Origin of the sequence: Janthinobacterium lividum (genome assembly GCF_011601275.1) — a bacterium.
In the GTDB taxonomy this organism is placed as follows: domain Bacteria; phylum Pseudomonadota; class Gammaproteobacteria; order Burkholderiales; family Burkholderiaceae_D; genus Janthinobacterium; species Janthinobacterium lividum_E.
Window position 1 is genome coordinate 57672 of record NZ_JAAOLY010000001.1, and the last position, 230686, is coordinate 288357.

A 230686-nucleotide genomic window follows, 5' to 3' on the forward strand; every position below is an offset into this window, starting at 1 on the left:
CAGGTCTTCCTCGGGAAAGAAACCTTTTGGAATGGTCGCGTACAGCAGCACCGTCAGCGCAAAGGTACACACGGCAACGAACAGCACCACGTTGCGGTGCGCCAGGGCCTTGTCGAGCAGATGCACATAGCCGTTGCGCAATGCCGTGAAACCGGCCTCGAAATGGCGGCCGATAAAGGTTTTCTCGCCATGACTGGGGTCGCTGTCATTGTGTTCGCGCGAGTCGGCGGGCAGGAAGCGGCTGGCCAGCATCGGCACCAGGGTCAGTGACACGACGGCGGACACCAGCACGGCCAGCGAGACGACGACGGCGAACTCATGGAACAGCAAGCCGATCACGCCCGGCATGAAGAAGATGGGGATGAACACGGCCACCAGCGAGACTGAAATCGAGATGATGGTAAAGCCCATCTCCTTCGCCCCTTCCAGCGCCGCGCGTATCGGCTTCTTGCCCATCTCGATATGGCGCACGATGTTTTCCAGCACCACGATGGCATCGTCGACGACGAGGCCGACGGCCAAGGTAATACCCAGCAGGGACACGTTGTCGAGGCTGTAGCCGAGCCAGTACAGCAGGGCCAGGGCGCCCAGCAGGGAGATCGGCATGGTGACGGCAGGAATGAAGGTGGCGGCCGCGCGGTGCAGGAACAAAAAGATCACCAGCACGACCAGCACCACCGTCAGGGCCAGGGTCAGATTCACGTCGTGGATGGCTTCGCGGATCGACAGCGAGCGGTCGTTGACCAGGCTGATCTGTATCGACTGGGGCAGCTGCTCCTTGAAGCCCGGCAGCAAACGGCGCACGCCATCGACCACTTGCACGGTGTTGGCATCCGGTTGGCGCTGCACCATCAGGCTGATCGAGCGCTCGCCATTGAAACTGCCGACGGCCTTGATCGATTGAAAACTGTCTTCCACCTCGGCCACGTCCTTCAGGCGTACAGGCTGGCCGTTGCGGCTGGCGACGATCAGCTCGGCAAAATCGGCCGCTTTCATCATTTGCGGATTGCCTTGGATGGTCAGGGTCTGGCTCGGTCCGTCAAGGATGCCCAGCGGGGAATTCGTGTTCGAGGTACGCAAGGCGGTGGCCAGTTCGTCCATCGTCAGGTTGCGCGCGTTCATCAGGTCGGCACGGGCGCGCACGCGCACGGCAAAGCGCTTCTGGCCATTGACGATGACCTGGGCCACGCCAGGCAAGGTCGACAGGCTCGGCGCGATCAGGTTTTCCGCATAATCGTTGAGGTCAGACAAGTTCAGCGAGGGCGACGTCATCTGGATGAACAGCACGGGCGCATCGGCCGGATTGACCTTGCGGTAGGACGGCAAGTCCGTCATTTCCGTCGGCAACTGGCGCTGCGCGCGCAGCAGGGCCGCCTGCACGTCGACGGCCGCCTCGTTGACATTGATGCTGGCGTCAAACTCCAGGGTCAGCGAGGTATTGCCCAGGGTACTCGTGGAGGTGATCAGGCTGAGGCCGGAAATGGTGGAAAATTGTTTTTCCAGCGGTAAAGCCACGGACGAGGCCATGGTTTCCGGGCTGGCGCCAGCGAGGTCGGCGCTCACGTTGATGACGGGCGTGTTGTAGCTCGGCAAGGCCGCCACGGGAATTTGCAGGTAGGCCAGCACGCCGGCCAGGATGATGGAGAGGGACAGCAGCACCACCATGACGGGGCGGCGGATGCTCAGTTCGGACAGGTTCATGCTGGCTTGCCCTGCGCTGCGGCGGCGCCATCGGCTGCCTTGTGTTTTTCCGTCAGGCGCACCTTGCTACCCGGACGCAAGTTCTGCTTGCCATCGACGATGACTTTTTCATCGCCCGCCAGGCCGGTGACGACGGCGTTCGGTCCGAATGCGTACACGCGCGCAACCTTGCGCATCTTGGCCGTGCTGTCCGCTTCCATCGAGTACACGAAGGTGCCGGCGGTACTCGTGATGATGGCGTTTTGCGGGATCACCAGTGCATCCTTGAGCGTGCGCACGGTCAGCTGCGTATTCACGTACTGGCCTGGCCACAAGTCGGTGCCGCCATTATTGAAACGGGCCTTGATCTTGATCACGCCCGTGGCGGGATCGACGGCATTGTCGATAAAGTTCAGTTTGCCGTCGAGCTGCTTGCCGCCCGCGTCCGACAACAGCGCCTTGACCGCCACCTCGCCCGCCTTTTGCGCCGCCAGCAAGCCGGATAAGCTGCTTTCCGGCAAGGTAAAGACCACATCGATCGGGTCGAGCTGGGTGATGCTCGTCAGCGACGTGGTCGGCTGCACGAGGCTGCCCGCGTAGACATTGATGGCGCCCACCCTGCCCGCCTGCGGCGCGCGCAGGACGGTGTAGCTGGAGTCGACCTGGGCGGCGCGCAAGGCGGCCTGGTCGGCGGCCAGCAAGGCGCGTGCCGCGTCGAGCTGGCTTTGCAGGGTGTCGACGGCGCCCTGGGCGATGAAATTCTTGCTCAGCAAATCCTGGTTGCGCTTGAGCTGGCGCTCGAGGTCCTGCACCGAGGCGCGGTCGCGCAAGACCTGCGCCTGCGCCTTGTCGACGTTCGCATGCTCGCTGCGCGCGTCCAGCGTGAACATCAGCTCGCCCTGCTTGACGAACTGGCCTTCGCGGATATGCACCTTGGTAATCGTGCTGGTCGTCTGCGGGTGCAAGTCGACGCTGCTGATCGGCATCACGCTGCCATTGGCTTGCAGCAGCATCGGCACATCCTGGCGCACGGGCGCGACCACGCTCACCGTCGTCGGCGCCTGCCCGCCCTTGCCCCCTTTGCCATCCTGCCCACCGGCCGCTTTGCCTGGCTGATGATTGAAATACCAGATGCCGCCACCGATACACAGGGCAGCACCCACGAGGATTGCCAGACTAGTCTTTTTCATTGTTCTGTCACGCTGTCGCAGCGCAGGGCTGCAGGTTGAATGTAGTAGTTGCCAGGGGGGCATAAAGCACAATATTGTCGCACGGAAATGCTCACTTTCCTGCGTAATACTCTGGCACGATGAGGGTGACTTCCAGTCCACCGTCGACGTGATTGGACAGCAAAACCGTGGCGCCGTGCTGCTCGGCGATATTGCGCGCGATGGTCAAGCCCAGGCCAGTGCCGCCCGATTCGCGCGAACGCGACGTCTCGATGCGGTAAAACGGTTCAAACACCTTGGCCAGTTGATCTGGTGCAATCCCTGGCCCGCCATCGCGGATGCGGATGCGCGCGGCGCCGGCGATGCGTTCGACCGTGACCTGCGCGTACTGGCCATATTTGACGGCATTGTCGATCAGGTTCACCAGGCAGCGCCGCATGGCGATGGGGCGCGCCATCAAGGCCATACTGGCTTGCCCGGACAAGGTGACATTCTGGCCGGCATCGGCCGCGTCGGAGCAGACGCTATCCAACAGGGAATCGAGATCGAGCGCCTGCATCGCTTCCGTACTGTCCATCGAGCGGGCCAGGTCCAACCCTTCCTTGACCATGCTTTGCATGGCCGACAGGTCGCCCACGAGGCGGTCATACAATTCCGTATCGGCCACTTTTTCCAGGCGCAAGCGCAAGCGCGTCAGCGGCGTCTGCAAGTCATGCGTGATGGCGGCCAGCATCTGTGTCCGCTGCGAAATATGCTGGCGGATGCGCGCCTGCATGGCATTGAAGGCGGCGCTGGCCTGGCGGATCTCGCTGGCGCCCGACAGGGTCAGCGGCGGGTGGTTGATGTCGTTGCCCAGGTCTTTCGCCGCCTGCGCCAGCTGCTTGAGCGGGCGCATGGTCATGCGCGTGACCAGGTAGGCGAGGATGGCGATGCTGATCAGGAAAGGCAGCAGGGTCATCCAGTCGTTATGTTCATTGAAGGGCGGCTGCTGGCGCGGCGGCAAGACCATCAGGCGCAGCACGTGGCCATCCTGCATGCGCACGTCGAGGTTTTCGCAGGTGCCGCCCCATGGCTTGGCGGAAAACATGCCCGGCGTCTGGCGCGGTTTGACGCAGGCGGCCGGGCGTTCGGCCAGCGCGCTGACCTTAAAACCCTCGCCCAATTTGGCTTGCAGGGCGGTGGAAAATTCCGTCGGCTTGCCCGGTACATGCTCGACGTCGGGACGCAATTCCAGGCGCACGCTGCCCTTGTTGGCCACCTTCAGGTAGGCGGCGCGCGAGGCCAGCGGCACCACGTCGGCCGCCATGACCAGCTGCTCGGCCCGCTCGACGGCGTGGTAATCGCGGTATTGTTCGATGGCGCGCTGGCGTTCGCCCACGGCCAGCCACTGCGTCAGCGCGGCCGAAGCGACGATGCCGATCAGCAAGAACATGAAGACCCGGCCCGTCATCGAGCCCAGGAAGGCCTTCACGCGTGCGGCTCCACATTGACCTGGCCAGCCAGCACGTAGCCGCCGTTGCGCACGGTCTTGATGATTTGCGGCAAGCGGGCATCTTCACCGAGCTTTTGCCGCAGGCGGCTGATCTGGATATCGATCGAGCGGTCGAACGGATCGGCGTCGCGGCCCTGCGTCAGGTTCAGCAGCTGGTCGCGGTTGAGCACGCGGTTCGGGTGTTCCAGGAAGACGCGCAGCAGGCGGAATTCCGCGCCCGACAGCATGATCACCAGGCCGCTGGGATTGAGCAGGTGGCGCGCCGTCAAGTCCAGCGTCCAGCCGGAAAAGCGGATTTGCTGCGCCTTGTCGGACGGCACGTTCGACGGCATGGCATGGCTGCGGCGCAGCACGCTGCGTATGCGCGCAAGCAATTCACGCGGTTCGAACGGTTTCGGCAAATAATCGTCGGCGCCCATTTCCAGGCCCAGGATGCGGTCCAGCGGCTCATTGCGCGCCGTCAGCATGATCACCGGCACCGTCGACTGCGCGCGCAGCTTGCGGCACAGGGTCAGGCCGTCGTCGCCAGGCAGGTTCAAGTCGAGCACGATCAAATCGGGCCGCGTTTCATCGAGGATTTTCCACATGGCCGTGCCATCTGCCGCGCCCAGGGTGCGGTAGGCGTTCGTTTCCAGGTAGTCCGCCAGCAAGCTGCGGATATCGCGGTCATCGTCAACGATGAGAATTGTAGAAGTGGGTTCCATGGTACGAATTATCCCCACTTCCCCCACCCTTGCACAACGCATTTGTATCGTCTTGTATATAGAAGACCCGAAGAAACATATAGATACAAACTGTCTGGCAGCGGACACTTCGGGGAAACATGGAGCGTCCACCATGGATTCATGTGCAGCAACATGTACATCCCTCACTTTTACAAAGGAATCCAGATGAACGCCTCAATGAAGACTTTACGCAAGAATTTGATTATCGCCATGAGCGTACTCGGCATGGGTGCGGCATCGCTGACCGTTCACGCCCAGGAAGCGGCCGCCAGCGCGCCTGCCGCCAGCACCAAGATGCAACATGAAGGCCACCGCGGCGGCAATCCCGCCGAACGCATGGCCAAATACCAAGCCCGCCTGCACGACAAGCTGAAGCTGACGGCCGCGCAGGAACCGGCCTGGGCCACGTTCACGGCCGCCAATGCGCCGAAAAAACCGATGGGTGACTGGAAAGCCAAGCATGAAGCGATGGCCAAGCTGTCGGCGCCGGAACGCATGGAGCAATGGATCGCCATGTCGAAGGAACGCATCGCCGACCAGGAAAGCCGATTGGCTTCGCTGAAAACCTTTTATGCCGTGCTGACGCCGGAGCAAAAGAAAGTGTTTGACGACAGCGTGCCTGGCGGCAAGCACGGCGGCCATCGCGGTGGCCACCATAAAGCAGGCTGAGCGTAGGTCGGATTAGTGGCGGAACGCCGCGTAATCCGACAACCTTGTTCAACGTGTGCGGTGATGTCGGGTTACGCCTTGGCGGGCTAACCCGACCTACCCCGACCTACTCGTCAAGTTTGCGCAACGAGGTCAGGAAGGTGGCAGCGTTCTGGAAGCCGATCACGCGCGACTGGGCGATTTCCTGCCCTTGCGGGTTGAACATGATGATGCCCGGCGGGCCAAACAGCTGGAAACGTTTCAGCATGGCCTTGTCGTCCGCGTCATTGGCCGTCACGTCCACTTGCAGCAGCACGGCTTGCCCCATCTTCTCGCGCACGGCGGGGTCGACGAAGGTCAGTTTTTCCATCTCGATGCACGACACGCACCAGTCCGCATAAAAATCCAGCAAGGCCGGCTTGCCATTCAGCTGGGCCAGCGCCGCATCGAGCTGCGCCACGGTCTTTACCCGCGTAAATGGTTGCGCGTGCACCTGGCCGCCACCGAGGTGCGCCAGCGGCGCCAGCGGGTCGCGGCCACCGCTGGCCACACCGACCAGTTGCATCGCACCCAGCACGGCAAACACGAGGCCGAATGCCTTGGCCACCCAGGCGTTCTTCGCGCCGCTCTTGCCCACCAGCAGATACATACCATAGCCGACGAACAAGACAGTCCAGCCCAGCATCTGCACGGCGCCCGGCAGCACGGGCGAGACCAGCCACCAGGCCACGCCCAGCTGCAGCACGCCAAAGAAGCGCTTGACGGCATCCATCCACGCGCCGGCGCGCGGCAGCAAGGTGCCGGCCGACACGCCCACCAGCAGCAGCGGCACGCTCATGCCCACGGCCATGGCAAACAGGGCGCTGCCGCCGATGACGACGTCGCGCGTCTGGCTGATGTACAGCAAGGCGCCGGCCAGCGGCGCGGCCACGCATGGCCCCACGATCAGGGCGGAAATGGCGCCCATGACGAACACGCCCGCCAGGCGACCCGACGATTGCTGGTTCGATACGGACGTCAGCTTGCCTTGCAGGAAGGCCGGTACTTGCAGCTCATAAAAACCGAACATCGAAAGGGCCAGACCCGCCATCAGCAGGGCAAAGAAGCCCAGCACCCATGGGTTTTGCAGTTGCGCCGCCAGGCCTTCACCCGCCAGGCCGGCCGCCACGCCCAACGCCGTGTAGACGATGGCCATGCCCAGCGCGTACGTCAGCGACAGCAGCAAGCCGCGCGAACGGCTGATCTTGGCGCCATCGCCGATGATGATCGACGACAAGATCGGTACCATGGGCAGCACGCACGGCGTAAATGCGAGGCCCAGGCCCAGCAGCATGAACAGGGGCACGATGACGAGCAGCTTGCCGCCCTTCAGTGCTGCTTCGATCTTGCCCGTTTCGCTTTGCGCCGGCGCGGCGCTTGCCGCCACGGGGGCCGCCGCCACCGGCTCGGGCGTGCTGGTGATATCGGCCTGGGGAATGCTCATCACGGACACGCCAGGCGACGCTTGCGCCTGCGGGCCGTTGACGGCCGCCGTGTCGACTGCCGGCGCGGCTGGCAGCGCAAACTTCGACGGCAAGCCGCCCGGCGCCAAGCTCTGGCCACCACCACCCACCAGCTGGGCCGTGGCGTCCTGCGGCGCATAGCACAGGCCCTTGTCGGAGCAACCCTGGCCTGTCGCCTTCAGGGTAAAGGCCCCTGCCGCTTCCACGGGTATCGTGATGGTGAGGGTCTTGCGGAAGGTTTCCACGTTCTTCTGGAAAGTCTCGTCAAACTTGACCTTGCCAGCGGGATACACTGGCGTGCCCAGCTTGGCGCCCACGGCCTCGAACTTGAAGCGCTCGTGGTACATATAGTAGCCATCGGCGATTACGTAGGTGACGGCGATGGTGGACGGATCCTGCATGCGGGCGGCAAACTTGAAGGCCAGCTCGGGATCGAGGAATTCATCGTCGGCGCGGGCCTGGCTGGCGCCAAAGACGGCCATGGCCAGCAGCAGACAGGTGGCAAACCAGAGCAACAGTTGACGTAGTGGGGCGGCGCGCACGGTGGCGCTGGAAGGGAAACGGGACATGAACGACCTTTTTCTGCGGCATCAGCTGTGCCATTCAACAAGAGACGCGCGGGGCGTGCAGTGGCTGCAGGGCCGGCGCGAAAGAAGAATAGTACACCGCAGCAAGGATAGCTGCAGCAGAAAACAAAAAAGCCAGGCTAGGCCTGGCTTCTCAGATGCAATTACTGGGATTACTCGCCAGCAACTTCAACTGCTTCGGTCGTATCTGGACGATCCATCAATTCAACGAACGCCATAGGAGCGTTATCGCCGACGCGGAAACCCATTTTCAGGATACGTACATAACCACCGTTACGGTTGGCGAAACGTGGGCCCAGTTCAGCGAACAGTTTGACGACCATTTCACGGTCGCGCAGGCGGTTGAAGGCCAGACGCTTGTTTGCCAGGGAGTCGGTTTTGCCCAGGGTCAGAATTGGCTCGACAACGCGGCGCAGTTCTTTTGCTTTTGGCAGGGTGGTTTTGATCGCTTCGTGACGCAGCAGCGATACTGTCATGTTGCGCAGCATTGCCAGACGGTGGGACGAGGTACGATTCAGTTTACGGAGGCCGTGACCGTGACGCATGATAAATCCTTTCGGTGAGTGTTTAAATTCCAGCTCTTCGATCAATGAGGCAGAAGCTTCATCGCGGGCCGGTTTGGTACTACAAAATAAAAGCCTGGGACACCTGTCCCAGGCAGTTTGCTACAAAATACTTTGACAGCGATTACTTTTCCAGGCCGGCAGGCGGCCAGTTTTCCAGCTTCATGCCCAAGGTCAAGCCGCGCGATGCCAGCACTTCCTTGATTTCGTTCAGGGACTTGCGGCCCAGATTTGGCGTTTTCAGCAGTTCGTTTTCCGAACGTTGGATCAGGTCGCCGATGTAGTAGATGTTTTCCGCTTTCAGGCAGTTCGCCGAACGCACGGTCAACTCCAGATCGTCGACTGGACGCAACAGGATAGGATCGACCAGCGGAGCGCGCGATGGCGCTTCGGCGGCGGCTTCCGTGCCTTCCAGGGCAGCGAACACATTCAACTGGTCCACCAGGACGCGGGCCGACTGGCGGATCGCTTCTTCCGGCGAGATCACGCCGTTGGTTTCGATGTTGATGATCAGCTTGTCCAGGTCGGTACGCTGTTCAACGCGGGCCGATTCAACGAAGTACGATACGCGGCGCACTGGCGAGAACGACGCATCCAGAATGATGCGGCCGATGGTCTTGTTCGTGTCTTCCGACAGGCGACGCACGTTACCAGGAACGTAGCCGCGGCCTTTTTCAACCTTGATCTGCATGTCCAGCTTGCCACCAGCGGTCAGGTGGGCGATCACGTGGTCAGGGTTGATCAGTTCGACGTCATGCGGCAGGTCGATGTCGGAGGCCAGGATCGCGCCTTCGCCTTCTTTTTTCAGGGTCAGGGTTACCGAATCGCGGTTGTGGACTTTGAAAACCACACCCTTCAAGTTCAGCAACAGATCGACGACGTCTTCTTGCACGCCATCGAGGGAGGAATATTCGTGGACGACGCCAGCTATCGTCACTTCGGTCGGCGCGTAGCCTACCATCGACGACAGCAGAACGCGGCGCAACGCGTTACCCAATGTGTGGCCATAGCCGCGCTCGAACGGTTCCATCACGACCTTGGCGTGACCTGCACCGAGAGCTTCAACATCGATAATACGTGGCTTCAACAAACTGTTTTGCATGAAATGTCCTTTTCAATACCCTCGGCTCATTACACCGATAAGGCTGATGGCATTAGTAAAACGCCCACTCAAGAAAGTGAGTGGGCGGGAGTCTTGCTAACTACTATTAACGCGAGTACAGCTCGACGATCAGCGATTCGTTGACGTCGTTAGCGATTTCGTTACGCTCTGGCAGGGACTTGAAGGTACCTTCCATTTTCTTGGCATCAACCGAAACCCAGCTAGGCATACCAACTTGTTCAGCCAGCGACAGTGCTTCAACGATACGCACTTGCTTTTTCGATTTTTCACGAACAGCAACGATGTCGCCAACTTTGACTGCGTACGAAGCGATGTTCACAACGATACCGTTCACGGTGAACGCTTTGTGGCTGACCAATTGACGCGCTTCAGCGCGGGTCGAGCCAAAGCCCATGCGGTAGCAAACGTTGTCCAGACGCGTTTCCAGCAACTTCAACAGCGTTTCGCCGGTGTTGCCTTTACGACGGTCTGCTTCAGCGAAGTAGCGGCGGAATTGACGTTCCAGCACGCCGTACATGCGCTTGACTTTTTGCTTTTCGCGCAGTTGGTTACCGTAGTCCGAGGTGCGGGCGCCGGATTTGACACCGTGTTGGCCTGGCTTGACGTCCAGTTTGCACTTGCTGTCCAGCGAGCGACGTGCGCTCTTCAGGAACAGGTCTGTACCTTCACGGCGGGAAAGTTTTGCTTTAGGTCCGATATAACGTGCCACGATACTTCCTTTTTTTAAATGATAACGCCCCAGCCACATGCATGATCAAACACACTGATGCGGTTAGGCGCTAGTCTGATTTGGTTTCAATCAGACGGTGGCTGAAAACGAAAAACCCGTCAAACAGAATTTGACAGGCAAGAACAGCCGAGCAGTATAACCGTTTCCGGCTCCCTGCTCCAGCGTTTTCACACAACTGTACTGAGTTACAACAGACAGCAAAGCAGCTGGCGCCGAAGCGCCCTCTGCAACACTATCTTAGATACGACGACGTTTCGGTGGACGGCAACCGTTGTGCGGTACCGGCGTCACGTCCTGGATCTCGGTGATCTTGATGCCCAGGTTGTTCAGCGCGCGAACGGCGGATTCACGACCAGGACCTGGGCCCTTGATACGTACTTCCAGGTTCTTCACGCCACACTCAACAGCCACTTTACCAGCGGCTTCCGCGGCGACCTGCGCTGCGAATGGGGTCGATTTACGCGAACCCTTGAAGCCTGCACCGCCGGAGGTAGCCCACGACAAGGCATTGCCTTGACGATCGGTGATGGTAATGATGGTGTTATTGAACGAAGCGTGGACATGTGCGATGCCTTCAGCGACGTTCTTTTTAACTTTTTTACGCACGCGTGCTGATGCGGCGTTATTTTGCGACTTAGCCATAATTATTCCCTAGCGGATTATTTTTTCAGCGATTGAGCGGCTTTACGCGGTCCCTTGCGGGTACGTGCGTTCGTACGCGTACGCTGGCCACGGCAAGGCAGACCCTTACGATGACGCATGCCGCGGTAGCAACCCAGATCCATCAAACGCTTGATGTTCATGGACAGTTCACGACGCAGATCGCCTTCGACGATGAATTTACCTACTTCATCGCGCAGCTTTTCCAGTTCGCTGTCATCCAGATCTTTGATCTTTTTGTTGGTTGCTACACCGGTCGATGCACAGATTTTCTCTGCGCGTGGACGGCCCACACCGTAGATGGCCGTCAGGCCGATAACGGTATGCTGATGATTTGGGATATTAACCCCTGCAATACGTGCCATTTGTTATTCCTCGATTAACCTTGACGCTGCTTGTGACGTGGTTCCACGCAGATAACGCGGACTACGCCTTTGCGCTTGATGATCTTGCAGTTGCGGCAGATCCGCTTGACTGATGCGAGAACTTTCATTTTTGGGCTCTTTCTTTCGCTTCTTTGGTTTGATTCAGTGTGTTACTTGGTACGGAACACAATGCGGGCTCGGCTCAGGTCATACGGCGTTAACTCCACCGTCACCTTGTCTCCAGGGAGAATGCGAATATAGTTCATCCGCATTTTACCTGAAATATGCCCGAGCACCACGTGTCCGTTCTCCAGCTTCACTCGAAATGTTGCATTTGGGAGATTCTCAAGAATCTCGCCCTGCATCTGTATGACGTCGTCTTTTGCCATTCGGTATGTTTACCGCGCTTAACGCGTCGGAATTCCGCCCTTGAAATTTGCTTTGCGCAGCAGCGAATCATATTGCTGCGACATCACGTAGTTCTGTACTTGCGCCATGAAATCCATGGTGACAACTACAATAATCAATAAAGAAGTACCGCCGAAATAGAATGGTACTTTCCACTGGGCTTGCATAAATTCCGGCAATAAACACACCAGGGTGATGTAGACTGCGCCGGCAAGTGTCAAGCGTGTCAGGATCTTGTCGATGTAACGGGCTGTCTGCTCGCCTGGACGAATCCCGGGAATGAACGCACCGCTTTTCTTCAAGTTATCCGCTGTTTCCTTGCTGTTAAAGACCAGCGCTGTATAGAAGAAACAGAAAAACACGATCGCCACTGCGTACAACAGCGCATGGATAGGCTCACCAGGCCCCATCGATGCTGCCAAATCTTTCAAGAACCGCACCGCAGGGTTAGCGTTGTCGGCGCCCTTTGAAAACCAGTCCACGATAGTGGCCGGGAACAAGATGATCGAAGAAGCAAAGATCGGCGGGATCACGCCGGCCATGTTCAGCTTCAACGGCAAATGGCTGGTTTGACCGCCATAAATCTTGTTGCCTACCTGGCGCTTCGCGTAATTGACCAATATTTTGCGCTGACCACGTTCAACGAATACAACGAAGTACGTTACCAGTGCTACCAGGATCACGATGAAAATCGCGCTGAAGCTGCCGATCGAACCATTCGACACCTGAGTGAACAAGCCACCCAACGCCGACGGCAGACCTGCTGCAATCCCGGCAAAAATGATGATCGAGATGCCATTCCCCAAGCCACGCTCGGTAATTTGCTCACCCAACCACATCAAAAACATTGTTCCGGTCAACAAAGTGACGACCGTCACGAAGCGGAATGCAAGACCAGGTTCCAACACCAGACCAGCTTGCGACTCCAGTGCGACTGCAATGCCTAACGCTTGGAACAGTGCCAGGGCAACCGTGAAATACCGGGTGTACTGGGTGATCTTGCGACGACCTGCTTCGCCTTCTTTTTTCAACGCTTCCATCTGCGGTGACACGATCGACAGCAATTGCATGATGATCGAGGCCGAGATATAAGGCATGATACCCAGCGCAAACACTGTAAAACGAGACAAGGCACCGCCCGAGAACATGTTGAACATGCCCAGGACGCCGCCTTCGTGCTCCTTGAACAGCGAGGCTAATTGTGTCGGGTCAATCCCGGGAACCGGGACGTGAGCACCGATACGATAAACCACCAATGCGCCAAGCAAAAACCAGAGCCGTCCCCAAGGGAAACCGGCCGCTGCACTTTTAGCAAGTTGTGGATTAGTCGCCAATTTTCGCTCCGATCAAGCTGTTAGCGGTCAACTCAGGCTACCGAGCCGCCGGCTGCTTCGATGGCTGCTTTCGCGCCAGCGGACACTTTCAAGCCCTTCAAATTCACCGCTTTGGTGATTTCGCCGGACAAGATCACGCGCACGTCACGGGCCAACACGCCCAGAACGCCAGCTTGCTTCAAGACCAGAATGTCGACATCGCCAACAGCCAGGTTGTTCAGATCGGACAGGCGCACTTCAGCTTTGAAGGTTGCGTGCATCGATTTGAAACCGCGCTTAGGCAGACGGCGTTGCAGAGGCATCTGACCGCCTTCGAAACCGACTTTATGAAAGCCGCCCGAACGCGATTTCTGACCTTTGTGACCACGACCCGAGGTTTTACCCAGGCCGGAGCCGATACCGCGACCGACGCGACGCTTGTAGTGCTTAGCGCCTTCGGCTGGTGCAATAGTATTCAATTCCATGATTTGCTCCGTTCGTGTAAGCCCGAAGGCTTACCCGACAACTTTAACGAGATACGATACTTTATTGATCATGCCGCGTACGGATGGGGTGTCTTGCAATTCGGAAACCGAATTTACACGACGCAGACCCAGACCGCGCACGGTAGCGCGATGCGATTCGCGCGTACCGATCAAGCCCTTGACCAATTGCACTTTGACTGTGTTTGTCATTTTGTCCACCTTAAGCCAGAATGTCTTCGACCGACTTGCCGCGTTTGGCAGCGATATCGGAAGCAGTGCTCATTTTCGACAGGCCGTCCAGCGTAGCGCGTACCAGGTTGTATGGGTTGTTCGAACCGGTGGATTTCGCCACCACGTCCGTCACGCCCATCACTTCGAAGATAGCGCGCATTGCGCCACCAGCGATAACGCCAGTACCAGGCTTAGCTGGGTTCATCAGGACCTTGGAGGCGCCGTGACGACCAACAACCGTGTGATGCAAGGTACCGTTTTTGAGCGGTACTTTGATCAGGTTGCGACGGGCTTCTTCCATTGCCTTCTGCACGCCAACTGGCACTTCTTTCGATTTGCCCTTGCCCATGCCGACGCGGCCATCGCCATCACCAACTACGGTCAGCGCGGCGAAACCCATGATACGACCACCCTTGACCACTTTGGTCACGCGGTTGATCGCGATCATTTTTTCGCGCATGCCATCATCCGGCTTGTCGCTTTGCATTTTTGCTTGCATTTTTGCCATGATTGATCCTTAGAACTTCAGACCGGCTTCGCGTGCGGCTTCTGCCAACGCTTTCACACGGCCGTGGTAACGGAAACCGGAGCGGTCAAACGCAACTTCGGTAATCCCTGCTTTCAACGCTTTTTCAGCGACGCGCTTGCCGATCAAGGCTGCAGCAGCGGCATTGCCGCCTTTGCCGGATTGGCCTGCCAGTTCAGCGCGAACTTCCGCTTCAGCCGTCGAGGCCGAAACCAGGACTTTAGCGTCCGGGCTGATCAGGTTGGCGTAAATGTGCAGGTTGGTGCGATGCACCGACAAGCGATTTACTTTCAATTCCGCAATCTTGATGCGGGTTTGGCGTCCGCGGCGAAGCCGTGATTCTTTCTTATCCATCGTCAGCCCCTAATTACTTCTTCTTGGTTTCTTTAAGCTTAACCACTTCGTCCGCATAGCGAACGCCCTTGCCTTTATACGGCTCAGGGGAGCGGTAAGCACGAACTTCAGCGGCTACCTGGCCAACCTGTTGACGGTCGATACCTTTAATCAGGATCTCGGTCGGGGTTGGTGTTGCGCAGGTAACGCCGGCTGGCATGTCATGCACTACAGGGTGCGAGAAACCCAGGGACAGATTCAACTTGTCGCCTTGAGCTTGCGCCTTGTAACCCACGCCTACCAGGTTCAGCTTTTTCTCGAAACCCTTGGTGACGCCAACAACCATGTTGTTGACCAGTGCGCGCAGCGTGCCGGACATGGCATTGGCTTCGCGGCTTTCGTCAGCCACGTCGAAACTCAGGGTTCCTGCATTGTTTTCCACTTTGACCTGGCCGGTAAGAGCCTGGGAAAGTACGCCCAGCGGGCCTTTTACGGTGATCGCTTGTGCGGAGATGGCGACTTCGGCGCCAGCTGGCACTACGATAGGCATTTTAGCTACTCGAGACATGTGTAACTCCTTAAGCCACGTAGCAAATAACTTCGCCGCCGACACCGGTAGCGCGTGCTTTGCGGTCAGTCATGACGCCTTGCGGAGTCGACACGATCGCCACACCCAAGCCATTCATCACAACAGGGATCTCGTCTTTACCCTTGTAGACGCGCAGACCCGGACGGGACACGCGCTCCAAGCGCTCAATGACGGGACGGCCAACATAATACTTCAAACCGATTTTCAGTTCCGCTTTGCCACCAGCTTCGGCAACAGCGAAATCTTCAATGTAACCCTCGTCCTTCAGGACGCTGGCAATCGCAATTTTGACTTTCGACGATGGCATGGCCACGGTCGTCTTTTGCACGCCTTGTGCATTGCGAATGCGGGTCAGCATATCGGCGATAGGATCGCTCATACTCATTGCATATTCTCCTATTACCAGCTTGCTTTTGTCATACCCGGAATTTCACCACGCATGGCGAATTCACGGAGCTTGATACGACCCAGACCGAATTTACGGAATGTGCCGCGCGGACGACCAGTGATGGCGCAACGGTTACGTTGACGCGTCGGGTTCGAGTTACGTGGCAGCGCCTGCAGTTTCAGGCGAGCTTCGTAGCGCTCTTCTTCCGATTTCGATTGGTCATCGACGATGGCCTTGAGAGCTTCGCGCTTAGGGGCGAATTTCGCCACCAGGTCAGCACGCTTGATCTCACGATTAATCAGTGACAGTTTGGCCATGATCAGTTCCTGAAAGGGAATTTAAAGGCGGCGAGCAAAGCTTTGGCTTCGTCATCGGTCTTAGCGGTTGTCGTGATGCTGATATTCATACCGCGCAACGCGTCAATCTTGTCGTATTCGATTTCAGGGAAAATGATCTGTTCCTTGACACCGATGTTGTAGTTGCCACGACCATCAAATGCACGGCCGTTCACACCACGGAAATCGCGTACGCGCGGCAGAGCCACGGTAATGAAGCGATCCAGGAACTCGTACATGCGAGCGCCGCGCAGGGTGACCATCGTACCGATCGGGTAACCTTCACGGATTTTGAAGCCTGCGATCGCTTTGCGGGACTTGGTGGTCACTGGCTTCTGGCCGGCGATCTTGGTCAAGTCAGCAACTGCGTGCTCGAGAACTTTTTTATCCGCGATAGCCTCACCAACACCCATGTTCAGGGTGATCTTGGTCAGGCGTGGAACTTCCATTACCGACTTGTAACCAAACTTGCTGGTCAGGTCGGCAACGACTTTTTCTTTATAGAATTCTTGGAGACGTGCCATGATTTCTTAAGCCTTCACTACTTCGCCGGAGGATTTAAAGATGCGAACTTTCTTGCCGTCCACTTCTTTGAAACCCACGCGATCTGCCTTGCCAGTCGCTGCATTAAACAATGCAACGTTGGACACGTGAATTGGCATGGTCTTATCGACGATACCACCAGTTACGCCAGTCATCGGGTTTGGCTTAGTCGCTTTTTTAGCGATGTTAATGCCGTCAACCACGATATGTTCAGCATCGATACGCTGCTGTACCACACCACGTTTGCCCTTGTCTTTCCCGGTCAGAACGATGACTTCGTCGTTTTTACGAATCTTATCCATTACGACTCCTTACAGGACTTCCGGTGCCAGGGACACGATTTTCATGAACTTCTCAGTACGCAGTTCGCGTGTGACAGGTCCAAAAATACGGGTACCGATCGGTTCCAGCTTGGCGTTCAACAGAACGGCGGCGTTGCCGTCGAACTTCACCAGGGAACCGTCTTGGCGGCGAACACCTTTAGCGGTGCGCACAACCACGGCGTTATAAATTTCACCTTTTTTGACACGGCCACGTGGCGCAGCAACCTTAACGGTTACCTTGATCACATCGCCAATGCCAGCATAACGGCGCTTGGAGCCGCCCAATACCTTGATGCACATTACTTCTTTGGCACCGGTATTGTCAGCCACTTCGAGCCGGCTTTCAGTTTGAATCATAGTATTCTCTTTCCCAACTTAAGCCGAAGAATCCACACAATGTAGACCCACGGTCAGTCTTGGTCCCGCCAGAGCCGCCCTGCTGGGCTTCACTGTTTGGGTGCATGACCTTCATACATCAACTGACCGCGAATGCTACTGTCTGTGGCCAGACACTTTGCGGCGTTACATGAACGAAGCCCGCAAGTATTACATACAATTTGCGGGCCTGCAAGTACTAATTAAAACCCACCGCCGAAACGGTGGTTTTTATTTAAACGGTTGGTGCGGCTTGAACCACACGTGTCACCGTCCATGCCTTCGTTTTGGAGATCGGGCGACCTTCCTGGATCTCGACCGTGTCACCGGCCTTGACTTGGTTGGTCTCGTCATGCGCGTGATACTTGTTCGAGCGCATGATGATCTTGCCATACAAAGGATGTTTTACGTGGCGCTCGATCAGAACGGTAACGGTCTTGTCCATCTTGTCCGAAACCACTTTACCGATCAGCGTGCGCTTGAGCGACTGTTTCACTGGTTCGTTCATTTGGCTTCCTTCAGATTCATTACCGTCTTCACACGCGCGATATCGCGGCGTACCTTCTTGAGCTGCGAAGTGTTGCTCAGCTGCTGCGTAGCGATTTGCATGCGCAGGCCGAACTGTGCCTTCAACAGGTCATTCAGCTCTTTTTGCAGAGCTGGCTGGTCCTTGCCGCGGAGTTCAGATGCTTTCATATACAACTCCAATTATTGGCCGACTTGGCGGATGACAAACGTCGTCGCCAGTGGCAGTTTAGCGGCGGCAAGACGGAATGCTTCCCGTGCCAGCGCTTCATCAACGCCATCCATTTCGTACAGTACTTTGCCTGGCTGAATTTCAGCGACGTAGTACTCAGGATTACCCTTACCGTTACCCATACGGACTTCAGCCGGTTTGTTCGAAATCGGTTTGTCCGGGAAAATACGGATCCAGATACGGCCACCGCGCTTGATGTGACGCGTCATTGCACGACGCGCCGCTTCAATTTGACGCGCAGTGATACGACCGCGCGCAACTGCCTTCAGACCGAATTCGCCAAACGACACGGCGGTGCCGCGGCTGTGCGAAATACCGGTATTACGGCCTTTCTGCTCTTTACGATACTTTCTGCGTGCTGGTTGCAGCATGATTATTCTCCTGCTTTCTCAGCTGGTGCTGCTGCGGCGGCCGGTTTAGCGGCGGTACGCACACGTGCACCTGGTGCTGTGGATGGTTTCGCACCGGCACCGGCTGGACGTGGACGGCCAGCTGGCTTGCCATCGTCACGGCGTGGGCCGCGGCTTTTCTTCTCGTCAGCTGGGGTATCGATGACTGGTGCATCGCCGTTAGGCGCGCGGTCACCTTTGTATACCCACACCTTGACACCGATGATGCCGTAGGTGGTCGAGGCTTCGCTGGTACCGTAGTCGATATCGGCGCGCAGGGTATGCAGAGGCACGCGGCCTTCGCGGTACCACTCTTTACGCGCGATTTCGATACCGTTCAGACGGCCGGACGACATGATCTTGATACCGAGAGCACCCAGGCGCATTGCATTTTGCATTGCACGCTTCATGGCGCGGCGGAACATGATCCGTTTTTCCAGCTGCTGAGCGATCGAATCGGCGATCAGTTGCGAGTCGATTTCTGGCTTGCGAATTTCTTCGATGTTCACGTGAACAGGTACGCCCATGATCTTGGTCAGCGCCGACTTCAGTACTTCGATGTCTTCGCCTTTTTTACCAATGACCACGCCTGGACGCGAGCTGTAGATCGTGAAGCGCGCGTTCTTGGCTGGGCGCTCGATAACGATGCGGCCAACGGAAGCGTTCTTCAGTTTCTTTTTCAGGTAAGCACGTGCTTTCAAGTCTTCGTTCAGCATGGCAGCGAAATTACCGTTGCCTGCATACCAGCGCGAAGCCCAGTTACGGGTGACCGCCAGACGGAAACCGGTTGGATGAATTTTCTGACCCATCGTGGCTCCTTAGTTACCGACAGTCACGTAAACGTGACAGGATTGTTTCGAAATACGGTCGCCACGGCCTTTTGCACGCGCGGTGAAGCGCTTCAGGACGGGGCCCTTTTCGACGTAGATCGTTTTCACGAACAATTCGTCGATGTCCGCACCATCATTGTGCTCGGCATTCGCAATAGCGGATTCCAGAACGCGTTTGATGATCGCAGCACCTTTTTTCGGGCTGAATTGCAAGATGTTGAGTGCAGCGTCAACTTTCTTGCCACGGATCAGGTCAGCAACCAGGCGGCCCTTTTGGTCCGACAGGCGCACACCTTTGAGGATAGCTTTAGTTTCCATTATTTCTTAGCCTTTTTGTCAGCTGCATGGCCCTTGAACGTACGGGTCAGTGCGAATTCGCCGAGCTTGTGACCAACCATGTTTTCGGAAACATAAACCGGCACGTGCAGCTTGCCGTTATGAACCGCGATCGTCAGGCCGATAAAGTCAGGCATGATTGTCGAACGACGCGACCAGGTTTTGATTGGCTTTTTGTCTTTGGCTGCTTGCGCGGCTTCAACTTTTTTCACCAGGTGGGCGTCACAGAACGGCCCTTTTTTCAATGAACGTGTCATGTGCTACCCCTTATTTCTTGCCGCGGCGCGAGACGATCATGGAAGTAGTACGCTTGTTGCTGCGTGTCTTCTTACCCTTAGTCTGTTGGCCCCAAGGCGAAACTGGATGACGACCAGCTGCTGTTTTACCTTCACCACCACCGTGCGGGTGATCGACCGGGTTCATGACCACACCGCGAACGGTAGGACGAACACCGCGCCAGCGCATCGCACCAGCTTTACCGATTTTACGCAGGCTGTGCTCGGCATTGCCGACTTCACCAACCGTTGCACGGCACTCGATGTGCACGCGACGTACTTCACCCGAGCGCAGACGCACTTGAGCGTAGGTACCTTCACGTGCCATCAGCACAACGCCAGCGCCGGCGGTACGTGCCATTTGGGCACCTTTACCTGGCAGCATTTCGACGCAATGCATCACGGTACCGACTGGGATGTTACGGATTGGCAAGCAGTTACCCGATTTGATCGGTGCTTCCGAACCGTTCATCACGCTGTCGCCAACGGCCATGCCTTTGGTTGCGATGATGTAGTGACGTTCGCCGTCGGCGTAGCACAACAGAGCGATATTCGCGGTGCGGTTTGGATCGTATTCGATACGTTCCACTTTCGCTGGAATACCATCTTTGGTGCGCTTGAAGTCGATCAAGCGGTAGTGTTGCTTATGACCACCACCGATATGACGGGTGGTGATGTGACCGTTGTTGTTACGACCAGCGGTCTTGGATTTCTTTTCAACCAGGGCTGCGAACGGACGACCTTTGTACAGGTCGGCATTCACAACCTTTACCATGCCGCGACGGCCTGGCGAGGTTGGTTTCATCTTAACGAGTGCCATTATGCAGCCTCCTCGGAGAAGTTGATTTCCTGGCCAGGCTTCAGGCACACGAAAGCACGCTTGGTATGGTTACGACGACCGTTGAACTTGCCGGTGCGTTTCTGCTTACCTTCGCGGTTTGCAGTTTGCACGGACAGAACTTCAACCTTGAACAGCAGTTCGACCGCTGCCTTGATTTCAGGCTTGGTTGCATCCGGCAGTACGCGGAATACAATTTGCTCGTTCTTTTCCGCGACCATGGTGGCCTTTTCGGAAATCACGGGCGCCAACAGCACCTTCATCAAGCGTTCTTCGCTATGTTTCAAAATCGCGCTCATGCCAGCATCTCCTCAATCTTGGCCAATGCAGCTTTGGTGACCAGGATCTTCTTGTAGAACACCAGGGACATCGGGTCTGCGTGACGTGGCTCAACGACGAGTACGTTAGGCAGGTTGCGCGATGCCAGTTCCAGGTTTTCGTTCAGAACGTCGGTGATGATCAGAACCGAATCAAAGCCCAGGCCGTTCAATTTTTGCGACAGCAGCTTGGTTTTTGGCGCGTCGATCGTCAGATCGTCGATGACGATCAGGCGCTCTTCGCGAGCCAGCTGCGACAGGATCGAGCAGATACCTGCGCGATACATTTTTTTGTTCACTTTGTGGGTGAAGTTTTCGTCAGGCGAGTTCGGGAAAATCCGACCACCGCCGCGCCACAGTGGCGACGACGACATACCAGCACGAGCGCGGCCGGTACCTTTTTGGCGCCATGGCTTTTTCGTCGTGTGGTGAACTTCTTCACGGTCTTTTTGCTTGCGGTTACCGCTACGTGCATTCGCTTGATAAGCGATGACGACTTGGTGGATCAGCGCTTCGTTGTAGTCACGGCCGAAAATTTCATCGGCAGCAGCAACATTCGAGCCAGCTTGACCTTGCGCATTCAGAAGCTTGAGTTCCATCGTTTAAGCTCCTTTCTTGGCTTTGGTTTTGATGGCTGGCGAGACAACTACCTGGCCATTTTTCGCACCTGGAATCGCGCCTTTGACCAGCAACAGCTGACGGTCGGCATCGATACGGGCGATCACGAGGTTCTGGATCGTACGGTTAACGTCACCCAGATGACCGGTCATGCGCTTACCAGGGAAAACGCGACCTGGATCTTGTGCCATACCGATGGAACCTGGAACGTTATGCGAACGCGAGTTACCGTGCGTTGCACGGCCAGAAGCGAAGTGGTAACGTTTGATAACGCCTGCATAGCCTTTACCGATGGTAACGCCTTGCACGTCGATCTTTTGACCGACTTCGAACAGGGAAGCAGCGACAACATCGCCAGCTTTCAGTTCAGCGGCTTTGGCAGCGTCGACACGGAACTCTTTCAACAGAGTACCGGCTTCAACACCAGCTTTAGCGTGATGACCAGCAACAGCTTTGGTCACGCGGGAAGCGCGACGTTGACCGAATGCGACCTGAACAGCGGAGTAACCATCTGTTTCAGGGGTTTTGATTTGCGCAACACGGTTGTTCGATACGTCCAACACGGTGACAGGAATCGAATCCCCTTCATCCGTGAAAATGCGCATCATACCAACCTTGCGACCGAGAAGGCCTAGGCTCATTTTTTCTCCATTCCCACCTGCGATTGGGCGGGGCTTGTTTAACTACAAAGTAACGTAGGACTCAAAAAAGACGAATCCATACCGAAGCCGGCTAGTATATAGCACAAAAACCCTTGACGCAACAAGTTAACACGAGGTATGTCAAAGTGTTGCGCGACGCCCCTGCGGGAGTTGTTCAGCGCCGTCCACAATTGACCGCCCCCCGGCGCAAAGCCGCCATCCATGCGCCTTGGCGCCACAAAAAAAGGCGCGGACAGGGCTGGTGCCCTGTCCGCGCCCATGCGCCATGCCAGCCGCTGGTCTAGCCGTTGCAGCGTTCCAGGCAGTGCTGCATCAGCTCACGGCAAATCGGGCTGCCGCCGAGCGAATTGGTGCAGCCGACATAACTGCTGTCGCAGCGCGAACGGCATTGCGACACATCCTCGCTCGTGGCGGCATACGCATAGCCGGCACTCAGGCCGCAGGCAAAGAGGAAAAAAGCCAGTTTCTTGATCATGGTGCTATCTCCAGTTTTTTATCAGTGGGAATGGAAGGTCTTGCCAAGCGGCGGCAGGCCATCCTGCCCGCCACCGCCCTACTACACCGCTACGCCGCCGCACAGAGTCCCATGCTTTTTGGCATTTAACACCAAAGAGTACCGTAAACAATACCAACTTAAAACCACTTATTTACTAAATGAGCAATGTTTTTCATTCGCCGCCCGGATCAGCCAGCGTATTTGCTGCCTCCCCCTTGCCCACCTGATACCAGTCCACCTTGCGTGTCACCACCATGATGGCCGCCAGCACAGCGAACAGCAGGATGCTGCCCATCACCAGCGCATTGTTTTCCGAGCTCAGCAGGCCGTACAGGGCGCCATACAGCATGGTCAGCGCGACGCCGAAGCCTATCCCGCGCCAGGCATTGCGCAGCACATGCGCCAGGTAAAAGCTGGTCAGGGCAATACAGGCGGCGCTGGCGATCAGGTAGGCGGCCAGGAAGGCGATGTGTTCGGCCAAGCCCACCAGCAGCAGGAAGAAGATCACCAGCGACAGGCCCACCAGCAAGTACTGCACCGGGTGGATCGGCAAGCTCTTCAGGATCTCGAAGATGAAGAAGGCGGCGAACGTCAGCGCCACGAACAGCAAGCCATATTTGGTGGCGCGGTCCGACTGCGAGTACACATTGACGGGCTCGATGAAGCCGACGCTGAAACGGTCCACCTGGCCCAGCGGCGCGCTGTCGGGGACCTTGAACTCGCCCTCAATCGTGCTCAGCTGCGTTTGCGCATTACTGGCCAGGGAAGAGATATCCCACTCGACCTGAAAGCCATCGGCATTGATCTGGCGGTGTTTCGGCGACGGCAGGAAGCGGCCGCCAAACTGCGGATGGGGCCAGTTCGACTTGATGCTGATCTGGCTGTTTTTCGCCACCGGCACGAAATGCTGGCGTTCGATGCCGTCCAGGCCCAGGTCAAAGCTGAATTTCACCTGTTGCGCCTGCGCCAGCGGCATGGCACCCAGTGGCGCGTGCAGGCCGCTGCGGAAGGCAAACAGGTCGGTGCCCTGTTCGAACTCGATCTGGCGCCCGCCCCAATCGATTTTCGGGATATTGCGGATGCCGCGCACGTCCTCGATGGACAAGGCAACAAACGGCTGGCCCAGAGTCACGCGCGCGTCCGGCGTCTTGCGCGGCAACTGCTCAAGACTCGGTACCGTGAAGTCGCCCTTGAACGCATGCTGGCCGCTGTACACCAGCACCTGGTGGATGCCACGGTAGCGGCGGTCGGTCTCGATGGTGCCTTCCTGCAGTAAAAAGTTCGGGTACACCAGCAAGCGGCGCTGCATGATGCGGCGCTGCACCTGTGTCTGCGCCGGCGCGCTGCCTTTCTGGTCCTTGTCGGCGGCAATCTCGACGCGCTCGTCATACTGCTCCACATACGGGATCACGAGGATGGGCCCAATGATGGTTTGTTCGCGCACCGAATCGGCGGCGATGCTGTTGACGGCTTCCTGGCGGAATTCCATCCGCTCCTTGATCGTTTCCTGGATCATCAGCAACGGCAGGCCGATCAGCAGCATCAGGCCAAACACGATCAATGCTTTGACGAATAAAGTTTTTTGCATGGCGCATCCTTGAAGTAAGGGGGCCAGTGTAAAAAACCCATATGCGCTGACTATGCGCTGCGTGTGAAGTCGGCAAATAAAGTCAAACAATTAAGCCAGCGGCAGGCACAGGCGCGCGCAGGCGCCACCCTCCGCATGATTGAGCACCTCGACCGTGCCGCCATGCAACGAGGCCACTTCGCGCACGAAGGGCAGGCCCAGGCCCGTGCTCTTGCCGGCGGCCGGGCGCGGCAGGGAATAAAAACGTTCGAAGACGCGCTCGAGCGCATACGCGGGGATGCCCGCGCCGCGGTCGCGCACGGCAATTTCCAGCTGGCCGGCCTGGCGTCGCGCCGTCAGGTCGATGCAGCTGCCGGGCGGCGCAAAGCCGGCCGCGTTGTCGAGCAGGTTGCCCAGCGCCTGGCGCAGCAACAGCGCGTCACCGGCCACACTCGCCTCGTCCGCCTGAAGCTGCAGGCGCACGCCGCGCGCCGCCAGCGTGGCGGCCGCGTCCTGCGCCACTTGCGCCAGCAGCGGCCCCAGCGCGATGCGTTCGGGGTGATCCAGGCGCTGCTGCTTTTCCACGCGCACGAGGGCCAGCAGCTTGTCGATCAGTTGCCGCTGGCGCGCATTCTGTTCCAGGATACTGGCGAGGAACCGGCCCCGTTCGGCCGGCGGCATGTCTTCCTGCAGCAGCTCGGCCGAGGCCTGGATGGCGGCGATCGGGCTTTTCAATTCATGCGCCAGAGTATGCATCAGCTGCTCCACATATTCCTTGCCTTCCAGGCGCGTGCGCATCGCTTCGAGCGCCCTTCCCAGTGTGCCGATCTCGTTCTTGCCCAGCGCCGGCAGCGCCACCTTGCGCCCCGCTTCCACGTCGCCGATATAGTGCATCAGCTTGCCCAGCACATGGTGCAGCCACCAGGCGAACGCCAGGCCGATCAACAGCGACAGCAGCAACAGCACGGCGCCGCGCTGCAATATCTTGCGCTGGCTGCGCTCAACGAACGCCTGCACGCTGGCATTCGGCTTGGCCACCGTCAGCACGCCAATCACCTCATTGCCGTCGCGAATCGGCGCGGCCACGTGCATCACCGTCGACATCTCGTCGTCGGGCCGGCTGCGCGTGCTGCGCGCGCCATACTTGCCCTGCAAGGTCAGATAGACGTCATTCCAGCGCGAATAGTCGCGCCCCACGTCGCGCCCGCTGGAATCGAACAGCACGATGCCACGCCGGTCCGTGATGGTGATGCGGTAATCGAGCGTGCGCTTGCGCACGCCATTGATATTGACGTCCACGCCATGGCGCGCGTAATCCTGCATGCGTTCGGCCACGGGCGACTGCACCAGCGTGCCCGCCTTCACGTCGGGCGCCACCAGGCTGGCCAGCAGTTGCGAGGTATCGACCAGCGTGTCTTCCAGGGTCGAGCGCACGCCTGGCTTGACCTGTTCCATGAAGACATTCAGCAGGAACCACGCGGCCAGTCCCACGATCAGGAAGTAGCCGAGCAGGATGCGCAGGCCGATCTTCATGCGCCGGCCAGGCTGTAGCCGAGGCCACGGTGGGTGTGGATGGGGTCAACCTGCGCATCGACGACGCGCAGCTTGGCGCGCAGCGATTTGACGTGCGCGTCGACGGTGCGCTCGAGCGTATCGGGTGCCCCGCTCCACACGCGCTCCATCAACTGCGCGCGCGACAGCACGTGGCCCGGATGCTCGAGCAGGGTCTTCAGCAGCAAGTATTCATAGCGGGTCAGGTCCAGCGGCTGGCCGTGGAACAGCACGCGCGCCTCGAGCGCGCGCAACTCGAAGCGCGCCGGCGCGGTCGCGGCCGCCGTGACGGCAGCGGCTATCGTCATGCCAGTCTCGCGGGGTACCTGAGCGACACCGGCGCGGCGCAAAATGACGCGGATGCGCGCCACCAGTTCGCGCGGCGAAAACGGTTTGGTGACGTAATCGTCGGCGCCGATTTCCAGGCCGACGATACGGTCGATCTCGTCGCTGCGGGCCGTCAGGAAGATGACGGGAATCTCGGAAAACTGGCGCAGGCGGCGGCACACTTCCAGTCCGCTCATGTCGGGCAAACCCACGTCGAGCACCACGAGAACGGGCATCTGCGCGGCTTCGCCGGGCGTTGGGCGCAGCGCGGCCAGGGCGTGTTCGCCCAGCATCACATGGCGCGGCGTAAAGCCGTCCGTGCGCAAGGCATAGGCGATGCTGTCGGCAATCGCCTGTTCATCTTCCACGATCAGGACAGTCTTGGACATGGCGGCGGCACGCATTAATGGACAAGCCCGGAGTATCCCTGAAGCACGCAAGCGGCGTCAATCGCGTGCGCTGGCGAAAAGCCACCCACCCCAAAAAACTTATAGTATATTTATTACGGCATGACTCCACCGATACACCGTGTTTGACACCCGTCCGAGGAGACTATGAAGACCCATACCATCAGCCTGCTATGCGCTGTCAGCCTGCTGGCCGCCTGCGCGGCGCCAGCGACACTCACCACCTCCAATGAACAGCAGGACGCCTGCAACGCGGCCGAACTCAAAGGCCAGTTTGGCGAAGCGGAACTGGCTTGCGTACAGGCGCTGCGCAGCGCCGAACAGGCCGGAGCCAGCGCGGACATCCTGTCGCAGCGCCAGTACAACCTGGGCCGCATCAAGCGCTTGCAGGGCAAGAATGCGGAAGCGGAGCAACTGTACCGGCAAGCCCTGGCCACGGAAGAAGCGGTGCAGCCGCGCAGCGATGCGCGCGTCGGCCGCCGCATGGTGGAACTGGCGTCGGCCCTGGCCGCGCAAGGCAAGTGGCAGGAAGGCACGGGCTATCTGGAACGCGTGCTGCCGCTGCTGCCGAAGCTGTCGCCCGCCTCGCGCACCTATTCGGCGGAAGTGCTGCGCCAGTACGCGAAACAACTGCAAGGCGGCCCGCAGGCGGCGCTGGGCGCGCGCTTCGACGTGGTGGCAGCCAGCTTGTAACAAGTCGTCCCGAAGCCCGGCCTAAGGCTGGGCGACGTGGATGCTGGCCTTGATGTGCTTGAGGTGGGCCACGATGGTGAACGTCATCACCACCAGCAGCGACCATGAACTCCATTTGCTGACATGCACGACCGACCACGCGCCAAGCTGGTTCGGATAGCGCCACACGCCCCAGAAGGTGCTGATGTTTTCAGCCAGCCAGATGAAGAAGCCGACCAGCACGAAACCGAGCAGCAAGGGCATGCTGCGGTCGCGGTCAAGCGGGCGGAACACCACGGTGGTGCGCGCATACAAGCCCAGCGCGCAGGCGGCCAGGTACCAGCGATAGTCGCCGATGTAGTGGTGAGTAAAGAAGTTGGCGTAGATCAGCAGCGCGATCAGCACCGCCATCCAGTACGGCGGATGGTGGCGAATGCGCATGTCGAGCAGGCGCCAGGTCTGGATGATGTAGCTGCCGACGGCCGCGTACATGAAGCCGGAAAACAGCGGCACGCCGAACACCTTGGTGTAGGCGAAGTCGGGATAACTCCACGACTGGATCGTCCCCGACACCTTGAACACTTCCAGCGCAAAGCCGACCGCATGGAACAGGCAGATGGCTTTCAATTCATCCCACGTCTCCAGACCGCTCCAGACCATCGCGCCCTGGATCGCCAGCGCCACCAGCAGCAGCACGTCATAGCGCGGCAGGCCGAACAGGCCAGCACGCGGCACGAGGAAGACGGCAGCAAAAAACAGCCCCACGAACAGGCACGACCTCGCCTCCTTGATGCCGAAATACAGGAACTCGGTCAGGAAGCGCGGCCAGCCGCGCAGGCGCTCACGGGGAGCCGCATTTAAAAGGTGGGTATCGAGGGCGTTAAGCATGCGGCAACTTTATCTGCCAGCCGCAGCACTGTAAAGCGATATCCCCCAGCATCGATGGCGGGGCAAAAAAAACCAGGCACGTGGCCTGGTTTTTGACACGTCCGGCATCGCTGCCGGACGGTGGGGTATCAACTGACGACGATCAGAGGAAGGTGTAGCTCGCCGATACGCCGATACGACGCATCTGGAATGTTTCAGCGTAGCCTGCGCGCCACTGAATCGGTGCAGCCTTGTCGAACAGATTGTCGATGTACAGGCTCAGACGCGTGTTCTTGATGCCGCCGTACGACAGGTTGTAATCGACCGTGGTGTTGCTGCCTACACGCGAGCAAGTCGCCATATTCTCGGCCGATACCTTGTTGGTGACGCAGTAGGTCGACGAAGTCTGGTTGTCGTTGCTGAAACCGCTGGCATAGTTCAGGGTCATGCCGTGGTCGAACTCGCCGGCTTTCAGGCTGGCGCGCAGCTTGGTTTTCAGACGCGAACCCAGGTCATAGTTACCGGCCAGGTTGGTGTCATAGGCATTGTCGGTCACGCTGAACTCCTGGTATTTCCACAGGTAGCTACCTTCCAGTTTCAGGCGAACTTGGCCAATACCGGTGTTGAAACGGCCACCCGCATCAAAGTCGAAGCCCGAAGCACGGGTCTTGCCGCTGTTGACGTATGGGTTGTACAGCAGGCCGATGGCGCCAACGCCGCCGAAGTTGGCAGTATTGCTTGGTGCGTATTTTTTCACCAGTGCCAGGAATTGCGCATCGGAAGCCGAGTTATCGACACGCACCAGCTGTCCGGCTGGCAAGCCAGCTTCGCCGCGCAGGATGTCAGCCACGGCACGGGTACCGATTTCGTCCTTGCGTTCGATATGGTAGTAGTCCAGTGCCACGGTCCAGTTCTTGACCGGTTCAAAAACGAAACCAGCGGTGATCGAACGCGAGGTTTCCGGCTTCAGGTCCTTGTTCGCCGACACGAAGCTAGGCACGCCGCCCGAGCAATCGCTGTTGCGGAAGGTATTCGCCTGCGCCTTGTCGACGGTGGTGGCGGCCGGATTGTTCTGCACCAGATTGTTCAGGGTGCTGGCGGTCGAGCAACGACGTGGATCGCTGACGCTGGTCGCGAACGAGCTGCGGCCCAGGCCATTACCGGTTTCAACGATGTTTGGCGCGCGGAAGCCGCCAGCTGCCGTAGCGCGCAGCAACAGGGTGTCGGTGGCATTGACGCGCAAGCCCAGCTTCGGCGAGAAGTGCACGTCGCTGTTGGTGGACTTGTCGGCACGTACCGCGGCACTCACCTCGACACGCTTGACCACTGGAATGGTCGCTTCGGCGAACAGCGCGTAGTGATCCATGGTGTCTTTGACTTGCAGGCCGGCGATGCCGACCAGGTCGCCACGCAGCACGTTGTCCGAGCTGGCCATTTCATACTTTTCGCGACGGATGTCGGTACCGAATGCCACGTTCAAAGGACCGGCAGGCAATTGCGCCACTTCACCGGACACGGTTGCGTCGACGAAAGTGATTTTCGACTCGCCCTTGGTGGTACGCACAGGGAACATCGACTCCAGCAGCGCAGTATCGTTTTGCTGGCCGAACTTGTAGGTGCCGTTGACGATGGCATTGTTGTAGCCGGTAGCGCTCACGGCGCGGGTGGCCTTGGTCGCTTTCGAGTTCATGTAGCCGACTGCGGATTTCCAGTCGAAGTTGCCGATGTCGCCGTTCAGGCTCAGCATGACGCGCGTCTGGTCGGATTCGGTGCGGTTGAAGTTGAAGCCGTTGCCGGTGTCCATCATGCGGGCGCGGTATTCCACCGGTACGCCGTAAGGGTTGTTGGCGTGGCCAACTGGCAATTTCGGATAGAAGTAGGGTCCGACCATCTTGCCGTTGATCGCGTCGTACCAGGTGCTCGACGACGTGGTGGCGCTACCGTTGCTGACGTTGAATGGCGCAACGATGTAGTCGTTGCTGGCGCCAGCATTGGTGATCTCGAAGTTGGCATCGATATCCTTGCCAATGCGGAAGTGCGTGTTGCTGGCCAGCGCATAGCGCTTGGCATTGGTGGTCAGGCCGGTGTACGGCAGGACATCCATCTTGCACAGCTTGTCTTTCGGGTCGATCTTGTCGGCCGGGCAACCTGGCGCGGCAACGATGTTCGTGCTGTTCAGGAAGTAGTTACCGGTTGGCGAGAACGCGCTCAGGGCGTCCCAGGTCGAACGGCCCGGGGTCTGACGGTGCCATTCCGGGTAGTGGCTGCGCAGGTCGTCAGCGGTGTAGCCGTCGTTCTTGTAGGATTCGTACGTCAGGTAGGTGTTGAAACCGTCCTTGTCGATATCGCCATAACCGACGATGCCGGAAACGTTGCGGCTGCGCTGGTCTTTGAAACCGTCGGTTTCCTTGTAGTTGCCGGTGATCTTGGCGCCTTCGAAGTTTTTCAGCAGGATGATGTTGATCACGCCAGCGATGGCGTCGGAACCGTAGATTGCCGACGCGCCATCTTTCAGGATCTCGATGCGTTCGATGGCGGCAGCCGGGATCGCGTCCAGGTTGGTGAAGTTCTGTTGTGCGCCATCGGCCAGGCCGTATTGTGCAATGCGGCGGCCGTTGACCAGCACCAGGGTCGCGACCTTGCCCAGGCCGCGCATGCCCACGCCCGAGGAACCCGTGGCGAAGCTGCCGGAGCTGCTGCTCGACGAGTCGATCGACGTGCTGATGGCAGCGGAGGAATTCAGGATGCCCAGTGCCGTGGTCTGGCCGGTACGCTCGATGTCGTCGCGGGTCAGCACCTGCAGCGAGCCAGCTGTTTCAGCTTCGGTACGCTTGATGCTACTGCCGGTGACTTCGACGCGTTGCAGTTTTTCTGCAGGTGCGGCAGCTTCTTGTGCCACAGCGTATTGGGAGAAGGCCAGTGTCAATGCTATCGCAAGGGTGCTTTTCTTCAGACGGGGTGTATTGCTCATCACTGTACTTTTCAAAACTACTCCTCAAATATTGTTTTCGTTTTATAAATCGATGCGTTGCACTGACCATTTTTGTAAAATAATCACACATTCTCACGCATGTTACAAATTTCTCACATTTGGCGCGTATGGGAAAGAAACAATTAACAATTGTTGTATTAACCCCACTTTATAGGCCGAGCTCTTAGCTGGAATCAAGCTGGCGAGCATTGCACTGCCCGGCAATCCTGATGAGGAGAGGTGAAAAGAAGAAAACGGATGGGGTAGGATGAAGGCAAGACCGGGGCCCCCACCAAAGGCACGGCACCAATAGCAATGGGGCCGCGCGCACTCACGATCGTGAGCAGGCCCGGCCCCATCATCAGGCAGCGAGACACCCCGCCGGCCTGGAACAGCTGTCAATACCTGATGCTATGGTGTTGTCAGCTGCCCTTGAAACTCTTATTGCAGTTTGATTTCAACATCAACACCAGCTGGCAGGTCCAGCTTCATCAGCGCGTCAACGGTTTTGTCCGTTGGGTCAACGATGTCCATCAGGCGTTGGTGCGTACGGATCTCGAACTGATCGCGCGAAGTTTTGTTGACGTGCGGGGAACGCAGCACATCGAAACGTTGAATACGGGTAGGCAGTGGTACTGGGCCTTTGACGACAGCGCCGGTGCGCTTCGCGGTTTCAACGATTTCCAGAGCGGACTGGTCGATCAGTTTGTAATCGAAAGCCTTCAGGCGGATACGGATTTTTTGGTTTGGTGCCGACATGATATTTCCTTAAAAGAACGAACCGCGCGGTTTGCACGGCAATGAGGTCATACGGGAATTTCTGACGCAACAACCGTCAGGGTCGACATGATAGCACCAAAATGCTTGCCAACCCCGGCAGTTGAATAAAAAGAAGGGCGCCGGGCGACGACGCGTCTTCTTTTATGCAGGCTTAAGAATTAAGCCAGGATTTTTGCAACAACACCAGCGCCGACGGTACGGCCGCCTTCGCGGATAGCGAAGCGCAGGCCTTCTTCCATCGCGATCGGGTTGATCAGCTTGACGGTGATCGACACGTTATCGCCTGGCATGACCATTTCTTTGTCTGCTGGCAACTCGATCGAACCGGTCACGTCCGTCGTACGGAAGTAGAACTGTGGACGATAGTTGTTGAAGAATGGCGTATGACGGCCGCCTTCGTCTTTCGACAGAACATAGATCTCGCCGGTGAAGTGGGCGTGCGGCTTGATCGAGCCTGGCTTTGCCAGAACTTGACCACGTTGCACGTCTTCACGCTTGGTGCCGCGCAGCAGCAGACCAACGTTGTCGCCAGCTTGACCTTGGTCCAGCAGTTTGCGGAACATTTCCACGCCGGTGCAAGTCGTTTTGACGGTATCGGTGATACCGACGATTTCGATCTCTTCGCCGACTTTAACAATGCCGCGCTCGATACGACCGGTCACAACGGTACCGCGACCCGAGATCGAGAACACGTCTTCTACTGGCATCAGGAAAGCACCGTCAACAGCGCGCTCTGGCGTTGGGATGTAAGCATCCAGCGCATCGGCCAGACGCAGAACCGCGTCAACGCCCATTTCGCCTTCTTTGCCTTCCAGCGCCATACGTGCCGAACCTTTGATGATTGGCAGGTCGTCGCCTGGGAATTCGTACTTCGACAACAGCTCGCGCACTTCCATTTCAACCAGTTCCAGCAGCTCTGCGTCGTCGACCAGGTCGCACTTGTTCAGGAACACGATGATGTATGGAACGCCAACTTGGCGGGCCAGCAGGATGTGTTCGCGGGTCTGTGGCATTGGGCCGTCAGCTGCGGAGCACACCAGGATCGCGCCGTCCATCTGGGCTGCACCGGTAATCATGTTTTTGATGTAATCGGCGTGGCCTGGGCAGTCAACGTGCGCGTAGTGACGCGTTTCCGTTTCGTACTCGACGTGAGCGGTGTTGATCGTGATACCGCGCGCTTTTTCTTCTGGTGCCGCATCGATCTGGTCGTATGCTTTAGCTTCGCCGCCGAATTTCTTCGACAGAACCGTTGCGATTGCAGCGGTCAGCGTGGTTTTACCGTGGTCGACGTGGCCGATGGTGCCGACGTTGACGTGCGGCTTGGTCCGTTCGAATTTACCTTTTGCCATTTTATTCTTCCTTAGAACAATGATTTAAATGTAGGGACCGGCATTCTCGTGAAAGCCGGCCCGGAACTTCTATTACTTAGCTTTCGAGCTTACGATTGCTTCAGTCACATGCTTAGGTGCTTCAGCATAGTGCTTGAATTCCATCGTGTAAGTCGCACGACCTTGGGTCGACGAACGCAACGACGTGGCGTAACCGAACATTTCCGACAGAGGCACTTCGGCCTTGATGATCTTGCCGCCACCGCCAGCAATTTCATCCATACCTTGCACCATGCCGCGACGCGACGACAGATCGCCCATCACGGTACCGGCGTAGTCTTCCGGCGTTTCCACTTCCACGGCCATCATCGGCTCCAGGATGACTGGCGATGCTTTGCGGCAGCCATCTTTGAATGCCATCGAAGCGGCCATGCGGAATGCATTTTCGTTCGAGTCAACATCATGGTACGAACCGAAGAACAGCGTGACTTTAACGTCAACGACTGGGTAACCAGCCATCACGCCCGAAGTCAGCGTGTCGCGCACACCTTTTTCAACTGCAGGGATGTATTCGCGAGGAACGGTACCGCCCTTGATCGCGTCAACGAATTCGAAGCCCTTGCCCGGTTCTTGCGGTTCGATCTTCAGAACCACGTGACCGTATTGACCACGACCACCCGATTGCTTGACGAATTTGCCTTCCGACTCTTCGCACACTTTACGGATCGTTTCGCGGTAAGCCACTTGTGGCTTGCCGACGGTGGCTTCAACGTTGAATTCGCGCTTCATGCGGTCAACGATGATGTCCAGATGCAACTCGCCCATACCGGCGATGATGGTCTGGCCCGATTCTTCATCGGTACGCACGCGGAACGATGGATCTTCTGCTGCCAGACGGTTCAGCGCCAGGCCCATTTTTTCCTGGTCGGCCTTGGTTTTTGGCTCGACTGCCTGCGAAATCACTGGCTCAGGGAAGACCATGCGTTCCAGAACGACGCTGGCTTTTTCGTCGCAAAGCGTATCGCCGGTGGTGGTGTCTTTCAGACCCACAACGGCGGCGATGTCGCCAGCGCGCATTTCCTTGATTTCTTCGCGTTCGTTCGCTTGCATCTGCACGATACGGCCGATACGCTCTTTCTTCTGCTTCACGGAGTTCAACACCGAGTCGCCCGAATTCAGGGTACCCGAGTAGCAACGGATGAAGCACAACTGACCGACGAACGGATCGGTTGCGATCTTGAACGCCAATGCCGAGAATTTCTCATTGTCGTCAGCTGCGCGCTCGACTGGCTGCTCGTCCTCGTCCAGACCTGGTACAGGTGGAATGTCGATTGGCGATGGCAGGTACTCGATGACCGCGTCCAACATGGCTTGTACGCCCTTGTTTTTAAAGGCGGTACCGCACAACATTGGAACGATTTCGCTGGCGATGGTACGCTGACGCAGAGCAGCCTTGATCTCGGCTTCCGACAGGTCGCCTTCTTCCAGGTACTTGTTCATCAGGTCTTCCGACGCTTCAGCAGCGGCTTCAACCATGTTTTCGCGCCACTTGGCAGCATCAGCGGCCAGGTGTGCAGGAATGTCGCCGTATTCGAACTTCATGCCTTGCGAAGCGTCGTCCCAGATAACCGCTTTCATCTTGACCAGATCGATAACACCGGTGAAGACGTCTTCAGCGCCGATAGGCATCTGAATAGGTACTGGATTGGCTTTCAGACGCGAACGCATCTGATCGTAGACCTTGAAGAAGTTGGCGCCGGTACGGTCCATCTTGTTCACGAAGGCCAGACGTGGCACTTTGTACTTGTTAGCCTGACGCCATACCGTTTCCGATTGTGGCTGCACGCCGCCGACTGCACAGTAAACCATGCAGGCGCCATCCAACACGCGCATCGAACGTTCCACTTCAATGGTGAAGTCAACGTGGCCTGGGGTGTCGATGATGTTGATGTGGTGAGCTGGGAAGTTGTTTGCCATGCCTTTCCAGAAGCACGTAACAGCAGCCGAGGTAATCGTGATACCGCGCTCTTGCTCTTGTGCCATCCAGTCGGTGGTGGCAGCGCCATCATGGACTTCGCCCAGCTTGTGGTTCACGCCTGTGTAGAACAGGACGCGCTCGGTCGTGGTCGTCTTACCTGCATCGATGTGAGCGGAGATACCGATATTACGATAGCGCTCAATGGGGGTCTTGCGGGCCATAATTAATCCTAAATGAATGGACAAAACCGAGCAGCATTTTTTTGCAAAAATGAGCCCGGCCTCGAACAACAGATGCTTGACAGCCGCCTTGCGGTAGCTGCTTTATATTAGAAGCGGAAATGCGAGAACGCTTTGTTCGCTTCAGCCATACGATGGACTTCGTCGCGTTTTTTCATCGCGCCGCCGCGGCTTTCAGCCGCTTCCATCAGCTCACCGCCGAGGCGTTGTGGCATCGATTTTTCGCTGCGCTTGTTAGCAGCTTCACGCAACCAACGCATGGACAGAGCCATACGACGGACTGGGCGAACTTCGACCGGCACCTGGTAGTTTGCACCACCGACGCGACGGGATTTCACCTCAACCAGCGGCTTGGCGTTGTTGATTGCGGTAGCAAAAACTTCGAGCGGATCTTTGCCCGATTTTGCTGCGATGTGCTCGAAAGCACCGTAGATGATGTTTTCTGCAACCGATTTCTTACCGGACAGCATCAGCACGTTTACAAATTTAGCGACATCAGTGTTGCCGAATTTTGGATCTGGCAAAATTTCGCGCTTGGGTACTTCACGACGACGTGGCATATCAATTCCTTTCAATCTTCAGTTGAGCGCGCGTTCTTCGCACACTCGCGGACGACCATCATAGTCTTCCACTTACTCGACCAGATGCGGTCGACTACATTCACTTAGCTAGTTGCCACTGAGCGAAACTTGGGTTTGCTGCGTACAACTTATTACTTCTTGCCAGCTTTAGCGCGCTTGGTACCGTACTTCGAACGCGATTGCTTACGGTCTTTAACGCCTTGGGTATCCAGAGCACCGCGAACCATGTGGTAACGCACACCCGGCAAATCCTTGACGCGGCCGCCGCGCAACAGCACAACACTATGCTCTTGCAGGTTATGGCCTTCACCGCCAATGTACGAAATGACTTCGAAACCATTGGTCAGGCGAACTTTAGCGACTTTACGCAGAGCCGAGTTAGGCTTCTTTGGAGTCGTGGTGTAAACACGTGTGCAGACGCCACGTTTTTGCGGGCTGTTTTCCAGCGCCGGCGATTTGCTCTTCACGGTCAAAGCGACGCGTGGATTGCGAATCAATTGATTGATGGTTGGCATCGTTATAAATCCAACAAAAAACTACGATTAATAACCCGGGCAAGATGCCCGGCGACTAAAACCTCGTCCCACTTTCATCTACTGCGCACCGGAGGCGCCCGCAGCCACTCGATGAGGAGCGGCCATGAAATGCCAAGTAATACGTAAACGATGAGCAGAATAAAATCGAGAACTCGCTAGTTTAGACCTTGTGTTACAGGGGGTCAATCAGTTTACCGCTTTTTGCTATAAAAAAAGGCAAAAAAGAGGCACTTTTGTAGCATTTTGACTAATCTTTGGCTGCGGCGGGCGGGCGCTGACATCCGGCGGCAATTGATGATTTGGCATTCTTTCTCTGTGGCCAAGCATCTGAGGGACGCATTCTTGTATGACCGCAAGACAACAAAAGGACTGATAATAGCGGACATTTTTCGCTGCCTCCCTTATGCGCTCCTTGCTTCGCCCCGCCAATCTGTTCCTGCTCCTGACGTATGCCCTGCTGACGGCCGTGCCCTTCATCCCCGCGCTGCTGGGGCGGGCGCTCGAGCATCCGTGGCAGATGCTCACGTTCGAGCTGCTGGCCTGGCTGGCCGTCTGGAGCATCTTCAAGCGCCCCGCCTACTTCCACTGGCTGCTGGCGCCCGCCTTCCTCGCCCTGCCGACGGAAATCTACCTGTTCATCTTCTATGGCCAGGGCATTTCCACGCACCACCTGGGCATCATCTTCGAAACCAGCCCCAAGGAAGCGATGGAATTCCTCGGGCAGAAAGTATGGCTGATGGGCGCCGTCATGCTGGGCGTGATCGCCTGGTGCGTCCTGAGCTGGTTTGCGGCCGCGCGCACGCGCGACCTCGACTGGCGCGGCAAGACGCGCCCGGCCGCCTTCGTGCTGCTGATCCTGCTGGGTGGCTTCTGGTGGTATGGCTACGAATTCGGTTTCGATGCAAAGGCCGTGCACAGCGCCGCCGCGTCCGCCAAGGCCAGCAAGCCGGCGGCCAGCGGCAAGGCGGGCGCTTCCGGCTTCGGCGACGCCAGCTCGGCCGACGACGAAACGGCCGAGGAAGACGAGGAAAGCAGCAAGCCGGAGGACGCCAGCATCGCCGGCGCCGACGAGACGGGCTTGGGCTGGCCCAGCCTGCCCCACTGGGCGCGCCTGCCTTACGCCTTCGATACCGTCAGCAATTCCTGGCCCTTCGGCCTGGCCGCGCGCGGCTTCGATTTCTACAAGGAACGTCGGTACCTGGCCGAGCTGGGACAGAAAAGCAGCACCTTCCGTTTCGGCGCGCACCAGCAACAGCCCGATACCAACCCGGAAGTGGTGGTCATGGTGATCGGCGAATCGTCGCGCTACGACCGCTGGAGCCTGAACGGCTACGAACGCGACACCAATCCCCTGCTGAAGCAGGAAGCCAACCTGGTGCCGCTGGCCGACGTCATCACGGCCGTTTCCGCCACGCGCCTGTCCGTGCCCGTCATCATTTCGCGCAAGCCGGCCACGCAAAGCCTCAAGGATGGCTTCTCGGAAAAATCCTTCCTCACCGCTTACAAGGAAGCGGGCTTCAAGACCTACTGGCTGTCGAACCAGATCTCGTTCGGCCAGTTCGACACGCCCGTGTCCGTATTCGCCAAGGAAGCGGACGTGGTGCAATTCCTGAACCTGGGCGGTTTTACCAACAGTTCGAACTTCGACCAGATTTTGTTCGATCCGTTCAAGAACGCGCTGGCCGACCCGGCGCCAAAAAAACTCATCGTGCTGCACACCCTGGGCAGCCACTGGAACTACAGCCAGCGCTATCCGAAGGCCTTCGACAAGTGGCACCCGTCGCTGTTCGGCGTCGACAAGCCCGTCTACACGGACACGGCCATCAAGCCGCAGCTGAACAACAGCTATGACAGCTCCATCCTGTACACGGACTGGTTCCTGTCGAACGTGATCGGCATGCTGAAGGACGATGGCCAGCGCACTGCCCTGCGCAGCTCGCTCGTCTATGTGGCCGACCACGGCCAGACCCTGTACGACGGCACCTGCCGCCTGGCCTTCCATGGCCACAACACGCAGTTCGAATTCCACGTGCCCGCCTTCGTCTGGTATTCGCCACAATTCCAGCAGCACTATCCGGACAAGGTGACGCAGCTGCGGCGCCATCAGAAGGCGCGATTGTCGACGGAAAACATGTTCCATACGCTGCTCGACCTGGGCGACATCCGCTTTGCCGGCGAGCAGCCCGAATGGAGCATCGCCAGCCCCCGCTTCAAGCAGCACAAGCGCTATGTCGACAGCTATGGCTGGACCAACTACGACAACGCCATCATCCGCGGCGATTGCCGTGAAGTGATCGACAAGAGCACGCCGGAAAAGCAGGACAAGTAAGGGCGGCCATCAAGCCCGCTCCGGCACTCCCGCGCAATCGGCCGGCTGCGCCATGTACGTGCTGAGCCAGTCGAAGACGCGCCCCGCCTTGTCCGCGATACCGGCGTCAAAACCGCGCTGCGCCAGCAGTGCGATGCCATTCGTTGCCTGCAGCATGCCGGGCGCGCGCGGACACCGCCTGGACAGCGCGGACATGGCGGACAGCCGGACGCCCGGATTTTTCCCCAGTCAAATCAACGGTTTAATAACTGGCATGGATCGTGCATTGGAACAGCCATTCTCCACGAGACCTGACCATGATCCGCGATACCTCTTCCCAAGACGCCGTATTGTCCGCCCCGCCGGGCCAGCGCTACAAGCAACGCGCCTTGCTGCTGGCCGGCGCCGTCATCGTCATCGGCGGCGCCGTCGCCGTGTTTGCCGGCTGGCGCAACAGCGAGCATTCCGTCAATGCCAGCCGTTTGCGCATCGCCGAGGTCACGCGCGGCACCCTGATACGCGACGCGGCCGTCACGGGCCGCGTGGTGGCTGCCATCAGCCCCACCTTGTATTCGACCACGGTAGCCACCGTCACGCTGAAAGCCAAAGCGGGCGACACGGTGAAAAAGGGCGACATCCTGGCCGTGCTGGAGTCGCCGGACCTGTCCGATGCGCTGAAACGTGAGCAGTCCAGCGTGCAGCAGCTGGAAGCGGAAGTGGCGCGCCAGCAGATCCTGGCCAAGAAGCAGAAACTGCTGGCGCGGCGCGAAGCCGATACGGCCGAGATCGAGCGCCTATCCGCGCAGCGCACGCTCGAACGCTATGAAAGCGTGGCGCAGGTAGGCATCATCGCCAAGATCGATTACCAGAAGGCGAAAGATGCGCTCAATTCCGCCGATATCCGCAGCAAGCACGCCTCGCAGGCGGCGGGCCTGGAAAGCGAAGACGTGACCCTGGCGCTCAAGACCAAGGTCAACGAGCTGGAACGCCAGCGCCTCGTCCGCGACAACGCCCAGCGCAGAGTCGATGAACTGACCGTGCGTGCGCCCGTCAACGGCTTCATCGGCACCCTGTCGGTGGCCAACCGCAGCGTGGTGCAAGCCAACACGGCGTTGATGACCCTGGTCGACCTGTCGCAGCTGGAAGTCGAGCTCGAGGTGCCGGAAACGTATGTCGCCGACATCGGCCTGGGCATGCGCGCGGAAATCGAAACAGGCGCCATCCGGGCGACCGGCAAGCTGTCGGCGCTGTCGCCCGAAGTGGTGAAAAACCAGGTGCTGGCGCGCGTGCGTTTCAACGGCGAGCAGCCGGCCGGCCTGCGCCAGAACCAGCGCGTGGCGGCGCGCCTGCTGATCGATGAAAAACCGAATGTGCTGATGCTGGCGCGCGGCTCCTTCGTCGAGGCCGAAGGCGGCCGTTTCGCCTACGTCGTGCGCGACGGCGTGGCGATGCGCACGCCGATCAAGCTGGGTGCGACCAGCGTCTCGTCGGTGGAAATCCTCGACGGCTTGAAGCTGGGCGACAAGGTCGTCGTCGCCGGCACGGAAAACTTCGAGAACGCCGCCCGCGTCTCGCTCAACTAACGCCACTCATCCAACCAGGAGCCCTCCATGCTGCGCATGCAAAACCTGAGCAAAGTCTACCGCACCCACATGATCGAGACCCACGCGCTGCGCGGTTTCGACATCCATGTGCAACAAGGTGAATTCGTCACCGTCACGGGGCCGTCCGGCTCGGGCAAGACGAGCTTTCTGAACATCGCCGGCCTGCTCGAGGAATTCACCGACGGCGAATATATCCTCGACGGCGTCAACGTCAGGGGTATGGACGACAATGCCCGCTCGCGCCTGCGCAATGAAAAGCTGGGCTTCATCTTCCAGGGTTTCAACCTGATTCCCGACCTGTCGCTGTTCGACAATGTCGACGTGCCACTGCGCTACCGGGGCTTCAACCGCGCCGAACGCAAGGAACGCATCGAGGACGCGCTGGCCAAGGTGGGCCTGGCCTCGCGCATGAAGCACTATCCGGCCGAACTGTCGGGCGGCCAGCAGCAGCGCGTGGCCATCGCGCGCGCGCTGGCCGGCTCGCCCAAGCTGCTGCTGGCCGATGAGCCGACGGGCAACCTCGATACGCAGATGGCGCGCGGCGTGATGGAACTGCTGGAAGACATCAACGCGCAAGGCACCACCATCCTGATGGTCACCCACGATCCGGAACTGGCGCTGCGCAGCCAGCGCAACGTGCACATCATCGACGGCCAGGTCTCGGACCTGGTGCAGCACGGCGCCACGCTGTCGGCCAAGCCGCAGCACGCGACCGCCTAGGAGCCGCCATGTTCCAATACTATTTCAAGCTGGGCCTGCGCAACCTGCGCCGCAATCCCGCCCTGACGGCGCTGATGGTGCTGACCCTGGCCGTCGGCGTGGCGGCCAGCGTGGCCACCGTCACCATCCTGCACGCCATGTCGGGCGACCCGCTGCCGCACAAGAGCGACCGCCTGTTCGTGCCGATGATCGACGTCATCCCCGTAAAAGGTTATGTGCCGGGCGCCAAGCCCTCCTTCGGCCAGTCGCAGCTGGCCTATACCGACGCGAAGAATTTCATGGCCAGCAACATGGGCGTGCGCCGCACCGTCATGTACGGCGTGGCAGGCCCGGTCGAGCCGGCACGCACGGATATCGGCGCCTTCCAGGCCCAGGGCCTGGCGCCCACGCGCGATTTTTTCGCCATGTTCGAAGTCCCTTTCCTGCATGGCCAGCCATGGAGCGAAGCCGATGACGCCAGCGGCGCCGACGTGATCGTGCTGAGCCGCTCGCTGGCGGAAAAACTGCTGGGGACGGCCAATCCCGTGGGCCGGCGCGTGACGGTGCTGGGACAGCCATATCTGGTCAGCGGCGTGCTCGATCACTGGGATCCCGTGCCGCGCATACACCGCATCATCGGCAGCAAGGGCGCCTTTGGCACGGAAGATGAATTCTTCATTCCGTTTGCCAGCGCCATCCGCCATGAAACGCGGCATGACGGCGGCATGGCTTGCAGCGGCGTCGAACGCGGCCCCGGCTTCCAGGGCAGCCTGGCGTCGGACTGCACCTGGCTGCAGTTCTGGTTCGAGATGGAAAGCGCCGGCCAGCGTGGCGAGCTGCAGGCATATCTCGACAGCTATGCTGCCGAGCAGCGCAAGCTGGGCCGCATGCCGCGTCACGCGCCCAACGCGCTGTACAACGTCAAGGAATGGATGGTTTTCCTGAACGTGGTCGACAACGATAACAAGCTGGCGGCCTGGCTGGCCTTCGGCTTCCTGCTGCTATGCCTGGTCAATACCATCGGCCTGCTGCTGGCGAAGTTTTCCGTACGCGCCAGCGAGGTGGGCATCCGCCGTGCGCTGGGCGCCACGCGGCGCGACATCTTCCGCCAGTTCCTGATCGAGACAGGCGTCATCGGCCTGGCCGGCGGCGTGCTGGGCCTGTTGCTGGCCTATGCCGCGCTGGCCATCGTGCGTTCGCAATCGAAGGAACTGGGCACGGTAGCGCACATGGATGTCCCGATGCTGCTGCTGACGTTTGCCGTCTCCTTGCTGGCCGCCCTGCTGGCGGGTTTGCTGCCCACCTGGCGCGCTTGCCAGGTGACGCCGGCGATGCAGCTCAAATCCCAATGACATTCACCGTACCGCAATGAGGTTCAACATGGAAATCCGCCCCATCCTGTCGGCACTGATGCGCAGCAAGACCGGCGCCGTACTCGTCGCCGTGCAGGTCGCCATCAGCCTGGCCATCCTGGCCAATGCCCTGCATATCGTTAACCTGCGCCAGGCGATCGCCGCCCGCCCCACCGGCGTGGCCGCCGAAAACGACATCTTTTATGTCAATATCCAGAGCATGGACAAAGGCAGCCACCAGCGCCAGCTGGCCGACCAGAAACGCCAGGCCGCCTTGCTGCGCGGCCTGCCCGGCGTACTTTCCGTGGCGCAGACCTCGCAGGCCGTGCTGTCGCGTTCCGGCAGCAGCACCAATGTCTCCATCAAGCGTGGACAACCCACGGCCAGCGCCACCACGTCGATGTATTTCACGCCTGACTCGCTGGTCCAGACTTACGGACTGAAGCTGGTGGAAGGTCGTGATTTCCACCCTGACGAAGTGCCGGAAATCGATGAAGACGTCGATGAAAGCTTTCCCAAGGTGGTCATCGTGACGCTCGCCGCGGCGCAAAAGATCTGGCCTGGCGAAAGCAGCTTTGTCGGCAAGACCCTGTTCAACGGTACCGGCGACGATGACGACGAGATGCGCGTGATCGGCGTGGTGGAGCGGTTGCAGACACAGGTCGGCCAGGTCAGCGCGCAGGGCGAGCATTCGCTGATCCTGCCGGCGCGCCTGACGGGTTCGCGCGACTCGCTGCTGTACGCCGTGCGGGCCGAACCTGGACAGCGCGACCGCCTGATGAAGGAGGCCGAACAAGCCATCCGCACTTCCACCAGCGAGCGCCTGCTGGTCCGCACCGATACGCTGGAAAAGCACCGCAAGGCGCGCTACCGGGCCGACCGTGGCCTGGCCTGGATGCTGATCACCGTCTCGACCCTGCTGCTGCTGGTGACGGCCAGCGGCATCGTCGGCATCGCCAGCCTGTGGGTGACGCAGCGGCGCAAGCAGATCGGCGTGCGGCGCGCGTTGGGCGCCCGCCGCATCGACATCCTGCGCTATTTTTTGACGGAGAATTTCATGATCACCAGCGTGGGCGTGGCGGCCGGCGTGGTGCTGGCTTTGGGCTTGAACCAGCTGCTGGTAAGCCAGCTGGAAATGGCGCGCCTGCCGCCCGGCTATCTGCTGGCCGGCGCGCTCGTGTTCTGGCTGCTGGGCGTGGGCGCGGTGTACGGCCCGGCATGGCGCGCGGCCAGCATTTCGCCCGCCACTGCCACCCGCAGTACCTGAGCCGGCACCTGAGTGATATGCTGCGCGCATGCCTACCGTACTGATTATTGACGACAATGCCGCCGTGGCCATCGCGCTCGACGTGCTCTTCTCGCTGCACGAGATCGACGCCGTGCGCGCCGCCTCGCCCGAGGAGGGCTTGCACCTGCTGGAGCGCCACGCCATCGACCTGGTGGTGCAAGACATGAACTTCACGGCCGACACCACGTCGGGCGAGGAAGGCGGCGCGCTGTTCCACGCGATCCGCGCGCGCTACCCGGACCTGCCCGTGATCCTGCTGACGGCATGGACCCAGCTCGACGCGGCCGTCGATCTGATCAAGTCCGGCGCGGCCGACTACCTGGCCAAGCCATGGGATGACCGGCGCCTGATCGCCAGCGTGCAGAACCTGCTGGAGCTGGGACAGGCCAATCGCGCGCTGCGCCAGCGCGTGGTGGCCGAACAGCGCCAGCGCCACGCCCTGGAACACGATTTCGACTTGCGCGGCATGGTGTGGCAAGACCCGGCCACGGAAAGAGTCGTGCACCTGGCCTGCCAGGTGGCGCGCGCCGACGTGCCCGTGCTCATTTCGGGGCCGAACGGCAGCGGCAAGGAACGCATCGCCGCCATCGTGCAAGCCAATTCCCAGGTCGCCAGCGGTCCCTTCGTCGTGCTCAATTGCGGCGCCGTGCCGGTGGAGCTGATCGAGGCGGAACTGTTCGGCGCGGAAGCGGGCGCCTACACGGGCGTCACGCGCGCACGCGACGGCAAGTTCGACGCGGCTGACGGCGGCACCCTGTTCCTCGACGAGATCGGCAACCTGCCGCTGGCCGGACAAATGAAACTGCTGCGCGTGCTCGAAACGGGACGCTTCGAGCGCCTCGGCTCGAACCGCGAACGGCAAGTGAAAGTGCGCGTCATCAGCGCCAGCAACGCCGACCTGCCGGCGATGATCAAGGCCGGCACGTTTCGCGAAGACCTGTTCTACCGCCTGAACGTAATCGAATTGCGATTGCCGCCGCTGGCCCAGCGACCGCTGGACATACTGGTGCTGGCGCGGCATTTCCTGGGCAGCGAAAAGACGCTGGACGCGCAGGCGCAGGCGACTTTGCTGGCGCACGGCTGGCCGGGCAATGTGCGCGAACTGAAAAACGTCATGCAGCGTGCCAGCCTGCTGACGGCCGGCCCGGTGATCGGCGCACTGGAAACGGGCCTGCCGCTGGCCGGTGTCGCATCGCCGCGCGCGCCGCAGGATGGCGCCGCGACGGAGCCGGACCGCGACAGCGTCACCGCGGCGCTCGCGCGTGCGCACGGCGTGGTGGCGCAGGCGGCGCAGGAACTGGGGCTGTCGCGCCAGGCCCTGTACCGGCGCATGGAACGCCTGGGCATCGCGCGCGGCTGATGGCCTACCGCCCCATGCGCCTCTCCCTGCTCACGCGCTGGACGGCGCTGATCGTCACCTTGCTGGTGCTGGGCATAGTCATCGCCCTGCTGCTCGCGCATTTTTTGCCGGGCCAGCCGCTGCTGGTGCTGGCCGGCACCCTGCTGTGCGTGCTGCCGGTGGCCGTCATTACCATCCGCGCGCAGCTGCAATCGATGCTGTCGCTGTTTCGCGCCTTGAGCGGCACGGTGGCCAGCTACCAGGACGGCGACTTCGGCTTCAGCCTGCGCTGGCCGCAGAACGATGAACTGGCCGACCTGGTGGCGGCCCACAATGCGCTGGGCGACGTGCTGCGCAAGCAGCGCCTGGACCTGGTGCAGCGCGAACTGCTGCTCGACACCATGGTGCAAAACACGCCGGTGGCCATGCTGCTGGTGGCCGAGGGCAGCGCCATCGTCTACGCCAACCTGGCCGCGCGCCAGCTGCTGCATCACGGCCGCCGGCTCGAAGGGCACCATCTGGCCGACATCGTGCGCGAGGCGGCGCCGGCCCTGGCCGAAGCGCTGGCGCGCCGCAACGACGGCCTGTTTACCAGCGGCGAAGGGGAACAGGAAGAGGTATATCACCTGGCGCGGCGCAGCTTCAGCCTGAACGGGCGCAAGCACGAACTGCTGCTGTTGCGCCAGCTGACCCTGGAACTGCGGCGCCAGGAAGTGCAGACCTGGAAAAAAGTCATCCGCGTCATCAGCCATGAGCTCAACAACTCGCTGGCGCCACTGGCCTCGCTGGCCCATTCCGGCGCCGAGCTGGTGCGCCGCGGCCAGACGGAGCGCCTGCCGCAGATCCTCGCCACCATCGAGGAACGCACGCGTCACCTGGAAACCTTCATCCTCGGCTATGCGCGCTTTGCCAAGCTGCCCGCGCCGCGCCTGGCGCCGTGCGAATGGCAACCCTTCCTCGACAGCCTGGCCTCGCAAGCGGCCTTCACGCTGGATGGCCCGCCGCCCGCGCAGGCGGCCTTGTTCGATGCGGCGCAAATGCAGCAAGCACTGCTGAATCTGCTCAAGAATGCCCTGGAATCGGGCTCGCGGGAAGAGCATATCGGCCTGCACGTCAGCCAGGCGCATGGCCAGCTGCGCATCGAAGTGCGCGACCGCGGGCCGGGGATGAGCGGCGCCGTGCTGGAAAACGCGCTGGTGCCGTTTTATTCCACCAAGCGCAGCGGCACGGGACTGGGCCTGGCCCTGGCGCGCGAAATCGCCGAAGCCCATGGCGGACGCATCACCCTGGCCAACCGCGAAGGCGGCGGCCTGGCGGTGACCTTGATTCTGCCTTTGCTGGAAAGAAATTAGTTCCTCTACAACGATTTTTAAATCACACCATCCGCAATTATTTTTCAGTGCAATATTAATAATTATAGTTTTTAATATTGCAACTTCATGAGCGCCATGCCCGTGTGTTAGAAATAAGCTATTTAAGTTTGCATAATGATATAAAAATAGCTCATTGACAACGAATTGTCTTGGCGATAATTTATCAGCGCGGTACGGTTTTTTTGAAACATTAATCGTTTTTTCGCGGGGATCAACATGAAACTAAAATCACTCATCGCAGCGGCAGTACTCAGCGCCGCCTCCATCGGCAGCGCCAGCGCCACCGCCTACACCGTCAACCTCGTCAATACCACGGGCAATCTGTGGACCAGCGGTTTCAACGCCGTACCCAGCCCCCTCGGCGACTTCACGGATACCTTCACGTTTACGCCGAATGCCACCTTCGGTTCCACCGCGCAAGCCTTCCTGGCCAACCTGTCAGTCACGGGCACGGACAGCTCCTCCATCCACTTCACCAGTGCCGACCTGAACGGCATAGGACTGACCGGCTTTGGCGGCCCCACCGTCTTTGGCTATGCCCAGGGTGAAATACTGGCACCGACGAGCGTCCTGTTCAATGGCCCGCTGGTCCTGACCGTGATGGGCAACACCAAGGGCGGCAGCTATGGCGGCGTCTTCAACCTGAATCTGGCTCCCGTTCCTGAACCGGAAACCTATGGCATGCTGCTCGCTGGCCTGGGCATACTTGGCTTCCTGGCGCGACGCCGCAAGCAATCTTGAACGCTCCGCCCAAAAGACGCCCCGGCGTCTTTTTTTTGGCGGCTGCTAAACTGACGCCATGACGACCGACTTTACCTCCACCAGCCACACCGCTTTCAGCCACCCGGGCCACCCGCCCGCCACCACCACCGAACACCGCGGCATCCGCTACCTGCACCTGGGCACCAAGTGGGTGCAAGGCGCCATGCGCCTCGACAAACCCGACGCCATCGAACTCGAATACGTGCAGATGATGATGATGTGGATGCTGTTCAAGACGCAGCCCAGACGCATCGTGCAGCTGGGCCTGGGCAGCGCCGCGCTGACCAAGTTCAGCTACCGCCGCTTCCCCGACGCCACGGTCACGGCCATCGAACTCAATCCGAACGTGATCGCCATCTGCGGCGCCCAGTTCGCGCTGCCGCCAAACGACGCACGCCTTGACGTGCGCGAAATGAATGCGCTCGACTTCGTGCTCGACCCGGCCAACCACGGCACCGTCGACGCGCTGCAAGTGGACCTGTACGATGAGGACGCGCGCGGCCCCGTGCTCGACACGCCCGAGTTCTACCAGGCCTGCTTCGACTGCCTGACGGACGACGGCATCATGTGCACGAATGTCTTCGGCGACTTCCCCAACTACGACAAGAATTTGCAGGCGATGGAACTGGTCTTCGACGCCGTCGTCTGGGTGCCGGAAATGGAAGATGAAAACATCGTCGTGCTGGCCTTCAAAAAATCGCCATCGCTCGACTTCAGCGATTTATACGAACGCGCCGCCACCATCAAGAAGCAGTTCAACCTGCCCGCCAAGAACTGGGTCAACGGCTTGAAGCAGTGGATGCTGGACCAACAGTAAAGTCGCAATCTCACGCTGGCAGCACTGCACCCAGGCGGCGCGCCAGGCCATCCATATTCTCGGCCGGCACCTGCGCATAACCGAGCAGGAAACCGTTCCAGCCCGGCCCTTCTCCCGTGCCATGCGCGGACAACGCCAGCGCCACGATGCCGTCCTGTGCGGCGCGGCGGCTCAGCGCCAGGTCATCCCATGCCGTATCGTGAAAGCGCAGCGCAAGGTGCATGCCGGCCGTGCCGCCATGGATGGCCGCGCCGCCACACGCATGGCGCTGCAGCGCCTCGCTCAAGGCATCGCGCCGCTGGCGGTACAGGCGGCGCATGCGGCGCACATGGCGCGCAAACAGGCCGCTGCGCAGGAACTCGGCCAGCGCCAGCTGTTCGGCCACGCGGCCACGCGCGGCGCCCTGCGCCTGCATCTGCGCGAAGGCCCCGGCCAGCGCGGCCGGCACGACGATAAAGGCCAGGCGCAAGGCGGGGAACATGGTCTTGCTGAAGGTGCCCAGGTACACGATGGGCGCGTCCGCCACCAGACCCTGCATGGCCGCCAGCGGCGGGCCGCCATGGCGAAACTCGCTGTCGTAATCGTCTTCAATGATCAGGGCGCCGGCCGTGCGCGCGCGTTCGAGCAGCGCCATGCGGCGCGCGGGACTAAGCACGCTGCCCGTCGGATACTGGTGCGACGGCGTCGTGTAGATCAGCCGAGGCGGCGTAGCGCGCCAGTCGTCATCCGTCGGCGCGATGCCATCCATGTCGACGGCGATGCCCGTCACCTGCAAGCCGGCGCCACGGCCCGCCGCCAGCGCGCCGCCATAGCCGGGATGCTCGATCCACAAGGTATCGCCCTGGTCGGCAAAGGCGCGCAGGCAGACATCGAGACTGCTCTGCGTGCCGTCCGTGATGAACACCTGGCTCGCATCGCAAACGACGCCGCGCGCTGCGCGCAGATGGTCGGCAATGGCCATGCGCAGCTGCGGCTCGCCGGCAGGGTCGCCGTAATTGAGCTGGCGCGGCGTCAGCGCGCGCCACGCGCGGTCCAGCATGCGGCGCCACTGCGCCAGAGGAAATTCGTCAAGCGCCGGCACGCCAGGCGCGAACGCGCCCATGGCGTCGGCGGGAAACACCACCGCCGCGCTGGCATCCTGTCCCGACACGCCACGCAAATACCGGGCGCGGCGCGACAAGCCATCCTGGCCTGCGCCCACTGGCGGTGCGGTCGGCACGCCAACGCTGCCGGCGACGACGGTGCCGCGCCGGTCCGGCAAGACAAACCCTTCGCTGGCCAATTGCTCGTAGGCGTACAGCACGGTATTGCGCGCCAGCCCCAGTTCGGCCGCCAGCACGCGCGTGGCGGCCAGGCGCGTGCCGGGCGCCAGCTGGCCGCTGCGGATCGCCGCGCGTAGGCATTCATGCAACAGGCGCTGGCGCGGCCAGCCCCGCTCGCGGTGCGTGCGCTCGAATGCGTTCAGCAGCAAAGCGAAATCCATGCGCTCCCCTCCATCGTGGCTCTATATTATTTCTCACTTCTGGATCTTTTTTCAGAGCCAGATGCCGATTATAGTGCGGCCTGCTTCTTCAACCAACGGGATTTCCGCCATGACCGCTACCACCCTGCCTCCCAGCCCCCGTACCCGCGTGCGCCGCGTCGCCGAACTGGCCAGCTACGAGCAAGCCACCTTGCACGCCATCCTTGATGCCGCCTACCTGTGCCATATTGCCTTCCACGACGACAAGGGCAGCCATTGCATCCCGACCGCCTGCTGGCGCATCGATGGCCACCTGTACATCCATGGTTCGAACGGCAGCCGCATGCTCAAGGTCTTGCAAGATAACGACGTGTGCGTGACGGTCACCCATCTCGACGGCCTGGTACTGGCGCGCTCCGCCTTCAACCACACGATGAACTACCGTTCGGCGATGGTGTACGGGCAGTTTGAAAAAGTGAGCGACATCGGCCAGCAGCATGCGGCCATGGACGCGCTGATGGAAAAGCTGGCGCCGGGACGCCTGGCGCAGGTGCGCGGAGGCAACGCCAAGGAATACGCGGCCACCACCGTGCTGCGCATCGCGCTCGACGAATACGCCGTCAAGCAGCGCAAGGGCGGTCCGCTCGACGATGCGGACGACATGGCGCATGCCGTCTGGACGGGCGAACTGCCGTTCACGCACGGCCGTGGCGCGGCCATCGCCGATGCGCTCAACACCTGCGACATGCCCGCGTATGCCGCCGCATGGGGTACGGAATCCGCTTGACCGACCAGCGTGCTTGGCCGATGATCGGCGTTGATGGCGATCGCCACCAATTGACCAACCGATCCAATCACGCATGGAGCAAATGATGATGAAGCGAGTATCCCTGGCCGCGGCCCTGACGGTCATGCTGGCCTGTGGCGGCAGCGGCGCGGCACTGGCCGCCGATACGGGCGACGCGGCCCTGAAGGCGGCCATCGCCGGCAGCGCGCGCACGCCGGCCAACGCGCTGCGCGACGGCGCACGCCACCCGTATGAAACGCTGACGTTCTTCGGCATCAAGCCAAACATGACGGTGGTGGAACTGGCGCCCGGCGGCGGCTGGTACACGGAGATCCTGGCACCCTACCTGCGCGACAACGGCAAGCTGATCGCGGCCGGCAACGACCCGCAATCCGCCAACGAAGGCGCGCGCCGTGGCGCGGCGCGCTTCCAGCAAAAACTCGACGCCAATCCAGCCGCCTTCGGCAAGGTGGACATCGGTGCCTTCGCGCCACCCACCACCTACCGCATCGCGCCCAAGGGCACGGCCGACATGGTGCTCACCTTCCGCAATATCCACAACTGGATACCGATCGGCGAAGCAGGCATGCAGACCCTGTTCAAGGAAGTGTATGACAGCCTGAAACCGGGCGGCGTGTTCGGCGTCGTCGAGCACCGCCTGCCGGCGAGCAAGGCGCAGGATGCCACGGCCAGCAGCGGCTACATGCACGAAGCGTACGTGATCAAGCTGGCCGAAGGAGCGGGTTTCAAACTGGCGGCCAAATCGGAGATCAACGCCAATCCGAAAGACACGGCGGACCACCAGGGGGGCGTCTGGGCGCTGCCGCCCACCTACGCCAACAAGGATGTGGACCGGGCCAAGTACACGGCCATCGGCGAGAGCGACCGCATGACCTTGAAGTTCGTCAAGCCATAAAAAGCAAACGGCGGCGTGCCACTCCGGCGCGCCGCCCGATCCCGGATTCGAGTGCCGCCTTACAGGTGGATGCCGTAGACGCCGCACAGGCGCTTGACCAGGGTGCAGGCGTTGGCATCGCCGTCCGTCACGCAGGCCGTGTAGGCTTCCTCGCAAGTTTCACGCGTTGGCAAGGCAAACGCGGAAGAACTGATGGCGCCGGCAAAACCGACGGCGGCGCAAAAGACAAATACGGCTTTTTTCACATTGATCATTTTTATCCCATTCCCCAAAGTTGAGTCGTTCTAAAAACCACTGGAAGACAAAGACGTCAGCCGCCAGCAAGCGCCTGTCGACAGGCGAATTTCATGGCGCACGGAAATAGTAGCACCTTGTGAAATTAGTAAATAAGCAAACAGGGAAACAAGATAACGTTTCTTTTTCACCCCATTTCATGGAATAAAAACCGGCGCGCCGCCCTCCTGCCGCGCATTTGCATGGCAACGGGCGAAAAAAAACCGCAGCACAGGCTGCGGTTTTGGTATCGACCCTTTATTTCTTCGCTTCCTTCGGTTTCACCGGCACCAGGCTCAGGTCCTGGAAGTCGTAGCTGAAATCCGTCTCGGCCGACACAGGTGCCATCTTTACCCGGTCGATGCTGCCATCGGGATTGAGCGAGAACGTCACGTAGGCGTCCGCGTTGAAGTTGCGCTCTTTCCAGCGCACGATGAAGGTGTCGTGCTGCCAGTGTTCCAGCTCGCCCGTCAGGTCCGGCGTGCGCGTGAAGCTGAGGATATGCTTTTTCCCCTCGGGCTTGATCACGACCTTGCCGTACCAGGCATCCTCATACTCGCCGTCGTACGATGCCAGCGGCAACGATGGCTGCGATCTGGCCGCCCGCGCGCTCGACGCCTTGCCCTGCTTTTTCACTTCTTCCGCATGCTGGTCCTGTTCCACCTTGGCCACCAGCGCCAGCCAGTCCGATGGCGCCGCCTGCAGGTAATGGTCGAGGATGCGCCATTGCAGCGCCGTCATCGAACCGCCATTTTCCGCATTGGTAAGGATGGCCACGCCCAGCTTTGCTTCCGGCACCATCACCACGCGCGAATAAAATCCCTGCAGCGCACCGCCGTGCATGGCCACCTTCATGCCCTTGTAGTCGCGCAGCTGGAAGCCCAGGCCATACGCGCTGAAGTTCGGTTTCGTCGCGGCCAATGCCGGTTTCGGCTCGGGGATCTTGATCGGCGTTTGCGCCGTCCACATTTCGCGGCCCTGCTTTTCGCTGAACAGGCGCGCGTCCTTGCCATCCTTGTCCTTCGCGCCGGCGATCTTGCCGCCGTCGAGCAGCACCATCATCCACTTGGCGATATCTTCCGCATTCGTGTTGATGCCGACGGCGCCCACGGCGTTCGGCACGGGCATCGATTTGACGGCGGCGATCTTGCCGTCGATCTTGCTGTGCGCATTGGCGACGTCGGGATTGCCCGCGTTCTCCGCCAGACTGGTGGTGGTGCCCGTCATGCCCAGCGGCGCCAGGATGCGTTCTTGCATGGCCTCGCCCCAGCTTTTCCCTGCCTTGTCGGCGATGATCTTGCCGGCCACGATGTACAGCAGGTTATCGTAGGCATAGCTGTTGCGAAAACTCGTGGCCGGACGGATGTAGCGCAGCTTCTCGATGATCTCGTCGGTGCTGAAGGTCGTCGTCGGCCACCACAGCAAATCGCCCGCGCCCAGGCCCAGGCCGCTGCGGTGCGTCAGCAAATCGCGGATGGTCATGGCGCCCGTCACGTAGGAATCGTGCATCTGGAAGCCGGGCAAATGCTTGGTGACGGGATCGTCCCAGGCCAGCTTGCCCTCGTCGACCAGCATGGCCAGCGCGGCGGCCGTGAAGCCTTTCGAGTTCGATGCCACTTCGAACACGGTCTTCGCGTCGACGGCGGCCGGCTCGCCCAGCTTGCGCACGCCGAAACCCCTGGCGGTGATGACTTTACCGTCCTTGACGATGGCGATCGCCATGCCGGGCACGTCGAACACTTTCAGGGCGGTGGCGACGTCGCGCTCAAGGTCGAAGGCCGGCGCGGGCACCGGTGCAGCGGCGACAACGGGGGCGGCGTCAAAGGCCAGCGCCGGTACGGCGATGCCGGAAAACGCCAGCACGATGGCGGCGGCGAGGCGGTTCATGGTATGCATGGTGAGGATGTCCAAAGGAAGTTCAATGCGCTTGCGCGGCCATCAATTTATCGACGCTTTCCTGCGTCACCGGGTGGTAGCGTTCGCGCGCCTTCGCATACACGTCCTTGGCCCAGGCATGGCCTTGCGGCGTTTTCATCAGGGCGCTGTACAGGGGCACGACGAACTTCTGGCGGCCCACGCTCATGAGAAATGCCTGCAGCGGCTGGCGCACGTCATAGCCGGCGTTCACGGCGGCCAGGTAGAAGCGGTAGGCGACTTCATTGTTGCCGCTCCTGCCCACGCCGTAGGCCTGGTCCAGCTCACGCAATTGCGCCGCGCTGGCCTTGTTGTTGATGTCGTTCAGGAAGTGCATCGACTCGATGGCGATCCACTTGTCCATGCCCAGGTCTTTCGTCGGCAATGTGCCTTTCAACCAGGCGTCGCGGTGCTGGTCGAGCAGCGCCAGGCGCGGCGAGACGACGCGCTGCGCGCTGGCCGGCACGCCCGTGCCATACAGCCATTCATCGAGTTCCGCTTCGGGCATCACGTCCGGATGCTGCGCCAGCAGGTTCTTGCGCAGGTAGGCGACGAACTGCTCCGTCGTCACGCTCTGGAACGCGTGCTGGTCGAACCAGCCGCGCAGGAAGGGATCGAACACGGCGCGGCCGGCGCGGCGTTCCATCGTGGCCAGGAACCAGGCGCCTTTCGGATAGATGATGCCGTCGTCCGTGTACGTTTCGGCCGGATTGGCATCCGCGTCGCGCGTGATCAGCGCCGTTTTCGCGGCCGGCAGTTCGCGGATCGAGGCGGCCAGTTCTTCCTGGTCGACCTGCACGCCCATCTGCGCCACGTCGCTGCCATACAGCTGCTCGACGATGCGCGTCGTGACGTAGGTGGTGAAGCCTTCATTGAGCCACATGTGCTTCCACGACGCGTTGGTGACCAGGTTGCCCGACCACGAGTGGGCCAGTTCATGCGCGATCAGGTCGACCAGGCTGCGGTCGCCAGCGATCATGGTCGGCGTGAGGAAGGTCAGGCGCGGGTTTTCCATGCCGCCGTAGGGGAACGATGGCGGCAGCACGATCATGTCGTAGCGACCCCAGCCATACGGGCCGTACAGCGCTTCGGCTGCCTGGATCATCTTTTCCGTGTCGGCCAGCTCGTATTCGGCTGCCTTGATGCGCGGCGGTTCCGCATACACGGCGGAACGGGGACCGAGTTTGCGTACTTCCAGCTCGCCGATGGCAATGGCCAGCAGGTACGATGGAATCGGCTGCGGCATCCTGAATTTCCAGCCGCCCTTGCCCGTCGCCTTTTCGTCATTCTCGGCGCTCATCACGACGCGCATGCCCGCTGGCGCATCGATGCGCGCGCTATACGTAAAACGCACGGCCGGCGTATCCTGCGATGGCACCCACGAGCGGGCGTTGATGCTTTGCGACTGGCTGAACATGAAAGGCAGCTTGCCCGACATGGTTTGCTGCGGCGTGAGCCACTGCAGCGCGATGGCGTTCGGCGCCGTGTGATAGTAGACGCGCACCTTGCCCGGCTGGCCCGTGGTGGTGATGCGCAGCGCCTGGCCCTTTTCCGGGTCGGCCTTGTCCAGCTGGTACGGCGCCATCTGCCAGGCGCCGCGCTTGTCCTGTACCTGCACTTTCGCGATCGACAAGTCGCGCGTGTCGAGCACCAGGGTGCGCGCCGCCGGATCGATCCAGTTCAAGGACAGCTCGGCATAGCCGGACAGGGTCTTTTGCTTGAAGTCCGCTTTCAGGTCCAGCTGCAGGTCGCGCGTGCGCACCTGGTCGTAGCGCGCGTAGCTGAGAGGGTCGGCGTGCGCGGCCAGGGTTACCTGGCAAAGTAGCGCACAGCCCAGCGCGCGCAGGAAGGTCAAAGTTTGCATGGTCGTCTTTTGAATGATTTGCGAAAGCCCCGGTCCGTGTGCGCCGGGGCGTCGCGCAGAATAGCACTTCCGGCGCGGGCCGGCAGAAAAAAGCGCCGGACTGGCCGGCGCTGTTTCCCTATTTCGTCTCGGCCTTGGCTTCCGGCTTTGCCTCGGGCGCCTTCAGCGGCGTATTAAAATCCTTCATCAGGTTGTTCTTGTCGCGGTCCTGCTTGAACAGCTCCAGGCGCGATGGCGTGATTCTTCTCGGCCAGGCGTTGTTGCTCGTGTCGATGTCGGCCGTTTCCCAGTACGGGTCCTGCACCAGGCTCACCATCGGTTCATCCGTGACGATCACCTTGCTGATCTTGTGCGGCGCATAGCGCCACACTTCGGCCGGTACGCGCTCGATGATTTTCTTGCCGCTTTTCAGTTCGATTTCCAGGATCAAAGGCATCACCAGGCCGCCGAGATTCGAAAAATCGACCAGGTACAGATGCTTCCCCATGTTGCGCTGTTCCAGCAGCTTTCTCTCCCACGGCTCCAGCGTTTCCTGCTCTTCCGCATAGCTGTTGCGGTCCTTGTTGGTGACCGTGAATTCATCATGCTGGTTGTAGAAATCCTTCAGTGCGGGATCGATGTCGACCTTCTTTGGCAGCGCCTTGTTGCGCTGGTCCGAGATCGAGATGGGCTGCGAGTCTTTCTGCGCCTTCTTCCACGCTTTCTCGACTTCCGGATTCTTCGTGCTCACGCCATATTCGCTGATGCCGTCGATGCTGATGTCGACCGCGTCGGTGGTATAGAACCAGCCGCGCCAGAACCAGTCCAGGTCCGTGCCGGACGCATCTTCCATGGTGCGGAAAAAATCGGCCGGCGTCGGGCGCTTGAACTTCCAGCGCAGCGCGTACTGCTTGAAGGCGAAGTCGAACAGTTCACGCCCGAGGATGGTTTCGCGCAGGATGTTGAGGGCCGTGGCCGGCTTGTCGTAGGCGTTCGCCGTAAACTGCAGCAAGGACTCGGAATTGGTCATGATGGGCACCTGGTTCTGGCTGCGCATGTAGTCGACGATCTTGCGCGGCTCGCCATTCCAGGACGGGAAATGCGCTTCCCACGCCTGCTCGGCCAGGTACTGCAGAAAGGAATTCAAACCTTCGTCCATCCACGTCCACTGGCGCTCGTCCGAGTTGACGATCATGGGAAAATAATTGTGACCCACTTCGTGGATGATCACGCCAATCAGGTCATATTTGGTCGTCTTCGAATACGTGCGCTCTCCCGTCTTCTTGTCCTTCACGGGGCGCCCGCCATTGAACGCAATCATCGGATACTCCATGCCGCCCACGGCGCCATTGACGGAGACCGCATTCGGATACGGATAGTCGAAACTGTATTTGTTGTACTGCTCGATCGCGTGCACGACGGCGCGCGTGCTGTACTGCTGCCACAGCGGATTGCCCTCGTTCGGATAATACGACATGGCCATCACGCGCTTGCCGCCGCTGTCCAGGCCCTGCGCGTCCCAGATGAACTTGCGGCTCGAGGCCCACGCCACGTCGCGCACATTGGCCGCCTTGAAGTGCCAGGTTTTCATGCCCGCCGCCCTGCCTTTTTCCGCCGCCAGCGCTTCCTGCGGCGTGATCACCAGCAGCGGCGTAGTGCTGTTTTTTGCCTTCGCCAGGCGCTCGCGCTGCGCCGCGCTCAGGACAGCCGCAGGATTTTGCAGTTCGCCCGTGGCGGCCACCACGTGATCGGACGGCACCGTCAGATACAGCTCGTAGTCGCCAAACTCCAGCGTGAATTCGCCGGAGCCGAGGAATTGCTTGTGCTGCCAGCCGACGGCGTCGTAATACGCGGCCATGCGCGGGAACCACTGTGCGATCTGGAAGATCGTGTTCTTGTCCTCTTCAAAATACTCGTAGCCGGAGCGCTCGACGAGCACCTTCTGGTCATTGATCCGATACGACCAGTCGATGTTGAACGCGATGCTCTGGCCGGGCGCCAGCGCTACCGGCAAATCGATGCGCAGCATGGTCTGGTTGACAACATACGGCAGCGGCTTGCCGTTGGCCGCTTTCACGGCGGTGAGCTTGAAGCCGCCGTCAAATTCGCGGCCCGCATGGATGGCGCGCAAGTCCTCGAATTTCAGCGCTTCATCTTCGCTACCACTGAGCCAGGCCTGGCGCGATGGGGCACTCAATACGCGGCGCTGGTCGGCGTCCTGGCGCAAGCCGTTCTGGTCCAGCTGCAGCCACAGATACGCGAGGCTGTCGGGCGAGCGGTTGTGATAGGTGATCTGCTCGCTGGCCGTGACGGCCCGCCGTTCCTCATCGAGCGTGGCGCGGATCACGTAATCGGCGCGCTGCTGCCAGTAGGCGTGGCCCGGTGCGCCGGAGGCCGTACGGTAGCTGTTCGGCGTGGGCAGCAGCTCTTCCAGCTGGCGGAACTTGTCGTCGAAGGGCGCGGCGGCGCACAGGCCGGACAAGGGAGCAAACAAGGTCAAACACAAGGCAAGCAAGCGGACAAGGACCGGCATGGCGCATTCCATCTGGTAGTCGTGGACAGAACTGCATTCTAAGTCGAGTCTGTTTGCAAACCGGTCATTGTTGTCGAAGTCCCACACACCAGGCAGTGCCGCGCCCCGGCGCTACTGGCGCCGGGGCGGGCATTGGCGTATGATGCGCCTCGAACATTGGGGAGTAGTCGTCCCGCGGTCCTACCGCGGGAACCTGTATCAACATGATTGGCCCGCAGGCCATGGTGCAGGTGGTTGCAAAACTTGACGAGACCATTGATCCAGGGCGGCCGCATGGGCCGGAGTCGCCCGTGGATCATTGGTTAATTCGTCCGGCCCGCGTACCTCTTGCAATCTCATGGAAGCATTCCTCATCTCCACCGGCATCGTCGGTCTCGCTGAAATCGGCGACAAAACCCAACTCCTGGCCTTTCTGCTGGCCGCCAAATTCCGCAAGCCGCTACCCATCGTGCTGGCCATTTTCGTCGCCACCATCGCCAATCACGCGTTCGCCGCCGCCGTCGGCGCCTGGATCACCAGCATGCTGGGGCCCGACGTGCTGCGCTGGGTACTGGGCGTGTCGTTCCTGGCCATGGCCGCCTGGACGCTTATCCCCGACAAGCTCGATGAAGACGAGACGAAGCTGGCCAAGTACGGCGTCTTCCTGACCACCCTGATCGCTTTCTTCATGGCGGAAATGGGCGACAAGACGCAGGTGGCGACCGTGGCGCTGGCGGCGCGTTATCACGATATCGTTTCCGTCGTGCTGGGCACCACCTTCGGCATGATGCTGGCCAACGTGCCGGCCGTCTACCTGGGCGACAGGATCGCCAACCGCGTGTCGCTGCGCCTCGTGCATGGCATCGCGGCGCTGGTCTTTGCCGTGCTGGGCGTGGCCACCCTGCTGGGTGCGGGCGCCGCCTTGGGGTTCTGATGCAGCTTTAGATAATTTCTCATTTACAATATTCATGTCTATAATTACAATGTCGTCGACATGAACACTGGCGCGGTGCCACTTGGTGCCCGCCGCGCTTTCTTGAGGAATGTATGCAGTTAAATAGAAAAGTGGCGGCGCTGTGCCTGGCCGCTTGCGCCAGCCAGGCCGCCTCCGCCACGCCGGCAGCCTTGAACGACCACAAGGCGGCAACGCCGTCCGCGCCCGAAGTGCGCACGCGCGACCTGCTGCTGTTCGGCGCCGGCCTGATCCTGCTGGCAGGCCGGCGCCGTCCCGAACACGATACGTGGCAAGTACGGGGGCAAGACTAGAGCAGCAACAGCACCGCATACTCGCGGCCCTCGTCGCGCAGGGCGATGCTGTTGCCGCCCTGCGCGACGCCATCGAGCGACAATCCCGCAGGCCGCCCCTGCGCCTGCTCCACCGTGATGGCATAGCTGCTGGCGCCGAAGCGGTAATGCAGCTTGAAGCTGCGCCACTCGGCCGGCATCGTCGGCGCCATGCGCAGCACATTCGCTTCGCGCGTCAATCCCAGCAGGGATTCGACGATCAGGCGGTACAGCCAGCCCGACGATCCCGTGTACCAGCTCCAGCCGCCGCGCCCCACATGCGGCGCCACGGCATACACGTCGGCCGTCACCACGTACGGTTCCACCTTGTAGCGCGCCACCGCCTGCGCGTCAGCACCATGGCGCACGGGACTGATCATGCGCAGCAATTCCCACGCCTTTTCGCCGTCGCCCATGCGGGCAAACGCCATCGCCGTCCAGATGGCAGCATGGGTATACTGGCCGCCGTTCTCGCGCACGCCCGGCACATAGCCGCGGATATAGCCGGGATTGAGGTCGGCCTTGTCGAACGGCGGATCGAGCAGTTGGATCACGCCCGAATCGCGGCGCACCAGGCGCGCATCGACCTGGCGCATGGCGCCGGCGACCCGCTCCTTGTTGGCGGCGCCCGACAGCACGCCCCAGCTTTGCGAAATCGAATCGATCTGGCATTCCTCGTTCGTGTGCGAACCCAATGGCGTGCCGTCATCGAAATACGCGCGCCGGTACCACTCGCCATCCCACGCATGCTCCTCGACGTTGGCGGCCAGTTTCACGGCTTCGTCGCGGCAGAACTGGGCGAACGCGGCGTCGCCGCGCAGCATGGCCACTTCGGCAAAGCGCTGCAGCACTTCATACAGGAAGAAGGCCAGCCACACGCTCTCGCCCTTGCCATGTTCGCCCACCTTGTCCATGCCGTCGTTCCAGTCGCAGGACCCCATCAGCGGCAAGCCGTGCACGCCGAGGCGCAGGCCATGGCGGATGGCGCGCACGCAGTGTTCGTACAGGTCGGCCGATTCGCCCGAGCGCACGGGCAAGTCGTAATACGAATCCTCTTCCGGCTTGACGGCGCGCCCCTCGATGAAGGGCGCCACTTCCGACAGCACGTTGACGTCGCCGGTGGCGATCACATAGCGGCAGGCGGCCAGCGGCAGCCACAGGTAATCGTCGGAGCAGTGCGTGCGCACGCCCCGGTCCGACGGCGGATGCCACCAGTGCTGCACGTCGCCCTCGACAAACTGGTGCGCCGCGCACAGCAGCAAGTGCTTGCGCAGCAGCTGCGGCGCCGTGTGTATCATGGCCATCGCATCTTGCAGCTGGTCGCGGAAGCCGTAGGCGCCGCCAGACTGGTAATAGCCGCTACGCGCCCACAAGCGGCAGGCAATGGTCTGGTACATCAGCCAGCCGTTGGCGATCACGTCGAGCGACGGGTCGGGCGTTTCGATGCGCACGGCGCCCAGGGTGCTTTCCCAGTGCGCGCGCACCGCGTCGAGCGCACTGCGGGCCGCTTCCTTGCCCGCATGGCGCTGCACCATGGTGCTGGCGTCGGCATTGCGGCGCCCGCCCACGCCGAGGATGAAGACGATTTCGCGCTCCTGTCCCGGCTGCAGTTCGAACGGCACCTGGATGGCGGCACACTGGTCCAGTCCCGTGCCCGCCTTGCCGGACAGGCGCACGCGGCGCAGCGCCGCCGGCTGCGCCAGGCTGCCGTTGCGGCCGATGAATTCATTGCGGTCGCAGGTGATGGAGCGGATGCTGGCGTCCGTATTGAAAAAGCCAACGCGGCCCGAGAACTCCGTGTTGTAGTTGTTGCGCGCAAACAGGGCACCGCTGATCGTGTCGACCTCGGTGGCCACGTGCATGCCGGACTTGGCGCGCAGGTCGGCCATCACCCATTCCACATAGCCGGTAACGGACAGGCGGCGCGGCACGCCGCTGTCGTTGCGCACCTTGATCACCGAATACTTGACGGCCGCATCGAGCGCCACATAGGTGCACAATTCCGTGGCGATGCCCCCTTCGCTGTGTTCAAAAATGCTGTAGCCGAAACCGTGGCGCGTCAGGTAGTCGCCGCTGCCGCGAGCGGGTAAAGACGAGGGCGACCAGAACTGGCCCGTCTGCTCGTCGCGCACATAAAACGCTTCGCCGGACAGGTCGGACACGGGGTCGTTCTGCCATGGCGTGAGGCGGAATTCATGCGCATTCTCGCTCCACGTGTACGCCTGCCCCGCTTCCGACACCACCGTACCGAATTGCGCATTGGCCAGCACGTTCGACCACGGCGCCGGCGTCTGCTTGCCTTCTGCCGTGGTGATCACGTATTCGCGGCCGTCGGGTGTGAAACCACCGAGGCCATTTTCCAGGATCAGCTCGCGCTTGGGCGCCCGGTGCGGCACGCCGCCCTGTTCGCGGGCCGGGTCCTGCAGCAGCGGCGGCATGCGCAGCACGGGGCTCGGCGGGCGCTTGACCTGCTCGGCCAGGGTGCCGCGCAAGTCGCTGATGATGGCGCGCGCCACCGATTGCAGCAAGATGCGGTCTTCGTTGGCGATCTGCTCGGCCAGGCGTACGAAGATGCCGCCCGGGCGGTCGATCGCCTGCGCATCGATGCCCGAGGCGATCAAGCCCATGATCTGGTCGTGCAGCAGCTGGCGATAGCCCGACTGCTCCTCGTACCAGATCACCAGGTCGACGATCAATCCTTTCAAGCGCCAGTAGGCATGCGCCTGCACCATCTGGCGCGCCAGCTCGATATTGGCCGCGTCGCGTATCTGCAGCAGCACGATGGGCAGGTCGCCGGAAATGGCATACGCCCACAGGCCGGACTGGCCGCGCTGGTTCTTGATCAGGATGCTGGCTTCGGCGCGCAGGGCCGCATTCGGATAGATCACGGCGTTGGCCAGGCGCGCATACAGCTGCGCGTCCGCTTCGCCGGCGTTCAACTGGCGCAGCACCACCTGGCTGTGTGTCCAGGCCAGTTCGAACACGCGGTCGGCCAGATGGCGGTCCTGGTATTTGTCGATCAGGTGCAAGGCCGCATCGCGCTGTTCGGCCATGCCGGTGACGCTGTCGACCGTTACAGCCTGGTCGGGTTCGAGCGTGATGACGTAGCGGATGGCCACGATGGGATCGAGCACGGAACCGTGGCCGCCACCGAGCGGGCCACTTTCCTGCAGCGCCTGCGGCAGCTGCGCCGTATTGCCGCGGCCGATGAAGCGCGCGCGGTCCGTCTCGAACGATACTTCATAGCGTTCGATATCGTGCACGGTCATCACATGCAGCAGCCATGGCATCTGCTCCTCCTTCGAGCGGGGCCGGCGCGTGCACAGGATCGCCTTTTCATGCGCGAGGATTTCCGCCTGCACGAACAGCTTGCTGAACGCGGGATGGGCAGCATCGGCCGCCGCCGGCGCCATCACCACTTCGGCAAAGCTGGTGATCTCGATGCGCCGCTGGCGGTTCGAATTATTGCTGATGCGCGTACGCCGGATTTCGATGTCGTCCTCGGGCGAAACGACGATTTCCGTGTACAGGTCGAGGCCATGGTCGGCGCGGCGGAATTCCGCGCGACCCTCGGAGAAAATCACTTCGTATTTCTTCGGTTCGGCCAAGGTTGGCTGGTACATGGTGGACCAGACTTCGCCATCATCGAGGTCGCGCAGATAGCAGAAATTGCCCCAGTTATCGCGCGTGCTGTCTTCGCGCCAGCGCGTCACGGACAGGTCTTTCCAGCGGCTGTAGCTGCCGCCCGCATTGCTCACCATGACGTGGTAGCGGCCATTCGACAGCAGCTGCGTTTCAGGCACGGCGCTGTTGGCTTGCGTGAGGATGCGCATCGGCATGGCCTGCTCGGGCGCGCCGCTGCGCAGCACCGCCAGTTCGGCCGTGTTCGAGTAAAACGCGCCTGCCTGCGGCGTGCGTTCCTGCAGCACCAGCAAGGCCGATTGCAGCAGCGGATCGGACTCGAAACGGCGCTGCATCGGGCGGTCGTGCAGCAGGTAGCTGAGGGCCAGAAAACCCATGCCCTGGTGGTGCACCATGAAGGAGCGGATGATGGCGCTACCCTGCCCGCGCGGCAGGCGCGCCGTGGTGAAATCGATCGCTTCAAAAAAGCCGTAGCGGCCCATGTAGCCGGCCGCCTGCATGCGCTGCAGGTTCTGGCACGACGCTTCCGGCTGCACCATCAGGCCCATCATGCTGGCGTAAGGCGCCACCACCAGGTCGTCGGCCAGGCCCCGCTTCAGGCCCAGCCCCGGCACGCCAAAGGCGCGGTACTGATAGTTCAAACTGGCGTCGACCGTGTTGTAGCCGGATTCGGAAATCCCCCACGGCACATCGCGCTGGCGCCCGTAATCGATCTGCGCTTCGATGACGGAGTGGTAGGTCTGGTCAAGCAAGGTGTTCGGGTAGTTCGGCATCACCAGGAGCGGCATCAGGTACTCGAACATCGAGCCGCTCCACGACAGCAGCACGGGCTGGCCGGCCACCATGCACAGCTGGCGGCCCAGGGCGAACCAGTGCTCCTGCGGCAGCTGGCCCTGGGCGATGGCGATGAAGCTGGCCAAGCGCACTTCGGAAGCCAATAAGTCGTAGTAGCTGGGGTCCAGCCGCCGTTCGCTGACGTTGTAGCCGATGGCCAGCAGTTTCGTCGACGGGTTGTACAGGAAGCCGTATTCGATCTGCGCGAAGTCGCGCGCCTGGCCCGCCGCGTGCGCGATGTCGCGCATGTAGCGGCCCGCCTGTTCGCCGCCCTGCGTCAGCAAGGCGGCCAGCTCGGAAGGCGTACCTTGCGGCGCTTCCAGATTGGCCAGTTCGCGCAGGGTCGGCACGCGCATCAGCGCCGCATCGACGCCCGCCTGCGCCGCCCACGGCGCCAGTTGCAGCAATTCAGCCAGCGCCGCGCGGCATTGGCGCGCCAGCGCACCCGCCCACATGGACAGCTCGCCATCCTCGCTTTGCAGGGTCAGCGACAGCAGCGCATCGGCCGCGCCATTCGCGGCGGAGAGATAGGCATGCCATTCGGCCAGGCTGACAGGCGTCGCAGGGGCTTGCAGCAAGTGCATGCTGTCACGCATGGTCTTTCCCTCGCCTTCGGCGGCGATGAACTCCTGCAGCACCTGCGCCGTCGTGCGAATGCCCTGCACCACCTGCGCGCCGATGATCGGGGCGTCGTACAGCTCCACCAGTCCCGGCTGCAAGGTCAGCAGATGGCCGGCCAGGTTGCCGCTGTCGACCGTCGAGATGTACATCGGCTGCAGAGCCTTCAGGGTCTGCGTGTCGTACCAGTTATAGAAGTGGCCCTGGAAGCGTTCCAGCTCGCCCATGCTGTGCAAGGTGGCGCGGCTGCGTTCGATCAGCTGGCCCATGGTGATGTAGCCGAAATCGTAGGCCGTCAGGTTGGCCAGCAGCGCCAGGCCGATATTCGTCGGCGAGGTGCGGTGCGCCACCACCAGGTTCGGGTGCTCCTGCATGTTATCGGGCGGCAGCCAGTGGTCGTCCGGCCCGACGAAAGTGTCGAAATACGCCCAGGTCTTGCGCGCCACGCCATGCAAAAAACGTCCCTGCTCGGCCGACAAACGCGCCACGGCCCGCTCGATCGGACGGCTGATCCACCAGGCGATGGCGGGTGCGGCCAGCCACAGCAGCAGCACCACGGCGGCGGCGGGCAAGGCTTCCGGGCGCCAGTAGAGCAAGGCGCCCAAGGTGGCCAGCGACAGCGCGGGCGAGCACCACATGGCGCGCCAGCTGTCGGCCTGGCTACCGGAAGAGCTGTGCAGGTTCGAAGCGCGCCAGTCGAGCAAGTGCTTGTGCGACACGCCCAGGCGCCACAGGGTGCGGGCGATGGCGTCCAGGCTGATCCACGCTTCGTACGGCAGGAAGACGAGGGTCAGCATGGCGTGCGAAAATTGCACGCCGCAGCGCCGCTCGAAGGCGGCCAGGTGCTGGCGCCACAGGGTGTCGCGTGGTTTGCGCAGCAAATCGTACAGTGCTGAAAAGACGGGCGGCAGGAAGATGATGGCCAGCACGGCCGCGCTCCAGAATGCCACGTGCGGCAAGAAGCCCCACACCAGCAGCAGGGATAAAGTGGTCGCGGGCGCGACGACGCTGCGGCGCAGATTGTCGAACAGCTTCCAGCGCGACAGCATCGACAAGGGATTGCGTTCGCGCTTGCCGGCGCGGCCCGGCACCCGGCCCAGCAGCCAGCCGACCAGCTGCCAGTCGCCGCGGATCCAGCGCTGGCGGCGGCTCACGTCGGCGTCGTAGCGGGCCGGATATTCCTCGTACAGCTGCGAGTCGCTCAGGAGCCCCGCGCGCAAATAACAACCTTCCAGCAGATCGTGGCTGAGGATTTTATTGTCGGGCAGGCGCTGGCCCAGCACGCGCTCGAACATGTCGAGGTCATAGATGCCTTTGCCGATGAACGAGCCTTCATAAAACACGTCCTGGTACAGGTCGGAGACGGTGCGCGTGTACGGGTCGATGCCCGGCTCGCCGCCGCACAGCAGCTCGTAGCGCGACGCGTTCGCGCTGGGCAGCGCCACGGCCACGCGCGGCTGCAGGATGCCGTAGCCGGCCACCACGCGCGTGCCGGCCGCGTCCAGCACGGGGCGGTTCAGCGGGTGCATCATGGTGGCGATGAATTCGCGCGCCGCGTCGCGCGGCAGCTGCGTATCCGTGTCGAGCGTGATCACGTATTTGATCGTGCGCAGACCGCGCAACTCGCCTTCCACCAGCGAGAATTTGTCGCGCGCGCCGCCGCGCAAGAACGCGTGCAGGTCGGACAATTTGCCGCGCTTGCGCTCCTGTCCCATCCACGCATTCTGCTGCGAATTCCACAGGCGCGGACGGTGCAGCAGCAGGAACGGCCCCACATGGCCCAGCTCCTCGGCGTCGGCCGGGTCGCCGTTGTCCTTGTACTCGACGCCTTCCACGCGGTATTTCTCGTTCAGGGTGCGGATGGTGTCCTGCGCCTGGCGCAGCAGGGCTTCGTCGCCGGGCATCGTTTGCGTTTGCGCGTCGACGAAGTCCGTCAGCAGGCAGAAACGCAGGTTCGGATCACGGTTGGCGAGATAACGCACTTCCAGCGCCTCGCACAGGGCCGCCACGTTTTCCTCGCTGTAGATCAGGGTCGGCACGACGACAATACCGCGCGCGTCCGACGGAATGCCGGCCTGGTAATCCATGCGCGGCAGCGGGTGCGGCGACGTCATCAGGGTCGCCAGCCAGTTCACCACGGCCACGGCCAGCTGGCTGCTGCCCAATAGCGCCAGCGCGCCCAGCGCCGCCAATGGCCAGCCCTGCACGCCATGGCGCACGGCGCGCTCGAGCAGCAAGGCGCTCGTCGCCAGGCTCAGGAAGCAGATGGCGCCCAGGTAGACGGCCAGCGGCGCGGCGCGCGCCGTATGCTGCAGCGCCTCGACGAAGGGCAGCTTCGCGCCGGCCTGCTTTTCCAGCACCAGCACGCCGCGCCCCACCAGGTAAAAGCCGATGTGGCCGCGGCGCGCATCATTGCCGTTGCCGTGCGTGTGCGCCAGCTGCACCACCATCTCGGCCACTTCCACTTCGCTGCGCGCGCTGCGCTTGGCGATGCGTTCGATGGCGTGGCGGTAGCTGTCGCGCGTGGCGAAATCCATCAAGCCATAGGTGCCGGCCGGGTCCAGGCGCAAGGTTTGCTCGACCACGCTCATGGTCTCGACGAATTCCTGCCAATCCATGGTGCCGAGAAAACGCAAGCTGCCGATGCTGTTGGCGATCGACACCTGGTCGGCCGCCTGCTGCCCGATCTCGGACTGGATCTGCTGCTCGATGGTGAGGCCCGACTCGGCCAGCTTGTGCGTCAGCCACGACAGCGCCAGGGTCAGCGAGGAACTCTGTCCCTGCAGGCGGCGCGACAATTCGGCCACAAAAGCGCTGGTCATCGGCGGATTCGAACGGGCCATGTCGGCCACCAGCAGGATCAAGCCGCTGGGATTGCGCTCGGCGATCTCCGTCATCTGGTCAGCCCAGGTATTGGCCAGGTCGCGCTGCATGCGGTCGTCGGCCACGCGCACGGCGACGCGACGCAGGTTTTCGATCAGGGCCAGGCGCAACATGATGGGCACGGCCCACAGTTCACCGAGCGTGAGCGTGGCCACGTCCTGGTAGGCCTCGACGAAATGGCACAGGTTTTCCAGGTCGACCCTGCCATCGCCGTGCGAGATAATTTCCAGCGCAATTTTATAGACGCGCGGGCAGCCGGCATCGGGGCCCGATGTCAATCGCGGCAGCTCCTTGCTGTAGTTCTTCGGCAGGTGGCGCCGCGTGGTGCGGATCTGCTCTTCGATCAGATAAAAATTATCGAGCAGCCATTCCGAGGCGGGCGTGACCTGGCGCCCGCTTTTGACGGTCGCCGTCAACTCGTTGACGGTGGCCGTGATCAGGGCAGCATTGTCGGCCAGGCGCGCCAGCAGGCGGTCGCGGCCGTGATGCTTGCCCACCGCATGGCCGGTAGCCACGTGCTTGCCGTGAGCGGCCATCTGCATGGCGCTGAATAATTCGGAACGCAGGGGCAAGGCATCGTCGCGCGCGGCGTCGAAGGTGTCCGGTGCAAGGGAATGGTCGCGGAAGATTTCTTTAACTTTGGAAATCTGTTCCTTGATCTGCTGCGTGACAACTGCTGTGTACTCTTTCAACTTGGGCCTCGCTAGGTGCGCGCACACAGCCAGCGGCCACCGTCACGCGGGCCCAGTCTGCAAGAACACGATCGGACACTGGCGAAGACGGAAAGCGAAGCGCCGGAGCGTTGCGACGAATCTCAGGGTGTAGGGAGATTTTCTGAACTTCATCGTAGGAGGGCCGCGCAGGCAAGACCGTGCGCTAGCGTACATAGCTGGCGCTTTGGAAGCGTGTCGGCAAAGAAATTTGCAGACTGGACAGTGAAAAAATGCCGCAAGGAAACGAATAGCGTGCACCGTGCCGATGATGGCACGGTGCAATATTTCAAGGAAGAAAGTTCAAGCCGTTCAGGCCGCAATGGCCAGCGGGTGGCGCGTCACTTCCGCCATCGCCATGCCGCCATTCAGTTGCCATGCAGCGCCGTGGCCGAGGCGGCGTAAACAGGCGCTGGCGCGCGCGCTGCGGTTGCCGCTGCGGCAGAAAAAGACCAGTGGGCGCTGCGGCTGCTGCAGCCACGCGGCCACTTGCCCGGCCAGGCGGCTCAGCGGTACGCTGCGCACTTCGCAGCCCTCGAACACCGTGCCGACGCACGCCGCGTGTTCATACGCTTCGCGCACGTCGACGAGGATGGCGTCGGGATGCTGGCGCAAGAAGGCGGGCAAAGCGGCCGCGTCGAGCTGCAGTTCGGCGGCCGGCACGCTACCGTCCTGCACCGTGCGCGCGGTATCGCAAATACTGCCATCGTCGCCTGACGCGCACAGCACGGTGTCTTGCGTCAGCAGCGCCGCATCCAGCAAAGGTGCCAGTGCTTCGGGCGCCAGGGCGCCGATGAAGGCGAAGCGTTGCTCCAGCAGGTACACATGGGTTTCGCCGCACTCGATGCGACGCAAACGCTGCTGACCCAGCGCCAGCTCACCGTCGATATCGACGCGGCCGACTTGTTCGATCTCGAGCTCCTGCAGCAAGGCCAGGCGCGCCACGCCATGGTCGGCTGGCGCCGCCGTGTGCACGATGGCGCGCAAGGCCAGGTGCTGGCAGCGGATGAAGGCGGCCAGGCGCGGCACGAGCGCGGCGACGGGATCGATGACGACACAACTGGCGCTGGCAAGGTCGCTGAGCAGCCAGGTGCACTGGCCATCGATGCTCAGCTGGACTACGCCGTCCTGCGGCGATGGCGCCAGTGCCGATGGCAACAGGCAGCTGCTGCGCAGCGCTTCACCGCAGCGTTCGATGCGCGCGCAGGCGGCGGTAATGGTCGCCGCGTCGATCAGGGGGCCGAACGATAAACGGATGGCCGAGCTGGCGCGCCATTGCGGCACGTGCATCGCTTCCAGGACATAGCTGGGGAGCGCTTTGGCGGCGGAACAGGCGCTGCCCGAGCTGACGCGCACGCGCGCCGCGTCAAACAGGTCCAGCAGCTCTTTCGAGGACAGGCCTGGCACGGAAAAATTGAGCGTCGTCGGCAAGGACAGGTCGAACGGCATATTGAAGACGATGCCGGGGAAAGCGCGCTCCAGGCTGGCCACCAGCTGCGCGCGGAACGCGGCCAGGTCGGCGTCGCTGCGGAAGGTCTTGCCGTCGTCGAGCGCGCCCAGCACGGCGCCCAGCGCGGCGATGCCGGCCATGTTTTCCGTGCCCGAGCGCAGGCCCGCCTCCTGGCCGCCGCCCATCATCAGGGGCGTAAACGGGGCGCCGGCGCGCACGTACAGCATGCCGATGCCCTTGGGCGCGTACAGCTTGTGGCCGGAAAACGGCGCGTAATCGATGCGCGTGGCGGCCAGGTTCAGTTTCAGCTTGCCCAGCGCCTGCACGCAATCGACCATCCAGTAGGCATCGGCACCGCGTTCCTGCAGCAGGTGGGCGATGCCGGACAAATCGCTGACGACGCCCGTTTCATTATTCGCCGCCATCGTGCACAGCATGGCCGCGTCGCCGATCAGCGCACCGAGCGCCTGCAAATCGTGGCGCCCCTGCGCATCGACGGGCAGCTTGCGCACTTCCAGGTTCAGGCCCAGCAGCCGATTCCAGTGCGCCAGGCTTTCCGGCACGGCCTTGTGCTCGGTCGCGCCATACAGCAGCAGGCTGCCGATGCGCTTGCCTGCAGCGCGCCGTTCGCGCAACGCACACAGGGCCGACAGCACGGCCGTCTGGATGCCTTCGGTGGCGCCGCTGTTGAACATCAGGCGGCCGTCGCCCACGCCCAGCAAGCGGGCGGCGCGCTGGCGCACGCCATCCATCATGGCCTTGGCCTGCAATCCCGTCGCGTGGGTGCTGCTGGGATTGCCATAGCCCTGCTCCATCGCTTGCCGGGCGGCGGCAACGGCGGCGGGCAGCACGCAAGTGGTGGCATTGCTGTCGAGGTAGATTTCTTTCATGATGGCAGTCTGAGTATTCTATAAAAAGGGCACAGCGCAGGAGGCTGGGATATATGGATAGTCTACCGGCCCGCCTCCGTGAAGATATGCCAAAAAATACTGCAAACGAGGTACGATGCAGCATGTTCATGCCATAAAAACTGGATTAGTAAAATGAATTCACCAAACGCCTCGCTCGACAAATTCGACTGCGCCATCCTCGCAGCCCTGCAGCAGGACGGCACCCTGTCGATCGCCGCCCTCAGCGAGAAGATCGGCCTGTCCAGCACGCCTTGCTGGAAGCGGGTCAAGCGCCTGGAGGAAGACGGCTATATCGAGAGCCGCGTGGCCATCGTCAACCGCCAAAAAGTGGGTTTGCCCGTGACCGTCTTCGTCAGCGTGCGCACGGGACAGCACGATGAAAAATGGCTGCGCCGCTTTGCCGCCGCCGTCATCGTCTTGCCCGAGGTACAGGAATTTCACCGCATGAGCGGCGACATCGACTACCTGCTGAAAGTCGTCACCACCGACATCAAGGGCTACGACACGTTTTATAAAAAGCTCATCAAGGCCGTGCAGCTGACGGGCGTATCGTCCGCCTTTTCCATGGAGCAAATCAAGTGCAGCACGGAATTGCCTCTGGAATTGATCGCCCACGGCTTGCCTGCCTGAGGTGATCGCGCGTTGCTGCAATGCAACATAAATGAATGAAAAGCAGCAATGGCGCGATGGAAGGCGCAGTGCGGCCGGTATACTGTCTGCTCGCCTGCCCGCTTTTCTGCTCATTCTGCAGGCCATCCTCCAAGGTCTTCCATGTCTCTGCTCCGCCGCCTCTCCATCCAGAAAAAACTCCTGTTCAGCATGGGCTTGTGCCTGCTGCTCTTCATGGCGATCTCGTCTTTCCTCAGCGTGCGCATGAGCAGCGATTACGTGCGCGAGCGCGTCGTCAGCCAGGAGTTGCCGGCGCAAGTGGGCGAGATCCGCAACGACGTGCTGCGCCAGATCAGCCAGCCCCTGTCCGTGGTGCAGACCATGGCCAATGATGTCTACCTGCAAGACTGGGAAGACGCGGGCTTGCCCGACAACGGCATCGCCACCTTCCAGCGCTACGCCACCGTGGTCAAGGAAAAAAACAAGGCCGCCTCGATCAACTGGGCCTCGGCCAGCACGGGCAAGTATTTCACCACGGAAGGCTTGCTGCGTACCCTGGACAAGAGCCAGGCGGCAGACCAGTGGTTTTATGGCTTGCTGGCCGGCGAGAAGGCCTACACGCTCGACATCGACAAGGCGGAAAACTCCAGCGACCTGATGCTGTACCTGAATGCGCGCGGCCAGACGGCGAGCGGCAAACAGATTGCGGCCGGCCTGGGCCTGTCCATCAATGCGCTGGCCGACACCATCCGCAGCTACAAGATCGGCCAGACGGGCCATGTCTACCTGGCGCGCGCGAATGGCGTGCTGCTGGTGCACCGCGACACGGCCTTGGCCGACGGCAAGCATGCACTCAAGGATTTGCCCGGCTTTAGCGATACCCTGAGCCAGAGCCTATTGACTGGCAAAAAATACGCGTATGCCATCTACGATGCGCCTGCCGGACGCCAGTTCGTCGCCGCCTCCTTCGTGCCGGAATTGAATCTGTACGTGATGGCCGAAGTGCCGGAAGCGGAAGTGCTGGGCAACGTCACGCGTTCGGCCCTGATCGCCGCCCTGATCACCGGCCTCGTCGGTGGCGGCATCGCCCTGTGCATCATTTATGTCATCAGCCGCGCCATCGCCGCTCCCGTCGCGCGCGCGGCCGACATGCTCAGCGAGATCGCCAGCGGCAATGGCGACCTGAGCCGCCGCATGCCCGTCGAATCGGAAGACGAGGTCGGCGCGCTGGCCGCCGCCTTCAACCGCTTCGTCGCATCGCTGAACGTGACGATACGCGAAGTTCGCGACAGTACGGGCTCCATTGCCAGCGCATCGAGCCAGATCGCATCGGGCAACCTGGACCTGTCGGCGCGCACGGAAGCCCAGGCGTCGAGCCTGGAAGAGACGGCGGCGGCCATGGAAGAACTGACGTCGACCGTGAAACAAAACGCGGACAACGCGCGCCAGGCCAATCAGCTGGTGGTGTCGGCGTCTAGCCACGCCGTCAAGGGCGGTGAAGTGGTGGGACAAGTCGTGCAGACGATGGGGGCGATCACGGACAGTTCACGCAAGATCGCGGACATTATCGGCGTGATCGACGGCATTGCCTTTCAAACCAATATTCTCGCACTGAATGCGGCCGTCGAGGCGGCCCGCGCGGGCGAACAGGGCCGCGGCTTTGCCGTGGTGGCCACCGAGGTGCGCAACCTGGCGCAGCGCTCGGCGGCGGCGGCCAAGGAAATCAAGGACTTGATCGTCGACTCGGGCAGCAAGGTGGAAGCGGGCAGCAAGCTGGTCGACTCGGCCGGCGCCACCATGCAGGACATCGTCCGTGCAAAGGGTGGCCGACCTGATGGGAGAAATCGCTTCGGCCAGCCAGGAGCAAAGCCAGGGCATCGCGCAAGTCAACGCCACCGTGACGCAGATGGACGACGCCACCCAGCAAAACGCGGCCCTGGTGGAAGAAGCGGCGGCGGCCGCCCAGTCCCTGCAGGATCAGGCGGGCCGGCTGGCGCAGGTGGTCAGCGTCTTCAAGCTGGAAGAATCCGGGCATGCGGCGCAGCCCCAGTCCCAGCAGCCGGCGCGCAAGCCCATGCTGCCCACGCCGTCGCGCACGGCAGCACCGGCCAGCGATGCGTGGGAAGAGTTTTAAAGGGGTTTAGGGGGTTTGAAAACGCTTAAATCGCCGGCGCTTTCACGCTGGCCGCTTGCTTGAAGAAATCATAAATGCCGCTCTCGCTCATGCGGCGGGCATTCGCCAGTTCGCCGCCCTTGGTGGCGTACAGCACTTGGTTGTTGTCGCTTGATACGAGCACGGCAGCCGGGATGCCTTTCTTGAGCGGATTGCCATAGGCTTGCGCTACGTCCAAGTTATGGTCGAAGTTACCCACGTCGACCTTGACGACCTTGAACTGCTGCTGCATCAACTCCGCGTTCTTGCCTTCCTTCAATGCCTTGTCGAGCGCGCGGCAATCCTCGCACCAGTTGGCGCCAAAGATCAGCAAGACAGGCACGTGCGCCGCCTTCGCTTCGGCCAGCGCGCGGGCCACGTCGCCCTTGGCGTCGGCCGCCGCGTTGTACGGCAAGTGCGGGGTGGCGACGGGGTTGGCCGGTGTCGGTGCGGCGGCAACGGCGGTGCCGGCAAGCAGCAGGCTGGCAAGGAAAATGGAAAGGCGCATGCGGGCTCCTGAGAGAAATCGTAAGGCCTGCTGAACAGCTGCCAGCGGGCATGATTGTCTAGAATATGCCTGCTTGTGGGAAATATCCACCATTTAATTGCACTGTGCTTATGCGGAAAACGTATAAGCAACACCAAGGAGTAGCCGCTTGAGCATGCCAGATACCCTGCCCCCAACCTTGTCCGGCGCCGCGCGCATGCTGCGCAGCGCCTATCCCGCTGGCATTCCCGACTCGGCGTATTTCGCCGTATTGGCCCTGCTGTATGAACACTTTTCCGACCGCAACCTGGCCGAGCTGATGGCCGCTGTCACGCACAAGGATACGGCGACGGTCCTCAATGACATCTATGCCTGCGCCAGCAGCAAGCCGGCGCAGTCCACCGTCGCGGCCGCCAGGAACTTGCTGACGCAACACGGCTTGCAAGCGGTCTGCGCCGAAGATTGATGCCCACAGGCAGCAAAATGGAACGCATGGGATAATATGGGGCTCACACTGAGCAATGCGGCCCGAACGCGCCCTCCCCATGACGACTTCTTTCCTGGCACGCTGGCTGCCGCAACCGAACAACGGCAGCCGCCGCGAACAATTGCGCGCCTGCGCGGGCGCCATCTGCGGCTTGCTGCTGACGGGCCTGATCTGCCATTTCCTGCTGGCTCCAGATAGCGCCAGCGTCTACCTGATCGCGCCCATGGGCGCCTCGGCCGTGTTGCTGTTTTGCCTGCCGGCCAGCCCGCTGGCGCAACCGTGGTCCGTGGTGGGCGGCAATGTGGTGTCCGGCCTAGTCGGCATGGCCTGCGTCAAATGGATGGGGCCCAGCGTGGGCGTGGCGGCGCTGGCCGCCTGCCTGGCCATCGGCGCCATGTTTGCCCTGCGCTGTTTGCATCCGCCGGGCGGCGCCGTGGCGCTCACCACGGTCGTCGGCGGCGCCAGCGTGCATGCGGCCGGCTTTGAATTCGTCTTCATCACCGTGCTGTTCAATTCCGCCGTGCTGGTCGCCTGCGCCGTGCTGTACAACAACCTGACGGGACGCCGCTACCCGCACATCCAGCAACTGGTCGCGCCGCATCCGCACGATACCAAGGATGACGTGCCCAGCAACCGCCTGGGCTTTTCGCCCGATGACCTCGATGCCGTCCTGCGCCAGCACAGCGAAGTACTCGACATCAGCCGCGACGATTTGCAAGCGATCTTCCTGCAAACGGAAATGCGCGCCTACCAGCGCCGCTTCGGCGTCGTCACCTGCGCCGACATCATGTCGAAAGACGTACTCAGCGTGGAATTCGGCACGCCGCTCGATGTTGCCTGGCGCACCATGCGCGAGCATCAGGTAGGCGCGCTGCCCGTGCTGAACCGGGCGCGCCGCGTCGTCGGCATCATCACGCAGACGGACTTCCTGCGCCATGGCGGCCTCGACGATTACCAGGGCATGCGCCAGCGCCTGCGCAGCTTGCTGCAACGCAGCGGCCTGTCCCACAGCGACAAGCCGGAAGTGGTGGGCCAGCTGATGACGCCGTCGCCGCACACGGCCCGCCTGGGCACGCCCATCATTGATCTGGTTCCCCTGATGGCCGACGCCGGCTATCACCATATTCCCATCCTCGACGACGAAGAGCGCCTGGCCGGCATCATCAGCCAGTCCGACCTGATGGCGGCCCTGTACGAAAGCCGCTTTGCCGAGGCGGCCGCATGACGCCGTTCCAGGCACTGCTGACGGGTCCCGATGGCGGCTCCGCCGGCACGGCCGTCAGCGCGCATTTTTTCGGCAGCCAGCTGGCCATCGACGCGCCCGGCCATGGTGTCGACGTGGCACAGCTGGTCGTCAGCGTGGGCGGCGTCGACGGCCCGGAACTGTTCCTGAACTGGCTCGACGCGCAAGGACGGCAAGCGTCGCTCAAGCCGCTGACGGCTAGCGACATCGCCATCGTCTTGCGCGAAGCGCCAGCCGCGCTGCAGCCGCAACTGCAGCACCTGTGGGGCGAACGCCAGCGCAATCGGCGGCAAGTGTCGGGCTGGCTGGCCGGTTTGACGGGCGCGGCCGTCGTCGCGACCGCCCTGCTGTGGTGGCAAGGCGGCCATGCCATCGGCGCGCTGGCAGGATTAATCCCTTTGTCGACGGAAAAACAGCTGGGCGAACTGGCCCTGTCGCAAGTGCGCGCGCAAGGCGGCATCAGCGAAAGCGGCGTGACGCAGCAGACGGTGCAGGAGATCGGCCGCAAGCTGACGGCTGGCTCGCGCTACCAGTACCGCTGGCTGATCAAGAACGACGACACGGTCAACGCGTTTGCCATGCCCGGCGGCATCATCGTCGTGCATACGGGCTTGCTGCGCCAGGCCGCCGACCCGGACGAACTGGCCGGCGTGCTCGCGCATGAAGTGCAGCACGTGGAACAGCGTCATTCGCTGCGGCAAATGATCAGCAGCCTGGGCTGGGGCGCCCTCGTGGGCGTGACCATCGGCGACATCAGCGCCGTGGCCGCCATGCTGGCGCACCAGGCCGGCACCCTGTATTTCAGCCGCGACATGGAAGAAGAGGCGGACCGCCTCGGCTTGCTCACCTTGCAGCGCGCACATATCCGCCCTGATGGCATGCTCAGCTTTTTCCAGAAGCTCGATGACAAGGACAAGGCCAAGATGCCAGGCTGGATTTCCTCGCACCCGCAAACGGCGGCGCGCGCGCAGCAAATTCGCAGCCTGATCGCCGCCACGCCGTGCCCTGCCTGTCTTCCCCTGACCAGCAGCCACTGGCAAGCCATGAAAGCGGCCCTGCCGCCTACGGCAAAATAGCAACATTCCCCTCGTACAATTTATCCAAACGTACTGTGCAATGGCGTATGCTTACGCCCCGGCTGCTCGATCGCGACCGGCCACCCCGACCCACAACGCCTCCGTTCATACCCTCCTTACAAAGGACATCGCGCATGAAGCATCGTTTTGCCGCCGGCACCCTCGGCACCCTGGCCATCTCTCTGTTGCTCGCCTACGCGCCCATGGCGCAAGCGGCCCAGCCCGCTGCCAAAACAGCCGTCCCGCCCGCCGTCAGCGCGCCAAAAGCAAAGCAACAGCTACAAGTGCTGGCCGACACATATTACGATGCACAGGCCCGTTTCGAGCCGATCAATGCCACCGAAAGCGGCGACAACCGTTTTGACGACCAGCTCGGCTCAGCCATCGTGCCCGCAGCGCGCGCAAAACAGTTCGCACTGTACCGCCAGTACCAGAAGACCCTGCGCAGCATTGCCCGCGCGCAGCTGTCGCACCAGGACCAGATCAACTATGACATTCTCGACTATGAACTGGCCACGGCCCTGAGCTTCGAGCGCTTCCCGGAATACCTGCTGCCATTGAACCAGATGGACAGCATGCCCGTCACCCTCGCCAATTATGCGGGCGGCGAGGCATCGCAGCCTTTGACCACGGTCAAGGAGTATGACGCTTACCTGAGCCGTATCGGCCAGTTGCCGGGCTGGATAGACCAGGCCATCGCCAACATGAAGGTCGGCATGCAAAAGGGCATCGTGCTGCCGAAGGCGCTGACGGAATCGGCCCTGCCGCAATTCAAGAAGCTCGTCAGCGCCACGCCGCAGGACAGCGTCTATTACACGCCCATCAAGAACTTGCCGGCCAGCTTTTCCGACGCGGACAAGGCGCGCCTGACGCAAACCTATACCGTCATCATCGAAGCCAAGCTGATGCCCGCGCTGCAGCGCCTGTCCACCTTCATGGAACGCGATTACCTGCCGGCCGGCCGCGCGAGCAGCGGCTGGAGCGCCCTGCCCGATGGCGCGGCCTGGTATCAGGCGCGCGTGGCCAGCAGCACCACCACGGATTTGAAACCGGAGCAGATCCACGCCATTGGCTTGAAGGAAGTGGCGCGCATCCAGGAACAATACGCGATCGTCGGCCCGAAGATGGGCTACAACGGCCCGGCCGCCGGCTTGCCCGTGTGGGTGTCGGAACAGGCGAAATACCGCCCGTTCAAGACGGAACAGGAAGTGCTCGACGTCTACCGCAAGCTGAACGTGCTGCTCGACAGCAAATTGCCCGCCCTGTTCACCCTGGTGCCGAAAGCGCCGCTGGACTTGCGTCTGGAACCTGAACTGAGCCGCGACACGGCCGCCGACCACTACACGGCGCCGGCCGCCGACGGTTCGCGCCCGGGCGTGTTCTGGTCCGTCGTCACCGATCCGAAACTGTATGGCGACACGGGCATGACCACCCTGTTCCTGCACGAAGGTAAACCTGGCCACCATTTCCACCTGGCGCTGGTGCAAGAGATGGACTTGCCGAACTTCCGCCGCTTCGGCGGCAATAATGCCTTCACGGAAGGCTGGGCCATGTATGCGGAAACCCTGGGCAAGGAAATGGGGCTGTTCGAGGATCCGGCCCAGTATTTCGGCCATTTGAACGACGAGATGCTGCGCGCCGTGCGCCTGGTGGTCGACACGGGATTGCACACCAAGGGCTGGACGCGCGAGCAGACGATCAAGTATATGCGCGACACGCTCGGCTATGACGCCGTGGCGAAAAGCGAGACGGAACGCTACATGGCCTGGCCGGGCCAGGCGCTGGGCTACAAGATCGGTTCCCTGAAGATCGTCGAACTGCGCCAGCGCGCGCAGCAAGCCTTGGGCGACAAGTTCAGCCTGCCGAAGTTCCACGAAGTGGTACTCGGCGACGGCACCCTGCCCCTGAAACTGCTGGAAGCCAAGGTCGACCGGTGGATCGCGCAGCAGAAGTAAACTAGCCCACTCCTGTGAGAACGGCAGCGCCAAGCGGGGCTGCCGTTTTTTTTCGTGCCGATATTTGATCTGGCGCAGATATCTTCACAAAACAGCGCATCGCGCGCACGCCTGCCGGAACGCGTACCAGATCATGCTGCCTAATTCCCATACACAGAAGGGAGGCAGCATGCCAAACGAAGACATCAGCGATGGCGCCACGGCGCGTCCGCCAACATGGCGGCAGCAGTCAGAGATACCAGCGGAAACATCCGGCTCGTCCGGGAATGGGCACGACGCCATTCTTCACTACACGAGCGCGCGCGGTCAGTCCGATACACGGCCACAGCGGCACATTCCCGACGATACCCCGCGCGGCAACCATGCCCTGATCGCGGCACTTGGCTGGCTCAGCATCGGCCTGGGCCTGGCCCAGCTGGTGGCGCCGCGCGGGCTGGCGCGGGCCAGCGGCTTGCGTGGCGTCTCATCTTTATGGATACGCGCCATCGGCCTGCGCGAAATGGCCTGCGGCGTGGCCTTGCTGCGCGGAGAAAGCAGGCCGGCATGGCGCTGGTCGCGCATCGCCGGCGACGCCATGGATCTGTCTCTGCTGGGCGTGGCCATGGCCAGCCGGCGCCATGCGCGCACACGCCTGGCGGCGACGGCAGCCGTGGTGGCAGGCGTGACGGCCATCGACTATATCGCCAGCGCACAACTGGCGCCGCGCAAGCTGAGCGAATTGCCCGCACCCGGCGAAGAGGGGCTGGCGCTGCAAAAGAGCGTCATCGTCAACCGTTCCGCCGACGATTGCTACCACGCCTGGCGCGACCTGGAAAACCTGCCCCGCTTCATGCCGGGCCTGCAGTCGGTACAGGTGATCGATGCGCGCCGCTCGCGCTGGCACAGTGTCGAAGGCGAGTGGATAGGCGAACTGACAGACGAGCGTCCAGGCCAGGGCATGCGCTGGCGCGCGGCGGAAAACCATGCGGAAACGGGCGCGCTGGAACTGTCGCCCGCACCGGACGGGCAAGGCACCGTGGTGACCATGCAACTGCACATGCAGGCGCCGGTAGGCAAGGTGGGCGCGGCCGTAGCCGGCCTGTTCAGCCAGGCGCCCGCCTACCAGATCGAGACCACCCTGCGCCGCTTCAAGCAGTGGATGGAAACTGGCGAGGTCAGCACCACCGAGGGCCAGCCATCGGGCAAGCGCAGCTTCAAGGCACGGCTACTGAGCAAGGCTGGCAACAAGGCAAATGCTGCAGGTACGCAAACGAATGGAGGTGTGTCATGAAAGCCAATTGCTGGCACGGCAAGCGCGACGTACGGATCGAACACGTGCCCGATCCCGCCATCCTCAATCCCGGCGACGCCATCATCAAAGTCAGTTCCACGGCCATCTGCGGCTCCGACCTGCACCTCTACAATGGCGTCGTGCCCACCATGGAGCAAGGCGATATCCTCGGCCATGAGTTCATGGGCGAAGTGGTGGAAACGGGCTCCGCGGTACGCAAGCTCAAGGTGGGAGATCGGGTGGTGGTGCCGTTTCCCATTGCCTGCGGGCGCTGCTTCTTTTGCGAACAACAGCTGTACTCGGTGTGCGAGAATTCCAATCCGAACGCCTACATGGCGGAAAAGATGTGGGGTCATTCGGGCGCGGGCATCTTTGGCTATTCCCACCTGACGGGCGGCTATGCGGGCGGCCAGGCCGAATATGTGCGCGTGCCGTTTGCCGACGTCGGCCCCATCAAGGTGCCGGACGAGCTCAAGGATGAACAGGTACTGTTTCTCTCGGACATACTGCCGACCGGCTACATGGCGGCCGAAGCCTGCGGCATCGCGCCGGGTCAGGTGGTGGCCGTATGGGGTTGCGGCCCCGTGGGGCAGTTCGCCATCCAGAGCGCCTTCCTGCTCGGCGCCGAGCGCGTCATCGCCATCGACCACTACCCGGAACGCCTGCGCATGGCGCGCGAACTGTCCGGTGCGGAAACCCTGCATTTCGATGCCGTGGACGTGCCCGACGCCCTGCGGGAAATGACGGGAGGACGGGGACCCGATGCCTGCATCGATGCCGTCGGCATGGAAGCGCACGGTTCCGGCATCAGCTATATCTATGACCGCCTCAAGCAGACGATGAAACTGGAATCGGATCGTCCCACGGCCCTGCGCGAAGCGTTGATGGCGTGCCGCAACGGCGGCGTCGTCTCGGTGCCAGGGGTGTATGGCGGCTTCAGCGACAAGATCCCGTTTGGCTCCATCATGAACCGTTCCTTGACCATCAAGACGGGGCAGACACACGTGCAGCGCTACATGCAGCCGCTGTTGGAACGGATACAACGGGGCGAGCTCGATCCCGGCGCCATCATTTCCCACCACTTGACCCTGGACGAAGCTCCGCACGGCTACGAGATCTTCCAGAAGAAACAGGAGCAATGCATCAAGGTGGTATTGCATCCCGGCCCTTGACCTGCGCTGGCAGGCAACGTGGCCGGATCAGATGAGCAGTGCGTATTTCAGACGAGCAGCGCGGCGCTCATCGAGCGCACTTCCTCGGCCGATTCGGCCAGGATGCTTTGCAGGGTGTCGTTGTCGATAATGAAATCGATGACGGAATCGGAAGGCGTGAGCATTTCCACGTACGTCACCTGCAAGGGCGACTGCACGGGCGACAGTTGCTTGGCCAATAACAAGGTGTCGAGCAGGGAGTCGGGCGGGATGGACAGCAAGCCATCGCGCAAGCCTTCGATGGCTTCGCTCACGGCCAGCGGGATCAAGAGCTTCTTCATGACTTCGCGGGAAATGATTTCTTCTGCCGACTCCATCCAGTGATCCGCATCGTCGTCGAGCAGACCGGGGAATTCGTCGGCGCGCGACAACAGGTAAAAACCGCCCACCTCATGCACGATGCCGGCGAACAGCGCCGTGTCGGCATCGACGTGCGTCACGCGACGGGCAAGCACGTGGGCCAGTGCCGCCACATGGGCCGTGTGTTCCCACAGTTGGGTCGCCTTCTGGCGCAGGACGGGGTCGATGATCTTGCTGCCGAACTGGCGCACCACCATGGCCGCCACCAGCGCGTACAGATTGCGGTAACCCATGCGCATCACGGCGGCGCGCACGCTGGTCACGGGTGCGGCATCGCCGCGGCTGTACACGGCCGAGTTGGCCAGCGCGACCGTGCGCGCCGCCAGCAAGGGCTCGGCCAATACCAGCTTGATCGCATGGTCGATGTGGCAGTCCGGCTCAGCCAGGGCCAATTGCAATTGCAGTGCGGAATTCACACTCGTGGGAAACGTTAATTCTCCACGCACTGCCTGGGAAACAATTAAACCGAAAGCCTGTAGTTTGTTCATCATACGATCAATCCGCCTCAGATATTATTCTGGCCAACAATTTCAAGCATCAGAAATTGAATGCCAGGCCCGGCCTTTAGAATACAGATGGCATGTCATTCGCTTGTAATGAAGCATCAGGTAATGCCAGCACATGCAATAGCGATTCATCGCCGATGACAAACAGCTTCGGCTGCTGTAATACCTGCAGCAGAAACGGCTGGCCTTCGCGCAGCCGCCGGCGATAATCGGCCAGCGTATATAGGTTGGGATTGATTTTACGCCGTAAGGTTCGCTCGGCCGGGGCCAATCCCGTCAACAGATCGCCATAATTGGCTTCTTCGCCCACCAGCAGCAAATCGATGGCGCTGCCAGGCATGTCCTGTCCCTTCGCCGTGGCGCCCGACACGAAGGCCAGATGCAACTGGGCACGCAAGGGCGCCAAGGTCATGCTGAGGACGCCGACGATGCCGAAGGTTTTCTGCACCAGTCCGCTCAACTCCGGATACACGAGGCTTTCCTTGTTAGGCCAGAAACGCCGCACGTTGCCGATCCGCTCCGACGTGATCAGCCCTGACTCATGCAGCCGGCGCAGTTCCCGCTGCGCCGACGCGCTGCCCAGTCCCGTCAAGCGCATGATCTCGTTCAAGTGAAAACCTTCATTCACGCGAACAAAGAGCAAACCCAGCAGTTTCTGCTGGGCCGGAGTAAACAGGGCTTGGGCAATCATGCGCCAAATCTTAGCATGAATGAACTGGAAACTGGCGTGGCGAAGGCAATTGAGCGCGACGCCACAACAACGCAGTGTTGCGCCGTCATCGGCAACTGGGCGAGCCCATGCGCAACGCATGGCGATGACACAGCGACCGGCAGTTTGCAGATACATTCCTTGTGAGCGCTCACTTCAGTTTCGCTGGCGAGCCGGTCAGATATCCCGGTCTATCGCGACCGCCGGCCTGACGCAACGCATCACCAGATCTAGCCCATCAATTCAAACATGCACGACACAACAGTAACTCGGCCATATTTATTCAAAAACCGAGCAGGATGAATATAGGCATATAGGTTTGATTTTAATCTCAGCTATTAATAACAGCATGACTGAGCAGGATTTTCAATGCCTGGTTTACTCTTCATTTACTCAGATTGTCAATAAAAATACCAGGCATGAATAGGCAATATCCGATAATCGCATCCTTATCAATACATCGCATAAATGATCATCTATGGTGGAGATACTGCCGGATATAGACGGAACATCATGATTATCGCGTTCCAATCTGATTTGTATATGTGTACTAGTTAATGCGCTCAGGCATAAAAAAACGGCACCCGAAGGTACCGTTCTTGTCAGCTAGCAGCGTAGATTACGCTTCGTCGCGGTGGTGTTGCTGGGTTTCGATGGCCAGCAAATCTTCGGCGGTTTCACCGGCGAGGGTGGCTTTATCGAGCAGCAGTGGGGCTTGATGCTCTTCCACTTCCCATGCTTCTTTCCACTTTGCATGTGCGGTGGAGGCAACAGTAACGGCCATAAAAAAACGGCACCCGAAGGTGCCGTTTTTTGTCAGCTAGCAGCGTAGATTACGCTTCGTCGCCGTGGTGTTGCTGGGTTTCGATGTCCTGCAGCGCTTCGGCAGCTTCGCCAGCCATCGAGGCTTTCTCGGCCAGCAGCAGTGCTTGACGCTCTTCCACTTCCCACGCTTCTTTCTCTTTGCGTGCGCGGTGGAAGGCCAGGCCCGTACCGCCAGGAATCAGGCGGCCGACGATGACGTTCTCTTTCAGGCCGCGCAGACCATCGCGCTTGCCCATGATCGCCGCTTCGGTCAGCACGCGGGTGGTTTCCTGGAACGATGCCGCCGAGATGAACGAATCGGTCGACAGCGATGCCTTGGTAATACCCAACAAGACGTTTTCGTAGGTCGCTGGAATCTTGTTCTCAACGGCCATGCGATCGTTCTCGTCCAGCAGTTCCGAACGCTCTACCTGCTCGCCAACGATGTAGTTGGTGTCGCCGGCATTGACGATCTGCACACGGCGCAGCATCTGACGCACGATCACTTCGATGTGCTTGTCATTGATCTTCACGCCTTGCAGACGGTACACGTCTTGCACTTCGTCAACGATGTAACGTGCCAGCGCTTCGATACCCAGCAGGCGCAGGATGTCTTGCGGATCGGCCGGGCCGTCCACGATCATCTCGCCCTTGTTCACGACTTGGCCGTCATGCACCAGCACTTGTTTGTCCTTGGTGATCAAGAACTCATGCTTGTTGCCGTCCATGTCCGTGATTTCCAGACGCTGCTTGCCCTTGGTTTCTTTACCGAACGCAACCGTACCCGTGACTTCCGCCAGCATACCGGCATCTTTCGGCGAGCGCGCTTCGAACAGTTCCGCAACGCGTGGCAGACCACCGGTAATATCGCGTGTTTTTTGCGATTCGGTCGGGATACGTGCCAGCACTTCACCAACCGATACCTGTTGACCGTCCTTGACCATGATCAGCGCGCCGACCTGGAAGCCGATCGCCACCGAGTGTTCGGTGCCGGCGATCTTGACTTCTTCGTTCGCGTCGTTGATCAGCTTGACTTGCGGACGCAACGTTTTCGTCAACGAACCGCGACGTTTCGCATCGATCGCCACCAGGGTGGACAGACCGGTCACTTCGTCGACCTGACGGGCAACGGTGACGCCTTCTTCGACGTTCTCGAAACGCACCTGACCGGCGTATTCGGTAATGATCGGACGGGTCAGCGGATCCCACGTTGCCAGGGCCGTACCGGCCTTGATGACCATGCCGTCCTTGACGATCAGGGTCGCACCGTACGGTACTTTATGACGCTCACGCTCACGGCCATGGTCGTCGGTAATCAGCACTTCGCCGGAACGGGAAATGACGATTTGCGCGCCCTTGCCGTTCGTCACGTAACGCATGGTTGCCGTGAAGCGGATGGTACCGTTCGACTTGGCTTCCACCGACGATGCCACTGCTGCACGCGAAGCCGCACCACCAATGTGGAACGTACGCATGGTCAGCTGGGTACCAGGCTCACCAATCGACTGCGCAGCCACCACACCGACGGCTTCGCCGGCGTTGACCAGCATGCCGCGGCCCAGGTCGCGGCCATAGCACTTGGCGCACAGGCCGAAGCGCGTGTCGCAAGTCAGTGGCGTGCGAACCTTGACTTCATCGATGGACAGACGCTCGATCTCTTCGACCATGTCTTCGTCCATCAAGGTGCCGGCTTCGTACAGCGTTTCCTGGGTTTCAGGATTGACGACGTCATGCACCACCACGCGGCCGAGGATACGGTCACGCAACGGTTCGATGACTTCACCACCTTCGACCAGTGCCTTCATGACGGCGCCGTTCATGGTGCCGCAATCGTCCTCGATCACCACCAAGTCTTGCGTCACGTCAACCAGACGACGCGTCAGGTAACCGGAGTTAGCCGTTTTCAGCGCCGTATCGGCCAGACCTTTACGAGCGCCGTGGGTCGAAATGAAGTACTGCAAAACGTTCAGACCTTCGCGGAAGTTCGCGGTAATCGGCGTTTCGATAATCGAGCCATCCGGTTTGGCCATCAGACCACGCATACCGGCCAACTGGCGAATCTGGGCTGCGGAACCGCGCGCGCCGGAGTCGGCCATCATGTAAATGGCGTTGAACGATTCTTGCGTCGACTTGGTGCCGTCGCGGCGGATCACGTCTTCGACTTTGAGCTGGTCCATCATGGCCTTGCCGACTTCATCCGAGGTTTTGCCCCAGATATCGACTACCTTGTTGTAACGCTCGCCGGCGGTCACGAGACCCGAGGCGTATTGCTGTTCGATCTGCTTGACTTCCGATTCGGCCGTCGCGATCAGGGTGACTTTTTGAGGCGGTACCAGCATGTCGTCGACGCAGATCGAGATACCGGCGCGTGTCGCCAGGCGGAAACCCGATTGCATCAGTTTATCTGCGAACACCACGGTGGCGCGCAGGCCGCACTTGCGGAACGACGTGTTGATCAGCTTGGAAATTTCTTTCTTTTTCAGCGCGCGGTTCAAGACGGAGAACGGCAGGCCTTTAGGCAGAATTTCCGACAGGATCGCACGGCCGATCGTCGTTTCGTAACGCGTTACCGTTTTCTCGAATTCGCCCGTTTCGGCGTTTTTCGGGTATTCGGTAATACGCACGGTGACGCGGGTCGTCAGTTCGACTTCCTTGTTGTCGTAGGCGCGGATCACTTCCGACACGTCAGGGAACATCATCCCTTCGTTCTTCGCATTGATCGCTTCGCGGGTCGCGTAGTACAGACCCAACACGATATCCTGGGAAGGAACGATCGATGGTTCGCCGTTCGATGGGAACAGGATGTTGTTCGATGCCAGCATCAAAGTGCGTGCTTCCATCTGCGCTTCGATCGACAGAGGAACGTGGACCGCCATTTGGTCACCGTCAAAGTCGGCGTTGAATGCGGCGCAGACGAGCGGGTGCAGCTGGATGGCCTTGCCTTCAATCAGGACTGGCTCGAACGCCTGGATACCCAGACGGTGCAACGTCGGTGCGCGGTTCAACATGATCGGATGTTCACGGATCACGTCTTCCAGGATGTCCCACACGACCGGCTCTTGAATCTCGACCAGCTTTTTGGCGGCCTTGATCGTGGTTGCCAGACCCATCAGTTCCAGTTTATTGAAAATGAATGGTTTGAACAGTTCCAGCGCCATCAGTTTCGGCAAGCCGCACTGATGCAGTTTCAATTGCGGGCCCACGACGATGACCGAACGACCGGAGTAATCGACGCGTTTGCCCAGCAAGTTTTGACGGAAACGGCCGCCCTTGCCCTTGATCATCTCTGCCAGCGATTTCAGCGGACGCTTGTTGGCGCCGGTCATCGCTTTGCCGCGACGGCCGTTGTCCAGCAGCGAATCGACCGCTTCTTGCAGCATGCGCTTTTCGTTGCGCGTGATGATCTCTGGAGCGCGCAGCTCCATCAGGCGTTTCAGACGGTTGTTACGGTTGATGACGCGGCGATACAGATCGTTCAGATCCGAGGTCGCGAAACGGCCGCCATCCAGCGGTACCAGCGGACGCAGTTCCGGCGGCAGCACTGGCAGCACTTCCATGATCATCCAGTCAGGCTTGATGCCCGAACGTTGGAACGCTTCCAGCACTTTCAGGCGCTTCGCGTATTTCTTGATCTTGGCTTCGGATTTCGATTCCTTCAGTTCCACGCGCAGGGTTTCGGCATCGCGGTGGATGTCGATCGAGCGCAGCAGTTCACGGATACCTTCGGCGCCCATGAAGGCGGTGAAGTCGTCGCCGTACTCTTCGTACTTGGCGGCGTAGTCGTCTTCCGACATGATCTGGCACTTCTTCAGCGGGGTCATGCCTGGATCGGTCACGACGTATGCTTCAAAGTACAGCACGCGTTCGATGTCCCGCAGGGTCATGTCCAGGACCATGCCCAGACGCGACGGCAGCGACTTCAGGAACCAGATGTGCGCGGTCGGCGAGGCCAGCTCGATGTGGCCCATGCGCTCGCGGCGCACCTTGGCCAGGGTGACTTCGACGCCGCACTTTTCGCAGATCACGCCGCGGTGTTTCAGGCGCTTGTACTTGCCGCACAGGCATTCGTAATCCTTGATCGGGCCAAAGATCTTGGCGCAGAACAGGCCGTCGCGCTCAGGCTTGAAGGTACGGTAGTTGATGGTTTCCGGCTTCTTGACTTCGCCGTAGGACCACGAACGGATTTTCTCAGGCGAAGCGAGACCGATCTTGATTGCATCGAAGGTCTCGTTGGTCTGTACTTGCTTGAATAGATCGAGCAGTGCTTTCATGTATCACTCCAGAGGTGATTAAATTTCTATATTCCTGAGACTACATTGCCCGGCGTGGTTTCCCAGCCGGGCTTTGTGTTTCCCAAACCAAATGACGCTTATTGGGTCAATAAGCCTGTCGTTTAGTTGCGTTCGAGGTCGATATCGATACCCAGCGAACGGATTTCCTTGACCAGCACGTTGAACGATTCCGGCATGCCGGCGTCGATCACGTGGTCGCCCTTGACGAGGTTCTCGTACACTTTGGTACGGCCATTCACGTCATCGGACTTGACGGTCAACATCTCTTGCAAGACATACGACGCGCCATACGCTTCCAGTGCCCAGACTTCCATCTCACCGAAACGCTGACCACCGAACTGGGCTTTACCGCCCAGTGGCTGTTGCGTCACCAGCGAGTAAGGACCGGTCGAACGCGCATGCATCTTGTCATCAACCAAGTGATGCAGTTTCAGCATGTGCATGACGCCGACAGTGACCTTGCGCTCGAACGCTTCACCGGTGCGACCGTCATACATGGTCACCTGGTTTTTCGAAGCGGTCATGCCCAGGTTCTTGGCGATGTCGTCCGGATACGCCAGGTCCAGCATGCGGCGGATCTCTTCTTCATTGGCGCCGTCGAACACTGGCGTTGCGAATGGAACACCTTTTTTCAGGTTTTCCGCCAGCTTCATGATCTCTTCGTCGTCGAAGTCGTTCAGATCTTCCGCACGGCCGTTGTCGTTGTAGATCGTCGTCAGGTACTTGCGCACTTGCTCGACCTTGGTTTGCGCCTTCAGCATTTCGCCGATGCGGATACCCAGACCCTTGGCAGCCCAGCCCAGGTGAGTCTCGAGAATCTGACCAACGTTCATCCGCGAAGGAACGCCCAGCGGGTTCAGCACAACGTCGGCTGGCGTGCCGTCGGCCATGTATGGCATGTCTTCCACAGGAACAATACGGGAAACCACACCCTTGTTACCGTGGCGACCTGCCATCTTGTCGCCCGACTGCAGGCGGCGTTTCACGGCCAGATATACCTTGACCATTTTTTGCACGCCCGGTTGCAGCTCATCGCCTTGCGTCAGTTTCTTGCGCTTCTCTTCGAAGGCCAGATCGAACTGGTGACGCTTCTCGTTGATCGATTCCTTGATCGCTTCGAGCGCTACCGCTGCATCGTCGTCCGCAGGGCGGATGTCGAACCAGTGGTATTTATCCAGATCGGCCAGGTAGTCCTTGGTGATCTTGGCGCCTTTGGCCAGCTTTTTAGGGCCGCCGTTGACAACTTTGCCGATCAGCATTTTTTCCAGACGCTGGAAGGCATCGCCTTCAACGATACGCATCTGGTCGTTCAAATCCAGACGGAAGCGTTTCAGTTCGTCATCGATAATTTGCTGGGCACGCTTGTCGCGCACGATGCCTTCACGGGTGAAGACTTGTACGTCGATCACGGTACCGATCATGCCCGAAGGCACGCGCAGCGACGTATCTTTCACGTCCGAGGCTTTTTCGCCGAAAATCGCGCGCAGCAGCTTCTCTTCCGGGGTCAGCTGGGTTTCGCCTTTAGGCGTCACTTTACCAACCAGGGTGTCGCCGGCTTGTACTTCAGCGCCGATGTAGACGATACCGGACTCATCCAGACGTGCCAGCTGATTTTCAGCCAGGTTCGAGATGTCGCGCGTAATTTCTTCCGCGCCCAGTTTCGTGTCACGGGCCACCACCGACAACTCTTCGATGTGAATCGAAGTGTAGCGGTCGTCCTTGACGACGTTTTCCGAGATCAGGATCGAATCTTCGAAGTTCAGACCATTCCATGGCATGAAGGCCACGGTCATGTTCTGGCCCAGCGCCAATTCACCCAGGTCGGTCGATGCGCCGTCGGCGATCACGTCGCGCTTGGCAACACGGTCGCCCACTTGCACGATAGGACGCTGGTTGATGTTGGTGTTCTGGTTCGAACGGGTGTACTTGATCAGGTTGTAGATGTCGACGCCCACTTCACCAGCGGTCGCTTCGTCATCGTTGACGCGAATCACGACACGGCCCGCATCGATGTAATCGACGATACCGCCACGCAGCGCTTGCACGGTGGTGCCCGAGTCGACCGCAACGGTGCGTTCGATACCCGTACCGACCAGCGCTTTTTCCGGACGCAAGCAAGGCACAGCCTGGCGTTGCATGTTGGCGCCCATCAATGCACGGTTCGCATCATCGTGTTCGAGGAACGGAATCAGCGAGGCAGCGACGGAAACGATCTGGCCTGGGGCAACGTCCATGTACTGGATGCGCTCCGGGGAGACCAGGATGGTTTCGCCAGCTTCACGGGCCGAGACCAGTTCATCGGACAGCATGCCGGCGTCGTTGATGGTCGCATTCGCCTGAGCGATGATGTAGCGGCCTTCTTCGATGGCGGACAGGTAGTCGATCTGATCGGTAATCTTGGAGCCTTCGACCTTGCGGTACGGGGTTTCCAGGAAGCCGTATTCATTCAGGCGGGCATACAACGCCAGCGAGTTGATCAGACCAATGTTCGGACCTTCCGGTGTCTCGATCGGGCAGACGCGGCCGTAGTGGGTCGGATGCACGTCGCGCACTTCAAAGCCGGCGCGTTCGCGTGTCAGACCGCCGGGTCCCAGAGCCGATACGCGGCGCTTGTGGGTAATTTCCGACAGAGGATTGGTTTGGTCCATAAACTGCGACAGCTGGGACGAACCGAAGAACTCGCGAATCGCGGCCGAAATCGGCTTCGAGTTGATCAGGTCGTGCGGCATCAGGTTGTCCGCTTCGGCTTGGCCGAGGCGTTCCTTGACGGCGCGCTCAACACGCACCAGGCCGGCGCGGAATTGATTCTCGGCCAGTTCGCCCACGCAACGTACGCGACGGTTACCCAGGTGATCGATATCGTCGACTTCGCCACGGCCATTGCGCAGTTCCACGAGGATCTTAATCACGGCCAGCACGTCTTCGTTCGACAGGGTCATGGCGCCGGTCAGTTCATCGCGGCCAATGCGGCGGTTGAACTTCATGCGGCCCACGGCCGACAGGTCGTAGCGGTCCGAGTTGTAGAACAGGCCATTGAACAGCGCTTCAACGGAGTCTTCCGTTGGCGGTTCGCCTGGACGCATCATGCGGTAGATCGCCACTTTCGCGGCCATCTGGTCGGCGGTATCGTCGATACGCAGGGTTTGCGAGATGTAGGCGCCCTGGTCCAGGTCGTTCGTGTACAAGGTCTGGATTTCGGAAATGTTGGCATCGCGCAAGCGGCCCAACAGATCTTCGGTCAGCTCATCGTTCGCGGAAGCGACGACTTCACCGGTGTCGCCATCGACGATGTTCTTCGCCAATACGCGGCCCAGCAGGTAGTCTTCCGGTACGGAAATGTGCTTGATGCCGGCAGCTTCGATATCACGCACGTGTTTCGCGTTGATACGCTTGTCTTTCAGCACCAGGGTCTTGCCCGACTTGTCGACGATGTCGAAACGCGCCACTTCGCCGCGCAGACGTTCGGCAACAAATTCCATTTCCGCGCCTTCGGAGCGCAGGTTGAAATTGTCGAAGACAAAGAAATTGGCCAGGATTTGCTCATGCGACATGCCGATGGCTTTGAGCAGGATCGTTACTGGCATCTTGCGGCGGCGGTCGACGCGGAAGAACAGGATGTCTTTCGGGTCGAACTCGAAGTCCAGCCACGAACCGCGGTAAGGAATGATACGCGCGGAGAACAGCAGTTTACCGGACGAGTGGGTCTTGCCGCGGTCATGCTCGAAGAACACGCCAGGCGAACGGTGCAGCTGGGAAACGATAACCCGCTCCGTGCCGTTGATCACGAACGAACCGGTGGTCGTCATGAGCGGCAATTCGCCCATGTAGACTTCCTGTTCCTTCATCTCTTTGACGACGGGCTTGGTTGGCGATTCCTTGTCCAGGATCACCAGACGCACTTTCGCGCGCAGCGGCGACGCGAACGTCAGGCCACGTTGTTGACATTCTTTGACGTCAAAGGCAGGATCGCCCAGAACGTACGACAAGAATTCGAGACGCGCAAAACCATTGTGCGACACGATAGGGAAAATCGAAGTGAAAGCCGACTGCAGGCCATCATTCTTGCGGCCGGACGGTGCTATGTCCTCTTGCAAGAAGCTATGATAAGACTCGAGCTGGGTCGCCAGCAGGAACGGAACGTGGTGAACGTTGGCGCGCTTCGCGAATGATTTGCGAATGCGTTTCTTCTCAGTAAATGAGTAGTGCATGGACACTCCGTGAGTGACAGAAAGGATAGAAAATTCAGGTTTTGCAAGTGTTCGTTTGCACCGCTGCGTGTGACACAGACGAAACCTCAAGGCTCTGCTTTCCGGCTTGAATCGAATAAAAACTGCTGCTACAACTACATGACAAATACGATGCAGACGACAAAGGAGCCAAAGTCGGATTTCCCCCCTTGCGAGGGGAAACCTCAGACTTTGACTCGGGCGCTAACTGCCGCCGGTACAGATATTACTTGATCGAAGCGGTTGCGCCGGCTTCTACCAGTTTCTTCTGTGCTGCTTCAGCGTCAGCTTTCGACACTGCTTCTTTCACAGTTTTTGGTGCGCCATCGACCAGGTCTTTAGCTTCTTTCAAGCCCAGGCCGGTGATTTCGCGAACTGCTTTAATAACGCCAACTTTGTTTGCGCCGAAGGTGTCAAGGATGACGTTGAATTCGGTTTGTTCTTCAGCAGCTGCTGCTGGGCCTGCTGCAGGACCGGCCGAAGCCATTGCTGCTGCGGACACGCCGAATTTTTCTTCGAATGCTTTAACCAGGTCGTTCAGGTCCATTACGGACATGGCGCTAACTGCTTCCAGGATATCGTCTTTGCTAATTGCCATTTTGAAACTCCTAAATTTATTACGTTAGTTACATCAGATTGGTACTGAGAGAAAAAAGCGCGCGCAATTAAGCGGCTGCTGGGGCTTCTTCTGCTGCTGCTTCTGCAGGAGCTTCGGCGCCTTCGCCTTTTTTCGCTGCCAGGGCAGCCAGACCACGTGCAAAGCCCGAAACCGGAGCCAGCATAACGCCCAACAACTGCGAAATGAGGACTTCACGGCTAGGAATGCTCGCCAACGCGGTGACAGCAGCTGTATCCAGCGGCTTGCCTGCGTAGTTACCTGCTTTGATGACCAGTTTGTCGTTGGTTTTAGCGAAGTCAGCGATGACTTTAGCTGCTGCAACGGCATCGGCCGAGATCGAGTAGATCAACGGGCCGGTCATGGCATCTGCCAGGCTGGCGAATGCGGTACCTTCAACGGAGCGACGAGCCAGAGTGTTTTTCAACACACGCAGGTACACGCCTTGGGCACGCGCTTTAGCACGCAGTTGCGTCAAGTGACCAACCTGGATGCCACGATATTCGGCCACGACGATCGTTTGCGCATTTGCTACTTGTGCGGAAACTTCGGCGACGACGGCCTTTTTGTCATTCAGATTGAGACTCACGGTCAACCTCCTTAAATGATGTTCGGCAATCACAACCGAGTGGTTGAGCGCCTTGCATCGGTTCGAACACGGCGTCCGAAGTCAAGAAGTACTAAACTGAGCGGATGGATTCACGCAGCATGAGGACTACAAAACTTGTTCGGGTACACCATCTGCGTTGGGCACTTGCCGTTGCCGGCAAGCCTATTAACCTTCTGCATGTGCGATCACAGTCGGCCCAACGGTCTTTGATTGTCTGCCTGCCTGGTGCGAACACCGGGCAGACAGCCCAAAGATGCGCCCGCAGCGCCCGAAGGCGCTACAGGACTTGATTCTGTTACTTAAGCTGCCAGGCTAGCCTGGTCAACACGGACGCCAGCGCCCATGGTCGACGACAGCGAAACTTTGCGCAGGTACACGCCTTTGCTCGATGCTGGCTTGGCTTTGTTCAGTGCGTCGATCAGTGCGACCAGATTCGATTTCAGATCTGCGTCAGCGAACGATTTACGGCCGATGGTAGCGTGGATGATACCGGATTTGTCGGTACGGTACTGAACTTGACCGGCTTTCGCGTTTTTCACGGCGGTAGCAACGTCAGGAGTAACAGTGCCAACCTTCGGGTTAGGCATCATGCCGCGTGGGCCCAGGATCTGACCCAGGGTACCAACGATACGCATGGTATCTGGCGAAGCGATAACGATGTCGAAAGGCATGTCGCCGGCTTTGATCTGCTCGGCCAGGTCTTCCATACCAACGATGTCGGCGCCAGCTGCTTTGGCAGCTTCCGCCTTTTCGCCCGACGCGAATACTGCAACGCGTACGGTTTTGCCGGTACCAGCTGGCAGCACGACGGAGCCGCGCACCACTTGGTCGGATTTCTTAGGATCAACACCCAGTTGTACCGATACGTCGATCGATTCATTGAACTTGGCCGTTGCACACTCTTTGATCAGAGCGACAGCGTTGTCGAAAGCGTACACTTTGGTACGGTCGACTTTGGCTTTCAAAGCCTTGATACGTTTGGATAACTTAGCCATTATACAACACCTTCCACCGTGATACCAATCGAACGAGCGGAACCAGCGATGGTGCGTACAGCAGCATCCATGTCGGCAGCGGTCAGATCAGGGGTTTTCAATTTAGCGATTTCTTCAGCTTGTGCGCGGGTCAGCGTACCGACTTTGTCGGTATGTGGCTTCGGCGAACCTTTGGTGATCGCAGCAGCTTTTTTGATCAGGTAGGTTGCTGGAGGCGTCTTCATCACGAAGGTGAAGGACTTGTCAGCGAACGCGGTGATCACGACTGGAATCGGCATGCCTGGCTCCAGACCTTGGGTCTGTGCATTGAAGGCCTTGCAGAATTCCATGATGTTCAGACCACGTTGACCCAGAGCTGGACCGATTGGTGGGGATGGGTTTGCTTTACCAGCTGGCACTTGCAGCTTGATAAAACCAATGATTTTCTTTGCCATGATGGCTCCTATCTTGGATTGAGTAGTAGCGCCCCGCCGATCCTACCCTGGCGGGGCTCCTCTGACCGGATTTCACTGAGACTGCCGTGACGCTCCTGGTGGCGCTTGATAATACTTAAACTTTTTCGACCTGGCCGAATTCGAGTTCCACCGGGGTAGCGCGGCCGAAAATGGTGACCGAGACGCGCACTTTGGATTTCTCGTAGTTGACTTCTTCGACATTGCCGTTGAAGTCGGTGAACGGACCATCCTTGATGCGGACTTGCTCGCCCACTTCGTACAAGGTTTTTGGACGGGGCTTTTCAACACCTTCCTGCATCTGCTTCATGATGCCGTCGATTTCGCGCGCGGAGATCGGCGTCGGCTTATTCGACTTGCCACCAATGAAACCGGTAACCTTGCTGGTGTTCTTGACCAAGTGCCAGCTCTCGTCCGTCATTTCCATTTCAACCAGCACATAGCCAGGATAGAAACGACGTTCGGTGACGGACTTCACACCATTTTTAACTTCAACAACTTCTTCGATCGGCACCAGGATCTGGCCGAACTGGTCTTGCATGCCCGCGCGCTCGATGCGCTCGGTCAGTGCGCGCATGACGCTTTTTTCCATGCCGGAATAAGCATGCACGACATACCAGCGCTTGCTGCTTACTGGCACGCTCAGCGCTGCACCAGTGTCCGCTACCGGAGCGTCGCCCGGAACGGACTCGTCCGCCGCTTCATCATGCACATTTTCGCTCATTATTTTTTCCAACCAAGAATTACGTCATACAACAAAAACTCGAGCAATTTATCCGTACCCCACAGGAAAATCGCCATGACCAGCACAAAGGCAAACACGATCGCAGTAATCTGCGTGGCTTCTTTGCGGGTAGGCCAAACGACTTTCTTGGTTTCGCGCACAGCTTCTTTGGCGAAATTGAGAAATTCACGGCCGGTCGTCGAGACATACAAGAGCGCAACAGCAATAACCAAACCAGCCACAAGCGCGCTTGCACGCACCAGAGCTGGTTGGCCTGCCAGGTAATAAAACCCGACTACTCCTGCAATCGCAGCTACTATTGCCAGCGCGACTTTTATCTTGTCACTCGACGTGCTAACGGTTTGCACGGATTGATTTGACATTTTTCTACTTTCGGTGCCCTGCACCTTGACGGTGGCAGGGACGGAGGGCATCGAACCCCCAACCTTCGGTTTTGGAGACCGACGCTCTGCCAATTGAGCTACGTCCCTACGTAAAACTTTCGAGGAGTGCTATTCTACCACCCAGGACGCCCCGGGTGGAAGCATAACATTTCCTTATGCGAGGATTTTTGCAACCACGCCGGCGCCGACGGTACGGCCGCCTTCACGGATAGCGAAGCGCAGACCTTCTTCCATCGCGATCGGGTTGATCAGCTTGACGGTGATCGACACGTTATCGCCTGGCATGACCATTTCTTTGTCTGCTGGCAACTCGATCGAACCGGTCACGTCCGTCGTACGGAAGTAGAACTGTGGACGATAGTTGTTGAAGAATGGCGTATGACGGCCGCCTTCGTCTTTCGACAGAACATAGATCTCGCCGGTGAAGTGGGCGTGCGGCTTGATCGAGCCTGGCTTTGCCAGAACTTGACCACGTTGCACGTCTTCACGCTTGGTGCCGCGCAGCAGCAGACCAACGTTGTCGCCAGCTTGACCTTGGTCCAGCAGTTTGCGGAACATTTCCACGCCGGTGCAAGTCGTTTTGACGGTATCGGTGATACCGACGATTTCGATCTCTTCGCCGACTTTAACAATGCCGCGCTCGATACGACCGGTCACAACGGTACCGCGACCCGAGATCGAGAACACGTCTTCTACTGGCATCAGGAAAGCACCGTCAACAGCGCGCTCTGGCGTTGGGATGTAAGCATCCAGCGCATCGGCCAGACGCAGAACCGCGTCAACACCCATTTCGCCTTCTTTGCCTTCCAGCGCCATACGTGCCGAACCCTTGATGATTGGCAGGTCGTCGCCTGGGAATTCGTACTTCGACAACAGCTCGCGCACTTCCATTTCAACCAGTTCCAGCAGCTCTGCGTCGTCGACCAGGTCGCACTTGTTCAGGAACACGATGATGTATGGAACGCCAACTTGGCGGGCCAGCAGGATGTGTTCGCGGGTCTGTGGCATTGGGCCGTCAGCTGCGGAGCACACCAGGATCGCGCCGTCCATCTGGGCTGCACCGGTAATCATGTTTTTGATGTAATCGGCGTGGCCTGGGCAGTCAACGTGCGCGTAGTGACGCGTTTCCGTTTCGTACTCGACGTGAGCGGTGTTGATCGTGATACCGCGCGCTTTTTCTTCTGGTGCCGCATCGATCTGGTCGTATGCTTTAGCTTCGCCGCCGAATTTCTTCGACAGAACCGTTGCGATTGCAGCGGTCAGCGTGGTTTTACCGTGGTCGACGTGGCCGATGGTGCCGACGTTGACGTGCGGCTTGGTCCGTTCGAATTTACCTTTTGCCATTTTGAACTCCTAATGATTTGATTAGATTGCTCAGGCACACGCCCGACGGTCTGGTTTGAATTGCTTCTGTGCTGCCTGCTGCGAATTCTGGTGCCCTTGACGTGGATCGAACACGTGGCCTCTCCCTTACCAAGGGAGTGCTCTACCACTGAGCTACAAGGGCTGTAATTTGTTGCATGCGATGCATCAAGCATCTGAACGGAAACTGGAGCGGGTGAAGGGAATCGAACCCTCGTCGTAAGCTTGGAAGGCTTCTGCTCTACCATTGAGCTACACCCGCGAGGTATCGTTCACTTTATCTTCACTTGCTTTTTGCTACTACCCAGTTTTCCTTGCAAAAACTTGGTGGAGGGGGCTGGATTCGAACCAGCGTACTCATAGAGAACAGATTTACAGTCTGTCGCCTTTAACCACTCGGCCACCCCTCCGCGGGAACCGCAGAGTATGAAGCATCTACTCACAACTGTCAACCTTATTTACTGATGCCTGACTGCTGCATTTGCGTATAAAGAAGAAGTTGGCTGCTTCGGGGCGTGATTATAAGCTCCCGATTTGAGAATGTGCAAGGGTTGGCGCGAAAAAGTCGACTTTTTTCGCATTTTTTTTACCACCCCTGCCCGCAAGCCGCATTTTTCCGTCATTCGCCCCGCATTTTCCTGTTTACCTGGCGTCAGGCGGATGCATCCAGGAGTTGCCCAGGGGCTTATATTTACGCAACAACTGCTGATGCAGGCCCGACAGCACGGGCAATTTGGGGTTGCGCGGGTCCAAACGGCGCACGCCGGCGATAAATGTCAGCGCCTGCTGCCCCATGCGCTCATCCCAGCCCTCGTGCTCCAGGCATTTCAGCACGGCCACGGCCGCATTGAAGACCACTTGCGGATTGTCGGGCAGACGCGTGACGGCTTCGCCCATCAGGTCGACGGCGCCGCGGAAATCTCCCTCTCCCGCCCGGGCCGCGCCGGCCGCCACCATGTCAGCCACTTCCTGGCGGCTTTGCCGCGCCAGCGCCTTGGCCAATTCCTCGCGCCCCGCCTGTTCGAACACGGCCATGGCGCGCGTCATGGCGGCGCTGTCGGGCGCGTTGCGCATGACTTCGCGCATCACCTCGGCCGCGCCATCCTCGCGCCCATGCGCCAGGCAGTGGCGCGCCAGTTCCGTTTTCAGCATGTTCGAGCCGCCCACGCTGTGGCGGTTGGCGGCCAGCGCTGCGTCCAGCGATTGCTGCAAACGCTCTTCGTTGCCCGTATGCGCATGCAGCATGGCGCTGCACAGGGCGCTGCACAGTTCCGCATTCTTTTGCCCGCCCATCGACTTGTCGAGGTCGCGGATCACGGCGCCCGCCTGCAGCGGGTCGCCCTTGCGCACCAGGGTCTGCACGAGGCGCACATGGTCTTCCGGATCGCGGAATTCCGAATACTTGGCCTTGCTGACCACCAGCTTGAGGGATTTTTCCGCCATGTCGATATCGTCGGCCGCCAGGGCCGCCTCGCCCAGGCGGCGCAAGCGGCGCACGGCGTGCGGCGACAGCGCCACCGCTTCGCTCAGGGCAGCCTGCGCCAGTTCCGGCTTGCCCTGCGCCAGGTGCGTGCGCGCCAGCCAGTCATAGGCGTCGAGAAAACGCTTGTTGTTTTCCAGCAGCCCTTCCAGCATGCCCTGCGCCGCTTCGTATTCGCCCAGCAGGAACTGCGTCTTGGCCTGCCCCAGGCGCGCCCAGCCGATGGACTTGCTCTCGTACAGGGCCGCGTAGATCGGTTCGGCGTCGGTTGCCTCGCCCAGCAGCAGATGCAGTTCCGCGCGCAGGCGCAGGAAATCCGTGGCGTAGCGGGGATACAGGCTGGCGCCCTCGGCGCAGGCGGCAATCGCCGCGCGCTCGTTGCCCACGTCGATCAATTCATACACGGGCACGAAGGCGTTGCGCTTGTCCAGCGCGCGGCCGATGCGCTCGAGCATGTTGTCAGCAGTGAATGGTTTGAGAATGTAATCGGTGGGCAACAGTTCGACGGCGCTGACCACCTTGGCAAAGCTGCCTTCGCCCGTGACCATGAAGAACATGGTCGATGCGTGCATCAACTTGTGGTGGCGCAAGTCTTCCAGCATCTGCTGGCCATCCTGCCCGCCGTCGAGGTCGTATTCGCACAGGATCAGATCATACGATTTGCTGCCCAGCATGCGGATCGCCTGGCCCGAGCTGGCCGCGTCGTCGATCTTCGCCAGGCCGCACAGGTTGAGCATATTGTGCAGGCTGGCGCGCATGCCCGGATGCGGCTCGATGATCAGTGCGCTGAGGCCCTTGAGTTCTTTCATGTCGTGATGTCCGAAAACTCCGCGGCGCGCCACACTGGTGCGTGGCGCCGGCCAGCATGAGGCTGCCGAGTATATGACGGCGCCGCGCGCAAGGGAATGGCGGCGAGCCGAAAAACGCCAACGAAGTTGCAACTCAAGCGGTGGCGCGCTCCGGATGCCACAGTTGCGGTTCGTTGTCGATCAGGTCCAGCAGCGCCGTCACCACTTCCGGATCGAACTGGCTGCCGCTGCGCTGCGCGATGTATTCGCGCACCTGCGGATATGGCCACGGCTCCTTGTAGGGCCGCTCGTGCAGCAAGGCATCGAAGACGTCGACCACGGCAACGATGCGCGCGGCCACGGGAATGTCGCGCCCCTTCAGGCCATTCGGGTAGCCGGCGCCATCGAAGTGTTCATGGTGGCCGCCGGCGATCTGCGCGCCATAGGTCAGGTAGCTGACGCCGTCAACCATGTTGGCGGCCCGCTCGAGGATGGTGCGCCCGACGCTGGCGTGCAGCTGCATCTGCGCCCGTTCCTCGTCCGTATGCCGGCCCGGTTTGAGCAGCACGGCGTCCGGCGTGGCCACCTTGCCCACGTCGTGCAGGATGCTGGCCAGGCCGATCATGTCGAGCAGCTGCGGGCTGAGCTCGTCGGCATACACGCCGCGCTGCTGCATGCGCTGGGCGATGGCGTCGGACAAGAGCTGCACGCGCCGCACGTGGCCGCCCGTATCGCTGTCGCGGAACTCGGCCAGGTCGGCCAGCGCCACGACGGTCGCTTCCTGCGCCTTGCGCAGCTGGCCGAACATGTACAGATTGTCGAAGGCGGCGGCGATGCGCTGGCAAAACACTTCCAGCAGATCGCGCTGGATCTGCGCCAGCGGCCACGGCGGCGTGACGGAGATGGCCAGTTCGCGGTTGCCTTCCGTGTGGATGAACAGCACATTGGCGGGATGTTCGAACTGGCTGCGCTTTTCCGCGAACGCCTTGTCGATGGTGGGCGTGAGGGCATGATCTGCCGGCATGGCTTCGGACTCGGCCAGCATGGCATACGTGCCCGTGGCCGCCACCACTTCGGGCCGCCCGGCGCCGCCCTGCATCAGGCACAGCACGCCGTCGGCGCCCACGTCGAGGATGGCGCTGACCTGGTTCAGCACGCCGGAAGCGAATTCGCGCAGCGAATGGATCTGGTACAGGTTGGTGGCGCCGGCGAGGATCTTGCCCAGGCCGATGCGGCTGCGCTCGAGCATCATCAGGCTCTCATAGGCGCGCAGGGCCGAAATGACGGTGGTAAACAGCTTTTGCGTCGTCAGTTCCGTCTTGGCCTTGTAATCGTTGATGTCGTATTCGATGATGACGCGCTGCTCGGGCGCCTGGCCCGGCTGGCCCGTGCGCAGCACGACGCGGACGATGGAGTTGTTCAGGTCGGCGCGGATGCGCTTGGCGAGGATCAGGCCCGCGTCATCCGTTTCCATCACCACGTCGAGCAGCACCAGCGCGATATCGGGTGTGTCGCGCAGGATCTCGTACCCTTCGCGGCCGCTGTAGGCGGAAAACAGTTCCAGTTCACGGCCCTTGAAACTGACATTGCGCAGCGCCAGCCGCGTGACGGCATGCACATCGACGTCGTCATCGACGATCAGCACACGCCACAGGCGCTGGTCGGGCGCGGCCAGCCCGGAGGGACTGGCCACCGGCTCATCTTCGTCGAGCAGCCAGTTATCATCTGCATCGGCTTTGAGGTCGGTCATGAATACTCCTAAGGGATAAGTTCGATGTGAACGCTGCGTTGACGCATATCAAGCATAATCAGATTAGATGCTGCTTACAACAGGATTCTGCGTCCCGCCCTCTCCCGCCGCAGGCGCCGGCGCCGGTATCGAAGCGCCGCTGCGTGTGGCGCCGCCGCAATTGTCCTGGCCGGGCCCGACGGCCTGGTAGCGCACTTCGTACTTGCCCGCGCTGAGCTGCTCCACCATCAGCTTGTCATTGGCCAGGATGTACAGGTAGCGCACATTCGAGCGCCGCTCCTGGTCATACAGCTTGACGAAGACGGGCGCCGTGTTGCTGCTGTTGTCGATGGTCAAGCTCAGTTCATCGCCCTTGTTACCGATCGGGAAGCCATCGACATAGCCGGACCGCGCCGGCCAAGGCTCGCCATTCGGCGCCACCAGCGCTGTCGATTCGGCCTGGCTGGCGCCATCGCAGACGGGCCGGCTGGCTTTCAGGCTCAGCTGCGCCACGGCCAGTACGCGGATCTCGGGCGCCTTCGCTTGCGCAGGCTCGGCCGCATACGGCTTGCCCACGGCCCAGCTATCGATGGCCACGGCCTCGTTTTTTGCCGGCGGCGTGGCGGCGCTGTCCGCCGTTGCCGTGTCCGGGTGCGCCCTGGCGCCATCGCGGGCCAGCCCGCTCCAGGCCGATGCCAGCGCGGCAGGCACGGGCTGCGAGGTATCGAGCATCAGCAAGGCGCCCAGCCAGCCCAGCAGCAGGCAAACAAGCAGACTCAACCACCAGCGCCAGTTGCGCCAGACAGGTTGCAAGCCGCGCCGCGGCTTGCCCTTCGGCGGCGGCACATCTTGCGCCCAGGCGTGCTCATGCGGCTGTGCATGGCCTTTCGCGCGGCCATCGCGGCTCTTGCCTTCTTCGTGGTGGGTGCTTTCCAGCCATTCGATTTCCCACTCCTCGGCGGCGATCCACTCGTCGTGTTCCTTGCGGCGTTGTGGATCGGACAAGGTACCGTAGGCGCTGTTGAGGATCGCCATGATGCGGGCGGCCTTTTCGTCGCCGGGATTCTTGTCGGGATGGTATTTCTGGCTGAGGGCTTTGTACGCGGCACGTATGACTTCCTGCGGCGCCAGGCGCGCCACTTTCAGGTTGTCATAGTGTGTATGTATCTTTCCCATCGTTCTATCTTGAAATCGGTGCGCGGCGACGGGTTCTTGCAGGATGGAACCGTGCTGTGTCGGTCATCATATACGATATGACAAGATAATAACCACCGGCGGACAGGAAATTGCAGGGCGGAACCGCCCCGCCTTGATATTGCCGGCGCTTACAGGCGGTGACTGCGGTCACTCGACAACAGCGCTTCCGGCAACGCCACCTGATACCCCACCACCAGCACCTTGAACAATTCTCCCATCTCGGCCGGCGACACCAGTTTTTGCACGGCGCTGGCCTGCGGCAGGTAAGTCTTGACCTGCTCGGGATCGGTGCGCAGCAGCAAGTCGCCGATACCGGAGCCCAGCAGGAAGGACGCCTGGTTCATGTAGGCGAGCACGTCGAGGCCCGCGTCCTGCGCCGCCACCGCCATGGCCGTAAAATCCACGTGGGCCGTGATGTCCTGCAAGCCGGGCAGATAAAATGGTTCCGCGTGGGCATGGTGGCGGTAGTGGCACATCAGGGTGCCCGTGGCGCGCAAGTCCAGGTAATACTCGTGCGCAGGAAAACCGTAATCGAACAGCACGGCCGCGCCGCCCTTGCCATTCGTCAGCATCTGCGCCAGCGAGCGCATGAAGCCGCAGGCAACCCCGTGGATCTCGCTGACATAGCCGACCGGCAAGTCATCGGCGCCGGGTACCTGGGCGGCGATCTGCGCGGCCACATCGGCGCCGGCCGGGCGCTCGACAAACACGAACTGGCCGTCGGCAATGCTGACGTCGAGCTCGCACCAGCCTGCCGGCGTCTTGCTGATCAGGTTGACGGGCATGGCGTCGAGCACTTCATTGCCGAACACGGCGCCTTCGAAACTGTCGGGGAAACCGTCGAGCCACACCACCTGCGGGAAGGCGGCCAGCGCCAGCTCCTGGCGCGCGCGCAATTCGCCGGACAATTCGACGATCGCATACTGTTCGATCGCGATGCCGGCATTCGCCGCTTCCGTCAGGATATCGAAGGCCAGCTTGCCCGTGCCGGCGCCGAATTCGAGGATGCGCGGGGCCGTTTGCGCCATAATAGCGGCTGCCACATGGGCCAGGGTGGCGCCGAACAGGGGCGAAATCTCCGGCGCAGTTGTAAAATCGCCATCTTTGCCCAGCTTCGCGGCACCGCCGCTGTAATAGCCGAGGTCAGGCGCGTACAGCGCCAGCGCCATGAAGCGGACAAAGGGAATGGCGCCGTCATTGCGCGCGATTTCGGCGGCAATCTGGTGCTGCAAGGCATGGGACGCGGCCAGCGCGTCGCTATCGGGTGCGGGAAGAGACATTCCCGCATTGTAGCGAATCGGCGGCGCATGCCGCCAGTGTGGCGTCCACCGAATATCTCAACCATAGCAAAGACATGACAGAAGCAACGACAACGCCATTCGACAGCACTCCCCGCGTCGCCCTCGTCACGGGCGCGGCGCGCCGCATCGGCCGCGCCATCGCGCTGGGCCTGGCGCGCGACGGCTGGGATATCGCCGTCCATTACCGCGACTCGCGCGACGAGGCGCAGAGCCTGGTGGCGGAAATCACTGCGCTGGGCCGCCGCGCGCAAGCATTCCCTTGCGACCTGGCGCAGGAAGTGGCCGTGCGCCAGTTGTTGCCGCAGGCACAGGCGGCGCTGGGGCCGGTAACTTGCGTGGTCAACAACGCATCGTTGTTTGCATACGACAATGCGGGCGATTTTTCCTTCACCGCGCTCGACGCCCACATGCACGCCAACCTGGCCGCTCCCATCCTGCTGGCGCAAGCGCTGTACCAGGCCACCCCAAGCGGCGGGCAAGCCGTGGTCATCAACTTGCTGGACCAAAAACTGTACAATCTCAATCCTGATTTTTTGTCGTACACCCTGTCCAAGGCGGCGCTGCTGTCGGCGACCACCATGCTGGCCCAGGCGCTGGCGCCGAAAGTGCGCGTGGTGGGCATCGCCCCCGGCATCACCATGGTCTCCGGCGAACAGACGGAAGCGAACTTTGCCAAGGCGCATGAAAACACGCCGCTGGGCCGCTCCAGCACGCCCGAGGACGTGGCCGACTGCGTCTGTTACGTGGCCGGCGCGCGCGCGCTGACGGGCACGACCCTGCTGGTCGATGGCGGCCAGCATTTGATCGGTTTGCCGCGCGACGTCATGTTTTTGACCAAATAATCAGCAGCCACACCAAACAACCAGCATTCCAGCATCCCCTAAAAGGTAAAACTATGTCGTCCGCCCTGTCCCACCCTCGCCTGGCCGATTGCCGCCGGCTGTTCCTGCGCAATTACGAAGTCCTCATCAACATCGGCGTCTACGACTTCGAGAAAAAGGGCGAGCAGCGCGTCCTCATCAACGTCGACCTGTACATTCCCCTGGCCCTGTCGACGCCCAAGGATGACCAGCTGGAAGAAGTGGTCGACTACGACTTCATGCGCGAAACCATCGCCAAGCGCATGGCCCAAGGCCACGTGCAGCTGCAGGAAAGCCTGGTCGACGACGTGCTCGCCGCCATGCTGGCGCACCCGCGCGTGCGCGCCGCGCGCGTGTCGAGCATGAAACCGGACGTGTATCCCGACTGCGAAGGCGTGGGCGTGGAAGTATTCAAGATCAAGGATGAAGTATGAGCAACATGAACGACACCGCAGTCATGGAAACAGCCGTGGAAATTCCGGCCAACGTGGAAGCGCAGAAACTGGCGCGCAAGAAGGCGGAAAAGATCGCCCTGGAAAACAACAAGCTGCACAAGCGCCTGTGCCGCCTGGTGGGACAAGCCATCGGCGACTTCAATATGATCGAAGACGGCGACAAGGTGATGGTGTGCCTGTCGGGCGGCAAGGATAGCTATGCGCTGCTGGACATTTTGATGACCTTGCGCGAACGCGCGCCGATTCACTTCGATATCGTCGCCGTCAATCTGGACCAGAAGCAGCCGAACTTCCCGCCGGAAATCCTGCCCGCTTACCTGACCGACCTGGGCGTGGCTTTCCACATCGAAAATCAGGACACCTACAGCATCGTCAAGCGTTTGATCCCGGAAGGCAAGACGACGTGTTCGCTGTGCTCGCGCCTGCGCCGCGGCATCCTGTACCGCGTGGCCGACGAGCTGGGCGCCAACAAGATCGCCCTGGGCCACCACCGCGATGACATCCTGGAAACGTTCTTCCTGAATATGTTCTTCGGCGGCAAGCTGAAAGGCATGCCGGCCAAGCTGCAATCGGACGACGGCAAGCACATCGTCATCCGCCCGATGGCCTACGTGAAGGAAGAAGACACGCAGCGCTATGCGGAAGTCAAGGGCTTCCCCATCATTCCATGCGACCTGTGCGGTTCGCAGGAAAACCTGCAGCGCAAGCAGATCAAGGGCCTGATGCGCGAATGGGACAAGAAATTCCCCGGCCGCGTGGAAAGCATCTTCTCGGCCCTGTCGAACGTGGCGCCATCGCATTTGATGGACCCGAAACTGTTCGGCTTCAAGGACTTGAAAGCGGACGGCGTGGCCAGCCCCATGGGCGACATCGCTTTCGATGAAGAGCCGTGCTCGACGCCGACGACGTTCGGCATGATCCCGCTGCAAGCGCTGTAAGGCGCTGTTGTAAACTCCTGCCGTTTCGCCGCCACCGCCCGGTGGCGGCATCCCCCTCTTTCCCCCTGCGTCCATTTGATGTACCGTAGTCAGCTCTGCCGGTACGCGATGTGTCACGCGCGCATTCCTTCCCGGCGGCCAGCACGCATTCTTCCGACAACCTCACTGGAATGAACCATGACGCCATCCGCACTCAAGCGCCCCCTGCTGTTTTCCCTGCTGGCCTTCAGCCTCGCCACCGCCTCTGCCGCTCCTGTGCCCACCGACCGCCAGGCCGACCGCTGGGATTTGACGGCGCTGTATCAAAACGATGCCGCGTTCGACGCCGACGCGAAAAAGCTGTCGGCCCAGCTGCAGCAACTGGGCGCCTGCAAGGGGCAATTGGGCGCCCGCCTGAAAAGCTGCCTGGACCTGTACGCCGAGGCGCGCAAGCGCGTCAATACGCTCACCACCTATGCGGCGCAGTATTACGACCAGGATACGGGCGACAGCAAGGGCAACCAGCTGAACCAGCGCGCCGCCCTGCTGGGCAACGACTTCAGCCAGGCGACGACCTTTTTGCAGCCGGAAATCCTTGCCCTGGGCAGCAAGCGCATCGACGCCATGCTGGCCAAAGACAAGGGCTTGCAGCTGTACCGCTTTCAATTGAGTAACATGCTGCGCAGCGCGCCGCATACGCTGGACGCGGCAGGCGAACAACTGGTGGCGCAATTCGGCCTGGCGACTGGCTCGGCCGCCAGCGTCTACCGTACCCTGGCCAATGCGGAAATCCCGTGGCCAACAGTCAAATTATCGGACGGCAAGGAAGTGCGCCTCGACCAGGCGGCCTATACCAAGTACCGCGACGACGACAATCGCGCGGACCGCAAGCTGGTATTCGACGCCTTCTTCGGCAAGTGGAAGGAATATGAACGCACGTTCGGCGAAACCCTGTACGGCCAGTTGAAGACGGACGCCGCCTACGCGAAAGTGCGCCGTTACGCCGACTCGCAAAACGCCGCGCTTGACGCCGACAATTTGCCGCCAGCCGTCTACCAGACCCTGATCGCGCAAACCAACGCCAACCTGCCCACCTTGCACCGCTACTTCAAGCTGCGCGCGCGCATGCTGGGCATCAAGGACCTCGCGTATTACGACATCTATGCGCCGCTGCTGAAAAGCGATCGCACGTTTCCGCTGGCTGAAGGCAAGCAGATGATGCTCGACTCCGCCGCGCCGCTGGGTCCCGACTACGTCAAGGCGCTCACGGCCGCCGTGGACGCGCGCTGGATGGATGTGTATCCGCGCCCGCGCAAGGTGGCGGGCGCCTACATGAATGGCGACGCGTACGACGTGCATCCGTTCGTGCTGCTCAATTACACGGACAATTACGAAGCCGTCAGCACCCTGACGCACGAATGGGGCCACGCCATGCATTCGGTGCTGGCCAACAAGGCGCAGCCGTCGATCTATGCGCCCTACAGCATCTTCGTCGCGGAAATCGCTTCGACGACGAACGAGGCGCTGCTGCTCGACGCGCGCCTGAAGCAGGCCAAGGATGACGACGAGCGCCTGCTGTACCTGGGCGCGGCGCTGGAAAACCTGCGCGGCACCTTCTTCCGCCAGGCCATGTTCGCCGAATTCGAGGCGGCCATCCACGGCAGGGTGGATAAAGGAGAATCGCTGACGGGCGAAGAGATCACGGCCATCTACGCGGGCATCCTCAAGCGCTACCACGGCGAAGCGCAGGGCGTCATGACCATCGACCCCGCCTACGCGCTGGAATGGGCCTACGTGCCTCACTTCTATCACGGCTACTATGTGTTCCAGTACGCCACCTCGATCGCGGCAGCGCAGGATTTCGCGCAGCGCATCCTCGACAAGGAACCGGGCGCGCTGGCCGCCTACCTGAAGATGCTCGGTTCCGGCGGCTCGGCCTATCCGTACGAGCTGGTGAAGGCGGCCGGCGTCGACCTGGCCTCGCCGAAACCGTACCAGGCGCTGGTGGCGCGCATGAACGGCATCATGGACCAGATCGAGGCGATTCAGAGCCGCCGGGGAAAATAAAGCTGAGGCCAACCGTAGGTCGCCTTAGCGCAAGCGCGTAAGCCGACACCACCAATAACGCCAGCAAGGTGTCGGATTACGCGGCTTCGCCGCTAATCCGACCTACCGTTTTCCGCTCCCGCCGCCGCAAACGCCGCCGCATCGCTCTCGAACATGTCTTCCAGCTCTTCGCGCGCCTGGCGCGTGAGGGACATGACTTTTTGCTGGTCCTGGAAGTGCGGCGCCACTTCCAGCAAGGTCTTGAGGTTATGCCGGCCAAAGATGCCGGCCGCGCGCTGCGCCCGCTCCGCGCTGAAGCCCACCTGCTGCAAGGTCTGTTCGCCCAGCAGCAGGGCCGCGGCAAACGTCTCGCGCTCGATCAGGGTCACGCCGCGCTTCATCAATTCATAGTAATGCGTGACGTTGCGCGCGCGCGCCAAAATCGTCAGTTCGGGCAGGCGCAGGCGCACGGCGTCGACCAGGGCCAGGCTGTCGTCCACGTTGTCGATGGCGATCACCAGCGCCCTGGCTTTTTCGATACCGGCCGCCACCAATAAATCCACGCGCGTGGCGTCGCCATAAAACACTTTGAAGCCGAACTTGCGCAGCAGGTCGATCTGGTCCGGATCGTGGTCGAGCACCGTCACGCCGATCTTGTTGGCCGCCAGCAGGCGGCCGATGATCTGGCCGAAGCGCCCAAAGCCGGCGATGACGATGGGGTTGTCCTGCGCCTCGATATGGTCGTCGGGACGGCGCTTCTTTTCGCCTTGCAGGCGCGGCGCGATGAATTTGTCATGCGCCAGCAGCAGCAAGGGCGTGGCCACCATCGACAGGGTCACCACCACGACCAGCAGCGCGGCCGTCTCCGGCGCAAACACGTGCGCGGCCTCGGCGGCGGCAAACACGACGAAGGCGAATTCGCCGCCCTGCGACAGCAGCAGCGCAAAAAACAGCTGCTGGCCGCGGGGAATGTCGACGAACTTCGACAGCAGGTACAGCAAGGCGATCTTGACCACCAGCAGCCCCGCCACCAGGGCCAGGATCAGCAAGGGCTGGGCGCGCAGCACGCCGAAATCGACGGACATGCCCACGGCAATGAAGAACAGGCCCAATAACAGGCCCTTGAACGGCTCCAGATCGCTGATCAGCTCATGCCGGTATTCTGAATCGGCCAGCAGCACGCCCGCCATGAAAGTGCCCAGCGCCATCGACAGGCCCACCGATTCCATCAGCACGCAGATGGCGATCACCAGCAGCAGGGCAAAGGCCGTGAAGATTTCGCGCAAATCCGTCCGGGCGATGAAGCGCAGGATGGGGTTGACGAGGAAGCGCCCGCCGATCACCAGCGCCGCCAGCACGGCGGCCAGCTTGGCCACGCGCAGCCAGCCCGGTTCACCGCTATGGGTGACGAGGCCGCCCAGCAGCGGCACCAGCGCGATCATGGGAATGGCGGCGATATCCTGGAACAGCAAAATCGAAAAGCCGGCGGAACCGGCCGGCGTGCTCATCAATTTTCGTTCACCCAGGGTGGCCAGCACGATGGCCGTCGACGACAGCGACAGCCCCAACGCCCCGACCAGCGCCGTGCGCCAGTCCACGCCGAAGGCCATGGCCACGGCGCACAGTCCCGCGCTGACGACACCCACCTGCGCCCCGCCCCAGCCGAAGATCGGCCGGCGCAGCAGCCACAATCGCTTCGGTTCGAGCTCCAGGCCGATCAGGAACAGCAGCAGCACCACGCCGAATTCGGAAAAGCTGAGGATCACCTCGACATTCTTGATCAGGCCCAGGCCCCACGGTCCGATGACGACGCCGGCCACCAGGTAGCCCAGCACGGCGCCCATGCCCAGGCGCTTGGCCAGCGGCACCATGATGATGGCGGCGACCAGGTAAAACAGTATGTTGATGAGAAAGCTGTGGTGTTCCATGCGGATTCCGGAAAAACGTGATTGGAATCGCAATCATGCCTGAAGTGGCGCGCCAGCGGGGATCAGGGCTGCGGAGAGTCGATGCGCGCACGTATCTCGTCGACATTTACGCGTTTGAGGTAGCTTTCGATATTTTTCCACACGGCGTGATAGCCGTAACCGCCATTTTTCAGTTCGTCGATCGCCTTCTCGCGCGGCCAGCCCTGGTACAGCATGCGGTACATGGCGGCCATCATGCCCGTGCGGTCGGCGCCGTGCAGGCAATGCAGCAGCACGGGGCCCTGCTGCTCTGCCGCGCGGATGCTGCGCATGGTCTCGATCACGTGCTTGTCGCGGATGGCCCAGGTATTGATGGGAATGCGCACGGCGCGGATGCCGCTGCCTTCGAGCACCTGCGTATCGGAGTGGAAGGAGCGCAGGCTGATCACCGTCTTCACGCCCAGCGCCTGCAACTGGGCCACGTCGCTGCTATCGAGCCTGGCGCTGCGGTACAGGACGGGCGTGACCTGGTGCAGATTCGACACCTGCGGCAGCGGCGTGGCCCACTCGGCATTGCGCTGCGGCGGCAGGGGCGCCTGCGCGCCGGCGGAACCGGCCGCCAGGGCCAGGGACAACAGCAGGAGATGCGGCAAGGTCATGATTTCCTCTTGTATGAAAACCACAGCAGTACGCCGGCCAGCAGCAGCGACACCCAGTAGTCGGTCGGCGCCCACCACAGCCAGTGCTTGTGCCAGGCGATGTGGGCCGGATTGAAGTGCGCCACGCCATAGGCGGGATTGAGCACAAACCACAGATAATCCTCGATGATCCAGAACAGCATGATGCAGCCGATGGCGCGGCACTCGAGGCGCAGCGACCATTGCGCCTGGAAGATCATGGGGAAATGGAAAAACAAGGCGATGAAGGGAAAGACCCAGGCATGGTAGCCCGTCATCGGCCGCCCGCCCCAGAAGATATCGAGCAGCCAATGGCTTTCGATACGCCAGGTGGGCAGGTTCGCGGCCCAGCCGGCCGCGCCTTCGATCTGAATTTCCACCTGCGCGAAAAATAATCCCAGCAGCGCCACCCAGGCCAGGGTCAGGGCGATCTGCCAGGGTTTTGCCACGGCGCCCGTCAAGCCAGCACCTGCGCCAGTACATCCAGAGCGGCGCGCGGACGCCCCAGGGCCAGCGCCTTTGCGCGCATGGCTTGCAACTGCTCGGGATGATCGAGCAACAGGCGCACGCGGTATTCCAGGGTGACGGCGTCGAATGCCTTCAGGGCCACGCCCTGCTCCAGCAGATAGTCGGCATTGCGCTCTTCCTGGCCGGGAATCGGCGAGTTGACGATCATGGGCAAGCCCAGGGCCAGGCATTCGGACGTGGTCAGGCCACCGGGCTTGGTGATCACCAGGTCGGCGCACGCCATCAGGCGCTCGACTTCGCTGGTAAAGCCTTGTGCCAGCAGGCGGCCCGGATACTGGCGGGCCAGCGCCTGCAGCGCCGCCAGCGCGGCGGCGTTTTTCCCCGCCAGCACAATCAGCTGGAAGTCGCCCGGCAACGCCAGCAGTCGCGCGGCCACGGTTTCAAGGCTGCCCAGGCCCGCCCCGCCGCCCATCAGCAAAATCGTCGTGCGCCGCGGGTCGAGGCCAAACGCCTGCGCGCACGACACGCGCCCGGGCGCCTGCGCAAACGCGGGCATGATGGGAATGCCCGTCACGTGGATACGCTCGGCAGGGATGCCTTCATGGCGCATGCGGAACGCCACTTCGTCGGTGGCGGCGAAATAACCTTCCATCTGCTCGTGCACCCACATGCGGTGCAAATCGAAATCCGTGACCTGCACCCACACGGGGCAAGCCAGCTGGTGCTGGCGCAGTGCGCGCGACAGCAGTTCGGCCGGCAGGAAATGCGTGCAGATGATGGCGTCGGGCTGGAAGGCGGCGATCTGCGTCATCAGCGCGCGCGTGTTGAGGCGCTCGACGGCGCGGCGCAAGCGCTGCATCGAGCTGTCGCGCGGCGCGTCGTGGGTGGCGTGATACAGATAGCCCCACAGCGCGGGCGCCTTGTTGACCAGCTTGATATAAAAATCCGTGTACAGCTTGCGGAAGGCGGGCGTGACGAAATCCATCACGTCCAGATGCAGGGCCAGCGCCGCAGGGCCGCCACCGCCACCACCATCGCGCGCCGCATGCGCCTCGATGGCTTGCGCCGCGCGCATGTGGCCGGCGCCGGCCGAGACGCTGAGGAGAAGAATTTTTTTTGTCATGGAAAACCGATGCGTGGAACGGGTTGGCGCGGACGCGGAAAATTTATTGGCAGGATAACATTGCCGCAAGCTTTACGGCTTGATCTGGCCATGCGCGCGTGCAGGTCGGCGCTAGCCAATCACGGGGATGGGCAAGGCCGACACTTTCCAGCTGCCTTTGAGCTTGCGCTCGATCAAGGCAGGCAAGGCGCTGGCGCCGGGCGCGCCTTTCTGCGTGTACGCCACCGGCACCAGCAGATAAATGGCGACCTTGTCATCGTCGGCAATGTCGTCTTCCTCCGGCTCGGGATTCCAGCGCTTGTCGATGGCCAGCAGCGCATCGACGCCGTCCGGCCACGCCAGGTCCGCCAGGTGCGGATCGTCGCGCCGCAGCAACTCGCCCGCCGCCAGGCTGGCCTGGTCGAGCGTGCGCCGTCCCAGGCGCGCCAGCAGCGCCACGGGAAAGCGCCACGGGCTGTGCTCGGCGAAGCCGTTGACGGTCAGCGGCCAGCGGGCCGGCAGGCAGATGGCCAGCTCCGTCATCGGCGATTGCTGGAACAGGCCGGTGCTAAACAACAGCTTGAAATCACGCTTGCCGCCAATGCAGCTGATCCCCAGCGAAAAGCGCGCGTCGCCGCTGTCCGGGCTGAACACGGACGGCAGCACCCAGCCGGCGCTGTTGTGCATGAAGGTGCGGATAGCTTCCTGCGGCGACGCGGCGGCCTGCTGCGGCACGTCGAGTATGCTGACGCCGCCGGCGGCAGAGAGCAATCGGGCGATCGCGGGAAAGCCCCAGCCGGTGGCGATATCGACCGGCGCCTGGTTCCAGCGTGTATGCAGGCGATTCGGATTGGCGCCCCGCTGCAGCAGCAATGCGACCACGTCCTCGTGGCCGCCAACACAGGCGCTGTCCAGCGGCGACAGTATATTGTCCGGCAAGCCATCGACGGCAGCGCCCTGCTCGAGCAGCCAGCGGCAGGTATCGAGGCGGCCATGGCTTGCCGCCGCATCCAGCGGCGTAAGGTTGCGGTAACCGGGCAAGGGCAGGTCGACGTCCATGCCCAGCGACACGAGCAATGCGCAGACCTCGCGGCTGCCGCCGGCCGCGGCCAGATGCAGCAGCGATTCGCCGTCATCCATGTTGTAGCGGCGCAAGGTCAACAGCAGCGGCGTGGCTTCGAGCAGGCTGCGCACCTGCTCCACCTGATTCTCGCCGACGGCGTCGCAGAGGCGAAAAAACGCCTCGCGGTGCTGGTTGTAGAGTGTCTTGTTGACCATGCATCTTCTCTGCTCGTGGTGGCGGCGCCATCATCGAGCGGAGAATAGCATTTTCTTTCGATTAATCTGCGCGATTTGACAACTTCGGTGTGCGCGCAGGCGGCGATGCCAGGCCGGCCGGCGCGGCATCCGTGCGCAGCACCGGATACAGGTTCAGGCGCTCATCCCAGGAGGCGTGGCGGCGGGCGAAGAATTCCAGGCGCGCGGCCGGGTTCCTAGCAAACGCGGGGTCGTCAGCCAGCTTCTGGTGGAACTGCGCCGCCAGCGCCGGGTCGGCCGCCAGCTGCGCGCGCGCCACGTCTTCGGCCACGTATTCTTCCATGTATTCCTTGCGCTCGAAGGCCGTATTGAAACTGCCCCAGGCCAGCAGGGAATCGGGCGCACGCGGCTCGAGCAGGGCCACGACCAGACGCGCCTTGGCCTGGTTGACGGGCACGTACAGCGCGCCCGCACCGACCACGCGCTCCTCTTTCTGCCACTCGCCCTGCACGGCCGCCGTCTGGCGTCCCTCGAACGACTGCGCCCCGAATTTGACGGCCGTGGCGCGGAAGGTTTCGACCGGCAGCCTGCCCGGCGCGCCAGCGAGCACCTGGTAGGACACGCCATGCTGGCGCAGCTTGGCCGCCACCATCTGCGCCTGCGCGGCGGGCACCAGGTAGCCGGCCTTGGGCGCGGCCTGCTGCAGGTCCGGCACGATCTCGTCGCGCAGGGGCACGTTCCAGATCTGCGGCGTGGTTTCGTCGTAGCGCGTCATCAGCGCGCCCGACACTTCGGACGGCGTGCGCGTGTAGGCGTAGCCGCGAAACGCGATCATGCGGCTCTTGTCCGTGGTTTTATACGTGAGCGGCAAGGTCGTGCCGGCCAGCTGCGCGGCGCGCGCGTCCGCCTCGAGCGCCGTTTGCCGCCACTGCGCGCCATGCTGCGCCACTTGCGACAGCAGCGAGACGATGGTGTTGCGCGTGATACGCACGCGGGTCGGATAGTCTTTCCACGAATGGGTTTCCACCAGCATGCCGAAGCGGTTGCGCAGCTGGAAATAGCCATGCGAGAAGCGCGGATTCGGCGCCGAATCGACAAAGCCCGATTGCGGATTGTCGTTCTCGGCAAACGAAATATAGAACGGTTTCGGGTCCGAACCCTGCTTGGCCAGGTCGGCCAGGACATTATCGCGCAAGGCCGCTCCGGCCACGCGCAGGGCCGCATCGCCCGCATGCACGGGTTCGACCTGGATCGAGATATCGGGTTCGAACTGGGCGCCATCGGTGACGTGCAGGTCGACATAGGCCAGCGGATCCCAGGCGTTCACCAGCGCCAGCATGTGCTGCATCTCGGGCGTATCGGCCTTCATGTATTCGCGGTTCAGATTGTAATTTTGCGCCGTACTGCGCCAGCCCATTTCCACGGGACCGCGCTGGTTCGGGCGGTTCCACTGGCCAAAGCGCTCGTGACCGTCAACGTTAAACACGGGCACGAAGAGCAGCACCTGCTTGTCGAGCGCGCCCGCTGCCGCCTTGCCTTCCAGGACTTCGCGCAGCGCCAGGAAGCCCGCATCCTTGCCATCGATTTCACCCGCATGGATGCCGCCTTGCACCAGCAGCACGGGCAGCTTGCGGCGCGCCGCTTCGGCCGGCGTCAGGGCGCCCGTGTTGGACACGGCCAGCGCCAGCATGGGACGGTTTTCCGGCGTGCGGCCAAATTCCACGCAGCGCACCTGCTTCGGATAGCGCGCCTGGAACTGGCGGCACAGGGCTTCCACTTCCGCGTAGCGGCCCGTGGTCAAAAACCCCGAGCGCTCGGCCACCGTCGTCAGGGTGGGAGCGGCATGTACAGGGGCAGAAAACAGGGACAACAAGGCGGCGGACAGCAGGGCGTGGCGTAGCATGGGTCAAACTCCATCGAGAGAGAACAAGCGGGCAATTATAGGGGTGGTGGCGCGTGTAAAACTGCGCCGGAAAATAAAAAAGCCGGAACAGCGTCTGCTGCTCCGGCCTTGCTCTGGCAAGCGTGAATTACGAACCGAAATGGTAGTTGAATTCGACCCAACCCTGGCGACCCTGCGGGCTGTAGCTGCCCACCGGGTAGTACGGCCAGCCGCCGCTGTCGTCGCGCTTGATCTTGTCGAACACGTTGTTGACGATCAGCGACAAGGTGGCGCGGTCGTTGATGCGGTACACGGTGCTGATGTTGGCCAGCGCCGTCGGCGTCAGGTAGCCGGTGCCGCCGCCGTTCGGGATCTTGCTGTAGCGGCTGACCAGCAAAGTATTCGACCAGTCGCCCGCAGCCCAGTTGACGCTCAGATTCAGCTTGTCGCGCCAATCCGTATTGTTCAGCGATTTGAGTTCGTCGATCTCTTCGTCGCCGGCAAATTGCTGCGATTTATTGCTCAACACCTTGGCGTAATTGGCCTTGAAGGCGAAGCGGCCATAGTCCGCCGTGCGCAGCAAATACTTGACGCTGATGTCGATGCCGCTGCTGCTCTGCTTGGCCGCGTTGATCGGATTGACGGTGATGGTCTTGATCTCGCCGGCGCGGTTCAGGGCATTGGCCGCGAAACGCTCGACGCGGCCCAGGGTATCGGCGCAGGTAGGCGAATTGATGTCGAACTTGCCCAGGCGGCAATCGGCTTCGTCGCGCAGGATCTTGTCGGCGCTCAGGTTCGTCACGAGGTCGTCGATCTTGATGTTCCAGTAATCGACGGAGACGTCGAAATTGGAACTTGGCGACCAGACGGCGCCCACGCCGAAGGACTTGCCTTTTTCCGACTGCAGGTCGCGGCTGCCATTCTGCACATAGTCGGCGCCCGGCGACTTGTTTGCGAATTCGCACTTGTCGATGCTTTGGCCGGCGGCGCCGCAGCGGTAGTAATCGGTGGTGCTCGAGTAGTAACCGGTGCCGCGCGCCTTGTAGATGTAGTTCATGTCCGGCGCGCGGAAGCTGGTGGCGTAGTTGGCGCGGAACAGCAGCTCCGGCGCGGGACGCAGTTCCAGGCCGCCGTTGTAGGTGAACTTGCCTTCATGGCGGCCGGCAAAGCTGTAGCGGTCGTAACGACCGGCCAGGGTACCGGTGAGCTTCTCGTGCAGCGGCAGGTTGATCTCGGCGCCCAGCGCATAGCGGGTACGCGTGCCGGCCGTGATATCGGACTTGGTGGCGACGTTGAAGTAGCCGTCGTTCAGGCGCGCATCGGGCACATTGCTGAAGCCCTGCTTGCCCAATTCGGCGATGGTGGCGATCTTCGCCAGGCCAGCGGGCAGCTGGAACAGGTCGCCATTCGTCGCCAGACTCAGGGTATTCGTCCAGGCCTTGTCGTCGCTGTCGGAATTGCCCGTGATGTTGTCGAATTCGGCCGCCGTCACGCGGCGCGACAAGCGGGCCGGGTCAGGTGCGTAGATCGGCACGCCGGCGGTGTCGGTACCCAGTTTCGGGCCCAGGAAGAAGCTGTCGATATTGGCCAGCGCGCGCGGCGTGTGGCTTTCGCTCTTGTACACCGAGGCGTTGTAGTTCGCTTCATACTGCCAGGAGGACGTGCCGGGAATGCGGCCCTTGGCGCCCAGCGAGATGGCGGTGGCCAGGTCGTCCCACTTGCGGTTGTAGCGCTCCACGCCGCCCATTTCCTCGGGCGAGATATAGCGCGTCCACGCTTCGTAGCGATTCGTGTTCTGGTTGCGGAAATAGCTGCTGCCCGTCGACGACGACGTCCACGTCGGGCCGCGCGTATTGTTCTCGGTCGAGTTCTTGCCGATCAGGAAGTCGGCGAACAGGGTCGTTTCCGGCGACAGCTCATAGTTGGCGCTGCCGAAGACGTTCTGGCTGCGGTTCTTGGTTTGCGTGGTCCAGTAAGTGGGGCCCACTTTCGGGCTGGCGCAATAGCTGCCGTTCTTCGCCTGGTACTTGACGACGCTGCCGCCGAACAAGTCGCCGAACTGGTTGCAGGTGTCGCCCAGGTCCACGTAGCTGCCGGAGGTGCCGGCCTGTACCACGCGGCGCGAGGCGATGTTCGTCGGCGTGCCCGAGCGGGTGGCCATGAAATCGCGCTGCAGGCTCGACAGCGGATCGCGCTGGCTCAGCTCCACGCTGAACAAGGTATGCAGCTTGTCGAAATTACCGCCCCCCGTCAGCTGCACGCGCTGGTTGCCGGCGCCGCCACGCGTGGTGCCGCCCGCCTTGACGTTGATATCGAAACCTTCCGTCTGCTTTTTCAGGATCACATTGACCACGCCGGCGATGGCGTCGGAACCATAGATGGCCGAGGCGCCGCCGTTGAGGATCTCGATGCGGTCGACAATGCTCGACGGGATATTCGCCAGGTTGGTGAAGTTGACCGTGCCTTCGTAGGCGACGGGGAAGTCGGCCAGGCGGCGGCCATTGAGCAGGATCAGGGTGTGGTTCGGGCCGAGGCCGCGCAGGCTGATGGTATTGGCCGACGGCGTGAACGTGTTGCCGAAATCCTCGCCTTGCGTAAAACCGCTGTTCTGTACCTGGTTGGTCAGCGCATCGAAGACGTTCTTGTATCCTTGCTTGGTGATTTCATCCCCCGTCAGGATGGTGACGGACGATGGTCCTTCCAGGCTGGCGCGGGGAATCCGCGAACCGGTGACCACGACGGCTGGCGGGGTGGCCGCCGGCTGCTGATCCGCTGCGGGCGCTTGCGTTTGCGCGTGCGCCTGCCATGCGGAACCGCCCAGGATGGCCAGTACGGCTACGGTGAGCGGTGGTAACTTGAATTGTATAGGCATCTTTGCGCTTCTCAAGGTTAGGGAGAAGGCGAAAGATATCAAAATGCCAGTAATTACAAAACGAATGGATTCATCTTTCTATATACCAAAATTGTTATATAGAAAGATTTCTGAGCAGAAAGCCCCCCCCTCCTTCACCCGGGAAGGGCAGCACAATGGGGCTTTAGCGTTTCAAGACAGCAATTTCCTTGTAGGCAGGACGCAGCAGCCGCGCAGCCGTGTCGGCCGGACTCTCGATAGAACTCAACAGCCTGATCGCGCCCGTGGCCGGGCTACAGCTGCCGCTGCTGCGGTAGCGCAACGCCGCCGCCAGCATGCCTTCGGCCGGATCGCCCAGCTGGTTCTGGTAATCGTCCATTACCTCGCAGGTCGGCGCCATGCCATCGGCAAAGTCGCCAAAGCCCTTGGCGTTGACGCCCTGGAACTGCACGGCGAAATACGTGGTGCCGCAATTGGGCGTGGGATAGAAACCGTAGGGCTTGCCGCACGTCGTGCCGCCGATCAGGTTGACCTGCACATCCACGCCGCGCAAGCCGTTGATGATGGCTTCGCTGGCCGAGCAGGTATTGCCCGTGGTCAGCAAGGTCACGCGCTTGAGGTCCAGCGAAGGCAGCAGCGTCCCCTTGGGCAGGGGGTTCGGCCCGGCAAAGCCCTGGCTTTGCGCATGGAATGGCACGGGCGCTTCCGGCCGCGTCTTGTCATTGGCCAGCACCTGCTCGAAGGTCTTGCCGGTGGTGACTTGCGGACCGGCAATCATGTAGGCGAGCTCGCTGGCGACATCGAGGTAGCCGCCACCGTTGTAGCGCACGTCAAGCACCAGGTCGCTGATGCCGGCCGCCTGGAAGCGGCGCATGGTCTCGACCAGCTGGCGTTCGGCCACGTTATTGTGGGTATTGAAAGTCAGGTAGCCCACCTTGCCCGTGGGCGTGTCGATGATGCGCTCGTTCTGCACGGCGCTGGTGGCCACGTCCACCGCCGCCAGGCTCACGGACAGGGGCGCGCCGCTGCGGCTGAAGCCCAGCGTGTGCGTGCCCTGCGCCGTGGGGAACAGGCCGGCGTTGAGGATCTTCACGCTGGCCGTATCGGGGGCATTGATGAAATCGACGCCATCGACCGTTTGCAGCAGGTCGCCGCGCCGCAAGCCCGCCAGTGCGGCCGGCGAACCCGGTTCGACGATCGAGATCACCGCCTTGCGAGGCGGCGTCGTCTGCGTGACGGCCAGCAGCATGCCGTAGCCGAGCTCCACGCCGTTGAGCGAAGCTTCCCATTCGGCCGTCGTATAGGTGAAGTGGAACTGGTCCTTCGGCTTGCCGGACGCCGTCGTGGCCGTTGTTTTCAGCACATCGAAATACGCCTTGGCCGTAGTGAAGCTTTGCGGCAGATACGTGGTCGGCACTTCGCGGTACCACAGATACGTTTCATCGATCCAGCTGCGCACCCACGTCTGCTCATTGAGCAAGGTGCCCGGCTTGTCGATGCTGCTGCCGCTGCGCGGCGCCTCGCAACGGTTCGCGACCGTGGAGGAAGCGACCAGCGCCGTCGCCCCGGTCGGCCCGGTTGGCGTCACGGGCGGCACGACGGGCGCGCTGTCGCTGCTGCTGCCTCCTCCGCCGCCGCAGGCACTCAACACGAATCCGAGGGAAACAACGAGGCAACGCAGGCGCAGGGAATGCATGAGAAACTTTCCAAGAAGAAATTATCGAAAAATTATAATGCGTTTTGCTGGCAAGCGTTGTTTTCTTTGACACAAAAAAATGGCGCCCGCAGGCGCCATTGCTACAAGGTCATTCTCAAACCGTTACGCCACGGTGGCCGCCACGGGGGCTGCCACGACGGGCGGCAGCGGCGTCGGCGCGTTGAAGGCGATCAGCAAACTGGCTTCCTTCTCTTTCGCCGCCTTCAAATGACGCTCCTTCACGTGGCCATAGCCGCGGATGTCTTCCGGGATGCTGGCGATGGCCACGGCTTGCGCCAGCTTGGCCGTCGTCAGTTTCGGCAGCAAGCCGCCCACCGTCGCGCGGTATTCAAGAATCAGCGCGCGCTCCATCTTGCGCTCGGCCGTGTGGCCGAAGATGTCGAACGCCGTGCCGCGCAAGCCCTTGAACTTGGCCAGCACGCCGAACGCCTTCATCATCCACGGGCCGAATTCCTTCTTCACCAGATGGCCCTGGGCATCCGTTTTCGCCATGATCGGCGGCGCCAGGTGGAACTTGAGCTTGATGTCGCCTTCGAACATGGCGGCGATCTTCGCCTGGAAGGCGCCGTCCGTGTACAGGCGCGCCACTTCGTACTCGTCCTTGTAGGCCATCAGCTTGTAAAAGTAGCGGGCCACGGCTTCCGTCAGGCGCAAGTGCGGGCCATTCAGGGCGCTTTCGGCGGCGCGTACCTGGCCGACGAAATCGATGTACTGCTGCGCATAGGCGCGGTCCTGGTAGGCCGTCAGCAGGGCCACCCGTTTTTCGATGATGTCGTCGAGCGTGTCGATGCGCTTGAATTCCACCACCTTGGCTGGTGTTGTCATGCGCACCAGGCTGGCCGCGTCATGCGCACCGGCGCGGCCCCAGTTGAAGGCCGCCTTGTTGAACGCCACCGAGACGTTGTTCAAGTCGATGGCTTTCATGATGGCAGCTTCGCTGAGTGGCACTTTGCCCTTTTGCCAGGCGTAGCCAAGCATGAACATGTTCGTGGCGATCGAGTCGCCCATCAGCGCCGTGGCGATCTGGCCCGCGTCGATGAAGTCCACATGGTCGCTGCCGCAAGCCTTTTCAATTTCCATGCGTGCGGAAGCGCCCGGGAATTGCCAGTCCGGGTTTTTCACGAAGGCGGCCGTCGACGAGCTGGTCGAGTTGATCATGGCCCAGCTGCGGCCTTCTCCCATGCGCGACAGTGCATCGCGGCTGGCCGTGACGATCAGATCGCAGCCGATCACCAGGTCGGCCGCACCCGTGCCGACGCGCGTCGAATGGATATCTTCCTGGCGGTCCGCCAGACGCACGTGCGACATGACAGGGCCGCCCTTTTGCGCCAGGCCGCTCATGTCCAGCACGGAACAGCCCTTGCCTTCCACGTGAGCCGCCATGGCCAGGATCTGGCCGACCGTGACGACACCCGTGCCGCCAATGCCGGTCACTAAAATGCCGAACGGCTCGGCCGTCGAAGGAATCTGCGGCGTCGGCAAGGCCGGCGCGGCTGGCGCGTCCTTGTCGGCGGCAGCAGCCTTCTTCGGCTTTTTCAAGCCGCCGCCTTCCACCGTCACGAAACTGGGGCAGAAACCCGTCGTGCACGAGAAATCCTTGTTGCAGGACGACTGGTTGATCTGGCGCTTGCGCCCCAGTTCCGTTTCCAGCGGTTCCACCGACAGGCAGTTCGATTGCACGGAACAGTCGCCGCAGCCTTCGCAGACGGCCTCGTTGATAACGGCGCGCTTGGCCGGGTCCGGGTATTCATTGCGTTTCCGGCGGCGGCGTTTTTCCGAGGCGCAGGTCTGGTCGTAGATCATGGCCGATACGCCCGGCATGTCGCGCAGTTCGCGCTGCACGTCCATCAGTTCCGAACGATGGCGCACGGTGACGCCTTCCGCCCAGGCGTAGTCGGACGGATATTTTTCCGGTTCGTCGGTGACGACAATAATCGGGCCGACGCCTTCGGCGGCGATCTGGCGAGAGATAATGGCCGGCGATAGCGGACCGTCGAATTCCTGGCCGCCCGTCATGGCGACCGCATCGTTGAACAGAATTTTATACGTGATGTTCACCTTGGCCGAGACGGCCGCGCGGATGGCCAGGATGCCCGAGTGGAAATACGTGCCGTCGCCCAGGTTGGTAAACACGTGCTTTTCATTGGTGAACGGCGCCTGGCCGACCCAGGTCACGCCTTCGGCGCCCATGTGGGTAAACGTCGACGTTTCGCGGTCCATCCACAGCACCATGTAATGGCAGCCGATGCCGGCCAGCGCGCGCGAGCCTTCCGGCACTTTCGTGGAACTGTTGTGCGGGCAGCCGGAGCAGAAGAATGGCGTGCGGTCCTTTTGCGGATCGGGTTTCACGCTGATCGCTTTCAGCACATTCTCTTTGGCTTCCAGGTAGGCGATGCGTTCCTTCACGCGCTGCTCGACCGGGTGGCCCGCGTAATAGCGCGAAATGCGGCTGGCAATGGCGCGCGCGATCATGGCCGGGTTCAGTTCATAGGTTGCCGGCAGCAGCCAGTCGCCGTGACCGGTGCCCTTCTGGTTGCTCCATTCGCCCGTGTCGTCGAACTTGCCGACCACGCGCGGACGCTCGCCATCCTTCAGGTTGTACAGTTCTTCCTTCAGCGCGTATTCGAGGATTTGCCGCTTTTCTTCCACCACGAGGATCTCGTCGAGACCCTTGGCGAATTCGTGCACGCCGTCCGCTTCCAGCGGCCAGGTCATGCCGATCTTGTACAGGCGGATGCCGATGTCGGACGCCGTCTGCTCGTCGATGCCGAGGTCGGCCAGCGCCTGGCGCGTGTCCAGGTACGATTTGCCGGCCGTGATGATGCCGATGCGCGCTTTCGGGCTGTCCCAGATGATTTTATTGAGCTTGTTGGCACGCGCATAGGCCAGCGCCGCATACCATTTATAGCTGTTCATGCGCACTTCCTGCTCCAGCACCGTATCGGGCCAGCGGATGTTCAAGCCGCCGGCCGGCATCTCGAAGTCAAGCGGCAAGGTGATCTGCACGCGGTCAGGATCGAAATCGACGGCGGCGCCCGACTCGATGATATCGGTCACGCATTTCATCGACACCCACAGGCCCGTGTAGCGGCTCATGGCCCACGCATGCAAGCCGTAGTCGATGTATTCCTGCACCGACGACGGGTACAGCACGGGAATGCCGCAGGCGTTCAGGATATGGTCGGACTGGTGCGCCGTGGACGAGGATTTCGCCGCATGGTCGTCGCCGGCCAGCACCAGCACGCCGCCATGCTTGGCGGAACCGGCGTTATTGGCGTGCTTGAACACGTCGCCGCAGCGGTCGACGCCGGGGCCCTTGCCATACCACATGCCGAACACGCCATCGTATTTCGCGTCTTCGAACAAGTTCGTTTGCTGCGTGCCCCAGACGGCCGTGGCGGCCAGGTCTTCGTTCAGGCCCGGGTGAAATTTGACGTGGTGTTCGTCGAGGTATTTCTTGGCCTTGATCGCCGTCATGTCAACGGACGTCACAGGCGAACCGCGGTAACCGGTGATGTAGCCGGCCGTATTCAGGCCCGCCTTCAGGTCGCGCTCGCGCTGCAGCATGGGCAGGCGGATCAGCGCTTGCGTGCCCGTCATGAAGGCGCGGCCACGCTCCAAGGTGTATTTGTCGTTCAGGGAAATCTCGGACGCGTGCGCGCCCGGCTCAAGACTCGAGCCCTTGATTGGTGCATTCATTACTTGTCTCCATTATTCTCTGTGCTACGCGTGCAAAGTCGGTTGAACTCACACGTACCGGCCGCGCCTTGTGGGCAATGCCGGTGCGGAAAAATGACTTGTTTGTCGTAGACTACCACAGGAAGGCGCGCAGTTCTTTGCTGCACTGCACTCCCGTGTTTGTACTTTTTGCTGCTTTTTAGTGCTTCTTTTTGCGGGCATGTCGGGTTACGCCATTCTGGCTAACCCGACCTACATTACTGGCCCCAGCTGTAGGTCGGATTAGCGCAGCGTAATCCGACATCGCGGGCATGAGTCGGCTTACGCCGCGCTCGTATCTTTCAGCACGCCGCGCTTGATCTGGTCCAGCTCGATCGATTCGAACAGCGCGCGGAAATTGCCTTCGCCGAAGCCCTGGTCGCCCTTGCGCTGGATGATCTCGAAGAAGATCGGGCCGATCACCGTCTGCGTGAAGATTTGCAGCAGCAGTTCGCGTTCGCTTTCCGTACTGTGGCCATCGATCAGGATGCGCAAACGGCGCAGTTCTTCCAGCTGCTCGCCATGGTTCGGCAGGCGGCGGTTGACCAGCTCATAGTAAGTTTCAATCGTGTCCTGGAAATCGATACCCGTATCGCGCATGCCTTGCACGGAAGAGTAGATATCGTCCGTACCCAGCGCGATATGCTGGATGCCTTCGCCGTGGTACTGGTCCAGGTATTCGGCGATCTGCGACTTGTCGTCCGACGATTCATTGATCGGGATGCGGATCTTGCCGCACGGCGAAGTCATGGCTTTCGACTTCAGACCAGTATGCTTGCCTTCGATGTCGAAGTAGCGCACTTCGCGGAAGTTGAACAGGTTTTCATAGAAACCGGCCCACTCCTTCATGCGGCCACGGTGCACATTGTGCGTCAGGTGGTCGATATACGTCAGGCCATGGCCGACCGGGTTGGCGACGGCGCCGGGAATGGCGACGAAATCGACGTCATAGATGCTGATGTCGCCGATGCCGCCTGGCGCCGCGGCGTTTTCCTTGTCGGCGCCCTTGCCGCGCCAGCGGTCGACGAAGTACAGCAGGGAATCGCCCACGCCCTTGATGGCGGGGATATTCAGCTCCATCGGGCCGGTTTTATTGTCAAAACCCCAGGCACCCAGTTCCAGCGCGCGGCGGTACACGAAGGCCGCGTCGTCGACGCGGATGGCGATGGCGCACACGGACGGGCCGTGATGGCGGGCAAAACGCTGCGCGAACGAATCTTGTTCGGCATTGATGATGAAATTGATGTCGCCCTGACGGTACAGGGTCACATCCTTGTGGCGGTGGCGCGCGATGGCCGTGAATCCCATGTTCTCGAACAGCTTGCCCAATGCTTTTGGGTCTGGTGCTGCATACTCGACGAACTCGAAACCATCGGTACCCATCGGGTTATCCCAAGGCTGAAATTGCATGATGTCTCCTCCTAGAAGTAGCGCACAGTATAGGCGCGGTCTGTGGGCATTAAATGCCAAAGATCTCCCGAACAATCATGATTTGCGCAATAATATTGCGTGAAACAAGAACCACCGGAGGAAGCATGAGCAAAATTACGCTGGATAAAACGGATCGCAAGATCCTCGCCGTCCTGCAGGCCGATGGCCGCCTGTCGAACCAGGATGTGGCCGAGCAGGTCAGCCTGTCGCCGTCGCCATGCTTGCGCCGCGTCAAACGGCTGGAAGAAGCGGGCGTGATCCGCCAGTACGTGGCCCTGCTGGACCCGGAAAAGATCGGACTGGGCTTGCTCGCCTACGTCAACGTGCGGCTGGAAAAGCACAGCGACGCCTCCGCCCATGCCCACAGCACGGCGCGCGTGCTGGCGCCGAATCTGGTGACGAACACGTCGCCGCGCGCCGACTTCGCCGTGGCCGTGGCGCAATGGCCGGAAGTGGTGGCCTGCTACGCGATGACGGGTGAAATGGATTATCTGCTGCGCGTGCACGTGGAAGACATGGAGCATTTCTCGCGCTTCATGATGGCGACCCTGCTGCGCCACCCGGCCGTGCTGGACGTGAAATCAAGCTTCGCCTTGCAGCGCATCAAGGATACGACGGCCCTGCCCTTACTGTGACGGCGGTGACGGCGGCCCGGGCTTCTTCTTGCGGCCCGGCAAGCGCTCGAACAATTTGCTGGCGGCGCGCGCATTCGCCTTGAACGTGTAGTCGAACATGGCGAACTGCTCCTGCACGGCTTCTTGCAACATGCTGCTCGGATTCGGCGGCAACAGTTTCAGATATGCATCGGCTTCACCATAGTCGCGCTGGATTTCCATGCCCGCCTTCTTGGCGATATGCATCATCGTCTTGTTGGACGACAGACAATGCATGTACAGGGTATCGACATCGTTGTTGCGGCAGTGAATTGCCGCCCGCTCGAACAGTTTCGACCCCACGCCCATGCCGCGCATGGATTTCGACACGGACACGCCAAACTCGGCCACCTGCTCCTTGTCCGTCACGACGCTTTTCGCCGGCGACTTGTCCTTCGGCGCGAACGCCAGATGCCCCACGCCCACCAGCTTGAACAGGCTGTTATAGACGCCGTAGACCATGTCGCGCGAGAAATCCATCTTTTGCACGTACTGGGCGACGAGCTCATCGGGCAAGGCGCTGCCGAAGCGCAGCAGGCGGTCACTTTTCTCGAGCGACAGGAAATGCTTCATCATGCGGCGCCGGTCGCGCTCATGCAATTGCTTGACGAGCACGGTCGGACGCCCGCCGTCGCTACGGCTGAGCCAGCGGCGAAACGGGTTCTGGAACAATTTGGGCAGGGTCATGGCAGCTCCGTGCTGCTGATCGCGTTCGTGACGGCCTCGACCCGCGCTGCATGGATGAGCTCGGGAATGCGCTTCGGTTCGTGTGCGCAAGCTTGTGCCAACGCGCCCGCATCGACGCCGCGCACGGCCGCCAGCATGGCTTGCAGCCAGGCGGACTGCGGGAACGCCGTATCCTGGGCTTGCACATTGCAGGCGATGGCGTCCAGCATCTGCACGAAGCGCTGCGGCTTGCGCAGTCCGTCGCAGCGTTCGCACAAGCGCACCAGTTCCCCGGCGTTCAAGGCCAGCGCACCGGCGACGGCGACCTGCTCGCGCGCCGCCATCACGGCCAGCTCGCGGCAATCGTTGGGCACGCGCAGGCGCTCGCTGAGCGCGTTGATCTGCTCAAGCGGCACGGCCAGCATCAGCACAGCAAAGCGCACGCACAGTGCGTGGCCTGCGCCCGCCGCGCTGTCGATCACGTGCAGCAAATGTTCGTTGATTATCAGCTCCGGCAGGATGCGCGCCAGCGCGCCGCATTCCTGCAACACCGTCAACATGCGCGACGGGTGGCTTTCCATCAATCCCTTGGCCACTTCCTGCCATACGCGCTCGGCCACCAGCGCGTCGACTTCGCCGTCCAGCACCATTTGACGCATGAGGGCCATGGTGACCGGTGCCACCGTAAACCCGTCGAAGCGGGCGGCAAAGCGGGCCAGGCGCAAGATGCGCACGGGGTCTTCGCCAAACGCATGGGAGACGTGGCGAAACACTTTGTTCTGGATATCCTCGATGCCGCCGAACGGGTCCGTCAGGCTGCCATCTTCGGCTTGCGCAATGGCGTTGATGGTCAGATCGCGCCGCACCAGGTCGTCTTCGAGGGTAACGTCGGGCGCCGTGTGGAAGACAAAGCCCCGGTAGCCGGGGGCCGTCTTGCGTTCCGTACGGGCCAGCGCGTACTCTTCCTGCGTCTTCGGGTGCAGGAAGACGGGAAAATCCTTGCCGACGGGCCGGAAGCCCTGGCGCAGCATGTCATCCGGCGTGGCGCCGACGACGACGTAATCGCGGTCTTTCACGGGCAAGCCCAGCAGTTGGTCGCGCACCGCGCCACCGACCGTGTATATCTTCATAACGCTCTTTTCTTAGTCAGGCAATTCCGCGTCGTGCTTGGGTGCCGTTTCCGTTTCCGCCAGCGCTTCCGCGATCCAGCGGGCCACGGCCGGGTGCGCCTGCACGCGCTCGCAATACGCGTTCAGCGCCGGCGCCAAACTCACGCCATAGGTACGGAAACGCATGACGACGGGGGCGAAATACGCATCGGCGATGGAAAAGTCGCCAAACAGGAACTGGTGGTGGCCAAAGCGCGATAAACATTCTTCCCAGATTTCGCTGATGCGGCCGATGTCGGCCTGCGCGGCGGCCGTGCGGCCCCGTCCCGGCAACTTCGCCCTGATATTCATCGACATGTCCGTGCGCAAGCCCGTGAAACCGGAATGCATTTCCGCGCAGACACAACGCGCCATGGCGCGCGCGGCCACGTCTTGCGGCCACATGTGCTTATCGGGAAACTGCTCGGCCAGGTATTCGCAGATGGCCAGGCTGTCCCAGATCGTGATTTCGCCCGCCAGCAGCACGGGGACCCGGCCGCAGGCCGAATACTCGGCAATTTTCGTCGCCGTATCGCTTTGATCGAGCAGCACGCGCACTTCCTGGAACGGGATGCCGAACGCCGTCATGGCCACCCACGGTCGCATCGACCATGATGAGTAATTCTTGTTGCCGATGATGAGGGTCAGGCCCGGCTCGCGCGCGGCGGCCAGGGTTTGCGTCAGGCTGGGATCAAGGATGGTCGTTTGCATGGTCGGCTATCTTTAGTTGGATGATGGCAAGTCGGCCGCGATGGCGCTGTTTTTCGGCCCGACGGTGCCCAGGCGCGCCTTCAGCGACTGCGGGCTCTTCTCGAACAGGGCCGCGTAATACGTGGCGTTGGCCATCACGTTTTTCACGTAGCCGCGCGTTTCCGTATACGGAATGATCTCGGCAAAGACGGCGCCTTCCAGCGGACGGGTCATGGTGGCGCGCCAGATGCGCAAGCGCCCCGGTCCCGCGTTATAGGCGGCGCTGGCCAGCACTTGCGAACCGTCGAGACCGCCAAGCACCATGTTCAGGTAATTCGTACCCAGCAAGACGTTGGTGCGCACGTCGCTCAAGGTTTCCGTGACGAAATCCGTCAAACCGATCTTCTTGGCCACATAACGGGCCGTCGACGGCATCACCTGCATCAGGCCGGACGCACCCACGTGCGACTGCGCATCCATGATGAAGCGCGATTCCTGGCGGATCAGGCCGTACACCCAGGCTTTGTCGAGACCCAGGGTTTGCGTGGCCGGATGCATGACGTCGTCGTGCGGCGTCGGATAGCGCTGCGTATAGTCCACTTCCAGGCGCGTGCGGTCCGAAGTGTTGACCATGCGGTCGAGCACATTGTTCTGGCGCGCAAATTCCGCAGCCGCCAGATGCTGGCGATCCGTCATCGAACGCAACTCCCAGTTCCACTCGCGCGTGCCTTCGAAGCGCAAGCGCATGTTGAAGAATTTCAAGGCCCGCTGCAAGCCCGGATTGGCGGCCATGGTGGCGATTTCCGCCGGCGTGATGGGCTGGCCCGGCGGCGGCAGCACCAGGTGGTTGCCCAGCTCTTCATTGGCCAGCAAGCCATAGAAATTCGATTGCTCGGAAATCGTGCGGTACAGGGCGTCCGCCTGCGCGTTCGGACGGCCCGGTGTTTCCGCCTGCTGCGCGCGCGCCAGCCAGTACACCCAGGTGGGATCGGCACGCAGGGACGCCGGCATGGCCTGGATGGCGGCCTTGACCAATGGCCAGTTGCCTTCGCGCAAGGCGATACGCGCCTTCCACTGCATCTGTTCCTGGGTCAATGGCGCACCATTGGTTTTTTGCCAATATTCGAATGCTTCCGGCGCCAGCGAATACGACGCTTGCAGGGCCAGGCTGGCCCAGCCGATGGCCTGTTCCTGCGCCGTCAGCTGCGCACTGGCCTTTTGCAGGGCCACCACGCCCAGCTTCAAGGTGCTTTTCGCCATGCGGCCGACAGCCACCAGGTACATCTCGTGGTCGGCGCGACTCAGACCCGGTCCCTTGGCCAGCACCAGCGCCGGCAAATCGATCGCCTGCGCCATCTTCGCGTCGGACGCGCCCAGCAGCAGCGCGATGCGGCGCGCCGGGCCCGTGGCGTTGGTCTGGCCCGCCAGGCGGATCTGCGCCCACAGGTCGTTCGTGTCGAACTGGCCGTTTTGCGCCAATACCGCGATCAGGCTGCCGCACGCTTCGCCATAGCCGGGCGGAGACACCAGCAAGTTGCGCGCCTCGGCCGCCACGTTCTGCCCCTTGGCCGCGCGCGACATCAGCGCGTAGCACTTGAGCTGGGTGTCGTCGTCGAGGGCGAATTGCGGGTATTGTTCATCGAACACGACCCAGTCGCGCTTGCGGCCCAGCTCCAGCAGCCAGTCGTTGCGGAAACGGTCGGCGATGGCGCTGCCCTTGTAGCGGTTCAGGTAATCGCGAAATTGCGCCTCGGTCAGCAGTTTGATGCGCGGTTTCAGCCGATAATAGTCAACATACGATGGAATCTGGTAATTCGTCAGGCGCCCCGCATAAAAGTCGGCTTTTTCGACGTCATCCTTGCGCGCGGCGTCGCGCAGCAGCAGGAAGGCATCGTCCTCGCTGCGCGTGTCGGGGGCGGCTGGGGATACGGTGGTCGATACCTGGGCCAGGGCGGCCAGGGGAGACAAGGCCGATGCAACACACAGCATCGTGCCGGCAATCCATTTCAGTGGGGAAATCAATGTACGACTCTCAATCTTAACTTGATGGTGATATGAATAGCGACCCTAGAATAACATGCGATCCGGCTACACGGCCACCCATTGCGCCACAGGAAAAAGCCGGCTTGCGCAAAGCCTTGCTGGCGGCCCGGCGCGCCCTGCCCGATGCCATGCGCGCAGGGTGGGATGCGGCCATCGCGCAGCGCCTGCTGGACTGGTGCGCGCAGGAAAATGTCAAGGAACTGGGCGTGTACTGGCCCCTGCATGGCGAGCCGGACTTGCACGACGCGTATGCGCAGCTGGCCGCGCGCGGCGTGCAATTAAGCTTGCCGGTGGTGCTGGAAAAGCATGCGCCGCTGGCATTTAGTGACTGGACGCCGGGCGAGCCCATGGTCAAGGATGGCATGGGCGTGGCCGTGCCGGCCCGGTTGCGCCTGTGCCCGGCGCCCGCCACCCTGTTGGTGCCCTGCCTGGGATTCAATGAGGAACGTTACCGGCTCGGCTATGGCGGCGGCTATTACGACCGTACCCTGGCGGCTACGTCGCGTCCGCGCACGGTGGGCATCGCCTATGCGTGCCTGGCGACCAGCTTTCCCAACGGCGAATACGACATCGCCCTCGATCACATCATGACCGAGGGCGACCTGTACTGACGAAACAGGACGGTTTACTTCACCAGGCGATGCCACAGTGCGGTCGTGGGCGCCGCCTGGTTCATGCTATAGAAATGCAAGCCTGGCGCGCCGCCTTCCAGCAGGCGTTCGCACAAGCCCGTCACCACGTCCAGGCCAAAGGCCTTGATGGACGCGCTGTCGTCGCCGAAGCTGGCCAGTTTCAGACGCACCCAGCGTGGAATTTCCGCGCCGCACATGTCCGAAAAGCGCATCAGCTGCGTGTAGTTCGTGATCGGCATGATGCCGGCCACGATGGGCACGTTGATGCCCATCTTCTGCGTCTGCTCGACAAACTGGAAATACGCGTCGGCATTGTAGAAGTACTGGGTGATGGCGGCATTGGCGCCAGCCTGCACCTTGCGCGCGAACGCGTTCAAGTCGTCCTGCGGCGAACGGGCTTGCGGGTGCACTTCCGGATAGGCGGCCACTTCGATATGAAAATGGTCGCCCGTCTCGGCGCGGATGAATTCCACCAGCTCGTTGGCGTAACGGAACTCGCCCGAAGCGCCATAGCCGCTGGGCAAGTCGCCGCGCAAGGCCACGATACGCTTCACGCCGGCCGCCTTGAAGTCAGCCAGCACGGCGCGGATCGATTCGCGCGAGCCACCAACGCAAGACAGGTGCGGTGCGGCCTGTTCGCCGGCCGCCAGGATCTCGCGCACGGTGTCCAGGGTACCCTGCTGCGTGGTGCCACCGGCGCCAAAGGTCACGGAGAAATACTTCGGATGCAACTCAGACAACTTGACACGTGTGGCGCGCAGCTTTTCCGCCCCTTCCGGGGTTTTCGGCGGGAAAAACTCAATACTGAAATTATGCTTTTCCATCGTCATTACTCAAAAGTAAGGTCGACAGGGCCCAGGAAATGATGCTGTACAAAATGGCGCCACCCACGGCAGACCAGAAACTGGCGACATGGAAACCATCGATCACCTGTGCCACGAGCCAGAACAGGAAGCCATTGATGATCAGAATGAACAGGCCCAGCGACAAGAACGTCACGGGCAGGGTCAGCAGGATCAGCAAAGGACGGATCAGCGCATTGACCAGCCCCAGCACGGCAGCGGCCAGCAGCGCGGTCCAGCCGCTGCTCATCGTCACCGAGTGCATCAGGTAAGGGACGGCAAACAGGGCTGCCGCATTGATAAACCAAATCAGTAGCAAGCGCATTTCTCTAGCCTGTCAAAGAAAGTCAGGCCGGCAACAGCCGGCACAAAAGATAGACCGATCAGTCTTGTTGCCTCAGGAACCGTAGCGAGCGGATGCGCGGCGTAGCCGACAAGCGCAGTAGGTTCATGAGGCAACCATCTTAATAACGGTAGTGCTCTGGCTTGTATGGACCTTCCGTGCGCACGCCAATGTAGTCGGCTTGCTCTTGCGTCAGTTCCGTCAGCTGCGCATTCAACTTTTTGAGTTGCAGGCGGGCGACTTTTTCGTCCAGGTGTTTTGGCAGGGTGTACACGCCGACCGGGTAGTTGGCCGTGTTTGCGTACAGTTCGATCTGGGCGATCGTCTGGTTGGCGAACGACGAGCTCATCACGTACGACGGGTGGCCCGTACCGCAACCGAGGTTGACCAGACGGCCTTCGGCCAGCAGGATGATGCGGCGGCCCGACGGGAAGATGATGTGGTCGACTTGCGGCTTGATGTTTTCCCACTCGTATTGTTTCAACGAAGCGACGTCGATTTCATTGTCGAAGTGACCAATGTTGCAGACGATGGCCTGGTCTTTCATGCGCGTCAGGTGATCGTGCGTGAGGATGTGGTAGTTGCCCGTGCAAGTGACAAAGATATCGCCGTGTTCGCAGGCGTAATCCATGGTCACGACGCGGTAGCCTTCCATCGCCGCCTGCAGTGCGCAGATCGGATCGACTTCCGTCACCCATACTTGCGCCGACAGGGCGCGCATGGCTTGCGCGGAACCCTTGCCGACATCACCGTAACCGGCGATGACGGCGACTTTGCCGGCGATCATCACGTCGGTGGCGCGCTTGATGCCGTCGACCAGGGACTCGCGGCAGCCGTACAGGTTATCGAATTTCGATTTTGTGACGGAATCGTTCACGTTGATCGCAGGGAAAGCCAGCTTGCCTTCCTTGTGCATCTGGTACAAGCGGTGCACACCGGTCGTCGTTTCTTCCGTCACGCCGAGGATTTCCGGCAGACGCTTCGAGTACCAGGTCGGGTCGGCCAGCAAGTGTTTCTTGATCGAGTTGAACAGGCAGATTTCTTCGTCCGAACCGGGGTTGGCCAGCACCGACAGGTCGGTTTCCGCGCGCACGCCCAGGTGCAGCAGCAGGGTGGCGTCGCCGCCATCGTCGAGAATCATGTTCGAATAGACAGCCTTGCCGTCCACGTTCGGCCATTCGAAGATGCGGTGCGTGTATTCCCAGTAGTCGTCCAGCGACTCGCCCTTGACGGCGAACACAGGCGTGCCGGCGGCAGCGATGGCGGCGGCGGCGTGGTCTTGCGTCGAGTAAATGTTGCACGATGCCCAACGCACTTGCGCGCCCAGTGCTTCCAGGGTCTGGATCAGCACGGCGGTCTGGATGGTCATGTGGATGGAACCGGTGATGCGCGCGCCTTTCAAAGGCTGCGCTGCCGCGAATTCTTCGCGGATGGCCATCAGGCCAGGCATTTCCGTTTCAGCAATCTTGATTTCTTTGTCGCCCCATGCGGCCAAGGTGATATCGGCGATGGTGTAGTCGTGTTGCGATTTGAGTACGGCGTTCATCACGCCCTCCTTTCAGTTGAAAAAGGTACGTGAGCGCAGTTGCAGGATATTCCGAGCCTGGCGAATTTCTTCGTCGCAACGCTCCTCGGACGGGGGATTTTAACATTGTCAAGGGCGCCGCGCCAGCCTGTTCGCCACGTATTGCCATGTAACAACACATAAAAAAAGCGCCTACGGCCAGCAGGCCGGGGCGCTTTTCTTGCAAGTCTGACTAGATTACTTCAGGCCGGCGGCGTCGCGCAGCAGTGCGACCTTGTCCGTGCGTTCCCACGTAAATTCCGGCTCTTCTCGGCCGAAATGGCCGTAGGCGGCGCTCTTCTGGTAGATCGGGCGCAGCAGGTCGAGCATTTGCACGATGCCTTTTGGACGCAAGTCGAAGTGCGCCAGCACCAGCTTGGCGATTTCCGTATCCGGAATCACGCCCGTGCCTTCCGTGTAGACGGTGATGTTGATCGGCTTGGCCACGCCGATGGCGTAGCTGACCTGCACCTGGCATTGGCGCGCCAGGCCGGCCGCGACGATGTTTTTCGCCACGTAACGGGCCGCGTAGGCTGCCGAACGGTCGACTTTCGACGGGTCCTTGCCCGAGAACGCGCCGCCGCCGTGCGGGGCTGCGCCACCGTAGGTGTCGACGATGATCTTGCGGCCGGTCAAGCCGCAATCGCCTTGCGGACCGCCGATGACGAAACGGCCCGTCGGGTTGACGAGGAATTTGGTCTCCGTCAGCCATTCGCGCGGCAGGATGGGCTTGATGATTTCCTCGATGACGGCTTCTTCGATCTGCTTGTGCGAGATTTCCGGCGCGTGCTGGGTCGACAGCACGACGGTGTGCACGCCGACGGGACGGCCATCGACGTAGCGCAGGGTCACTTGCGATTTCGCATCCGGACGCAGCCATGGCAAACGGCCATCCTTGCGCAGCTGCGACTGGCGCTCGACCAGGCGGTGCGCGTAGTGGATGGCGGCAGGCATCAGCTCGGCCGTTTCATCGCAGGCATAACCGAACATCAGGCCCTGATCGCCAGCGCCTTGATCCAGGTCAATACCCGCGCCTTCATCGACGCCTTGCGCGATGTCCGGCGATTGCTTGTCATAGGCCACGAGCACGGCGCAACCCTTGTAGTCGATGCCGTATTCCGTGTTGTCGTAGCCGATGCGTTTGATGGTTTCGCGCGCAACTTGAATATAATCCACATTGGCATGCGTGGTAATCTCGCCAGCCAGCACCACCAGACCCGTGTTGCACAGGGTTTCGGCAGCCACGCGGGCGGCTGGATCCTGGGTCAGGATGGCGTCAAGGATGGCGTCGGAAATTTGATCGGCAACCTTGTCGGGATGGCCTTCCGAAACGGATTCGGAAGTGAAGAGATAGTCGTTTGACATTGCAAGCTCCTGTTTACTATGTGAATGTTCTGTCGCAGTAAAGAGGATTTTGCCTGCGACGCTTTAGCGATATTTATATTCCGCTTCGCAAGTTGTCTATTAACTCAGCGGTTACTGCATACGTGGTATTTTACGCTTCTTAAAAAATTTTGGCACAGCAACACGCCATTCCTGGAAACCGCTTATACATGTTAGTCCCAATTTTCCGCTTCTTGTCCATCTTTCCCCTGCCCGTCCTGCATGGCCTGGGTGCCGCGCTCGGCTGGGTGATTTACGCCATTTCCCCGTCCTACCGGCGCCGCATGCGCGAGAACATGCAGGGTGCGGGGTTTTCGCAACACTTGCACACGGCCGTGGCCGAAGCGGGCAAGAGTGTGCTGGAACTGCCCTTCATCTGGTGCGCGCCGGCCGAGCGCGTGGCGCGCCATGCGACGGTGGAAAACTGGGAACTGGTGGAAAAAGCCCTGCAGCACGGCCGCGGCATCGTCTTCCTGACGCCGCACCTGGGTTGCTTTGAAATCGTCGCCCAGCAAATCGCGCTGCGCACGCCGCTCACCGTGATGTACCGCCCGCCCAAGCGCGCCGCATTGAAACCGCTGATCGAAGGCGCCCGTGCGCGCGAAAACCTGATGCTGGCGCCAGCCAATATGTCGGGCGTGCGCATCTTTGCCAAATGCCTGAAAAAGGGCCAGCCCATCGGCCTGCTGCCCGACCAAGTGCCGCAGGAAGGCGAAGGCGTGTGGGCCGATTTCTTCGGCCGCCCCGCCTACACCATGACCCTGCCGGCCAAGCTGGCGCAGATGGGCGGCGCCGAAGTCATCATCACCTACGCCGAACGCCTGCCGGGCGGGCGCGGCTATGTCGTGCATTTCGTGCCGTTCACCGAGTCGCTCGACAGCACTTCGGCCGAGCAGGCGCGCACCATCAATGCGGCCATGGAGCAATTGATCGCGCGCAGCCCGGCGCAATACCTGTGGAGCTACAACCGCTATAAAGTACCGCGCGGCGCACCGCCGCCCACACCTGCGACACCCGATGCCGCCGGGGAGCAGGCATGAGACTGCTGATCGCCTTCATGTGGCTGCTGCACTGGCTGCCTTTACCCATCCTCGGCCGCTTCGGCGTGGCCGTCGGCAGCCTGCTCTTCATCGCCATGCCCACGCGGCGCAGGATCGCCCTGACGAATCTGCGCCTGTGCATGCCGGAATTGACGGAGCAACAGCGCGTGGCCCTGGCGCGCCAGCATTTCCAGGCGTATTCGCGCAGCGTGTGGGAACGCAGCATCCTGTGGTGGTCGTCGGAAGCACGCCTGAACCGCCTGATCAAGAAGGTGCCCGCCTTCCCGGGCCAGCAGATCGCGGCCAAGCCGACCATCCTGCTGTGCCCGCACTTTGTCTGCCTCGACGTGGCCGGCGCCGCCACGGCCATGGAAATTTCCGCCTCGTCGATGTATGTGCAGCAAAAGAACGCCGCCTTCGACCAGGCCCTGCGCAACGGTCGTTCGCGCTTCAAGCCGCCCAAGCTGTTTACGCGCCAGGACGGCATCAAGACGATTTTGCGCGCGCTGCGCGACGGCTTGCCGTATTTCATGCTGCCAGACATGGATTTCGGCGAAAAGGATGCGGAATTCGTGCCCTTCTTCGGTGTGCCCGCCGCCACCCTGACGGCCACGGCGCGCCTGGCGCTGGCCGCCAAGGCGCAGGTCATTCCCGTCATCGCCACCTTCCTGCCCAACTACCAGGGCTGGCAAGTGACATACTATCCGGCGTGGGACGATTATCCGGGCGACGACATCACGGCCGCCACGCGCCGCATGAACGAGTTCATCGAGGAGCGCGTGCGCGAAGCGCCGGCCGAGTATTTCTGGACGCATAAACGCTTCAAGACGCGCCCGGAAGGCGAAGCCTCGTTCTATAACCAGCAAAAATGAAACGCCAGAACATGAAACTGCAATTTACCAAGATGCATGGCGCCGGCAATGACTTCATCGTCATCGACGCCATCAACCAGGATATCGATTTCACGCCAGCCCAGTGGCAGCGTTTGGCCGACCGCCGTTTCGGCATCGGCGCCGACCAGATCCTCGTCGTGGAAAAACCGCGCCTGCCCGGCTGCGACTTCCGCTACCGCATCTATAACAACGATGGCGGCGAAGTCGAGCAATGCGGCAACGGCGCGCGCGCCTTCGTCAAGTTCGTCAGCGAAAAAGGCTTATCCGACAAGGCCAGCATCCGCGTGGAAACCATGGCCGGCGTCATCGCGCCCCGCCTGGAACTCGACGGCAGCATCACGGTCGACATGGGCGCGCCCGTGCTCGAGCCCGCGCTGGTGCCGTTCGATGCGGCGGGACTGGACGGCGTGACGGAGGGCAGTGATCTGCTGTGGCCGCTGGACCTGGCGCTGCCGGGTCACACGGCGCCCGTGCTGGTGTCCGTCGTGTCGATGGGCAACCCGCATGCCGTACAAGTGGTCGACGATGTCGACGCGCAAGACCTGGAAGTGACGGGCCCGCGCATCGAGCACCACCCGCGCTTTCCCCGCAGGGTCAATGCCGGCTACATGCAGATCGTCGACCGCCAGCACGTGAAACTGCGCGTGTTTGAGCGGGGCGCGGGCGAAACCCTGGCGTGCGGCACGGGCGCCTGCGCCGCCGCCGTGGCCGGCATCCGTCGAGGCTTGCTCGATTCCCCCGTGCGCATCAGCGCGCGCGGCGGCGAACTGTCGATCGCCTGGCAAGGTCCCGGCCATCCCGTGCTGATGACGGGCCCGGCCGTGACCGTGTTCGAAGGCACGATCGAGCTGTAATCAACGCTGCATCATGCCGCCAGGAACTGCTGTTCCTGCGTGGCGTCGAGCTCCGCCAGGTAGCACTTCAGGCGGTACAGACGCTGCCGGTAATTGCCTTCCGGCCCCGCCACGCCGCAATCGACGCGCTCGAACAAACGCACCACCTGGTCGAGCAGCTGGCGCTCCTGCGCCGTGCGGATCAGCACCAGGCGCCGCTTGCCGCGCCCATGCGTGGCGCTGATATCGATCAGCAGGCAATGGCCCTGGTCGGCCGCATGGATATCGAGCAGCAGCGCCTCGGCACGCGACAGATGAAAGCAGCGCGCCAGCGCCAGGCGCGCCGCCAGCAGGGGATGGTTCTGGCCCAGCTGGCGCAAATGCCCATCGGCGCGCATGGCGGTGCACTGGCCCCAGTCGCCGGGCTCGCCTTGCGGCGCGATTTTCGCCAGCGCCGCTTCCGCTTCACTGCTGCCTTGCGCCTGCGCCTGCAGCAGCCAGTACGCAGCCCGCACATCGTTGTTGACGCCATCGCGGCGGTTACGCCAGGCATGCATGCCGCACTCGAGCTGGGCCGGGCCATGCCCCAGGTCGGCGGCACGCTCCAGGCAGAAATGGGCCTCGAGCACATTGCGCTGGGAAAATTCCGGTTTCGTATAAATTCGCGACAGCACGAACCAGGCTTCGGCCAGTCCCTGCTCGCCAGCCTGCGTCAGCCAGCGCACGGCACGCTTGAAATTGGCCGCGCCATTGCGCGTGGCCAGGCGCCGGCCGTGCGCATCCATGCGCGCATAGCCGAGTCCCAGCTCCAGCTGGGCCGTGCGGTCGCCGCCATGCGCGGCCAGCTCGCAGCACTGCCAGCCCTCGGCATCGCCGCCGGGCGCCAATGCCTGGGCGCAACGCGACAGCAACAGCACCTGCTGCGCGTCGAGGGCGATCGTGCGCGTACCGGCCGCCGCCTGGCGCTGCAACAGCTCGCGCGCCAGCAGCAAGCCTTGCGACAGGAAGCCCGCATGGTTGCCCTGGCTCCACGCCTGCTCCAGCCAGGCGTGCAGCGGCGTGTCGCCATCGATGGCTTGCTTGCCAGCGGCGCTGGTGTCGGGCCCCGGTGTCGCGGATGATTTTTCTTGCAGGGATAACAACCATTGCGCATCGGGCAAACCGGCGCGCACGGCGGCGTCGAGCGCCACGCGCGCCTTGGCGCGCACGGCGTCACAGTGACTGGCGGCATTGCCCAGCACCAGTTGCGCCAGCACCAGGCCCGCCTGCACCAGACCCGCATCGAACGCTTGCGCGTAATAGGGGATCAGCGCATTGGCTGCCGGTTGCGCCACTTCGAAAGGCACGTGGGCGCCTATCAGCAAGCACGCTTCGTGGCTATCCTCCTGGGCCGCCCGCGCCAGCCAGTGCAAGGCGGTCGGCAAGCTTTGCGGCACCCCTTGGCCAAACAGATACACCCGCCCCAACGCCAGCTGGCAAGCTACATCGCCAGCACGTGCGCCCTTGATCAATCCTAATGTTTCGCGATTTGCCATCGATTCTCGATATTGAGTCAATGATTCTAATAATAGTAAGCCGTCTCCAGGCCCATCAGTGCAGGCCTTCCCTTAGTGTAACGTCCTTGTGTCATAAATCCGCCAAAGCGGACTCAAGAACTTGATTCAACGCAACAATGTCCTGGCCCGGACATGCCAAGATTGCAAGGCGCCGCTACGCTGGCGATGGGAGAACGCTGGCCATCGGCGCACGAGTGGCAAAAATCGCGCGTTACAAAAATACAACAGGGGCATGCAGTTATGCCGCTTTTCACCAATCTTTTCACGCACATTTGACCAATCCCGCACGTCTTGCGCGCCGACGAATTAAGGTTCATTCATCGAAACGCGACAGTTAGCGCATTTCAATCTGCTCGGATCTCGGACGGAACTCACTTTTAATAGGGAATAAGACATGAAAAAATCACTCGTTGCCCTCGCACTCTTCGGCGCCTTTGCCGCAACCGCACAAGCGCAGTCGTCCGTCCAAATCTACGGCACGATCGATGCAGGCCTGGGTAAAGCGACTGGTTCGACCACCGCCGTCACCAAGCGCGACAACAACAAACTGGGCTTCAAGGGTACGGAAGATCTGGGCAATGGCTTGAAAGCTATTTTCCAACTGGAAATTCGCTATGAGTCCGACACCGGCACCGTAGAAAACACGTCGGGCGCCAATTCGCGTCCGCTGTTCCAGGGTCAAAGCCGCGTCGGCCTGCAAGGCAACTTCGGTACCGTACGCCTGGGCCGTGGCCTGACCGCTTTCCAGGAAACGAGCACCGGTTTCGAACCATGGTCGGGCATGCCTACGCCAGCCGGTTTCCAGACCGATCTGACCGTTGCCGGCTACACCAGCGATCCGCTGAGCGCGCCAGGCAACTCGCGTAACCGCTTCTCGAACGCCGTGTTCTACAACTCGCCAGTCATCAGCGGCTTCCAGTTCAACGCCACCGTGGCCGCCAAGGAAGCGAACAACAACGCCCCCGTTGCAGCCACCGTGCGCAACCTGACGACGAACGCCACCGGCAACTTCGCCCTGCCAGCCAATGTGGCGCCAGCGTCGAACCCGTACTCGGTGTCGGCAACCTACAACAACGCCCAGTTCGCCGCCATGGCCGCCTACGAGCGTAACGGCCTGCAAGCCAAGCTGTGGTCGGTCGGCGCATCGTTCAACCCGATCGCGGAATTGAAACTGATGGCATCGTACCAGCATCAGGATGACGGCAATTTCAAAATCGTCAATACCGACACCAAATCGTGGGTGCTGGGCGCCAACTATGACGTCGGCCCAGGCAAGATCCGCGCTGGCTACGGTCAAAAAACGCCGGACGGCGTCGCCAAGACCAAGCAGGCATCGCTGGGCTACGACTACAATCTGTCGAAGCGTACCTACCTGTACGCAGATATTTCGAACAAGAAGTCGGCTAGCGTCACCAACTACAACAACACCACCTCGGTCAACTACATCGGCCTGGGCTTACATCACAACTTCTAATGCCACGTAATCACCCTTCATGGGTGATTGCTGAGCAAGGAATGCAAAGCGGCATGGGCAACCATGCCGCTTTTTTCATGGGCGCGCGGAAAATGCACAGGCGCCGCGCCCTTTGCGCCTAAGCCGCCGCACTCTCGGTTAGAATGAAGCGTTCAACTTTCACTGACAGACATTCTCAATGACCGCCACACTCGATTCCAGCACCGTCGCCCAGTACCTGAGCGAGCATCCGAATTTCTTCGAAGAGCATACCGCCCTGCTCGGCGAGGTCAAGCTGAGCAGCCCGCTGACGGGACGCACCATCTCGCTGCAGGAACGGCAGATGGAAGTGATGCGCGACAAGTACAAGGCGCTCGAGCTGCGCATGTCCAAGCTGAGCCGCGTGGCCGAGGAAAATGGCGATATCGCCAGCAAGTTCCACGGCTGGAACCAGGCCATGCTGCAGGTGCGCAGCGATGCGGATATGCCGCGCGTGCTGGTCGACGCCTTGCAAAGCAATTTCGACGTGCCTTACGTCAGCCTGCGCCTGTGGCAAGTGCTGCCGGAACATGCCGACGGCTGGTTCACGGAAGATGTGACGGCTGACGTGCGCATGTTCGCCAACAGCCTGCAAACGCCGTACTGCGGCAGCAACCGCGATTTCGAAGCCGTGCACTGGTTGCAGGCGGACAAGATCGAATCGACTGTCATGATCGCCCTGCGCGCCCCGAACACCATGGGCACCTTCGGCTTGCTGGTGCTGGGCTCGCCCGACAGCGAACGCTTTACGTCGAGCATGGGCACGGATTTCCTCGTGCATATCGGCGCCACAGCCAGCGCCGCCCTGGCCGCGCTGCGCGCCGGCTCGCCAGCCTGAGAACGCCGTGGGTGACGCGCGCGGCAAGGCGGAGTGGCTCGACGCCTATCTGGCGCAGCTGGCCACGCAGCGCAAGCTGTCGCCGCATACCCTGGACGCCTATGGGCGCGACCTGCGCGCCTTGCTGGAACTGAGCGGTAATACGCCGTGGACGGCATTGGCGCATAACGAAGTGCGCCGCTACACGGCCAAGCTGCACGCCGGCGGCCTCGACCCGCGCTCGATCGCCCGCAAGCTGTCGTCGTGGCGGGGCTTTTTCAACTGGCTCAGCGGTGAAACGGCGCTCGACGCCAATCCCGTCGACGGCATCCGCGCCCCTAAGCGAGCCAAGACCTTACCCAAAGCCCTGTCGGTGGACGACGCCGTGCGCCTCGTGGCGCCTGCACAACACCAGCAAGGCGCCGCCGAGCCGGAGCAAATGTGCAACCGCGCCATGTTCGAACTGCTGTATTCAAGCGGCTTGCGCGTGTCTGAACTGACCAGCCTGGACACCCATTACTGCAAGGCCGACGGCGGCCAGCCCGCCTCGCTGGGCTGGCTCGACATGGCCAGCTTCGAAGTCATCGTCACGGGCAAGGGCAGCAAGATGCGCAAGGTGCCCGTCGGCAAGGCAGCCCTCGTGGCCCTGACCGCCTGGCTGGGCGTGCGCCCGCCGGCCGCCGATGGCAGCGCTGCCTTGTTTTTAAGCACGCGCGGCACGCGCATCTCGCCCCGGGTGCTGCAACTGCGCCTGAAGGCGCACGCGCTGGCCACGGAAATTCCCGCCAATGTGCACCCGCACGTGCTGCGCCACTCGTTTGCCTCGCACGTGCTGCAATCGTCGGGCGACTTGCGCGCCGTGCAGGAAATGCTGGGCCATTCCAGCATCACCTCGACCCAGGTCTACACGGCCCTCGATTTCCAGCACCTGGCGCACGTGTATGACCAGGCGCACCCGCGCGCCAAGGTCAAGTAGACAGCCGCGCCCCTTGGCCAGCCTGATCCATATCAAGCGGATCGGCCCGCATTTGCAAGCTTTTGCAAAATTCCGGCATAATCGTCCGCATTCTTCCGCTTGCGCGGCGGCACCACCGATTACAGCATAGGCATCCTTCATGGCACTGATTCCAACCACCATCCTCACCGGCTTCCTGGGCGCAGGCAAAACCACCTTGCTCAACCGCATACTGCAGGAAGACCATGGCATGCGCATCGCCGTGATCGAAAACGAGTTTGGCCAGGAAAACATCGACAATGAAATCCTGGTGCAGGATAGCAACGAGCACATCATCGAGATGAACAACGGCTGCATCTGCTGCACCGTGCGTGGCGACCTGATCGTGGGCCTGACGGAACTGGCGCGCAAGCGCGACGCCGGCCTGCTGGCGTTCGACCGCGTCGTCATCGAAACGACGGGCCTGGCCAATCCCGGCCCCGTGGCGCAAACCTTCTTTGTCGACGAAGAAGTGGGCAGCCACTATATGCTCGACGCCATCATCACGGTGGTCGATGCCCGTCATGCCATGAAGCAACTCGATGAATACGAGGAAGCCCAGCGCCAAGTGGGCTTTGCCGACAAGCTGCTGCTGTCGAAAACCGATCTCGTCAGTGAAGACGATGTGGCCGCCCTGACCCGCCGTTTGAAGCGCATCAATCCCCGCGCCCCGATCGCCAAGGTCGATTTTGGCCGCGCGCCACTGGCCGAGGTGCTCGACATCCGCGGCTTCAACCTGAATGAAAAGCTGGAACTGGATCCGGATTTCCTGGCCACGGAAACGGCGCACGTGCACGATCATGACCATGCAGATGAGCACAAGCATGGCCACGATCACGCGCATGAACACAAGCATGAGCACAGCGACGCCTGCGCCACCGATTGCAGCCATGCCGACCATCACCATGCGCAGCACAGCGACGATATCGCCGCCTTTGTTTTCAAGAGCACGCAACCGTTCGACAGCGCCAAGCTCGACGAGTTCCTCGGCGGCCTGGTGCAAGTGTATGGCCCGCGCATGCTGCGCTACAAGGGCGTGCTGTTGATGCAGGGCGCCGAGCGCAAGGTGGTCTTCCAGGGCGTGCACCAGCTGATGGGCAGCGACCTGGGCGCCAAATGGGGCGAAAACGAAGTACGCGGCAGCAAAATGGTGTTTATTGGCAAAAATCTACCAAAAGACATTTTTATTCGCGGACTCGAACAATGTTTGGTATAAACTAGCCGGGTTTTGCAAAGTATCCGTTGCAAAGCAGAAACAAAAGGGAAAGTTAAGCACGCTTTCCCGCTGTCCGACACCCATCTTGCTGGTATAAACCAACAAGTAGCCGTCTCTGATCGGCTAGTCAACAAATCGGGATGGCAATATAAAGCAAAGCGTGCCAAAATCAGCGACGAAAACGGCCCATGTCGTTCGCCTGTCATGAAATGCTGGCAAACTGCCGCTGGCCGCATGCCAGGCATGCAACCGATCCACCCAACACGCCTGTTGACGCGCGCATAGCGCGACTGGCATAGAGCGGTAAAAAGTTATCAACATGGCACTTTAGCCGGCCGGTAGTCCTGGCTTACACCGGCAAGCCAAGGTCGCACGCAGTACAGCGGGACAGCAATGCCAAGCGGAACCTGTACAGTTGCTCGGTATCGCCGCATCAACTGATCAATTTGAAAACTCTGTCGTATCGAAGGTAAGCGAAGTTATGACCAAAACTAATAAATCGACCCCGGCCGCCAACCAAGACATCCCTCTCATCAGCGAAGATCAAATTCGCGCCATGAGCGAAGATGACTACATGAATCCGGCACAACTGGCATTCTTCAAGGCGCGCCTGCAGCAGCTTGAAAAAGACCTGCTGAAAAACGCCGGCGAAACCACGGAACACTTGCGTGAAACCGTGCTCGTACCGGACCCTGCCGACCGCGCCACCATCGAGGAAGAGCATGCGCTGGAACTGCGCACGCGCGACCGCGAGCGCAAATTGCTGAAGAAAGTGCAGCAATCAATCGCCAGCATCGACGCCGGCGACTATGGCTGGTGTGAAGAAACGGGCGAGCCTATCGGCATCCCGCGCCTGATCGCCCGTCCGACCGCCACCCTGTCGCTGGAAGCCCAGCAACGGCGCGAACTGAAGCAAAAGCTCTACGGCGACTGATCGCCATGCCCCTTGCGGGGCCGCCCCGGCGGCCCCGCGATGGCGAAAAAAAAGCATGCAACCTTCGGTTGCGTGCTTTTTTTTCGTCCCGCGCCGACTAGACTGAAGCAAGCACGGCAGCGGCAAGTCCCGCTTGCAATTGCCTTTTCCATCCCCACTTTTGAACCATGGGCGCGCAATCGCATGGCCTTGCACGCATCGGCACGAATCTTTTGAGGTCACTATGGAACAATTTCACGGCACCACCATCCTCTGCGTCCGGCGCGGCAAGCAAGTCGCCCTGGGCGGCGACGGCCAGGTAACGCTCGGCAACATCGTCATGAAGGGCACGGCCCGCAAAGTGCGTAAGTTGTATCAGGGCAAGGTCCTGGTCGGCTTTGCCGGCGGCACCGCCGACGCTTTTACCCTGCTCGACCGGTTTGAAGGCAAGCTGGAAAAACACCAGGGCAATCTGTTGCGCGCCTCCGTCGAACTGGCCAAGGACTGGCGCACCGACCGCGTGCTGCGCCGCCTGGAAGCGATGCTGCTGGTGGCCGACAGCGAGTCGACCCTGGTCATCACGGGCAATGGCGACGTGCTGGAACCGGAAGACGGCATCGGCGCCATCGGCTCGGGCGGCACCTACGCCCAGTCCGCCGCCAAGGCGCTGCAGGAAAACACGGACTTGTCGCCGGCCGACGTGGTCAAGAAATCGCTGACCATCGCCGCCGAGCTCTGCATTTATACGAACATGTCGCACATCATCGAGACGCTCGACTAAGCGCGCCCCGAGCACAGAATAGAAAGCCAACTATGATCATGAACATGACCCCGTCGGAAATCGTTACCGAACTCGACAAGCACGTGGTGGGCCAGGCCAAGGCCAAGCGCGCCGTCGCCATCGCCCTGCGCAACCGCTGGCGCCGCCAGCAGGTGGCCGAACCCCTGCGCCATGAAATCACGCCCAAGAACATCCTCATGATCGGCCCCACGGGCGTCGGCAAGACGGAAATCGCGCGCCGCCTGGCCAAGCTGGCCGAGGCGCCGTTCATCAAGATCGAAGCGACCAAATTTACGGAAGTCGGTTATGTGGGCCGCGACGTCGACACCATCATCCGCGACCTGATCGACATCGGCATCAAGCAGACGCGCGCGCTGGAAATGAAGAAAGTGCGCGCACGCGCCGAAGATGCGGCCGAAGACCGCGTCATCGACATCCTAGTGCCGCCGGCGCGCGACTTCGGCTTCACGCCGAATACGCCAGCGGCCGTGGACACGGGCAGCGGCGACAGCACGCGCCAGACCTTCCGCAAGCGCCTGCGCCAGGGCGAGCTCGATGACAAGGAAATCGAAATCGAGCTGGCCGAGGCGGGCCCGCAGATGGAAATCATGGCGCCGCCGGGCATGGAAGAAATGACGGAACAGATCAAGTCCATGTTCTCGGGCGTGGGCGCGCAGCGCAAGAAGGCGCGCAAGGTCAAGATCAAGGAAGCCTTGAAACTGCTGGTCGAGGAAGAAGCGGCCAAGCTGCTCAACGAAGATGAACTGAAACAGAAGGCCATCCAGAACGTCGAGCAGAACGGCATCGTCTTCCTCGATGAAATCGACAAGATCGCCTCGCGCTCGGAGTCCGGCGGCGCCGACGTTTCACGCGCCGGCGTGCAGCGCGACCTGCTGCCGCTGGTCGAGGGCACGACCGTCAACACCAAGTACGGCATGATACGCACGGACCACATCCTGTTCATCGCCTCGGGCGCCTTCCACCTGTCGAAACCGTCGGACCTGATCCCGGAACTGCAGGGGCGCTTCCCCATCCGCGTGGAGCTGGAATCGCTGTCGATCTCGGACTTCGAGCGCATCTTGACGAGCACCGACGCCTGCCTGACGATGCAGTACGAAGCGTTGCTGGCGACGGAAAACCTGAAACTGCAGTTCGCGCCGGAAGGTATCACGCGCCTGGCGGAAATCGCCTATTCGGTTAACGAGCGCACGGAAAACATCGGCGCGCGCCGCCTGCACACGGTGATGGAAAAACTGCTGGAAGAAGTGTCGTTTACGGCCAGCGAAGGCAGCAGCAGCACGGAAAACCTGCTGGTGATCGATGCCGCGTATGTCAACGAACGCCTGGAAGCGCTGTCGGTCAACGAGGACCTGTCGCGCTACGTGCTGTAAGAAGGAAGGGGGAAACCGATGGCAAACAAGGCATTGGCGACGCGGCAGAAAATGCAGTTCCGCGTCGAACCCTCGCAAAAACCGCGCAACCCGGTCGCCACTGCAGCCCTGCAGCGCGCCGCCGGGGCGCACGTAAGAACCGTGTCAGGCCAGCGCCAGCAGGAAAAACGCCTGCTGGCGAAACTGCTGTTGAAAGTAGAAACGGACAAATAGGCCGCCCGCGGACACCCCCTTCTGGGGGCGTCCGCCATCAGGCCACTCTCTGCCGCAGCAGCATCCCCTTAGAAGCGGTAGGACGCGCCCAGCGAAAACATGTCGACCTTGGTCGTTTGCTTGCTGTTGTACTTGACGGGCACGCGGTCCCAGTCGAGGTGCAGCGACCAGTTCTTGTTCAGCGCATACGCCGCGCCAAGGCCGTAGGTCAGGCCGATCTTGCTCTTCTTTTCCGAACCGCCGCCCAGATAATCGACCTTGCCCTGCGTGTAGGCCGCGCCGGCGCGGCCACTCAGTGTAAACGCGTCAAACTGGTAACCGAGCACGCCCTGCATGCCGAGGCCCGTGAACTTGCCGCGGCCAGCGCGCTTGCCCGCGTCCGTGTCGAAGCCGGACTTGACCTCGCCGCCCATATACCCCACCAGCTCAATCGAAGGCAGGGCCACGCCGCCCTGAAACGGCAACGCGTCGAAACTGTAACCCAGGTAGGCCTTGCCATTGCGCTTGCTGCTTTTGTCGCAATCGCTTTGTCCGGCGATGCAATCGAGGCCCGTGCTGGCGCGAAAGCCATAGCTGGCGCCCGCATAGAAGGGACTTGGTGCAGGTTCGGCTGCGGTGGCATGCAGGGGAGCGATGGTGGCCAGCGCCAGCAGCGCTGCGGGGAAACGGAAAGATGGGAACATGGATAACCTCTACAAGTGGATGGATTGCCTGGTTGTAGCGCGCTGCGCGAGCCACAAGCGGGAGTGTCATCTCTTTTGCCGAAAAGTACTATCAGCTTGTGCAAAGTGCCATTAACGGCTACATTCGGTACCGTTACCCGCTACCAAACTTGTAAAAAAGGATATCCCGTGAGTTCACCTGAACTGGTTTTGCGCGTGCTGCGCACCCAACTGCGCGCCGCCGGCATCACGTACAAGGTACTGGCCGAACGCATCGGCATGAGCGAGTCGAGCGTCAAGCGCATGTTTGGCCAGCACGACATGTCGCTGTCGCGCCTGGCCCTGATCTGCAAGGCCTCGGGCATCGCCATGGAAGACGTGCTGCGCGGCGCGGCCGACATCACGCCGCATGCCGACACGCTCACCCTGGTGCAGGAAAAGTCGCTGGTGGCGCATCCGCGCCTGCTGCTGGTGGCGATCTGCTGCCTCGGTCACTGGAGCCTGGAGCAGGTGGTGGAAACGTATGCGCTGACGCAGGCAGAATGCATCGGCTGCCTGGCCGAACTGGACCGCCTGGGCTTAATTGAACTCAAGCCGCTGAACCGCTACAGCCTGCGCGTCTCGAACGCCTTCCACTGGCTGGCCGACGGCCCGGTACAGCAGTACTTCCGCGAACACGTGGTGGCCGATTATTTCAGCGGGCATTTCGACGGCGCCGGCGAAACCCTGATGTGCATCCCGGCGCGCCTGTCGCTGTCGAGTGCGCAGGAACTGGTGCAAAAGATCCGCCAGCTGGCCGAGGAACTGGCGCGCCTGCACCAGAACGACCGGCGCCTGGCGCCCGCCGAGCGCGATGGCTTTACCCTGCTGCTGGGCTTTCGCTCATGGGAATTTGCCGCCTTCACGGCCCTGCGCCGCAGCACGGCGTCCACCGCTCCCGCGGCGCCCTACCAGACCGGCCCCAGGAACAGATAAAGCGTGCTCTCGCCCCCCTTCGACGCGCCCGACGCCATGTACACGGGACCGAAGCGCGTATCGACGGAGATGAAGGCGCTGCTGGCCTGCGTGAACTTGGTGGATTTCCAGCGCTCGCTCTGGTCGAAGCCGCCGCCCATTTCCAGCGAAAAGCCGGCCCGCACGGCGCCGCCCAGGGTGCTGGGCAGGGAACCGATACGGCGCGCCATCACGAAGCGCGCCAGGGCCACGCTGCGCCCCGTCACCGATTCGAACTGCGTGCCTGACAGGCGCAGGAAGCCGCCCAGGCTGAGCGGCGCCTCGCCGCGCTGCGCGCGCGCCCATTCGCCATACACGTGACCGGCCCAGTTGCCGCTGCCAAAGGCCTTCATGCCCGTGATGGCGGAGCGCCCCAGGCCCGTCTCGCCCGACCCGGTGGTCGAGGAGCGCGTCCAGGTGGCGTCGAACAGCACGCCGCGCGTGGGGAAACCGGGCGAATCGAGCGTATCGACGCGGAACTGGACGAACTGGTTGGTGCCCAGCGCCCGCTCCTTGGGGTAGGTCGGGTCGGCGGGGATGCTGACGTCCGCCTTGACTTCACTGCGCGTGATGCCGAACTGCAGATCGCCCCAGAAACCGAACTGGCGCCCCAGCACCAGGCTGGCGGCCTGGCCGCTGTAGGCGACGCGCGCATTGCGCCGTCCCTTGTCGAACAGGTCGACCGCCTGGGAAGTGTACTGCAGCGACGGCGCGATATACCACGGGTTGCCGGCGCCGAGCGGCTGCCAGTACTGCACCCCGAAATTGCGCGCGGTGCCGATCTGCACCATGCTGCGCAATTCGCCGCCCCAGCTGTTCAGATTCGAGCGCACGTGCAGCAGCTTCAGGGCAAAGGTATTGCTGTCCCTGAAATCGCTGGCCATTTCCAGGCCCACGCGCAGGCGGTTGCTGGCCCATGGCGCTTCGACGGCCTTGATATTGACCGTGCGCTGGTCGCCCGCGTCGACCACTTCCGTCTCCACGCGCGCCACGTCGCCGCGGCCATACAGCTTGGCCGCAGCCTTGAGCACGTCCTCCTGGCTGACCGACTGCCCTTCCTCCAGGCCCGATTGCGCCTGCAGGATGCGCGGATTGATATCGCCTTCGCTCTCTACGGCCAGGCGCGTGAGCGGCAGGGCCACGTCCAGCAGGGCCGGCGCCGCCAGGCGCAGCTGCTCGCGCGCCGCATACTGCTCCGGCGGCAGGGCCAGCGGCGCCAGGCGGGCGGCCAAGGCCTGCGCCGCCTGTTCGCCGGCGCGCATGGCGCGCGCATAGTTTTCAAAATCGAGGAAACTGACACCCGTCAGGTCGGGCGCCACCAGGATATCCTGCGGCTGCAGCTCCTTGAGCGAGCGCTGCACGTTCTGCTCCGTGAGGATTTGCAGCATCTGCTGCGCCACGCCGATGGCGCTGCCCAGCTCTTTTTCCGGCGCCAGCGGCGTGCCCACGTTGACGGCGATGATGATGTCGGCGCCCATGGCGCGCGCCATGTCGACGGGCAGGTTGCGCACCAGGCCCCCATCGACCACCAGCCGGTTATTCACGCGCACGGGGGCAAACACGCCCGGCACGGCCAGCGAGGCGCGCATCGACAGGAACAAAGGCGTGTCGACCAGTTCCACCAGCTCGCCATTGACCAGGTCCGACGCCACCGAGCGGAACGGCAGCGGCAGCTGGCTGGCGGGACGGTCGCGCATGCCGGCCGGCAGCAGCCGGTTCAAGGCCATTTCCAGCGCCGCATTGCTGGCCGCCGCCGGCGGCGTGGAAATGCCGTTGCGGCTGGCGCCAAACTCGATGCGCGACGGCAGCAATAAATCTTCCTCGCGGCGGCGGAACGCCAGTTCGTCGCGCGGCGGCCGGTCGGCCACCACGCGCGCCCAGTTGGTCTCGCGCGCCATCTTTTCCAGGTCCGCCACGGAAGCGCCGGCCGCATACGCGCCGCCCACCACGCCGCCCATACTGGTGCCAACCACCATGTCGATCGGCACATGCAGCTCCTGCAGCACTTTCAATACGCCGATATGCGCGAGGCCCCGCGCGCCGCCGCCCGACAACACGAGGGCGATGCGCGGACGCGCCGGTACGGGCGCCGGAACGGCCACGGTGGAAACGGGGAAAGGTGTGGCGGCGGGAACGTCGGCTGCGGCGCCGGCTTGCGGCAAGGCGCACAGCGCCGCCACGCAGCCCGCCAGGACGGCACGGATCGAAAACATGAGGACTCCTGTCGCGATGGCGGCACGGCGCCATCGGCAAAATACGATAAGAACGGCGTTAATTCGACGGCGGCGTGCTGCTGGTCACTTGCGGCGCCGCCGGCATGATGGTGGCCGGACGCTGCTGCTCCATCGGCAGCGGCGGCGGCACCAGGTTCGATGCCGGCGCCGGCGCCGCTGCAGGCGTTGGGGTGGCGGACACTGGTCCCGGCAAGGCCAGCGCCTTGTCGTCGGCCACCAGGTCGATGCGCTTGCTCACGCCGCCATCGCGCAGCAGCACATGGCGCGCATGCACTTCCAGCACCGTCACGCCGGGCACCACCTCGGCGCCCTCCGGCAAGGCCACGGACGGCTTGCCATCGGTCGAGATGATGGCCACGCTGCCGCGGCCATTGCCGGCGGCGACCACGCCCTTGAGCTGGTAGTTGCTGGCCGTGGCCACGCTGACCTGGCCGCCGAACAGCGAGGCGCCCGCCTCCACGCTGGCATCCTGCACCACCGGCACGGCGGGCGGATTGATGGGGCGCTGCGGCGCCTTGAACAGCTGCATGGCCCAATAGGCCAGCGACACGGACAGCGCCACGACGGCGAGCAAACTTGTAAATTGAGGCAAACGCTTCATGGCTTCCTTGGGTTTCTTATCTGACGAGCTGATTGATTTCGATAATCGGCATCAGCACGGCCAGCACGATCAGCAGCACCACCACGCCCATGGCCAGGATCAGGGCCGGCTCCAGCAAGCCGGCGATGGTCAGCGTGCGGCGTTCCAGGTCCTGCTCCTGAGCGCTGGCCGCGCGTTCCAGCATGGCCGGCAACTCGCCCGTGATTTCACCGGCGCGTATCATGTGGATCAGCATCGGCGGAAAGTGCTTTTGCGCCGACAGCGCGCGCGCCAGGCTGACGCCCTCGCGCACGGCGCCGCTGGCGTCAGTCACCAGCTCCTGCATCGCCACGTTGGTAAGCGTGTCACGGCTCGTGTCGAGCGCGCGCAGGATCGGCACGCCGGACCCCGTGGTGATGGCCAGGGTGCTGGCAAAGCGCGCCGTGTTCAGGCTGCGCTCGAACTTGCCGTACAAGGGGGCCGTCAGCAGCCAGGTGTGCCAGCGCCGTTTCAGGGCCGGCTGCTGCAGCGCGCGGCGCCAGGCGAACCAGGCGCCGGCCAGGATCACGGCCACGATGAGGCCATAGTTGCGCACGAAGTCCGACAGCGCCAGCATGATCACGGTGAGCATGGGCAGCTTCTGCTTGGTATTGGCGAAAACAGAGACGATCTGCGGCACCACGTAGGTAAGCAGGAAAATTACGATGGAAAACGCCACCACGGTGACGATGGCCGGATACGTAAACGCCAGCTTGACCTTCTGCACCAGCGCATTGCGCCGCTCGATATAGTCGGCCAGGCGCGAGAGCACGCGCGACAAGTGGCCGATCTGCTCGCCCGACGCCACCAGCGCCCGATAGATCTCGGCGAAGTCGCGCGGATGGCGCGCCAGCACGTCGGAAAACGCGGCGCCGCCGATCACTTCCGAACGGATCGAGGCGATCAGGTCGCGCAGATAGGGCCGCTCGGCCTGTTCCAGCAGCGCGGAAAACGCCTGCTCCAGCGGCAGGCCCGCCTCGAGCAAACTGGCCAGCTGGCGTGTAAACAGGGCCAGCTCGGTGCTGGACAAACGCTCGCCGAAGCCGCGCCGCTTGGTCACGCCGGCGGCGTCCACCTGCGCGGCGATCGGTTCGACGGCCAGCGGCACCAGGCCTTGCACGCGCAGCTCGGCGCGCGCGGAACGGGGACTGTCGGCATTGAGCACGCCCTTGCGGGTGGCGCCTTGCGCGTCGACGGCTTCATAGCGGAATGCGGGCATGGTGGCGGGCCTAGTCTTTGGTCACGCGCAGCAATTCTGCCTGCGTGGTGGTGCCGTCGCGCAGCCAGCGCTCGCCGTCGTCGCGCATGCTCAGCATGCCGTCCTGCAGGGCCACCGTGCGCACTTCCGCTTCCGACGCGCGGTTGTGGATCTGCGCGCGTATCTGCTCCGTCGTGCGCAGCAGCTCGTACACGCCCACGCGGCCCTGGTAGCCTGTCTGGCCGCAATGCTCGCAGCCGACCGCCTGCCAGTATTGCCCGTCGAAGGTCTTGCAGGAGCCGCACAATTTGCGCACCAGGCGCTGCGCCAGCACGCCCAGGAGCGATGACGACAGCAGGAACGGTTCGATGCCCATGTCGAGCAAGCGCGTGACGGCCGCCGAAGCGTCGTTCGTGTGCAGGGTTGCCAGCACCAGATGGCCCGTCAGGGACGCCTGCACGGCGATCTGCGCCGTTTCCAGGTCGCGGATCTCGCCGATCATGATCACGTCCGGGTCCTGCCGCAGAATCGCCCGCAGCGCCTTGGCAAAGGTCATGTCGATGCGCGGGTTGACCTGCGTCTGGCCCACGCCCGCCAGGTCGTACTCGATCGGGTCTTCCACCGTCAGGATGTTCGTTGTCGTCGCGTTGAGCATCGACAGCGCCGCGTACAAGGTGGTGGTCTTGCCCGAACCCGTCGGGCCCGTGACGAGCACGATGCCGTGCGGCTGCGTGATCAGGCCATCGAACTGCGCCAGCATGGGCGCGCTCATGCCCAGGTGCTGCAGGTCGAGGCGGCCCGCTTCCTTGTCCAGCAAACGCAATACGGCCCGCTCGCCATGCCCCGTGGGCAGGGTCGAGACGCGCACGTCGACGGGTTTGCCGCCCACGCGCAGGGTGATGCGGCCGTCCTGCGGCAAGCGTTTTTCGGCGATGTCGAGCTGCGCCATGATCTTGATACGCGAAATCAGCGAGCCGTGAATGGCTTTACGGGGGCGCACGACGTCGCGCAGGCTGCCGTCGATGCGGAAACGCACGACGGACGTTTGCTCGAACGGCTCGATGTGGATATCGGACGCGCCTTCGCGCAGCGCCTGCGTGAGCAGCGCGTTGATCATGCGGATGACGGGCGCGTCGTCGGACGATTCGAGCAGATCCTCGATGGCCGGCACGTCCTGCAGCAGCTTGGTCAGATCGAGGTCGGCGTCAAATTCATCGGCCATCTGCGAGGCGTCGCCGCCGCCGCCCGCATAGGCGCCGGCAATGGCCGCATCGAGTTCGCCGCGCGGCAGCACCGTCAGCTGGATCTGGCCGAAACGGCGCGACACTTCGGCGATTGCCGCCGGCGCCGTCGATGCGGCCACCAGCACCTCGACGGGAGCGCCATCGATGGCGCCGGGCCGGGCCAGCAAGCCGAAATCGCGCGCATAGGCGTAGGGAAGCAGATTACTCATGGCACCCCGATCACTTCTGTGGCTGCTGCTGGTATTGCTGCAGCATCGATTGCGGCGGCGTGGCCGCATTGGCTGGCGCGCCTGGCGGCGGCGTCGGCGCCGGCGGCACGGGACGCGTCACCATATTGCCGCCCACCGGCTGGCCATCCTGCAGGGCCGGCAGCACCGGCGTGCCCAGATCCTTCAGCATCAGGTTGCCCGTGGCCGGCACGGCAGCCGTCTCGGCCGAGCGCATGTAGTCGTAACGGTCGGCCGCCAGGCTGCCGCTCTGCTCCTTGTTGCGCACGATGACGGGACGCAGGAAGATCATCAGATTGGTTTTCTTGCGCTCGCGCGTCTGGTACTTGAACAGGTTGCCGATCAGGGGAATGTCGCCCAGGCCGCGCACTTTTTCCGCGTTGTCGCCCGTGCTGTCCTCGATCAGGCCGCCGAGCACGATGATCTGGCCATCGTCGGCCAGCACATTGTTTTCAATCACGCGGTTGTTGATGGTGATGCCGCTGACGGCCGACGCCGTGGATTTGTCCACGCTCGACGTCTCGTGATAGATGCCCAGCTTGATGGTGCCGCCTTCGGAAATCTGCGGACGCACCTTCAGGGTCAGGCCCACTTCCTTGCGGTCGATGGTCTGGAACGGGTTCGTATTGGTGCCGGCCGTGCTCGTGTACTGGCCCGTCAGGATAGGCACGTTCTGGCCTACCTTGATGGTCGCCAGTTCATTGTCCAGGGTGATCAGGTTCGGCGTCGACAGGATGTTCGCGTTGCCGTCCGATTCCAGCGCATGGGCCACGGCGCCCAGGCCCAGCGCGCCGTTGATCTGCTTGAAGATGCCGACCGTCAGGCCGCCCGTCGGCAAGACCTTGCCGCCCCCCGTGGCGATGGCGCCGATGTTGTTGTTGGTGCCCCCTGCGAACGACTGCAGCGCGCCCACGCGGTAGTTGCTGGTGCTGTCGCCGGAAAGCCCCAGCCACTGCACGCCGAATTCGGACGCCTTGGACGACGTCACTTCAACGATCAGCGCCTCGATGTAGACCTGGGCGCGGCGCACATCGAGCTGGTCGATCACGGCGCGCAGGTTGCGGTAGACGGCTTCGTTGCAAGTCAGGATCAGGGTATTGGTGGAAGCGTCGGCCTGGATGAAACCGGCCGCGCCGCCCGACGACAGCTGCTGCGGCCCGTTGTTCAGCGATGCGCCGCCCGTGGTCCCGTTTTGCGTATTGCCGCCCAGGCCAGTGCTGTTCATGCCGCTGTTGTTCTGGCTGATCTGGTTGTTCGTGGCGAGGTTGCCGCTGCCCTGCTGCGCCGACGCGGCCGTACCGTCCGACGTCACCACCGAACGCAGGGTCTGCGCCAGTTTGGTGGCGTCCGCATTTTTCAGGTACACCACGTGCACGTTGCCCAGCTGCGTGGTGGGCTGGTCCAGCTTCGAGATCAGCGACTTGGCCAGGTTGGCGCGCGCCGCCGACGGCGCGCGCAGCACCAGCGAATTGGTGCGCGGGTCGGCCAGCACGGAGACTTTGCCCGTGTCGGCCCCTGCGGCGCCGCCCGCATTCCCGCCTTCCATCAGCTTGTTGACCATCGAGGCCAGGTCGGAAGCGATGGCGTAGCGCACGGGAATCACGTCCAGGTCCGTCGACGCGGGCACGTCAAGCGCGGCGATGATCTTCGCCAGGCGCTTGAGGTTATCCGCGTAATCGGTGATCACCAGCGAGTTGTTGCCCGGGTTGGCGTTGATCGTGTTATTCGGCGAAATCAGGGGGCGCAGCACGGCCAGCAAGTTGGCCGACGATTCGTAGTTCAGGTAAAACACCTGGGTGGCGATCTGGTCGCCCTTCACCTGGCTGCTGCCATTGCCCACCTGGGTGGGCACGGATTGCAGCTTGGCGTCCGCTTCGGGCACCACTTTCGCATAGCCGTCGCCGGAAACCACCGCATAGCCCTGCAGGCGCAGCGCGGAAGCGAGCAGCCCGAAGGCCTGCGTCTTGCTGATCGATTTTTCCGACACCAGGGTGATCGTGCCCTTGACGCGCGGGTCGATGACGAAATTGATGTTGGTGTAATGGCCCACCGCCTTGATCACCGATTCGATGTCGGCGCCGACGAAATTGAGCGCCGCTTCGTCGCCGGGCGCGGCCCAGACGGGCGCCGGCATGCCGGCCACGGAACAGCACAGCAAGGCGGCGGCCGACAGGCGGCGCAGCGAGAAGGAGGAGGTAATTGGGCTCACGGATGGTTTTTTCATTGTCTGAACTCTAAGGCGATGATGTTTTTTTCGCTATTGCTACGGCGCTGTCCCAGCAAATTCAACAAACTCGCCAAGGTCTCTTCATATCCTGCTGCGGCCTGGGCCTGGCCGGAAAACTGCATGCGCCCCTGTTGCAGGCTGCCGCTGCCGTCGAGCAGCAGCGGTCCCTTGATGGAGCGCAGGGTCAACGTCGCCTGCTGCCCCTGCCAATCGAAATCGAGCTCGTAGCTGCCCAGCGGACGCAAGGACGACAGGCGCGACGCCATGTCCGTCATCTGCAAGGTGGTGCGGCCGACGGCGGAAAACTGCTGCTGCGCCAAAGCCAGCTCCAGGGTGCTCCACGACAGCCGCATGCTGCCCGTCGGCGCCACGGTATTCAAGGGCGCCCCGAGCCCGCCAAGGCCATCGGCCGGCAGCAGCAGGGCCGCCGGACTGACTTGCCAGTGCGACCACGAGCCGCGCAGGTTCACCGGCTGCGACAGCGCCTGCGGATTCTGCAGTTCCACGTCCGCCGATCCCCACAGCACCGAAGGCGAAATGCGCCAGCTGAAACGTCCCGGCAGCAGCGGCGTCACGGCGCCATTCGCGCTGGCCGCCCCGCCGATAAAGGCCGAGCCGCGCCACAGGGTACCTTGCGCGTCGCCCAAGGTCAAACGTCCGCCCGTCTGCTTTTCCACGATACTGGCCACCCAGCCGGCCGGGAAAAACACCAGCAGGGTGATGCAGATGCTGACGATGATGGCCAGCAGCCAGCCAAGCAGGCGCATCATCGTACAGCGCCCGGGCTCTGGTGCAGGGTCAGGCTGGCATCGACCAGTCCCGCCGCCTTAGCCTGCCCCGTCTGCGCCGTGATCTTCGCTTCCTGCACGGCGATGCGGCCTTCGCGGCGCAAGCCGTCGAGCCACAGCATGACGCTGGCGAACGGCACGCCATTTAACTGCACGCGCGCATATTCTCCCGTCATCGACAGCGATTGCGGCGCCAGACCGCGCGCTTTCAGCGAGGCGTCGATGCTCTCACGGCTCATGGGGGCAACCTGCACGGGCGCCTGGCGCGCCAGCTCGCCCGCTTCGCGCGCCAAGGCCTGTAGCTGGGCCGCGTTCTGGCGCAGCTCGGGCAAGCTCTTTTGCAAGGCGATACGGCCCGTCCAGGCCGGCTCGAAAAACACGGCATAGACGAGGGCCAGCCCCGCCACGACGCCGCCGATAGTCAACAGTTTACGCTCCTGCGGCGTGCGCTCGGCCCAGAAAGCCTGCACGGCCTGCTGCCGCCCCATCCACGCGGCACGCGCCTTGTTTACTGCTGCACTCATGCTTTTGCTCCCGTGGCCGGCGTGATCTTCCACACGCCCGGCGCCGTTTCATTCAAGGCCAGCTTGCGCGCGGCCAGGCCGTCGCGCACCTGCGCCTGGGCGCTGGCGTCGACCATGTCCGGCTTCAGCTTGACGATCAGGCTGCGCTCGCGGTATTCCAGCGAGGCCACCACGCCGCGCCCGGCCAGGCCGCCCAGCGCCTCGCCCAGCGCCGCGCTCATGCTCGTGAAATCATCCATGCTGGCCTGTCCGCTTTGCAGGCGGGCAGCAGTGATATTGCGCCGCATCTGCTCCGCTTCCAGCCCATACACGGGCGCCTCGTTCGGATACGCGGCCTTGAAGGTTTGCTGCATCGAAGTGCGCACGGTGGCGGCTTCGCGCTTCAAGCGCATCCATTCGATATTCATGCCTGCCAGATTGACGATCACCGCCAGCAGCGCCAGGCGCAGCGGCCAGCGCCAACGGCGCCATTCGGTGGCCGATCCCGTCGCCGTGCCCAGGGCGCCGGCCAGGTCCAGCCCAGCATTTTTGGCGCCGGCGATCCAGTGCGCCCAGTGATCAAGCTCCACCGTCACGCCATCCATGCCGGCCGCGAGCTGCTGATACTGCGCCAGTTCGGTCTGCGCCACGTAGACCGTCAGCGGCACGTCGCCGGCAAACGCGCGCGTCGTCAGCAGCGCCTGCTGCGGCTGGGCTGGCAATACGAGGCCCAAACCCTCTTGCGGCGCCTGGCGCAAGGCCAGTTCCAGGCTGTCGCCGCTGGCCTGCAGGGCGGCCGTCACGCTGCCCGGTTGCAAGGGCAGGCACAGCTGTGACGGCAACAAGGTCACCTTGCGCGCGCCCTGCGCCAGCAAGGCTTTTACGAGTACCTCGGCCCAGGCGCGCTGCGCCACGGCCACCGTGCGCACGCCGTTCGCATCGGGCGCGCCGGCGGCCAGCAGGCAATCCTGGGCGTCGCCCAAAATGTGTTCTTCCACCAGGCCCGGCAAGGCCGCGCGCAAGCGGGCGCCAGCGAGCGGCGGCGTTTTCAGGCGCAGCAGGGTCACGTCGGCCGCCGCCAGCAGCAGCACGACGCGCTGCGCGCCGGCAATCAGCTGGCCCAGGCTGCCCAGCGGCGCGCTGCCCTGCTGCAGCAGGGCGCCGCCGTCGCCGGCCAGCACGAAGGAGCAGGCAGGCGCGCTGTCGGTGGACGCCTTGGCCGGGTGACGGATATACAATATTGTCAAAGTGACTCGCTTTCAGCTGTTAATTTTCCCGCAACCAGACCAGGCTGGTGGTGCGCTGCGGATCCGTTTTTCGATTGACGAGCGCCACGGCATCAAGGGCGGCACGGTCCAGCCGCACACGGATCACGGTGAGGAAGTAGCGGCTCTTCACATCAAGCTCGATACCTTCGACCACTTGCTTAGCATCAATATTATTCTTGAAGTTTGCCAAATCAACAAACTTTTTACGCGGATTGCTCAAAGTCAGGGCGCTGGCCTCGGACAGCGACATCATGGTCACGGCCGACAACACCTCGGCCGGCGCCGTATTCACGTTCACGGGTGTGATTTCCGGCAGCACGATGACGAAGTCGCGCAGTTTCTCGATCATCTGCGGCGTATAGCCGGGCACGGCCAGCAAATCCTCGACCTGCGTGAACGCCACCGGCTCGCTGCTTCCGCCCGTGGCGGGCTTGGCAACGGGCGTCTTGCCATCGGCGCCGCTGTCGGCAGTGCGTGGCTTCGGCCGCGCGCGCAGCACGGCGTCGGCCGTCGCCTGCGCCAGGGAACTATCAAGCTGCAAGTTGGACAGCAGCCGCTGGTACGCCTGCACGTGGGGCTGGCTGACGATGCCCGTGGCAGTGGCCAGGTTGGTGATGTTAAACCGCGCCTGCGCATCGAGCGCGCGGCCCGAGACGGTGGCGTCGAATTTTTCCGTGTCGACCTTTTCGCGGTCCACATAATCGTCAAGCCGCGCTTCCTCGATGGGCGTGGCCCAGACACCATCGGCCGCCGTCAGCATGGGATTGTCCTGGCGCAACCAGAAGCGGGCAAAGTCGACCATGCCGCGCATGGCCCACTGCGTCTGCAGGCGCAAACGCTGGTTTTCCATCGAACGCACTTGCACCTGCTGCTGCCAGAACAGGCTGGCGACGACGGTAATCGCCAGCGCCGTCAGCAGCAAGGCCGTGATGACGGCGACGCCGCGCTGACGCGAGGGACGTGTAAAAGTCTTCATCCCGGCCCCAATAAAAAGACCTTGGACAGGCCCGCATCCTGGCCCGGCATCTGCAAGGTCACTTCCAGGCCCGGCACTTGCGTGGAGATGGTGGCGCCCGCCGTCAGCACGTTCCAGGCGCCATTGCTCCAGCCGCGCATGACCATGCTGTCGACGCCCTGCATCAGGGCCACGTCGGCGTTCGAGCTATCGGTATCGTCGCGCGCCGCCTGCCACAGGGTGTCGAGCACGGCCAGGTCGCGCGTGCCGTTCGACTCGCGCCGCGTCAGCACGCCGCCGCGCAGGCGGTAAGTGACCACTTGCAACTGCTGCGGCTCCTGTTCCGACGCGGCCAGGCGCACCAGGGTCAGGCGGTCGTTTTCTGCCGTCAAATTGGTGCGGCCATTGAGCAGGCTGGTATTCTGGCCGGCGCCGGCCAGGTGATCGCAATCGCTCTGCATCTGGGCAAACGCCAGCTGCATGCCGCGCGCCTGCTCGAGCTGGCTGGTCAGCACTTCGCGCGAACGCATGATGCTGTCCAGGCCGCGCCAGCCCAGCACGGCGACCATGGCCAGGATGCCGATCGCCACGAGCAGCTCGATCAGGGTGAAACCGCCGGCAGGGACAGTGCGGCGCGCCATCAGTCGTTAAAGGAAAGTAATACCAGACGCACGATGCGCCGGGCTGGATATTGCACGTCGTACACGTTGACGCGCACTTGCCGGATACGGGGATTCGGCGTGGCCACCACTTCCTCTTCACAGATCAGTTTCAGGTCGCCCTGCGGGCAGTCGACCGTGCGCTTGCCCGTCTGCGGGAAGGTTTTTGCAAGGCGCAGGCGCACCAGGTGGTTTTCCGCCGACCAGGTGGCCATCATGGCGCTGCGCAAGCCGTCGCTATTCTGCGTCAGGCTGCCGACGGCGCGCAAGGAGGCGCCCAGGGCCGTACCGACGATGACGAGGGCCACCAAGACTTCCAGCAGAGTGAAACCGCGCTGGCGGCGGTGAAATGAGCGCCGCATCATTGCTCGACCGTGAAGTGGCCGATGCCATCGGCGCGGATGGCCACGCTGCGCTCGCCGCTGGCCAGGGTCAGCACGAAAGGCTTGTCGACCGGTTCGCGGCCGAAGATGATGCGCAGCGGCTGGGCCACGCTGTTCGATGGCTGCACGCTGAGCAGCATGGGCGTGTTGGCAAACGCCCGCTCGCGCAGCAAATCGTCCTGTGTCACGGGTTGCCACAGCTTTTCATTGAGGACCAGGAAACGGTATTGATTTTCGTCCGCCTCGAACGCCACCTGCCGGCTGCGCACGATGGCTTCATCGCGCGCCAGCTGCAGCAGCAGGGCGATGCGCTCGGCTTCCTTCTGCAGCGCTTGCTGGCCATTCGGCATGGCGTTCAGCGACACCAAGCCCAGGGTGACGCCGATGATGACCATCACCACCAGCAATTCGATCAGCGTGAAGCCGCTGACGCGTGGCCGGGGCAGTGCGCGACCGGTGGTCATGGCAGGCATGCAATGGAAAACTTACAGTTCCCAGGAACCGATATCGGCGTCGTCGCCGCTACCGCCAGGCTGGCCGTCGGCGCCCAGCGAGATGATATCGACTTCACCCTTCACGCCTGGCGACAGGAACTGGTAGGGGTTGCCCCATGGATCCTTCGGCATCTTTTCCAGGTAGCCGCCCGCTTTCCAGCCATTCGCGGCCGGTCCCGTGGTCGGTTTTTCGATCAGCGCCTGCAAGCCCTGCTCGGTGGTCGGGTAGCGCTGGTTATCCAGGCGATACAGTTTCAACGCTTGCATCACGGTGGCGATGTCGACTTTCGCCGCCGCCACTTTCGACTCGCCCGTGCGGGCAATCAGCTTGGGCACCACCAGTGACGCGAGGATGCCCATGATCACCACCACGACCATGATTTCGATCAAAGTGAAGCCGCGCGCGCGGCGCTGGCGTGTCGGATGGTTTGCTGCGTTTTGCATAAGAAAGAGAGAAGAAGGTGAGTAATGAGAGCAGAGTATAAAGCGGAAATATGACAAAGCCTGTCATATAGGGAAAAATTTCTGCGGGGGCTGTCAGGCCGGCAAGACCACTTTGCCGCAAACGGCGCAGCCGGGGTCGCGCGCGACGCGCATGCTGCTCCATTCCATGTGTAAACCGTCGAGCAGCAGCAGCCGTCCAGCCAGCGATTCGCCCGTGCCCATGATCAGTTTTAGCGCCTCGGCCGCCTGCATGGCGCCCACCACGCCTACCAAAGGCGCGAACACACCCATGGTCGAGCACGCCTCGTCCGTGAACTGCTGCTCCTGCGGAAACAGGCAGGAATAGCAGGGCTGGGTGCCCGTGCGCGGGTCGAACACGCTCACTTGCCCGTCGAAACGGATCACGGCGCCCGACACCAGCGGCACCTTGTGCGCCACGCAGGCGCGGTTGACGGCGTGGCGCGTGGCGAAGTTGTCGGTGCAGTCGAGCACCACCGTGGAGGACAAGACCAGTTCGGCCAGGCGCGCGCCGTCGAGGCGCTCCTGCAAGGCGATGATGTCGATCTCGGGATTGATGCCGGTCAAGGTTTCGCGCGCCGACAGCACTTTCGGCTGGCCCACGCGGGCCGTCGTGTGGGCGATCTGGCGCTGCAGATTGGTCAGATCCACCGTGTCGTCATCAACGAGGGTCAGCCTGCCGACACCGCTGGCGGCCAGGTACATGGCCGCCGGCGAGCCGAGCCCGCCCGCGCCGATCACCAGCACATGCGCATCGAGCAAGGCTTGCTGGCCTTCGATGCCGATCTCGTCTAACAGGATGTGGCGCGAGTAGCGCAGCAATTGGGCGTCGTTCATGGTTTTTTACGTCTACTGCAAACCCGGATCAAACCCTGGGGTCGGACCCTCAGGTCCGGCCCCGGCACTTGCATTGGGTTAAGCATCAAGGCTTTCGCACAGGAATCTTCTTGTCATCGGCCTTGATGTCGGAAGCGATTTCCGGCTTGGCACCGATTTTTTCAACCTTGGCGTCTGCCTTGGCCAGTTGTACCGGCAAGCCCTGGAAGTGGTTCAAGGCTTGCTGCAGCTGGAAATCGTCCTTGGCGCCGTACTCGAGCGGCTTGCGCTTTTTCGCCGTGGCGATCAGGCGCTGCTCTTCTTCCAGCTGATCCTGCATGCCTTCCATCGTCGGCTTGGCCGCTTCCGGCTTGCCGTCGTTGCTGCTCAAGTGTTTTTCCAGGTCCGCCTCGCGCACGCGCAGGCTGTTCCAGCCATCGCCCTCGGCCGTTTCATCGACCAGCAAATCGGGCACGATGCCGCGCGCCTGGATGGCCCGGCCTTTCGGCGTGTAATAGCGGGCCGTCGTCAGCTTGACGGCCGTGTCGGCCGTGATCTGGCGCAAGGTTTGCACGGAACCCTTGCCGAACGTCTGCGTGCCGATGACGGTGGCGCGCTGGTAGTCCTGCAAGGCGCCGGCGACGATTTCCGAGGCGGAAGCGGAACCGGCATTGACCAGCACCACCAGCGGCACGGTTTTCAGCGCGGCCGGCAGCTTGGCAAGCGGGTCGGCCTTGGCGCCCGGCGGCGCATAGAATTCGCGGCGGCCATAAAACACCTGTTTCGACTCGGGCAACTGGCCCTTGGTCGAGACGATCACGGAGTTACCCGGAAGGAATGCTGTCGCCACGCCGATGGCGCCCGGCACGACGCCACCAGGATCGTTGCGCAAGTCCAGCACCAGGCCCTTGAGTTTGGGGTCTTGCGCATACAGCGCGTTGATCTTTTTGACCATGTCATCGACGGTCGGTTCCTGGAACTGGGCGATGCGCAGCCAGGCATAACCGGGCGCGACCATCTTGGCCTTCACGCTTTGCACGCGGATTTCCTCGCGCACGATGGGAAAGACCAGCGGCTTGCTTTCACCCTTGCGCGACATCGTCAGCACCAGCTTGCTGCCCGGCTGGCCGCGCATCTTCTTGATGACTTCTTCCAGCTGCAAGCCTTTCAGCGGGATGTTGTCGAGACGGGTGATCAGGTCGCCCGCCTGGATGCCAGCCTTGGCGGCGGGGCTGTCCTCGATGGGCGAGACGACTTTCACGTAGCCGTCTTCCATGCTCACTTCGATGCCGATGCCGACGAACTTGCCCTGCACGCTTTCGCGCATTTCCTTGAAGGCATTTTTATCGAGGTAGACGGAGTGCGGATCCAGCGACGAGACCATGCCGGAAATGGCCTCCGTCAAAAGTTTCTTGTCTTCCACCTTCTCGACGTAATCAGACTTGATCAGGCCAAAGACGTCGGACAGCTGGCGCAGCTCGTCGAGCGGCAGCGGGGCATTCGTGATTTTTTGCGCCACGGCCGGGAACTGCAGCGACATGCCGATGCCGGCCAGGACGCCCAGACCGATCAGGCCGATACTTTTGACTTTGATACCCATGTATTCTTCGCAATCTACAAATTCGCTGCCGCAGCAATGGTGGGAACTTAAAACTTCACCCAGGTGGCTGGATCGAAGGCGCGGCCCTGATGACGCAATTCAAAGTATAGCCCTGATTCCTCGTTGCCGCCGCTGTTGCCCGCGCTGGCAATGGCGTCGCCGCCCTTGACGGCGTCGCCCACCCGTTTCAGCAAGGATTGGTTATTGCCATAAATACTCATGTACTGGCCGCCATGGTCGACGATGATCAAATTGCCGAAACCGCGCAGCCAGTCGGAAAACACGACGCGGCCGCCGGCGATGGCGTGTACCTCGCTGCCTTCGCCCGTGCGGATGAACACGCCCTTCCAGCTGGGGCCGTCACCACGCTTGCTGCCGAAGCGGGCGGCGATCTTGCCGGCCACGGGCGCGCGCAGCTGCCCTTTCAGGCTGGCAAAGGCGCCGGCTGGCGCGGCCGGTCCCAGGCTTGGGCGTTCCGGCTCCGGTTCCGGCTTGGGTTCCGGCTTCGGTGTCACCTTGGCCACTTGGGGCGGTTCGTCGTCGTCGATCGGTTCCAGTTTCACGGGCGGCGGTGGCGGCGTTTGCGGCTTGATCTTGCCCGATTTGTTCTGCTGCTCTTTGGCAATGCGCTCACGTTCCGCCTGCGCCTTGGCGCGCGCGGCCAGCAGGCGTTCGCGTTTTTCCGCCGCGATCTTGGCGTCGGCGGCCGCTTTGGCGGCGGCGCGTTGCTCGGCCAGCAATTGCTGGCGTTTCTTTTCAGCCGCGGCGGCGGCGGCCTGCTCTTCGATCAGCTTTGCCAGCTTGTCGACCAGATTGCCCATACGCTGTTCATCGCGCTCGACATTGCCCACTTCCTTGCGCTGCGCCACCAGGCGCTGCGACAGGGTCGTCAGCAAGGCGGCGCGGCGCGCCTTCTCTTGCACCAGCAAGGCCTTCTGGTCGCGCTCTTCCTGCGCGATTTCTTCCAGCTCGTCCTTGGCGTTCTGCACGTCCGCCTGGTTTTTCTCCACGGCCAGCAAATTGGCGCGCAAGGCTTCCAGCAGGCGTGCCTGCGCCTGCGATACATACGCCATCAGTTGCAAATCGCGGTTGATGCGGTTCGGGTTATCGCCCGACAAGAGCAGCTTGATGCGGTCTTCGTTGCCGGCGACATATTGTTCACGCAGCAACTTTGACAGCTGCGTCTTTTGTTTCTCGACGGTCGCCGTCAATTGCTGGTGCTCTTGCCCCAGCGCATTGAGTTTCACGCCCGTCTCGCTTTGCTCCTGCGCCAGGTCGCGCAAGGCGCGGTTGGCATTGGAAATGGCTTCCTCCGACTCGGCCAGGGTATCGGCCGCGTCATCCTTGGCGCTTTCCGTACGACTGATGTCGCGCTTGAGCGCCGTCAGCTTTTGTTGCAATCCAGCACGTTGTGCTTCCGCGGCCGCCTTCTGCTTGCTGCGTTCGGTGGGCTTGGCGCCCTGCGCGGCGCCGCAGGAAAGCAGCAGCGCCAGGCACAGCATGGCACCGGCGCGCCACGCCGGCAGGGGTCGTTCAGCAGAGGGGGCGATGGCTGTGCCGCGGAAGAAAGACGACAAGTTACTTGGCCTTCCCTTGGTTCGCCACGGCTGCTTGCGCTGCCGCGATCGCTGCCGGGTCGCCCAGGTAGTAGTGACGGATCGGTTTCAGGTCGGCGTCCAGTTCATACACGAGCGGTTGGCCATTCGGGATGTTCAGGCCGACGATGTCGCTGTCGCTGATGCCGTCGAGCATCTTGATCAGCGCGCGCAGGCTGTTGCCGTGGGCCGAAATGATGATTTTCTTGCCAGCGCGGATGGCCGGGGCGATTTCTTCATCCCAGGCCGGCATCACGCGCGCCACGGTGTCTTTCAGGCATTCGGTCAGCGGAATCGACGCTTTCGGCAAGCCGGCATAGCGGGGATCGTTGAACGAGGCGCGGTCGTCGTCTTCCGCCAGCGGCGGCGGCGGCGTGTCGTAGCTGCGGCGCCATACCAATACTTGCTCGTCGCCATACTTGGCGGCCGTCTCGCCCTTGTCCAGGCCTTGCAGGGCGCCGTAGTGGCGCTCGTTCAAGCGCCAGTCGTTCTTGATAGGCAAATACATCATGTCCATCTCGTCGAGCGCCAGCCACAGGGTGCGGATGGCGCGCTTCAGGACGGAAGTGTAGGCCACGTCGAACGTAAAACCTTCCTGCTTGAGGATCTGGCCGGCGGCCTTGGCTTCGTTGACGCCCTTTTCCGTCAGATCGACGTCGGTCCAGCCGGTGAAGCGGTTATCGAGATTCCAGGTGGACTCGCCGTGACGCATGAAAACGATTTTGTACATAGTTCTATCTTCTCAAGGGGTTCAAATCAAAAAAGCAAAACGTAAAAAGACCTCGTCCAGCTTCTATTTTATAATGCGCGGATTGACTTAAACCATTGGACCCTACGTGAAATTCATTATCGACCACATTTTTCTGTTTGCCATCGTCATTATTTCCGGCGGCGCCCTCCTCTGGCCACTGCTGTCGATGCGCGGCAAGCGCGCGACCGTGCTGGAAGTCACGCAACTGATCAACCGCGGCAAGACCATCATCGTCGACGTGCGTAGCGCCGAAGAATTCGCCACAGGCCACTTGCCTGACGCGAAAAATATTCCGCTGCCGGAACTGGCAAAACGCATGGGCGAGCTGGAAAAATTCAAAACGCGCCCCATTGTAGTGGTTTGCCAGAAAGGTTCGCGTTCGGCAACCGCCGTCGGCCTGCTGGGCAAAGCCGGTTTCGCTGAGGCAACGAGCCTGGAAGGCGGCCTCGACGAATGGAAAAAGCAAGGTTTGCCATTGAAAACCTTGTCGCTGGCGAAATAAGCCAGCCTTAACTGAAGGAATGATCATGACCGTACCCGTTATTGTTTATAGCACCGCCGTGTGCCCGTATTGCGTGCGCGCCGAGCGCCTGCTGGAATCGAAGGGCGTCGCCGTGCAAAAGATCCGCGTCGACCTCGACCCGGAAGAGCGCATCAAGATGATGGAACGCACGGGCCGCCGCACGGTGCCGCAAATCTATGTGGGCGACACCCACGTGGGCGGATTCGACGATTTGTATGCGCTCGATCAAGCTGGCAAGCTCGACCCCTTGTTAAACGGCACGGCAGCCTGATATAAAGCGGGTTCGAGAAATTGCTTGGTTTTTTGTCGTATTGTTTTGATACAATTGCCCTCGCACCTGATCTGGCCGTGCCTATCCGGCACGGTTTGAATACCGCAAGTACCATATTTGAACGGTGTGCCGTTCTTGTCCCTTACAACGAAAGCGTTCCATGTCTGACGAAAATCTGCAACCAGTCTTCCAAATCCAACGCGTCTACCTGAAAGACATGTCGCTGGAACAACCAAATTCCCCAGCTATTTTCCTGGAACAAGAAGCACCAGCGATCGAAGTGGCTCTGGACGTGGGCGCTACGCCTCTGGCCGACGGCATCTTCGAAGCCACCGTCACCATCACCGTGACCGCCAAAGTCGGCGAAAAAGTCGCTTTCCTGGTTGAAGGCAAGCAAGCCGGTATTTTCGAAGCACGCAACATTCCTGCCGATCAACTCGATCCGCTGCTGGGAATCGGCTGCCCGAACATCATCTACCCTTACCTGCGCGCCAACATCGCCGACGTGATCACCCGTGCCGGCTTCCCGCCAGTGCACCTGGCCGAGATCAACTTCGAAGTGTTCTACCAACAACGTCTGCAAGCTATTGCTGACGCCGCTGCCGCAGCACCAGCAGCCAGCGAAACGCACTAAGCTTTTGCAAGACCCCGCTGGCCGTCAAGGCTGGCCTGACACGGCGGCCTGGCCGCCGTGTTTCGTTAAGGTTCAAAATATCATGTTGAAAAGTGCGCTCTTGAGCAAGTTCCGCTGGATGGCCGGCGCCGTGTTGCTGCTGGCGACCGCCGCCAGCCACGCCGTCGATTTCAAAACGGTGGGCGCCGCCCCCGTGATCCTGTATGACGCGCCATCCTCCAAGGGCGGCAAGCTGTACGTGGCGCCACGCGGCATGCCGCTGGAAGTCGTGCTCAGCTACGGCGAATGGGTCAAGGTACGCGACGCCAGCGGCGAAATGGCCTGGACGGAAGCCAAGGGCCTGTCGGCCAAGCGCAACGTCGTGGCGCGCGCCGCGAACCTCAAGGTTCGCGCCAGCCCCGACGACACCGCCTCCGCCATCCTCCTCGTCGACAAGGGCGTGCTGCTGGAAATGAGCGAGCAAGCGAGTTCCGGCTGGGTCAAGGTGCGCCACAAGGATGGCCAGAGCGGCTACGTCAAGACCAGCGAAGTGTGGGGCCTGTAAGCACCGCGTCCGTTCCCCCTGCCCCGTTGAGGTTGCATGCAAGTTTCCCCTGAAGTCACTCCCGATAGCATTCCCGCCGCCCGCAAGATCACCATCCTGGGCGCCGGCGCCTGGGGCACGGCCGTGGCCATGGCCCTGGCCGGCCGCCACGACGTACTGCTGTGGGGCCGCAATGGCGAGGCCATGGCCGCCATGGCCGCCAGCGGCGAAAACAGTTATTTGCCGGGCTTCGCATTGCCGCCGCAACTGCGCATCAGTGCCGATTTCGACGCCGCCGTCGCGCATGCCGCTGGCGAACAGGGCCTCCTGATTGCCGCCTGCCCCGTGGCGGGCTTGCGGCCCATGCTGCATCAGCTGAAAGACAAGGCCATTGGCAACCTGGTGTGGCTGTGCAAAGGGTTTGAAGGCGGCACGGGCTTGCTGCCGCACCAGATCGTGCAGGAAGTGCTGGGCGACAAGATCCCCGGCGGCGCCCTGTCCGGCCCTTCGTTCGCGCAGGAAGTGGCGCGCGGCTTGCCGTGCGCGCTGACCATCGCCTCGCACTGCCCCGCCTTGCGCGCCGGCGTCGTCTCGGCCTTGCATGGCGGCACCATCCGCGTGTATGCGAGCGACGACCTGGTGGGCGTGGAAGTGGGCGGCGCCGTCAAGAATGTGCTGGCCATTGCCACGGGCGTGGCCGATGGCCTGGGCCTGGGTTTGAATGCGCGCGCCGCGTTGATCACGCGTGGCCTGGCGGAAATCACGCGCCTGGGCACGGCCTTGGGTGGCCAGACGGAAACGTTCATGGGCTTGACGGGCATGGGCGACTTGATTTTGACCTGCACGGGCGACCTGTCGCGCAACCGCCGGGTCGGCCTGGGCCTGGCGCAAGGCAAGGCACTGGACACCATCGTGGCTGAACTCGGTCACGTGGCCGAAGGCGTACCGTGCGCCAAGGCCGTGCGCGAACTGGCGCGCCGCATGAGCGTCGACATGCCGATCACGAATGCCGTGGCCGGCGTGCTGTTCGATGGAGATTTGCCGCACGTGATGGTACAGCAACTGCTGTCGCGCGACCCGCGCGCCGAGGCGGCCTAAGGCGACCTAAGGTGTCCTGACCAGCCAGGAAAACCTAGCGCCCCGCCTTGTGCATGAGTATGGTGAGCAGCAATAAGCTGTCTTCGCGCGCTTCCAGGGCGTGCGCCTGGCCGCCGAGCAGATACAGCATCTGCCCCGGCCCCAGTACTTGCACCCCGCCATGTGCTTCCACCGCCACCTGCCCTTGCAGGCACAGCAGGGTGATTTCACCGAGCACATGATGCTCGGGCATGGTCTTGCCCTTGGGCATGCACATGCGGATCAGTTCCAGTTCATCCGTCTTGGCCAGCGCAATGGCGGAAAACTGCGACAGGTCGTCGCCGTCCCTGCGCAGCACCTCGATCACCTGTCCTGAACTTGCGTGCTCCAGTGCCATCATGTGCTCCTTCGGCAATTACTCGGTAACTTCCTCCGGCTCTTTCGCGCCGCGCATCCACTCGACCAGCGGCCACGCATCCTTCAAGCCTTCCGCCAGGGTCGGCAGCAGTTTCTCGGGCTCGTTGACGGGCAGCGGCACTTCGGTCCAGACAAAAAAGCTCTTCAGCTTGATGAATTCGATATGTTCGGCGTCCGCGTCAAACCCCTTCGGCGGGCGCTGCAGCTTGCCCTCGTTCTGGATGGTGCCGAAGCGGGCCTTCAAGCGCTTATTCTTCAGCACTTTGGAAAAACCTGGCGCGTCGTTGACCATGTGCTCGCGCAGCGCCTTCAGGCGGCCAGGCGGCGGCATGTATTCGCCGGCGCCGAACAGCAAGTTACCTTGGCCGTCGATCTGCAGGTAATACGTGGGGCCGCCCGCCTTGCTGGGACGGCGCATGTCGTTCGGCGCGATGGCGGCCGAAAAACGCGTCTTATACGGGCTTTTATCATGGGCAAAGCGCACGTCGCGGTTGATGCGGAACAAGGCCTTCTTCGGATTGCAGTATTTCACTGCCGGGTCGAACTTGCCCAGCTCGCCGATCAGGCTGGTGACCAGCGCGAGGAATTCCTCGCGCAGGATGTCGTAGCGGGGCTTGTTCATCACAAACCAGGGACGGTTGTTGTTGTCGCTCAGTTCACGTAAAAATTGGGTCAAATCACGCACATGCATGTGTCAAATTCCGATCAGCAACTATTTGGAAAGCTCTTTCGGGATGGGGCGCTTGCCCACCATCACGTCGAGTGCCGCTTCGCGATTCTTGCGCAGCACCGTCATTTTAGCTTTTTCGCCGGGCGGCAGTTGGGCGATCAGATTCAGCATTTCCGTCGTATCGCCAACGGGCTTGCCTTGCACCGTCAGCAGGATGTCGCCGGGCACGATGCCCGCCTTGTCGGCCGGGCCGTTGCGCACCACGCCGGCGATGATGGCGCCGCTGGTGCGCTGCAAGTTGAAACTTTGCGCCAGTTCGGGCGTGATGTCCTGCGTTTCCACGCCGATCCAGCCGCGCACCACGTGGCCATCCTTGATGATGGCTTCCATCACCGTCTTGGCCGTCGAGACGGGAATGGCGAAGCCGATGCCGACGGAGCCGCCGCTTTGCGAGTAAATCGCCGTATTGATGCCGATCAGATTGCCGCGCGTATCGACCAGGGCGCCGCCCGAGTTGCCGAAATTAATCGCCGCATCCGTCTGGATGAAGTTTTCAAAACTGTTGATGTGCAGGTTGTTGCGGCCCAGGGCGGAGATGATGCCCATGGTCACTGTCTGGCCCACACCGAACGGATTGCCGATGGCCAGCACCACGTCACCCACGCGCGCCAGTTCCGACTGGCCCAGCACGATGACGGGCAGCTTGTCGAGGTCGATCTTGATGACGGCCAGGTCAGTTTCCGGGTCCAGGCCCACCACCTTGGCCGGCGCCTTGCGGCCATCGGTGAGCACCACTTCGATTTCATCGGCGCCTTCGACCACGTGGTTGTTGGTCAGCACATAGCCTTCATGGCTGACGATGACGCCGGAGCCGAGGCTGTTTTTCAAATCGTCGTCATCCCCGTCGTCCGGGTCGCGGTCGCCGAAGAAACGCTTGAAGAAAGGATCGCGCGCCAGCGGATGGGCGCCGCGCTTGGGCACTTGCAGGGTGAGGATGTTGACGACGGCGGGCATGGCGCGTGCCGCCGCGTCGCGGTAGGAGCCGGGCGCCAGGCTGCTCGACGCCGTTTCCACCACGGGCACCGGTTTCGCGGGAGAGCCCAGTTGCTGTACCCGGCTGGCCGGGCGCAGCGCGCCGTACACAAAGTACAGCGCCAACGCGATCGTCACGGTTTGCGCAAACAATAACCAGAATCGTCGCATACAGTTCTCTGCCCAGGTCAGCCGGCCCGTGCCGGAACGACTTATTTTGCCAGATCGTTGCTATTCTGTCCGTTCTTCTGCAGGGAGTCGCGGATTTCACGCAGCAGGACGATGTCTTCCGGTGTGGCCGGTGCTGGCGCCGGCGCGACCGGTTCGCTGCGGCGGGCCTTGTTCATCAGGCGCACCATCTGGAAGATGATGAAAGCGAGAATGACGAAATTGAGCAGAATGGTCAGGAAGTTACCGTAGGCCAGCACGGCGCCCGCTTTTTTCGCTTCCACCAGGGTCAAAGTGGTGGCTTGCCCATTCAGGGGCAGGTAGTAATTGGCGAAATCGAGGCCGCCGAAAATGCGGCCGATAGGCGGCATGATCACGTCTTGCACCAGCGAATCGACAATCTTGCCGAAGGCGCCACCGATAATGACACCGACCGCCAGATCGACGACGTTACCCTTCATTGCAAATTCTTTAAATTCTTGCATCATTGCCATGAATTTCTCCTTCGGATAGATATAAAAACATGCCGATCATACTATTGATTCCTGGGGACACCAACTTGTGGTTGCCGGCAGGACCAATTCCGGCACAGCCATGCGCATCTAGTTCGAAAGAACTAGCCACCTCCTGCAAAAGTATATAAATTATGGTACAAGCAACGTTTTTGTTTTATTCGTTGTTTGCTTCACTTATAATTTGCGGTTGCCAGAAGTGGCTTTTTCACTTCCGGATAATCAACAAGAAACTGGCACGGGCTGCGCCATTGGCCGAAGTTCCGCAGGGATGTTGCCACGTTACCGTACAAAGATGCGGATCGCGGCAATCAGTGGGATAGAGCTTCGGCGACGGGTTTTTCGCGGCTGCCACTCATAATAAAGATTCGCATTTTGACTGATTGGGGTTTGCATGAGTAACGAAAAGCAGGTCGATTCAGGCCGTCGCGGCTTGCTCGTCGCCACGTGCGCGGCGGGCAGTGTAGTTGGATTGGCAACCGCGGGAGCCTTGGTAAGCACCTTCCAGCCGTCGGAGCGCGCGAAAGCGGCTGGCGCGCCGGTCGAAGTAGACATCACCACCTTGCAACCCGGCGAAATGCGCACCGTCGAATGGCGCGGCAAGCCGGTCTGGATCCTGAAGCGCACGCCGGAAATGATCGCGTCCCTGAAAAAGACCGACGGCAAAGTCGCCGATGCCAATTCCCAACGCAATCCCGCCGAATTCACGCCTGAATACTGCATGAACGAGGCGCGCTCGATCAAGCCTGAAATCCTCGTCGCCGTCGGCATCTGCACCCACCTGGGCTGCTCCCCTTCCTCGAAATTTGCCCCCGGCCCGCAACCGTCGCTGCCCGATGACTGGGAAGGCGGCTTCCTGTGCCCTTGCCACGGCTCCACCTTCGACATGGCAGGCCGCGTGTTCAAGAACAAGCCGGCGCCGGACAACCTGCAAGTGCCGCGTCATATGTATCTGAGCGACACCAAATTGCTGATAGGTAAAGACGAGAAAGGCGAGGCTTGATCATGGCTGCTTTCAAAGAGACGAAATTCCCGGCAGACGCTCCCGTCGCCGAAAAAGCGCTGGGCTGGGTCGATGACCGCTTTCCCCTGACCAAGCTGTGGAACGACCAATGGGGCAAATACTACGCCCCGAAAAACTTCAATTTCTGGTACATCTTCGGCTCTCTGGCCATGCTGGTGCTGGTCTTGCAGATCGTCACCGGCATCTTCCTGACCATGCACTACAAACCGGATGCGGCCCTGGCCTTCAATTCCGTCGAGTACATCATGCGCGAAGTACCGTGGGGCTGGCTGGTGCGCTACATGCACTCGACGGGCGCCTCGGCCTTCTTCATCATCGTCTACCTGCACATGACGCGCGGCCTGCTGTACGGCTCGTACCGCAAGCCACGTGAGCTGATCTGGCTGTTCGGTTTCGCCATCTTCCTGTGCCTGATGGCCGAAGCGTTCTTCGGCTACCTGTTGCCATGGGGCCAGATGTCGTACTGGGGCGCCCAAGTGATCGTCAACCTGTTTGGCGCCATCCCGCTGATCGGCCCTGACCTGTCGCTGTGGATCCGCGGCGACTATGTTGTTTCCGACGCGACCCTGAACCGCTTCTTCGCCTTCCACGTGATCGCCATCCCGCTGGTACTGCTGGGCCTGGTTGCAGCGCACTTGATCGCCCTGCATGAAGTGGGTTCGAGCAATCCGGACGGCATCGAAGTGAAGGAAAACCTGGGCGCCGATGGCCACCCGGTCGATTCCATTCCATCGCATCCGTACTACACCGTGCATGACCTGTTCGGCGTATCGATCTTCCTCGTCATTTTCAGCGCCGTCGTCTTCTTCGCGCCGGAAATGGGCGGTTACTTCCTGGAATACAACAATTTCCTGCCAGGCGACTCGCTGAAGACCCCGCTGCACATCGCGCCAACCTGGTACTTCACGCCGTTCTACTCGGTGCTGCGCGCCACCACGGCCGACTTCATGTACGTGCTGATGGGTGTCGTGGCTGCCTACGTGGTGTTCATCTGGCTCAAGTCGCGCCTGTCGACGATCGTCAAGTCGGTCATCGCCGGCATCGCCCTCGTCGCCATCATCGGCATGCTGCCGCAGGTGCTGGACGCGAAATTCTGGGGCGTGGTGTTCTTCGGCGGTTCCGTCGTGATCCTGGCGTTCCTGCCATGGCTCGACCATTCGCCCGTGAAATCGATCCGCTACCGTCCGACCTGGCACAAATACATCTATGCCATCTTCGGCCTGTCGTTCCTGATCCTCGGCTACCTCGGGACCCAGGCGCCAACGGATACCAAGACCATCGTGTCGCAAGTGTGCACACTGATTTACTTCAGCTTCTTCCTGCTGATGCCATGGTGGAGTGCCATGGGCAAGTTCAAGACCGTGCCGTCGCGTGTGACGTTTCACCCGCACTAAGCCGCTCTCACGCCACGCTCAAAGGACATACATCATATGAAGATTGCAAAAAAACTGCTCGCCATCCTGGCCCTCGTGCCCGCCATGGCTCTCGCCAGCGAAGGCGGCTTTCCGCTGGACAAGGCGCCTGACCGCCAGACCAACATGGCAGCGCTGCAGCATGGCGCCAAATTGTTCGTCAATTATTGCTTGAATTGCCACTCTGCCGTGTCGATGCGCTACAACCGCCTGCGCGACCTGGGCTTGACGGAAGACCAGATCAAGCAGAACTTGTTGTTTACAAGTGATAAAGTGGGCGACCTGATGACGACAAGCCTGGCAGCGCAGGACGCCAAGGCCTTCTTTGGCGTCGTACCGCCGGATTTGTCGGTAATTTCGCGCGCGAAATCATCTTCCGCTGGCACAGGCGGCGACTACCTGTATACTTACCTGCGTACGTTCTATAAAGACGACACTCGTCCGACCGGCTGGAACAACATGGTCGTGCCGAATGTTGCCATGCCGCATGTATTATGGGAATTGCAAGGTGTCCAGACTGCCAAGTTCGTGGAAGAGAATGATCCGCACGAAGCTGGCAAGAAGATCCACAAATTTACCGGCTTCGAGCAGGTCAAGCCAGGTACGTTGAACAAGATCGAGTATGACAATGCGGTAGCCGACCTGGTCGGCTACATGGAGTGGATGGCCGAACCGGCACAGCAGACACGCAAGCGCCTGGGCGTGTGGGTGCTGCTGTTCCTGTCGGTCTTTGCTCTGCTGGCATGGCGCCTTAACGCGTCGTTCTGGAAGGAAGTCAAATAAGTGAGGCGCCGGCCATAGGCCGGTTTATGCCTGTTTCTGCGTTGTCCGCATGAGTGGACAAGCGACCTGGGGTGAGCCGTTCGCGGCTTCACCCCCTTTGTTTCTAAGGAACTATAAAAAATGATGGTTCTCTATTCGGGTACAACCTGCCCATTTTCGCAACGCTGCCGCCTGGTTCTGTTTGAAAAAGGCATGGACTTCGAAGTGCGCGACGTCGACCTGTTCAACAAACCGGAAGACATTTCGACCATGAACCCGTATGGCCAGGTGCCTATCCTGGTCGAACGCGAACTGATCCTGTATGAATCGAACATCATCAACGAGTACATCGATGAGCGCTTCCCGCATCCGCAACTGATGCCGGCCGATCCGCTGATGCGTGCCCGCGCGCGCCTGATGCTGTTCAATTTCGAAAAAGAACTGTTCGTGCACGTGCACGTGCTGGAAAGCGAACGCGCCAAGGGCAACGACAAGGCCCACGACAAGGCACGCGCGGAAATCCGCGACCGCCTGACGACCCTGGCGCCGCTGTTCCTGAAAAACAAGTACATGCTGGGCGACGAATTCTCGATGCTCGACGTGGCTGTCGCGCCGCTGCTGTGGCGCCTGGACCACTACGGCATCGAACTGTCGAAGACGGCTGCACCGCTGATGAAATACGCCGAACGCATCTTCTCGCGTCCTGCCTATATCGAAGCACTCACTCCTTCGGAAAAAGTGATGCGTCGTTAAAAGATATTCCCGGCAGGCGGCGCTTGCCGGGACATTTTGCGTCAGCAGCCAGTCTTTTGAATTACCGGTGCGCCTGCCTCATGTTTGACGGCGGCGCTCCCGCCTCACAGTGCCTACCATGTCTGAAATCTCAACCAAACCTTATATGCTGCGCGCCATCTACGAGTGGTGCACCGACAGCGGCTACACGCCTTATCTCGCGGTCAAAGTCGATTCGCGCACCACGGTACCGATGGAATACGTGAAAAAAGGCGAAATCGTGCTCAACATCAGCTTCGGCGCCACCAGCGGCCTGAAGATGGACAACGACGCCATCCGTTTCCACGCCCGCTTTGGCGGCGTCTCGCGCGAAATCTACGTGCCGGTCGACAACGTCATGGCCATCTACGCCAACGAAAACGGCCAGGGCATGGCCTTCGAGCCCGTACTGGGCAACGATGACCCCGACGCGCAACCGACGGACAGCCCGGCGTCCGCCGACGTCCCGCCGCCAGTGCTCGCCCCGACCGCCAGCGCCCCGACCCTGTCGTCCGTGCCGACCAGCTCCCCCGAACAACGCGACAACGCCACGCCCGGCGACGACGAGCCACCAAAAAAAGGCGGCCGTCCGACCCTGACACGCATTAAATAGCGTATAATTCGCAACGCGCAGTTTTTGCCGACTTAGCTCATTTGGTAGAGCAGTTGATTTGTAATCATCAGGTGGCCAGTTCGAAACCGGCAGTCGGCACCAGAATTTAGCAGGAAATCAAAGGGTTACAGATATCGCATCTGTAGCCCTTTGTCGTTTCCGGGGGTATTTGCCGCGATTTTTCTGCACTCGTCACAGGCCCGGCATTTCCAGGCTTCAGCGGCAGCAGGCGAAGCGGCGTGAATGCATGATGCAGCAGCCATGCCAAAGTCCGATTGCGTCAGATCCCTTAGATTCGCGGCCATGCAATGCGCACGGTTTATTTGACGCGCGTGGTGTAGTCGAGCGGCATCCACTGGAAGCCCTTGCCTGCGGCTTGCAGACGTCCCAGGCCGGGGAAGGGCAAATGGCTGCCGCCCAGGAGGTCGCCGGACGCGGCCGCCCGCTGAAACACGGCCAGGCGGCTGGCCCGGGCGGCGTTGCGCTCGACGTCAAACACGATGGTCACATCGGGCCGGCTGAACTGCACCGGACCGACGTGGATGAGGTCGCCAATCAGGAGCAGCCGCTTGCCCTGGCTTTCGACCTGGTAGACCGTGCTGCCTGCCGTGTGGCCGTAGGCGGAAGCTGCCGATATGCCCGGTACGATCTGGGCGCCAGCGCTGAATGGCTGGTATTTGCCTGCATTGATATACGGCGTCAGCAACGCCGTTGCCGCATCAAAAAACTCCAGGTCGCTCGCAGGCGCGGCCTTTCTTGCTTCGGTCGACAGCCAGTAGCCGGACTCGCGCTGGTCGGCACGCACGGTTGCATTGGGAAACGCCAGCTGGCCGTCCGACATCAGTCCCCCGATATGATCGGAATGCAGGTGGGTAAGCAGCACGTCATCGATCTGGCTCGTCGTGTAGCCCGCTGCCTCGATATGCCGCACCAGCTGGCCCAGCCGGCTGCCGAACAGGGCGCCGCCGCCCGTATCGATCAGCACGAGTTCCTTGCCCGTGTTAATCAGGTAGGCGTTAAATGATGTTTCAAGCGGCACCTCGAGGTGAAGCTTGGCAATATCAGCCCGGGTTTTTTGCGCGTCAGCGGACAGCAATGTATCGACAGGCAAGTCCAGCGTGCCATCGCTGAGGGCGGTAACTTCGAAGGCGCCGAGCATCATGCGGAAATATCCGGGCGCCTGGGTGCCGGCCATGGGCGCTGCGGCGTGCGACGTGGCCGGGATGGCGATACCGCCCGTTGCAAGGAGGGCGAATGCGGTGGAAACAAGCGCGCGGCGCACGGCACTGGCACGGAAATAATGACTGGACACGGTTACTCCTGGGTTAGGTGGGGAGCTGTTACGATAAGCTCCCGCATAAAATCATACAAATCGATTGTTATGATGATCAATATCAGTGAGAACGATTTTCGCCACGTGGACTTGAATCTCATGGTCGCGCTCATGGTGCTGTTGCGCGAGCGTAGCGTCTCGCGGGCAGCGCAGCACCTGCACCTTGGCCAGCCGGCAGTCAGCGGCGCCTTGGCCCGCCTGCGTAGCCTGTTCGACGATGAACTGCTGGTGCGCGCAGGTGGGAAGATGTTGCCCACTCCGCGCGCACTCGAACTGGAACGCACGGTCGGCCAGGCGCTGCACGCCATGCATGCCGCCTTATTCCAGGTATCGTCGTTTGATCCGCTGACCGTTGCCAGGACGGTTACCATCGGCATGCCTGACTGGATCGATACATGGCTGTTACCGCCGCTACTGGCCGCGCTCAGCCGCAAAGCTCCCCACGTGCGTGTGCGCGTGCTTGAAACCGACCCTTACACCGTCTCGGACATGCTGGCCAAGGAGACGATCGAGCTCGCTATCGGGGCCTTCGACCCAGGCGCGCCCTGGCAACGGCGTGTTGCGCTGGCGTCGATGGCGTTCCGCTGCGTTGGGCGCCCCGAGGTCATGGGCGCTGGCGGGCAAATGACGTTGCAAGAATATATCGGGCGCGCACACTTGCTGGTGTCGCACCGGGGCGCGTTTGAGGGGCGTGTCGACAAGGCGTTGGCAGCGCTCGGATTGACGCGCAACGTGATGTATACAAGTCCGCACTTCTCCTCACTGCCCAGGGTGCTGCAGCGGGTCGATGCGGTGGCGGCGGTTCCGGAAGGCCTCGCGCCCATCTGGGAACATGATTTCGGCCTGGTCTCTGCCCCCATTCCACTCGATCTGCCGACCATCGAGATCGCCCTCGTCTCCCACGCGACGCGCGACGGGGACGCGTTTGTGCTATGGATGTGCGACGTCATCAAGGATATAGTGCTCCGCCTTGCTGCCGGCAGTACGCAGTGAGCAATCGCATTACCACAATACGTTTCCCGGACATTTTGCACGCTGTGCTGCAGTGCGCCATGACCGGCGCGGCGTTTCGGTGCACTATTGGCATGCCTGCGAAGAACAAATTTCGATGTCTGACTTGCCTACCTGGAGAAACATCATGTCCGCACATACCTATAAATTGATCGAGCTGGTCGGCACATCCACCGAAAGCAGCGACCAGGCGATACGCGATGCCATTGCCAAGGCGGCGCTCACGGTCAAGCATATGGACTGGTATGAAGTGACGGAATCGCGCGGGCATATCGTCGACGGCAAGGTGGCGCACTTCCAGGTCACCCTGAAGGTGGGCTTCCGGCTCGAATAGCAAGGCGGCGCGCTCAGCGTCGCCCAGGTACTCCCCGGCTCTCCAGCCACTCGCGGCCGCCGTTGTCCAGCGCGGTCTCGATGACCTTTTCCGGCAGGCTGTAGACGGTCGCCCAGCTAGCGCGGCCGTCCTGCGTGTTGGCGGGGAAACTGTGCGTCTCGATGGGCCAGTGGTATTTGCGTTTCAGCGCCTTGACGATGGCGGCCAGGGAAACGCGGCCTTGCAGCGGTTCGGCGCCGGACTGGTCGCGGTTCGACAGCAGCACGGCGAGGACCTGGCCGCGGCCCGTGCGTGCGCCGGGGAAAGTGGGGGGTTTGTTTGCCATGGCCTATTTTACCGGGCACGGCGCGATGTGCCGCACCTTTGATCTGGCGCAAACGCCGCAGCGGCTTTGCGGCCACGATGGGCGTTCCGCCAGACTGCCGGCGCCCCTCCGGCGGCCTGGGCTTGATACAAGGGGCAAAGGAGGACATCATGCACAGCCTGAACATCCACGCCATGCAATGGCAGCCCGTTGCCGATATTTCCGCCGTTAATCCGCTGCTACCTGAGGACCTGGCCTGCTTTCGCGAACTGCGCGACGTGCTGCAACGCTATGGCGCGCTCGACCGCTTCGGCATTTCCCTGATCCACCGCCATTTCGACATCGCCGATGACGAAGAATTGATGGAGTACACGGATGCGGAAGCACGCACCCTGACGGTAAAGCCTGTCAAGAAAAGCGACATCGACTGGCAGCACACGACGATTACCAACTGGAAACTGACAGAAGACGAGGAGGTGGCCCGCATCGGCTGCGGCTGCGCGCGCAATTCGGGCGGCCACTTGGGCTACCACCGCGGTACCTGAGCCAGCCTTTGACTATCCTGTTCCTGAAAGGTCCTGCCATGGATGATGACAAACCCAGCAAGTCACGCCGCAGCTTTGTCGAAGGCATCGCCGGCGGCGCGCTGGCCACCTTCGCAGTCCCCGCCGCCGCACAAACTGCCATGGCGCCAGCGGCACCTGCCAGGCCGCCAGCGCCCAGCTATCCGCGTCCGCCATTTCCCGTCCAGCAACAACCGTGGCCGGGCTTGGCCAGCCGCATGAATCCGCGCCCCGACCATGGCGAAACCAGTTACCAAGGATCAGGCCGCCTGACGGGGCGCAAGGCCCTGATCACAGGCGGCGATTCCGGCATCGGGCGTGCGGCGGCCATTGCCTTTGCGCGCGAAGGCGCCGATGTTGCCATCAACTACCTGCCGGCCGAGGAACCCGATGCGCTCGAGGTGATGCAGCTGATCCGCGCCGCCGGGCGCAAGGCGGTAGCCATTCCGGGCGATATCAAGAGCGAAGCCTTTTGCCAGAAGCTCGTCAGCGAAGCGGCGCGCCAGCTGGGCGGCCTCGATATCCTGGTCAACAACGCGGGGCGGCAATTCTCGCGCGATTCCATCCTCGACATCAGCACGGCGCAGTTTGATGAAACCTTCAAGACCAATGTCTACGCCATGTTCTGGATCACCAAGGCGGCCGTGCCCCTGCTGCCGCGCGGCGCCAGCATCATCAATACTGCCTCGGTGAACGCCTATGACCCCGGCGAGAACATCATCGACTATGCCGCCACCAAGGGCGCCATCATGATATTTACCAAGGGGTTGGCCAAGCAGCTGGCAAAACAGGGCATCCGCGTCAATGCCGTGGCGCCGGGGCCGTTCTGGACTGCCCTGCAAGTGACGGGCGGGCAGCCGCCGGACAAAATCCCCGGCTTTGGCCAGGATACGCCCATGGGACGGCCCGGCCAGCCCGCGGAACTGGCGGCCGTGTATGTGCTGCTGGCCTCGCAGGAATCGAGCTATGCAACGGGACAGGTCTATGGCGCCACCGGCGGGCGCGGCGGGCCATAGACTTGGCCTTGGGCGCCCGGCGGCAAACGCCGTGAAGACGGCGTCGACCTTTCTTACACTTCGCCCTATAAAGCTCAGCCCACTTTGCGCAAGTAGTTGATTCAACATGCTTTTTTTGTGTGGCACGCAAGCTGCTTATCACTGTCTACGAGATGAATCCAGGCAAGCCATTCTGGATTTTTTATCCCCCGGATTTTCCGAGACTGACTACGATAAGAGGCTGCGATGAACGTCGATCACACACGAAGCAAGACTCTGGGTTGGCTGGGCGCACTGGCGGCGGCAAGCTTGCTTGCCAGCGGCCAGGCGCAGGCCGGCGCGTACGGCCTGGCCGTCAACGAATTGAACTCTTTCCGCATCACCACCAGCGCCGGCGCGCTGTCGCTGGCCGGCGCCAACCGCAATGCCAGCGACAGCGCCTTCTTCGAGGGCGGCGTGGCCGTCAATCCGCGCGCCGTCAATACCGGCCCGGCCGCCAACGCCGACGTGCTGCAAGTGTGTTCGGGCGGCGGCTGCGGCGGCTTGCCGCAAAATAACTACGCACCCAGCCCCAGCTCCACCCTGGAGTTCGCACGTGGCGACGCGCATGCCTTTGGCAATATGCTCACGGCCGCCGGCTCCACCGTGCGCGCCGTGGCGGAAGCACAGCGCGACACGGTCGGCGCCGCCACGGCCACGGCAGGCGATACGCTCACCGGTTCCGTCAACCTGACCCTGTCGAGCGCCGGCTTCATCACCTTCAACTTCATGGGACGGCGCGACCTGCGCACCAGCGTGACGACCATGGGTGACAAGTCGAGCGTGTCGATCATGGATATCTTCAATATCTCGTGCAATACTTCCAGTCCCGTGGGCTGCCTGTCGAACGCGAATGCCGATGGCGTGATCTTCCAGTTCGCGCCCGATGGCGACGCCAACAATGGCAGCGACGTCAATGGCAATCATACGGTCGGCAGCCTCGATCCCTTCAGCCTGAACATGACGGCCGGCACCAACGACCCGGCCACCGGGCGCGCCTTCACGAATGGCTTTGCGATGTTTTCGCTGACGTCGAATTTCGCCCTGCCCGCCGGCAGCTACACCTTGAACTTTTCCAAGTCCACGCGCACCGACATCGTCGTCATCGAACCCTTGCAAGTACCGGAGCCAGGCACCCTGTTCCTGCTGGGCACGGGACTGGCAGCCCTGGCTTTTACGCGCCGCCGCCAGCCGAAATAATCCGCAGCATGAAAAACACGCGGCGCCCGCAAAGGCGCCGCTTTTTTTATGCCGGCAGAGATGTGTTAACCGAGCCGCGCCAGCGCCCGGCGCGCCAGTTGCAATTGCTGCAGATAATAGCGGTGCAGCATGGCGGGGTCGCTCAGGTCGCGCCCCAGTACCAGGCGCAGCTCGCTGGCGGGGCAGTCGGCAGCCTGGATCTGCACCTGGGTACGCACCTGTGCGCCAAGCTGGCGGGCCAGCTGACGCGCCGCCGGCTCCTGCGCGGGCCGGTATTCGACGCGCGTGCGCGCCACCTGGAAGCTGGTTTCATTGGCCAGGCGCACCACCTGCACGGGCGCACCGGCCAGGCTGCGCGCCAGCGTCGCGGCCAGGCCGGGCACGCCGTTGCCGTTGACAATTTCCAGGCGCGGATGCGGCGCACCGGCCACAGGCGCAGCCGGCACCGACGCGCTAACGGGCAGGCTGCGCTCCGCCGCCGGCACGCGCCGCAGGCGGGCCATGCCATCGTTCTGCGTAATCTCCACGCGCGCCATGGCGGGCGCATCCGGCACCGGCGCGGGCACTGACTCAACCTTCGGCGAAGTCTCACCGCGCAACAAGGCCATGTCGCGCCGCACATCGTGTTCCTGCAAGCTGGCCGCCTGGCGCCGCATGACGGCGGCGCGCGCATGCTGTCCCAGCCGTTCCAGCACCTGCGCCAGGTGCTGCCAGGCCAGCACATTGAGCGGGTCGAGCAGGCAGGCCTGTTCCAGCGCAGTCAACGCTTGCGCATCGCGTCCGCTTAAATAATAGGCATGTCCGAGATTGCTGAACAGATAGGCCTGCCGCGGCTGCGGCGTGCCCGCCTCCTGCGTCAAGGCCAGCCAATGGGCGATCGCCGCGCCATGTTCGCCCCGCTGCGCATGCAGCACGGCCAGGCCGTTGCGCGCGTTCAGGTGGCGCGGCGCCGCGCGCAAGGCTTGCTCATACGCAGCTTGCGCGGCGGGCAGGTCGCCCGCGTCAAAATGCTGGCGCCCCGCGACATAGGCCGCATCGGCATCGGCAAGGGGCGGCGCGTGCGCCGTGTGGCTGGCGCAGGCCCCCAAGCCCAGACAGGCGCAGGCGGCGGCCAGGCGGGATATCGTCAAGCGCATGGTGACTCCTTTCAGCGGCTGGCCATGGCCGGCACCAGCACGCGATAGACTTCGATCACGGCCGGCCCCATGAGCACCAGCATCAGGGTGGGAAAGACGCAAAAGATCAGCGGGAACAACAGTTTCAGGGCGATCTTCGCTGCCGCCTCCTCGGCCAGCAGGCTGCGCTTGCCGCGCAGGTTTTCCGAATGCACGCGCAGCGAATCGCCCATGCTCGTGCCGAAGCGTTCCGATTGAATCAGCATGGCGACCAGGGTGTCGACGTCTTCCACGCCGCTGCGCAGGGCCAGGTTACGCAGCGCCTTTTCCTTGGAAAAGCCGGCGCGCATTTCCATCAGCACCAGCTGCAATTCCTGCGCCAGCACCATGCTCTTGATATGGATTTCGCCCGACACCTTCACCAGCGCACGCTCCAGGCTCAGGCCCGCTTCCACGCACACGGTCAGCAAGTCGAGCGCGTCAGGGATGTTTTCAAAGATGTCGCGCTGGCGCCGCTTGGCCGTGCTGGCCAGCACCAGGTTCGGCAGGTAATAGCCGATGGTGGCGCTGACGCACAGCAGCAACAGCAGCACGCTGCGCAGCTGCGCCGCCATGGCGCTGGCCGCATACAGTCCCAGCACGGTGGGAAACAGCAGGGCCAGCACGCTTTTCGCCGCAAAGTACAGGGCCGGCGCGCTGGCCTGGCGCCAGCCCGCGTTCATGAAGCGCGTGCGCAGCGGCGAGCGCTCCCACCCCTCTTCCGGCAGTGACAGCTTGCTGAACGGCTGCGCCACGCGCGCCACGCGCTCCACCCAGCCGTTTTCCACCACCGCCTCGCTGGCGGCCGGCGCCGTGGCGCCAAACAGGCGCTGGCGCAGGGTACCGGGAAAGAAGATCACCCACGCCAAGAGAGCCAGCGCCACCACCACGGCAAAGACAATCACGAGAAACAGCAGTTGTGCACCGCTCATACCGCCCCCTGTTTTAGATGCGGATGCGGATGACGTTGCGCATCCAGACCACGCCCAGCGCCACCATGCCGGCCGCGTACCACAGCAGTTTGATGCCGCTGGGATCGGTCCACAGCAGGCGGATGTATTGCGGGTTGACCAGCGCCATGACGCCGATCATCACCACCGGCATCAGCCCCAGCACCCAGGCCGACATGCGCCCCTCGGCCGACAGCACGCGCACCTGCCCCAGCAGCTTTAGCCGGGCGCGGATGATGCGGGCGATGCTGACCAGCACCTCGGCCAGGTTGCCGCCCGATTCGCGCTGCACCAGCACGGCGATGACGAGGTAGCGCAAGTCCGTCAACGGAATGCGCGCGGCCAGGTTTTGCAGCGCCTCGTTCATCGGCACACCGTAATTGATCTCTTCGTGCGCCATCTTGAATTCGCCGCTGATCGGCTCATTGAGTTCATCACCCACCATCTGCAGCACGTTCGAAAACGAGTGCCCGGCGCGCAGTGCGCGGGCCAGGAAGTCGGCCGCTTCCGGCAGTTGCGCCTCGATCTTTTTCAGCCGCGCCGCGCGCGCGCGCAGCACGCACAGACACGGTGTGCTCACGGCGCAAGACAGCAGCAGCAAGGCACCGGGCAAGGGCATGGAGCATGCCGCCAACAGCAGCAAGGCCGCCAGCAGCAAGGCGCCGGTGCCGCCCAGGAATTGCGCCACCGACCAGGACAAGCCCGATTGCAGCAGCAAACGGTCGAGCCGTGCCGCCTGCGGCGCGCGCCGCAGCAAGCGCTCCAGGCCGGGCGAACGCGCATAGCGGCGCTGCTTGAGGATGGAGACCCGCTCGCCGCCCCCCTCGCCGCGCGCCGCCATCAGCCGCAAGCGCCGGTTAATGCGCCGCGCCGCGCTGCCATGCGTGCCCGACCACCACAGCCATGCGCCCTCCACCATCAGGATGCAGGCGGCGAACAGCAGCACGGCAAAGCCGTAGAAGACAAGATCCATGATCCCTCTCCTTATTCATAAATTCGGTCGGGATCGAACACGCTGTCGGGCACGGGCGCGCCGAACATGCGCAAGCGCTCCGTAAAGCGGGGCCGCACGCCCGTGGCGCAGAAGTGGCCCTGCACCTTGCCGTCGGCATCGACGCCCGTCTGCTCGAAGCGGAAGATTTCATGCATGGCGATGATGTCGCCTTCCATGCCCGTCACTTCCTGCAGGCTGACCAGCTTGCGCGCGCCGTCCGTCAGGCGCGACACTTGCATCACCACCGTCACGGCCGAACAGATCTGCTGGCGCGTGGCGCGCGGGGTCAGGTTCACGTTGGCCATGCCGACCATGTTTTCCAGCCGCGCCAGCGCGTCGCGCGCCGTGTTCGAGTGGATGGTCGCGAGCGAACCTTCATGGCCCGTATTCATCGCCTGCAGCATGTCGAGCGCCTCGGCGCCGCGCACCTCGCCGAGGATGATGCGGTCGGGCCGCATGCGCAGCGCATTGCGCACCAGCGCGCGCTGGCTCACCTCGCCCTTGCCCTCGATATTCGGCGGACGCGTTTCCAGGCGCACCACGTGCGGCTGGCGCAGCGCCAGTTCGGCCGCATCCTCGATGGTGACGATGCGCTCGCTGCCGGGAATGAAGCCGGACAGCACGTTGAGCAGGGTCGTCTTGCCGCTGCCCGTGCCGCCCGAGATCAGGATGTTGACCTTGGCCTGGCCCAGCGCCTGCAGCACCTGCACCATGGGCGGCGTCAGGCTTTTGTAGTCGAGCAGGTTGGCGATGGTGAGCGGCTGCACGGCAAAGCGCCGGATGGATAAAATCGGCCCATCGACGGCCAGCGGCGGAATGATGGCGTTGACCCTGGAGCCGTCGGGCAGGCGCGCGTCGACCATCGGACTCGATTCATCGACCCGCCGTCCCACGCGCGAGACGATCTTTTCGATGATCTTCATCAGGTGCGCATTGTCGTGGAATGTCACGTCCGTCAGCTGCAGCCGCCCGCCCCGCTCGACATATACCTTGTCGCAGGTATTGACGAGGATATCGGAGACGCTGGCATCGGCCAGCAAGGGTTCGAGCGGACCAAAGCCCAGCATCTCGTGCTGGATGTCGAGCACCAGGCTATGCCGTTCGTGCTGGTTCAGCACGATGCGCTCTTCCTCGATCACGCGCTGCACCAGCAGCGCCAGCTCGTGCTTGAACTGCTCGGCCGTCAGGCGTTTCAAGCGTTCCAGGTCGATACGGTCGAGTATCGTCTGGTGCATGGTTTTTTTCAGTTCCTGGTAGGCGTGCAGCGCCAGCGCGCCTTGTCCATTCGTGGCGGGGCGCACCGTTTCATTCGCCGCCAGGCGTTCGCGTAAAGTCATCTCGGCTCCCATGATGGCCCCCGGCGGGAGCCTTGACAATGTCCTGCGCTAGGCTTCGCTGCGGCTGAACAGACGGTCGAACAGGCCGCGGCTTTCCGTCACGCGGCGCGCCGTCACCAGCTCCACCAGCTCGGCCAGGCTGCGCGCCACGGCGCTGGTACGCGACAGCTGCAGCAGCGGAATGCCCTGGTTGACGGAATCGGTGGCGGCGATGTAATCGTTGGGCACCGTGTGCACCACCTCCGCGCCCAGCGCCTGCTCTAGGTCCGCCAGGCGCAGGCGTCCACCCTTTTCATAGCGGTTGACGATCAGGCGCAAGCGCTCGCCCGGATAGCCGAGCGAACGGAAAATGTCGAGCAGGCGGCGCCCGTCTCGGATGTCGGGCAAGGCCAGCTGCAGCACCGGATAGATGGCGTCGGCGTTGTCGAGCGCGCGCAGCGACAGCGCATCGATCTGGCGTCCCACGTCGAGCACGATATAGTCGTAGTGCTGACGCGCCACGACCAGGATGCGATCCATGTGCTCGGGCTGCATGTCGACCTTGTGCGACGGGTCGTCGGCCGCCGCCAGCACGCCGAAGTTCGGCGTCACGTGCACCAGGCACGAGGCGAGGAAGGCGCCGTCCATGCGCGCGATCTGGGCGCAAATGTCGGACAGGGTCATGGCCGGCTTCTGGTCCGACACGTACAAGGTGGCGTCGCCGAACTGGCCATGCAGGTCGATCAGCAGCACCTTGCAGCCGGCCAGGCTGGCCAGCGCGTAGGAAAAATTCGTCGACAGGAAGGTGGCGCCGCTGCCGCCCTTGCACGAGATGAAGGCGAGCACTTTGCCGTCGCGCATCTGCGTCACGCCGGCCTGGATATCGACCCTGTCCATCGCCTCGTGAAAGGCCTTGTGCACCAGCGGCAGCTGCAGCACTTCGCGCATGCCGGCGCGCATGGCGCGGATCAGCACATCCTGCTGCTGGCCGCGCGTGAGCAGCATCAGGACGGCCAGCGGATACTGGCGCGCCAGGCGCTCGAGCAGGTCCGCTTCATCGGCATCGATGCCGCTGGCGTCGACGATCACCAGTTCCGGCGCTTCCGGCAGCATGCGCTCGACGGCGTCGCGCAGGCCGCTGCGCCGCTCCAGCAGCCGCAGCACGGGCATGCGGGCCGCTCCCTGCGCGGCAATTTCATCGTGCAAGCTGGTGTCGCGGCTAATCATCAAGGCTTTCATCGCACTTCCTCGCTTCTTTCAGGTCTACACATTCGGCTGCGCCGCCAAGTGGCGCTCAAGGACAAAAACCGGGATTGTCCGGATAGCCCAGCGACTCGGCCACCGCCATGGTGGCGCCGTTGGGCAGGCGCACGGCGCCTGCGCCGGAGGGAAACATCACGTTCAGCAGCGGCAGGATGGGCCGGTACGGCACGCTCTCGCAGCGCACGCCATCGCCGGGCACGCACAGGCGCGCGCGCACGAAACGGATGCAGCTGGCGCCATGCGGATCGTCCAGGCAATTGATGCGGTTGCGTTGCGGGCAACCAGGCATCACCGTCACCGGCACGGCCGCCAGCGCGGCGCCGCCGGCCAGCGACAGATAATCGATGCGCACATACGCATCGCTGATGCCGCCACCGAGCGGCAACACGCCCGGCGCGGCGCGCAGCACGGCGTGCGTGCGCACGGCCTGCAGCGCACTTGCATTGCTGAAATCGGTGACGGCGGCGCCGCGCGCGGCACGCCGGGTGATTTCATGCACCATATTCCATAAATACACAGCGCGCGCCACTTCCAGCAAAGCAAACAGGAACAGGAAGAACAACAGCGCCAGCATGCCGAACTCGACAGCGAAGACGCCGCCCTGGCGCTGCCGCCGGGGGCGCAGGTTAATTAACATAGCGCAATGTCGCATTGGCACGCAGCGGGATAGGCGCCAGCTGCGGCAGCCACTTGCGCGTCAGCTCGGGCAGAATATCGACGGGCATGTCCACGGACACCTTGATGCGTACCTGCAGCGGCGCCGTCGGGTAGTTGCCGCAGCTATAAAAGTCATCGTTATAGATGCAATCCACGTTGACTTTGCCGCTGCTCATGCTGGGCCAGGATTCCAGCATCGCCTGCCGCACCATCTGCCGGGCAAACACGGCGCCCTGCTCCGCCGCATCGGCATTGGCCATCTGCGGCAACGGCATGGTCGCCAGGTAGCGCGCCGCATCGTGCGCACTTTTTTGCAGGGCCGTGTACGCCAGCAGCGCGCGGCCAAACAGCAGCACGAAGGGCAACAGGCCCATGAAAAACAGCATGATCAGCGCCAGCTCGATGGCGGCGACACCCTGTTGGCGGCGTGGCGGCCTCATTGCAGCAGCTCCGCCGGGCCCACCAGCGTGCCCTCGGCCACCAGGCCGTCAAATTCGGCGCTCAGCACGCCATTGCTGGCCGGCGCCGTCATGAAGAAACGGCCGATGCCGCGCACCTGCGCCAGCACGTCGCTGCCAGCCGGCAGCGGACAGGCCAGCAGGGGAATATGCAGCAGGCGCCGCTGCGCCACGCCCGTGTTGCCGGTTGGCGCCGTCTGGTACGCCAGCGTCTGATATGGCGGCGTGGCCGGATAGCCGGACTTGGCGGCCGGCGCGGCAGGGCTAGCCGGATACAGCTTGGGCCAGTCGCTGGTGGCAAACGGCAGGTAGCCGTCGATCGGCTTCACACTGCTGTACCTGGCCGCCTTGGCGAACGACCACAGCGGTCCATAACTGCCGACCGCGGGCGGCGTCGCGTTCGACTCCGGATCGGCCACGGACAGCAGCGGATTACCAATGCTCAGGGCGCTCGGCGCGTCGGGCGAGTTCGTCATCCACCAGTTCGTGGCCGTATTCGGATAGGGGCGGATATTCGTGTCGGGCGGCGCCGTGACCGTATGGCAGCCACTGCCCGCATGCTGGTTGAAGCGGGCGTTGAAGGCAGGCCACAAGGTGGCGGGAAACGGCCTGTGCACGTGCACCTGGGCGCTGCCGATGCGCGGGTACAGCACCGTGCCACTGCACACAAACGGCAATACGCTGGACTCGCCGACCTGCTGCGACGGTCCCACCACACCCGGCTGGCCCAGGGGATTGAGGACGAAATGTTCGGCCGCCGGGCCATGCGGATTGAGTTTCAACAGGTTGTACGCCACGCCGCGGCGAAAGCCGTATTCCAGCAACTCGACGGCCGGCAGCAGCGCCGCATTCGTGCGCGGGCTGGCCGCGCTGGCCGACAGCGCGCAGACGGCCAACGGCGTCAGGTGCAAGCTGGTACGTCCCGCCACGGCGCGCGCCACCGTGTCGAGGGTGCGCAGCGCCGGCGACCAGGCGCCCAGGAACGCCGTCGCCACTCGCCCCAGCGAGGGCGTATTGGCCTGCGTATCGACGCGCACGAACAACGCCGTGACGGGATCGGGCACGGCGCCCGCCGCATGCCACCCGCTGGCGGGGGCATCGGGTGCGCTGGCGAAACGGATGCTGGCGTCCGACAGGATGGCGCCCTGCATGCGGCGGCGCCACGCGCTCTTGTCGGCCGCGCTGCTCTTGGCCTTCGTCACGGCCGCAAGCAAGCCTTCGGGCGTGCCCACCAGTTCCGCGGCCGCCGCCAGCGCCGCGTTGTCGGCCAGGTTCTGCAATTCCGTCTTGCGGCCGATGACCTGCCCCACGTCGAGCGCCAGGCCGATAAATCCCAGCACCAGAATAAGCAGGATGGAAAAGGCGATCAGCATCGCCCCGCGCTGGCCCTCGCGTCTACTTGCCATTGCCGCCTCCCAGCATGAACTGCACCGGCTGCGGCGCCTGGCCGTTCGGTTCGACGAACGAGGCGCGGTAGCGCTGCATGACGGCGTGCGCGCTGGGGCCGTCCAGCCCGTCGGCAGGCTGGCGATTGCCCGTGCTGGCCGGATAACGCACCTGCTGCGCCATGGCCAAGCGCACGGCGTCGCCGAAGCGCGGGTCCAGCTGCGGCGTGCTGCTGTGCGCGCAGGCGGCCAGCTGCAAGGCCAGGGCCAGGGCGGCCAGGCGCCGCAGCGACGTCAAGAGCGAGTTCGGCATGGCGTATCTCCCCGTCTCATTTCAACTCGAAACCGTTGGCCGCGCGCGGTGGCGGCACGGACGGCGGCGCCAGCGGCAAGGTGCCTTCCATCTTGCCGCGCAACATCAAGTCCGTGCGCGAGGGCGGCACCAGCTGCGCCGTCGGCAGCGCGGCGTCAGCCGGCAACGGTTTGACCAGGTGCGCGGTAATGACGAACAGCAATTCCGTGCGGTCATGCTGGAAGTCCGTGCTGCGAAACAGCGCGCCGAGAATCGGCAGCTCGCTGAGCCACGGCACGCCCGTGATGTTGCTCACCTGGTTGTTCTTGATCAAGCCGCCGATGGCGTAGCTCTGGCCGTCGTACAGCTGCACCGTGGTCGAGGCGCGCCGCGTGGTGATCACGGGCAGAATCGAACGTCCGCTGACGCCGGCGGCGGAAATGCCCACCCCTTCGCGCGACAGTTCCGACACTTCCGGCGCCACCTTCAGATTGATGCGCCCGCCCGACAGCACGGTGGGCGTAAAACGCAGGCCGACGCCATACTCGCGCTCTTCCAGGGTGATCTTGTTGTTGTCCTGGCCAACGGGAATGAAAATCTTGCCGCCCGCCAGAAAACTGCCCTCCTGCCCGCTGATCGCCATCACGGTCGGCTCGGCCAGGATGCGCACCAGGCCATCCTGTTTCTGCGCCTCGATGGTCAGTTGCTGGCCATTCGACTTGCGCACGTCGAGCAAGCCATTGGCCGTGCCGCTCAAGAAATTTGACAGCAAGGTGGTGGCCCAGCTGCCGGACGCGAAGCGCAGGGTCGCGCCCACTTCCAGGCGCTCCAGCAGCGACTTCGACACTTCGGCGATCTGCACGGCCAGCATCACCTGCTGCGGCGCGCTGACGTCGAGCATGTTGATGATGCGGCTGTTCGCGCCACCAACACCGCCAGCGGGCGCCGTGGCCGCCAACGGCATGGCGGCGCCATCGGCAGGCTTCGGCAGCGCCAGCGGTGCGGTTGCGCGACGCACATAGGCATGCGCCAGCTCGGTGGCGCGCAGCACGGCGCCTGCATCCTGCACCGTGCCCGATAGCACCAGGGTGTCGGCCACGGCTGTCACGCGGATGGCTTGTTCTTCCGGCATCAGGGCTGCCAGGGTCGTTTGCAGGCCGGACGGGTCCATGCTGACGCTGACGTTCACCACGCTGCACACGCCGCTGCGTCCCTGGATGATCATGTTCGTGCTGCCCACGTCGACACCGACCACATATAAAGTGTCGGGCGCGACCAGCATGGCTTGCAGCATGGCCGGATTGCCGACGCTGCGGGCCAGCACGGCCTCGGGCAGGCGCAGCATGCTCGACTTGCCCACCTGCAATTGCAAGTTGCCGGGCGTCGCCGCTTCGCCGCCGCAGCGGGGGCCAGGTTCGGCTGCCGCGCCGGCAAGCGGCAACAGCAGGCAGCACAGTGTCAGCAGAGCGCGGTTCATGAGCGTGTCCATGGTTGGCTAAAAACATTCGTGCGACTGGCGCGTCCCGTCGATGACGGTACTGCACTGGCGCTTCGCTTCCGGCAGCGCCTTCGCCACGCGCACCGGACGCGGCGCGGCGGCCAGCACGGGGGCAGCGGCAGGCACGGGAGCAGGCTCGGCGTCGTGCGGTCCGCCCAGCAAGGTCAGCTTGGTGGCGCCCACCGTCACGCCCGGCTGCGGGTCGACCTGGTTGCGCAGCACCAGCGACAGGCTGCCCACGCTGCGCGCCAGGTCCAGGTTTTCCGCCTGTTCCGGCGTCACTTCCAGGGTCACGGCATTGACCACGCGCGGTTTGGTTTCGTCGCGCCCCACTTCCTGCGCCACGGCCAGCACGAGGATGCGTTCGAGCACGATCTTGGAAATATTGCGGCTTTGCGGAAACGCGCGGTCGCCGGCATCCTGCTGGGTACTGACGATGATGTCGACATAGTTGCCCGGCAAGGCGAAGCCGGCCACGCCGATCACGTCATTGACGCGCACTGTGATGGCGCGCCGCCCTTCCGTGATCAGGGCCGACAGGCCGCCCAGGGTGCCGGCCGGCGCCAGCTTGGCTTCGCTCAGCGGCTCGCCGCGCAGCACGCTGGTTTTCAGCACCCGACCGGCCAGTTTTGCCGGGTCTTGCAGCGCGCCTTGCGGCAAGCTTTCCGCCGGCCATTCGGCCAGGCGCAGCATCTCGGGCGTCAGGCGCTGTCCCAGGTTGACATCGGTGGAAGCGACGACGATCTTGCCCTTGCCGGCCGGCGTCTGGCGCAGCAGCCAGTGCGAGGCCAGCAGCACGGCCAGCAGACCCAGCACCACAGCCAGGGCCATCATCATGAGGGCGCGGCGGTTCTTCATGCGATACGCTCGCACAGGCTGGCGGCCGGCATGTCGCAGCTGGCAAACAGGCTGCTCCAGGCCTGCTCCAGGGCGGCTACCGTCAGGCGCGTGTCGCAGCCGGCAAAGCCGGCGAAGTCGCCCATGCGCGCCAGCAATTCCTGCGGATAGCTGGCCAGCAGGGGCCGGCCCTGTGCGCCGTGCAGCTGCAGCAAATGGTTCACGGCCAGCTCGTCGATGGCCATGCCGGCCAGCCGGCATTGCTGGCGGAACAGGGCGCGATAGGCGTTCTCGGCCAGCGGCCCCACCTGCACCTTGTAGCCGATGCGGCGCAGCAAGGCGGCGTCAAACAGCTCGACCGGCGGCACGTTCGTGGCCAGCACGAGGGCATTGTCGAACGGCACGCTGATCTGCACGCCGCCGGGCAAGGCCAGCTGGTCACTGCCGCGCGCCAGCGGCTGCATCAGCCGCGTCAACAGTTCTTGCGCGCCCAGGCGCTGGCGGCCCAGGTCGTCGATGATCAGCATGCCGTTATTCGCCCGCACGTGGGGCGGCGCCTGGTAGCAGCCGCCGCTGGCGTCGTGGCGCAGCTCCAGCATGCCGGCGTCGAGCTCGGCGCCCACGTGGATCACGGGGCGCTGGCACAGCACCCAGCGGATATCCGTGCTGCGCCGTTCCAGCGCCTGGCGCGCGTGACTGACGTGCTGCGGCGCGGGCGGCAAGTGCTGGGCCGGATCGTACAACTGGATGATGTCGTGGCCGACGACGATGGCGTGCGGCACGGCGACGAGACCGTGCAGCAATTGGCCCAGCTGCAGCGCCAGGGTCGACTTGCCGCTGCCGGGCGGACCGTACAGCAGCAGCGAGCGTCCCGAATGCAGGGCCGCGCCGACCACGTCGAGCATGCCTGGCCCGGCATGGGCGCCACCGAGCACGGCGGCCAGGTCGTCGCTGCCGACGCGCTGTTCCTGCGCCAGCCACGACTGGCGCGCCACCATCGCGCGGTACGCTTCCAGGGTGACGGGCGCGGCGCCGATATATGCGCAGCGTTCGAGGAAGGCGCCGGCGCGCTGCTTGCCGGCGCTCGTCAGCTGATATTGCACATCGATATCGGATTCGCCGCGCCAGGCCACTTCGGCCATCTGCTCCGTCACCATGAAATCGAGCACTTCGCGCAAGACATTGATCGACAGGCGCAGGCGCGTCGTCAGCGCGGACAGGTGCGTCTTGCCGCCCACAAACATCAGCTTGGCGATCAGTTCGACGACCAGCGGCCGCTCCAGTCCCGTTTCGCGCAAGCTCTTCGGCTGCGGCGGCAAGGGCGGCATCAGGTTCGCATCGGCAGGGCGCGGCGTGCTGTCGGTGCTCATGGAATAGTCGACCTCGGTCATGCTGCGTCTCCTAGCCGGTTAAGACTGCATTGAACAGAATTCATTCTAGCGAGCGGGCACTGGCGCCCATTGATTCAGAGCAATGAATGCCAATCAGAAATAATGCCGCCCTTGCACCACCAGGCAGCCCAGGGCAATGGCCAGTCCGTACGGCATATTGCCCACGCTGGCGCCGCTGCCCAATGCGCTTGGCGCCAGGGGAATGCCGGCCATGCGCGCGATCATCGGCCACAGCAGCTGGCGCAGATTGCCCAGGCAAACGCGCCACTTGCCCTGGTACGTGAGTATCAGCACGGCGATCACGCCGCCCAGGACAAACGTGGCAAAACAGATTTGCAGCACGGGCCAGGGACCGGCAAAGGCGCCCACCATGGCGATCAGCTTGACGTCGCCGGCGGCCATGCCGCGCAGCACATATAAAGGCAGGAACAGGAAGAAGCCCGTCGCCATGCCGCCCAGCACCAGTTGCGGCACGCGGTGCGGCCACAACCACAGATGCAGCGCCAGCGCGGCAAGCATGCCGGCCAGCACCAGCCAATTCGGAATCTTGCGTTGGATCAAATCACTGACGGCGGCCGCCGTCACGAAGCACAGCAACAGCAGGTCGCACAAGGCAGTTGCAGGCATGGCACACCTCCCGAAAAAAACCCGCCACCGGCCGGCCAGTGGCGGGCACCCGCTTAGGGCGTCAACACCAGGTTCGACGAAATATCGGTGAGGACGGCCAGCAAGTTGGTCTTGATCAGCAAGAAACCGGCCGTGATGGCGGTAGCCATCAACGCCGCAATCAGGCCGTATTCGATTGCCGTAATGCCATCCTCATCCTTGACAAACTGCTGTACTGCCGACAGGAAGGTATGCATGACAAGCTCCCAAAAGTGAATCACAAGTCCCTGGCGCAATCGGGTGTGAAACATTGCCCTTTCCTGCTAATATGTTTCCTGCCGTAAATTTCTGCGCCATTACATTGACTATAAAGCGTCCACGTTTTGGCAAATTGACGCGCCACAAGTTTCCACATGGAAATTATCAAACTCTGGTGAAATGGCGGCTGGCGCAAACAAATGTTGCGATCCGGATTGAAAGCCTGCGTCAGGGCAAGTTTTTTGCAATGCGGTGCATGAATCTCATGTATTTACATGAAATATTGCATACGTTAATTGCCTATTAGGCAAAAAGACATTATCCTGCTTAGCTCTTCTTTGGAAAGGCCTCTCGCCCGGCGGTACAGAGCGTCATGCCACCAAATAAATCTTGGCTTCTTGTAGACGGACGCGAACATGCTCTTGCTTGATGCAATGCTGGTATGACGACACTTGTGTGACTACTTTCCAGAGATCGACAATGGATTCCCTACTGAAACACATGGTGGATATGACCGGGCACCGCGACCACACGATGCTCGACATCTCCGTGATCTCGGCCGTCCAGGAACTCGCTGCCGCGTCGCAGACCCGTGTGCTGGCCCTGACCACCGTGCGTGGCCAGGTGTTCGTGCGGTCGCGGGCCATCATCGTGGCGGGCAGCGTGGCCCGCATGGAAGAGCATAACGACCCTATCTTGCCCGGCGAACCGCTGTCCGACTACCCGGCCCTGGCCGCCTGCATCAAGCGCCATGAAGCGAGCGCCGACACCGTATGCGCCGACGGCCGCCACCTGCTGTGGCTGCCCATCTGGATCGGTGACCAGGTCACCACCTGCCTGGAAATCACCAACCCCACGCCGTACACGGGCGCCACCATCCAGGTGATCGGCGGCATCGTCAGCGTGTACCGTAATTTCCAGAACCTGCTCGACTACAGCGAACGCGATTCGCTCACCGGCTTGTTGAACCGCAAGACCTTCGACGACCAGCTGGCGAAAATCCTGCACAGCCGTGGCGAACCGGAAGCGGAAAAGCCGCGTCCCGTCGATGAAGAACGGCGCCACCATACGGACACGGAACGGCAATGGCTGGCCGTGATCGATGTCGATCATTTCAAGCTGGTCAACGATAAATTCGGTCACCTGTATGGCGATGAAGTGCTGATCCTGATCGCCAACCAGCTGCAATCGTCGTTCCGCTCGCAAGACCGCATCTTCCGCTTCGGCGGCGAGGAATTCGTCGTGCTGCTGCGCTCGATTACCCTGGACAATGCGCAGAAAATCATCGACCGTTTCCGCACCAATGTCGAAGCGCACGACTTCCCGCAAGTGGGCAGAGTGACCGTCAGCGTGGGCTTCGTCAGCATCAACGCCTACGAAGCGCCCGTCATCATCCTCGGCCGCGCCGACCAGGCCCTGTATTACGCCAAGAGCCATGGCCGCAACCTGGCGTGCCACTACGATGAGCTGGTGGCAAAAGGCTTGCTGACAACCATTACCTCGAACGATACGGCAGAGTTTTTCTAAGCGTCTGCAAGGGAAAGAAAACGCATGGGATCGACTTGCCACTTGGCGGCCGACTCATGGCCGACGATCTTGTCGGCGCCGCCAAAACCAAAGCCGCGCGACAAATCGACCGTTTCCGGCTTGATGTAGGTCTTGCTCTTCGTACTGAAAAACACATTCACTTTCGGCGCCAGCAGATTGCTTTCGTGCGCCTCGATGACGACGGCCAGGCGGCCCGATTCCAGCATCACCATGGTGCCTACCGGATAGATACCCACGCAGCGCATGAAATCCTGCGCGAACACGGGATTGAAGTGGAATTTGCTCCACTCATAAATCTTGCGCAGGGCTTCGGCGGCGGGAATACCCTTGTGATAGCTGCGGTCCGACGTCAGCGCGTCATACACGTCGACGATGGCGGCCATCTGCGCCAGCTCGCTGATGGCATCGCCAGCCAGCTGGTCCGGATAGCCGCTGCCGTCGCGCCGTTCATGGTGATGCAAGGTGATATCGAGGGGAATCGCGCCCACTTCGGGCGACTGGCGCAGGATCTCGTAGCCGTCGCGCGGATGGCGCTTGATCTGGGCAAATTCTTCCGAGCTCAGGGGGCCTGGCTTGTTCAGCACGCTGTCGGGCACCAGCGCCTTGCCCGTGTCGTGCAGCAAGCCACCGAGGCCGGCCTGGTGCGTGGTGGCCGCATCGATGCCGCGCGAGCGGCAAAACGCCACCAGCAGCGCGCATACGCTGACAGAATGCAGGAAGGTGTAGTCATCCTTGTTCTTGATGCGCAACAAGCCGACCAGGGCGCCGGGATTGCGCAGGATCGACTCCGTAATGTCTTGCACCGTGTGCTGCACGCGGTCGAGCTCGACAGCCTTGCCCAGGCGTACGTCGGCCATCACCGTGCGCACCAGGCTCGTCGCCTGACGCCGCACCTGCGTGGCGCGCGCCAGTTCCATGCCCAGCGACACGCGCGTGACCACTTGCGGCGCCGCGGCGATCTGCACCAGCTCGCGTTCCGTGTCAGCCTGGGCCTGCACCACGGTGGGCGCGTCCTGCACGTCGAGGCCCTTGCCGCTGTCGATCACCACGTCGTGAATGCCCGCCTGCATGATCTTGCGGATTTCATCGTCACTGCGCAACAGGAAACGGTTGCGCACGAATGGATGCGTCATCCAGTCGCAGCTGAGGTCATGAATGTACATGCCCACTTTTAATTGAGACGAATCAACTTTCTTGAGCATGCTGTCATCCCACAAATACGCGGCTGGAGCACCGAAGGCGCTAGAATGAGTATAACAAAATTGTTATTCTGCTGGCCGCGTTCGGCGCTGCGGCGCAACACCCTGTTTTTTCCGCTCAACGCCCCCTCAACGCACCGCTCTTGGGACCCATGGAACTGCGCCAATTACGCTACTTTGTTGCCATCGTCGACCACGGCTCGCTGTCGCGCGCGGCCCTGATCCTGCACGTGGCGCAGCCGGCCCTGACGCAGCAGCTGCGCCAGCTGGAAGAGGAGCTGGGCGTGCAGCTGCTGCACCGCTCGGCCCAGGGCGTGCTCAGCACGGACGCGGGCAAGGTGTTTTACGAACATGCGCAGGCGATCCTGAAACAGGTGGCCGACGCCCGCTCTGCCGTCACGCAAAGCGCCACGCGGCCGTCCGGCAATGTCACCCTGGGCTTGCCACATAGTATCTCCGGCGCGCTGGCCCTGCCCCTGCTGCTGGCCGCGCGCGAACGCTACCCCGAAATCACCTTGCAACTGACGGAAGAAATCACGGGCAACCTCAATGAACAGCTCAAATCGGGCCGCATCAACCTGGCCGTGCTGTTCGACGATGGCCAGCTGACCCCGTTTACCTGCAGCCCTCTGGTGGAAGAAGAGATGCGGTTTATCTGCCGCAGCGATTCGCCGTTCGCGCCCCCGGGCTCGGCGCTGTCGTTCCCGCAGGCATTGAGCGCCACCCTGATCCTGCCGGGTCTGCAGCATGGCGTGCGCCCGCGCATCGACAGCCGCGCCCGCGAACTGGGCCTGGAGACGGCGAACGTGATCGAAATCAATTCGATCGCCATCCTGAAATCGGCCATCCTGGCCGGCATGGGCGCCACCATCCTGCCCGCAGCACCTCTGCTGGCCGAACTCGACAGCGGCACCATGCGCAGCTACGCCATCCACAGCCCCGTCCTGTCGCGCACGGTAGCCCTGTGCGCCTCGAAAAACATTCCCCTGACGAACGCAGGCAACGCCGTGAAAAATCTGGTGCTGCAAGTGGCCGCCGAGCTGTGCGGCAGCGGGCGCTGGGTGGGCGCGAACGTGCTCTCGCCCATGACATAAGTATTTCTTATACCCCCATCGGCAAACCATATTTGCCCCTCTCCCCCGCTCGTTCTACACTGACCACATTAACTATTTTAAATTTAAAATAGTTATGTGCCGCCCACACGCGGCCATCCCGTCTGCACAGCGCGCGCCTTACCGGGCGCGCTCCTTGTACAGCCGTCATCTGAAACACCCTTTTGGAGACAGCCATGTCCGTGACCACGGAAAACGGCTCCGCAGCGTTCGCTAGAAACGCCGGTGCCGCGCCATCTACCCCTCTTGAGCCTTCCCGTTTGACCACCGTCAGCCTCGACGACAAATACACGGCCACTTCCGGCGCCATCTTCCTTTCCGGCATCCAGGCCCTCGTGCGCCTGCCCATGATGCAGCGCCTGCGCGACCAAGCTGCCGGACTGAACACGGCCGGCTTCATCTCCGGCTACCGCGGTTCGCCCCTGGGCGGCCTCGATGAAAACCTGTGGAAAGCCAAGAAACAACTGGAAGCGCACCACGTGCAGTTCGTGCCCGGCGTCAACGAAGACTTGGCCGCCACGGCCGTCTGGGGTTCGCAGCAAGTCGACCTGATCGGCCCGGCCAAGTACGACGGCGTGTTCGCCATGTGGTACGGCAAGGGCCCTGGCGTGGACCGCTGCGGCGATGTCTTCAAGCACATGAATCATGCGGGCACAGCGAAACTGGGCGGCGTGCTGCTGGTGGCCGGCGACGACCATGGCGCCTATTCGTCGACCCTGCCGCACCAGTCCGACCACCTGTTTTCCGCCTCGATGATCCCCGTCCTGTATCCATGCAATGTGCAGGAATACCTGGACCTGGGCATCCACGGCTGGGCCATGTCGCGCTTTTCCGGCTGCACGGTGGCCTTCAAGGCGCTGGCCGACACGGTCGAATCGTCGGCCTCCATCGATGCCGATCCATTCCGCGTGGAAGTAAAAATTCCGCAGGATTTCCACATGCCCGAAGGCGGCCTGAACGCTCGCCTGTCGAGCATCCCGCTGGGCCAGCAGGCGCGCAATCAGGAAGCGCTGATGCAGGATTACAAGATCTATGCGGCCCTCGCTTACGCGCGCGAAAACAAGCTCAACCACACCACCATCGACAGCCCGAACGCCAAGCTGGGCATCATCGCTTCCGGCAAGTCCTATCTGGACGTCCTGGAAGCGCTGGAAGAGCTGGGCATCGACGAACAGATGGCGGCCGATGTCGGCATGCGGCTGTTCAAGGTGGCCATGCCGTGGCCGCTGGAACCGGACAGCGTGCGCGAATTCGCGCAAGGCCTCGATGAAATTCTCGTTGTCGAAGAGAAGCGCCAGATCGTCGAATACCAGCTCAAGGAACAGCTGTACAACTGGCGCGACGACGTACGTCCACGCGTCATCGGCAAGTTCGACGAAAAGGGCGAATGGGTGGCGCCGCGCGGCGAATGGCTGCTCACCTCGAAGGCGGATTTTTCCGTCTCGCAAGTGGCCAGAGTCATCGCCAGCCGCATCGCGCGTCTGATTTCCGATCCCGTCACGTGCGACCTGATCAAGGCGCGCCTGAGCTTCCTCGACGCCAAGGATGCGGTATTAAAGAAAGCCGTGAACACGCCGTTCCGCCCCGCGTTTTACTGCTCCGGCTGCCCGCACAACACCTCGACCAAGGTACCCGACGGCAGCCTGGCGCTGGCCGGCATCGGCTGCCACGTGATGGCCACGTCGATCTATCCGGAAATGAACAAGCTGACCACGCACATGGGTGGCGAAGGCGCGCCGTGGATCGGGCAAGCCGCGTTTTCGGAACTGCCGCACGTGTTCCAGAACTTGGGCGACGGCACGTATTTCCACTCGGGCTATTTGGCCATCCGCGCCGCGCAGGCGGCCAAGGTCAACATCACCTACAAGATTCTGTACAACGACGCCGTCGCCATGACGGGCGGCCAGCCCGTGGACGGCCTGATCACCGTGCCCATGATGGCGCAGCAGGTGGCGGCCGAAGGCATCGCCCGCATCGCCCTCGTCACGGAAGATCTGTCGCGCTATGCAGACCGCAGCAACCTGCCTGCCCACCTGACCTTGCACGACCGCAAGGACATGGATGCCGTGCAGCGCGAATTGCGCGAAGTAGCCGGCGTATCCGTGCTGATCTACGACCAGACCTGCGCGGCGGAAAAGCGCCGGCGCCGCAAGAAAGGCGAGTATCCGGACGTGGCCAAGCGCATGGTCATCAACGACGCCGTCTGCGAAGGCTGCGGCGACTGCGGCGTGCAGTCGAACTGCGTGTCGATCTTGCCGAAGGAAACGGAATTTGGCCGCAAGCGCACCATCGACCAATCCTCGTGCAACAAGGATTACTCGTGCGCCAAGGGTTTCTGCCCCAGCTTCGTCACCGTCGAAGGCGGCAGCCTGAAAAAGACCAAGACGGGCGCGGGTAAAACGGGCGAGACGGACAATTTCGGCCCGTTGCCAGAACCTGTATTGCCCGCTTGCGACGCGCCATACAACATCCTCATCAACGGCATCGGCGGCACCGGTGTCATCACCGTGGGTGCACTGATGGGCATGGCGGCGCACCTGGAAGGCAAGGGCGCGTCCGTGCTGGACATGACGGGCATGTCGCAAAAGAACGGTTCCGTCACCTCGCACGTGAAAATTGCAAAATCTCCCGCGCACATCCGCGCCCAGCGCATCGCCACGGGTGAAGCGGACCTGATTCTGGGCTGCGACATGCTGACGGCCGGCGCGCAGGATGCCGTGTCGAAAATGCGTCCGGGCCGCAGCCTGGCCGTCGTCAACCTGCACGAGCAGCCGCCGGGCACGTTTGCGCAAAATGCGGACTGGCAATATCCGACGGCGGAAGTGCGCCAACTGATCGAGGAATCCGTCGGTGGCGCGGACGCGGCCGACTTTATCGACGCGACAAAACTGGCCACCGCGCTGATGGGCGACTCGATCGCCGCCAACCTGTTCATGCTCGGCTACGCCTGGCAAAAGGGCCGCATCCCCCTGACGGAAGCGGCCTTGCTGCGCGCCATTGAATTGAATGGCGTGGGCATCGAGTCGAACAAGAAAAGTTTCCTGTGGGGTCGCCGCGCCGCCGTCGACGTGCGCAAGGTGACGCAAATCGCCACGCCGTCGCAAGCCATCATCGTGCAAATGCCGCAAAGCCTCGACAGCGTCATCAAGAAGCGCGTGGAGTTCCTCACCGCCTACCAGAACGCTGCGTATGCGGATGGTTATGCCACGCTGGTGAAACAGGTGCGCGACCGCGAAAACACCTTGGGGCTGGGCCAGAAACTGTCGACGGCTGTCGCCAAGAGCTATTTCAAATTGCTGGCCTACAAGGATGAGTACGAAGTGGCGCGCCTGTACACGGATGGCCGTTTCGTGGAGCAATTGCAGCAGCAATTCGAAGGGAATTTCTCCGTGAAATTCAACCTGGCGCCACCGCTGTTCGCCAAGAAAGATGCCAAGGGCCACCTCGTGAAAGCGGAATTAGGTTCCTGGATGTGGCGCGCCTTCAAGCTGCTGGCCAAAGCCAAAGGACTGCGGGGCGGCACCTTCGACCTTTTCGGTTATACGGCCGAGCGCAAGATGGAACGCGCCCTGATCGTCGAATACCGCGAACTGCTGGCCGGCTTGCTGGTCAACCTGACGGCGGACAACCTGGCCACCTGCGTGGAACTGGCATCGCTGCCGGAAAAAATCCGCGGCTTCGGCCACGTCAAGGAAGCGGCTGTCGATACTTACCGCAAGGACAAGGCGAGATTGCTGGCGAAGCTGGCGGATGGCAGCAAGCACGCGGCATAAAAGACAACGCAGAGCCTTGGCTCTGCGTTTTTTTTGTCAATCCGGGCAACGTCCCACGGTGGCCCCCGGCAACAACACCGGTTGCCAGATTTCCTGCAGCCGCTCCGGCGGCGTGCCGGCCAGCAAGGATTGCAGCATTTCAACCATCTTGGCGCCGGCGCGGCGCAGGTCGGGCTGGTCGATGGTGGTGACATTGATGCCGATCAAGGTGTCTTCCACATTGCCCCAGACGATGACGGAGATTTCCTTGCCGATCTCGATGCCAGCATCCATCAGCGCGCGCACCACGCCCACGCCGGACAGATGGTTGTCGACGATGACGGCCGTGGGACGGGGCGAACAGGCCAGCAACTGCTGCATGGCCTGGTAGCCGCTGCGGCGATCAAAAGTATTGTCGAGCAGACAGGCGGGATCGACCGGCAAGCCCGCTTGCGCCATGCAGCGGATAAAGCTTTCCTTGCGCTCATAAGCAAAATGCAGATCCAGCGGTGCGCTCAGCAGTGCGATGCGCTGGTGGCCATGTGCCGCCAGGAAAGACACGGCCAGGTCGATACCCGTGTCGTTGTCGTAGTCGAAATAGGCGTACGGCGCGTCGATGCGCGTGCGGCCATTCGCGACAAAGGGAAAGCCCACTTTCGTCAGGTAGGCGATGCGCTCGTCGACCACCTTGGTGCGGCCCACCACCAGGCCATCGACCTGGCGTCCGCGCACCATGTTTTCATACGAAGGCTGTTCGTTCTGCGGCGACACGGGGGCGATGATCAAACTCATCTTCGACGCTTCGACGGCGTCGGACATGCCATTGACCACGGAAAGAAAGACGCTGTCGCCCAGGTCGCTGGGCAGCAGGGGATAGATCATGCCCAGCACATTCGTGCGGCCGACGGCCAGGCTGCGCGCGAGCGGGTTGGGCCGGTAGCCGACTTTCTTGGCGGCGGCCAGGACGATTTCACGGGTGCGGGAATTGACTTCCGGATAGCCGTTCAACGCCCTGCTGACTGTCGTTTTCGACATGCCGAGGGCAATCGCGAGGCTCTTGAGATTCATGTTAACTACCTGTCTGTATGGCAAAAGAAACCAACTCTGACCGTCCATTATAGCCCAGAGCGCCAAACAGGCCGCGCATTAGCGGGCGCAGACATGGTATAAAAACAACAATACATTGACTATCTAAAAAGCAACGTTTTAAATGTAGCCACATGTACCTTCTCTACGGCACGGCATGGTCGATGGCATAGAAACAAGGCTTTGAGGCGACAGCATGTACTTACTTCGACAATCATTCCCTCCCCTTCGGCATGCCGCCTCAGCAACACGGAGGGCGCGCGGTAGCATTATCAAGAAAACATAATTGACTGGAAGTGTGCGAGAATTTGTCCTACTCTTGATTCAGGTAAAGGTTACCGTCGGGCATGTTGCGTCTGGTGCAGCACATCGCCCCGGGCCCTCTCCTTTCCTGTACGCCTGGACATACTTTCAAAGGTGAACAATGTGGTCACGCTAACGTCCGTCAACAACTTGCAAGCCTCGCTGGCCACGGCGCAGCGCAGGGTTGAACAAGGCCAGAACCAGGTGCAGCGCGACAGCGAACAGCTGGCGCAAAGCCGCCAGCTGCTGGCGCGGGAACAGGAATCGCTGAGCCAGACGCAGCGCAGCAGCCAGCAAGCGCAGACCGACGCCCCGGCCGCTGTCAAGGTGCCGCAGCTGGACCAGGCGATCAAGGTGGCCGTGCCGCAGCAAGCCATCCCCGTCGCACCGAAAAGCACGCCCCAGCTGAACGGCTATGGCCAGACCCTGGGACGCCTGATCGACGTAATGGCGTAAATTACCGCACCATCTCTTCTTCCAGCATCGCCAGCCACCATTTTTCGCCCTTCTTCGGCTGCGCCAGATCGACCGCCTCGCCCATCTGCGGCGTGGCCAGGTTCACGCCCTGCTTGGCCGCCAGCCCCGTGATGCGGTCAAACGGTTCATGCCACGCGTGCAGCCCCAGGTCAAACGTGCCGTTGTGCACGGGCATGAGCCACTTGCCGCGCAAGTCCAGGTGGGCTTGCAGGGTTTCTTCCGGCTGCATGTGCACGTCCGGCCACAGCTTGTCGTAGGCGCCCGTTTCGATCATGGTCATGTCGAAGGGGCCGTATTTGTCGCCGATCTGCTTGAAGCCGTCGAAATAGCCGGAGTCGCCGCTGAAAAACACTCGTATCTGGGGCGCGTCGATGACCCACGACGCCCACAGGGTTTGATTGCCATCGAACAGGCCGCGCCCCGAGAAATGCTGCGATGGCGTGGCCACCAATTTCACGCCGGCAATCGTCGTGCCTTGCCACCAGTCGAACTGCCGCACCTTTTCCTTCGGCACGCCCCATTCGACGAGAGTATCGCCCACGCCCAGCGGCGCGACAAAGTGTTCCGTCTTGGCGGCCAGTTGCAGTATGGCGGCATAGTCGAGGTGGTCGTAATGGTTGTGCGACAGGATGATGGCCTTGATCGGCGGCAAGTCAGCGATGCTGATGGGCGGCTGGTGGAAACGTTTCGGTCCCGCCCACTGCACCGGAGAGGCGCGCTCGGAAAACACGGGGTCGGTGAGGAAGAATTCATTATTCAGTTTCAGCAGCAGGGTCGAATGACCCAGGCGAAACAGGCTGTTGTCGGGCGCGGCCAGCAGCTGCGCCCGGGTCAAGGCTTGCACCGGCACGGTGGCGGCCGGCACTGTGCTATCCGGCTTGTCAAAGACGAATGTCCACAGCAGCTTGAGCGTCGCGGTCGTGCCCAGCTTGTACATTTCCACGGGATTACGGAACTTGCCTTCGTGGCGTTGGGGTGATTCAGCGGGCGCGGCAGGCGCGGCGCGCAGGGTGCAAGAACTCATGATGATCAGGACTCCCAGAAAGAAGAGACGACGTGCGGCTCGGTGCAAGTGCATATATGGCCCGGCAAGGAATTAACAAGAATTAAATTACACTACACAGTGTAGTTCCTATTTCTGGCAAAGTAAACCAGGAGGTGTAAAATATTGTTTTCAAAGGAGATTTTCAGCCATGGCCGTACCGCAACGCCTCACCGACCGCAAGCGCGTCGCCATCGTCGATGCCGCCATCGCCGAGTTCCGCGAGCACGGTTTCGATGCGACCAGCATGGACAGGATCGCCGCCACGGCCGCCGTTTCCAAGCGTACTGTGTACAACCATTTCCCCAGCAAGGACGAACTGTTCGCGGAAATCCTGCAACGCATGTGGGAAAGCAGCGTGGCCCAGCCGGCCGTGCCCTATGTTGCCGACCAGCCATTGCGGCCGCAGGTGCTGGCCCTGGTCGAGCAGAAAATGGTCTTGCTCTGCGACCCGGCATTCATCGACCTGGCGCGTGTGATCTTTGGCGAAACCATCCATTCGCCCGCGCGGGCGCAAGCCATGGTGGCGCGCCTGAATGAAAAGGAAACCGGCCTCAATATCTGGATCCGCGCCGCGCAGCAAGACGGACGCATCAAGACGGGCGAGACGCTGGAAGTGGGACACCTGTTGATGTCGCCATTAAAAACCTTTGCCTTCTGGCCGCAGATCACCATGGGTGAGCCTCTGCTGAGTCCGGCGCGCCAGCGCGAAGTGACGGAACTGGCCGTCGATATCTTCCTGTGCTACTACGGCGTGGCAAAACAGACGGCATAGACGGGCGGCAAGTGAGCAGAGATGGTCTGCCAATGCTCGCCCTCGTCGCCCGAATACCAGGCGCCGCCCGTGGTGGACGCCATCAATAAACTGCGCCCATCGTCGGCCAGCGCCAGCCCGTGGCGGTAGACCAGGTCGTAGCAATGCTGCTGCGGCAAGCCAGCGCGCAAGACTTCGAAGGTCTTGCCGCCGTCGCGCGTGCGCGTGACGGCCAGCGCGCCGTCAAAAGGGATGCGCAGCGCGTCCGCCTGCGCCGGCACGAACCAGGCCGTGTCGCCGTCGCGCGGATGCACTGCCACGGCAAAGCCGAAATGCGACAGCGGCGCCGTCGTCACTTCCTGCCAGTGCCAGCCGGCGTCGTCCGAGCGCCAGATGCCGTTATGGTGCTGGCACCACAGCGCGTCCGGCGCGCCGGCGCTGCGCACGATGCGGTGCGGGTCTTGCACGGCTTCGTTTTCATCGAGCTCGGGCGGCATGTAGTCGGCGCGCATGCCCGTCGCGCTCAGGGCCCAGTTGGCGCCGCCATCGCCGGTCTGCCACACGCCGCCGCAGGACACGCCGACAAGCACTTTGTTGCTGTCGCGCGGGTCGACGCAGATGCTGTGGATGCCGGGCACGTCATAGCCGCCGCCAAACCACTGCGCCCGCTGCGGCACATTCCACAACGATTCCACCAGCTGCCAGCTCTCGCCCCGGTCGCTTGAACGGAACAGCCCGCCAGGCAGGGTGCCCGCCCACAATACGCCGGGCTGGTCCGCGCCGCCAGCCGCCAGCGACCAGATCTGCCGCAGAGTCCAGTCCACCGTATCGCTGCTGTCTTCCGGCTTGGCGGGATAGGCGGGCACGGCGACTTCCTGCCACGCGCTGGCGCCCGCGTCGAGGCGGTGCAGCTTGGCGCCGAAGTGACCCAGGTTCAGGGCTGCGTACACGGCGCCGTCGCGGCCATCGTGCAGCAGCATGGAAACGGGGTCGCCGGCGAACTGCACCAGCGCCAGCTGCGAGGCGCCGGCCGCATCGACATCGAACTGGAACAGCCCCTTGCGGGTGCCGAGATAAGCGCGTTGCGGGACTGCTGTCATGGCGTCAACCTCCGGAAAGTGCCTGCAAGATATACACCTGGCTGTCGGGCCGCAAGGCGTCGTCGAGCACGCGGCGCTCGCGGCAGCGTACCCCGTCGATGAAGATCACCACGTTCGGGCGCAACGCGCCCTGCTCGTCGAGCACATAACCGCGCAAGCGCGGCTGCTGCGCAAACGCGGCATCGAGGGCGGCGCGCAGGCGTGGCGCATCGACGTCCACCGTGGGGACGTCGAGGTAGCGTGCCAGTTGTTGCGTAAAATGCAGATGCGCCATGCTGCCCTTCGACGTCGTCGGCCTCGACTCATTCTAGTCCGCTTTGCGGCCAATACAATTAAAATAGCGGCAAGCACACAAGGAGGCCAGGCATGACAATTACCCCGGAAGAACTAGCGGTGCTGATGCAGGAAGTGGAGGTGGCCGATCCCATCGACTTTGCCGACCTGCCCTTCAACGAACAGGAATTGCGCGGACTGATCGCCAACCACCTGTGCGAGATGGCCGACGCCATGGAAAGTTTCAGCCCGGAAGACCGCAATCTGGCCTTGCTGGCCGTGGCGGCCAAGCTGGTGCTGGAAAACCTCGTCTTGCACGTGCAGCTGCTGCGCCGCCACGGCTTGCCCGTAAGCGACAGCGTGGATGCGCTGCTGCAGCGGCTAAAGAGCCCGGGCAAGCCCTAGCCGCCGTGCGGCAAACCGCTACTGCAGGTTGATGGCCGTCACCCGCGACATGGCGTTGCCGTTGTCGCTCACAGAACGAATGTAGAGCACGCCATTGCGCGACAACGCCAGCTTGCCGGTAAGCCGGAAAGACCAGACGGATTTCTGGCTGGCCAGGTCCAGCGCGTACGTCCCCTTCTGGCCCGCAACAAACAGCAGCTTGTTGGTAACGATCAGGTCGCCGCCAAAGCGTTCTTCCTTGATCGCGGACAGGGGCCAGCTCCACAGCACGGCGCCCGTCGCCAGGCTGCGCGCTTCGAGCGACGCCGTGGCCTGATTGCCCACATACAACACGCCCTGCGCCGCTACCGGCTGCGTGGTGAACTGGCCATTGGCGCTCCAGCGTACCTGGCGGCTGTCCGTGTCGACCAGGGTCAGGCTGTTGTCGAGCCCATACCCGATGGAAAGACGCTGGTTCAGCAGCAGCACGCTGTTGGCATCGGCCAGCACGGGTGCCTGATACAGGCTGCTCCTGCTCAAGCCCCCCACCACCTGTCCCGGCACGGCCACGCTCCATTGCTGCGTGCCATCGGCACGATTGAACGCGCGCAAGGTACCCGCCGTATTGCTGTACACCGTGCTGGCATTCACGGCAGGCGTCCACTCGTCGACATTGCCCAGCCTTGACAATCCCAGGCTGGTGGACCACAGATTCCGGGCCGTCGTCGACTCCGCGCTGATCACGTCGTTATTGCCGCCGACATAGACGCTGGCGCCAGCCAGGGTCGGCGCGGTCAGCGGCGAGGTCGCCGTCAGGATGCCGTTCGTCTGCGGCTGCGTGGCGGTGGCCAGTTTCACGCCGCTCACGGCGTCAAACGTATGCACGCTGGCCAACCCCGCCATCGCCAGGCGCGTGCCCGACACGCCAGGTGCGCTCAGTGCGCCATCGAGCGTCTGCGGCGTGCGCCACTGCTCGCCGCTGTCGTGCTCCGACAGGGCCATCAAGGTATTGGTATAGATGATTTTCTTCGCATCCTGGCTATCGGCCGCGGATTGCTCCAGCGAAAAATAGACGAGACCATTCGCGGCCACCGGCGGGCTCACACGATAAGCTTTTTCCCCACCCGCGTATTCCCACGTCCAGCGGCGCGAAAATTTGCTGGCATCGAGATCGACGGGCACCAGACCCGTGTGTGCCGCGTTGCCATTCGTGCCTTCCCAATCTGCCGCACCGGGCAACGCGGCCAGGGCCGGCATATTGCCTTTGAGTGGCGCCACCACCACCTTGTATGGCATGCTTTCAGGCAAATTGTTGTATTCGAATTCGAACAAATTCAGGGGGGACAGCGTAATCCTTCCCGTGTAGGCGCCGGGCGCCAGGCCAGGTACGGGCCTGAAGGAAGGCGCCAGCTGTTGTCCGACAGCTTCTGATGATCCGATATCTGGAAAACGGTCACGCCGTTCGCGTCGGTAGCGCTCCACAGCGGACGCTCGGCCAAATCGCTGCGCACCACCACGGTCACATCGGAACAGGTTTCACCGGGCGCCATGTTGCAGTTGCTGCTCACTTCAGACAGTTGCAGCACGTGACGGTCTTTGAGTCCAAAAATTCCACCGCCGCCGCCACCGCAGCCGGCGATGGACAGCAACGCCAGCATCAGGGCGGGCAGCGCGGCAGCGCGATATGGCCCTTGCATCGTTATAGTCATGTATCTTCCATGTTCGAGCTTTCCAATCCGCCACCATGGCAAGACTTAAAGCCCATCGACTCTTTTAACATGAAAAATTGCAAAAAATATCACACATTCTCACCAGCGCAAGGAAACGTCAAGTGGAACGCACGGCCCGCGCCTGCACCGTGAGGTCGCTTTCGGCGACAGCCACGCAGGGCAGGATATAGCCGTCGATCCGTTCATCGGGGCTGATGCCGGGCCAGTCCACCGTGTAGCGCACATGGCCCGCCGGCATGTGGCACAGACATGTGCGGCACGTGCCATTGCGGCAGGAACTGAGCAGGCGGATGCCGGCCAGCTCGGCGGCGACCAGGATGGTCGTGCCCGCCTCGGCCGGGAATTGCCAGCCTTGCGGGACGATAGTGATGGTAAAGGAGCGCATGGCTCCAGTGTAACAGTCAGCTTGCCAAGGCCGTCCAGCTGGCGCCATCCGCATGGCTGCGCAGCACGGCTTCCGCAAAGGCCAGGCCCGCCACCCCATCGGCCACCGTCGGCAGCCAGCTCGCTTCCCTGGGCGCGGGCAAGCCCGATTGCAACGCGCGAATGCGCAAGGCCGCATCCAGGTACAGCTGAGCGAACGCTTCCAGATAACCTTCCGGATGGCCGGCCGGCACGCGCGTGGCGTGGCGCGCGGCGGCGCTGTCGACGCGTCCCGGGCGCAGCAACTGGCGGTTGCCGCCCTGCGGCGTGCACCACAGTTCATTCGGTTGTTCCTGGTCGAAATCGAGCTGCGCCTTGCTGCCGAACAGGCGCAGGCGCACCGTGTTTTCGCAACCGGTCGCCACCTGGCTGGCCCACAAAGTACCCTTCGCCCCGTTGGCATAGCGCAGCATCACCTGCACGTGGTCGTCCAGGCTGCGGTTCGGAACAAACGTCGACAGTTCCGCCAGCACGGATTGCGGCGTCAGTCCGCTGACGAATTGCGCCAGGTGGTAGGCGTGCAAGCCCACGTCGAGCAGGGTGCCGCCAGGGCCGGCTTTCAGCGGGTCGTTATGCCAGTTGCCCTCGTTCATGCCGCCAGCCGCAATCGCATCGGCCAGCCAATCCTGCGAATACTCGACTTGCACGAGGCGCAGCTCGCCGATCTCGCCCGCCTCGACCATCGCTTTCGCGTGGCGCAGCAGCGGGTAGCCGCTGTAGGTATGCGTGAGCGCAAACAGCAAATTTTTGCGTTGCGCCAGCGCCGCCAGCGCCTGGCCTTCCGCCAAGGAAATCCCCAGCGGCTTGTCGCAGATCACGTGGATGCCCGCTTCCATGAACGCCGTGGCGACCGGTGCGTGCAAATGGTTGGGCGTGACGATGGCCACCGCCTCGATGCCGTCAGCGCGCGCGGCCTCCGCCTGCGCCATGGCGCGGTAGTCGCTGTAGCAGCGCTCCGGCGCCAGGTGCAGCGCGGCGCCGCTGTCGCGCGCGCGCTCCGGATCGGACGACAGGGCGCCCGCCACCAGTTCGTACTGGTCGTCGATGCGCGCCGCGATGCGGTGCACGGCGCCGATGAATGCGCCCTGCCCGCCCCCTACCATGCCCAGCCGTAAGCGTCGCTGCATATCGTTTCCTTATTTCAAGCCAAGCAAGTGATGGATTTGTTCCTGGTCAACAGCGCTGCCGGCGAAATCGTCGAACGCGCGTTCGGCCACGTGGATGATGTGTTCGCGGATGAAGCGCGCCCCTTCGGCCGCGCCGTCCTCGGGATGCTTCAAACAGCATTCCCACTCCAGCACGGCCCAGCCCGGGAAGTCGTACTGCGCCATCTTGGAAAAGATCGCCTTGAAATCAATCTGTCCGTCGCCCAGCGAACGGAAGCGCCCGGCCCGGTCTTGCCAGTCAGCATAGCCGCCATACACGCCCTGGCGCCCGTTCGGCCTGAATTCCGCATCCTTGACGTGGAAGGCCTTGATGCGCGCGTGATAGATGTCGATGAAGGCAAGGTAGTCGAGCTGCTGCAGCACGAAGTGGCTGGGGTCGTACAAGATCGACGCACGCGGGTGGTCATTGACGGCGGCAAGGAAGCGCTCGAAGGTCACGCCATCGTGCAAGTCCTCGCCCGGATGCAACTCATAGCAAAGGTCGACGCCGGCCGCGTCAAACGCGTCGAGGATGGGCAGCCAGCGCTTCGCCAGTTCGGCAAATGCCGTCTCCACCAGGCCGGCCGGGCGCTGCGGCCACGGATACAGATACGGCCAGGCCAGCGCGCCGGAAAACGTCACGTGCGCCGTCAAACCCAGTCGCTGCGAGGCAGTGGCCGCCCACAGCAGTTGCTGCGTGGCCCAGGCCGTGCGGGTCGCGCTGTCGCCACGCACGTGTTCGGGCGCAAAGCCGTCGAACAGCGCATCGTAGGCGGGATGCACGGCGATCAGCTGGCCCTGCAAGTGCGTCGACAATTCCGTCACCTGCAAACCGTGGCGCGCCAGCAGGGCTACCACATCGTCGCAATACTGCTGGCTGGCCGCCGCTTGCTCCAGGTCGAACAGGCGCGGCGCCGTGGGCAGCTGCAAGCCCTTGTAACCCAGGCCGGCCGCCCACTGTGCCAGGTGCTCGAGCGAGTCGAACGGCGGCTCGTCGCCGAGAAACTGGGCCAGGAAAATGGCCGGGCCCTGGATGGTTTTCATATCAATGTCCTGTTAGATAAAGCCGGGGTCAGACCCTCAATGCCGCTAGCGCAAAGGGCATTGCTAGCAGGCGAGGGGGTCTGACCCCAGAATTTAAAAAGGCGAGTTCGGAAAGTAGAATTGCTTCGCGTTCTCGCGCGTGATCAGCACCGAAGGGATGATCGTGTTGGCCGGCAATTTATCACCTTTCAGGCGCGCTTCCGTCGTCAGCTTGATGGCGTCGTACATGAACTTGGGCGAGTACGACACGTCGGCCACGATCAGCGGGTCGGAGCCATCCATGATCTTTTTCACGGCGCCCTTCGCACCCGCGCCGCCGAACACTTGCTTGATGTCCGTGCGCTTGGCTTGCGCGATGGCTTTTTGCACGCCGATGGCCATGTCGTCATCGGCGGCCCAGACGGCGTCGATCTGCTTGAAGCGGGTCAGATAATCCTGCATGACCTTGAAGGCATCGTCGCGGTTCCAGTTGCCATACTTGGCATCCAAGACCTTGATCTCGGGATGGCCCTTCATGACGGCGCTGAAGGCATCGTAGCGCTCGTTGTCGAGGGTGGTCGGCATGCCGCGCAGCACGACGATATTGCCCTTGCCATTCAGGCTTTTCGCCAGATATTCTGCCGGCAGCTTGCCGAACGCCGTGTTGTCGCCGGCGATATACGCATCCTGCGACTGCGTGTTCGTCAAGCCACGGTCCACCACGGTCACGTACACGCCCTTGTTTTTCACTTGCGCCACGGGCTGCGTCAAGGACGCCGACTCGATGGGGAAGATCACCAGGGTGTTGATCTTGTTGACCGTCAACATGTCCTGCAACTGGTTCGCCTGTTCGGGCGCCGTGGCGGCCGTCTTGACGATGATTTTCAGCCCCGGATGGGCCTTTTCCAGTTCCGCCTTGGCCTGGTTCGCCCACCAGACGATGCCGGAAGTAAAGCTGTGCGTGGCCGTGGGGATGGCCACGCCGACCACCAGCTTTTCAGCCGCCTGCGCACTCGGCAAGGCCCACGCCTGCATCACCAGCACTGCCATCCCTGCTACCCGTATAAAGCTCTTCATGCTGCTCTCCTCCAAGGTTGTGGGCGCCCGTTGGCTGCCCTTTCAGAACGCCGCTGTATTTTTATTTGCGGCCTCGCTGCAGGAAGGCGACGGCGATGATCACCACGCCTTGCACTGCGGCATTCAGGTAGACACTGATGATGCTGGTCAAATTCAGAATATTGCTGATCACGGACAAAAGGATGGCGCCGATCACAGTGCCGACGATGCGCCCTTCTCCCCCCTTCAGCGCCGTGCCGCCGACAACGACGGCGGCGATGGCTTCGAGTTCCCACAGCAAGCCCGTCGTCGGTGTGGCCGAGCCCAGGCGCGGCACGTACAGCACCGTGGCGATGCCCACGCAGACGCCCAGCAGCATGTAGGTGGCGATCTTGACTCTATCGACATTGATGGCCGCATAGCGCGCCACTTGCTCATTGGAACCAATCGCCTGCACGTGGCGGCCAAAGGTCGTGCGGTTGAGAATGATGGCACCGGCTGCGGCGACGAATAAAAAGATCCAGATCGGTATCGGCGCGCCCAGCACGCTCGTGTAATACACGGGGCTATACAGCTCGGACAGGGTGGCATCCAGGGTCAGGGCGCCGCCATCGGCCAGGTAGGTCAATACGGCGCGGAAGATGCCCAGCGTGCCCAGGGTAACGATGAACGGTTCGATATTGCCCTTGCTGATCAACAAGCCATGCATCAGGCCAAAACCGGCACCCAATACCAAGGCCATGGCGATGCCCAGCACCAGCATGGTGATCGGCGCCAGGTCGCCGCCCGTCCCTTGCGCCAGCGCATTCATGAAATAGATCATGCAGCCGGCGATCAGGGCCGCCATGGAGCCGACCGATAAATCGATGCCGCCGGAAATAATCACGAACGTCATGCCGACGGCGATGATGCCGATGAAGGCCGTGCGCGTGAGCACGTTCATCAGGTTGTCGAGGGTGGCGAAGTCGCCATTGAGCAAGGTGCCCGCGATGCACAGGGCCAGCAGGCCCAACACGGGGCCAAAGCCCTTGATGCGCGCGCCGAAGCTGGCAAGCGGGGATACGGTGGTGTCAGTGCGTGCCGGTTGCATGGGCAATCAACTCCTCTTCGGTCAGGTGGTCAGCAGACAGGGTGGCTTGCAGGGTGCCGGCGCGCATCACGGCGACCCGGTGGCACAGGCCAATCAATTCGATCAATTCGGATGAAATCACGATCACGGCGCGCCCTTCGGCGGCCAGGCGGTGTATCAGGAAATAAATGTCGCGCTTGGCGCCCACGTCCACGCCGCGGCTCGGTTCATCGAGCACGACGACCCGCGGGTCCGAATGCAGGTATTTCGCCAGCGCCAGCTTTTGCTGGTTGCCGCCGGATAGCATGCGCGCGCGGCTATCCAGGTCGCCCGTGCGGATATTGAAATCCTCGACGGCCTTGGCCAGCGCCGCTTTTTCCCCGGCCACATCAAGCCAGGGCCGCGCATAGCGCTCCATCGTCATCATCGTGAGGTTTTCGCGCAAGCCCAGGTTCACGTGCAAGCCTTTTCCCTTGCGGTCTTCGCTCAGGTAAGTCATGCCGTGCTGCATGGCTTGCTTGGGGGTACGGATGTCCACGGGCTGGCCATTGAGTTCGATCGTCCCCGCACTGCGCGGACGCAAGCCCAGCAAGGCCTCGAACGATTCCGTGCGCCCCGCGCCCACCAGGCCCGCAAAGCCCAGCACTTCACCGGCGCGCACCTCGAACGACAGCTCTTTCGCCCAGCCGGGCACGCACAAGCCGTCGACTTTCAGGAGCACGAGCGCGTCCGACGCCAGCGCTGCTTTCGCCGGGAACATGTCGGACAATTCGCGCCCGACCATCAGGTTCGCCATCTGCTGGCGCGTGAGGCTGGCCGTCGGCTCGCGCGTGACGAAACGCCCGTCGCGCATGACGATGACCTCGTCCGTGTTGCGCTCGACTTCATCGAGCTTGTGGGAAATGTAGAGGATGGTCACGCCGTCCGCTTTCAGCTGCGCCATGACGACAAACAGGCGCTGCGTTTCCGACGACGTCAGGGTGGCGGTCGGTTCATCCATGATCAGGAAACGGGCGCGGCGCGACAGGGCCTTGGCGATTTCCACCAGCTGTTTCTCGGCGACGATCAGGTCGCGGATTTTCGTGTCGGGCGACACGTCCAGGCCCACCTGTTTCAGGTAGCGCGATGCTTCTTCCTTCATGGCGGTCTCGTCGAGCAGCCAGCCGCGCGTCTTTTCATGGCCGAGGAACATGTTCTGCGCCACCGTCAGGTGTTCGGCCAGGTTGAATTCCTGGTGGATCAGCACGATGCCGGCGGATTCGGCCGCGCGCGAACTGGCAAAACGCTGGGGCTGGCCATCGATCAGCAACTGGCCTTCGCTGACGGCTTCATAGCCGGCGAGGATTTTCATCAGTGTCGACTTGCCGGCGCCATTTTCACCCAGCAAGCCATACACGCGCCCCGGCGACAAGGTAAAACTGACGCCATGCAAGACACGCACGGGGCCGAAATCCTTGCAGACCCCCTCGAAACCGACGGCAACGCTCACTATGCACTCCCTCGCAGAATTAATTGGTGTTGCAGCAGCACGCCCGGCACCTGGGCCGCCGGGTCCGCCAAGCGTTGCAGCAATAATCGCGCCGCCGTCTCGCCCAGCTCGCGCATCGGTTGCGCAATGGTGGTCAAGCCCGGGGCGATCTGCGCGGCGATGGCGATATCGTCGAAGCCGATGACGGCCACGTCTTCGGGCACGCGTTTGTTCAATTGGCGCAGCGCGCTCAGCACGCCAATGGCCAGGGTGTCGGAGACGGCAAAGATCGCCGTCGGCGCGTCGGGTTGCGCCATCATCCGCAAGGTGGCGGCCGTGCCCGCTTCGTAATCGAGGCTTTGCACCGTGTGCACCCACTGCGGCTGCACGGGCAGGCCGGCCCCCGCCAGGGTGTCCAAATAGCCTTGCTGGCGTTGCCGCGCGTACAGATAGCGCTCATCGGAGTTGATCAGGCCGATGCGCGTATGGCCGCGCGACAGCAGATGCGCGACGGCGTCGGAGGCGGCCCGGTGGTTGTCGATGCCGACATAGGGCACGGCCACGGCGGGATCGAATTCGCAGCAGGCCACCCACGGCAGGCTGACGGATTCATGCGACAAGGCATGCTGCACCGTGTCCGGATCGAGGCAGATGGCGCCATCGGCGCGGTGCATGCGCAGCAAGTCGAAATACGAGCGCTCGCGGCCCGCATCGGCGCCCGTGTCGCACAACAGCACGAAATAACCGTGTTCACGCGCCACCGTATCGATGCCGCGCACGATCTGCGCATAGAAGGGGTTGCCCACGTCGGGGACCATGGTCAGCAGCATGCGGCTCTCGGCCGTCCGCAGGCTGCGCGCCAGATGGTTCATGCGGTAGCCGAGCGCGGCCACGGAAGCGAGCACCTTGTCGCGTGTGGGCGCACGCACTCCTGCCTGCTCGTTCATCACGCGCGAGACGGTGGCCACCGACACGCCCGCATGCGCGGCGACGGCGCTGATGGAGACGGTTTCTGTCGGCAAAGGAGAAGGAAGGGCTGCTGGCATGGTGCTTTTCAACAAAATGTAATCGATTACATTTATAAGCCAGTCGCGCGCGCGATGCAAACATTATCGATGCTGCGGTGCGCAAAAATGAGCATGAAGCAGCCCTGTGCGGGCTGTTGGAAAAGCTATTTCTGGGGCTGCAAGGCGCTCTGCTGCACGGCAAAACCGGCGCGCACGGCGGAGAGGGCCGCCACCCACAAGATCAGCCCGGCACCGAGGCAGCCGGCGGGATCGAGGGGGCCATGGCGCAGGGACAGCGGATAACCGACGGCCCACACGCACAGGGCCATGCCGATGGCCAGGTGGCGGCGCGCCTTGAACAGCCAGGCCAGCGGAAAGAAATGCAGCCCCACGATCAAAATGACGGCAGGGATGAACCACGCCTGCAAGCCCATGTTTTTCAGGACGTTGCCGACGATGAAGATGGCGATCCACTGCCCGGCGTTGACGACATTGAACAGCCGGCCCACGCGTTTGGCCTGCGGTGATTGTTCCGCCGCCGCGTGCGCGGCCCGGTGGCGCCGGAACTGGCGCCACGCCAGCATGAGCAGCAAGACGGTGATTGCGGCAACCGGCAGCAGCCTTAAGGGATGCGCGCCGTACGTCTGCACGCACCAGCCGGCCACCCACAGGCCGCCAAACAGGGAAAAGAACATGGCGCCGATGGCGCTGCCGGCAAGGTTGGCGGGGGTCGATGGTGGCATGGTCATGGCAGCACTGGGTGAGTGAAAAAACTTACTTCATCATCGCACAAAATGTCTCGGGATTACCGTCAAGAATGACGCCGCTGGGCAGGCGATGGCTGCGCTGCTGGGCGCGCAACAGCGAGGCGGCCAGGGCCGAGTCGCCATCGACGGCATACACGAAGACGGGCATGTTCAGGCTGGCGGCATCCATCAGCAAATTCGGATTGGCGTCCAGGCTGCGCGCGTCCACGTGCACGCCCGTGGGCATGCCGATCTGCTGCTGCACGCGCTGCAACCACGGTTTGTCCAGCTTGGGCGGACGGGCATTTTTCGCGATGTAGCGGCTGACCCGGTTCGTACCGGCCGCCTGCGCATTGCGCGCGTCGAACACGAGCAAGCCCAGATAGCCCTGCGGATCGGCGCGGCGCGCGCAAGCGAGGTTGTTCGGCACGCCTGACGTCAAGAACCAGTTGCCGTGCTTGATGTTCGCGCGCAACTGCCCCACCAGGGTAGCGATCGGCGCGCACGAGGACACGACATCCTTGATTTCCGCGTTCAGGGTTTTACTCGGGAACGCCGTCGCCAGGTCGGCGACATCGCTGACGAACGGCGGCGTTTCCGGCGTGGCCACGCCACGGTTTTTCATGCTGGCGGCGCGCCAGTCATCGGCCGTCAACTGTTTCACGGTGCGGGGCGAGCCCGTGTCGACGACCCTGCCAGTCAGCAGGTCGTGGTGCACCACCCAGCTGCCGTCACCGAGCAGCTGCAAATCCGTCTCGACGCCGTCCCAGGTGCCGAAATACGTGTTGCGCAGCGCGCTCAGCGAGTTTTCCGGCGCATTGCCGGCGCCACGGTGGGCGTGCACTTTCATGCCCAGGCAGTCCGCTTGCACGGCCGTGCTGACCATGGAAAGCAGCAAAGCCAGCGCAGCCGCCTTATTTTTGTCCCGGATGATAGCCATAGTGAATTCCCTGCAAAACGTGGATGCGGATCGCTTCGTTGACGGGGTAGCTGTAGCCCTGCCCCACCGCCACGACGTGCGTGATATTGGCCAGCAAGCCCTTGCCGGCGATTTGCCAGCGCGTGCTGTCATCGGCGGCCTGGCGGTTCCAGTCCAGCATCTGACGGAACAGCTCGCTCTTCGTGACATTATTGTCCGAGAGGGTAAAGATACCCCAGGTTCCCAGGAAGGCGCCAGCCAGCACACCCGTGGCGATCCAGGCGGAACGGCGGCTCAGCTGGCCATCGGAACCCGCCTGCTCGCCGCGGCGCGCCGCCAGCACCAGCAAGCCCACCGTGGCGATCAGGTACAGCAGTTTCGAGAAGTGGCCGATGGCGCCCAGCAAGGAGAAAAACAGGGCCACGGGCGGCACGATGGCGGCGCGCGCCGCTTCCTTGCCCTCTTCAAAATACTTGCCGCCCACTTCGAAGTCGTTGCGGCTGGCGCGGTATTCCACCAGCTTTTCCGCCGTCTGGCGCGCGGCGAACTGGTCGAACAGACGGCTGAACTCGGCCGGGCTCGCATACGCATCCTGCACCACGGCGCCCTTGGGCAAACGCAAGCCCTTGCTCGCTTCGCTGCCGTCGCCGCCATCCGGCCCGTCGCGCAGCACGGCCTGGATGCCGGGACGCGCCACGAAGGCGGCGAAGGACAAGCCAGGCGGAATGCGGTCGCCCTTGATGTTCAAACCCTTGCTGGCCGCTTCCGACGCATAGCGGCGCTTGACGGCGGCGCGGAAGCTCAATTGATCGGCAGGATGCCAGTTGGCCGACACGGGCACTTTCTTGCGCACATTGTTGACGACGGCCGCCTTGCGCCGCGCCGGCACGGAATGCGGCTGCCAGCCATGGCGCGACAGGCTTTGCCGGTAATCGTTCCACGCCGATTCCTGCTGCTGGCGCAAGCCCGCATCGTCGTCGGGAATGATGCCCGAATACAGTTTCCACTTGTCGCGCACTTCGCCGATCGCCTGCTGGTATTTTTCATAGTACCCAGCCGCGCCGCCGGCGATCTTGCGGACATTAAAATTGATCAACTGTTCCTTGGCCGGCTCCATGCGCTCATCGAGGTGGCCCACCGAAACGGCCAGGAAAGGGAACAGCGCAAGAAAAGCCTTGCCTTCGGGTTTGGCAAACAGGGTGGCGTCATCGACCAGGCCCTGCAATTGCAGGCTGCCGCCCACCAGCGAGCGCTGCATCAGGGTCGTGTTGAAGGCCAGGCGGCGAAATTGCGCATCGCGCGTTTCGACCAGCACCGTGACCGTGGTCTTCAAAATGCCGAACACGACCGCCGCCGTGGCAACACAGCAAAAGATGATTTTTTTCCAGCTGGGACCGCTGCCATTGTTCTTCAGGCGGCGGCGCCACATCAGTTGCAGCACCACCAGTGCGGCGGCGATGCCCGACAGGCTGCGGCCATAGAATTCCACGCCTTCCACGTCGTGCGGCTTGACGTCGCCGCCCACCACGTCGAGCAAACGGGCATTGAAGCCCAGCTCGAAGCACAAATACATGATCGTCAGGACGATCAGGATCAAGGTCTGCCGGATCTGCAGACTGCGCAAACTCGCGGCCATCTTATTTCCTCAAATCGATGACGACGGGCTTGATCTCTTCGGCCTGGAAGATCATCGGCGCCGCCGGGGCAGCCGCCGCGGCACGCGGTGCAGGCTGGCTGAGGACGGCGGTCGTTGCCGCCCTGGCTGCTGGCTCCTGGCGGCGCGGCTTGGCGCTGGCGCGGCTGCCCGTTTTCGGCGTGGCGACAGGCGCCGGCGCGGCGGCCGGCGGCGCCGGGATCACGCGGCCGCTGTCGCTGCCGCTCCCAGGCAGGGTGGCGATGGCAGGACCCGTGCCCCGCAAGGCGTCGTCGGCAAACGGCTGGGCGCGCGTATCGACGCCGGGCGGCACGGCCACGCTGGCGTTGAGCAGGCGGTTGTCCGTGTAGATCATGCGCGACAGGCGGTTGTAGTTGGGGAAGTCGATATTGAGCGACTTCCCGTCCGCCGCCAGCTCCACGCGGGGGCGGTCCTTGCAATTGCCGACCGTCCACTGCAGCACGTCCGTGCCCTGGAAAGCCAGCACTTCATAGCGGTAGGCGCAGCCGCGCTCCTGGGTTTCCACGATCACCACCGTGCGTTCGCCCACGTTTTCCACGCGCGCCACGCGGGCCGTGATGGCGTTGGCCAGCGGCACGACGCGAAACGCCTGCGACAGCTTGATCGAATACTTGCCTTGCGGATCCTTGCGCAAGGTCCCTTCCGTGCCGTCGCGCAAGCGGAAGGTGGAAATCGGCGTGCCGAACAGTTCGGCTGTATCGAGCCCCATCAACACGCCGCCACGGCCGTTCGGCGTCATGGCGCAGCCCGTCAACAGGACGCCAGCGGCCACGCCGGCGATCAATTTGCGCCACTGCGCGGATGCAAAATTCTTATACATTGTCATGCTTGATAACTTTCTCTTATTTCGGGTCAGGGATTGATGACGGCCAGCGGATTGCCCGGGCCTGGCGGCGGCAAGACTTTCTGGCGGTCGCGCGACAGCAAAGTAAAGGCGCCCAGAGTGTCCGGCCCGGCGACGATTTCCAGCTGCTCGCGCTGCAGCCACGTGCGGATTTCCGCCTCCGTAGCCTCGGCGCGGAACAGCACGCGCGTGCGCACGCCCGTCTCGACGCCGCTGCCACTGCCGCTGCGGAACTCCGCATTGCCGACGACGGCGCCCTCTTTCGGCAGGAACAGCCAGGCCGATTGCACCACCATCACGCTGGCGGCCACGGCCGTGACGAGTTTCAGCCAGCGGTTCGCATTGGCCGCCTGCATCGGCACCTTCGCTGCTGGCGCGGCGGCATCGGCCGAAACGATCTGCAACTGCTGCAGCCCCTGGCGCAGCAATTGCCGGTACGCCACGCGGCCATCCTTGCCCAGCTCGCTCGACAGCGGTGTGCCCGTCAAGGCGTAATCGTCGCCGGGCAAGGCCACGCGGGCGATCACGCCGGGCGCCGCAGCGGCGCTATTCGCGCGGCCCTGCAACTCCAGCCAGCGCGCCGCCTGCAGGCGCTCTTGGCTGAACACGCCCAAACAGGCGCCCAGGTCCGTCACGGCCAGGGTCACGGGCATGTCGCACAGCACCAGGCCGGCACGGGGGTCGGCGGGCGCGTCGCGCTCTTCAACCACGAGGCCGCAGGCGTCCGCATACGCCGTGTCCGGCGTGACGAGCCAGCCGCGCCAGCGCTGCCGCGTGCTGTCCCAGGCGTCGAGCAGCACGGCGCCGAAGCCGGGACGGCGCGCCAGCAGGTGGATCTGTCCGCCTGCGATGGGCCGCGCGGCCAGCGGCGCCGCATCGCTGCGGCGCGCAAAACGTTCCATCAAGTGTTCCGGCACGGCGATGCCGCGCCAGTCGGGCGTATCGCCGGCCACCTCGCCGTCCAGCAGTTCGGCGGGAGACGGGGGCGATGGCAGGCGCGCGGCAACGATGGCCAGCGAGGGCGTCAATGCAGTCATGCCGGTGGCCTTTCATCAGTGTTCGGTTGGGTGGACGCGGGGTCCATGTGCAGGGATAACGCGGCCACGCACAAGATATCCAAAACTATTTGCGCCGCCTGCAGATCGCGCGCGGCCAGTGCATCACCCACGCGCAGCTTGAGCAGGTTCAAGACCCAGCTGCCCAGCAAGGTGGCGCGGTGGGCCGGCTCGACGATCTGGCGCCCCGCGCTATTGGCCTCGCCTTTCTGCCTGTGCACCAGGCCTAATTTTCCGCCGTGGTAATGCGCGGAAGCGATCTGTTCGGCCAATTCCTTGACGGGCATGCCGCCGCAGCCGCAATGGCGCAGCAGCAAGATCAAGTCATGCGGCAAGGTCGTAATAAAACTGCCGGCCGCGTCGCGCACCTGCTGTGGCGTGAGCTGGTAATCCCGCAGCGGTTCCGCATAGGCGTCGGGGGCGCGCAGCTCACAGCCTTCTTGCGCATCGGCATCCTCGTCATCGCGCTGCTTGCGTAGCTGGTCGATGATGAAACGCTTGAAGTACAAAAACAGGGCACCGACGTGGTGGGGCGCCGCGTCGCTGTCGCCGTGCAGGACTTTTTCGATGAAGAACTGGTGGCGCAAGTCGGCCAGCGAGTCGCCCAGCGACGCCGCCTCGCGCGGACGGCACGGCGTCAGCGCGGCGATGACGCGCTGGTAAAACTCGCCCAGTTCGCCTTGTGTCAGCTGCTGGCGGCGGGTCCAGAAAGCATGAATCCGTTCAAATTGTTCCGATTGCAAAGCCGGTCCGATCGTGTGTTGGGCGGCACGCGCCACTGGCCGGCGGCGACGAGCAGCGTGCGCTGGCCAGACAAGAGAAACTTGTCAGTAAGGTAAAATGCATTTAAGCAATTTTCTCATATCACAGTAAAAATCGCTAACTTTAGTTACTTTCACGACAATTCCCGAGACGCCGATGCATCGCCTGATTCCCCTGTTTTTGAGCCTCCTCTTTTTACTCTACGGTAACGTCGTGCAAGCGGCCACGGGCAACGCCGCCAGCGGCCCCGGCAAGCGCATCGCCCTGGTGATCGGCAACGCGGCCTATCCGCAACCGCTATTGAATCCCGTGAACGATGCGCGCGCCATGGCAGAACGCCTGCGCCGCCTGGGCTTTGAAGTGCTGTTGCGCACGGACATCAATGCGCAACAGCTGCAAAAGGCGTCGGCCGAGTTTTCCACGCTGGCGCGCGGCGCCGATATCGCCCTCGTGTTTTACGCGGGCCACGGCGCGCAGGCGGGAGAAGCGAACTATGTGTTGCCGCTGGGCGCCAACATGAATGCACTGAGCGCGGCCGCCATCGCCGCGCAGGGCGTGTCCGTTTCCAGCCTGGCGGGCGACTTGCAGCGCACGGGTGCGCGCGGCGCCGTGCTGATCCTCGACGCTTGCCGCCAGGAATATACGCGCGGCGGCGCCGTGGTGGTTGCCGGCGGCGGCAATGCGGCCAGCCACGGCTTTGCCGACACGCAAGCGCCACGCGGCGTGGTGATCGCCTATTCGTCCGGCCCGGGCGCACTGGCGCGCGATTTCTGGTCGCCCGATTCGCGCAACAGCCCCTACACGAGCGCGCTGCTCGACGCGCTCGACGCACCCGGCTTGCCGATGAGCGACGTATTTTCGCAAGTGGCGGCACGGGTTGCCGCCATGACGCACGATGTGCAAAAACCGCGCGTGTCCTTCGGCGAAACGTCGGCGCGCCTGGTGCTGAACATGGGCAGCGGCAAGGGCGTCAGCCAGGCAACGCCGGGTGTGCTGGCCGGCGCGCAGGGCGGCGTGCGGGCGCCTGCGCCAACGGTGGAAAAGCCGGCAGAGCCCGGCGCCAAGGTGTGGCCAGGCAACGTACTACAAGACATCAACTATGAAATCCGCATGCAGATCGCGGCTCGCCCGTTTCCCCGCCAGCAACTGGAAAAGCGCGCACGCGGCGGCGATCTGGTGGCGCTGACGGCGCTCGGCTATGGCATCGGCGGCGGCGATGCCGGTATCAAACAGCCGAAAACGGGCATGCAGTGGCTGGAAAAGGCGGCCGCGAAAGACTTCCCGATTGCCCAGACCTATCTGGCGGAATTGCTGATGGTCAAGGGCGATCCCGCGTCACTGAAGCGGGCCGGCGTGCTGCTGGACGCGGCGTCGCAGGCGGGCTACAGCCCCGCCCATGCGTATAAATTCGACCTGGCCCGGCGCACGGGCGCGCCGCCGCAGGATGCGGCCCGGCATTTGCAGGACGCATTCATGGGCTTGATGAAGGATTACCAGGGCGCCGCCAAGGACATGATGCAGCCGCCAAAAAAATAATTCAAAATAATTTTAGATTTCCCTGAACTGCCCCCGTTATCCGTGGGTACATGCAATAGAGCATGACAGCGACCAGGGAAATCTCATGCAACCATCCAGCACGGCAGCAACCATTACCACCGGCCAACGTGGCCGCATCCTCGCCTACCAACCGAGCGGACAAGGTTCCGTCAGCGTGGCCGGCATCCAACATGCGTTCGACGTGGCCACGCACTGGCGCTCGGACGTGGCGCCCGCCATCAACGCCGTCGTCGACGTGCGCTTCGATGAGGCTGGCAGCCTCGCCACCGTCAGCGCCGTGGCGACACAGCAACTGGCGCAGGAAGAGATGGCCGGCGCGGCGAAACTGGCGCGCGAAAAAAGCCAGCAACTGTGGGGCCAGGCCGTGTCCGCCCTGGGCATCAAGGTGCTGGCCAGCCTCGGCGTCCTGATCGCCGGCGCCTTTTTCTTCAACACCATCGGCATCCGTTTGTTCGCTTCCGTCTCGCGCACCTATTGGCAGTTGCTGGGCCTGTCCGCGGACAGCCTGGAAAGCTTTGCCCGCGATGGCGGCGGCGGTTTTACTTCCGCACAATTTTTCTTCCTGCTGGCCATTGCCGGATGCTGCGCCACCATGGTTAGCAAGCACCCGAAAGCGGCGCTGGGCAAGTGCGCGCCGCTGCTGTTCATCGTCATCCACAGCAGCTTGCTGTTCATCAAGATCAAGGGCGCCGTCAGCGATGCGGGCAACGCCATGGGCGGCATCATGGGCACCCGCGCGGCCCGCATGGCCGAGCAGATGGCCAGCGAAATGCTGGGGCAAGTGTGGCAAGGACTCTCGTTCGGCATCGGCTTTTACCTGGTGCTGGCGTCTGCCATCGTCCTGGCCGCTTACGGCGTCGGCGAATACAAACGTAAAACCATCGGCTAATTCACCTCTTACATATTCATTGAAGGAAATATCATGCAACGTACCCTCCCTACCCTGCTCGCCATCGCCGTCCTGCTGTCCGCCTGCGGTAAAACAGAGACCACCACGTCGGCCGCCTCCGCTCCCGTCGCCGCGAATGTCGCCGACCTGGCCGCCAAGGCGCAAGTGAAGGCGGCCGCCGCCAGCCTGCCGCAAGCGGACGCTGCCACGCCAACGTCCAGCTATGTCGACATCACGAGCGGCCACCAGTTGATGTACAGCTACCTCGCCCTGTCCGGCGTGCCGCCCGACTACGCGGCGGTGGCCCAGCGCATCTCGCGCGAATATGCGGGCAGCAACGACGCCTTCCGCAAGCAGGAAGTGCTCGACGCCCTGAAACCACAGATCGACGCCAAGGTCAGCGAAGCGAAAACCAAGCGCTACCTGCGCTACCAGATCAATGGCCAGGGTGCGCTGTCGCCGTACGCCATGGACAAGGCCGCCTTCCCCGCCAAGTTCGCCGACGCGGGCACGTATTACTACATGTACGACAACGGCGACTACAAGCTGGCGTTCACGAATGGCGACGGTTATTCGCTGCTGAAAGTGGACCAGGAGGCGGCGCGCAAGATCGAAGCGGCGCGCAGCGGCTACAAGGATTTCGCCATCGTCGTATATGCCTACGCCCAGGAAGCGGACATGGCCAGCAACCAGGTCAAGGCGCAGATCGTCAAGGTGGCGATCAAGCTGAACGGGGAAGAAATTCCCGTCAGCCAGGCGCGGTAGAACGGGCTCGGTTACACTGTTCGCCACATTGCATCGGGATCGGGATCGGGACATATGGGCGAACAGACACTGGCGGAACAACATCTGGCAAACGGGCAACGGCTGCAGCAGCAAGGCAAGCTGATCGAAGCGATCAACGCTTACCAGGCCGCGTATAAACTGAATCCGGCCCTGGCCGAAGCGCAGCATTTCCAGGGACTGGCGATGCTGGAACTGGGCCAGGGCGCCATCGGCCTGGGCCTCATAAAACTGTCGCTCAAGCAGCAGCCGGACAACGCCCTGTTCCATTACAACCTCGGTAACGTGCTGCGCGGCACGGACAGCGAGGCGGCGCTGGCCAGCTACGCCACGGCGGCGCGACTGGCGCCGCACGAGCATGATTTCGCCATCAGCCATGCGGAATTGCTGATGGGGAAACAGCGGCTGACGGACACCATCGCCGAACTGGAACGGGCGCGCGCCCTGCGTCCGCAGCGCTGGCAAACCCTGCAGGGACTGGCCGAGCTGTACTACCGCACGGGACAGCAGGAACTGGCGTTGGAACGCTACGCGCAAGCCTTGGCGCTGCATCCGGCGCTGGCGCAAACGTGCCGCATCGGCTTTGCCAGCCCCGGCACGGAAAACACGGAACGGCTGACGACGCCCGACGTGCCGGCAAGCTTGCACGATTTTCTGCGCGAAACGGATTTGCACATCCTCGACGATTTCCTGCCCGACCCTGTTGCCTGGCGCGCGCAGGCGCTGGCGTTGCCGTTCGAGCAGCAGCGCTATGCGGGGCAGAATTATCCGGGCAGCCAGACGGCAGGCCAGTCCAGCCAGGCCATCATGGAGCGCATCGCCACGGCGCTGGGCCGGCCCATTCGTTTTATCTCGCCCGACAATGGCTCCTACCGCCTCAGCTATGCGGACGCCATGGCGCGCACCGATATTCATGTGGACAACGAGACGGGCAATAATTTCAATTTCTATGCGGGCGTGCTGTATTTGAACCCGCCCGAGCAGTGCCAGGGCGGCACTACCTTCTGGCGCCACCAGCCCAGCGGCTGGTACCGGCGATTACCCGAGGCGGACGTGAAAGCGGGCGGCTACGCCAGCTTCAAGGATTTCCAGAAGCGCTGGCTGCCGAACAGTAAAGTACAGAAATTCAACGACTTGCAGGAACAACGCGACAGTTGGCAAGCCCTGCTGGAAGTGCCGATGCGCCACAACCGCCTGATCGTGTACAAGGGCCACTACTTTCACTCGATCAGCAATGTGTTTGGCGACACGCCGGAGAATGGGCGGCTGGTACAGCTGTTTTTCTTTGAAGTGCCGGATTAAGTATCCTGCACACAACCACCGCCTCGGGTCAATACATGTCGGCCGCCGTCGCCCGCACAGCTTTTAAAAGCATATCCGCCCCCGGCGACAGCAAATGATCCTGCTGCCTGATGATGCCGAACGCATCCATCTTGCACGGCAGCTCGATGGGCAAGATGCTCAGCACGTTCAGCGATTCGTAGTAGTGCGCCACTTCCGTCGGCATCACGTGCAGCGAATCCGTCTGCTGCAGCAAGGACGTGATCAGGAGCAAGGCGGTCGTGTCGACCACGTCCACGGGCGGTTCCAGGCTGGCGCGGCGGAACATCATGTCGAAACGGTGGCGCAGGATGCTGCCTTGCGGCGGCAAGATCCACGGTTGGCCCGCCAGGTCCTTCAATTGCAGATTCTTGCGCGACAGCAGCGGGTGGCCGTTGCGGGCCACGGCGCTGGCCGGCTCTTCCGTCAATTCCTCGTAGATCAGCCCGGCGCTGCTTTCCTTTTCCAGGATGCGCCCGATCATGAAATCGAGGGTGCCGTGCTGCAGCATGTCCATCAAGGTGTTGCTGTGCTCCAGATGCACGCCGATGCGCATCAAGGGCGCCTGCTGCTTGATGCGGGCAATCGCACGCGGCAGCAAGGCCATGGCCGGCGTCATGATGACGCCCACCTCCACCTGGCCCGTCAAGCCCGACTTCAGGGCGACGATGTCGTCATGCGCCAGCGACAGGCTCGTCAGCGCCATGCGCGCGTGGCGTATCATCGTCTCCCCGTAGATCGTCGGCTCCATGCCGCGTGGCAACCGGTCGAACAGGCGCACGTCCAGCATCTCTTCCAGGTCCTTGATTTGCTTGGACGCGGCCGGCTGCGTCATGTGCAATTCTTCCGCCGCGCGGTGAATGTTGCGCTGCTCGTCAAGGGCGATCAACAACAGCAATTGCCGCGTCTTCAGGCGGGCTCGCAAGAACCAGTTGGGGTTGAGGGTATCCATGAATAAATCATATCATGATCGATATCAGTTTTAATTCAATATCGATGTTATAGATATCGGTATGTCTCCTTTTGATGCGTGCTCAACAAGCGTTCACAATGCCTTGCAGGCGGCGCTGGGGTTGGCGGCAGGCCCAGCCGTTTGCCGGATGAATTCGATGGTGCCGTCCGGCTTGTATTTCAGCTCCTCAACTGCAACGGAACGCCGGTATTCCCCGCCGCCGGGCAACTTGTCGTTGTGATAGAAGATGTAGGACTTGCCGTTGAACTCGATGATGGCCTGGTGAATGGTTTTCACGATGGCATTCTTGTCCATGATGGTGCCGCGGAAATGCCACGGCCCGGTGGGCGTCGGGCCCGTCGAATACGCCGTTTCCTCGGGGAAGTTGCGCGAGTACGACAAATAATACGTGTCCGCATGCTTGTGCATATAGGCCGCTTCCGTAAACGCATCCATGCCGAAGGTCAGGATCGGACCGTCCAGCTCCGTCATGTTGGCTTTCAGCTTGGCGTATTTCAAGACCGTGTTGCCCCAGTAAAGATAGGCCTGGCCATCCGTATCGATGAAGACGGCCGGGTCGATATCGTCCCAGGGAATGGCCGTCTGTTTCGTCATGTCGTTCGTGATCAGGGCGCTGCCGCGCGCGTCGACGAACGGGCCTGTCGGGCTGTCGGACACGGCCACGCCGATGGCCTTGCCCGGGATGGTTTTATGGTCGACGGTCGAATAGAAATAATACTTGCTGCCACGCTTGACGATGTCGCCGGCCCACGCATCCTTGCCGGCCCACGCGAAGGTGGAAAAGCGCACGGGCGAGCCGTGATCCGTCCAGTTCGCCATGTCGCACGAGGAATACACGCGCCACTCGTGCATGCGGTAATCCGTATCCGTGGCGCTCGCTTCATCGTGGCCCACGTACAGGTACACCCTGCCATTGTCGACCAGCGCGGCCGGGTCGCCCGTGTAGATATCCTTGACGATGGGGTTGGCCGCCTGCGCGCCGAATGGGGCGCAGGCGAGCGCCGCCGCCATGCCGATGGCTGCGGCAAGTTTATTCTTGTGAAACATGTTATTAACTCCGATTGGTATTCTTCTGGCCCATGGCCATCAGTCTTTGCACGACGCAAAAGACAAACAGCAAGCCGCCGATGACGATCTTGGTCCACCACGAGCTGAGGGTGCCGTCGAAGGCGATCAGGGTCTGGATGGTGCCCAGCACCAGCACGCCGGACAGCGCGCCCGCCACATAGCCGTAGCCGCCGCTAAGCAGGGTGCCGCCGATGACAACGGCGGCAATCGCGTCCAGTTCCGTGCCTTGCGCATGCAAGCCATAGCCGGACAGCATGTAGAACGAAAACAGCACACCGCCCAGCGCCGCGCAAAAGCCGCTGAACGCGTAAATGAAGACCTTGGTGCGGCCCACGGGCAGCCCCATCATCAGGGCCGACTGCTCATTGCCGCCGATCGCATACACGGCGCGGCCGAACGGCGTGGCATGCGCCAGCCAGATGGCCAGCAGCAGGGTCAACACGGCAACCACCACGCCCGGTGAAACAAAGCCGCCCAAGAACCCCAATTGCGTTTGCGACATGGCGACGAACAGCGGGTCATCGATGGTGATGGAATTGATGCTGATCAGATAGCACAGTCCGCGCGCCAGAAACATGCCGGCCAGGGTAACGATGAAGGGCTGCAATTTGAAATAATGGATCAGCGCGCCCATGCCGGCGCCAAAGACGGTGCCCAGCGCCAGCACGGTGACGATCACCAAGAGCGGCGGCCAGTGCGCCACGTGGAGCAGCCAGGCGGCGATCATGGTCGACAGGGCCAGCACGGACCCGACGGACAGATCAATGCCGCCGGAAACGATGACGAAG

214 protein-coding genes, 5 tRNA genes, 1 pseudogene and 2 riboswitches (2 of these 222 only partly in view) are annotated in these 230686 nt (G+C 62.1%); of the genes and pseudogenes, 67 read left to right on the forward strand and 153 right to left on the reverse strand.

Annotation, left to right across the window (positions count from 1 at the left end; all coding sequences use genetic code 11):
- The 4 genes from GYK42_RS00260 to GYK42_RS00275 form a co-directional block, all read right to left on the reverse strand.
- On the reverse strand, positions 1-1701 hold the 5' portion of the coding sequence (locus GYK42_RS00260) for an efflux RND transporter permease subunit (RefSeq protein WP_058049476.1). Its footprint begins 1410 nt before the window's first position; the window shows 1701 of its 3111 coding nt (coding positions 1-1701); the start codon lies at positions 1699-1701; its stop codon lies off the left edge, out of view.
- On the reverse strand, positions 1698-2870 hold the full coding sequence (locus GYK42_RS00265) for an efflux RND transporter periplasmic adaptor subunit (RefSeq protein WP_166445915.1): 1173 nt from the start codon (positions 2868-2870) through the stop codon (positions 1698-1700). The genes GYK42_RS00260 and GYK42_RS00265 overlap by 4 nt, the downstream gene beginning before the upstream one ends.
- Positions 2871-2961: 91 nt before the next feature.
- On the reverse strand, positions 2962-4320 hold the full coding sequence (locus GYK42_RS00270; RefSeq protein WP_046681669.1) for an ATP-binding protein: 1359 nt from the start codon (positions 4318-4320) through the stop codon (positions 2962-2964).
- Positions 4317-5045, reverse strand: a complete 729-nt coding sequence (locus GYK42_RS00275; RefSeq protein ID WP_034753223.1) for a response regulator — start codon at positions 5043-5045, stop codon at positions 4317-4319. Before GYK42_RS00275 ends, GYK42_RS00270 begins: the two co-directional genes overlap by 4 nt.
- 186 nt (positions 5046-5231) lie before the next feature.
- On the opposite strand from GYK42_RS00275, the gene GYK42_RS00280 reads away from it, so the two are divergent.
- Positions 5232-5735 (forward strand): Spy/CpxP family protein refolding chaperone, encoded by a 504-nt coding sequence (locus tag GYK42_RS00280; RefSeq protein WP_166445916.1) that lies wholly within the window; start codon positions 5232-5234, stop codon positions 5733-5735.
- A 106-nt stretch (positions 5736-5841) separates the two neighbouring features.
- Here GYK42_RS00280 and dsbD read toward each other — a convergent pair whose 3' ends face one another.
- The 33 genes from dsbD to creB all read right to left on the reverse strand — a co-directional run bounded on the left by dsbD (position 5842) and on the right by creB (position 26445).
- Entirely contained in the window at positions 5842-7785 is a 1944-nt protein-coding gene (gene dsbD, locus GYK42_RS00285; RefSeq protein ID WP_240943351.1) for a protein-disulfide reductase DsbD, read from the reverse strand.
- Positions 7786-7955: 170 nt separating this feature from the next.
- Positions 7956-8348, reverse strand: coding sequence for a 50S ribosomal protein L17 (gene rplQ, locus GYK42_RS00290; RefSeq protein WP_034753219.1), 393 nt, complete (start codon positions 8346-8348; stop codon positions 7956-7958).
- A gap of 142 nt (positions 8349-8490) precedes the next feature.
- On the reverse strand, positions 8491-9468 hold the full coding sequence (locus GYK42_RS00295; protein ID WP_008444343.1) for a DNA-directed RNA polymerase subunit alpha: 978 nt from the start codon (positions 9466-9468) through the stop codon (positions 8491-8493).
- A gap of 106 nt (positions 9469-9574) precedes the next feature.
- The gene (gene rpsD / locus GYK42_RS00300) at positions 9575-10198 is read right to left on the reverse strand and encodes a 30S ribosomal protein S4 (protein WP_010394478.1); all 624 of its coding nucleotides are present in this window, start codon (positions 10196-10198) and stop codon (positions 9575-9577) included.
- 258 nt (positions 10199-10456) lie between these two features.
- Positions 10457-10861: a 30S ribosomal protein S11 gene (gene rpsK, locus GYK42_RS00305; RefSeq protein ID WP_010394475.1), complete on the reverse strand. Its 405-nt coding sequence runs from the start codon at positions 10859-10861 to the stop codon at positions 10457-10459.
- Between the two features lie 17 nt (positions 10862-10878).
- Positions 10879-11244 carry a 30S ribosomal protein S13 gene (rpsM, locus tag GYK42_RS00310; RefSeq protein WP_046681666.1) on the reverse strand — a complete coding sequence of 122 codons (366 nt, stop codon included), beginning with the start codon at positions 11242-11244 and terminating at the stop codon, positions 10879-10881.
- A 14-nt stretch (positions 11245-11258) separates the two neighbouring features.
- Positions 11259-11372, reverse strand: a complete 114-nt coding sequence (gene rpmJ, locus GYK42_RS00315; protein WP_010394471.1) for a 50S ribosomal protein L36 — start codon at positions 11370-11372, stop codon at positions 11259-11261.
- 42 nt (positions 11373-11414) lie between these two features.
- Entirely contained in the window at positions 11415-11633 is a 219-nt protein-coding gene (infA, locus tag GYK42_RS00320) for a translation initiation factor IF-1 (RefSeq protein WP_005663428.1), read from the reverse strand.
- Between the two features lie 18 nt (positions 11634-11651).
- Entirely contained in the window at positions 11652-12986 is a 1335-nt protein-coding gene (secY, locus tag GYK42_RS00325) for a preprotein translocase subunit SecY (protein WP_010394438.1), read from the reverse strand.
- Positions 12987-13018: 32 nt separating this feature from the next.
- Entirely contained in the window at positions 13019-13450 is a 432-nt protein-coding gene (rplO, locus tag GYK42_RS00330; RefSeq protein WP_034753211.1) for a 50S ribosomal protein L15, read from the reverse strand.
- A 30-nt stretch (positions 13451-13480) separates the two neighbouring features.
- A complete protein-coding gene (gene rpmD, locus GYK42_RS00335; RefSeq protein ID WP_010394435.1) occupies positions 13481-13660 on the reverse strand; it encodes a 50S ribosomal protein L30 in 180 nt (59 codons plus the stop codon).
- 10 nt (positions 13661-13670) lie between these two features.
- Positions 13671-14189, reverse strand: coding sequence for a 30S ribosomal protein S5 (rpsE, locus tag GYK42_RS00340; protein ID WP_010394433.1), 519 nt, complete (start codon positions 14187-14189; stop codon positions 13671-13673).
- Between the two features lie 9 nt (positions 14190-14198).
- Positions 14199-14561, reverse strand: a complete 363-nt coding sequence (rplR, locus tag GYK42_RS00345) for a 50S ribosomal protein L18 (protein ID WP_010394431.1) — start codon at positions 14559-14561, stop codon at positions 14199-14201.
- Positions 14562-14574: 13 nt separating this feature from the next.
- Positions 14575-15108 carry a 50S ribosomal protein L6 gene (gene rplF, locus GYK42_RS00350; protein ID WP_166445917.1) on the reverse strand — a complete coding sequence of 178 codons (534 nt, stop codon included), beginning with the start codon at positions 15106-15108 and terminating at the stop codon, positions 14575-14577.
- A gap of 10 nt (positions 15109-15118) precedes the next feature.
- The gene (rpsH, locus tag GYK42_RS00355; RefSeq protein WP_034753208.1) at positions 15119-15514 is read right to left on the reverse strand and encodes a 30S ribosomal protein S8; all 396 of its coding nucleotides are present in this window, start codon (positions 15512-15514) and stop codon (positions 15119-15121) included.
- Positions 15515-15528: 14 nt separating this feature from the next.
- Positions 15529-15834 carry a 30S ribosomal protein S14 gene (gene rpsN / locus GYK42_RS00360; protein WP_010394423.1) on the reverse strand — a complete coding sequence of 102 codons (306 nt, stop codon included), beginning with the start codon at positions 15832-15834 and terminating at the stop codon, positions 15529-15531.
- A gap of 2 nt (positions 15835-15836) precedes the next feature.
- Positions 15837-16376: a 50S ribosomal protein L5 gene (gene rplE / locus GYK42_RS00365; protein WP_010394421.1), complete on the reverse strand. Its 540-nt coding sequence runs from the start codon at positions 16374-16376 to the stop codon at positions 15837-15839.
- Positions 16377-16382: 6 nt separating this feature from the next.
- Positions 16383-16697 carry a 50S ribosomal protein L24 gene (rplX, locus tag GYK42_RS00370; protein WP_034753204.1) on the reverse strand — a complete coding sequence of 105 codons (315 nt, stop codon included), beginning with the start codon at positions 16695-16697 and terminating at the stop codon, positions 16383-16385.
- Positions 16698-16706: 9 nt separating this feature from the next.
- The gene (gene rplN / locus GYK42_RS00375) at positions 16707-17075 is read right to left on the reverse strand and encodes a 50S ribosomal protein L14 (protein ID WP_008444317.1); all 369 of its coding nucleotides are present in this window, start codon (positions 17073-17075) and stop codon (positions 16707-16709) included.
- A 253-nt stretch (positions 17076-17328) separates the two neighbouring features.
- Positions 17329-17601, reverse strand: a complete 273-nt coding sequence (gene rpsQ / locus GYK42_RS00380; RefSeq protein WP_010394415.1) for a 30S ribosomal protein S17 — start codon at positions 17599-17601, stop codon at positions 17329-17331.
- Positions 17598-17789 (reverse strand): 50S ribosomal protein L29, encoded by a 192-nt coding sequence (gene rpmC, locus GYK42_RS00385; protein ID WP_010394412.1) that lies wholly within the window; start codon positions 17787-17789, stop codon positions 17598-17600. The genes rpsQ and rpmC overlap by 4 nt, the downstream gene beginning before the upstream one ends.
- 12 nt (positions 17790-17801) lie before the next feature.
- On the reverse strand, positions 17802-18221 hold the full coding sequence (gene rplP, locus GYK42_RS00390; protein WP_034753201.1) for a 50S ribosomal protein L16: 420 nt from the start codon (positions 18219-18221) through the stop codon (positions 17802-17804).
- Between the two features lie 2 nt (positions 18222-18223).
- A complete protein-coding gene (gene rpsC / locus GYK42_RS00395; RefSeq protein WP_034753199.1) occupies positions 18224-19048 on the reverse strand; it encodes a 30S ribosomal protein S3 in 825 nt (274 codons plus the stop codon).
- 9 nt (positions 19049-19057) lie between these two features.
- The gene (gene rplV, locus GYK42_RS00400) at positions 19058-19390 is read right to left on the reverse strand and encodes a 50S ribosomal protein L22 (RefSeq protein ID WP_170840583.1); all 333 of its coding nucleotides are present in this window, start codon (positions 19388-19390) and stop codon (positions 19058-19060) included.
- Entirely contained in the window at positions 19387-19662 is a 276-nt protein-coding gene (gene rpsS, locus GYK42_RS00405) for a 30S ribosomal protein S19 (protein WP_008444295.1), read from the reverse strand. Before rpsS ends, rplV begins: the two co-directional genes overlap by 4 nt.
- Positions 19663-19672: 10 nt before the next feature.
- Positions 19673-20500 carry a 50S ribosomal protein L2 gene (rplB, locus tag GYK42_RS00410; protein WP_034753198.1) on the reverse strand — a complete coding sequence of 276 codons (828 nt, stop codon included), beginning with the start codon at positions 20498-20500 and terminating at the stop codon, positions 19673-19675.
- On the reverse strand, positions 20500-20817 hold the full coding sequence (gene rplW, locus GYK42_RS00415) for a 50S ribosomal protein L23 (protein WP_010394398.1): 318 nt from the start codon (positions 20815-20817) through the stop codon (positions 20500-20502). Before rplW ends, rplB begins: the two co-directional genes overlap by 1 nt.
- Entirely contained in the window at positions 20814-21434 is a 621-nt protein-coding gene (gene rplD / locus GYK42_RS00420) for a 50S ribosomal protein L4 (RefSeq protein WP_166445918.1), read from the reverse strand. The genes rplW and rplD overlap by 4 nt, the downstream gene beginning before the upstream one ends.
- Positions 21435-21437: 3 nt before the next feature.
- Positions 21438-22094, reverse strand: coding sequence for a 50S ribosomal protein L3 (gene rplC, locus GYK42_RS00425; protein WP_010394393.1), 657 nt, complete (start codon positions 22092-22094; stop codon positions 21438-21440).
- A gap of 301 nt (positions 22095-22395) precedes the next feature.
- Positions 22396-22590, reverse strand: a complete 195-nt coding sequence (locus GYK42_RS00430) for a hypothetical protein (protein WP_046681665.1) — start codon at positions 22588-22590, stop codon at positions 22396-22398.
- Between the two features lie 193 nt (positions 22591-22783).
- Entirely contained in the window at positions 22784-24199 is a 1416-nt protein-coding gene (creD, locus tag GYK42_RS00435; RefSeq protein ID WP_166445919.1) for a cell envelope integrity protein CreD, read from the reverse strand.
- Positions 24200-24289: 90 nt separating this feature from the next.
- Complete coding sequence (gene creC / locus GYK42_RS00440; RefSeq protein ID WP_166445920.1) at positions 24290-25711, reverse strand: two-component system sensor histidine kinase CreC; 1422 nt, start codon at positions 25709-25711, stop codon at positions 24290-24292.
- A complete protein-coding gene (gene creB, locus GYK42_RS00445; RefSeq protein WP_166445921.1) occupies positions 25708-26445 on the reverse strand; it encodes a two-component system response regulator CreB in 738 nt (245 codons plus the stop codon). Before creB ends, creC begins: the two co-directional genes overlap by 4 nt.
- Positions 26446-26610: 165 nt before the next feature.
- Between creB and GYK42_RS00450 the strand changes: the two genes are divergently transcribed.
- Positions 26611-27156: a tetratricopeptide repeat protein gene (locus GYK42_RS00450; protein WP_166445922.1), complete on the forward strand. Its 546-nt coding sequence runs from the start codon at positions 26611-26613 to the stop codon at positions 27154-27156.
- A 21-nt stretch (positions 27157-27177) separates the two neighbouring features.
- Here the strand turns inward: GYK42_RS00450 and GYK42_RS00455 are convergent, their stop codons facing one another.
- The 7 genes from GYK42_RS00455 to rpsL form a co-directional block, all read right to left on the reverse strand.
- Complete coding sequence (locus GYK42_RS00455; RefSeq protein ID WP_046681662.1) at positions 27178-28023, reverse strand: DUF817 domain-containing protein; 846 nt, start codon at positions 28021-28023, stop codon at positions 27178-27180.
- Between the two features lie 142 nt (positions 28024-28165).
- Positions 28166-30901, reverse strand: coding sequence for a TonB-dependent receptor plug domain-containing protein (locus GYK42_RS00460; protein ID WP_346768039.1), 2736 nt, complete (start codon positions 30899-30901; stop codon positions 28166-28168).
- 513 nt (positions 30902-31414) lie between these two features.
- Entirely contained in the window at positions 31415-31732 is a 318-nt protein-coding gene (gene rpsJ / locus GYK42_RS00465) for a 30S ribosomal protein S10 (RefSeq protein WP_010394389.1), read from the reverse strand.
- A gap of 179 nt (positions 31733-31911) precedes the next feature.
- Positions 31912-33102: an elongation factor Tu gene (tuf, locus tag GYK42_RS00470; protein WP_034753125.1), complete on the reverse strand. Its 1191-nt coding sequence runs from the start codon at positions 33100-33102 to the stop codon at positions 31912-31914.
- 72 nt (positions 33103-33174) lie between these two features.
- Positions 33175-35280: an elongation factor G gene (gene fusA / locus GYK42_RS00475; protein WP_046682107.1), complete on the reverse strand. Its 2106-nt coding sequence runs from the start codon at positions 35278-35280 to the stop codon at positions 33175-33177.
- A 107-nt stretch (positions 35281-35387) separates the two neighbouring features.
- Positions 35388-35858 carry a 30S ribosomal protein S7 gene (rpsG, locus tag GYK42_RS00480; RefSeq protein ID WP_010394377.1) on the reverse strand — a complete coding sequence of 157 codons (471 nt, stop codon included), beginning with the start codon at positions 35856-35858 and terminating at the stop codon, positions 35388-35390.
- Between the two features lie 152 nt (positions 35859-36010).
- Entirely contained in the window at positions 36011-36394 is a 384-nt protein-coding gene (rpsL, locus tag GYK42_RS00485) for a 30S ribosomal protein S12 (RefSeq protein ID WP_010394376.1), read from the reverse strand.
- 424 nt (positions 36395-36818) lie between these two features.
- Between rpsL and GYK42_RS00490 the strand changes: the two genes are divergently transcribed.
- A complete protein-coding gene (locus GYK42_RS00490; RefSeq protein ID WP_166445924.1) occupies positions 36819-38744 on the forward strand; it encodes a phosphoethanolamine transferase in 1926 nt (641 codons plus the stop codon).
- A gap of 9 nt (positions 38745-38753) precedes the next feature.
- Here GYK42_RS00490 and GYK42_RS00495 read toward each other — a convergent pair whose 3' ends face one another.
- Positions 38754-38939 carry a hypothetical protein gene (locus GYK42_RS00495; RefSeq protein ID WP_166445882.1) on the reverse strand — a complete coding sequence of 62 codons (186 nt, stop codon included), beginning with the start codon at positions 38937-38939 and terminating at the stop codon, positions 38754-38756.
- Positions 38940-39040: 101 nt separating this feature from the next.
- On the opposite strand from GYK42_RS00495, the gene GYK42_RS00500 reads away from it, so the two are divergent.
- The 8 genes from GYK42_RS00500 to GYK42_RS00535 all read left to right on the forward strand — a co-directional run bounded on the left by GYK42_RS00500 (position 39041) and on the right by GYK42_RS00535 (position 47957).
- Positions 39041-40306: an efflux RND transporter periplasmic adaptor subunit gene (locus GYK42_RS00500; protein ID WP_166445925.1), complete on the forward strand. Its 1266-nt coding sequence runs from the start codon at positions 39041-39043 to the stop codon at positions 40304-40306.
- Between the two features lie 27 nt (positions 40307-40333).
- On the forward strand, positions 40334-41047 hold the full coding sequence (locus GYK42_RS00505; protein WP_166445926.1) for an ABC transporter ATP-binding protein: 714 nt from the start codon (positions 40334-40336) through the stop codon (positions 41045-41047).
- Between the two features lie 8 nt (positions 41048-41055).
- Positions 41056-42378 (forward strand): ABC transporter permease, encoded by a 1323-nt coding sequence (locus GYK42_RS00510; RefSeq protein WP_166445927.1) that lies wholly within the window; start codon positions 41056-41058, stop codon positions 42376-42378.
- A gap of 28 nt (positions 42379-42406) precedes the next feature.
- Positions 42407-43645: an ABC transporter permease gene (locus GYK42_RS00515; protein ID WP_166445928.1), complete on the forward strand. Its 1239-nt coding sequence runs from the start codon at positions 42407-42409 to the stop codon at positions 43643-43645.
- A gap of 28 nt (positions 43646-43673) precedes the next feature.
- Positions 43674-45026 (forward strand): sigma-54-dependent transcriptional regulator, encoded by a 1353-nt coding sequence (locus GYK42_RS00520; protein WP_166445929.1) that lies wholly within the window; start codon positions 43674-43676, stop codon positions 45024-45026.
- A gap of 14 nt (positions 45027-45040) precedes the next feature.
- Entirely contained in the window at positions 45041-46357 is a 1317-nt protein-coding gene (locus GYK42_RS00525; protein ID WP_240943353.1) for a sensor histidine kinase, read from the forward strand.
- 237 nt (positions 46358-46594) lie between these two features.
- Positions 46595-47119, forward strand: coding sequence for an FxDxF family PEP-CTERM protein (locus GYK42_RS00530; protein ID WP_166445931.1), 525 nt, complete (start codon positions 46595-46597; stop codon positions 47117-47119).
- Between the two features lie 58 nt (positions 47120-47177).
- A complete protein-coding gene (locus GYK42_RS00535) occupies positions 47178-47957 on the forward strand; it encodes a spermidine synthase (protein WP_166445932.1) in 780 nt (259 codons plus the stop codon).
- A gap of 10 nt (positions 47958-47967) precedes the next feature.
- Here GYK42_RS00535 and GYK42_RS00540 read toward each other — a convergent pair whose 3' ends face one another.
- A complete protein-coding gene (locus GYK42_RS00540) occupies positions 47968-49440 on the reverse strand; it encodes a PLP-dependent aminotransferase family protein (protein WP_166445933.1) in 1473 nt (490 codons plus the stop codon).
- Positions 49441-49549: 109 nt separating this feature from the next.
- On the opposite strand from GYK42_RS00540, the gene GYK42_RS00545 reads away from it, so the two are divergent.
- Positions 49550-50206: a pyridoxamine 5'-phosphate oxidase family protein gene (locus GYK42_RS00545; RefSeq protein WP_166445934.1), complete on the forward strand. Its 657-nt coding sequence runs from the start codon at positions 49550-49552 to the stop codon at positions 50204-50206.
- An 88-nt stretch (positions 50207-50294) separates the two neighbouring features.
- Entirely contained in the window at positions 50295-51122 is an 828-nt protein-coding gene (locus tag GYK42_RS00550) for a class I SAM-dependent methyltransferase (RefSeq protein WP_166445935.1), read from the forward strand.
- 59 nt (positions 51123-51181) lie between these two features.
- Here the strand turns inward: GYK42_RS00550 and GYK42_RS00555 are convergent, their stop codons facing one another.
- The 4 genes from GYK42_RS00555 to GYK42_RS00570 form a co-directional block, all read right to left on the reverse strand.
- Positions 51182-51376, reverse strand: coding sequence for a hypothetical protein (locus GYK42_RS00555; RefSeq protein ID WP_046682096.1), 195 nt, complete (start codon positions 51374-51376; stop codon positions 51182-51184).
- A 277-nt stretch (positions 51377-51653) separates the two neighbouring features.
- Positions 51654-53291 carry a serine hydrolase gene (locus tag GYK42_RS00560; protein WP_166445936.1) on the reverse strand — a complete coding sequence of 546 codons (1638 nt, stop codon included), beginning with the start codon at positions 53289-53291 and terminating at the stop codon, positions 51654-51656.
- A gap of 22 nt (positions 53292-53313) precedes the next feature.
- The gene (locus GYK42_RS00565) at positions 53314-55173 is read right to left on the reverse strand and encodes a M1 family metallopeptidase (RefSeq protein ID WP_166445937.1); all 1860 of its coding nucleotides are present in this window, start codon (positions 55171-55173) and stop codon (positions 53314-53316) included.
- A gap of 118 nt (positions 55174-55291) precedes the next feature.
- On the reverse strand, positions 55292-57685 hold the full coding sequence (locus GYK42_RS00570; protein ID WP_166445938.1) for a M1 family aminopeptidase: 2394 nt from the start codon (positions 57683-57685) through the stop codon (positions 55292-55294).
- 146 nt (positions 57686-57831) lie between these two features.
- Positions 57832-58001, forward strand: a riboswitch (yybP-ykoY riboswitch).
- Positions 58002-58022: 21 nt separating this feature from the next.
- Between GYK42_RS00570 and GYK42_RS00575 the strand changes: the two genes are divergently transcribed.
- Together GYK42_RS00575 and GYK42_RS00580 are read left to right on the forward strand one after the other, a co-directional pair.
- Entirely contained in the window at positions 58023-58598 is a 576-nt protein-coding gene (locus GYK42_RS00575) for a TMEM165/GDT1 family protein (protein ID WP_058050181.1), read from the forward strand.
- A gap of 113 nt (positions 58599-58711) precedes the next feature.
- Positions 58712-58930: a hypothetical protein gene (locus tag GYK42_RS00580; protein ID WP_166445939.1), complete on the forward strand. Its 219-nt coding sequence runs from the start codon at positions 58712-58714 to the stop codon at positions 58928-58930.
- On the opposite strand, the gene GYK42_RS00585 is transcribed toward GYK42_RS00580, so the two are convergent.
- Together GYK42_RS00585 and GYK42_RS00590 are read right to left on the reverse strand one after the other, a co-directional pair.
- Positions 58927-67467, reverse strand: a complete 8541-nt coding sequence (locus tag GYK42_RS00585; protein WP_205711245.1) for a GH36-type glycosyl hydrolase domain-containing protein — start codon at positions 67465-67467, stop codon at positions 58927-58929. The genes GYK42_RS00580 and GYK42_RS00585 overlap by 4 nt on opposite strands.
- A gap of 480 nt (positions 67468-67947) precedes the next feature.
- On the reverse strand, positions 67948-69975 hold the full coding sequence (locus GYK42_RS00590; RefSeq protein ID WP_166445940.1) for an aminotransferase class V-fold PLP-dependent enzyme: 2028 nt from the start codon (positions 69973-69975) through the stop codon (positions 67948-67950).
- 153 nt (positions 69976-70128) lie between these two features.
- Here GYK42_RS00590 and GYK42_RS00595 point away from each other — a divergent pair, with 153 nt between their 5' ends.
- Positions 70129-70626, forward strand: coding sequence for an Lrp/AsnC family transcriptional regulator (locus GYK42_RS00595; protein ID WP_034753155.1), 498 nt, complete (start codon positions 70129-70131; stop codon positions 70624-70626).
- Between the two features lie 141 nt (positions 70627-70767).
- Positions 70768-72739 (forward strand): annotated as a pseudogene (locus GYK42_RS00600) (methyl-accepting chemotaxis protein).
- A gap of 25 nt (positions 72740-72764) precedes the next feature.
- Here the strand turns inward: GYK42_RS00600 and GYK42_RS00605 are convergent.
- On the reverse strand, positions 72765-73265 hold the full coding sequence (locus tag GYK42_RS00605; RefSeq protein WP_205711238.1) for a thioredoxin family protein: 501 nt from the start codon (positions 73263-73265) through the stop codon (positions 72765-72767).
- A 154-nt stretch (positions 73266-73419) separates the two neighbouring features.
- On the opposite strand from GYK42_RS00605, the gene GYK42_RS00610 reads away from it, so the two are divergent.
- The 6 genes from GYK42_RS00610 to GYK42_RS00635 all read left to right on the forward strand — a co-directional run bounded on the left by GYK42_RS00610 (position 73420) and on the right by GYK42_RS00635 (position 80447).
- The gene (locus GYK42_RS00610) at positions 73420-73710 is read left to right on the forward strand and encodes a DUF3349 domain-containing protein (protein ID WP_240943400.1); all 291 of its coding nucleotides are present in this window, start codon (positions 73420-73422) and stop codon (positions 73708-73710) included.
- Between the two features lie 79 nt (positions 73711-73789).
- On the forward strand, positions 73790-74956 hold the full coding sequence (locus tag GYK42_RS00615; protein ID WP_166445942.1) for an HPP family protein: 1167 nt from the start codon (positions 73790-73792) through the stop codon (positions 74954-74956).
- The gene (locus tag GYK42_RS00620) at positions 74953-76050 is read left to right on the forward strand and encodes a M48 family metallopeptidase (RefSeq protein ID WP_166445943.1); all 1098 of its coding nucleotides are present in this window, start codon (positions 74953-74955) and stop codon (positions 76048-76050) included. The genes GYK42_RS00615 and GYK42_RS00620 overlap by 4 nt, the downstream gene beginning before the upstream one ends.
- A 134-nt stretch (positions 76051-76184) precedes the next feature.
- Positions 76185-78005 (forward strand): DUF885 domain-containing protein, encoded by a 1821-nt coding sequence (locus tag GYK42_RS00625; protein ID WP_166445944.1) that lies wholly within the window; start codon positions 76185-76187, stop codon positions 78003-78005.
- 169 nt (positions 78006-78174) lie between these two features.
- Positions 78175-79275, forward strand: coding sequence for an SRPBCC family protein (locus GYK42_RS00630; RefSeq protein WP_166445945.1), 1101 nt, complete (start codon positions 78175-78177; stop codon positions 79273-79275).
- Positions 79272-80447 (forward strand): zinc-dependent alcohol dehydrogenase, encoded by a 1176-nt coding sequence (locus GYK42_RS00635; RefSeq protein ID WP_166445946.1) that lies wholly within the window; start codon positions 79272-79274, stop codon positions 80445-80447. The genes GYK42_RS00630 and GYK42_RS00635 overlap by 4 nt, the downstream gene beginning before the upstream one ends.
- Positions 80448-80494: 47 nt before the next feature.
- Here GYK42_RS00635 and GYK42_RS00640 read toward each other — a convergent pair whose 3' ends face one another.
- From GYK42_RS00640 to GYK42_RS00735, 20 genes are all read right to left on the reverse strand, one after another.
- Complete coding sequence (locus GYK42_RS00640) at positions 80495-81334, reverse strand: HDOD domain-containing protein (protein ID WP_166446228.1); 840 nt, start codon at positions 81332-81334, stop codon at positions 80495-80497.
- A gap of 76 nt (positions 81335-81410) precedes the next feature.
- A complete protein-coding gene (locus GYK42_RS00645) occupies positions 81411-82199 on the reverse strand; it encodes an ArsR family transcriptional regulator (RefSeq protein WP_240943356.1) in 789 nt (262 codons plus the stop codon).
- 481 nt (positions 82200-82680) lie between these two features.
- On the reverse strand, positions 82681-82845 hold the full coding sequence (locus GYK42_RS00650; protein WP_166445947.1) for a hypothetical protein: 165 nt from the start codon (positions 82843-82845) through the stop codon (positions 82681-82683).
- Positions 82846-82894: 49 nt separating this feature from the next.
- The gene (gene rpoC, locus GYK42_RS00655; protein ID WP_034753138.1) at positions 82895-87136 is read right to left on the reverse strand and encodes a DNA-directed RNA polymerase subunit beta'; all 4242 of its coding nucleotides are present in this window, start codon (positions 87134-87136) and stop codon (positions 82895-82897) included.
- A gap of 122 nt (positions 87137-87258) precedes the next feature.
- Complete coding sequence (rpoB, locus tag GYK42_RS00660) at positions 87259-91365, reverse strand: DNA-directed RNA polymerase subunit beta (RefSeq protein ID WP_034753137.1); 4107 nt, start codon at positions 91363-91365, stop codon at positions 87259-87261.
- A gap of 244 nt (positions 91366-91609) precedes the next feature.
- Positions 91610-91981, reverse strand: a complete 372-nt coding sequence (gene rplL, locus GYK42_RS00665) for a 50S ribosomal protein L7/L12 (RefSeq protein WP_034753136.1) — start codon at positions 91979-91981, stop codon at positions 91610-91612.
- A 67-nt stretch (positions 91982-92048) separates the two neighbouring features.
- The gene (rplJ, locus tag GYK42_RS00670; protein ID WP_034753621.1) at positions 92049-92588 is read right to left on the reverse strand and encodes a 50S ribosomal protein L10; all 540 of its coding nucleotides are present in this window, start codon (positions 92586-92588) and stop codon (positions 92049-92051) included.
- Between the two features lie 320 nt (positions 92589-92908).
- On the reverse strand, positions 92909-93604 hold the full coding sequence (gene rplA / locus GYK42_RS00675) for a 50S ribosomal protein L1 (protein ID WP_034753134.1): 696 nt from the start codon (positions 93602-93604) through the stop codon (positions 92909-92911).
- Positions 93604-94038 (reverse strand): 50S ribosomal protein L11, encoded by a 435-nt coding sequence (gene rplK / locus GYK42_RS00680; RefSeq protein ID WP_034753131.1) that lies wholly within the window; start codon positions 94036-94038, stop codon positions 93604-93606. Before rplK ends, rplA begins: the two co-directional genes overlap by 1 nt.
- Before the next feature lie 115 nt (positions 94039-94153).
- A complete protein-coding gene (nusG, locus tag GYK42_RS00685) occupies positions 94154-94780 on the reverse strand; it encodes a transcription termination/antitermination protein NusG (protein WP_034753130.1) in 627 nt (208 codons plus the stop codon).
- Complete coding sequence (gene secE / locus GYK42_RS00690) at positions 94780-95163, reverse strand: preprotein translocase subunit SecE (RefSeq protein WP_010394308.1); 384 nt, start codon at positions 95161-95163, stop codon at positions 94780-94782. The genes nusG and secE overlap by 1 nt, the downstream gene beginning before the upstream one ends.
- Positions 95164-95195: 32 nt before the next feature.
- A tRNA-Trp gene (locus tag GYK42_RS00695) sits at positions 95196-95271 on the reverse strand.
- A 66-nt stretch (positions 95272-95337) separates the two neighbouring features.
- Positions 95338-96528 carry an elongation factor Tu gene (tuf, locus tag GYK42_RS00700; RefSeq protein WP_034753125.1) on the reverse strand — a complete coding sequence of 397 codons (1191 nt, stop codon included), beginning with the start codon at positions 96526-96528 and terminating at the stop codon, positions 95338-95340.
- A gap of 88 nt (positions 96529-96616) precedes the next feature.
- Positions 96617-96691, reverse strand: a tRNA-Thr gene (locus GYK42_RS00705).
- Between the two features lie 43 nt (positions 96692-96734).
- A tRNA-Gly gene (locus tag GYK42_RS00710) sits at positions 96735-96808 on the reverse strand.
- A gap of 63 nt (positions 96809-96871) precedes the next feature.
- A tRNA-Tyr gene (locus GYK42_RS00715) sits at positions 96872-96956 on the reverse strand.
- 232 nt (positions 96957-97188) lie between these two features.
- Positions 97189-98835: a tetratricopeptide repeat-containing response regulator gene (locus GYK42_RS00720; RefSeq protein ID WP_166445948.1), complete on the reverse strand. Its 1647-nt coding sequence runs from the start codon at positions 98833-98835 to the stop codon at positions 97189-97191.
- A 133-nt stretch (positions 98836-98968) separates the two neighbouring features.
- Complete coding sequence (locus tag GYK42_RS00725; protein ID WP_166445949.1) at positions 98969-100564, reverse strand: DUF3369 domain-containing protein; 1596 nt, start codon at positions 100562-100564, stop codon at positions 98969-98971.
- Between the two features lie 63 nt (positions 100565-100627).
- Positions 100628-101719, reverse strand: coding sequence for a J domain-containing protein (locus GYK42_RS00730; RefSeq protein ID WP_166445950.1), 1092 nt, complete (start codon positions 101717-101719; stop codon positions 100628-100630).
- A gap of 149 nt (positions 101720-101868) precedes the next feature.
- A complete protein-coding gene (locus GYK42_RS00735) occupies positions 101869-103020 on the reverse strand; it encodes a class I SAM-dependent methyltransferase (RefSeq protein ID WP_166445951.1) in 1152 nt (383 codons plus the stop codon).
- Between the two features lie 74 nt (positions 103021-103094).
- Between GYK42_RS00735 and GYK42_RS00740 the strand changes: the two genes are divergently transcribed.
- From GYK42_RS00740 to pepF, 4 genes are all read left to right on the forward strand, one after another.
- Positions 103095-103883, forward strand: a complete 789-nt coding sequence (locus GYK42_RS00740; RefSeq protein WP_166445952.1) for an SDR family oxidoreductase — start codon at positions 103095-103097, stop codon at positions 103881-103883.
- Positions 103884-103936: 53 nt separating this feature from the next.
- Complete coding sequence (locus GYK42_RS00745; RefSeq protein ID WP_034753111.1) at positions 103937-104335, forward strand: dihydroneopterin aldolase; 399 nt, start codon at positions 103937-103939, stop codon at positions 104333-104335.
- Positions 104336-104340: 5 nt separating this feature from the next.
- A complete protein-coding gene (gene ttcA / locus GYK42_RS00750; protein WP_166445953.1) occupies positions 104341-105294 on the forward strand; it encodes a tRNA 2-thiocytidine(32) synthetase TtcA in 954 nt (317 codons plus the stop codon).
- 177 nt (positions 105295-105471) lie between these two features.
- Positions 105472-107340 (forward strand): oligoendopeptidase F, encoded by a 1869-nt coding sequence (pepF, locus tag GYK42_RS00755; protein WP_166445954.1) that lies wholly within the window; start codon positions 105472-105474, stop codon positions 107338-107340.
- 92 nt (positions 107341-107432) lie between these two features.
- Here pepF and kefC read toward each other — a convergent pair whose 3' ends face one another.
- From kefC to hppD, 10 genes are all read right to left on the reverse strand, one after another.
- Complete coding sequence (gene kefC, locus GYK42_RS00760; protein WP_166445955.1) at positions 107433-109247, reverse strand: glutathione-regulated potassium-efflux system protein KefC; 1815 nt, start codon at positions 109245-109247, stop codon at positions 107433-107435.
- Positions 109248-109309: 62 nt separating this feature from the next.
- Positions 109310-109885 (reverse strand): dual specificity protein phosphatase family protein, encoded by a 576-nt coding sequence (locus GYK42_RS00765; RefSeq protein ID WP_166445956.1) that lies wholly within the window; start codon positions 109883-109885, stop codon positions 109310-109312.
- Positions 109882-110352, reverse strand: a complete 471-nt coding sequence (locus GYK42_RS00770; RefSeq protein WP_346768041.1) for a hypothetical protein — start codon at positions 110350-110352, stop codon at positions 109882-109884. The genes GYK42_RS00765 and GYK42_RS00770 overlap by 4 nt, the downstream gene beginning before the upstream one ends.
- 8 nt (positions 110353-110360) lie before the next feature.
- Positions 110361-111494 carry an MGDG synthase family glycosyltransferase gene (locus GYK42_RS00775; protein ID WP_240943358.1) on the reverse strand — a complete coding sequence of 378 codons (1134 nt, stop codon included), beginning with the start codon at positions 111492-111494 and terminating at the stop codon, positions 110361-110363.
- A 111-nt stretch (positions 111495-111605) separates the two neighbouring features.
- Positions 111606-112751, reverse strand: coding sequence for an ankyrin repeat domain-containing protein (locus GYK42_RS00780; protein ID WP_166445958.1), 1146 nt, complete (start codon positions 112749-112751; stop codon positions 111606-111608).
- Positions 112752-112812: 61 nt separating this feature from the next.
- Positions 112813-114633: a M14 family metallopeptidase gene (locus GYK42_RS00785; protein ID WP_166445959.1), complete on the reverse strand. Its 1821-nt coding sequence runs from the start codon at positions 114631-114633 to the stop codon at positions 112813-112815.
- Between the two features lie 127 nt (positions 114634-114760).
- On the reverse strand, positions 114761-117484 hold the full coding sequence (locus tag GYK42_RS00790) for a TonB-dependent receptor plug domain-containing protein (RefSeq protein WP_166445960.1): 2724 nt from the start codon (positions 117482-117484) through the stop codon (positions 114761-114763).
- 163 nt (positions 117485-117647) lie between these two features.
- Complete coding sequence (locus tag GYK42_RS00795; RefSeq protein WP_166445961.1) at positions 117648-119159, reverse strand: S41 family peptidase; 1512 nt, start codon at positions 119157-119159, stop codon at positions 117648-117650.
- 123 nt (positions 119160-119282) lie between these two features.
- Positions 119283-122879, reverse strand: coding sequence for an indolepyruvate ferredoxin oxidoreductase family protein (locus GYK42_RS00800; RefSeq protein ID WP_166445962.1), 3597 nt, complete (start codon positions 122877-122879; stop codon positions 119283-119285).
- A 300-nt stretch (positions 122880-123179) separates the two neighbouring features.
- Positions 123180-124307, reverse strand: coding sequence for a 4-hydroxyphenylpyruvate dioxygenase (gene hppD / locus GYK42_RS00805; RefSeq protein WP_166445963.1), 1128 nt, complete (start codon positions 124305-124307; stop codon positions 123180-123182).
- Positions 124308-124432: 125 nt separating this feature from the next.
- Here hppD and GYK42_RS00810 point away from each other — a divergent pair, with 125 nt between their 5' ends.
- Positions 124433-124963 (forward strand): Lrp/AsnC family transcriptional regulator, encoded by a 531-nt coding sequence (locus tag GYK42_RS00810; protein ID WP_035823904.1) that lies wholly within the window; start codon positions 124433-124435, stop codon positions 124961-124963.
- Here GYK42_RS00810 and GYK42_RS00815 read toward each other — a convergent pair.
- Genes GYK42_RS00815 through GYK42_RS00830 form a run of 4 tightly spaced genes read right to left on the reverse strand, consistent with a single transcriptional unit; the run spans position 124955 to position 129507 of the window.
- Positions 124955-125668, reverse strand: coding sequence for a GNAT family N-acetyltransferase (locus GYK42_RS00815; RefSeq protein ID WP_166445964.1), 714 nt, complete (start codon positions 125666-125668; stop codon positions 124955-124957). The two genes, GYK42_RS00810 and GYK42_RS00815, sit on opposite strands and share 9 nt — an antisense overlap.
- Positions 125665-126777: a multifunctional CCA tRNA nucleotidyl transferase/2'3'-cyclic phosphodiesterase/2'nucleotidase/phosphatase gene (locus tag GYK42_RS00820; RefSeq protein WP_166445965.1), complete on the reverse strand. Its 1113-nt coding sequence runs from the start codon at positions 126775-126777 to the stop codon at positions 125665-125667. The genes GYK42_RS00815 and GYK42_RS00820 overlap by 4 nt, the downstream gene beginning before the upstream one ends.
- Positions 126778-126789: 12 nt before the next feature.
- Positions 126790-127506, reverse strand: coding sequence for a glutathione S-transferase family protein (locus GYK42_RS00825; protein ID WP_166445966.1), 717 nt, complete (start codon positions 127504-127506; stop codon positions 126790-126792).
- Between the two features lie 12 nt (positions 127507-127518).
- Positions 127519-129507 carry a lytic transglycosylase domain-containing protein gene (locus GYK42_RS00830; RefSeq protein WP_166445967.1) on the reverse strand — a complete coding sequence of 663 codons (1989 nt, stop codon included), beginning with the start codon at positions 129505-129507 and terminating at the stop codon, positions 127519-127521.
- A gap of 104 nt (positions 129508-129611) precedes the next feature.
- On the opposite strand from GYK42_RS00830, the gene GYK42_RS00835 reads away from it, so the two are divergent.
- Entirely contained in the window at positions 129612-130139 is a 528-nt protein-coding gene (locus GYK42_RS00835) for a 5-formyltetrahydrofolate cyclo-ligase (protein ID WP_240943360.1), read from the forward strand.
- Between the two features lie 14 nt (positions 130140-130153).
- On the opposite strand, the gene metF is transcribed toward GYK42_RS00835, so the two are convergent.
- From metF to metK, 4 genes are all read right to left on the reverse strand, one after another.
- Positions 130154-130984 (reverse strand): methylenetetrahydrofolate reductase [NAD(P)H], encoded by an 831-nt coding sequence (metF, locus tag GYK42_RS00840; protein ID WP_166445969.1) that lies wholly within the window; start codon positions 130982-130984, stop codon positions 130154-130156.
- Entirely contained in the window at positions 130971-131327 is a 357-nt protein-coding gene (locus tag GYK42_RS00845) for a phage holin family protein (protein WP_034783534.1), read from the reverse strand. The genes metF and GYK42_RS00845 overlap by 14 nt, the downstream gene beginning before the upstream one ends.
- Before the next feature lie 139 nt (positions 131328-131466).
- A complete protein-coding gene (gene ahcY / locus GYK42_RS00850; protein ID WP_092713571.1) occupies positions 131467-132891 on the reverse strand; it encodes an adenosylhomocysteinase in 1425 nt (474 codons plus the stop codon).
- A gap of 24 nt (positions 132892-132915) precedes the next feature.
- Positions 132916-132984: riboswitch (S-adenosyl-L-homocysteine riboswitch) on the reverse strand.
- Positions 132985-133107: 123 nt separating this feature from the next.
- Positions 133108-134274 (reverse strand): methionine adenosyltransferase, encoded by a 1167-nt coding sequence (gene metK / locus GYK42_RS00855; RefSeq protein ID WP_076565088.1) that lies wholly within the window; start codon positions 134272-134274, stop codon positions 133108-133110.
- A 188-nt stretch (positions 134275-134462) separates the two neighbouring features.
- Here metK and GYK42_RS00860 point away from each other — a divergent pair, with 188 nt between their 5' ends.
- From GYK42_RS00860 to dapF, 3 genes are read left to right on the forward strand one after another with little or no spacing between them, the layout of a single operon-like run.
- On the forward strand, positions 134463-135332 hold the full coding sequence (locus GYK42_RS00860) for a lysophospholipid acyltransferase family protein (RefSeq protein WP_166445970.1): 870 nt from the start codon (positions 134463-134465) through the stop codon (positions 135330-135332).
- Positions 135329-136204, forward strand: coding sequence for a lipid A biosynthesis acyltransferase (locus tag GYK42_RS00865; protein WP_166445971.1), 876 nt, complete (start codon positions 135329-135331; stop codon positions 136202-136204). Before GYK42_RS00860 ends, GYK42_RS00865 begins: the two co-directional genes overlap by 4 nt.
- A gap of 11 nt (positions 136205-136215) precedes the next feature.
- Positions 136216-137079, forward strand: coding sequence for a diaminopimelate epimerase (gene dapF, locus GYK42_RS00870; protein ID WP_166445972.1), 864 nt, complete (start codon positions 136216-136218; stop codon positions 137077-137079).
- A gap of 11 nt (positions 137080-137090) precedes the next feature.
- On the opposite strand, the gene GYK42_RS00875 is transcribed toward dapF, so the two are convergent.
- On the reverse strand, positions 137091-138593 hold the full coding sequence (locus GYK42_RS00875; protein ID WP_166445973.1) for a tetratricopeptide repeat protein: 1503 nt from the start codon (positions 138591-138593) through the stop codon (positions 137091-137093).
- 415 nt (positions 138594-139008) lie between these two features.
- On the opposite strand from GYK42_RS00875, the gene GYK42_RS00880 reads away from it, so the two are divergent.
- From GYK42_RS00880 to GYK42_RS00915, 8 genes are all read left to right on the forward strand, one after another.
- On the forward strand, positions 139009-140088 hold the full coding sequence (locus GYK42_RS00880; RefSeq protein WP_166445974.1) for a porin: 1080 nt from the start codon (positions 139009-139011) through the stop codon (positions 140086-140088).
- A 178-nt stretch (positions 140089-140266) separates the two neighbouring features.
- Positions 140267-140944, forward strand: a complete 678-nt coding sequence (locus GYK42_RS00885; protein WP_166445975.1) for a DUF484 family protein — start codon at positions 140267-140269, stop codon at positions 140942-140944.
- A gap of 7 nt (positions 140945-140951) precedes the next feature.
- The gene (locus GYK42_RS00890; RefSeq protein WP_166445976.1) at positions 140952-141899 is read left to right on the forward strand and encodes a tyrosine-type recombinase/integrase; all 948 of its coding nucleotides are present in this window, start codon (positions 140952-140954) and stop codon (positions 141897-141899) included.
- Between the two features lie 139 nt (positions 141900-142038).
- Complete coding sequence (locus GYK42_RS00895) at positions 142039-143133, forward strand: CobW family GTP-binding protein (RefSeq protein WP_166445977.1); 1095 nt, start codon at positions 142039-142041, stop codon at positions 143131-143133.
- Between the two features lie 481 nt (positions 143134-143614).
- Entirely contained in the window at positions 143615-144067 is a 453-nt protein-coding gene (gene dksA / locus GYK42_RS00900) for an RNA polymerase-binding protein DksA (protein WP_034753066.1), read from the forward strand.
- Between the two features lie 223 nt (positions 144068-144290).
- Positions 144291-144827 carry an ATP-dependent protease subunit HslV gene (hslV, locus tag GYK42_RS00905; RefSeq protein WP_034753065.1) on the forward strand — a complete coding sequence of 179 codons (537 nt, stop codon included), beginning with the start codon at positions 144291-144293 and terminating at the stop codon, positions 144825-144827.
- A 38-nt stretch (positions 144828-144865) separates the two neighbouring features.
- Entirely contained in the window at positions 144866-146218 is a 1353-nt protein-coding gene (gene hslU, locus GYK42_RS00910; RefSeq protein WP_166445978.1) for an ATP-dependent protease ATPase subunit HslU, read from the forward strand.
- An 18-nt stretch (positions 146219-146236) separates the two neighbouring features.
- On the forward strand, positions 146237-146431 hold the full coding sequence (locus tag GYK42_RS00915; protein WP_166445979.1) for a hypothetical protein: 195 nt from the start codon (positions 146237-146239) through the stop codon (positions 146429-146431).
- Positions 146432-146499: 68 nt separating this feature from the next.
- Here the strand turns inward: GYK42_RS00915 and GYK42_RS00920 are convergent, their stop codons facing one another.
- Complete coding sequence (locus GYK42_RS00920; protein ID WP_166445980.1) at positions 146500-147114, reverse strand: outer membrane protein; 615 nt, start codon at positions 147112-147114, stop codon at positions 146500-146502.
- A gap of 168 nt (positions 147115-147282) precedes the next feature.
- Between GYK42_RS00920 and GYK42_RS00925 the strand changes: the two genes are divergently transcribed.
- Positions 147283-148068, forward strand: a complete 786-nt coding sequence (locus GYK42_RS00925) for a helix-turn-helix domain-containing protein (RefSeq protein WP_223278964.1) — start codon at positions 147283-147285, stop codon at positions 148066-148068.
- On the opposite strand, the gene GYK42_RS00930 is transcribed toward GYK42_RS00925, so the two are convergent.
- The 17 genes from GYK42_RS00930 to gpmA all read right to left on the reverse strand — a co-directional run bounded on the left by GYK42_RS00930 (position 148041) and on the right by gpmA (position 166088).
- A complete protein-coding gene (locus GYK42_RS00930) occupies positions 148041-150299 on the reverse strand; it encodes a patatin-like phospholipase family protein (RefSeq protein ID WP_166445981.1) in 2259 nt (752 codons plus the stop codon). The genes GYK42_RS00925 and GYK42_RS00930 overlap by 28 nt on opposite strands.
- Before the next feature lie 58 nt (positions 150300-150357).
- Positions 150358-150921 (reverse strand): type II secretion system protein N, encoded by a 564-nt coding sequence (locus GYK42_RS00935; protein ID WP_082127514.1) that lies wholly within the window; start codon positions 150919-150921, stop codon positions 150358-150360.
- A gap of 16 nt (positions 150922-150937) precedes the next feature.
- Positions 150938-152158 carry a type II secretion system inner membrane protein GspF gene (gene gspF, locus GYK42_RS00940; protein ID WP_046682006.1) on the reverse strand — a complete coding sequence of 407 codons (1221 nt, stop codon included), beginning with the start codon at positions 152156-152158 and terminating at the stop codon, positions 150938-150940.
- A gap of 10 nt (positions 152159-152168) precedes the next feature.
- Positions 152169-153590, reverse strand: coding sequence for a type II secretion system ATPase GspE (gene gspE / locus GYK42_RS00945; protein WP_100428779.1), 1422 nt, complete (start codon positions 153588-153590; stop codon positions 152169-152171).
- A gap of 10 nt (positions 153591-153600) precedes the next feature.
- A complete protein-coding gene (gene gspD / locus GYK42_RS00950; RefSeq protein WP_166445982.1) occupies positions 153601-155832 on the reverse strand; it encodes a type II secretion system secretin GspD in 2232 nt (743 codons plus the stop codon).
- On the reverse strand, positions 155829-156605 hold the full coding sequence (locus tag GYK42_RS00955; protein WP_166445983.1) for a type II secretion system protein N: 777 nt from the start codon (positions 156603-156605) through the stop codon (positions 155829-155831). The genes gspD and GYK42_RS00955 overlap by 4 nt, the downstream gene beginning before the upstream one ends.
- Positions 156602-157147, reverse strand: a complete 546-nt coding sequence (gspM, locus tag GYK42_RS00960) for a type II secretion system protein GspM (protein WP_166445984.1) — start codon at positions 157145-157147, stop codon at positions 156602-156604. The genes GYK42_RS00955 and gspM overlap by 4 nt, the downstream gene beginning before the upstream one ends.
- Complete coding sequence (gspL, locus tag GYK42_RS00965; protein WP_240943361.1) at positions 157144-158373, reverse strand: type II secretion system protein GspL; 1230 nt, start codon at positions 158371-158373, stop codon at positions 157144-157146. Before gspL ends, gspM begins: the two co-directional genes overlap by 4 nt.
- A 19-nt stretch (positions 158374-158392) precedes the next feature.
- Positions 158393-159370 carry a type II secretion system minor pseudopilin GspK gene (gene gspK / locus GYK42_RS00970; RefSeq protein WP_166445985.1) on the reverse strand — a complete coding sequence of 326 codons (978 nt, stop codon included), beginning with the start codon at positions 159368-159370 and terminating at the stop codon, positions 158393-158395.
- Positions 159367-159990 (reverse strand): PulJ/GspJ family protein, encoded by a 624-nt coding sequence (locus GYK42_RS00975; RefSeq protein WP_166445986.1) that lies wholly within the window; start codon positions 159988-159990, stop codon positions 159367-159369. The genes gspK and GYK42_RS00975 overlap by 4 nt, the downstream gene beginning before the upstream one ends.
- Complete coding sequence (gene gspI / locus GYK42_RS00980) at positions 159990-160370, reverse strand: type II secretion system minor pseudopilin GspI (RefSeq protein ID WP_166445987.1); 381 nt, start codon at positions 160368-160370, stop codon at positions 159990-159992. Before gspI ends, GYK42_RS00975 begins: the two co-directional genes overlap by 1 nt.
- The gene (locus GYK42_RS00985) at positions 160370-160864 is read right to left on the reverse strand and encodes a GspH/FimT family pseudopilin (protein WP_166445988.1); all 495 of its coding nucleotides are present in this window, start codon (positions 160862-160864) and stop codon (positions 160370-160372) included. The genes gspI and GYK42_RS00985 overlap by 1 nt, the downstream gene beginning before the upstream one ends.
- A 12-nt stretch (positions 160865-160876) precedes the next feature.
- On the reverse strand, positions 160877-161329 hold the full coding sequence (gene gspG, locus GYK42_RS00990; RefSeq protein ID WP_092713532.1) for a type II secretion system major pseudopilin GspG: 453 nt from the start codon (positions 161327-161329) through the stop codon (positions 160877-160879).
- A gap of 93 nt (positions 161330-161422) precedes the next feature.
- Positions 161423-162184: a HesA/MoeB/ThiF family protein gene (locus GYK42_RS00995; protein WP_166445989.1), complete on the reverse strand. Its 762-nt coding sequence runs from the start codon at positions 162182-162184 to the stop codon at positions 161423-161425.
- 85 nt (positions 162185-162269) lie between these two features.
- Positions 162270-163763, reverse strand: coding sequence for a S41 family peptidase (locus GYK42_RS01000; RefSeq protein WP_046681996.1), 1494 nt, complete (start codon positions 163761-163763; stop codon positions 162270-162272).
- Between the two features lie 47 nt (positions 163764-163810).
- Positions 163811-165265, reverse strand: a complete 1455-nt coding sequence (locus GYK42_RS01005) for a murein hydrolase activator EnvC family protein (protein ID WP_166446232.1) — start codon at positions 165263-165265, stop codon at positions 163811-163813.
- Positions 165266-165341: 76 nt separating this feature from the next.
- Entirely contained in the window at positions 165342-166088 is a 747-nt protein-coding gene (gene gpmA / locus GYK42_RS01010; RefSeq protein ID WP_034753030.1) for a 2,3-diphosphoglycerate-dependent phosphoglycerate mutase, read from the reverse strand.
- A gap of 106 nt (positions 166089-166194) precedes the next feature.
- Here gpmA and GYK42_RS01015 point away from each other — a divergent pair, with 106 nt between their 5' ends.
- The 5 genes from GYK42_RS01015 (at position 166195) to GYK42_RS01035 (ending at position 169158) form a co-directional block, all read left to right on the forward strand.
- Positions 166195-166611, forward strand: coding sequence for a rhodanese-like domain-containing protein (locus GYK42_RS01015; protein WP_070220898.1), 417 nt, complete (start codon positions 166195-166197; stop codon positions 166609-166611).
- Positions 166612-166636: 25 nt separating this feature from the next.
- Positions 166637-166903 carry a glutaredoxin 3 gene (gene grxC, locus GYK42_RS01020; protein ID WP_034753025.1) on the forward strand — a complete coding sequence of 89 codons (267 nt, stop codon included), beginning with the start codon at positions 166637-166639 and terminating at the stop codon, positions 166901-166903.
- 160 nt (positions 166904-167063) lie between these two features.
- A complete protein-coding gene (secB, locus tag GYK42_RS01025) occupies positions 167064-167537 on the forward strand; it encodes a protein-export chaperone SecB (protein ID WP_046681993.1) in 474 nt (157 codons plus the stop codon).
- 82 nt (positions 167538-167619) lie between these two features.
- On the forward strand, positions 167620-168081 hold the full coding sequence (locus GYK42_RS01030) for an SH3 domain-containing protein (RefSeq protein ID WP_051991348.1): 462 nt from the start codon (positions 167620-167622) through the stop codon (positions 168079-168081).
- Positions 168082-168117: 36 nt separating this feature from the next.
- The gene (locus GYK42_RS01035; protein WP_166445990.1) at positions 168118-169158 is read left to right on the forward strand and encodes an NAD(P)H-dependent glycerol-3-phosphate dehydrogenase; all 1041 of its coding nucleotides are present in this window, start codon (positions 168118-168120) and stop codon (positions 169156-169158) included.
- Between the two features lie 34 nt (positions 169159-169192).
- Here the strand turns inward: GYK42_RS01035 and GYK42_RS01040 are convergent, their stop codons facing one another.
- From GYK42_RS01040 to mscL, 4 genes are read right to left on the reverse strand one after another with little or no spacing between them, the layout of a single operon-like run.
- On the reverse strand, positions 169193-169537 hold the full coding sequence (locus GYK42_RS01040) for a hypothetical protein (RefSeq protein WP_235432792.1): 345 nt from the start codon (positions 169535-169537) through the stop codon (positions 169193-169195).
- A 15-nt stretch (positions 169538-169552) separates the two neighbouring features.
- Entirely contained in the window at positions 169553-170245 is a 693-nt protein-coding gene (locus GYK42_RS01045) for a DUF2461 domain-containing protein (RefSeq protein ID WP_166445991.1), read from the reverse strand.
- A 21-nt stretch (positions 170246-170266) separates the two neighbouring features.
- A complete protein-coding gene (locus tag GYK42_RS01050; RefSeq protein ID WP_072455825.1) occupies positions 170267-171427 on the reverse strand; it encodes a Do family serine endopeptidase in 1161 nt (386 codons plus the stop codon).
- 41 nt (positions 171428-171468) lie between these two features.
- Positions 171469-171918, reverse strand: coding sequence for a large conductance mechanosensitive channel protein MscL (gene mscL / locus GYK42_RS01055; protein ID WP_046681989.1), 450 nt, complete (start codon positions 171916-171918; stop codon positions 171469-171471).
- Between the two features lie 412 nt (positions 171919-172330).
- On the opposite strand from mscL, the gene petA reads away from it, so the two are divergent.
- From petA to GYK42_RS01085, 6 genes are all read left to right on the forward strand, one after another.
- Positions 172331-172939: a ubiquinol-cytochrome c reductase iron-sulfur subunit gene (gene petA / locus GYK42_RS01060; RefSeq protein WP_034753009.1), complete on the forward strand. Its 609-nt coding sequence runs from the start codon at positions 172331-172333 to the stop codon at positions 172937-172939.
- A gap of 2 nt (positions 172940-172941) precedes the next feature.
- The gene (locus GYK42_RS01065) at positions 172942-174354 is read left to right on the forward strand and encodes a cytochrome b (protein WP_166445992.1); all 1413 of its coding nucleotides are present in this window, start codon (positions 172942-172944) and stop codon (positions 174352-174354) included.
- A gap of 36 nt (positions 174355-174390) precedes the next feature.
- Positions 174391-175155, forward strand: coding sequence for a cytochrome c1 (locus tag GYK42_RS01070; protein WP_034753006.1), 765 nt, complete (start codon positions 174391-174393; stop codon positions 175153-175155).
- Between the two features lie 120 nt (positions 175156-175275).
- A complete protein-coding gene (locus GYK42_RS01075) occupies positions 175276-175887 on the forward strand; it encodes a glutathione S-transferase N-terminal domain-containing protein (RefSeq protein ID WP_166445993.1) in 612 nt (203 codons plus the stop codon).
- A 118-nt stretch (positions 175888-176005) separates the two neighbouring features.
- Positions 176006-176518 (forward strand): ClpXP protease specificity-enhancing factor, encoded by a 513-nt coding sequence (locus GYK42_RS01080; protein ID WP_046681987.1) that lies wholly within the window; start codon positions 176006-176008, stop codon positions 176516-176518.
- Positions 176519-176544: 26 nt separating this feature from the next.
- Positions 176545-176620, forward strand: a tRNA-Thr gene (locus tag GYK42_RS01085).
- Positions 176621-176837: 217 nt separating this feature from the next.
- On the opposite strand, the gene GYK42_RS01090 is transcribed toward GYK42_RS01085, so the two are convergent.
- Entirely contained in the window at positions 176838-177830 is a 993-nt protein-coding gene (locus GYK42_RS01090) for an MBL fold metallo-hydrolase (RefSeq protein WP_346768042.1), read from the reverse strand.
- A 69-nt stretch (positions 177831-177899) separates the two neighbouring features.
- On the opposite strand from GYK42_RS01090, the gene GYK42_RS01095 reads away from it, so the two are divergent.
- A complete protein-coding gene (locus tag GYK42_RS01095; protein WP_166445994.1) occupies positions 177900-178844 on the forward strand; it encodes a LysR substrate-binding domain-containing protein in 945 nt (314 codons plus the stop codon).
- Between the two features lie 145 nt (positions 178845-178989).
- A complete protein-coding gene (locus tag GYK42_RS01100) occupies positions 178990-179196 on the forward strand; it encodes a dodecin (RefSeq protein ID WP_034753599.1) in 207 nt (68 codons plus the stop codon).
- A 13-nt stretch (positions 179197-179209) separates the two neighbouring features.
- On the opposite strand, the gene GYK42_RS01105 is transcribed toward GYK42_RS01100, so the two are convergent.
- The gene (locus GYK42_RS01105; RefSeq protein ID WP_166445995.1) at positions 179210-179521 is read right to left on the reverse strand and encodes a hypothetical protein; all 312 of its coding nucleotides are present in this window, start codon (positions 179519-179521) and stop codon (positions 179210-179212) included.
- A 149-nt stretch (positions 179522-179670) separates the two neighbouring features.
- On the opposite strand from GYK42_RS01105, the gene GYK42_RS01110 reads away from it, so the two are divergent.
- The 3 genes from GYK42_RS01110 (at position 179671) to GYK42_RS01120 (ending at position 182297) form a co-directional block, all read left to right on the forward strand.
- The gene (locus GYK42_RS01110) at positions 179671-180045 is read left to right on the forward strand and encodes a hypothetical protein (protein ID WP_052755468.1); all 375 of its coding nucleotides are present in this window, start codon (positions 179671-179673) and stop codon (positions 180043-180045) included.
- Between the two features lie 38 nt (positions 180046-180083).
- Positions 180084-181079, forward strand: a complete 996-nt coding sequence (locus GYK42_RS01115; protein ID WP_166445996.1) for an SDR family oxidoreductase — start codon at positions 180084-180086, stop codon at positions 181077-181079.
- 225 nt (positions 181080-181304) lie between these two features.
- Positions 181305-182297, forward strand: a complete 993-nt coding sequence (locus GYK42_RS01120; RefSeq protein ID WP_082127509.1) for an EDSAP-1 family PEP-CTERM protein — start codon at positions 181305-181307, stop codon at positions 182295-182297.
- 65 nt (positions 182298-182362) lie between these two features.
- On the opposite strand, the gene GYK42_RS01125 is transcribed toward GYK42_RS01120, so the two are convergent.
- The 14 genes from GYK42_RS01125 to GYK42_RS01190 form a co-directional block, all read right to left on the reverse strand.
- The gene (locus tag GYK42_RS01125) at positions 182363-183433 is read right to left on the reverse strand and encodes a LytR C-terminal domain-containing protein (protein WP_166445997.1); all 1071 of its coding nucleotides are present in this window, start codon (positions 183431-183433) and stop codon (positions 182363-182365) included.
- An 11-nt stretch (positions 183434-183444) separates the two neighbouring features.
- A complete protein-coding gene (locus tag GYK42_RS01130; protein ID WP_046681967.1) occupies positions 183445-184383 on the reverse strand; it encodes a type II secretion system F family protein in 939 nt (312 codons plus the stop codon).
- 13 nt (positions 184384-184396) lie between these two features.
- Complete coding sequence (locus tag GYK42_RS01135; RefSeq protein WP_166445998.1) at positions 184397-185374, reverse strand: type II secretion system F family protein; 978 nt, start codon at positions 185372-185374, stop codon at positions 184397-184399.
- 11 nt (positions 185375-185385) lie between these two features.
- Positions 185386-186732, reverse strand: a complete 1347-nt coding sequence (locus GYK42_RS01140; protein ID WP_080698639.1) for a CpaF family protein — start codon at positions 186730-186732, stop codon at positions 185386-185388.
- Between the two features lie 48 nt (positions 186733-186780).
- On the reverse strand, positions 186781-187950 hold the full coding sequence (locus tag GYK42_RS01145) for an AAA family ATPase (RefSeq protein WP_166445999.1): 1170 nt from the start codon (positions 187948-187950) through the stop codon (positions 186781-186783).
- 55 nt (positions 187951-188005) lie between these two features.
- A complete protein-coding gene (locus tag GYK42_RS01150) occupies positions 188006-188611 on the reverse strand; it encodes a TadE/TadG family type IV pilus assembly protein (RefSeq protein ID WP_166446000.1) in 606 nt (201 codons plus the stop codon).
- Complete coding sequence (locus GYK42_RS01155) at positions 188601-189071, reverse strand: TadE/TadG family type IV pilus assembly protein (protein ID WP_046681964.1); 471 nt, start codon at positions 189069-189071, stop codon at positions 188601-188603. Before GYK42_RS01155 ends, GYK42_RS01150 begins: the two co-directional genes overlap by 11 nt.
- On the reverse strand, positions 189068-190495 hold the full coding sequence (locus GYK42_RS01160) for a pilus assembly protein TadG-related protein (protein WP_166446001.1): 1428 nt from the start codon (positions 190493-190495) through the stop codon (positions 189068-189070). The genes GYK42_RS01155 and GYK42_RS01160 overlap by 4 nt, the downstream gene beginning before the upstream one ends.
- On the reverse strand, positions 190485-190787 hold the full coding sequence (locus tag GYK42_RS01165) for a hypothetical protein (protein ID WP_166446002.1): 303 nt from the start codon (positions 190785-190787) through the stop codon (positions 190485-190487). Before GYK42_RS01165 ends, GYK42_RS01160 begins: the two co-directional genes overlap by 11 nt.
- A 16-nt stretch (positions 190788-190803) precedes the next feature.
- Entirely contained in the window at positions 190804-192243 is a 1440-nt protein-coding gene (locus GYK42_RS01170; protein ID WP_166446003.1) for a type II and III secretion system protein family protein, read from the reverse strand.
- 18 nt (positions 192244-192261) lie between these two features.
- Positions 192262-193122 carry a Flp pilus assembly protein CpaB gene (cpaB, locus tag GYK42_RS01175; protein ID WP_166446004.1) on the reverse strand — a complete coding sequence of 287 codons (861 nt, stop codon included), beginning with the start codon at positions 193120-193122 and terminating at the stop codon, positions 192262-192264.
- Positions 193119-194492, reverse strand: a complete 1374-nt coding sequence (locus GYK42_RS01180; RefSeq protein WP_166446005.1) for an ATP-binding protein — start codon at positions 194490-194492, stop codon at positions 193119-193121. Before GYK42_RS01180 ends, cpaB begins: the two co-directional genes overlap by 4 nt.
- A gap of 93 nt (positions 194493-194585) precedes the next feature.
- Positions 194586-195119, reverse strand: coding sequence for an A24 family peptidase (locus tag GYK42_RS01185; RefSeq protein ID WP_166446006.1), 534 nt, complete (start codon positions 195117-195119; stop codon positions 194586-194588).
- Between the two features lie 53 nt (positions 195120-195172).
- A complete protein-coding gene (locus GYK42_RS01190; protein ID WP_034752975.1) occupies positions 195173-195355 on the reverse strand; it encodes a Flp family type IVb pilin in 183 nt (60 codons plus the stop codon).
- 481 nt (positions 195356-195836) lie between these two features.
- Here GYK42_RS01190 and GYK42_RS01195 point away from each other — a divergent pair, with 481 nt between their 5' ends.
- Positions 195837-196883, forward strand: a complete 1047-nt coding sequence (locus GYK42_RS01195) for a GGDEF domain-containing protein (protein ID WP_166446007.1) — start codon at positions 195837-195839, stop codon at positions 196881-196883.
- Here GYK42_RS01195 and GYK42_RS01200 read toward each other — a convergent pair.
- A complete protein-coding gene (locus GYK42_RS01200) occupies positions 196880-198106 on the reverse strand; it encodes an HD-GYP domain-containing protein (protein WP_046682074.1) in 1227 nt (408 codons plus the stop codon). The genes GYK42_RS01195 and GYK42_RS01200 overlap by 4 nt on opposite strands.
- Before the next feature lie 149 nt (positions 198107-198255).
- Between GYK42_RS01200 and GYK42_RS01205 the strand changes: the two genes are divergently transcribed.
- Positions 198256-199197, forward strand: a complete 942-nt coding sequence (locus tag GYK42_RS01205) for a LysR substrate-binding domain-containing protein (RefSeq protein ID WP_166446008.1) — start codon at positions 198256-198258, stop codon at positions 199195-199197.
- A gap of 194 nt (positions 199198-199391) precedes the next feature.
- Positions 199392-202988 carry an indolepyruvate ferredoxin oxidoreductase family protein gene (locus tag GYK42_RS01210; protein WP_166446009.1) on the forward strand — a complete coding sequence of 1199 codons (3597 nt, stop codon included), beginning with the start codon at positions 199392-199394 and terminating at the stop codon, positions 202986-202988.
- Between the two features lie 36 nt (positions 202989-203024).
- Here the strand turns inward: GYK42_RS01210 and GYK42_RS01215 are convergent, their stop codons facing one another.
- Positions 203025-204035 carry a substrate-binding domain-containing protein gene (locus GYK42_RS01215; RefSeq protein ID WP_058049282.1) on the reverse strand — a complete coding sequence of 337 codons (1011 nt, stop codon included), beginning with the start codon at positions 204033-204035 and terminating at the stop codon, positions 203025-203027.
- 444 nt (positions 204036-204479) lie between these two features.
- Here GYK42_RS01215 and GYK42_RS01220 point away from each other — a divergent pair, with 444 nt between their 5' ends.
- The gene (locus GYK42_RS01220; RefSeq protein WP_166446010.1) at positions 204480-204812 is read left to right on the forward strand and encodes a hypothetical protein; all 333 of its coding nucleotides are present in this window, start codon (positions 204480-204482) and stop codon (positions 204810-204812) included.
- A gap of 1 nt (position 204813) precedes the next feature.
- On the opposite strand, the gene GYK42_RS01225 is transcribed toward GYK42_RS01220, so the two are convergent.
- The gene (locus GYK42_RS01225; protein ID WP_166446011.1) at positions 204814-205857 is read right to left on the reverse strand and encodes an MBL fold metallo-hydrolase; all 1044 of its coding nucleotides are present in this window, start codon (positions 205855-205857) and stop codon (positions 204814-204816) included.
- Positions 205858-206026: 169 nt separating this feature from the next.
- Between GYK42_RS01225 and GYK42_RS01230 the strand changes: the two genes are divergently transcribed.
- Complete coding sequence (locus tag GYK42_RS01230) at positions 206027-206650, forward strand: TetR/AcrR family transcriptional regulator (RefSeq protein ID WP_166446012.1); 624 nt, start codon at positions 206027-206029, stop codon at positions 206648-206650.
- Here GYK42_RS01230 and GYK42_RS01235 read toward each other — a convergent pair.
- Together GYK42_RS01235 and GYK42_RS01240 are read right to left on the reverse strand one after the other, a co-directional pair.
- The gene (locus GYK42_RS01235; protein ID WP_166446013.1) at positions 206623-207729 is read right to left on the reverse strand and encodes a WD40/YVTN/BNR-like repeat-containing protein; all 1107 of its coding nucleotides are present in this window, start codon (positions 207727-207729) and stop codon (positions 206623-206625) included. The genes GYK42_RS01230 and GYK42_RS01235 overlap by 28 nt on opposite strands.
- 4 nt (positions 207730-207733) lie before the next feature.
- Positions 207734-208003: a MoaD/ThiS family protein gene (locus GYK42_RS01240; RefSeq protein ID WP_046681951.1), complete on the reverse strand. Its 270-nt coding sequence runs from the start codon at positions 208001-208003 to the stop codon at positions 207734-207736.
- Between the two features lie 92 nt (positions 208004-208095).
- Between GYK42_RS01240 and GYK42_RS01245 the strand changes: the two genes are divergently transcribed.
- Positions 208096-208407, forward strand: coding sequence for a hypothetical protein (locus GYK42_RS01245; protein WP_046681950.1), 312 nt, complete (start codon positions 208096-208098; stop codon positions 208405-208407).
- 18 nt (positions 208408-208425) lie between these two features.
- On the opposite strand, the gene GYK42_RS01250 is transcribed toward GYK42_RS01245, so the two are convergent.
- From GYK42_RS01250 to GYK42_RS01320, 15 genes are all read right to left on the reverse strand, one after another.
- Positions 208426-209682: a PQQ-binding-like beta-propeller repeat protein gene (locus GYK42_RS01250; RefSeq protein ID WP_166446014.1), complete on the reverse strand. Its 1257-nt coding sequence runs from the start codon at positions 209680-209682 to the stop codon at positions 208426-208428.
- Between the two features lie 38 nt (positions 209683-209720).
- The gene (locus tag GYK42_RS01255; protein ID WP_166446015.1) at positions 209721-210095 is read right to left on the reverse strand and encodes a hypothetical protein; all 375 of its coding nucleotides are present in this window, start codon (positions 210093-210095) and stop codon (positions 209721-209723) included.
- 118 nt (positions 210096-210213) lie between these two features.
- Positions 210214-210501 (reverse strand): 2Fe-2S iron-sulfur cluster-binding protein, encoded by a 288-nt coding sequence (locus tag GYK42_RS01260; RefSeq protein ID WP_166446016.1) that lies wholly within the window; start codon positions 210499-210501, stop codon positions 210214-210216.
- Positions 210502-210517: 16 nt separating this feature from the next.
- Positions 210518-211666: a Gfo/Idh/MocA family protein gene (locus tag GYK42_RS01265; protein ID WP_240943362.1), complete on the reverse strand. Its 1149-nt coding sequence runs from the start codon at positions 211664-211666 to the stop codon at positions 210518-210520.
- A 9-nt stretch (positions 211667-211675) separates the two neighbouring features.
- Entirely contained in the window at positions 211676-212728 is a 1053-nt protein-coding gene (locus tag GYK42_RS01270) for a sugar phosphate isomerase/epimerase family protein (RefSeq protein WP_166446017.1), read from the reverse strand.
- Positions 212729-212821: 93 nt separating this feature from the next.
- Positions 212822-213757, reverse strand: a complete 936-nt coding sequence (locus GYK42_RS01275; protein WP_235194259.1) for a substrate-binding domain-containing protein — start codon at positions 213755-213757, stop codon at positions 212822-212824.
- Between the two features lie 88 nt (positions 213758-213845).
- A complete protein-coding gene (locus GYK42_RS01280; RefSeq protein ID WP_166446018.1) occupies positions 213846-214853 on the reverse strand; it encodes an ABC transporter permease in 1008 nt (335 codons plus the stop codon).
- Complete coding sequence (locus GYK42_RS01285; RefSeq protein ID WP_166446019.1) at positions 214834-216321, reverse strand: ATP-binding cassette domain-containing protein; 1488 nt, start codon at positions 216319-216321, stop codon at positions 214834-214836. The genes GYK42_RS01280 and GYK42_RS01285 overlap by 20 nt, the downstream gene beginning before the upstream one ends.
- Positions 216321-217346, reverse strand: coding sequence for a LacI family DNA-binding transcriptional regulator (locus tag GYK42_RS01290; RefSeq protein WP_166446020.1), 1026 nt, complete (start codon positions 217344-217346; stop codon positions 216321-216323). Before GYK42_RS01290 ends, GYK42_RS01285 begins: the two co-directional genes overlap by 1 nt.
- A 125-nt stretch (positions 217347-217471) precedes the next feature.
- Entirely contained in the window at positions 217472-218050 is a 579-nt protein-coding gene (locus GYK42_RS01295; RefSeq protein ID WP_166446021.1) for a hypothetical protein, read from the reverse strand.
- A gap of 31 nt (positions 218051-218081) precedes the next feature.
- The gene (locus GYK42_RS01300; RefSeq protein WP_240943363.1) at positions 218082-218993 is read right to left on the reverse strand and encodes a glycerophosphodiester phosphodiesterase; all 912 of its coding nucleotides are present in this window, start codon (positions 218991-218993) and stop codon (positions 218082-218084) included.
- Positions 218968-220608 carry a hypothetical protein gene (locus tag GYK42_RS01305; RefSeq protein ID WP_240943364.1) on the reverse strand — a complete coding sequence of 547 codons (1641 nt, stop codon included), beginning with the start codon at positions 220606-220608 and terminating at the stop codon, positions 218968-218970. Before GYK42_RS01305 ends, GYK42_RS01300 begins: the two co-directional genes overlap by 26 nt.
- 1 nt (position 220609) lies before the next feature.
- The gene (locus tag GYK42_RS01310; RefSeq protein ID WP_166446022.1) at positions 220610-221467 is read right to left on the reverse strand and encodes a hypothetical protein; all 858 of its coding nucleotides are present in this window, start codon (positions 221465-221467) and stop codon (positions 220610-220612) included.
- A 32-nt stretch (positions 221468-221499) separates the two neighbouring features.
- A complete protein-coding gene (locus GYK42_RS01315) occupies positions 221500-222528 on the reverse strand; it encodes a hypothetical protein (protein ID WP_166446023.1) in 1029 nt (342 codons plus the stop codon).
- A complete protein-coding gene (locus GYK42_RS01320; protein ID WP_166446024.1) occupies positions 222525-223289 on the reverse strand; it encodes a hypothetical protein in 765 nt (254 codons plus the stop codon). The genes GYK42_RS01315 and GYK42_RS01320 overlap by 4 nt, the downstream gene beginning before the upstream one ends.
- 175 nt (positions 223290-223464) lie before the next feature.
- Between GYK42_RS01320 and GYK42_RS01325 the strand changes: the two genes are divergently transcribed.
- The 4 genes from GYK42_RS01325 to GYK42_RS01340 all read left to right on the forward strand — a co-directional run bounded on the left by GYK42_RS01325 (position 223465) and on the right by GYK42_RS01340 (position 227839).
- On the forward strand, positions 223465-224844 hold the full coding sequence (locus GYK42_RS01325; RefSeq protein ID WP_166446025.1) for a caspase family protein: 1380 nt from the start codon (positions 223465-223467) through the stop codon (positions 224842-224844).
- 85 nt (positions 224845-224929) lie between these two features.
- Complete coding sequence (locus GYK42_RS01330) at positions 224930-225754, forward strand: hypothetical protein (RefSeq protein WP_166446026.1); 825 nt, start codon at positions 224930-224932, stop codon at positions 225752-225754.
- 33 nt (positions 225755-225787) lie between these two features.
- Entirely contained in the window at positions 225788-226519 is a 732-nt protein-coding gene (locus GYK42_RS01335) for a hypothetical protein (protein ID WP_166446027.1), read from the forward strand.
- A gap of 54 nt (positions 226520-226573) precedes the next feature.
- On the forward strand, positions 226574-227839 hold the full coding sequence (locus GYK42_RS01340; protein ID WP_166446028.1) for a DUF6445 family protein: 1266 nt from the start codon (positions 226574-226576) through the stop codon (positions 227837-227839).
- Positions 227840-227867: 28 nt separating this feature from the next.
- On the opposite strand, the gene GYK42_RS01345 is transcribed toward GYK42_RS01340, so the two are convergent.
- The 3 genes from GYK42_RS01345 to yjfF form a co-directional block, all read right to left on the reverse strand.
- Positions 227868-228809, reverse strand: coding sequence for a LysR family transcriptional regulator (locus GYK42_RS01345; RefSeq protein WP_035823672.1), 942 nt, complete (start codon positions 228807-228809; stop codon positions 227868-227870).
- A 93-nt stretch (positions 228810-228902) separates the two neighbouring features.
- Positions 228903-229877 (reverse strand): glycoside hydrolase family 43 protein, encoded by a 975-nt coding sequence (locus tag GYK42_RS01350; protein ID WP_166446029.1) that lies wholly within the window; start codon positions 229875-229877, stop codon positions 228903-228905.
- Between the two features lie 4 nt (positions 229878-229881).
- Positions 229882-230686 carry the 3' portion of a galactofuranose ABC transporter, permease protein YjfF gene (gene yjfF / locus GYK42_RS01355; RefSeq protein WP_166446030.1) on the reverse strand. Its footprint extends 170 nt past the window's final position, so 805 of the gene's 975 nt are visible here — the last part of the coding sequence; its start codon lies beyond the right edge, outside the window; it ends in the stop codon at positions 229882-229884.

Bases quoted from the DNA above. Each gene is read 5' to 3' on its own strand.
- rpsH (WP_034753208.1), bottom strand. From the start codon at position 15,514: ATGAGTATGAGCGATCCTATCGCCGATATGCTGACCCGCATTCGCAAT.
- rpsN (WP_010394423.1), bottom strand. From the start codon at position 15,834: ATGGCCAAACTGTCACTGATTAATCGTGAGATCAAGCGTGCTGACCTG.
- GYK42_RS00450 (WP_166445922.1), top strand. From the start codon at position 26,611: ATGAAGACCCATACCATCAGCCTGCTATGCGCTGTCAGCCTGCTGGCC.
- dksA (WP_034753066.1), top strand. From the start codon at position 143,615: ATGACCAAAACTAATAAATCGACCCCGGCCGCCAACCAAGACATCCCT.
- GYK42_RS01330 (WP_166446026.1), top strand. From the start codon at position 224,930: ATGCAACCATCCAGCACGGCAGCAACCATTACCACCGGCCAACGTGGC.
- rplW (WP_010394398.1), bottom strand. From the start codon at position 20,817: ATGAGCGCGATTTTGAAACATAGCGAAGAACGCTTGATGAAGGTGCTG.
- GYK42_RS00510 (WP_166445927.1), top strand. From the start codon at position 41,056: ATGTTCCAATACTATTTCAAGCTGGGCCTGCGCAACCTGCGCCGCAAT.
- GYK42_RS00860 (WP_166445970.1), top strand. From the start codon at position 134,463: ATGTTAGTCCCAATTTTCCGCTTCTTGTCCATCTTTCCCCTGCCCGTC.
- metF (WP_166445969.1), bottom strand. From the start codon at position 130,984: ATGGAAAAGCATAATTTCAGTATTGAGTTTTTCCCGCCGAAAACCCCG.
- rpmC (WP_010394412.1), bottom strand. From the start codon at position 17,789: ATGAAAGCATCTGAACTCCGCGGCAAGGACCAGCCAGCTCTGCAAAAA.
- GYK42_RS00525 (WP_240943353.1), top strand. From the start codon at position 45,041: ATGCGCCTCTCCCTGCTCACGCGCTGGACGGCGCTGATCGTCACCTTG.
- GYK42_RS00885 (WP_166445975.1), top strand. From the start codon at position 140,267: ATGACCGCCACACTCGATTCCAGCACCGTCGCCCAGTACCTGAGCGAG.
- GYK42_RS01195 (WP_166446007.1), top strand. From the start codon at position 195,837: ATGGATTCCCTACTGAAACACATGGTGGATATGACCGGGCACCGCGAC.
- rplC (WP_010394393.1), bottom strand. From the start codon at position 22,094: ATGAGCCTAGGCCTTCTCGGTCGCAAGGTTGGTATGATGCGCATTTTC.
- GYK42_RS01170 (WP_166446003.1), bottom strand. From the start codon at position 192,243: ATGAACCGCGCTCTGCTGACACTGTGCTGCCTGCTGTTGCCGCTTGCC.
- GYK42_RS00535 (WP_166445932.1), top strand. From the start codon at position 47,178: ATGACGACCGACTTTACCTCCACCAGCCACACCGCTTTCAGCCACCCG.
- GYK42_RS00735 (WP_166445951.1), bottom strand. From the start codon at position 103,020: ATGTCTCTTCCCGCACCCGATAGCGACGCGCTGGCCGCGTCCCATGCC.
- GYK42_RS00430 (WP_046681665.1), bottom strand. From the start codon at position 22,590: ATGATCAAGAAACTGGCTTTTTTCCTCTTTGCCTGCGGCCTGAGTGCC.
- GYK42_RS01250 (WP_166446014.1), bottom strand. From the start codon at position 209,682: ATGCCATACAAGGTGGTGGTGGCGCCACTCAAAGGCAATATGCCGGCC.
- hslV (WP_034753065.1), top strand. From the start codon at position 144,291: ATGGAACAATTTCACGGCACCACCATCCTCTGCGTCCGGCGCGGCAAG.
- GYK42_RS01340 (WP_166446028.1), top strand. From the start codon at position 226,574: ATGGGCGAACAGACACTGGCGGAACAACATCTGGCAAACGGGCAACGG.
- rpsS (WP_008444295.1), bottom strand. From the start codon at position 19,662: ATGACACGTTCATTGAAAAAAGGGCCGTTCTGTGACGCCCACCTGGTG.
- secE (WP_010394308.1), bottom strand. From the start codon at position 95,163: ATGTCAAATCAATCCGTGCAAACCGTTAGCACGTCGAGTGACAAGATA.
- GYK42_RS00500 (WP_166445925.1), top strand. From the start codon at position 39,041: ATGATCCGCGATACCTCTTCCCAAGACGCCGTATTGTCCGCCCCGCCG.
- GYK42_RS00780 (WP_166445958.1), bottom strand. From the start codon at position 112,751: ATGGTCAACAAGACACTCTACAACCAGCACCGCGAGGCGTTTTTTCGC.
- GYK42_RS01000 (WP_046681996.1), bottom strand. From the start codon at position 163,763: ATGGGTATCAAAGTCAAAAGTATCGGCCTGATCGGTCTGGGCGTCCTG.
- GYK42_RS00560 (WP_166445936.1), bottom strand. From the start codon at position 53,291: ATGCATACCATGAACCGCCTCGCCGCCGCCATCGTGCTGGCGTTTTCC.
- GYK42_RS00720 (WP_166445948.1), bottom strand. From the start codon at position 98,835: ATGAAAGAACTCAAGGGCCTCAGCGCACTGATCATCGAGCCGCATCCG.
- tuf (WP_034753125.1), bottom strand. From the start codon at position 33,102: ATGGCAAAAGGTAAATTCGAACGGACCAAGCCGCACGTCAACGTCGGC.
- infA (WP_005663428.1), bottom strand. From the start codon at position 11,633: ATGGCAAAAGACGACGTCATACAGATGCAGGGCGAGATTCTTGAGAAT.
- GYK42_RS01035 (WP_166445990.1), top strand. From the start codon at position 168,118: ATGCAAGTTTCCCCTGAAGTCACTCCCGATAGCATTCCCGCCGCCCGC.
- rplF (WP_166445917.1), bottom strand. From the start codon at position 15,108: ATGTCTCGAGTAGCTAAAATGCCTATCGTAGTGCCAGCTGGCGCCGAA.
- gspM (WP_166445984.1), bottom strand. From the start codon at position 157,147: ATGAGTGCAGCAGTAAACAAGGCGCGTGCCGCGTGGATGGGGCGGCAG.
- GYK42_RS00985 (WP_166445988.1), bottom strand. From the start codon at position 160,864: ATGCCTGCCATGACCACCGGTCGCGCACTGCCCCGGCCACGCGTCAGC.
- rplO (WP_034753211.1), bottom strand. From the start codon at position 13,450: ATGGAATTGAATACTATTGCACCAGCCGAAGGCGCTAAGCACTACAAG.
- GYK42_RS01305 (WP_240943364.1), bottom strand. From the start codon at position 220,608: ATGGCCGCGAGTTTGCGCAGTCTGCAGATCCGGCAGACCTTGATCCTG.
- rpsC (WP_034753199.1), bottom strand. From the start codon at position 19,048: ATGGGTCAGAAAATTCATCCAACCGGTTTCCGTCTGGCGGTCACCCGT.
- gpmA (WP_034753030.1), bottom strand. From the start codon at position 166,088: ATGTACAAAATCGTTTTCATGCGTCACGGCGAGTCCACCTGGAATCTC.
- GYK42_RS00605 (WP_205711238.1), bottom strand. From the start codon at position 73,265: ATGCGCCTTTCCATTTTCCTTGCCAGCCTGCTGCTTGCCGGCACCGCC.
- GYK42_RS00610 (WP_240943400.1), top strand. From the start codon at position 73,420: ATGCCAGATACCCTGCCCCCAACCTTGTCCGGCGCCGCGCGCATGCTG.
- metK (WP_076565088.1), bottom strand. From the start codon at position 134,274: ATGTCAAACGACTATCTCTTCACTTCCGAATCCGTTTCGGAAGGCCAT.
- GYK42_RS01150 (WP_166446000.1), bottom strand. From the start codon at position 188,611: ATGTTAATTAACCTGCGCCCCCGGCGGCAGCGCCAGGGCGGCGTCTTC.
- gspK (WP_166445985.1), bottom strand. From the start codon at position 159,370: ATGAAGACTTTTACACGTCCCTCGCGTCAGCGCGGCGTCGCCGTCATC.
- GYK42_RS00650 (WP_166445947.1), bottom strand. From the start codon at position 82,845: ATGGCCGTTACTGTTGCCTCCACCGCACATGCAAAGTGGAAAGAAGCA.
- GYK42_RS01270 (WP_166446017.1), bottom strand. From the start codon at position 212,728: ATGAAAACCATCCAGGGCCCGGCCATTTTCCTGGCCCAGTTTCTCGGC.
- GYK42_RS01140 (WP_080698639.1), bottom strand. From the start codon at position 186,732: ATGACTTTACGCGAACGCCTGGCGGCGAATGAAACGGTGCGCCCCGCC.
- GYK42_RS00995 (WP_166445989.1), bottom strand. From the start codon at position 162,184: ATGAACGACGCCCAATTGCTGCGCTACTCGCGCCACATCCTGTTAGAC.
- GYK42_RS01130 (WP_046681967.1), bottom strand. From the start codon at position 184,383: ATGAGCGGTGCACAACTGCTGTTTCTCGTGATTGTCTTTGCCGTGGTG.
- GYK42_RS01210 (WP_166446009.1), top strand. From the start codon at position 199,392: ATGTCCGTGACCACGGAAAACGGCTCCGCAGCGTTCGCTAGAAACGCC.
- GYK42_RS00765 (WP_166445956.1), bottom strand. From the start codon at position 109,885: ATGACCTTGCCGCATCTCCTGCTGTTGTCCCTGGCCCTGGCGGCCGGT.
- GYK42_RS00640 (WP_166446228.1), bottom strand. From the start codon at position 81,334: ATGAACAAACTACAGGCTTTCGGTTTAATTGTTTCCCAGGCAGTGCGT.
- GYK42_RS01005 (WP_166446232.1), bottom strand. From the start codon at position 165,265: ATGCTGTGCCTGGCGCTGCTGCTTTCCTGCGGCGCCGCGCAGGGCGCC.
- GYK42_RS01160 (WP_166446001.1), bottom strand. From the start codon at position 190,495: ATGGCAAGTAGACGCGAGGGCCAGCGCGGGGCGATGCTGATCGCCTTT.
- GYK42_RS01165 (WP_166446002.1), bottom strand. From the start codon at position 190,787: ATGCCGAACTCGCTCTTGACGTCGCTGCGGCGCCTGGCCGCCCTGGCC.
- GYK42_RS01325 (WP_166446025.1), top strand. From the start codon at position 223,465: ATGCATCGCCTGATTCCCCTGTTTTTGAGCCTCCTCTTTTTACTCTAC.
- GYK42_RS00730 (WP_166445950.1), bottom strand. From the start codon at position 101,719: ATGGGAAAGATACATACACACTATGACAACCTGAAAGTGGCGCGCCTG.
- GYK42_RS01070 (WP_034753006.1), top strand. From the start codon at position 174,391: ATGAAGATTGCAAAAAAACTGCTCGCCATCCTGGCCCTCGTGCCCGCC.
- rplN (WP_008444317.1), bottom strand. From the start codon at position 17,075: ATGATTCAAACTGAAAGCCGGCTCGAAGTGGCTGACAATACCGGTGCC.
- petA (WP_034753009.1), top strand. From the start codon at position 172,331: ATGAGTAACGAAAAGCAGGTCGATTCAGGCCGTCGCGGCTTGCTCGTC.
- GYK42_RS01095 (WP_166445994.1), top strand. From the start codon at position 177,900: ATGATGATCAATATCAGTGAGAACGATTTTCGCCACGTGGACTTGAAT.
- GYK42_RS00895 (WP_166445977.1), top strand. From the start codon at position 142,039: ATGGCACTGATTCCAACCACCATCCTCACCGGCTTCCTGGGCGCAGGC.
- GYK42_RS00295 (WP_008444343.1), bottom strand. From the start codon at position 9,468: ATGCAAAACAGTTTGTTGAAGCCACGTATTATCGATGTTGAAGCTCTC.
- GYK42_RS01045 (WP_166445991.1), bottom strand. From the start codon at position 170,245: ATGCATGTGCGTGATTTGACCCAATTTTTACGTGAACTGAGCGACAAC.
- GYK42_RS01125 (WP_166445997.1), bottom strand. From the start codon at position 183,433: ATGCGCTTGACGATATCCCGCCTGGCCGCCGCCTGCGCCTGTCTGGGC.
- GYK42_RS00800 (WP_166445962.1), bottom strand. From the start codon at position 122,879: ATGAATGCACCAATCAAGGGCTCGAGTCTTGAGCCGGGCGCGCACGCG.
- rpsL (WP_010394376.1), bottom strand. From the start codon at position 36,394: ATGCCAACCATCAATCAATTGATTCGCAATCCACGCGTCGCTTTGACC.
- GYK42_RS01280 (WP_166446018.1), bottom strand. From the start codon at position 214,853: ATGCAACCGGCACGCACTGACACCACCGTATCCCCGCTTGCCAGCTTC.
- GYK42_RS00580 (WP_166445939.1), top strand. From the start codon at position 58,712: ATGCAGTTAAATAGAAAAGTGGCGGCGCTGTGCCTGGCCGCTTGCGCC.
- GYK42_RS01315 (WP_166446023.1), bottom strand. From the start codon at position 222,528: ATGACTGCATTGACGCCCTCGCTGGCCATCGTTGCCGCGCGCCTGCCA.
- GYK42_RS01155 (WP_046681964.1), bottom strand. From the start codon at position 189,071: ATGAGGCCGCCACGCCGCCAACAGGGTGTCGCCGCCATCGAGCTGGCG.
- gspD (WP_166445982.1), bottom strand. From the start codon at position 155,832: ATGAAAAAACCATCCGTGAGCCCAATTACCTCCTCCTTCTCGCTGCGC.
- GYK42_RS01135 (WP_166445998.1), bottom strand. From the start codon at position 185,374: ATGGATCTTGTCTTCTACGGCTTTGCCGTGCTGCTGTTCGCCGCCTGC.
- GYK42_RS01180 (WP_166446005.1), bottom strand. From the start codon at position 194,492: ATGACCGAGGTCGACTATTCCATGAGCACCGACAGCACGCCGCGCCCT.
- GYK42_RS00875 (WP_166445973.1), bottom strand. From the start codon at position 138,593: ATGGCAAATCGCGAAACATTAGGATTGATCAAGGGCGCACGTGCTGGC.
- gspF (WP_046682006.1), bottom strand. From the start codon at position 152,158: ATGCCCGCATTCCGCTATGAAGCCGTCGACGCGCAAGGCGCCACCCGC.
- GYK42_RS00515 (WP_166445928.1), top strand. From the start codon at position 42,407: ATGGAAATCCGCCCCATCCTGTCGGCACTGATGCGCAGCAAGACCGGC.
- GYK42_RS01115 (WP_166445996.1), top strand. From the start codon at position 180,084: ATGGATGATGACAAACCCAGCAAGTCACGCCGCAGCTTTGTCGAAGGC.
- creB (WP_166445921.1), bottom strand. From the start codon at position 26,445: ATGTCCAAGACTGTCCTGATCGTGGAAGATGAACAGGCGATTGCCGAC.
- GYK42_RS00935 (WP_082127514.1), bottom strand. From the start codon at position 150,921: ATGAAGCGTTTGCCTCAATTTACAAGTTTGCTCGCCGTCGTGGCGCTG.
- rpmJ (WP_010394471.1), bottom strand. From the start codon at position 11,372: ATGAAAGTTCTCGCATCAGTCAAGCGGATCTGCCGCAACTGCAAGATC.
- GYK42_RS01120 (WP_082127509.1), top strand. From the start codon at position 181,305: ATGAACGTCGATCACACACGAAGCAAGACTCTGGGTTGGCTGGGCGCA.
- GYK42_RS00505 (WP_166445926.1), top strand. From the start codon at position 40,334: ATGCTGCGCATGCAAAACCTGAGCAAAGTCTACCGCACCCACATGATC.
- GYK42_RS00595 (WP_034753155.1), top strand. From the start codon at position 70,129: ATGAATTCACCAAACGCCTCGCTCGACAAATTCGACTGCGCCATCCTC.
- GYK42_RS00265 (WP_166445915.1), bottom strand. From the start codon at position 2,870: ATGAAAAAGACTAGTCTGGCAATCCTCGTGGGTGCTGCCCTGTGTATC.
- rplQ (WP_034753219.1), bottom strand. From the start codon at position 8,348: ATGCGTCACGGTCACGGCCTCCGTAAACTGAATCGTACCTCGTCCCAC.
- rplP (WP_034753201.1), bottom strand. From the start codon at position 18,221: ATGCTGCAACCAGCACGCAGAAAGTATCGTAAAGAGCAGAAAGGCCGT.
- GYK42_RS00455 (WP_046681662.1), bottom strand. From the start codon at position 28,023: ATGCTTAACGCCCTCGATACCCACCTTTTAAATGCGGCTCCCCGTGAG.
- cpaB (WP_166446004.1), bottom strand. From the start codon at position 193,122: ATGAAGAACCGCCGCGCCCTCATGATGATGGCCCTGGCTGTGGTGCTG.
- GYK42_RS01255 (WP_166446015.1), bottom strand. From the start codon at position 210,095: ATGACTATAACGATGCAAGGGCCATATCGCGCTGCCGCGCTGCCCGCC.
- GYK42_RS01110 (WP_052755468.1), top strand. From the start codon at position 179,671: ATGCACAGCCTGAACATCCACGCCATGCAATGGCAGCCCGTTGCCGAT.
- GYK42_RS01345 (WP_035823672.1), bottom strand. From the start codon at position 228,809: ATGGATACCCTCAACCCCAACTGGTTCTTGCGAGCCCGCCTGAAGACG.
- GYK42_RS00975 (WP_166445986.1), bottom strand. From the start codon at position 159,990: ATGGCGCGCCGCACTGTCCCTGCCGGCGGTTTCACCCTGATCGAGCTG.
- rpoC (WP_034753138.1), bottom strand. From the start codon at position 87,136: ATGAAAGCACTGCTCGATCTATTCAAGCAAGTACAGACCAACGAGACC.
- GYK42_RS00575 (WP_058050181.1), top strand. From the start codon at position 58,023: ATGGAAGCATTCCTCATCTCCACCGGCATCGTCGGTCTCGCTGAAATC.
- GYK42_RS00550 (WP_166445935.1), top strand. From the start codon at position 50,295: ATGAAGCGAGTATCCCTGGCCGCGGCCCTGACGGTCATGCTGGCCTGT.
- GYK42_RS00585 (WP_205711245.1), bottom strand. From the start codon at position 67,467: ATGCAGATGGCCGCTCACGGCAAGCACGTGGCTACCGGCCATGCGGTG.
- GYK42_RS01190 (WP_034752975.1), bottom strand. From the start codon at position 195,355: ATGCATACCTTCCTGTCGGCAGTACAGCAGTTTGTCAAGGATGAGGAT.
- GYK42_RS01265 (WP_240943362.1), bottom strand. From the start codon at position 211,666: ATGCAGCGACGCTTACGGCTGGGCATGGTAGGGGGCGGGCAGGGCGCA.
- GYK42_RS01230 (WP_166446012.1), top strand. From the start codon at position 206,027: ATGGCCGTACCGCAACGCCTCACCGACCGCAAGCGCGTCGCCATCGTC.
- GYK42_RS00955 (WP_166445983.1), bottom strand. From the start codon at position 156,605: ATGATGCGCCTGCTTGGCTGGCTGCTGGCCATCATCGTCAGCATCTGC.
- GYK42_RS01225 (WP_166446011.1), bottom strand. From the start codon at position 205,857: ATGAGTTCTTGCACCCTGCGCGCCGCGCCTGCCGCGCCCGCTGAATCA.
- GYK42_RS00880 (WP_166445974.1), top strand. From the start codon at position 139,009: ATGAAAAAATCACTCGTTGCCCTCGCACTCTTCGGCGCCTTTGCCGCA.
- GYK42_RS00520 (WP_166445929.1), top strand. From the start codon at position 43,674: ATGCCTACCGTACTGATTATTGACGACAATGCCGCCGTGGCCATCGCG.
- GYK42_RS00495 (WP_166445882.1), bottom strand. From the start codon at position 38,939: ATGTCCGCGCTGTCCAGGCGGTGTCCGCGCGCGCCCGGCATGCTGCAG.
- pepF (WP_166445954.1), top strand. From the start codon at position 105,472: ATGACGCCATCCGCACTCAAGCGCCCCCTGCTGTTTTCCCTGCTGGCC.
- GYK42_RS01105 (WP_166445995.1), bottom strand. From the start codon at position 179,521: ATGGCAAACAAACCCCCCACTTTCCCCGGCGCACGCACGGGCCGCGGC.
- hppD (WP_166445963.1), bottom strand. From the start codon at position 124,307: ATGCAATTTCAGCCTTGGGATAACCCGATGGGTACCGATGGTTTCGAG.
- rplA (WP_034753134.1), bottom strand. From the start codon at position 93,604: ATGGCTAAGTTATCCAAACGTATCAAGGCTTTGAAAGCCAAAGTCGAC.
- gspG (WP_092713532.1), bottom strand. From the start codon at position 161,329: ATGCAAAACGCAGCAAACCATCCGACACGCCAGCGCCGCGCGCGCGGC.
- GYK42_RS00490 (WP_166445924.1), top strand. From the start codon at position 36,819: ATGCGCTCCTTGCTTCGCCCCGCCAATCTGTTCCTGCTCCTGACGTAT.
- GYK42_RS01290 (WP_166446020.1), bottom strand. From the start codon at position 217,346: ATGCCAGCAGCCCTTCCTTCTCCTTTGCCGACAGAAACCGTCTCCATC.
- GYK42_RS01235 (WP_166446013.1), bottom strand. From the start codon at position 207,729: ATGACAGCAGTCCCGCAACGCGCTTATCTCGGCACCCGCAAGGGGCTG.
- GYK42_RS01310 (WP_166446022.1), bottom strand. From the start codon at position 221,467: ATGTATAAGAATTTTGCATCCGCGCAGTGGCGCAAATTGATCGCCGGC.
- GYK42_RS00810 (WP_035823904.1), top strand. From the start codon at position 124,433: ATGAGCAAAATTACGCTGGATAAAACGGATCGCAAGATCCTCGCCGTC.
- secB (WP_046681993.1), top strand. From the start codon at position 167,064: ATGTCTGACGAAAATCTGCAACCAGTCTTCCAAATCCAACGCGTCTAC.
- GYK42_RS00745 (WP_034753111.1), top strand. From the start codon at position 103,937: ATGTCGTCCGCCCTGTCCCACCCTCGCCTGGCCGATTGCCGCCGGCTG.
- rpsG (WP_010394377.1), bottom strand. From the start codon at position 35,858: ATGCCACGTCGTCGTGAAGTACCCAAGCGCGAAATTTTGCCAGATCCA.
- rpsM (WP_046681666.1), bottom strand. From the start codon at position 11,244: ATGGCACGTATTGCAGGGGTTAATATCCCAAATCATCAGCATACCGTT.
- GYK42_RS00635 (WP_166445946.1), top strand. From the start codon at position 79,272: ATGAAAGCCAATTGCTGGCACGGCAAGCGCGACGTACGGATCGAACAC.
- GYK42_RS00795 (WP_166445961.1), bottom strand. From the start codon at position 119,159: ATGCATTCCCTGCGCCTGCGTTGCCTCGTTGTTTCCCTCGGATTCGTG.
- rplR (WP_010394431.1), bottom strand. From the start codon at position 14,561: ATGGATAAGAAAGAATCACGGCTTCGCCGCGGACGCCAAACCCGCATC.
- rpsE (WP_010394433.1), bottom strand. From the start codon at position 14,189: ATGGCAAAAATGCAAGCAAAAATGCAAAGCGACAAGCCGGATGATGGC.
- GYK42_RS00625 (WP_166445944.1), top strand. From the start codon at position 76,185: ATGAAGCATCGTTTTGCCGCCGGCACCCTCGGCACCCTGGCCATCTCT.
- GYK42_RS00590 (WP_166445940.1), bottom strand. From the start codon at position 69,975: ATGAAAGAAATCTACCTCGACAGCAATGCCACCACTTGCGTGCTGCCC.
- GYK42_RS00930 (WP_166445981.1), bottom strand. From the start codon at position 150,299: ATGTTTTCGATCCGTGCCGTCCTGGCGGGCTGCGTGGCGGCGCTGTGC.
- rplE (WP_010394421.1), bottom strand. From the start codon at position 16,376: ATGGCACGTCTCCAAGAATTCTATAAAGAAAAAGTCGTTGCCGACCTG.
- GYK42_RS00740 (WP_166445952.1), top strand. From the start codon at position 103,095: ATGACAGAAGCAACGACAACGCCATTCGACAGCACTCCCCGCGTCGCC.
- GYK42_RS00615 (WP_166445942.1), top strand. From the start codon at position 73,790: ATGACGACTTCTTTCCTGGCACGCTGGCTGCCGCAACCGAACAACGGC.
- GYK42_RS01050 (WP_072455825.1), bottom strand. From the start codon at position 171,427: ATGCGACGATTCTGGTTATTGTTTGCGCAAACCGTGACGATCGCGTTG.
- gspE (WP_100428779.1), bottom strand. From the start codon at position 153,590: ATGAGTAATCTGCTTCCCTACGCCTATGCGCGCGATTTCGGCTTGCTG.
- GYK42_RS00275 (WP_034753223.1), bottom strand. From the start codon at position 5,045: ATGGAACCCACTTCTACAATTCTCATCGTTGACGATGACCGCGATATC.
- GYK42_RS01335 (WP_166446027.1), top strand. From the start codon at position 225,788: ATGCAACGTACCCTCCCTACCCTGCTCGCCATCGCCGTCCTGCTGTCC.
- rplK (WP_034753131.1), bottom strand. From the start codon at position 94,038: ATGGCAAAGAAAATCATTGGTTTTATCAAGCTGCAAGTGCCAGCTGGT.
- nusG (WP_034753130.1), bottom strand. From the start codon at position 94,780: ATGAGCGAAAATGTGCATGATGAAGCGGCGGACGAGTCCGTTCCGGGC.
- dsbD (WP_240943351.1), bottom strand. From the start codon at position 7,785: ATGTCCCGTTTCCCTTCCAGCGCCACCGTGCGCGCCGCCCCACTACGT.
- GYK42_RS01065 (WP_166445992.1), top strand. From the start codon at position 172,942: ATGGCTGCTTTCAAAGAGACGAAATTCCCGGCAGACGCTCCCGTCGCC.
- GYK42_RS00825 (WP_166445966.1), bottom strand. From the start codon at position 127,506: ATGCAAACGACCATCCTTGATCCCAGCCTGACGCAAACCCTGGCCGCC.
- tuf (WP_034753125.1), bottom strand. From the start codon at position 96,528: ATGGCAAAAGGTAAATTCGAACGGACCAAGCCGCACGTCAACGTCGGC.
- GYK42_RS01100 (WP_034753599.1), top strand. From the start codon at position 178,990: ATGTCCGCACATACCTATAAATTGATCGAGCTGGTCGGCACATCCACC.
- GYK42_RS00645 (WP_240943356.1), bottom strand. From the start codon at position 82,199: ATGTATCTGCAAACTGCCGGTCGCTGTGTCATCGCCATGCGTTGCGCA.
- GYK42_RS00820 (WP_166445965.1), bottom strand. From the start codon at position 126,777: ATGAAGATATACACGGTCGGTGGCGCGGTGCGCGACCAACTGCTGGGC.
- rplD (WP_166445918.1), bottom strand. From the start codon at position 21,434: ATGGAACTCAAGCTTCTGAATGCGCAAGGTCAAGCTGGCTCGAATGTT.
- GYK42_RS00565 (WP_166445937.1), bottom strand. From the start codon at position 55,173: ATGCAAACTTTGACCTTCCTGCGCGCGCTGGGCTGTGCGCTACTTTGC.
- creD (WP_166445919.1), bottom strand. From the start codon at position 24,199: ATGCAAAAAACTTTATTCGTCAAAGCATTGATCGTGTTTGGCCTGATG.
- dapF (WP_166445972.1), top strand. From the start codon at position 136,216: ATGAAACTGCAATTTACCAAGATGCATGGCGCCGGCAATGACTTCATC.
- rpmD (WP_010394435.1), bottom strand. From the start codon at position 13,660: ATGACAAACACAGTCAAAGTGCAATTGGTCAAGGGCTTGATCGGTACG.
- GYK42_RS01075 (WP_166445993.1), top strand. From the start codon at position 175,276: ATGATGGTTCTCTATTCGGGTACAACCTGCCCATTTTCGCAACGCTGC.
- GYK42_RS00815 (WP_166445964.1), bottom strand. From the start codon at position 125,668: ATGACCCTGCCCAAATTGTTCCAGAACCCGTTTCGCCGCTGGCTCAGC.
- GYK42_RS01350 (WP_166446029.1), bottom strand. From the start codon at position 229,877: ATGTTTCACAAGAATAAACTTGCCGCAGCCATCGGCATGGCGGCGGCG.
- GYK42_RS00790 (WP_166445960.1), bottom strand. From the start codon at position 117,484: ATGCCTATACAATTCAAGTTACCACCGCTCACCGTAGCCGTACTGGCC.
- fusA (WP_046682107.1), bottom strand. From the start codon at position 35,280: ATGGCCCGCAAGACCCCCATTGAGCGCTATCGTAATATCGGTATCTCC.
- GYK42_RS01030 (WP_051991348.1), top strand. From the start codon at position 167,620: ATGTTGAAAAGTGCGCTCTTGAGCAAGTTCCGCTGGATGGCCGGCGCC.
- GYK42_RS01240 (WP_046681951.1), bottom strand. From the start codon at position 208,003: ATGGCGCATCTGCATTTTACGCAACAACTGGCACGCTACCTCGACGTC.
- GYK42_RS01040 (WP_235432792.1), bottom strand. From the start codon at position 169,537: ATGATGGCACTGGAGCACGCAAGTTCAGGACAGGTGATCGAGGTGCTG.
- mscL (WP_046681989.1), bottom strand. From the start codon at position 171,918: ATGGCAATGATGCAAGAATTTAAAGAATTTGCAATGAAGGGTAACGTC.
- GYK42_RS01245 (WP_046681950.1), top strand. From the start codon at position 208,096: ATGACAATTACCCCGGAAGAACTAGCGGTGCTGATGCAGGAAGTGGAG.
- GYK42_RS00630 (WP_166445945.1), top strand. From the start codon at position 78,175: ATGCCAAACGAAGACATCAGCGATGGCGCCACGGCGCGTCCGCCAACA.
- kefC (WP_166445955.1), bottom strand. From the start codon at position 109,247: ATGGAACACCACAGCTTTCTCATCAACATACTGTTTTACCTGGTCGCC.
- GYK42_RS01215 (WP_058049282.1), bottom strand. From the start codon at position 204,035: ATGAATCTCAAGAGCCTCGCGATTGCCCTCGGCATGTCGAAAACGACA.
- creC (WP_166445920.1), bottom strand. From the start codon at position 25,711: ATGAAGATCGGCCTGCGCATCCTGCTCGGCTACTTCCTGATCGTGGGA.
- gspI (WP_166445987.1), bottom strand. From the start codon at position 160,370: ATGCGGCGCTCATTTCACCGCCGCCAGCGCGGTTTCACTCTGCTGGAA.
- GYK42_RS00785 (WP_166445959.1), bottom strand. From the start codon at position 114,633: ATGCTACGCCACGCCCTGCTGTCCGCCGCCTTGTTGTCCCTGTTTTCT.
- GYK42_RS00530 (WP_166445931.1), top strand. From the start codon at position 46,595: ATGAAACTAAAATCACTCATCGCAGCGGCAGTACTCAGCGCCGCCTCC.
- ahcY (WP_092713571.1), bottom strand. From the start codon at position 132,891: ATGAACGCCGTACTCAAATCGCAACACGACTACACCATCGCCGATATC.
- GYK42_RS01260 (WP_166446016.1), bottom strand. From the start codon at position 210,501: ATGCGCTCCTTTACCATCACTATCGTCCCGCAAGGCTGGCAATTCCCG.
- GYK42_RS00845 (WP_034783534.1), bottom strand. From the start codon at position 131,327: ATGCGCTTGCTACTGATTTGGTTTATCAATGCGGCAGCCCTGTTTGCC.
- GYK42_RS01145 (WP_166445999.1), bottom strand. From the start codon at position 187,950: ATGAAAGCCTTGATGATTAGCCGCGACACCAGCTTGCACGATGAAATT.
- rpoB (WP_034753137.1), bottom strand. From the start codon at position 91,365: ATGCACTACTCATTTACTGAGAAGAAACGCATTCGCAAATCATTCGCG.
- GYK42_RS00725 (WP_166445949.1), bottom strand. From the start codon at position 100,564: ATGACCGACCTCAAAGCCGATGCAGATGATAACTGGCTGCTCGACGAA.
- GYK42_RS01275 (WP_235194259.1), bottom strand. From the start codon at position 213,757: ATGGCAGTGCTGGTGATGCAGGCGTGGGCCTTGCCGAGTGCGCAGGCG.
- GYK42_RS00620 (WP_166445943.1), top strand. From the start codon at position 74,953: ATGACGCCGTTCCAGGCACTGCTGACGGGTCCCGATGGCGGCTCCGCC.
- hslU (WP_166445978.1), top strand. From the start codon at position 144,866: ATGAACATGACCCCGTCGGAAATCGTTACCGAACTCGACAAGCACGTG.
- GYK42_RS00865 (WP_166445971.1), top strand. From the start codon at position 135,329: ATGAGACTGCTGATCGCCTTCATGTGGCTGCTGCACTGGCTGCCTTTA.
- GYK42_RS01300 (WP_240943363.1), bottom strand. From the start codon at position 218,993: ATGGCTATCATCCGGGACAAAAATAAGGCGGCTGCGCTGGCTTTGCTG.
- rpsJ (WP_010394389.1), bottom strand. From the start codon at position 31,732: ATGTCGGCACCAAACCAAAAAATCCGTATCCGCCTGAAGGCTTTCGAT.
- rplX (WP_034753204.1), bottom strand. From the start codon at position 16,697: ATGGATAAGATTCGTAAAAACGACGAAGTCATCGTTCTGACCGGGAAA.
- GYK42_RS00540 (WP_166445933.1), bottom strand. From the start codon at position 49,440: ATGGATTTCGCTTTGCTGCTGAACGCATTCGAGCGCACGCACCGCGAG.
- GYK42_RS00920 (WP_166445980.1), bottom strand. From the start codon at position 147,114: ATGTTCCCATCTTTCCGTTTCCCCGCAGCGCTGCTGGCGCTGGCCACC.
- GYK42_RS01205 (WP_166446008.1), top strand. From the start codon at position 198,256: ATGGAACTGCGCCAATTACGCTACTTTGTTGCCATCGTCGACCACGGC.
- GYK42_RS00570 (WP_166445938.1), bottom strand. From the start codon at position 57,685: ATGCCGGTCCTTGTCCGCTTGCTTGCCTTGTGTTTGACCTTGTTTGCT.
- rplB (WP_034753198.1), bottom strand. From the start codon at position 20,500: ATGGCACTCGTTAAGATGAAACCAACCTCGCCAGGCCGTCGCGGCATG.
- GYK42_RS00555 (WP_046682096.1), bottom strand. From the start codon at position 51,376: ATGATCAATGTGAAAAAAGCCGTATTTGTCTTTTGCGCCGCCGTCGGT.
- rpsQ (WP_010394415.1), bottom strand. From the start codon at position 17,601: ATGAACGAACCAGTGAAACAGTCGCTCAAGCGCACGCTGATCGGTAAA.
- GYK42_RS01080 (WP_046681987.1), top strand. From the start codon at position 176,006: ATGTCTGAAATCTCAACCAAACCTTATATGCTGCGCGCCATCTACGAG.
- GYK42_RS01295 (WP_166446021.1), bottom strand. From the start codon at position 218,050: ATGCCACCATCGACCCCCGCCAACCTTGCCGGCAGCGCCATCGGCGCC.
- GYK42_RS00280 (WP_166445916.1), top strand. From the start codon at position 5,232: ATGAACGCCTCAATGAAGACTTTACGCAAGAATTTGATTATCGCCATG.
- GYK42_RS00915 (WP_166445979.1), top strand. From the start codon at position 146,237: ATGGCAAACAAGGCATTGGCGACGCGGCAGAAAATGCAGTTCCGCGTC.
- rplL (WP_034753136.1), bottom strand. From the start codon at position 91,981: ATGGCAATTAGCAAAGACGATATCCTGGAAGCAGTTAGCGCCATGTCC.
- rpsK (WP_010394475.1), bottom strand. From the start codon at position 10,861: ATGGCTAAGTCGCAAAATAACGCCGCATCAGCACGCGTGCGTAAAAAA.
- GYK42_RS01200 (WP_046682074.1), bottom strand. From the start codon at position 198,106: ATGCTCAAGAAAGTTGATTCGTCTCAATTAAAAGTGGGCATGTACATT.
- GYK42_RS00545 (WP_166445934.1), top strand. From the start codon at position 49,550: ATGACCGCTACCACCCTGCCTCCCAGCCCCCGTACCCGCGTGCGCCGC.
- ttcA (WP_166445953.1), top strand. From the start codon at position 104,341: ATGAACGACACCGCAGTCATGGAAACAGCCGTGGAAATTCCGGCCAAC.
- grxC (WP_034753025.1), top strand. From the start codon at position 166,637: ATGACCGTACCCGTTATTGTTTATAGCACCGCCGTGTGCCCGTATTGC.
- GYK42_RS00775 (WP_240943358.1), bottom strand. From the start codon at position 111,494: ATGACAAAAAAAATTCTTCTCCTCAGCGTCTCGGCCGGCGCCGGCCAC.
- GYK42_RS01185 (WP_166446006.1), bottom strand. From the start codon at position 195,119: ATGCCTGCAACTGCCTTGTGCGACCTGCTGTTGCTGTGCTTCGTGACG.